Here is a 230,686-nt window from a genome sequence, read left to right on the forward strand (position 1 = left end):
ATACGTAACCTCCCGTCGGCTCACAACCGTACCGGGGGTTCGTATCCTTAGAAGTTAGCAGAAATCGAAAGACTAACACGGAGAATTTCATAATATAGTTTTACAGTGGTAAGAGGGCGTAAGAATCTTTCCTTGCATCTTACCTATAATAATATGATGATTGACAATAAGATCATATTCTTTTCCCAAGGGGGTACCTAGTTCTTGTTCTCAGTTCGGGACAAGAACTTGCAGTGGTTATGAAGTCGCCAATTTGGCGGCTTTTTGTTTTACAGATAAATGATATTGTCTCGTGTTAAGACAAGGGCAATTAAGCGTTTGAATTAAAATAATGGGGCTGGGTATGCTAAATTAGCAAATATGGAATTTCTTGATTTTCATGAAAGGGTGAGACCGTCATCATTCTGCAAAAGGTACTAACTTATCTTATTAAACCGGATATATGGTTAGGAACTTTTTTCCCATTTGCTCTTCCGTTTGGAGTATCAAGAGTATTTCAATGGTTGCATACAGGGAACGGGAGAAATTTACACTGGTTCAGCTTTGATCAAAAAAAGTTTCATGAAACAAGAAATACCTCAACTAGTCGTTCCTTTTACAGCAGATCTAAATCAAAATTTGCTGGTGATGAAAGAAATCATCGGGCATAACTCAGAGAGCCTCTGAAAAGAAATATTACTAAAGTTGAAACTGAAAGAAACCATCTGGCTAGACGTGAAGTTGAACTGTTGAAAGAGATAGATACTCTTAGAACGCAAAGAACAGAATACAGAAGAAAACTAAGAGCTAGATCCAAAGAGTTTGGGGCAGTTTTACAGTTCAGTCACAATTCCTAAGTTATTAACCCTTCTCGATGAAAGGCCTAAGCTTAGCAATGTGTTTGCATTCTATCAGTTAGATAAACTCAATAGAAGGTACAATAAACTAAAATTAGCAGCTAGAGAGGTATTAAAACAGGAAAGAATAAAAAGACTACGTGATGAAGCTTATAAGGAGAAAATGGCTGCTGGCTATAAAAAAGTTAACGGATATATCGTAAGTGATGAGAGATGACTGGTACCTCTATGATCCAAACAATATTGTATACCTCATAACAGACTCAAAAATTAAATTAATTGAAGATTTACCAGCTACTGCATCTTTGTATTTAATGATGGAACTGCATATGTTTTTTATATCCATTTTGAAACGGAGAATAAAAAAGAAAATGAGAAGTATATTGTAGCGATCGGTGAAGGATTAACCGAGATTCATAAATATATGTTGAACAAAGAAAGTTGCCAACCGGCATTTTTTGTGCCCTTTTTTGTATCTTTAGGGTTACTCGATGGTAAAATAATGTATACAAGTGGATGTATTTTTATGCATTTAAGCAATGTGGATATTCTCATTAATTATGACACCACACAGTGAGTAACGGTAATAATTGAGACTGATTTGGTTGATAACCGAGACATTTTTGGGTATATGTTTGAGACATTTTTAAACCAGTAGAAACAAAGCCCCTTGTTTCTATTGGTTTTTTGTGTTTCTATTTACTCTATATATCCTATAAATGTTAACATATGGTATTATCGATATCGAATCCAAATTACGATCATAATTGATACTTTTCGTAAAGGTGGTTTGGTTATGGATTGGAGAAGTTGGACGTGGAGTTTGGAAGATGAGTTAATAAAATCCCCAAGTGTTGTACAAATCTCTTCAACTGCAATTTTGGAATACATAAGATGAAAACCTGCTTGTTCTCCATGGATTCTCAGGCTACTAAGCCTGCTGCTACGAAGCCTACAGGAAGTAGACGAAAGAGCGCTGCTGATGATAAGAAGACCGAATAAGGAGAGCGTGCCATGGAAGTCCGATCCAGACAATTCGCATAGCAGCCATTGGCAGAAAAAAGGGGTTGTCCCATAAGTCATAAAAATGACTAGGGACGTCCTGTTCTCCAATTGTAAAACAATAAGAAACCGTTCCTGGGTAAAATGGAGGTATCACCCGACCATTTGAAAGGATATGGTTTCTTTGTACATTCAATATACCATTATGAGATAAAAAGAGGAGTTACGCAGGACTATTCCTCATCCATGTTATGTGGCTTTGTGGCCAGCCCCTCAATTAATGTCTATTAGCTCTTAAACCTTCAATAAATATGCGGTGTAATCCATCAAGAACTCGTTGGCTTGTAAAGCCCTCATCTTGGAGATGGTAATCGATATTGTGAAGCACGGCCAGCAGGGCTTCAATAGTATATGAAATGTCCACCCCGGATACGTCTCCCTGTTCAACGGCCTCATTTAGCAGATTTCTGCTTATATTGCGCATCCATTGACATAACGGGGATTGTAACGGACGATGCCCGGTTGAGGCCCGGCTGACCTCACAGAGCCAAGGAACTTTCGCCTCTAAAAAAGAGACATATCTTACGATTACATGGTAAAGCCGGTCCAAGGCAGCGGTTTCTGGGGATTGATCAAGAAATGCTTGAACTTCATCAAACAAAGGTTGGTATTCTTCATACGCGATCTCCTGACATATGTCGCCCTTATCCGAGTAGCGGCGGTATAGGCTTGCTTGTCCTACTCCAGCAGTCTTCGCAATCTGATGCATATTGACATTGTCAACGCCTTTTTTGATGAAAAGTTCTCTAGCCGCCGCCAAAATTCGTCTTCGGTTTAACTCCTCTCTGGGAATTTTCAGAGAGACAGATTGCGATTCTGAATTCACCATAAACATCTCCCTTCATCATTAATTTAACTGTTATTTAACACGAAAAACGGACAATATGTCCGTTTTTCGTGTATAGGACATGTTGTCCGTCTTCATAATTATAATACATTTCGTGAAAAATTAAAAATACATTCATTTGGGTGACCGATGAGCTTTTTTTATCTCTTGGTATAGTGCTTTTTGTAAATTGGAGGCAAATGCGGTTCAATGCCCGATAGGTCCAGTTCCTTTAAACTTGCGATCGTATGAATAAACTGCTCGTATGCTTTTTTCTTGTCGCTCGTCGTATCTGTTCCGGTTTCGGTTGATGCTCTCCTGCTAACTTCAGAGTTAAGTTGCTTTTGATCCATAGATTACCCTCCATCAAATATAGTCAGGCTTACAAATCCGGATGTCTCTTGTGCCAGTCTGTATTCATTTCATAAGTATTGCCGATACCTAGTACTGTCGCTTCTTCGAAGGGGCGGCCAATCAATTGCATATTAATCGGCAGACCGGAAGGTGAGAAGCCGCAAGGCATGCTCAAGCTAGGCAAGCCAGTCAAATTGGTCGGAACCGTAAATGAGTTCAATCTGAATACACTAGCTTCATCATCTGCACGCGGCGCAGTGATCGGTGTTGCCGGCGTCAACAAGATGTCGATTCCGGACAATGCATTCAAAAAATCATTGACAATTAGTTGCCGGGCCCGCTGAGACTGAAGGTAAATGGAAGCCGGAATATCTCTACTGCTTTCAAGAAACATTCGGACGTCCGGTCCATACTGTTCCAATTCTGTCTCAAGCCACTTCTCGTGGTACGAGTACATTTCCGTCATCATAATGGCCATCGTCGCACTTCTAACATGTTTGATCAGGGGCAGGCTAACTTCGATGATTTCTGCTCCCAGTTCTCGGAATTTATTGATAGCGGCCTTCATCGCAGCTTCCACTTCTGGCATCAAATCCTCGTAATAGTAGCTTGTCGGCAATCCGATACGCACACCCCTGAGACCATTCGGATACATCTTGATACCTGGCGCAGGCAGATCGACAGTCGATTCATCCTTTGGATCGAAGCCAGACATCACATCCAAGCACAGGGACGCATCCATGACACAGCGGGTCAACGGACCCGAGTGGTCCAATGACCAGGCCATTGGAATGATACCATACCGACTGACCCGACCGTACGTCGGCTTCATCCCTACGACACCGCACAAAGCAGCGGGTATGCGGATCGAACCTCCGGTATCCGAGCCTGTGCCCAGATAAGTAAGTCCAGCCGCTAAGGCAGAAGCCGAGCCGCCGCTTGAACCTCCCGTTACAAGTTCAGTGTTCCACGGATTGAGACAAGGACCGAAGTGTGGGCTAGTTGTTGTCAATCCCGCAGCGAACTCGTGAGTCTGTACTTTGCCTAGCAGAACTGTTCCAGCCTCATGTAGCTTAGCTGCAACCGTCGAATCGTAATCGGGGACGAAGCTGTTCAATATTTTTGAACCGGCAGTTGTTCGGATCCCTTTAGTGTAATATAGATCCTTATGAACGATGGGAATCCCGTGAAGGGGCCCTTTGTACCGACCATGCATAATATCGCGTTCCGATTGCTTCGCTTGTTCAAACGCCAGTTCGGACGTTTGGGTAACGAAAACGTTCAGTTTCGGATTCAAACGTTCGATGCGGTGAAGCGCATGTTCTGTAATCTCTACCGGGGATATTTTCCTTGTACGGATCCTCTCGGCCAGCTCATGAATAGCAGCAAAGGACAGTTGGAAATTTAATTTACTCATCTATTCATCCTCCGTATCTTTCGGACATGTCGTAAGTCTACTAAACTAATTACCATAGCTTCCGCTAGGATTTGCTTTTCTTGCGAATAAGTATGTCAGGATTGCCAACAGGGAAATGGTAAAATAAACAACAGAAAAAGGCATCTTTAGATCAATCAGTCGGCCGACCAGCGCAGGGCCGAATGCTCCGCCTAGGAGATAGGCCAGTGTGAAAATACCCATCCCCACACCCAGCTCAGCCGAACGGAGTGTCGTCGAAACTAAATTGCTGCTAGAGGTGAGGACACCGTTGAATCCAATCATAAGGATAATGATCAATAAAGCGTCGATCCATGGCGGCAAATGTACGGATACCCCCAGTAGTATAAATCCGCTGATGACGAGACTTTGCGATATGACAAGCACACGGGAGCTTCCGAAACGATCTGTCCAACTTCCGATCCGGGATCCGAGCAAGGCTGCACAGGCGGCACCGGGAAGCATCAGCAGACCGATTTTACTAGTTGGTAAATGAAAGGAGTTCTTCATCATGACAGGAAGAGTAAAGGTTAACCCCGTGTTGCATACGAAGGTAAGGAATCCAATCCCTAGAATTCGTCGGTAAGGAGCATTTTTCATGAAAGATGCATCGATAAATGGATGTTCTTTTTTCTGAATATGAGTACCGAACCATAGAAGAACTGCTGCTCCTGCAATGAGCATAAACCAATAGTTCGTAACCCCTAGCAATACCAACGCCAGTCCCGCGGAGAACAAAACAGCTCCGAGAAAATCGAATGAACCGCGGTCGTGTTTCTTGTCAGGAACATACTTGAATATCAAAGGGATAACAAATAGGCTCAGACTGGACACGATGAACAAAGCACGCCAGCCAAAGTATTGCTCTACGAAACCGCCGAACACAGGCCCGAAGCCGGAAGCAAAGGCAATTGTGGCGGATAAGGTTCCCAGCACCCGTCCCTTGACTGTAGGCTTAAAATACAGGGTTACTGCCGCATAAGACAGGGGAGAGATGGATGAGGCCCCTGCTGCCTGCAGTAGTCTTCCAATGATGACTTGCAAGTATGAAGCTGCAAAAAAGCCGATCATAGAGCCGAAAGCTAAAAGGATTAAACCAATGACATACAGCTGGCGAAAGGAAAAGGACTCCGTTAACTTGCCGTAAGTACCGGCGCCGATAGCCATCAAAATGCTGTAACCGACCATAACCCAGCTCACCTGCGAGGAGGTCAGGGCAAAGTCAGCGGAAATCGAAGGTATAGACAAATTAAACATGGTCATATTGATGTTTCCGAAAATAATGAGCAAGCAAAGTGTCCCCATTAATTTCCGCTCATTGCCGGATAAAGCCATTGATTGAGTATCCATAGCCTGTCCCTCCATTACAGGAAGTCAGGAAAGGTGCGGCATTTTTGCGCCTGATCTCTATCGTGTCCCAAGAAAACATAGGACGGCCGAACATCCTGAATTAACTCCTGCATGCGAGTAATCGATTTGGCAGCCATCTCTTGATCGAATGTCAAGAACGGTACGCTATTCTCGAAGTTCTCCCGAGTATAAGCAACATCAATTATCAGTAGCACTGGACCCGACTTTTCCGTTGTGACAAGGACTGATTGATGGCCAGGGGAATGACCCGGAGTGAATAAAATTTGAACCCCCGGAATCAATTCATGGTCACCCTCAATGATTTGATATTGTAAATCGGGCAGCCTGCACTCTAATGGAGAGTAATCCTCATTGTTTATGGCCGCATCATACTCTGCCCTTTGAATAAGGATCGGCGTATTGCGGAAATGCCCGTTTCCCCCAGAATGATCCAAGTGTAAATGGGAGCTAATGACCATTTGAATATCGTCAGGTCGATAACCGACACGCTTTAACACATTTACGATCGAGTCGCCGTCAGACATGTTGGGGACGACGCGCCCTTCACGTCTAGTCCCCTTGTAGTAATCGGGATTGTTGATAAAAGCGTCGGGCATTCCCGTATCGATGAGTATCGGCCCGCTGGTCGTTTCCAATAGAAAAGACCACACAGGCATTCCGACTAATTTCCCGGGGGCAAGGGTTCGATTAACTGCCGATTGATCTAGGAAACATTCACCTACAGGTAAAAAATACAACTTTTTGATATTCATCCCAGTTTCACCCTTCATATTATAAATTCGGACAGTTTGTCCGTTTTGTTTTGATTATATCGGACAAATTGTCCGATGTCAATTTGTCATCGGCGGTTGGGCATCGGCAAAAGCCTTACACCTGCAACAATACGCCAAGCTAAAGAATGTCGCCTAGGTGGAGTGCAAAGAAACAACGGGGCTGCGTTTGTACCAAATGCTAACGAGAGCACGACAGGAGATTACTGTTGTAATCTATAAAAACAAGGATATGCTGAATGCCTGTTTGAAGATAATGGGCTTAAAATGATTGATTGTAGTCAGGAGATAACAATGTTTCGGTTCAGCCATCAATCCGGCGGTAGAGGAGAACATCCGGTTTGAAGTGTTGAGAAATGAATCGGGATTTGAAATTAAGGTTTTTGATCGATTGGTAAAGTTAGATAAGGAACCTTTTTCGACTGTAGATCAAGGGGACTGACCCCATAACGTGAGACAAATCAAAACACCTTCAAGAGAATCAAGCCATGTCGTAAGATATGGAGATAACCTTGGAGGTGTTTTTACGTTGGCAACGAGAGTGAGTTACCCCCTAGAAAAATGCAAGCGATTGAATTGAGATTGGCAAGAGTTCCGGTAAGAGAGGTTATGGAGCAACTGGGAATACGAATAAGACACAGCCAAATCACCAGCTTCACTGACAGCGACATCTGGATTGAGATATTCACTCCGAATAATATTAGGATTTTTAATAGTGTGACATTTTGACACTACTGTATGTGACAGAAAAATACTTAGAATCATAGAGGCAGTTTAACACATTAACAATAAACGAGGAGGGGAGATTTTCATTGTGTATGATAAAAAAATAAAGAGGCGTGAAAGGGGAAACAGGTATGACCTATTTATGAAAAACAAACCAGTAACAAGAGTGTTTTAAGGAAAAGAAGTAATTTCTAGGGTTAACATACATGTGAAAAAAAAGGAATTTACCGTTTGTTAGGACACAATAGCGTTTGTGAAAATAATAATGAGTAAAGATAATTGCAAATCCACTCTTGCCCTAAAACAGCAAATAACTGCCGATACAATATGAATAGAGGAGAAGAATATCTTTATGAAAAAGCATTGTCAAATTGCATCTACAGGTTTAGTCCTTTTAATGGCTGGAAGTTCTCTGTTATACACAACACCAACCTCAATTGTAAAAGCGGAGTCCATTCAAAATGTATCTAGTCCGTTACAAACAAGCACTCAAAGTGAACGTAATTCCGTCAAAGAAGCAATGCGGGATACATTGCAACTTGGATATCCTGGGATACTTGCTAAAACTTCTGAGGGTGGAAAAACATGGAGTTATGCCGCTGGGTTAGCGGACCTGAGCACCAAGAAACCAATGAAAACAGATTTTCGCTTTCGCATTGGTAGTGTAACGAAGACATTCATTGCAACAGTTCTACTTCAATTATCTGAAGAGAACCGCTTGAATCTAGACGACTCCATTGAAAAATGGTTACCTGGTGTCATTCAAGGAAACGGATATGATGGTAACCAAATTACTATCCGGCAGATATTGAATCATACAAGTGGTATCGCTGACTATGTAAATTCAAAAGACTTTGATTATACGGATACAAAAAAATCGTATACGGCTGAAGAATTCGTAAAGATGGGGATTTCTCTTCCCCCAGACTTTGCCCCAGGAAAGGGTTGGTCTTATTCAAACACAGGATACGTAATACTGGGGATCCTTATTGAAAAAGTAACTGGAAACAGCTATGCGGAAGAGGTTGAAAATCGGATTATTGAACCGCTTGATTTGTCAAATACATTCCTACCTGGCAATTCAAGCGTGATTCCAGGCACCAAGCATGCCCGTGGCTATTTCCAACTAGACGGAGCAAGTGAGCTAAAAGACGTTACTTATATTAACCCAGGTAGCTCGGATGGAGATATGATTTCTACTGCTGACGATTTAAACAAATTCTTCTCTTACTTACTCAGTGGTAAATTACTGAAGGAACAGCAACTAAAACAAATGCTTACTACAGTTCCTACAGATAGAGAAGGAACCGGATATGGTCTTGGGATCTTTGAAACTAAGCTTCCAAACGGTGTCTCGATATGGGGACACAAAGGTAGAGTTCTAGGGTTTACCACTTTTGCTGGTGGCACACTTGGAGGCAAGCATACATTGGTCGTCAATTTGAACAGCTTTAAAGCTGATAGTCCTGATCCATTTAAAAATATTTTACTTGCTGAATTTAGCAAGTAGGAAAAAAAGAAAAAAATGGTTTAAACTGGGCTCCTTAGAGCATGTCAAAAAACTAACAAGTAAGTATTTTAGGAGGGTATTATGAAAAAGAAAATGATTATTGCACTTGGTGTTTTTGCTATAATACTGACTAATTTTGTAGGAAGTACTTATGCAGACTCGAAAACAGGAGTTTCTGTTACAGCTCCCTACAATACAAATCAAATAACGGAATGGTTAGAAATGCATGCAAAGCCTTTAAAAACAACTAATCCAACTGCATCTTTTAATGATTTAAAACCACTTAAGAATATGGTAGGTTCAGCTTCAATTGTAGGTTTAGGTGAAGCTACGCATGGGGCTCATGAAGTTTTTACAATGAAACAACGCATTGTTAATTATTTAGTATCTGAAAAGGGATTCATCAACTTAGTTTTAGAAGAGGGATGGGACAGAGCTCTGGAGCTTGATCGATATGTTCTTACTGGTAAGGGAAACCCAAGCCAACATCTATCACCTGTATTTAACACAAAAGAAATGTTAGATCTACTTAGTTGGATTCGACAATATAATGCTAATCCAGAACATAAATCTAAAGTGCGTATCATTGGGATGGACATTCAATCAGTAAACGAGAATGTTTATAATAATATAATAGAATATATAAAAAGAAACAATTCAGATCTTGTGCCTAGAGTAGAAGAGAAGATAAAAGGTCTCATTCCTGTAACAAAGGATATGACTACTTTTGAGGGCCTTACAAAAGAAGAAAAAGAAAAGTATATTTCAGATGCTAAACAAATCAGTGCTTTATTAGAACAAAATAAAAGTTATCTGAACGGAAAATCCAAAGAGTTCGCATGGATAAAACAAAATGCTCGTATTATTGAACAGTTTACTACAATGTTAGGAGGAACATCCCCTGATAAACCATCGGATTTTTATTTGAAACATGATATTGCAATGTATGAAAATGCGAAGTGGACTGAAGAACATTTAGGGAAAACCATAGTTTGGGGACATAATGGACACGTTTCGAAAACAAATATGATTCCATTTATATACCCTAAAGTAGCTGGGCAGCATTTAGCAGAATATTATGGAAAACGGTATGTATCTATTGGAACATCAGTTTATAAAGGACAATATAATGTTTATAATAATGATGGTGAATTTGGCCCATATGGAATATTAAAATCAGATGATCCAAACAGTTATAATTACATTTTTGGACAGGTCAAAAAAGATCAATTTTTTATTGATTTACGTAAGGCGAACGGAGTGACAAAAACTTGGTTAAACGAACAACATCAAATTTTCGCTGGAATAACTAAAGAAGGCCCTGCTATACCAAAAACTGTTGATATATCATTAGGTAAAACGTTTGATATACTTGTTCAAATTCAAAAAGTGAGTCCATCTCAACTACATCAATAAATTTGTAATAATGTGGCTTAACGAAGTGTTGTATTGATGATAGTGTTAAGTGTCAATAGAGGTGTTTAAAAATGTCAGCTAGGTTATTCCATTAAAAGATCATTAGATGGAATAAATGTTTTCGAATTAGAGACGATGTTGGGTAGAAGCACATTATTATCAAGTTAACAAAATAAATCCGAATTGAAACAGCCTCTATCCTGCAGGTTCAATCTGACTGAGCACAACTTGCACGAGTCTGTTCATTTGTATCGGGTCTGCCCAAGGGCAGACTCTTTTTTGTACAAGAAAAAGTCCATCTTATAATCGTCAGCTTGGTTTTTTGTGAAAATAAGAGAAACAACTAGCAGCAATACAAAAAGCTCGAACCGTTCAGTTAGCCAAAGAAAATCAGAATATATCATTTTAGATGTGAAAACCACCGGTTTAGATGGCGACTCTGAGATCGTAGAGATTGCAATTATTGATCTTGACGAAAATCCTCTTTTTGAAACGTTAATCAAGCCGGTATCCCTCATTCCAGAAGAAGCGACCGCCATCCACGGAATCACAAACGAAATGGTTGAAAATGCTCCAAGCTCATCGCTAAAAGAAGAGTTGTAAAAGAGGATGCTAAAAATACGGGTTGAAGGAATACCTGAAGAGATTGATCAGTTTTTGGAGCACTTCGAGGACTATTACAGAGTGCTGAAGCGTTCAAAGGCTTATCAGAACAGAAACAGTGAATATGTTCGTGTTTATGTTGATGTAAGCAGTCCAAACGATCAGCCTCTAAAAGCTTAGAGGAAACAAATTGCGGTTTGTATCAATTTCGCTGGTATTACCCCATTTTAACGTACATATTTTTATATATTGATAAAAGAATCAAAATTACAAATGTTGGATTTCGGTATACAACTTTATTGTCCGAAGAAAATAAAGTTTTAGACTGATCCGATAAATGCAACAGCGGCAGATAAGGACGCGAAAATAAATTCCTAGACTGGCCGCTGTTGTGGTCAACATTCAACTATCGTGTCCTGTTAGCCTAATAACTCTGCAGTTTGTAAGAAAGCGTCCAGCCGCTCCTTTTGAAGAAGATGATGACGGTAATGCATCTCCACCATCGTGAACCATTCGACCGCGTTTAACGCGCCGAAGGCTACAGCCGGATGAGTCGCCTTTCGCTGCAGCCGCTCTGGGTCTATGTTCTGTAGCGACGCCCCAATCTCATGCATGCGGCGCCTTGCTTCCTCCAGCTTGGCGACAAGCTGCTCCTTGCTTTCTGGCTGTGGGGGCGTATATTGCAAGTCGGCCGGTACCTGAATGCGAACCGGTGGGAAGCTCCCTTGCTCAAACACGGCATGGCCGGCCTCCGTCTTCCCGTCGCCCTCCTCGTTGCCGCCACCCAGCGCCATGCACTGCTCCGCAAGACGGAGCTGCAAGTTCATCGTGGAATGGGGCAGATGCAGGTACATTTGCCCAAGCGACCATTCGTTTTCGCTTGGCTTGCGACACAGTTTCGCCAGACTATACTTGTCCAGCTCCCGAACATAATGCTTCGAAATCTCGTCGAACCTTACCAAAGTATCCTTAATCCCTATGTTCTTGTTCATCAAGATCATCTCCTCGAATACTGAATTACTCTCATCATATGAGAGGGTTCAAGAAAAAAGCATATTCGTAGTTTATATCTTCAATACTTTATTTTCCAGTCTAAGACTATATTTTCTAATTACACGGGCGCAGTCGCTAGCGCGCCGATCGCAAAGCTGGACTTCATTCCGGAAGAGCTGGAGAGCGCAACTGCAGCCGCGCATGCGGGCCACGCGTCGCCAGTCTATAACTTATCTCAGTCTAGTTCTTTAATGTTTAGTCTAAAAAATTATTATTCGCTAACAATTGACAATGAAGAAGTAGTACAACTTCGAGTCAATGAGTTTCCATTAATTATGAAAATGATCGTTGAATTATCATCTGACATGCATCTGGGGAAATGAGACTGCTTAGGCTTTAGTTTTCCATTATCATTAAAATTGAAATGATCTTATGACAGAGCCTATTAAGCAGTGGCACGATTCGACGAAATGGTTACAGCCGCAGGCAATACGGTGTAAGCTTCTTCAGGAGGATTTTTGCTCATTTCTATGATGTAATGATCAACAAATTCGCTATCATATCAATATCCTTGTTTTTTAGCGTCTTCTTTGACCAGTTCTTCTGTCGCCAAGGAGATTCTTAGAGGGAGACAAATCTGAAGAATAATCCATAAGAATGCTCAAGCATGTTTTTTAACATTTAACCATGTTAAAATGAAAAAAATTAGAGATATGGCATGGAGAGAAGGCAGGGAGAATCAATGAAACCAAAACTTAACGATGTTGCACAATTAGCAGGAGTTTCACCGACTACGGTTTCTCGCGTACTTAATAATCGTGGCTATATCAGTCAAGAAACGAAGGATCAAGTTCATAAAGCGATGCAAGAGCTAAATTACTTTCCAAATGATGTGGCTCGGTCATTATTTAGTAAACGAACAAATCTGATTGGATTAATCATTCCAACTACAAGCAACCCATTTTTCGGAGAGCTGACTTTTCATATAGAGAATATTTGTGCGTCATTAGGCTATAAGCTGTTGCTTTGTAACAGTTTGAATCAGCTGGATAAAGAGGAATCATATGTGGATATGCTTATGCGAAATCAAGTTGACGGTATTATCGTTGGTACACACAATCGGGGTATCGTAAATTATGAACAGAAGAACATTGCCGTCATTGCGATCGATCGCTTCCTATCCGATTCAATCCCAGTTGTAGGATCGGATAATTATATGGGTGGAAAACTGGCGTCAGAACTACTTATTGAAAAAGGGTGCAAGCATATCTTACACATAAATGGCCCTGTTGAATTGGAAACACCAGCAAGCTTAAGAAGAAAAGCATATGAAGATGTGATGGAGCAGTATGGTCGAAAGGCAATTACCTATGAAGTACATGATCCCTTCCACCAACAGAATCACGACGAACCGATTAAACGCTTGCTCGATGAACATCCTGAAGTAGATGGATTGTTTGCGAGTAATGACTTGGTGGCTGCGTCTTTTATTGCTAAAGCAAGAAGAAGAGGAAAACGTGTTCCTGAAGATATTCGCGTAATTGGATATGACGGAACAGAAACAACCCGCAATCTTCTCCCTGAATTAACGACAATTCAGCAACCAATACAGGAGATTGCCAGATCTTCCATAGAGTTACTTATTAAAGAAATTGAAGGTGGATTCAGTGATGTCCCGCGAGAAACCTATCTACCAGTGAAACTGATTGAAGCTAGTACGGCTTAATACAGTTTCCATAGTTTTCAGCATTGTGATAGAAGGTGGAGCTATCCTTATTAGAGTAATTGAAATCAAGAGGAGAGCTCTTTTTCTTTCGAAAATATGTCAAGCGGTTGACATATGAAAGCGGTTGACATATAATCGATCTGTAAATACGAAAGTGCTTTCATTTACATTAAATGTTCAACTTGAGGAGCGTTCGATATGAGAAAGTCAAAGAGCATGTACTGGAAACTAAGTGCCTATTTTTTCTTTTTCTTCTTTACTTGGTCAGCAAGTTATTCATTGTTCTCCATCTGGCTAGGGCAAGAAATCAGTCTGAATGGTGCTGAAACAGGTGTTATCTTTACTGTAAACGCTATCTTTGCGCTATGTATGCAACCGCTTTATGGCTATATATCTGATAAAATCGGATTAAAGAAGCATATTTTATTTCTAATCAGTTCTTTGCTCTTATTTGTTGGTCCTTTCTATATCTTTATCTATGGGCCGTTACTTCAATACAATGTATTTCTCGGTGCCATTGCAGGTGGATTATACTTGGGTATTTCTTTTTTGGCAGGGATTGGAGCCATCGAATCTTATGTCGAGAAAGTCAGCCGAAAATATGACTTTGAATACGGAAAATCTCGTATGTGGGGCTCGCTAGGTTGGGCAGCAGCAACGTTTTTCGCTGGTCAGCTCTTTAATATCAACCCTAACATTAACTTCTGGATTGCATCAGTATCTGCTGTCGTTCTGTTTATCATTATGATGACAATTAAAGTTGAAATGACAGATTCCGAGATGGAGCGAGCAGAATCCGTTAACTTTAAGCAAATCGGCCATTTGTTTGCAAATAAGCATTTGTGGTTCTTCATTTTATATGTTCTTGGTGTTACCTGTATTTACAATGTGTATGACCAGCAGTTCCCGAATTACTTTTCATCGACGTTCTCAACGGTTGCATTAGGCAATCAAGTTTACGGTTACTTAAATTCCCTACAAGTGTTCTTGGAAGCAGGCATGATGTTCTTAGCGCCTTTCATTGTCAACAAAATTGGAGCAAAAAAGGGTCTAATATTGGCAGGGTTCTTGATGGCGTTCCGGATCATGGGTTCAGGCTTAGTTATTGGACCTTATGGAATCTCAGCTATGAAATTGATTCACGCATTGGAACTGCCAATCATGCTGATCTCCGTATTTAAGTACTTGGCTGCAAATTTCGATACGCGTCTGTCTTCGATCTTGTATCTGGTGGGATTCCAGTTTATGAGTCAGGTAGGAGCTTCGATCTTCTCGCCAATCGCCGGTATGTCTTATGACATTAGAGGTTTTGCAAATACGTACGTGATTATGGGTGTTTTCGTATTTGTCTTTACAACAATCTCAATCTTTACCTTAAAGAAAGAACCGAAAAAGCTGGATCCCAAGCCTAACAAGCATATTGAAACAGCATAGGAGGAAGAAAGATGAACACATATAATAACAATACGAAGCAAGCTGAGGAAGCATTGAAACAGGCAGAAGCGAAAATGAACAAGCGGTACCGATTAGGTTATCATATTATGGCACCAGCAAACTGGATTAACGACCCAAATGGATTAATTCAATTCAAAGGTGAATATCACGCCTTCTATCAGCATCATCCTTATGATGAGAACTGGGGCCCAATGCATTGGGGCCACGTGAAGAGTAAAGACCTTGTACATTGGGAGCATTGTCCGATTGCATTAGCGCCTGGAGATGCGTGTGACCTTGATGGTTGCTTCTCAGGAAGCGCAGTAGATAATAACGGCGAACTGACATTGATCTATACTGGTCATCACTATATTGATCAACCAAACAATATCTTTTTCCAAAATCAAAATGTGGCAGTAAGCACAGATGGCATTCATTTTACAAAACTAAGGCAGAATCCCGTAATCGCTGAACCTCCGACTGATAGCTCACAGCATTTCCGTGATCCGAAGGTATGGAAGCATGAGGATACATGGTACATGATCCTAGGTAACAGCACGAAAGAAGATCTGCCGCGTGTTATTCTATATACATCTCCTGATCTTAGGACTTGGACCTATCATGGTGTGCTTCTGCAGGGAGATAAGAATATGGGCTTCATGTGGGAGTGCCCTGATTTCTTTGAACTGAACGGTAAGCATATATTTATGTTCTCCCCACAAGGTATTGATGCGCAAGGAGATAAGTACAATAACTTGTTCCAGACGGGATATTATGTTGGCGAATATAATTATGATAGTAATGAATATAAGCATGGAGAGTTCATCGAGTTGGATACTGGTCATGACTTCTATGCGGTTCAAACTTTTCTAGATGATCAAGGTCGCCGCATAGCGCTTGGTTGGATGGATATGTGGGAATCGGATATGCCGACGAAAGCAGACGGCTGGTGTGGAGCAATGACGATCCCGCGTTTAATTACGTTGGGTGACAATAATAAAGTACTGATGACTCCAGTTGAAGAAATGAAGTTACTTCGTCAAAGTAAACATGTTTTGTATCAATATGGCGCTATTTCTGGAAGTTACTTCAAGGAAGTTGAAGAGGACTTGCTTGAAGTTAAGGTAGTGTTCGACCTCACGAAGTCAAGTGCAGACCTGGTAGGCTTGAAGTTTCGTGGAGCAGGTCGAGAAGAAACGGTTATCACATATTCTATTCCGGAGCAGAAACTAATGCTTAATTGTTCTAAATCAGGTAAAAAGACAGATGGAGTACGTCAAACAGCCTTCAATGCTGAGGGACAGCTGACATTGCATGTATATCTGGATCGTTCATCCATTGAAATGTTTGCGAATGAAGGGCAAGCTACGATGACAAGTCGCATCTATCCGAGTGAGAAATTGCTAGGCATAGAAATCATAACAGAGGGTGGAGAGGCGCTAGTAAATGGGCTGACATATTGGAAATTGAAAGATATATGGCAAGCCGAATAATTCAATGAAAAGATTGCAGTTCATATTATGTATACAGTAAAAGGATATGGAATCTATATATATCTTGATAGAGTGGCTGAAGGGGGGAATTCCCAAGGGACTGGTTCGAGAAGTCTTCAGGGTTCAGGCCAAGAGTTTTATTTGCAAAGTTCACCTTATTAAGTTGCTTCGAAACAAAAACAATTAAAAATAACACTAACAAGTCGACACTGGATATGCAGTGTCGTCTTTTTGAAAGGCTACATGTGAAAATTTGTTGTCTGACTTCCTTTTGCTACGATCTACGTTGTTCTTCCATTTCGTCATGATGTTGTTACCGCTCACTTGAAAATGCTATTCCTTTACATTCAACAGGTCGATTATGGTTAGATACCACCATGATTGACGTGTTCTTTTTTTGATATATTCGCTTTCTCACATTTTTAAGATTAATTGCAGCAATGTATGTACATTGGAATATAGTTACTGTCAATAAAATCGCCACTCTGAAACGAGAACCATTATGCTGCATTTGCATGCTGGTTCGGTGACGACGGATTGTAATATTCAAAATAGGGTATGGGTTTTGACCATTCCATTTAAGCTTGTTACAATAGGATAAACTTAGTGGAAATACTTTAATATAGAATGGTGTGGTCTAACTTGCAACATGAAAACGAACTTTTGGATGTATGGTTGTCTTTGTCTCACATCCATTCCACTTTAAATGATAAGTTAGAACAAGCCCTACTACAAAATTATGATTTATCTTTGAAGGAGTTTTATGTTTTGGGTTTCATATCCAATTCTGAGGAGAAAAAATTACGACTGCAGCAACTTCAAGAATTGGTGGGTTTAAGTCAGAGTGCGACATCGAGACTCGTAGTTAGAATGGAAGCCAAAAACTGCGGGGCTTTAGAAAGACATACATGCGAGGATGATCGACGAGGTGTGTATACTCGGATTACGGAATTAGGTGAAAATAAATTCCAGCGTGCACTTCAAACCTTTAATCAGGTGTTACAATCAGAACTTCAGAAAGATGGAGTGAAGTCACAATTTCAAAATCTTACGCAAAAGCTGTTTTAGACTTTGCGACCTGTGTATATCGTTCTTAGTTTCCTTAGGGTAATATATGGCTTGAACGTTGTGCCGCGAAAGGCTCTTTACGGAAGCTAAGTTTATTACCCTACACGATTCAATAGTAATGTTATGAAGTGGAAAGTGACCATTTGCATGATTGCACATGCATATTTAAATTAGACTTTCAACCATGTACGTATAGAAACGCCCTTCCGAAACTAACTCCTCCTCATAAGGAGGAGTTTTATCATCTGGAACCACCGCTAACCCCCTTTGCTTAAGAAACAGAGGCCGTATTGCGCTTTTCCTTGGCGTTGCCGCGGTCGCGACGACTCAGCAGAAACCCGACCAGAGATGCTGTGGATTGTTGGAAAATCATCCCCAGTACAACGGGCAATGCTACCGGGGCCGGGAAATAGGTGATGGCAAGCACGGCTCCCGCGCTAATATTGCGCATGCCGCCGTTAAAGACAAGCGCCGTACGGTCTGCATTATTCCACCGCATCAGTCCTGATATCAGATAACCGATCGCATATCCAGTGGAGGCAAGGACGATTATGGATAGGCATACTCCGACAAGCTTAAGATTAAAATCGACCAGATAAGGCGCAATGACAGATCCGTTAATCATGACGACAAGAGCCATAGCCAGCTTGGAGAACGGTCCTAGCCGTGGTCCCCATACCTGCTTGATCTTCCCTTTGGTCCATTCGTTCAACACCATGCCGATTAGCGAAGGAACGACAATCATCCAGAATAGGCTCTGCATCATCGCCCAGGTATCGAGCTGCACATCCGCTCCGATCAGTAGGGACATGATGCCCGGCACGGCAAATGGGGCCAAAATCGTATCAATTAAAATGATCGCCAATGTCAGCGCTGTATTGCCTTTATAGATGTTGACCCACACGAAGCTGGAAATGCCCGTAGGGATAGCTGCACCAAGAATAAGTCCAGTAATCGTGTAAGGATCATCACTGAAGGCCAGATGTCCCAGCATCATGGCGAGAAGCGGCATGGCCAGGTGAAGAATAAACAGACAGGCGATCAGCGGACCAGGATGCTTGATCACATGGACAAAATCCTTAAACCCCATACTGATGCTGCCCGCGAAGGTCATGAATGCAAACAGCCAGGGAGAGAGTTCGGTATATTCTGACAACGGCGTACCGATTAGGACGCCAATTAGAATGCTGATTGGTGTAATTAGCGGCATAGCTGCATTTAGTCTACGATTCAACGTGAGGAGCATACAAAACTTCCTTTTTTAACCTTAAGTATAGACCTTGCACCCGTGATTCGTAAATGATCTGTGACCTTGCGGTAGCCCGATAGAAGCAAATTTGAACGCTCCTGATGAACATAGATTAACCCTTCAAATTATTTCGATATTCCAAAGGAGAGCAGCCCATTATTTTTTTGAATAGTCTGGAGAAGTAGTAAGGGTCCCTAAAACCGAGTTGTATGCTAACTTCTTTAATAGAGGCATTCGTCAAATCCAAAAGCTGACTGGCCCTCTGTATCTTCATTCTTAAATAGTAATCGACAGGAGAGTAGCCGGTGGATTGCTTGAATATCAGGTTCAGATGCTGCTTGGATACCTGAACATGCCGACTAAGCTGCTCAAGCGAAACGGTGGATTCCAATTGTTCACTCATATAGCGTGTTGCCTTATCCACATGACTCTGGTACGTACTGTCTTCCTTGCGAAATGCAACCGATACAACAAAACTCAGCAGATAACGGACAGTTTGCGATACTTGAACTAAATGTATAATGGAGTATGATTTATTCAATAAAAGGTCGTAACACTGATGAAATAGCTCCAGTAGTTTGACTCCATCACTGGCAGATATCGAAATATACGTTTTAAAAGGCTCAAACAATGCTATAAAATCATCCATTTGGTCCCCTTTAAGATGAAACCAGTAAATTGTCCAAGGATCTCTATGGTCAGCCCCATAAGCATGCGGCATGTCTCTGGGAATGTACGCAAAGCCTCGCTCTGTCATGTCAATCGTTAGGCCATCCTTTGTTCGTATCCAACCTTTTCCGCTGGTACAGTAGATGAATATATGAGAGTCACATCCGTGCATTCTTTCACGAAAATGATGGCGGGCATGGCTGAAGCAGCCTATATCCGTAATATATAGATTTTTTGTAAGCGGATTCATATTTAATTTATCCAGTATATAGGGTGGAACGACATATAACTTTTCACCCTCAAATCCATCAGCTTTCTTATTCATAATCTATCCATCTCCTAGCCTTAGGCGGCTCTAATGATGAAATACGTATATAGTCCATCATAAACAGTAGATTGTCAATTGTCTGTAATGTCGCTTACTTGTAAGCTCTGAATATAAGAGCGACTATGAGGGAGTGATGGAATTGAGCATTTTCGACGCTAGGGCACGCGTGTGGGAGCAAACCGTGCAGATCCCCACGTATGGAATTGGCAAACCCGACAAAAATCCAATGTTTCTGGAGAAACGTGTCTATCAGGGAAGTTCCGGTCGAGTGTATCCGCATCCGGTCATTGATAAAATTGAGGATGAGAAGAAACTTGAAAATTATCAAATAGTTTTCCTAGAAAATAAATATTTGCGCATTGAGATCATGCCAGAGCTGGGAGGACGCATTTATCGTGCGGTCGACAAGACCAACGGTTATGATTTTGTTTATTATAACAGGGTCATCAAACCAGCGCTTGTGGGCTTATTGGGACCATGGATATCTGGAGGCATTGAGTTCAACTGGCCGCAGCATCACCGTCCCAACACTTACGGACCCGTTGAATACAAGTTGGAAGAACACGACGACGGAAGCGCAACGGTATGGGTGAGCGAAATTGATCGTATGTTCGGCACGAAAGTAACAGCTGGTTTTACACTTCAACCGGATAAGGCATACCTTAAAGTGGGGGCCCAGCTATATAACCGGACTGCCGAGCCTCAAACATTTTTATGGTGGGCCAATCCAGCCGTAGCAGTACATGAGCATACGCAATCTGTTTTTCCTCCAGACGTATCAGCCGTGTTCGACCATGGAAAGCGAGATGTATCCCGTTTCCCGATTGCTACAGGCACTTATTATAAAATGGATTATTCTGAAGGCGTAGATATCTCCCGATACAAAAATATTCCTGTTCCCACTTCATATATGGCCTATAAATCGGATTACAATTTCATAGGTGGTTACGACCATATGAAACAAGCTGGGCTTTTGCATGTGGCCAACCATCACATCTCTCCCGGGAAAAAGCAGTGGACATGGGGAAATGGCGAATTCGGCCAAGCTTGGGACCGCAATCTAACAGATGAAGACGGCCCCTACATCGAGTTGATGACGGGAGTGTATACCGATAATCAACCAGATTTCACTTGGCTTCAGCCGTATGAAGAAAAGACGTTCTCGCAGTATTTTATGCCTTACAAACATATTGGTATGGTCAAAAACGCTTCAATTGACGCAGCCGTTAGTTTGGAATTAAATCGCAGCGAAGGGACAGTACAGATTGGCGTCTATGTAACTTCGTCATTTTGCGAGGCTGTTGTGGAATTAAGCAGCCAGCGGGAAGTTTATATTCAAGAAACCTTGGATCTGACACCTAATAAGGCCTTGATACAGAAGACAGTTATTTTGGCTGAGGATGAGGATTATGATCTATGCTTAAGCGTCAAAGACGCGACCGGAAGGGAGCTGATTAGCTACCAGCCTAAGCAAAAGGAAGTTGAGCAGATGCCGGCTGCTGCCGACCCCCTGCCACAACCGGAGGAATTAAGAACGAACGAAGAATTGTATTTAGCAGGACAACACTTGGGGCAATACCGTCATGCTACCTTTGAGCCTGAGGCGTATTACCTTGAGGGCCTGAAAAGAGATAAGAATGACAGCCGTATAAATATGGCATATGGTACGTTGCTTCTTCGCAGAGGGTTATATGCAGAAAGTGAAGAGTGCTTTCGTAAAGCCATCTCGCGGATAACCTGGCGTAACTCTAATCCCTATGATGGTGAGGCCTACTACCAGCTTGGTTTGTCGCTAAAACACCAAGAGCGGATGGATGAGGCGTTCGCTGCATTTTATAAATCAGTATGGAGTGCGGCATGGCAAGACAGCGGGTATTTCTCACTGGCACAGATTGCGACAGAACAAGGGAACTATGAAGAAGCATTGGAACTCGTCGAGCGCTCGACAATCCGAAATGCTCGCAATTACAAGGCACGCAACCTGAAGTCGGCTATTCTTCGTAAGCTCGGCAGGAACGAAGCAGCAATAGCCTTTTCCAAGGAAACGATGAAGCTCGATATCGCCGATTTTGGAGCTTACCGTGAGCAAGCATTATCTTTAGAGGCTCTCGGGTTACGAGATGATGCTAAAACGGTCTTTGAAGAGCTGGAAAAATGGATGCGTGGAGATGTGCACAACTATATAGCGGTAGCATCGGACTATGCGGCGGCAGGACTCTATGAGGATGCAGCATGTGTGCTGGAAGAAGCTCCAGAGCAGGCAAAAACATACCCTATGCTGTATTACGTTCAGGCCTTCTGCTATGCTAAAATCGGCAAGCTTGAGCAGGTGAACAATGCTCTCGCTCAGGCCGCAGATGCAGTACCCGATTACTGCTTTCCTAACCGTCTGTTTGAGTTGGATGTGTTACAATTTGCAATTCGAACAAGACCGGAGGATGACAAGGCGCATTATTACTTAGGTAATTTACTCTATGATAAGAAACGGCATCAGGATGCTATTTCCAGCTGGGAAATGTCTCGTTCCATTGACGATACTTACCCCGTTGTTCACCGTAATCTTGCTCTTGGATATTTTAACAAACAAGGCCAAGTAGAGAAGGCTCGCCATTCGTTAGAGCAGGCCTTTGCGTGCAATACTTCAGACGCACGTATTCTTTATGAGCTTGACCAGCTGTATAGGAAGCTGAACATCAAGCCCAACGACAGATTGAATCTAATGGAGAGTTATCCGGGAATCATAAAGCTTCGCGATGATCTGTTTTTAGAATATGTAACCGTTCACAATACGATGAAGCAGCATAAGATAGCGTTGTCCTTGCTGACAGGGAGAATATTTCATCCATGGGAAGGCGGAGAGGGGAAGGTAACGGGACAGTATAGGCTGGCCAAGGTAGAGCTTGCCAAGTCCGACCTGAGGTCTGGGCGGATTGAACAGGCTGTAAAGGGGCTGCGGGAGGCTTTAGTGTATCCAGAGAATCTTGGCGAAGGTAAGCTAGAGGGTTCCCAAGATAACGATATCTATTATTATTTGGGCTGCGCGTATGAGCTATTGAAATTAACAGATGAGGCAAGACAGGCCTTTTCCACGGCCTCTCAAGGACTGGGGGAACCCATTAATGCCATGTATTATAACGATCAACAGCCAGATATGATATTTTACCAAGGATTGGCCTGGCGGAAACTTGGTTATGCGAAGGAAGGCAATCGTCGATTCAACAAGCTCATTGATTACGCCGATAGATACTTATTCGAACCCGTGAAAATGGATTATTTCGCGGTCTCGTTACCCGACTTTCTCATCTTTGAAGATGACCTGAATATTCGTAATCAGGTTCATTGTACTTATATGAAAGCACTTGGTTTGCTTGGATTAGGGCGACAGGACGAAGCCATCTTGCATTTTGAATCGGTGCTTAAGCTAGAAGCTAACCATCAAGGAGCGTTGAACCATATGGACTGGAGCTGGGAGGGGAAATCAATTGAGTAATCTCATGAGAACTGTACCGCGCAAATTGACGATCACCATGTGGGACTTTTCTTGGTATACCATGACACAGGAAGGTGAGCCCTACAGCGATCTGGAAGCCCGTTTTAAAGAAGCGGTCGAAAGAGGCTACAATACGATCCGAATATGTGCAATGCCATTCATGTTGTTTACAGCGGATGGCAAACGCCCCGGACCCTTGGAGTTTGCTAACCTTGGGGAAGTAGGCCAGCGTACGCGTTGGTATAACTGTCGTGGAGGCGCAGTACTGGACGGGCATGCTCATTTGCTCGAACTGTTCAAACAAGCAAAGGCTCATAACTGTTACATTATGTTATCCTCTTGGGAATATCAGCAGAGTCCCAGCTTTCTGGCTCATGCTGAGCTTAGAGATGAACTAGCTGCAATTCCTCCTAAGGAGAGATTCATGGCCATTGCAAAATCAATGGATCAGTTGATCCGTTTCGTCACAGCAGAAGGCTACAGGAGTCAGATCATCTATACAGAGCTGCATAACGAAGTGGAATTTGGGCAGTTAAACGCCGTCGGAACGTCTGAAGGCATAGCCGAAACGAATGTACCGGCGCTTATTGAAGCCATGCAGCCCTACGTAGAAGAAGCGATAGAATATCTTCGCCAATGTCATCCTGATATGATGATGACAGCCAGTTATACGTTAAATGAAGCCTACCCCAAGGCTTACGTCGCGCGCAATATGCAGGTGGCCCATTTTCACCTATATATTAAAGGGGTGCTCAATGAGCTTATGGAAGCGGCAGCGCTTTATGATGAGTTGGCGCCGTTCCCCAATCCATTCGTACAATCCCTATTAAGAGAAGACGCTCCTCCATTTGCAAAATGGACCCTGCCTCCGGGGCAGAATTGGCGGATGGAAGGCAATCCAGTCGGCATGAGACTTATTTATTTGCACGACTGGGTAGATCCCGATCAATGGGATTTATTTTTGTACGATCGGTATGGAGACCATAAAATGGCCATGTTGCAGAAGGCCGACACCCGATTGGAAGAGATTCATGAATGGACTCGTCATCCCGGCATTCCAATTGTCATAGGAGAAGGTTATGTAGGCTACACGCCGCTGCATGCCCAATTTGAAGAAGGCCCAGTCGGCAAATTTATCGCTGAATATGTGTTGCGAAAAGGAATGGCACTTGGGTTCTGGGGAATGACCCTCTGTTCTAACTGCGCTCCCCATCATCCATTCTGGAATGATATCGCTTGGCAGCGCAAGTGGAACCAATTTATCCTGAATTCAGATTAACGAGTGAGGGGAGTGAACTCCATGAGAAACTATCGAGTTGCGGTTAAAGACGATCAGAAGCATATTGTTAAAGGACATATCAAACTTGGCGGCACCAACCCAAAAGGAGAGGAGATCGGATTCACCAACTATTTTATGGAGAAGGACGGAGAGCCCTTTTTCGGTATTTGTGGTGAATTCCATTATGCCCGTTATGATGAACGCTATTGGGAAGACGAAATTATTAAAATAAAAATGGGCGGCGTAAACATCATTGCCACTTATATTTTTTGGAACCTACATGAAGAAGTTGAAGGTGTTTTTAATTGGAGTGGGAACAAGAATCTTCGTCATTTCATCGAGTTGTGCGGCAAACATCAGGTATACTCCATCATTCGGATCGGTCCCTTTGATCATGGGGAAATTCGAAACGGCGGTATGCCAGATTGGTTATTCGGTCGACCATTTGAGGTTCGTTCTAATGATGAGGGGTATCTGTTCTATACAAGAAGATTGTATAACGAAATCGGTACCCAGGTTAAAGGGCTGTTATATAAGGAGGGGGGGCCGATTATCGGCACCCAAATCGAAAACGAGCATCATCATTCATCTGCCCAGTGGGCATTGACTGTAGGAATTAATGATATGTGGCTAAACAGTGGAAGTGACGGTAACTCGCATATGTTAAAACTTAAAGAAATAGCTCTGGAAGCGGGGATTGATACTCCGATCTATACGTGCACAGGATGGGGAGGAGCAACAACTCCTGTACCTGATATGCTGCCGTTATGGGGCGGGTATGCCTATTGGCCATGGATCTACTACGAAGAGGGACGTTTGGAGGGGATGGACGAGCATCCTGCGACACCGGAATACATTTTCCGCGACAAGCATAATAACAAGATTCCAGAGAGTTACAATTTCGAGCCTCAATACGCACCTGAAGACTATCCGTACGCTTGCTGTGAAATGGGTGGCGGCATGGTTCAGTTTTATAAATATCGGTTCGCATTTCCCTACCGCAGTGTTCCAGCAATGACTGTCATGAAGGTTGCAGAAGGCTGTAATCTGATCGGATATTACATGTATCATGGGGGTTCCAATCCTCGGGGTAAGGTTAACCCGTTCACCAATGATCTAGCCACCCCCAAAATCTCCTATGATTTCAACGCCATGATCGGCGAATTCGGTCAAGTAAGGGAATCGTACCATAGAACAAAGCTGCAGCATTACTTTTTTTCAACGTTCCAAAAGCAATTCTCACTAACAAAGACTATTCTGCCAGGGGATACGTCCCAGATGGACCCTTATGATGTGGATACGTTACGATATGCAGTGCGATCCAGTGCTGGATCGGGTTATCTGTTTCTAAATAATTTCCAAGACCATGTCGAAAATGACGACCTGTGCGATTTTAATGTGAGCATTGAACTGCCCGAGGAAACGATTGTAATCCCTAGTCAAGGTGAGCTGATGTTAGGACGTGAAAGTTTCGCTATATTGCCATTTAACTTTAATTTAGATGGAATGAAGCTCAAATATGCTACGGTACAGCTGATAACAAGGATAGAAGAAGATGGAGAAGTATACTACTTTTTCTTTGTACCAGAGGGGATGAAGGGAAGATATGAAATTGAGTCAAAAGATATCATCAGTGCCACAATCGACAAAGGCTCGATAGAGCAGTTGGATGGGAACACGATCATTAAGGTTGCTGAAGAGGACGATAGTCTCATCCATCTGGTATCTGAAAGTGGCAAAAAAGTTGCCATCTACACGATGACTGATGAGCAAAGTCTTACATTTTGGAAGGTAAACATGCAAGGCCGGGACAGAGTCATTTTGACCAATGCCAATGTACTTGTATATGAGGGCGATCTAAGGCTGGAATCGACGGATCAAGAAATGGTATCCCTGAGTGTATTCCCTGATTTCGACGCCTCGATCACATCTATTACTGGTGGAGAGCTGCTAGACATAACAGAAAACAATGTATTTAAAACGTATCGTTTAAAGGCTCCTAAGCGAGAAATTCATTTCAATTTGAAAAAAATAAATGACGATAAACTTACTATTGATTTTGAGATAGATGCCTTTCACGGAATTAAGGAAGCTCTGCTGCGTATCGATTATACTGGAGATATCGGTTATGCTTTTATGGATGGCGAACTGATCAACGATAATTTCTGCAACCATACGACCTGGGAAATAGGCTTGAAAGCATTTGAGCATCGGCTCATCGAGCAAGGGTTGTACGTATATGTTTCCCCAATACGAAAAGGTAAGGTTCTCAACAGCAATACGACTATGGCTGGCTGGAAAGAGACGGCAAAGGAACGTATCGTAGATATCGGCGCAGTCAGCATCGTGCCTGTGTATGAAATTCGACTCACCGTATAACCCAGGAAGTGTAAGTTCAGAGACGCACAGTGGGTACTTTTAGTATAAAGTATAAAAATGTAAAAGCTCATGGTCGTTCAACCATGAGCCTTTTTTACTTTCTGATAGTACGTTTAGTAGATACCAGCCTTTTTCGATGTTTCTTTGATCCCGTTGCTTCCGTTAACTACAGTTTTCCCCCAATCCGTCAGATTGCCATTAGGTCCTGTTACAAGATCAAGGTAGGAAAGATTGGAACTATTACCATACCAGGACCAGGCTAACCAGCCTACTCCTTTGGATTGACCGTATCTCATGATTTCTGTCTCGTCGACGTCTGCTCCCTGGTGGTAACCGCCAAATTCGCCAATAATCAGAGCGAGTCCTTGATTCAGAACGTTATCAATATTGGTTCGAACAGTTTGAACATCTTTACCAGCGAACTCATACATATGGATGGAAAATACCGTATTCTTCAAAGAATCAGCTGCGAATACAGATTTACCAAAGTCATTGATAGATTGAGGATATTGTCCCCATCCGGCACAATCGACGATGAGTGTATTTTTGATACCTGCGTTTCTCAGCTTGGGAATCGCTTGCTTGTATCCATCAGCCCAACCACTTCCATTCCAAGAACCATACCATTCGTTTGCAATGTTTACGATAACCCGGTCTTCCTTGCCGATCAGAGCATCCTTTATGCTAATCCAGTAGTTCACAGCTGCATCCAAAGACGCGTAGTCGTCTTTGCCTGTAGCATCATGAACTTCAAGCACAGCAATCATTTTATGGTTGGAGACGAGAGAAATAATATCTTTCACGGAATTAATATCATCCTTGGTGTACTGGTTTCCGTTAGAAAGGACAATTCGGACGGTATTAGCACCTGTCTGGGCAATTGCCGGGATCGCTGTATAAAGATCGTTTTTGTACCATGTGTGAGCATGATTGACGCCTCTCATAACAAATGGCTTGCCTGTAGAATCATACAATTTGGTACCGCTTACATAAAATCCTGAAGCAGCTTCTACCTTGGAGAAAACTCCTCCTAAACCAATCATGATGAGCAAGCCGATCATTCCAGACAATAGTGATTTTCTTAACAATACCTTCATTTTTATTCCTCCCTAAATATATTATTCAACTTCCTGCTATACAGAGATGAAGTTAGGTATGTAAGTGTGTAAATAGCAGTAAGCTAAACACAAAATTAAGCGCTTTCAAATATGAAAAAAGTTATTTTTGTTATTCTATCATTTGTGTTTTTGTTATTCAATCGGTTATTTTGGTTATTTTTTTGTGTTTTTGAAGTATAAACACATGGATGTATTATTTAAGTGCTATTTTCTGTGGTTTCATTGTATTTATTGTTTATGTTTGTTTAAAATTTAGTTTATATTGATAAAAATAACCTAACTATATTTCTGTGATATTCCGAATTTGTGTAGGTTGACCTAACGTTTTTCTTGGTTAATTATTTTGAACAAAGGTGAGATCTATCGGACAGCAATACCTAAGCTTCACCGCGATATTAAATTATAGTATGATATTCTTGTGAAAAATTTTACCAGAGTGAATAGGGGCAAGCTGATGAGAAAACCAATCATTGCAGTCGATATGGACGATACCATCTGTCATCTCGTCAAACGAGCCATATACCATAACAATAGTGAATTTCCCACTCATCCGCTTCGTTATGAAGAAATGTTAGATTGGAACACCGATCATCTACGTCATCCCAAAAGCACGCATGATGTATTTTATGGGCGACCGGGTTTGTTTGAGGAACTTGAACTGTTTGACGATTATGTTGTAGAAGAAATGGAGAAGCTTTGCAATGCTTTTGATGTCATTATTGTGACAGCGGCAGAGCCCAAGACCGTCGTAGAGAAATGGAATTGGCTTCAAAGACATATGCCATTCATTCCGATCGAGAACTTTTTCCCATGTAAACGAAAGAACCTGATTAACTATGATCTCCTGATTGATGATGGCCCTCATAATTTAGTACCTGCGCTAAAGGAGGGGAAAAAGGTGCTTTGTATTCCTCATCCATGGAATCTGAGAGCAAGAGAGCAATATGAGTTCCCCGTCATGACATCCTGGCAAGGAGCAAAAGAACGAATCGACTCCATTTTAGGAGTTCTGTATAAATAATAGAATTATTCGTAAAACAGCTGGCTCCTCTGGAACTGGCTGTTTTGCTAGAAAGAATAGCGCCTATGGCTGAAATAAAATGGTACAATTGCTATGCATTATCCATGAGGAGGGAACGTGTATGACCATGACTATGGGTCTGATTGTGAATCATCTGACCAAGGGAATAAGCCTACCCCACACCACCGTAGATCTGCTGGACCCAGGATCTGTAGATACTGAGGTGCAAGGAATTGTAACCGCTTTCTCCGCTTCACAGTACGTGATAGAACAAGCTATTTCTCTAGGTGCAAATTTTATCATTACACATGAAGGCATTTTTTATAGTCATCAGAGGATGCATGAGTGTCTACTACATGATCCGGTTTTTTCGCAAAAATCTCGCCTCATTGCCGATGCAGGTATAGGCATTTATCGGTTTCATGACACCATACATCGTTATCAACCGGATGGAGTGATGGTTGGGCTTCTTCAGGCGCTTGGCTGGCACAACTACATGGTAAAACAGCAGCCGACGGCCGCCATTTTGACTATTCCCGCTATGAAAGTTAAGGAGATCGCTGAATATATCAAAGCCAAACTACATATTCGTTATGTACGGGTGGCTGGCGAGGTTTCCATGCCATGTGAACGAGTGGGAATTTCAGTAGGATACAGGGGAGGTGGCGATCTAGCCATTCCATTATTTCTAAATGAAAATGTAGATGTAGTCATCGCCGGTGAAGGCCCAGAATGGGAAACACCAGAATATGTTAAAGATGCTGTCTATCAAGGGCACAGTAGAGCACTTATCATGCTGGGACATGCTGAAAGTGAAGCACCTGGGATGAAGTATCTCGCAGATGTGCTTTCCGCCCAATTTCCGATGCTTCCCGTACACTTTATTGAAGATCACCCGGTGTTTCAAATATTGTAATGAGAACACGTTTTTTGTGATGGTCATCCAGCACTGCTGTTATATCCGTTCATCCACTTTATGAAATGGAGGCGAGATCATGGGAAGCAGAGTGATTATGCCGTTCAAAACAGACTGGAGATTTATAGAAGGAAATTACGCGGGTGCTGAGAAAATGGACTACAACGATGAGCATTGGCGGCTCCTTCATGTCCCTCATGATTGGAGCATTGAAAAGTCCTTTGATCCACATATGCTGTATGGTGGCAATCAGGCTTATTTGCCAAGATGGTCTGTCGGATGGTACAGAAAGCATTTTAATGTGAAGCCCTCCTCTCCAAAACAGCGCGTATACATACAATTTGATGGCATTCACAGTAACAGTGAGGTTTGGATCAATGGGCATTTTGTGGGCAAGCGACCCTATGGATATGTTAGCTTTCAATATGATTTGACTCCATATATTCGGTGGGATGAGGAAAATGTGATTGCCGTCAAAGTGGACAATACGATTCTTTCACCTGACAGATGGTATTCGGGGGCCGGTATTTATCGTAATGTTTGGCTGATTTGTACGGATTATATTCATATAACCGAATGGGGGACTTACATTACCACACCTGAAATTTCGCCAGATGAAGCCAAGGTGACTGTCAGAATCCAGGTCACTAATCAACACGCGCATGCCGTAGAGTGTACGATTATGACTGAAATGCTGGACCCACAGGGACAGATCCAAGGAAAAGTGGAAAACCGAGTTACTCTTTCGAGCTGTGAAACGGGGGAAATAGAGCAAAAACGCGAGTTTTAGAGCCAGAACTATGGTCACCGGACAACCCAGTGCTCTACGAAGCCCAGACGACGATCTATTGCGACAATACAGAGGTGGATCGTTATTGTACCTCTTTTGGCATAAGAGAAGTGAAGCTGGATACACAAAAAGGTTTATTTTTGAATGGGCACAGCTTAAAGCTAAAGGGAGTGTGCATTCACCATGATTTAGGCTGTCTGGGGGCTGCTTACCATGATACAGCCATGAAAAGAAGGCTGCAAAAGCTGAAGGAAATGGGCTGTAACTCGATCCGTTTTGCTCATAACCCGATGGCGCCCGAATTATTAGATTTATGTGACCAGATGGGGTTCTTGGTGGTTGATGAGGCTTTTGATAAGTGGAAATCTCTTTTCTATGAGCATTTATATGATGAGTGGTGGGAAAAAGATCTGGAGGCAATGTTGCTCAGAGACAGGAACCATCCCAGTGTTTTCATGTGGAGCGTTGGGAATGAAGTGGAAAACCAAGGGCAGCCATCCATGCTAAAAATGTTGGAGCAGCTCGTGGGTTTCTGCCATGAAAAAGACCCAACCCGATCGGTTACATATGCGCTTGAGCCGCATAATACACCGATCAGCTTGCGTGAGGGTTCGATTGAGGCCAAAGTGGAGCATACTAAGCAGCTGGCACAACGAGTGGATGTTCTGGGGTTAAACTATCAGGAGCAGTGGTATGAGCACTATAGGGCGGCCATGCCGGATATGCTTATCCTTGGAACCGAGACGTTTCCATACTATCGGGGCAAGGATAACCGGGTTAAAGGTTATTTGCTTATGAATCCCTGGTTTGATGTCGCTAATCATGATTATGTGATCGGTCAATTTGTTTGGAGTGGAATTGACTATTTGGGAGAAACGAGCTATCCCTCCAAAGGGTGGTCTTCGGGCCTGATTGATACTTGCGGATTCCGCAAACCAGTATCTTATCTCCAACAAAGCTTATGGTCTAATCAGCCTGTTGTGCACATAGCCGCATTTAACGAACATATGAAATCGGAATTTAATCCGACATGGACAATGCACTGGAAATCTCCGGCCATGGAAGATCACTGGACATTTCCTGACTACGGTGGAAAATTGATACGGTTGGTTACCTTCACCAATTGTGAGAGTGTGGAATTGATCGTGAATGATGAATTATACGGTGAGAGGAAGCTAGTGGATTACCCTAATCATTTAATCCTATGGGAGCTTCCCTATACACCGGGCAAAATCCGAGCTGTGGGTCGTAATGGAAACGAGAAGGTTTGTGAGCATGAACTGACTACTGCCGGGACTCCTTATGCTCTAAAGTTGGAGGCCGATCGGACGGTTCTACCTGCTGATGGGCATGAGATATCTCATGTAGAAGTAACCGTCATAGACCAACATGGGATCATTGTACCTAACCAGGATGTTGAATTAACCTTTAAACTACATGGGAATGGTCGCATCCTTGGAGTAGACAATGGGGACCTCACCAGTGATGAACCCTACAAGGGGAATGAGAGACGAACACACAGAGGAAGGTGTCTTGTGGTTGTACAATCTGGGAATGTGGCTGGTGAGCTGTTGCTTCAAGCATCAGCAGATGGAGGGTTACTGGGAGAAACCAGGCTGAAAGTGGAACAAGAATATAAATGACAATTCAAGGTTGATTCAGTAAAGACATTGTATTTTAGCTTACGTATTATTGTTACTCTTGACCAGCTTCTGGGCTGGTCTTTTTTATTTTTATATATAGGTAGGTTTCAGAATTGACATAAAAATAAGAAAGTTTTATAATTTCGGTATTAAAGAAATTAATTGAATAGTTTAATGGATGGGGTGTTTAATAGTGAACGAACGAGATTTCAAAGATGGGCTTTTCACCGAATACGCACGGATCGGAAAATGCTTGTCCAGCCCGAAAAGGTTGGAAATTCTTGATATTCTCATACAAGGACCCAAATCAGTTGAAGTTCTATCTAAAATGACTTCGATGTCCGTTGCCAATGTTTCTCAGCATCTACAAACTCTATATCAAGCTAAGTTGGTTCAATCCAAAAAGCAGGGAAACTTTGTGTATTATGAACTTTCTGATTCATCTGTTTTGCACTTTTTAAATTCACTGTATGACCTGTCTGAAAAGCAGTTAATTGAAGTTCAGCACATTAAGGAGCAATTTTTGGGTCAATTCTCGGATGTTGAAGGAGTCACAATGGAAGAATTGGCAATGCGGATGGAAAAAGGAGAGGTCACACTTCTTGATGTACGGCCGCGAGATGAATATGAAACTGCTCATATACCGGGGGCTGTTTCCGTTCCAATTGAAGAATTAGCGGAGCAGTTATCTTTGTTGCCAGCCGACTCGAAGATTGTGGCTTATTGCAGAGGCCCGTATTGCTTAATGGCGGTTAGAGCTATTGCATTGTTGCAGGCTCGTGGTTTCGAAGCTAGACACTTGGATAAGAGTGTTCACGATTGGAACGACTTTATCAGGGAAGGAAGTTAGCCTTAATGAATTTGACGAATGCTTCGCAGAAGAGGCAAGCGCTTATCAATTCCTATGCGGAATCTTCAGATAAGCAAAGAAAACTGTATCGTCGTACGCTTATCACCGTTATTTTCTCTCAAATTTTTGGAGGCGCCGGACTTGCTGCCGGAGTAACCGTTGGTGCGTTGTTGGCGCAAGATATGCTGGGTACGGATAAATTTACGGGGATTCCTGCGGCACTATTTACACTTGGTTCAGCGGCTGCAGCGCTCCTCGTTGGTCGGTTTTCCCAAAGATTCGGCCGACGAATGGGGCTGGGACTCGGTTTTATTGCAGGGGGAGTTGGGGCGATCGGTGTCGTTGTTGCAGCCCTTATGAATAGTATTACCCTGCTTCTAGTCTCCCTTCTTGTTTATGGATCGGGAACGGCTACAAATCTGCAGGCTCGTTATGCCGGTACAGATCTCGCAAGTTCAAAGCAGAGGGCAACAGCTGCGAGTATGGCTATGGTCTTTACAACGATCGGAGCGGTAGCCGGTCCCAACTTAGTTAACGTTACCGGAGAGTTTGCGTTATCCATTGGAGTTCCCAGTTTAGCGGGACCTTTTCTTTTAGCGGCGGTAGCCTATACATTAGCAGGCATAATATTATTGCTACTTCTTCATCCTGACCCTTTATTGGTGGCCAAAGCAGTTGCGAATCAGGCGGCACAAGGAAGCCAGTCGTCTTCTGATCTTGAGGCTACTCGTGATGGTAGAAAAGGAATTATTCTTGGCGCTTTAATCATGATAATAACTCAAATTGTCATGGTTGCGATTATGACGATGACTCCCGTACATATGAAGCACCATGGACATGGACTCGGCGAAGTAGGATTAGTCATCGGTTTTCATATTGGTGCTATGTATCTTCCGTCTCTAGTTACGGGTATTCTTGTCGATAAGATTGGTCGTATAGCGATGGCGATGGCTTCAGCTGTAACGCTACTTCTCGCTGGCGTAGTAGCTGCGTTGGCTCCCACTGATTCGATGGTTTTGCTTATTGTGGCGCTTTCTCTTTTAGGGATAGGGTGGAATTTTGGACTGATTAGTGGAACCGCTTTGATTGTAGATTCGACGACAATATCTAATCAAGCTAAGGTACAGGGATCGGTGGACGTACTTATTGCTTTGGCAGGAGCTTCGGGAGGAGCACTGTCCGGGATGATCGTAGCAAATTCAAGCTATTCCATACTTTCTTATGCGGGAGGAATTCTGGCGCTGGCGTTACTTCCTATCATGTTATGGATGCGTTCAAAGAGAGCATAGACTAGCAAAAAACGACCTTATGGTCGTTTTTTTGTGTTTACCTAACTGTCGGGGGGAAGCAGCCATAGTTCTCTTTTTGACAAATAGTTTGGATACGAATAGAATGACTAATTATGATATAACTTATTAAAACATTAATAAAAAGTGGTGATAAGTAGATATGTAAATGCCAGTAGAATCATCCATGAATCCTCGGGTAATTCGTAATATCTTGTTTTTGTTGTTCGCTTTACCGGGTGTAGCTTTTGCTTCCTGGGTATCTCGAACGCCTACTATACGGGGTAATTTACATGTCTCGACTGCCGAAATGGGAATCATTATTTTTGGATTAGCTGCATTTCTTTAGCGGGACTACTTATAGATCCCCCAGGCTTAGGGTTTTTAGGTGAACATGTTGGAACTTCTGCATGCCTTGATTGTAGTGCTTGTTGGCGTTATGGTCGCTGGTTTGATATCGGGTGCAGCCCAACCCATTGGAGTGAAAGAAAAAATCAGATTAAAAAATAAAGGGGATTGTCGCATGACTATGAAAACGGAAAAACAAAAGATGATAGATGGAGAACTGTATGTAGCTGCTGATCCTCAATTAACGAGTGAAAGAGAGTATGCGAGAAGATGTGTCCGTCTCTTTAATCAGACGACAGAGACGGATCGTGTTCCAGATCATGTGGTTGTAGCTGGAAATCCAGCACGAATAATTAAGCAGATTGAAATCTCCTAAACAGCATACAGGCAAAGCATTTAATATTTGTTCCGATGATCCTATTAAAATAGCTCTTTATTTTAATAGGATCATTTAATTTAAAGACTAGTATGCTTATGGTCTTCAAGATTGAACTATACAGAGTAATAAATAATCATATTCATCCGAACTAGTGTTTCTCCTAGATTATAGTAAATGTGTGGACGGTCTGCTTTAAACCGGATTGAATCTCCAGCTTTAACTGTGTACATTTCTTCGCTGACTTTTATCACCATTTCACCCTCAAATACCGTAATAAATTCTTCTGTACCTTCACGGTGTGGCGCTGAACTCAGTTCCCCGCCTGCTTCAATCTCTACGGTGTAAACCTCAAAATTTCTACTTCCTTCATAGGGAAAAAACGGATACAACCGATAGTGATTATTTTCTTCAAGCACTTGCACCTTGGTTTTCGGAACGACTACTGCATCTGCAGGGGGTTCATTAATCAGGGCAGTGAAAGAGATTTTCAAACCGTTCGCAATTTTCCATACGGTTGTAATCGAAGGATTTGATTCTCCCCGCTCAATCTGACCAAGCATCGTTTTACTGATCCCCGTCAGATCGGCTAATTTATCTAAACTTAATTTTCGTTCATTTCTTAGATATTTCAAATTTTTACTTAAAATCAGATTAATATTCTCCATAATTATTCGCCCCTATTGTGCTTTATAAAGAACGTATTGTACAATCATAAAGTACAAACGTGCGTTTTAACGCACACTTTATACAATTATAACATACTGGAGTTGATTGTTGCATGCCGGTTATTCCGTTTCTTTCTTATGTGATTGTTACCAGCTTTACGCCCGGACCCAACAATATTATGTCATTAGACAGTGCCAGGCGGTTAGGTTTGAGAAAAGCATTTCCATTTTTGCTGGGAGTAACAGCGGGCTGTTTCGCTATTATGCTGTTAGCCTGCTATTTTAATCTTGCTTTGTATCATTTTTTGCCACGGGTTAAAATCTGGATGAATGTACTCGGTAGTCTGTACATGCTTTATCTGGCGATAAAAATAGCGAAGAGCAAACCTTCTTCTAAAAATAATGATCACAATGAAGGATATTCCTTCAAATCAGGATTGCTGCTGCAATTTATCAATTTAAAAGTCATTTTGTATGGTATTACGGTCATTTCAACGTTTGTTATGCCTTATGATGTATCGTATATAGAGCTTATTATGATTTCATTACTTTTGACCTGTATTGGTTTTATAGCTGTAGTGTGCTGGGCGATTTTTGGGGCTATGTTTCAGCGTTTCTTGAACAAGTATGAGCGCTCCTTCAATATCATAATGTCCTTATTGCTCCTTTATAGTGCACTATCGATATGGATGTAAATGAATACCGTTTCCATCATAGAAAAGAAAGGTTCCTGACTATAGGCAGGAGCTTTTTTTTCGTGTGAATTGAGCTTATTTTACGAGTTATAACATACAATCGGACAGAATGGATGAGTCTCCTGATCATTTAGCTGCAAAACGGGTATTACCTTAATAAATAAAGCTGTTGACAACTTGTATATACATGACTTAATCTTGTATATACAAGATATTGAAAGCGTTATATTATTTTTTACGCTACTTCATTTCGCAAGGAAGGAATGAGCATGAATGGAAGCAACGAATAGGACTTTGGTTCCTCAAGATAAGGACTGGTGGCGAAAATCAGTAGTCTATCAGGTTTATCCCAAAAGTTTTAACGATACGACGGGTAAAGGAACCGGTGATATAAGAGGACTGACGCAAAAGCTGGATTATTTGCAAAAACTGGGTACCGATATTGTCTGGTTGCAGCCTGTATATGTCTCACCACAACGTGATAACGGGTATGATGTAGCCGATTATTGCCGGATTAATCCTGACTATGGAACAATGCAGGATTTTGAAGAATTGAGCCGGGAAATTCGGGCGCGTGGGATGCACTTGATGATCGACATCGTGGTTAACCATTCTTCCACAGAGCATGTCTGGTTTCAGCAGGCGCGGCTTTCTAAGGATAGTGAGTACAGGGACTATTATATCTGGCGTGACCCAGCACCCGATGAAGGACCTCCGAACAACTGGATTTCCAAGTTTGGTGGACCAGCTTGGCAGTATGACGAGGCTACAAACCAATATTTCTTGACACTGTTTGATAAGACGCAGGCGGATTTAAACTGGGAAAATCCCAAAGTTCGTCAGGAAGTTGTTAATGTGCTGGAATTTTGGGCAGAGAAGGGAGTTAGTGGCTTCCGACTTGATGTCATTAATTTGATTTCCAAAGATCAGCAATTCTCGGACGACGATGGAAGCACGGCTCCTGGGGACGGGCGTAAGTATTATACGGACGGCCCAAGTGTGCATGAATACCTTCATGAATTACATGAGAAAGTATTCTCAGCGTATAACAGTGTCACTGTAGGGGAGATGTCCTCCACCTCACTGGATCACTGTATCCGTTATTCCAATCCAGAAAGAAAAGAATTGTCCATGACCTTTAATTTTCATCATTTGAAGGTAGATTATCCAAATGGACATAAGTGGGAATTGATGCCATATGATTTTGAATTGTTGAAGAAGCTATTCTCGGATTGGCAAACGGGCATGCAACAAGGTGGCGGCTGGAGTGCATTGTTTTTTAACAATCATGATCAGCCAAGGGCGATCTCTCGCTTTTTGGATGATGGCGAATACCATGCGGAAAGTGCCAAGCTGCTAGCAACCACGTTACATGGTCTTCAAGGAACGCCCTATATATTTCAAGGTGAAGAGATTGGGATGGCCAACCCGCAGTGGGCAGATATTGAAGAGTTTCGGGATGTTGAATCTCTGAATATGTATCGTATCTTACAGGAACAAGGCAAAAGTGCAGAAGAAGCATTGAATATCATTCGAGAGCGGTCTCGTGATAATTCGAGGACACCGATGCAGTGGGATAACACTCGCAATGCGGGCTTCACTACAGGCACGCCTTGGATTAAGGTAGATGATCGATATCCACAGATCAACGTTCAGTCTCAGTTAGAGGACCCGAACTCGATCTACAATCATTACCGTCAGCTGATTCACCTGCGTAAGACGGTGCAGGTCCTTACTGACGGGAGTTATCAACGTTTGGACGAAGCTCATCCTCAGGTCTACGCCTATCAACGCAGCAATGAAGAGGAGACTTTGATCGTCATCTCTAATTTTAGCGGACAGGATGCGCAATTCCGTATACCGGATTCATTTTATTCATCATTAAAAAATCAAGCGTTGGGTGCGGCTGAGCTTTTAATAGGTAATACCCAGCACGTCCCGGAGCTAAAACAAGAGATCACTTTGGCCCCATATGCTTCATATATGTGGATTGTCCGTAGTCTTAGTGAATAGTATGGAGATAACTAGTAGTACCCCGGGAACGTTATTTTTTATAACCGGGGTTGCTGCTAAAAAAGAGCAAACGTTAAGGGAGTGGGCTAGATGGCGATTGAAAGATCACAGGTAGAAGACATTATAAAAGCCGTTGGTGGCAAAGACAACATAGAGGCCTCTACGCATTGCGTAACTCGTCTGCGATTTGCCCTTTATGATGATAAGCTGGTAGATAAAGATGCACTGGAACAAAATGATTTGGTCAAAGGCCAATTTTCTTCACAAGGACAGTATCAGGTCGTGATTGGTCCAGGCCTGGTGGATAAGGTATATAACGAAATGATCTCCATTACAGGAGGTAGTCGGGCTTCTAAAGACGATGTCAAAAATGCAGCAAGCAAAAAACAAAATCCAATTCAGCGTGCCATCAAGACGCTGGCAGATATTTTTATCCCCATCTTGCCCGCAATCGTGACTGCAGGTTTATTACTTGGAATAAATAATATTTTGACAGGCAAGGGGATTTTCTTCGAAGGTATGGCTCTGGTTCAGGTCTATCCTCAATGGACTGACTTTGCTGCTATCATTAACACCATTGCCAGCACCGCTTTTACATTCCTACCTGCCTTAATTGGATGGTCAGCCGTTGTCCGGTTTGGCGGCAGTCCTTTACTCGGGATTGTACTGGGTCTGATTCTGGTTCACCCAGATCTATTAAGTGCATACGGTTATGCGGATGCCGTTACCAAAGGAACCGTTCCGGTTTGGAATTTGTTTGGGTGGGAAGTGAACAAGATTGGTTATCAAGGACAGGTTTTACCTGTTTTAGTATCCGCTTACGTACTTGCACAAATTGAAAAATTCCTAAATAAAAAGATAGCGGATTCATTTAAGCTGTTACTCGTGGCACCGATTACATTATTAATAACGGGATTTCTGGCTTTTACAGTGATCGGTCCGGTTACTTTTATGATTGGTAATGCTATTACGTCTGGTCTTGTATACGTTTTCGATTGGGCTCCTGCGGTGGGAGGCTTGATCTATGGAGGCTTGTACTCCTTGCTCGTGATTACGGGAATGCACCATACTTTCCTGGCGGTGGATGTGCAATTAATTGGTACGCAGGGTGGAACGTTCCTCTGGCCGATGCTGGCGCTGTCCAATATCGCTCAGGGGGCCGGAGCATTGGCCATGATGCTGGTATTGAAGGAGCAAAAGGGAAAAGGGTTGGCTCTTACCTCTTCTGTGTCTGCTTTTCTGGGTGTAACCGAGCCTGCCATATTCGGGGTGAATATCCGATATAAATATCCGTTCGTATTTGGAATGATCGGTTCGGGTATCGCAGGTATACTGCTTACCGTAAATCATGTGATGGCTTCTTCCATTGGTGTGGGAGGGATTCCAGGCTTCTTGTCTATTTTCCCAAACAACTGGGGTGTATTCTTCATTGGGATGGCGATCGTATTGATTGTACCGTTCACTTTAACCTTTATGTATGGAAAACTGCTAAATAAGCGCCGTCAGACTCCAGCTACACCAGCTAACGACTCCGTACGGAAAGATTCGGGCCGTCAAAATTCTGCACTGGATGTGCTTGAAGTAAAGACTCCGGTACTGGGACGTGTTGTGCCATTGGAGCAGGTTCCTGATCCGGCTTTTGCCGAACGGCAGATGGGACACGGTATCGCAGTGGAACCGAAGGATGGCAAGATTCTTGCCCCTTTCAGCGGAAAAGTTATTCATATCATGATGAAAAGCAAGCATGCCTTGATTTTGGAGCATCCGACAGGTGTACAGATTCTGGTACATGTGGGGATCAATACGGTGTCACTGAAGGGTGAGGGATTCACCATACATGTGGAGACAGATCAAACTGTGAAACAAGGACAACTATTGATGGAATTTGACCGTGATCTGATTCAGAAATCTGGATATCCCATCATTACACCTGTCATTGTCCCGGATGGCCAAAGTATGATTAAATCGGTTGAGGAACTGCCAGGTGAGGCAGACGATTTGCAGTATACCTTAATGAAAATTCATTTGAATTCTTCATCAGGTCATAGGAATTAATTCAGTTTCAATTCGCACAGTCTATTATAGTGAACAGGGAAGTGAAAGAATGCTACAATGAACGTGGTGATGAAAATTGACAAAGAATATATTTTTGCAAATTTATCAGGATTATTCGGGACAGATTCAGACAGGCGAATTGGCTCCAGGTACGAAAATGCCATCTGAAAATGAACTGGCCCGGGAGTATAACACTTCTCGCGAAACCGTACGTAAGGCACTCCATTTGCTTGCACAAAATGGGTATATCCATAAAATAAAAGCTAAAGGATCTTTTGTTCTGGATATGGGACGGATGGATTTTCCTATAGGAGGTCTGGTCAGTTTTAAGGAAATGTCCGAACGGATTGGGCGTACATCACGAACCATTGTACATGAAAATCAACTACTTCCAGTTCCAGATGACATAGCCAATCATCTTGAGATTGACAAAGACAAATATTTGGTCTGGAAAGTCGTTCGTGCACGTGAAATTGAAGGTGAATGCGTCATATTGGACAAAGATTACTTTCGATCAGACATTGTATCTGTGCTTACTGAGGAAATTAGTCGTGGATCCATCTACGAATATTTGGAGGGAGAGCTCCATCTTCAAATCAGTTATGCAAAAAAAGTCGTTTCCGTAGAAAATGCAGACGAAGAAGATCATAGGCTGATGGACCTTCAGAACTACACTCATGTGGTCGTAGTACGTAACTATGTTTATCTGGAGGACACCACGTTGTTCCAGTATACCGAGTCAAGGCATCGGCTGGACAAATTCCAATTTGTCGACTTTGCCAGACGTTCCCACGGTGGAGACAAGAGAGCAGATTTTTTAAAATAACGATCAATAATATAGTTAAGAAACCCCGTCTTTTAAGACGAGGGTTTCTTTTTTACCTTGGATGCAACTGCTGAGCAGCTTGTATACTGGCATTTGAGGGATTTGAATTTGCGTTTTATCCAAAAGCTGTTTATAGAATATTAAAAGGTTATATACTGTTTAGAATACAATTCCATGATCAATGCAATGGAAACGAGGTGTATGTTATTTATGTATAGAGTGGCTATCTGCGATGATGAGCACAAGCAGAGAGAGCTTGTTAAAAATATGCTGATTACTTTGTCGATAAAGACCAGTATAGAATTTAAAGTTGAATTATTCGACTCCGGAGAACAGCTGGTATCTCATTATCAAAACCATGAGTCTCCATTCCATATCTTAATATTGGATGTTGAAATGAGTGGCATGAACGGAATCCAAACCGCCCAAAAAATAAGGAGTTTAAATCACCTGGATGAACAGATTGTTTTTTTAACGAGCTACCCTGAATATATGGTGGAAAGTTTTGACGTAGTCACATTTCAGTATTTAATAAAACCGATTGCTCCCCATATCTTTGAGGAAAAAATGATAAAGCTGTGTCAATATTTTCAATCTCTCGATAAAAAATTCGTTATCATCAAGTCAGCTTATGAGGAAGTGCTTTTAAAATATGATGATATCATTAGTATTGAAGTGGTCAAAAGCTTAACCATAAAAAACAAACTACATTTTGTAACCTCTACTCAAACCTATGATAGCAAAGGGATTCTTTCGGACTATGCTTCAGCATTAAAAGAACATAATTTTCTACAAATTCATCGTTCGATTATTATAAACTTAATTCATGTGAAAAAATTTGCTGGCGGTGATGTTTTGATGTCAAATGATGTGAAGTTACCTATTGGGCGTTCTAAAATAAAAGAAGTTAAAGATATATATACCAAATTTATGATCATGAAGATGCATTAATATGATGGAATATAACTCCCTGCTTCTTAATCTTTGCGTTGTCCTTGTTATGTGCTTCCAAGTGAATTTTTACTTTAACTCGGTTTTTGATAAGTCCAATCGAAAGCCGAACAGATTCGTGTACTTCATTATTTTTGGATTGCTGGATTCCTTATATTTAAGTGTTTATTTGACTCCTACGATAGCTTCGATCTTAGCATTACTTGTCATATTTAGTTTAGCGCAATCGTATACAGTGGAAATAAAGACAAAGATCATTTTTTCTATTCTTTATGCTGTATTGATAACCAGCGTTAATTTTATATCTCTTTATATTTTATATGTTGTAGGCTCCGTTAAAATTGGCAACTTTATCTATTTGAGTGGACAAGATCACTTAATATTCTCAAAGGTTATGCTACTCAGCTGCATTATCATGTTTGCTGTCATTCAGATTATACGGCTATTTGCCAAACGCAGAACCTTCCCTTTGCAACATCGTTACTATATTTTATTTTTAATCGTTCCCATCATAAGTTTATACCAGGTCAATGTTTTATCTGTTTATAGTGAAAAGAATATGTATTATTTTGGTTCTATTATTGGCTTTATTTCCTTAAATGTTTTTATCATATATATTTTTGATAATGTCATTGAAAAATTTCAATTAATGCATGAAAATGCTCAATTACAACATCAGATGGACTACCAAGATGCTAACTACGAAAAAACGGTTCACAGCTTCAAAAATATAAAAAGAATCATTCATGATACACACCAACAGTTTTTGTATATTGAAGAATGTATCAAGAGAAATGAATTGGCAGAGGCGAGTGAACATATTAAGGTTACCTTAAATAAGATCGAAGGAGCATATCAAAGGGTTAATACCGGTAATCTGGTTATAGATGCTCTTGTCACGAATAGTCTTAATATTGGGCAAGCCAATGGCATAAAGATAGATACCCAACTTAACTTATATTCACAGAAAGTAAATATTGAACGTTATGATTTATGTGTAGTCCTAGGGAATATGCTGGATAATGCCATAGAAGCATCTAAAAAGGTCAAGATTGCGGATGACAGGTACATTCTTATTAAAATACATTCCAATGAGTCCGCGCTTTTCATTCACATCCTTAATCATGTGGAGAATGAAGTGGCTCATTTGCATAGTCAAAAATCAAACCCAGATGTTCATGGCATTGGCTTAACCAATATATCTAGAATATGTGACAAATATGGTGGGAATATGACCATTGAAACGAAAAATAAAGTATTCAATAATATGGTTTTATTGCCATTTTATAAGGACATTCCTTAGACATCATGTTGTTTAGGGATTGTTTTTTTCGTTTAAGGGTGTTTTTTTATATAGAATCCTCGTTCATTGTATGATCAGGTCAGTAATAAAATCTGGTGAAGCTATAAGAGGAGGAAATATGGAATGAAGAAAATAATAGCTGTGTTCGTTTCTGCTATGCTTTTTGTACTGCCGATGACGAATACTTTTGCTCAAGGCACTGATGAACCTATCAAGGAAAAGGCTCGCAGTCTGGCCTCGGAGCTGGTATCCAAATACGGTGTTAGCGGTGTGCAGTATGCCATTATGGATCATGGAAACATCGTATTATCGGATAGCGTGGGTGTAAAGAATAAAGCAACCAACGAGCCGATCACCAAAGATACGATGTTCGGTATAGGCTCTACAAGCAAAATGTATGTATCTGCTGCAACGATGATGCTGGTGGATGCCCATAAGGTAGATATTGATCAGCCATTAACAACATACATTAAGGACTTTAAAATGTCTGATGAAAGATACAAACAAATTACACCGCGTATGCTGTTAAATCATTCGTCAGGTCTTTATGGTGCTCACTATAAAAATAGTATGTTATTTAATAACAATGATACAGAAAATCATGATGAGCTCTTGCTAAGGTTGCAATCAGAAACTTTAAAATCAAACCCTGGCGAATATTCCGTATATACCAATGATGGATTTCAATTGCTTGAAATATTAGTTGAGCGGGTGAGCGGTCTAAGTTACACCGATTTCCTGGCAAAGCATATGAGTACCCCTTTAGGTTTGAAATCTACCAAAACACCTCTCGATCAATTTGATAGACAAAAGCTGTCCAAAACTTATTTTCCTGCGATTGAGGGGGCCTTACCGGTTGAAAATGCCAATGTCATCGGGACAGGGGGCTTATACTCCACCGCAGAAGAGGTGGCTATGTTTTCAGAAGTGTTAACGGGGAACAGACCCGATATTCTATCTGCCCAATCGGCGAAGTCCATGCAAAGTCATGAATATCGAAAAGGAATATGGGTACCTGAAGAGACAAACAGCTTTAATTATGGACTTGGTTGGGATGCGGTTCAGTTGGCACCGTTTAGTGATTACGGAATAACAGCGTTATCCAAGGGTGGGGATACTGTTTTGTATCACTCTACTTTGATCACCATACCAGAGCATCATATTTCTATGGCTGTACTTTCATCTGGAGGGTCTTCCATCTTAGATAGTATTTTTGCCTCTAACATTTTATTGGAAGTTTTAAAAGATAAGGGCATCATTAAAGACATCCTACCGGAGAAAACATTTGAGCCTCCTGTAAAGGTGGAAATGCCATCTGAGTTACTTTCTTATTCGGGATTATACGGTTCTGTGGGTACAACCATCAATGTAGAGATTAAAAACGGTGAGTTTGATTTGCCTGCTTTCTTGGATGGATTCGTCCCGGCGCAAAAATATGTGTATATAGGCAATGGACAATTCAAAAGCAGTGATGGAAGTGTAGTTGTAAGCTTTGACCAACAAAAAAACGGGAAAACGTATATTAAGGCTAACCTATATTTAGACTTTCCGGGATTAAGTCAAATGGTTATGGTGACTTATGAGTATCAAAAGCTAGATGCCAATCCTGTAAATCCCACAGTTAAAAAGGCATGGGAAAACAGAAACGGGAAAAATTATTATGCTTTGGATGAAAAGATATCTTCCATATTTTATCTGGCTCCCTCATTTATAACGAAAAAACTATCCGTTGATCATAATGGATACGCAAGTGGAACTAAAATTGTGGATGAGAATAAAGCAGTAAATGCCGTTGAGATTCCTGTTATGAGTGGAAGAGATGCATTTGATCTGAATTTTTATACCAAGGATGGTTCGGAGTATTTAACCATAGATGGACAATCCTATATCAGTGAAGATGCTGTTAAACCTATCTTGGGAGGAAAATCAGTGTATACCATACCATCTAATGGCCAAGCCACATGGTATAAAATAGATAAAAACTCAGCCAATAAAACGATGACCGTTGATTTTCCAACAAGCGGAGGGTTCGCTGTCTATGATGAAAACGGAGCGGTTGTACAATTTTCAACTGCTAGCAATAACAATTCGGTTGTACTGCCCAAAGGTGGCTTGATCGTTTTGGGTGGCAATGCAGGGGATGTATTTAAAATCAATTTGAATTAAGTGTGTAGTCGCTTCTGTAAATTCAGGAGCGACTATTTCATTCAGCAGATGAACCTAAATCCGTAATGGATAATTTTATATCAAAGGTTACGGGTGTTTTGCTGAATTTGTAATCCCAATCATCCTTTACCTTTTTCCACACCTGCGGTTTCTCAATATGCAAATGGTCACCAAAACCGGCAACATCGACTTTATATTCTGACTGTAATTTGTGCATAAGAGACTTAATCCTGCGAGTCACTTGTTTTTCAAACTCTTTCTCAGCCTCCTTCATGTTTTGTGTCTCAGTCGGGTCCGCTTTATCATCCCAGTTTTCGATTAAACGTCCTTTGGATTCAATTTTTACGTGAAACGAGATATCGTTGCCTTCGGTTACTTTAGTTGTTATTTTGCTTTTTACCGATTTGATTTCGTAAGTTATAGCTTCATTCCGCTTGTCATATGTTTTTACAGCTCCGCCCTTAACATCACCTGTAATCCAGCCAATACTCTCCACGTCTTGTTGGTCCAAACTGCCTATCCAGTGACCGGTATCTCCTTTAATAATACCAGCACCTGAAAATTCCAATTCCCCATCGGATTCAGTGATGTTTTGCAATATATAGCTTTTTTTGGAATGCATCATCCCATCCAATTCAGACAAATTGACCCCCCTCATTACCTTGCTGGTTCTGAAATGGTTACGAAGCATATACAGAATATGAATGGATGGGACTTCTTCCTTATATTTGGTAACTAAAGTACTAGCTGCTCGTCCCTTGCTTAAGAAGACCAAGCAACTCGGGCGAATATCATTATCACGAAGCGCAAAATCCATCAATTGCTGCATCGTCTGTTCTTTCGCCAAATCGGTGGCAACCACCATGACCTTTAGATGGTGGCCAATAACGGGGCGATCCAAACGGAGAGAGAGCTGCCGGAAGATTTCAAGCAAAGAATCTCCTGTGCCAGTTATGTTGTTATAGTTTGGCTCTTGTCCCCCTCCTCCGCCTTGTTGGTTTGGGCTTCCAGATGATTTTTTGGGGACGATTTGTACGCTGGCCGTAATTTTATTTTTCTTGAAGTAACGGCTACCTTTCTTCTCCAGATCCTGTTCCAATGGAGTGAGCTCCCCCTTATCCAGAGAAAGTCCTGTATATATGCTAAGTTCCTCTACTTCTTTGCTGCTCCAACAACCGACTTGAGTCACCAGAAGAATAAAGGCAAGCAGTACAGATAGGATAGGTCGTCTACACATTTTGCTTCATTCCCTTCTTCCTGATCATGAACACAATGGAGAGAAATACCGGAATCAAAATAAATAATAGGATTCCCATATATCCGATCGCATCGCCCAGGCTAAACACTTCCATCATACGAACAGGAGTCATTGTGGAGATAAAGATTAGCGGGATTAAACCGAAAACCGCATAACGATATTTAAAACCAAACACCTGTGAAACACCTAAGGATGCATTGAAGAAAAAACTGCAGGAATTACAAAACATTTGCATCATCCAGATCACTAGCAGTGGAAACTCTAGACGTTCAAAAAGAAATCCGGGGATTTCAAAACTGCGCATCAAATTAATGGTAGGCCAAGTACTTGTCACAGTGGAATCTACCGATAGCCCGCCGATGACCATAACTACGGTCAAAAAGTACAAAATTAAAGGGATACTGATCCCCACTACCATGGCCTTAAATGCTTTCTCGGGGTGTTGCATAAAAGCGACCAGTGTCATGACGACTTCACATCCACTGAAAACAAGGATAGTTGATTTCAGTCCCTTGATGACGGGTAAAACCCCTTCACTCAATACGGGACGAAGATGATCAATTTCAAAAATCCTTAAGCTAAAGAGAAAACAGAAAAGCAGAAAGAAGAGACTGATCGGAAGTACAATCTGGTACAGTCGCGCGATAGAATTAATGCCTCCAAAAACCAAATAACTCCCTACCCAGATAAATGGAATCACAATTGCCCAGATAGGTGTGCCTTCGAGTAGAAAAAACATGGTCACTTCAGCTAACACACGTATTTCAAAGCCGGCAATGATTATAAAGTATATAATCAATAGCACGCTTAAGATTCCTCCCGGAACAGTGCCTACAATTCTTCTGGAGTATTGGTATATGGTGTTTCCGGGAAACTGTTGACTTAATTTCACCATGACCCAGACGACGAATATGACAATACCTCCACCGATGAGGACAGAAAGCCATGCATCAGGAGTCTGTACTTGTTCAGTTACACCCCTCGGCAGTGTCAAAATCCCTGCGCCCAATACGGTATTGGTCAGGAATACAGCCGCCTGCTTCGTTGTGATCTTGTCATCAGAGCGTCTAAACACAGTAGCTCCTCCTTCGTCTTGGCATCATGGTCTACGCCTTTTTTGCTGCGTTTTCATCATAACAGGTCTTCGTTTCATTAGAGATATAGGAGCTCGGATGTACATATCTTTCAAGTCGCTTAGACGCATCGGGGAAAAGGGAGTCACATATGGGACGCCGAAGCTTTTCAATTTCGTCAGATGGATACAAATCAACAGAAAGAACAATATGGTTCCGAGCATCCCCAGGATTGCTGCAAAGAGCATGCCGACGAAACGCAGTAGGCGCAAGGTAATGCCCGCACTGTATGTCGGTATCGAAAATGAAGAAATGGCAGTTACCGCAACCACAATCACCAGGAAGGGGCTGACGATGCCCGCATTTACAGCAGCGTCGCCGATGACCAAGCCTCCCACAATGCCCATTGCAGGACCAATGGGTTTGGGCAATCGGATGCCGGCTTCCCGCAGGATTTCGATCGAAATTTCCAGAATCATGACTTCAATGACGGAAGGAAAAGGGACGCCTTGACGGGTCTGAATGATGCTAATGACCAGCTTGGTCGGAATCAAACCGGGATGAAATGAAATAAAAGAGATATACAAAGCAGGGCCCATCAGCGCTATGAAAGCTCCAAAAAATCTCAGCAAACGTAAAAGTGAACCTGGAATCCAGCGTTCATAATAATCCTCGGGAGATTGAAGCAGCATACTGAAGGTCACCGGGACAATAAGTGCAAAGGGAGTCCCGTCCAGAAGAATGGCTATTCTTCCTTCCAGTAATGCATTAATGACACGGTCGGGTCGCTCTGTGTTGTGAACCTGCTGGAACGGACTTAAGTAATTGTCTTCAATGAGTTGCTCCACATAACCGGATTCAGCCAAAAAATCCATATCTATTTTTGATATTCTGCGGTTTACTTCTTCAAGAAGATCCGGATTCACAATATCCTTGATGTACGCGACAACCAGATCCTTTTTGATTCGGCTTCCCACTTGAAATTTCTTCATTTCCAGACTTTTATTTAAGCCCTGGCGTCGAAGCATCGAAGTATTTTCACTTAATACTTCCGTAAAACCGATTCTGGGACCCCGAAGTAGTGCTTCAGAGGTTGGTTCATTGACGGAGCGAATGGCGCCATTAGGCGAGCCTACCAGTAGTGCTTCCTTCATTCCTTCAATTAATAAGGCAGTATGACCTAAAAGGATGAACTCGTGCAGTTCCTCCATACTGGTAACTTCACTAATTTGCGTAAGTGGCATCAAGCTATCTTTTATAAAAGAGCTACTTATACTTTCCGGCTGTTCCTGTTGGTCCTGCTGGCCCTCAAACATCAAGACCTCCAATACCTGATTGCTCATAAGCTTTTCATCCTGCATGCCTTCTATGAAGACTAATACGGACCGAGCATGAAATTTTTTCAACATAAACTCACGAAAATGCACATCACTATTTCCGCCTATAGACTCTCGGATCGAATTTAAATCGGAATCGTAATTCCCTGTAATTTTAGAGTTTGGTTTATTCTGTTGATCAAGGTGCCCTTCGTTATTTTCATCGGAGAGCGGCCGACCGGAAGAATGTTTGGATTTCGCTCCCTTACTACCGACAAACGAATAAATCGAGGTGTTTATATAATAAATCCCTAAAGGAATAATCAACGCGAGGCCTGCTTGAAAGAGTATACTCCAGCTCGGAATATAAGAAATTATTTTAGACCACAAGATGACCACCTCCAAACGATTCAATTCTAAGATACAAGTTGTCCCTAAAGTATTCCTTATAAAGGTTGTATTTACACATGAACTGGAAAGATTCGTTCGATGACCAGAGCAAATGATCATCAACTACACTATTTTTAAATCTAATCATTACGGCAGATCTCACACCAAACACTTCTGTTTTTGTTTTAGGGCTATCTAGCACTGAGAGTCAGCGTAGGGAATGGTGCAAAACCCCTTGAAACGGAATAGGGAAATCCCTAAACATTCTTAATGCGAACCACATTGTGATTATAATCACATATAGCTCTATCTGCTGTATTAAAATAGAAGCATAAACAATATTCATTAGAAACGTAGAGATGTCGTCGGATAGGAAGTAGCGTCGAATGAATGGAGGAACCGGTATATGATAAACAGTAAAAAGAAGCTTGTGGTTATAGGGAACGGGATGGCTGGTATCAATACGGTCGAACAAATTTTAAAATTAACAGATAAATATGAAATTACAGTCCTGGGAAGTGAGCCGCATCCGAATTATAACAGGATCATGCTCTCTTATGTGTTGGAAGGTAGTAAAAAAATAGATGATATCATACTGAACGATTTGCAATGGTATGCGGATCAAGGGATTACTTTATATACAGGAAAAATGGTTAAAAGTATCGACGGTGAGAACAAGAAGATTCTCACCGAAGACGGACTGGAAATTGATTACGATGTGGCTTTGGTGGCTACTGGTTCACAATCGTTTATTCTGCCTATTCCGGGTAAAGAATTACCGGGAGTTATTGGTTTCCGAGATATCGCCGATTGCTCGGCAATGCTGGAAGCGGCAAAGACCTATAAAAAGGCCGCTGTCATTGGTGGAGGTCTGTTGGGGCTGGAGGCAGCTAAAGGCCTGGTCAATCTGGGGATGGATGTTACGGTCGTTCATTTAATGGAAGATTTGATGGAACGTCAGCTAGACCGGGAAGCCTCTGCGATGCTAAAAGCAGAACTAGAACGCCAGGGAATCAAGTTTGCTATGCAAATGCAAACTTCGGAGGTGTACGGTCAAGATCGGGTACAAGGACTGCGGTTTTCTGACGGAAGCGAGCTGGAAGCGGATTTGGTCGTTATGGCGGTTGGGATCAAGCCTAATATTCAGGTAGCTGTGCAAAGTGGTATGGAAACGAACCGTGGTATTGTAGTCGATGATTTGATGAGAACCTCTGTGCCGGATGTATATGCTGTAGGGGAATGTGTTGAACACCGCGGAATCTGTTATGGTCTGGTAGCTCCGCTGTTTGAGCAGGGAAGTGTCATTGCCAAACATTTGGCAGGCGCGGAAACTGAAGGTTATATGGGATCGGTGGTTTCCACCAAGCTCAAAATTTCAGGGGTGGATGTTTTCTCAGCTGGCGAATTCATAACCCAGCCTGAACATACGGTGATTGTAGCAAAAGATGAGTGGAAGCGGACCTACAAAAAAGTGCTGCTTCGTGAAAATAAGATTGTTGGAACTGTACTGTTTGGCGATGTGAGTGAATCTGCTAGCCTGCAAAAATATGTACGTCAGCAAACATTGATGACAGATGAAATATATGGACAGCTCATGGGTACTGGATGCAGCAATCACGGGTCGAAAACATCATCCGCTGAAACGATGGCCGATGATGAAATTGTGTGTGGCTGTAACGGTGTAACTAAAAAGGCCATTGTTGATGCAATTAATGACAATGGATTGACTACAGTCGATGAAATTAAGGCATGTACCGGAGCAACTCGTTCTTGTGGAGGATGTAAGCCGGTCGTGGAGCAGATTCTACAATATGTTCTTGGAGACAGCTTCAAGACGTCAGCCAAGCAAGGAATATGTAGCTGCACAACATTGAGCCGAGACGAGATTGTGGAAGCGATCAAAACCAAAGGGCTGACAACTACGCGTGAAGTGATGAATGTACTGGGTTGGCATAATGATGAAGGTTGCTCCAAATGCCGGCCAGCGCTGAATTACTATCTGGGAATGATTAACCCGGATACCTATGAAAATGAGGGAGATTCCCGTTTTGTAAATGAGCGATTGCACGCAAACATTCAAAAGGATGGAACGTTTACAGTTGTTCCTAGAATGTACGGCGGTGTAACGACCCCAGAAGATTTGAAGAAGATAGCAGATGTTTCTCTTAAATACAACGTTAAGGTCGTTAAAGTAACAGGAGGACAGCGGCTTGATTTGATCGGTGTCCGTAAAGAGGATCTGCCTAAAGTATGGGAAGAACTCGATATGCCGTCGGGGTATGCCTACGCGAAGTCACTTCGTACGGTTAAAACCTGTGTTGGATCGCAATTTTGCCGGTTTGGCACACAGGACTCGATGGGAATGGGAGAAGTGTTGGAACGGAAATTCGAACGACTGGACTTCCCGGCAAAATTCAAATTAGCGGTTAATGGATGTCCACGCAACTGTGCGGAATCATGTACCAAAGATATCGGAATCGTAGGTAATGATGGAGGCTGGGAGATCTTTATCGGTGGTAATGGCGGTATTAAAGCACGGTTGGCTGATTCACTCTGTAAAGTGAAAACCGACGCCGAGCTGATTGATATTGTAGGCAGCGTAATGCAATTCTACCGGGAAACAGGGCAATACCTGGAACGTACTTCGGAGTGGGTGGAACGGATCGGTCTGGAAGAGATTCAGAAAGTAGTCGTTCATGATACAGCTAATCGCCAAGCTTTAGTAGAACGTATCGAATTTGCACTGCAACAGGTCGAAGACCCTTGGAAAAAGATCATCAATGATGAGGATTCACGCAAGAATTTATTCGAGGTTGTCACCCCGTCTATTGTGTAATTGTATCTAAAATGCCTGAGGAAGGGAGCAATCAAGCAAATGATCAAAAATGCCGAATGGCTTGTCGTCGGTCACAGTAAGGATTTTCCGATCAGAATAGGACGTACCATCCACATCAAAGGTGTCGAAATTGCTGTTTTTCGCACTTCGGAGAATGAGCTTTATGCCGTTGAAAATATCAATCCTCATCCCAAAAGAGGTCCTCTTACAGAGGCGATAGTATCTGGTCATTATATCTATGATCCTTTATATGACTGGAAAATTGACCTGCAGACAGGCATCGTTCAAGAGCCTGATCACGGACAAGTTAAAACGTTCGCTGTTTGTGAAGAGGGAGAAGAAGTAAAAATATCGCTCGAAACGGTTTAGTTCATCTGATGGAATACAAATAAAAAGGGCTCAACAGGACAATCCTGTTGGGCCCTTTTCGGCTTGGATCAGGTAATGGTAATGCCTGCACTCGCATAACCCACCACGGTGTTGAGGAGGGAGGCTCCTGTAGCCGTTGCTGAGAAGACCATAAGTAGACGGGTCTGCGCGGTTACGGGTATAGCCAATTCGGTAGTAATACCACTAGAGATCGTTCCCAAAGCAACAATGTCAGTCAGTGGGGGAGTCAATATAACGGTAGCTCCGGGAATCGCTGTGAAGGAATTATTAGGTGTTGGGGAACTAAACAACTGGGCAGTAATGCTAACGGATGATGCTAAGAGGGTCAGAGCAGCTGTTGTACTGAAGTAACCAGCAATAGAGGTAATTACGCCATCCCGTGGTACGGAAAAAGCAAAGTTAATAAGCGGTCCTACAAGCGTACCTGTGAGGTCAATGGTATCGCCTACGAGGCCAATACCTGTAGCTGAGCTTCCGAAGCCGATCAAACTTGTGGTTCCTACCAGCCCACCAAGAACAGTTGTCAGTGTAGCAGGCCCTCCGGAAGCAAACGGGATGATGGCTCCCGAGCCGGTGGCTCCGGTAATCCCTGTAACGCCCGTAACACCCGTGGCCCCAGCGGGTCCGACAGCGCCAACCGCGCCCGGTAGACCATCGGCTCCCGTAGCACCCGTAGCGCCCACAGGTCCAGTCGCTCCAACAGGTCCCGCAGGCCCGTCAAGGCCCACAGGTCCGGCCGCTCCGATAGGTCCTGGAGGTCCTTGTGGCCCTGGTCCACCTGCTGGTCCAGGCGCACCGCCGGGTCCCACCGGTCCCACCGGTCCTGGAGGTCCTGGAGGCCCTGGAGGCCCTGGGGCTCCTTGTGCACCGGGCTCCCCTGACAAGTATGTTTCACCTAATACGTTGCTAACCATCGTTCCAGTGATTCTGATCGCGTTGATTAAGCTGTCCTTAAGAGCAGGATCGAGGGATTCTTGTAAAACGATGGACAATAGCGCATCCAGCAATTGTTGCAGTGCAGTACCTACGCCGATCGGCGAGAAAGGTGTAGCTTCTAACGCAACAATAGCAAGCTCCAGCGCTGCCAGTATGTCTGCCTTGGCCCCGCCGCGAAGCCTTAAGCTTTTCGCCAGAGACAACAGACGTCTTAAAACCTGTTGCAAGGAAGATACATTAGCCGCAGAAGGGTTTGCGAACACGATGGGGATAATCGCGGTCATTTCATTAATCAGCCTGAGAAGATCTTCGATACTTCTATTTACTCTTGTTGGTTTACAGTCTTCATCTTTTTTTGATGCACCACTGAACCTGAACGGTTTTTTATGTTTCATGCTCAAATATCTCCTCCTGATCGTTCTTCCTACAGTAGAGGTGACAGGTGGTTCATCGCCCCGTTTCGCAGATACTCATAATATATTTTCTGAAGCGAAAAGGGTGAATGACCAAGCAAAAATGATTGTTGAAGGCTCGTTACATAAAATACACATAAAAAATACGGCCCCCCGAAAAGCTTGGAGGCCGCGTTGTATTGGCTATACTCATCTGATCTATGAAACTTGAAAATTCTTATTTAAGCATACGTACTAACAGTTCAGCCATCTCACCTCTGCTGATAGCCGCTTTTGGCTTGAGCGTTCCATCTGGATAACCGCTGATCCAGCCGGAGGATACTGCATTTTGGAATGCTGCGGAGGCCCACGCTGAAATCTGCTGCTCATCCTTGTAGGATTGCAGTGCAGTAGTGCTGGAAATGGATGTCTGATTCTGCATCGCGTGTGACAGGATCACCATCGCCTGTTCACGGGTAAGGCTTTCATCAGGTCCGAAAGTTTGAGCGGTTAGCCCTTGAATCCATCCCTGACGGTAAGCAGAATCCACAGATGATCCAGCCCAGTGTCCCTTCATATCTGTAAATGAGGTAGAAGGGCTCTCATCTCCAGCAGTTCCCAATGCTCTGGTCAGTATGGCTACAAATTCTGCACGGCTTACAGCGCGCTCAGGACGTATGTTGCCGTCTTTATAGCCTTGTATCCAGCCTTTGTCTGCAAGAGATTGCAAGGACTTCGCTGCCCAATGGCCTTGTACATCTGGCCATACTTGAGCTAGCTCTTGCGAATCTGACGAATTGATTGGGGCATTTTGCACACGGGTATGACCGGTTTGAGGCTTTGCATCTGTGGCGATGGCAAAGGTACCTAACCCGGTCGTATTCAGACTCACACCCGACAAAATCCCTTTTGAATCCATTACAGCAGTACCTTTTAGAATCTCACGCTCGCCATTCTCATGAATAACAAGAATGGAGAACTGGGGCTCTGCATTGTGTAACTCACCTAAGGATTCGTTATCCAGCGGTAGAATGATGGTCGATGTCCCTGTCACATTAGCTTTGATGTCTGTAACCGGACCCATCAGCGTCAGGCTGGATTGTTGCTCAGCCCAATCACGGATCTGCTGTGCACGCTGTACATCTACCTGCTGGAATGACAATGTAACGTCCTGCTGACCTGAGGCCATGCTGGTTAAGGTGTCACTGGATATCCTCAGTGTTCCATATCGGGATATTACCAATGCACCCATCTTATCCCACTTATTCAGTAAAGAATGAGGAAGGAGAACACGACTCATTTGTTTTTCCTGCTCCAAACGAATGTCTGCGTATGCTTTGCCCTCACGAAGTGCTTGCTGTATCTGCTCATCCAGAAATGCCGGCGAAGGAACAAAGAGGGAGAACTCTTTCCCTTGTTCAGAAAATCCGATCTGTGGCACGAAAGTAGATAGATCCTCAGTCTTATCTTTGTTAGATTTGCCTGTATTCGCAATTACCTTGGCAGGAACGGTGACTTCTATGGCTTGCGTCAAAGCATGAGAACCATCACTTACCCTCATAACATCCAGCATGATAGTTACAACGGAAGGAGTACCTGCTTGAACAATAGTTCCGTCTGTACGCACGATGTCTGGCTGGCTACTGCTGCTGATGGTCACACGGAAACCATCAGGTACAACAGGCAACCTGAGCAATGTATCACTTGTTGTAGGAGGTGTTATGCTTGTGATGGAATCGGCAACGCGCTGCGCGGTTAACCCTTGCGGATACACTAGCCCTGACGGAGCGCTCTTCATGCCATTTACGTTCTGTAGCACATAGTAGGTGGCTCCTTCAGGAACGGGTATAAATGTATATCTACCCTCTCCGGAAGCAATTCCTTCCGCTATAAGCTCCTGCTGAGCATTGTACAGCTCAAGCCGTGCGTTCGGTAAGGCGCCTGTAACGATCACAGAGGCTATATCCTCATTGCCTGCTGCGGCTGTAACAGCACGAGGCAGCACGTTTATATGGCGTTCTGCAGGCTCTGCCGTCCAACCCCCGTTGTCGCTATAAGCATAGTTCAATACATATACACCAGGTACATTTGTATCAACATTCCCGCTACCTGAAAGCTCAGGGAGCAGGATATTGCCGTAAACACTGTCCAGTACGCTGGCTCCTGGATCAGTGAAGCTGTCGCCGGTTTCCAGAACAATTGGATTACTGCCGTTCAATCGTACGTAAGGTGTATTCGGCAATGCCTTCAGCACTGTGATCGTGAATGTTCTTTGTACAGAAGCTGCACCTTTAGAAATAATGGCAACTAATTGTACATTCGCATCACCGTCTGTATATTTAGGCCGATTCACCTGACCGCTGTTGCTGAGGATATCTGGTTGATCCGAAGACCAGTCAATCTGGGTGTCAAATGCTCCTGTACGAGGCAGAGCAATAGAATCCTTAATCCCTTGCGGATAATCCAAATTTAGAGTATTTGCTGCCAAATTTACGGCTTCATCAGCACTTACGGGCAGTGCGGGCACGAGCAGGCTGAATGTTTTTCGCAGATCAACCCCGCCTCGTGACACAACTGCTTCCAGCGTGATGGTCTGATCGCCTTGCACATAGCTTGGGAATGTTACATGCCCCGTATGATCCAGGAACTGGGGCTGAGTCGATGACCATGACACCTGAACACCATTCAATGCGTCTTTTGGCAAATATACGTCTCCGGTTACTGTAGTCATTGGCAACTCAAGCGCCCTGTATGCTGCGTCAACGGCTTCTGTATCGCTCATGGGCAGACGGAATACATGCGCAGTAAAATTCTTTGTTTTCGTTAAGCCTGCAAGTTGCAGGGTAGCCGTTAGGATAACGTCAGTATCTCCACTACTATAAGAGGGTCTGGTGAGTGTTCCATCTGATGCAATGACAAGAGGTTTGGACGAGGACCATTCGATCTGCGTACCACCATAACCGGATAATGGGAGAGATATATTTTCTGTCAGCGCAGACAAATCGCCAAGCGAGAGGGCACCTGCTGCTTGATCCAATGTATCATGTGCAGTTATCTTCGGTACGGTAACTTCGAAAGTTTGAGTATCCGAGGCGGTTCCTTTTGCAATCGTAGCTGTCAGTTTTACTTTTCGGTCACCCAGATCGTACCGCGGGCGTGTGACAGCCCCCTCATTCGTAATGACGTCAGGAGTATCCGAACTCCAGCTCACCGTCGTATCATTCAATCCAGTGAGGGGTAGTGTCAGATTTTGAGATACCGAATCAGCTGTATCTCCAGATGCAAAGCCTAAAGCAAGAGCGGCTTTTGCCTGTGCAACTCTCTCGGCATCGGTAAGTATAATCACTTTAACCTCTGAGGGAGTGCTCTCCCCTTTAGCATTCACAGCCTGAACCGTATAAATTGCTTCACCTGGCGGCAAGGCTGAAGTGTCTATGAATTGGGTTAAGCTGCCTGTATAGAGCGTTACGCTATCTCGTATGACTTTGTATGATGTTGCATAAGGAACAGCATCCCAGCTTAACTCCACTGTATTTCCATTTTTGGTTCCTGCAAAATGGCCTGGAGCCTGTGGAATAGGCAATTGCTCCCCATAAGCTGCGAATTCCATGATGGAAGTCCATTGATTGTTTCTTGCATTTCCTTGATCAATAGTTAATCGCAAGTATCGTGTAGTTACAGGGGCAATGCTCTTTTCAACATTAGAGCTTCCATTATTCTGTACGGTATCAACAGTCACCCAATTAATTCCGTTGCTGCTTGTCTGCAATCGGAAACTGTATGGATCACGTTGATCGTTCCATCCATAATGGACACCCATACCTGTAACAACGTATCGATCTACGATATACCAATCTCTCAAGTCTACCTGGATCCATTTCTCACCGTTGCTAGCTTGATACCAGCGGCTTGTTGGCTCGATTGACCCATCTACCGCTCTGGAGGGATCATAGGGTTGCGTGTAACCGCTTGAGCTTACAGGCTTGTGCAACACTACATTTTCCCAACCGGCAGCATGTGCCTCATTCGTCCCTATGAGCAGGAACGCACCGCCGATGAATGGCAGCAATGGAACCAGCAACCGATAGGGTTTCAATTTGTTGCGTGTGAAGTTATTGCCTTCGAGCACGCTATCACCTCTTCTTTATTAAATAGCACACTATTGAGCGTATTCATCTTATGGGCGGGACGGGTATGCCCCTTCGGTTGCGATGTAGTAGTTTACATTTGGCAACGGGGAAGCTCCGCGCAAGTCAGGCAATGCAAATGTGCTCATTCCATCGCCGCCAAAATTAGTGCCCAGCAGGCTAAATAATGCTGAATTCTGAGCAATGCTCAAGATCTGGCCCTCGCATTTTAGCCAACCTTTAGGAGCAAACATGTACGGGTACACCGTAATTTCCCCAATATAAGGCTCATAACCTGCATGTGCCTGTTTGGGACTGATTGCCGTTCCACCTAACAAAATGACCGCTAACAAACTCAACACAGCGGTTTTCTTCCAAAAATGATTCTTCATACCTACAACTCCTTTTTAGATTCGAATAATGGACCACGAATTCAACAAATTTGTGACATTAGTCATAGAATGAATAGATATTATCATGGATTTCTACATTTGACACTACAGTTCATCTATCAAATTCACCTTTTTATTCCTTTTGTGAGCAAAGAAATTTATTCCATCCCACCTATCGTCCATGCATCTTTTTTCTAATCCAGGTAAATCTATATACAAATCCTATGGAAGTAAAGGAGGAAAGAACGTGTGGCAGGTCATCGGAACTCATATACCCAAATGGAACGTATGGATAGAAGCTGTCTTTTTGTTCATCATACCTTTGATTATTTTTCTGACGGTACGACAAATTAAAGCGATGGATGGTCGAGAGAGCAGACGTATGGAACGATTAAAGCTTCTAGAAGAAGAAGACCGTTCGGAGCAGGCAGATCGCAACCCGTCTGTAAGTGAGGCAGAGAAGGAAAAGGGAACCTTTACCGAAGATTATGAGGCGAATATAGAAAAAGTCAGACAAGCCGTCGCGGATATGGCAGATGTGAACGAACGATCTATTTTCCTGGGAAAACTGAACGCTGTAGGTACACTTTTTTTTGTGGATGGATTAACAGACAAGGTTGGCATGGATCAGAACATTTTAAAGCCACTGATGGATTGGGGCAGTTCAGGACAAGGCGGGGGGGATCTTCCGAGAGGAAAAGAGCTTCGGGATATGTTTATTCGTCAGGTCATGCTGGTATCGGAGACAGAGTATACGTTAGAGGTGCAGTTCTCCTTGCAAAAGGTGCTGTTCGGTTCTGTCATACTTATAATTCAGGGCATACCCGGCGCTTTTGTGCTGGGTACACCCAAAGGGAATACACGAGGGGTGGAGGACCCGATATCGGAATCGGTGCTGCGAGGACCGCGAGTCGGTTTTACCGAGACCCTCAGCGATAATACGGCAATGCTGCGCAGACATGGAGAAAGTACGGAACTGGCCATGTCGTCCTTCAAAGTTGGAAAAAGAGTGGAGAAGCAGTTGATGGTGGTGTATTTCAGAGACATTGCCGACCCGGAGCTTGTGGATGAGGTGAAGCGGCGGGTCCAAACCATTGATATGGATGAGGTATTGGAGTCGGGCTATGTGGAGCAGCTTATTGAGGATAATTTTCTTAGCCCCTTTCTGCAAATTCAAAATACGGAGAGACCGGATCGGGTCATGGCTGCATTGCTGGAGGGACGTGTGGCGATTCTGCTGGACGGTACACCTTTTGCGCTTCTTATGCCTGTAACGTATGGGATGATGCTCCAGTCCCCCGAAGATTATTATGAACGATGGATACCGGGTTCGCTTATACGATTCCTTCGTTTTATGGCAACTTTCATATCGTTGTTCGCCCCGGCGCTCTATATCTCCTTTATCTCGTTTCATCCCGGATTGATTCCAACCAAGCTGGTCATTTCCATTATCAGTGCGAGACAAGGGGTTCCGTTTTCGACGCTGGTTGAGGCCCTGATTATGGAGATTTCTATCGAAATTTTACGTGAGGCGGGACTTCGGCTCCCCAAACCCATCGGTCCAGCGATGGGCATCGTCGGCGGTTTGATTATTGGACAGGCCGCTGTTAACGCCGGGATTGTAAGCCCGATTCTCGTAATTGTGGTGGCCGTTACAGCGATTTCTTCCTTTTCAGCCCCTGTATACAGCGCTGGGATTTCCATGCGTGTCATGCGCTTTGGAGCCATGTTTACGGCGGCCACCTTCGGGTTGTATGGCGTAATCATGTTTTTCCTAATGCTGAGTATTCATATGGTTAAATTACACAGCTTCGGTGTGCCGTTCCTGAGTCTAACGGTCCCCCGTTCGTTGAAGGACTGGAAAGATTACTTCATACGAGCACCGCTGCAATTTATGAAAAATAGACCCATTCTTTTGAAGCATAAAGACCCTAAGCGACAAGGATGAGCTCAACACAGGAGGGAGCAAGATGGCCCGTGGGAAAAAAGCGGATAAAATTACAACGTTGCAGACAACGGCAATTGTGGTTTCCTTTATGCTGGCTGCCGGGTTGCTTACCCTTCCCAGAGTAGCAACTGAAGTTGCAAAAACACCGGATGCGTGGATATCTGTCATTTTAGCAGGGGGGGGCACTTTCCTGCTCGGATGGATTATGATCAAACTAAGTTCAAGGTTTCCAGAAAGTACCTTTTACCAGTATGTTCAGCGGATAACAGGCAAAGTCATTGGCAAAGGGATTGGTATGCTGATTGTTATTTATTTTGTTTGTATAGCCGCATTTGAAATCCGATCTGTGGAGGAAGTAACGTCGTTCTTTCTGCTTGAAGGCACTCCGGCGTGGGCAATTTCAGCACCTTTTATGTGGCTCTCTCTGTACCTATGCATGGGAGGAGTAAGTTCATTAGGGAAAATATGCCAATTAATATTCCCGATTACGACGGCTATCTTTTTGTTGATATGCTTGCTGAGTTTAAATATTTTCGAATTGAATAATTTGCGTCCTGTCTTGTCGGAGGGGGTGATGCCAGTGGTTAGAACGCTCAAGACTACAATCCTGACATTAACGGGGACAGAGTCCTTGCTGATTATTTTTTGTCGGATGGAAAAACCCGAGAAAGCAACCAAGGCAATCGGACTGGCGATCGGGATCGCGGTCGCTTTTTATACAGCAACGCTGATCCTGTGCATTGGCGCTTTTTCGTTCGAAGGAGTCTTGAGCAGAACCTGGCCGTTTTTAGATTTGGCTCGCAGTTTTGAAGTGGAGTACCTGTTATTGGAACGGTTCGAATCCTTATTGTTGACCATTTGGATCATGCAAATTTTTTCCACATTTAGTATTGCTTTTTATTGCGCTTCGCTCGGAGTTTCTCAAATTTTGAATAGCTCTTATTCCAAGACGCTGTTCATTTTGCTTCCGATCATCTACTTCCTATCCCAAATTCCCAAAAATCTGAATGAGTTATTTTCTTTTGGAACGATCCTGGGGAATGGAGCTTTTGTTTTATTCGCTCTGCTTCCACTGCCACTTCTGCTTATTTCTCGCTGGAGGAAGGTGCGGTCATGATGAGGGCACGGTCGGGATTACTCGGAATGACCGCACTCCTAGTATGTTGTACACTTTCAGGTTGTTGGAGCAGCTCGCCGGTGGAGGATCTAAATCTGATGACAGGTATTGCTATGGATGTAGAGGCAGAATCTTCGCAAGAAGAGCAAATTAATCGAAAAGGAGGAGATTATCCAAAAAAAGAGTTAATCACTGGAACCTTCCAATTTGTCATCCCAGAGGAAAGCGGAGGCTCCAATAGCTCCTCCCCGCAAGCTAAAAAATTTTTTAATATTACGGAAACGGGGGATTCCGTTTTTGAAATGCTCAGAGAAATTTCATTGCGGACCAATCGACCTCCCATCGGGCAACATTTGAAAACGATTATTATCAGCTCCAGTCTGCTTCGCAAGATTCCGTTGTATGAGCTGCTGGACTTTTTCTTGGGGGATAATGACATTCGGCCCAGCGTACAGCTACTGATTAGTACAGACAAGGCGGGGAATGCGCTTCAGGAGAAAATTCCTGGTCAGATTCCTGCTTATATATTAAAGGATATATTCCAAAACCGTAAACGGAACGCGCGGTTGATAAAGCCCATGGCTTTGGCTAAAGTGATCGGACCCATGAAGGGTGAAAGAAGCTTTATATTACCTAATGTCATTACGGCGGAGAATGAAATCAAGCTCGCAGGTGCGGGAATCATCAAGGGAAAGACACAAACCTACGGTGGTTATCTGAATGAGTCGGAGGTCGAGGGTCTTATGTGGATCAAAGGCCAATTGGATGGAGGCGTGCTGAAAAGCAGCGATCCGAAAACCGGTAAAAATATAGCATATGAGATCAAAGCGGTGAAAAGCAAGATCAAGGCCATCGTTCAGGGGGATGACATTTCCTTTCAGGTAAAAATGACCTCAGAGGGACGCATTTCGGAGGTGCATATAAAGAATGAAAATTTGCGTAGCAACAATGTGCTTGGACAAGAAGAGAGTCTCTTTCAGGAGAAAGTGAATTCATTAGCTGAACAAACGTTAGCTAAAATGCAAAAGCTAAAGGTTGACGTCGGAGGTTTCGGAGAGGCCTTGAGGATTCAGCATCCTAAAGTTTGGCGTAAGGTCAAAGAGGATTGGGATACCACTTTTAGTACCATTCCTGTACGGTTTAGCACAGATATCCATATTGAAGATTACGGCTCTTCGATTACGACGGCAGACTAGTTTGCACGTACTTATTTTAGAAAAACCTTCAATACCACGAATCTACGTGACGTTGAAGGTTTTTTAGGCTATTCAAACAGGGACAGTGTTTCTTCCAGCCACGTAATATAGCTTTCTTCCCGATTAATGGCACGGCTCAGCACCAGATAATGCCCGAATTGGTTAGAGCCGGGGGATTGAAGATTCTCGTCCAGCTGTTGGAGGGATTTTTTACTTTCGTACAGATACTCCAGCTTTTCTTTACGTTTGGCAATCTGGTCCTCGAACAATCGCTTGTTCTCTTCCTTGGGGATGGCCGCTGAGAAATACAGCATAAGCATAAACTCATCTTTTTCCGTTTCCGGTAACTCCTTGGGGCTTAGCAGCCATTCGGTCAGCTCTTGGGTTCCTTTGGGGGTAATGCAGTACAATTTTTTTTCCAGCTTGGCTCCTGTAATGGAGGTCCGATATTCAATGAGTCCCTCTTCGGTCAGCCTTTTGAGCTCGGGATAAATCTGACTGTGCTTGGCGCTCCAAAATTGTCCGATTTCCTGCTTGAATTGGCTCGTAATATCGTAGCCGCTCATTTCCTCTTTGTGAACCAGGCCCAAAATGGCATATTTTAAAGTGCGTTTCAACGTAGCTCTCCTCGTAAAACGGTATTTGACACTAGTATACCACAGTGCTACAATTTATATGTAGTTAAAAACATGTTTATATTTACATGTTTGAATTGAATATTTATTATCTTTGGTATCCCATTCAATTCATGAAAAATTATAATTTAGGAAAGAAGGATGCAAGATGGACAAGTTTATCGGCAGCCACATGATTTACACCTATGAGAATGGTTGGGAGTATGAAATATATATTAAAAATGAAGATACGATCGATTATCGCATTCATAGTGGTATGGTAGGTGGCCGCTGGGTACGTGATCAGAAGGTCAATCTGGCGAAACTGGTGGAAAACGTGTATAAAGTATCGTGGACCGAACCGACAGGCACTGACGTGTCTCTGAATTTTATGCCTGAAGAAAAACGTATGCACGGCATTATTTTCTTCCCTAAATGGGTTCATGAGCATCCGGAAATCACTGTGCGCTACCAAAACGATTTTATTCCGCTAATGGAAGAATCGCGTGAAAAGTATGAAACGTATCCAAAGTATGTGGTGCCTGAATTTGCAGATATTACATTCATCGAAAATGCGGGTGTGAACAACGAACAATTAATTTCCCAAGCACCTTATGAAGGAATGACAGACGATATTCGTGCAGGTAAACTGCAAGTGTGATCAACTCTGTGCTGAAAGTGTAAAAGCCTGGCCTGTGATAAACAGTCTCAGGCTTTTTTGCATGAACTGGAAAGTAGATTGCTAATGGAGTGGTGGACGATATTTAGAATGAATAGTAGACCAGGCCATGCTCGATGAGATACGAACGACTAATCCGAGGGGGGAGGATGGTCGCTAATGGGGAGAGAATGTGCAGGTTCGCATGGGCAGTCAGATCGGATAAGGCAGATAGAGCCAGCTCTGTTTTATCAGGCCCCCAGTGATCAGCGTGGTGCTGAATATATTGCTCAGCCTCGGTTAAGGACAGACCCTTGAGTGAGGTAAACACGGAAGCCCAGCGGACGAGGTCAAAGGCGCCTTTAATTTCAGGTAACTCATATTCTGCCAGACCTTGAGCGCCGTTACACGACATAGTAAGCAAGCCACAGCAATGGTGTTGATAGGGTTTCGAGTCAGGAAATTGACGATAATCGTATTGAATCATTTCCATGGAACCAATGCGTAATTGGGTCGCTTGGGACGTTGTGGGCTGGGCAAGCGTCATGCTCATGCTAGAATGGCCTCCTTCTCGAGTTCACTGTAAATAGGGATGGAAGAATCATACGTCACAGCGGATGTAATGTAAATCACGAATACAAGTGTAAAATGAGGATATGTAGCGGAAAACGAGCTTTAATGCCAATGGAAACGGATACTTGCATCCATATCTCTTATTATCTTGGGGAACGTCTTTATATCACAAAAAACAACCCCAGATCTCCCGAGGCTGTTTCTACGTGAAATATAGTTCAGCATTTCGCAAAATGCTTGTTTGCTGGTCACACGGGTGTGACGTCTTGAACCGCTTCTTCTTCTTCTTTCCAAATCACGTTCTCGCGATAGTTTGATCCCCAATCGTACATTGCTCTCAGTACCGGAATCAGGCTTTCGCCATGCTCTGTCAGTGAATATTCCACATGCGGAGGGACGACAGGATAGACTTTACGTAGAATGAGTTTATCTTCTTCCAGCTCGCGCAATTGGTTGGTCAGCATTTTTTGCGTAATATGGGGAATCAGCTTCTTCAATTCACCAAACCGCTTGGTGCCTTCCATACCGAGATGCCACAAAATAATCAGCTTCCATTTTCCACCGATGACGGCGAGAGTCAATTCCTTATCACAATTAATCAGCTTCAAATCAATCCGGTCTTTTACAGTAGTGATATTCATCGACCTCCTGTCCGTAGTTATTCCAAGTATACTATTTATAGTTACTATACGCAAAAGGATATACATCCATTTTGGAAACTATGCATACGTATATGGATACAGATCGACTGGACAGTGAAGCATGATGATTACGTAGGACCGGAAAACAGGAACGTAATATTCCTAATATATGCATAATTCCAGAAAACTGCGGCGTTAAGAAGGAATCACGATCGTATTAAAGGACTCTGGCTCCAGTTCCAAACGGTGTGTTGTTTCTCTGATAGACAGGTTCAGTACCCGAGATTCCCTGAAGGGGTTGGCGATGACTAGCACCTTTTGCCCGTCTGTATTTTGAAAAGCGACTGCATCTCCAGTCCATGAGCCGCGAAGTCCGATGCGTTGGGCACCCGGTAATACAAAATGAGAAAAATGCTTCATGACATAATACTCTGGATTCAGGACAGGTTTTCGATCCGTTGGATCAACGGTAATCATCGAATTTTGCTCCCAGCCCCATGTGCTCTTGCCTTTCGGTTCCAAAACCATATTCCAGTAAATATAAGCATTCACACCATTGGTGAAGTAGTGCTGGTACAGATTATATACATATTTGGCGTAGTCCCATGAGTTCTCTCCGTTACCGCATTCATTTTCGGTTTGCATGTAACGAAGCTCAGGATAACTGGCAACGGTGCGCTGAATGGCATTTTTGCCTGCCCACTGGTAGCCTACACCTTTAATATATTTGTAGGCTTCGGGGTCACTTAACACGGTATGGGCATACTCATCGAATCCGGTCGAAGTCTTTTTCATTAATTCCTCCCACGGATCGGGTGCGTTAATGGTGCCCAGCCAAATTTCCGTATCCAGTCCGTGTTCCTCAAAAGCAGGACCCAAATAGTCGCGAATAAATTCACGCAGTTGCTCTCCGGTCCATACACAGGAAGGAAACTTCTGATCGGCAATGACTTCATTTTGAACATGAATCTGATGGATCGTAATCCCTGCCTCCCGGTAAGCCTGAACAAATTTGACAAAGTACAATGCATACGCTTTCAAAATATCCTTTTCCCAGCGCAACGTGCCGTAATTGTAGGCTTTCGGTGATTTCATCCATGTCGGCGGACTCCAGGGTGAAGCGAACAACTTTAAGTCCGGATTGAGTTGTAACGCTTCTCGAATAAAAGGAATGAGATACTGCTGATCGCGCTCGATGGAAAAATGCTTCATCTCCACGTCGCCGTCTGTTTCATTGTGGCTATACCATTCCAGCGCGTAGTCACTCGCTCCAATAGGAAGTCGGCATATCGTGAATTTGTGCTCGCCCTCTGGGTGAAAGAGAGAATGAAGCACCCGATCTCGGTCGTCCTTTTCCAAATGATTCAGGGCCACATAACCTAATTCATTAAAACAGCCACCAAAGCCTTCTACAAGCTGATATGTTTCTCCTGTAAGGATTAGGTTGGCACTCTCTTGGGTATCGGTCAAATGGTGAGCTTGGGATTGCCAAGCTTTAGCTTTGGAAGTGGAAAACCACTGAATGGTTTGATTGCTCATGTGTTACCCTCCTGTCAGGCTTTTTGTATCTCAACTTATTATAGGGTAGGATCTTAGAGGAAGAGATGGTCTGAGCGATGACAAATTTGCCCTAATCCAAGGTTGAATTTGCGGATGGGAAGTTTCAGTAAATAAGAAGTGGTGAGAACACATAAAGTACACATGTTTTTGATATACTGGTGTCCTAGAATGACCGAAAGAGGGAAGTCGATTGAAGAAAAGAGTTCTTCTTGTCGAGGATGAAATACGTATTCGTGAAGTGATTGCGGATTATTTTAAACAAAATAATTGGGAAGTCTATGAAGCAGGCAATGGAAAAGATGCACTTATCTGGTTTGATTCGGTGCAGCCTGACCTGATTATACTCGATATTATGATGCCGGAACTGGATGGTTGGGAGGTATGCCGCCAGGTGCGCAGCCGTTCAGGTGTGCCGATCATTTTGTTGACAGCCAAATCCGGTGATGATGATAAAATATTAGGCTTTGAACTGGGAGCCGATGATTACGTGACCAAACCTTTCAGCCCCAAGGTGCTGATCGCCCGCGCCAACGCGCTGATGAAACGGGTGGAAGGACATGTGCAGCCAGAGTCGCATATCTTGCGGTTCGGTAGTGCCATTCTCAACACGATGGCTCATCGGCTTGAGGTGGATCAGGCAGAAGTCGAACTGACGCCCAAGGAGTATGAGCTGCTGCGGCTACTTATACATAATAAAGGCATCGTTATTTCACGGGATGCGATACTGAACCGAGTGTGGGGCATCGACTTTGAAGGAGATACACGAGTTGTCGATACGCATATCAAAAAGCTGAGAAGTAAGCTGGGCCGTGAATCACGCCATATCCGCACTATTTTTGGTACTGGCTACAGGTTTGAGGAGGAAGAATGAACAAACGGGGAGTTACCTTTAAGTTGTTCATTATGACGGTTGTGTTTTTCCTGTGTTTTTACGGTATGGTGATTTTAAGTCAATTGTTGTTTTTTGAAAATTTTTATCAGAAACAGAAGATTGGGCGTGTGGAAAGTCGTTTGCATAGCTTCGGTCAAAGTTATGTCCAGGAGGCTTGGGGATCGGGCAGGGTTTCGCGTGAGGCAGCTCGTTTTATGCTTCAGAATAAAAACCAGTTGGCGATTGTAACGCTGGACGGCAAAGTAAAGCTGGATGATGCGTTTCATATCAATGTAAGAAAAGCAGATGGTAAAATCGTTAAAATATCGCTGTCTCTGTTTATGAGTGAGTATGGAGATGAGCTGAGAGCTGCCCGGCTTCAGCCTGGCGATACGGTAACGGTTGAAGGTGAGGGATTGGGAACGGAAGGCATATCCTCCGCCAATTTAATTTATCCAACCGGCATACAGAAGCTTGGCTTCAAAAGTATAGGATCAACTTTGGAAGAGGCAAGCACAGGTGGCAGTGTAAGGTTTTCCGGTACGGTGACAGAGATTGTACTGCCGGATCTGAAAACATGGAGTCAGCGACAAGGTTTACTGTTTAGTGCGCTGGAGGAATGGTTTCCTTTATCACAGTCGCATCTGGAGAAGCTTAAGAATTTCGAAGTGTTGGAGGAAGATTGGACGGAACCTTGGACAGGGGTACGCAATGCAGTTATAGTCCATCCTGTTCGTCAGAGCACAGGCGAGATCGACCTCCTGTTCACTGTGACATCGTTGCAGGAAATCAGTGAGACGAATGAGGCTTTGCGCTGGTTTTATCTGTACTTAGGGATCGGAGGATTTGCACTCATTCTAATTTTGTCTCTGTTCTATTCTCGGATGGTGACCCGCCCGCTCATTGCTTTGAATAATACCGCCAAGCGGATGGCTAAGCTCGATTTTACAGCCCATACACCAATCCGGCAGAATGATGAACTGGGCAGCTTGTCCTACAGCATGTATACCCTGTCCCAGAACCTGGACACCGCTTTGCGCGAGCTTCAGGAGGCCAATCAGCAATTAGTGGAGGATATGGAACAGAAGCAGAGGATGGAGGCTGTGCAACAAGACTTTTTTGCCAACGCTTCTCATGAACTGAAAACTCCGCTGAGTATCATTAAAGGCTTCGCAGAAGGATTACAAGATGGGGTTAGCGCCGGGAAGCAGGATCATTATATGAAAGTCATTGTAGAGGAAGCGGACAAAATGGAGCGATTGGTCAAAGATATGCTGGACCTCGCCAAATTGGAATCGGGTACTCTCAAGCTTCGCAAGATGACCTTTATCTTGAGTGAGCTGGTGGAGGAGGTCGTGGACAAGCTATTCCATTTGTTGAAGGAGAAAAAGCTGGAAGTAGTCATTATCCCCGCCAATGAGATGCCGATCCATGCCGATGTAGGATGGATGGAACAGGTGATTATCAACTTTGTTGTCAATGCCATACGACATGCTGAGGAAGGAAGCTCAATCACGATTCGTATCGAAGGTGCTGGGGATATCAGTTTTTTTTCCATTGAAAATAAAGGTGAGACCATTCCTGATGATCAACTGGAGCAGATATGGGATCGCTTTTACCGGGCTGAGCTGTCCCGAAGCCGCCAGACAGGTGGGACAGGGCTCGGGCTGTCGATCGTCAAACGAATTTTGGATTTGCACGAATTCCACTTTAAGGTGGAGAATACCAAGGACGGCGTCCGTTTTGTTGTTATATTCGGAGGCTAAGTTATGGCAAAGGAGTTAAGAGTATGAAATGGAATTGGTTGCCCTCACTATGCACGATTGCAAACCTGGGGGCAGGGGTCTTATCCCTGTATTTCACGATTCATGAGCAATACATGACCGCTTTTATTCTCGTGGTGGTGGCTGCTTTATGGGATGTATTAGACGGTTTGCTGGCAAGGCTGCTGCATTGTTCCAGTGATTTTGGCAAACAGCTCGATTCGCTGGCGGATGTTGTCTCATTTGGGGTTGCCCCTGCTTTTTTGATCTTGTTATACAAGCTGGGAGATACCCATTGGGTAGGACCACTTGTGGCTGTTTTGTTTGTCATATGTGGTGCGGTAAGATTGGCAAGATTCAACCTAATGGCTTTTAGTAAAGGCTTTGTGGGTATGCCGATTACGGCGGCGGGAGTGATCTTGTCCTTTATGTTTTTATGGAGTGAGCATTTGAAGCCGGGGTTGTTGCTTGCGTTAATGGTAGTGCTGTCGTTCCTGATGGTTAGCCGTATTCCCTTCCCGTCCTTCAAAAAATAATCGGTCAGGAGGTGGCGCTCCTATGGAATGGGCCATCAGCATGATTACACAATACGGATATATCGCTATTTTTGCTCTTCTTGCTCTTGGGATTATTGGCCTACCGGTTCCAGATGAAATTATTATGGTGTTTGTCGGCTATTTATCTTCTATTATGGTACTGAATTATTCGGTGTCTATCTTAGTCAGCTTCATCGGTGCAATGACAGGGATGATGATCAGCTACACGCTAGGCAAAAAGCTGGGTCAGCCCTTGGTGGATAAGCACGGCAAGTGGGTTGGATTGACACCGAAGCGATTTGCAAGAGTTAAGGGGTGGTTTGCGCGCTTTGGGTTGTGGACCATTTTGTTTGGTTATTTTATCCCAGGAGTCAGACATGCAACAAGCTATTTGTCAGGGCTTAGTGCGATGCCTGTCCGAAAATATATGCTGGTGGCAAGCGCAGGTTCTCTGATATGGACGCTTATTTTTATCTCCATTGGTTATATTGCAGGGGCGAATATAAACTTTCATTAAGGTGACCCCAAAAGTAATGTAGCATTTTTCACGTATACCACCGATAATATAAATAAAGATGATATTGTACAACCAGTGAGGGGATCTGTATTGAATGCATTAATGAAGTATATTGAGAAGTTACCTGGTTTTCTGCAAATGATCTTAAATATCTCGCTATTTCTGGTCGGGCTGATTTTAAGCTTCTTACTTCTAAAAGAAACATGGTCCATTTTTTCTTATGTTTTTTTGTACACAGAGGCCGACAAAAATTACTATGAATTCACGGAAGAGCTGCTTGTATTTTTCTTGTATTTTGAATTCATAGCATTAATAGTTAAGTACTTTAAAACCAATTTTCATTTTCCATTACGTTATTTCATCTATATTGGGATTACGGCCGTCATCAGGCTCATTATTGTGGACCATGATGATGCTAAAAATACATTCTGGTGGTCCATTGCTATTCTAGTCATGGTAGGTTCTCTATTGATCGCTAACAGTAAATTGTTAAAAAGAGAAAGTTAATGCCGGGAAAGATTGCAAAGGGTGACAGTCAAGTGGGAGAGAGGGAATAAAGACGAATGGTAAGAAACTGGATGAATCATGCGGGCGTCAGGCGGATAGCCGTCCTTGCGATAATCGTTTTGCTGTTGTTTATGTTAAGAAGCATGATGAATATTATGTTGTTAACACTGCTTCTTACGATCTTGATTGGCAGTATATATAACGGAGTGAATAAGCTGGTCAAGCGGTTTGTCAATGTACCGTCAATGGTCGTACTGCTACTGGTGTATGGTCTGCTGATCCTGATTATGGTGTGGGGCGTTTACCGAATGGTGCCGCTAATCATTGTACAGGTCAAGCAGGTGTATCTCATGATTCAGCAAGCGTATATGTATCCTGATCGTAATCAATGGAACGAAACGATTATCGAATTTATGGACACACTGAATGTTCAGCGGCTATTTGAGCCTGGCCTGAGTGCAGTAATGAAGGTCAGTCAATTGGGAACACAGCTTCTGGTGTCAATTATTTTGAGCTTGTTCTTCCTGATGGAAAAATCCTATATTACACGCTTTACAGCTACGTTTGTAGATAGCAAGCTGGGCTGGTTTTTCAAGGAAGTGGGTCATTTTGGCCGTATGTTTCTGGGTACGTTCGGGAAGGTATTGGAGGCTCAACTGCTGATTTCACTTATTAACTGTATATTGACCACGATTGCGCTCTGGATTATGGGCTTCCCTAATCTGCTCGGTCTTGCGCTCATCATTTTCGTACTGGGATTGGTTCCGGTGGCAGGTGTGTTTATCTCACTGGCACCGCTCGGCCTGATCGCTTTCAGTGTCGGTGGCATTCAATATGTAATTTATCTGGTTATATTGATCGTGGTGATTCATGCGATTGAGGCCTATTTCTTAAATCCGAAGCTGATGTCATCCAAAACGAATTTACCGATTTTCTTTACCTTTGTCGTACTTATTTTCTCTGAGCATCTGATTGGAATTTGGGGCTTGATTGTAGGTATTCCGTTGTTTGTTTTCTTCCTTGATCTGATTGGGATAAAACGCAAGCAAGAGAAGGATACTTGATTCAGCAATACAGATTCCGCCCTAGTATAGTGACTATTGATATATCACAAATGCCTGCGAAACCGCAGGCATTTTTTTATTGCCCTTTTGTTCACAGGAAAAATCGCTGACGCTCATCCACTTTTTAATTCTCTTGTTAGCTATAGTACACTGAATATGCAAGATCAGATCAAGTTCGGAGAAATGAGATGATACGGTTGGAACAGAAAATTAAGGTATTGGCTATATCGGGTAGCCTTCGTCATAAGTCCTCCAATACAGCACTTATGAAGGCTACTATGGGGCTGGCTTCTGAAAATATGATGTTCACAGTCTATGATGGGTTGGAAGATCTCCCGCATTTTAACCCTGACTTGGATGTAGATGAGGGGCCAGCTTCCGTAAGAGGGCTACGGGAACAATTGAAACAAGTGGATGGAGTGCTGATCTGTACACCGGAATATGGAAATGGGGTACCGGGTGCTTTGAAAAATGCCTTGGATTGGCTTGTATCTTCAGGTGAATTTGTAAATAAACCAACAGCGGTCATTAGCGCGTCACCGTCTCCTATGGGCGGCCATCTGGCGCATGCCTCGCTGCTGCTCACATTGCAAATGATCAACGCAGAGATTGTGGAGAATGGAAAGGTCATTATTCCGCATATCACATTAAAGCTGAACTCAGAAGGCATCATTACAAACGCTGAAACTAGACAGGAAATGGAGGCATTACTTCAAGGGCTTGAGCAAGCATGCAGAGGACAGGTATAGGAAAATCCAAAGCAGATCCTTCATCATAGAAGGATCTGCTTATTTGAATGGCCACCTACTACATATTCAACGGCAGGAATTCACCAGTTATCTAATATTAGTTGTGTCCAGCAAACGCTCATAGACCTTTAATCGGGCATACACCGTTTCAAGTATCGGATATGACATATTACGATTAGCCAATGCCAGAAGTGTTCCGCTCATGCTGGCAACAAATATATACTTTTGCCAAATTTCACGCTGAATGTCATGGCTGTGTGTAACCGTGAAACCTGCTAGCACTTTTTCAGCTGTAAGAAAAAATCATTTCGGCCACGACCTTTTTGATACCCGCAGCATTACGGGTAAACGTACCTAAAAGCGATACTCATATCGCTACTTCGGAAGCATAAGCTCTAATAAGACGCCGTCAGACGTTTCTTCTTATTGCAGACCCAAGCATTAATGCGGCGCGAGAGCAAGATAATAGCGCATATCCTTATTCTCACAAGTTATCTTAAGATAAAAAGAACTGGTATCTAATTATAGGGAGATGAGGGAACGGAAATGATTAATGTAACGAAACTACTTACCGGTATGAAGGGAGAAGGCGATGATCTTCGTTATACCATTAAGCCGGGCCACAAACCTCATGGCGTTTCCGCGGGCAGAGGGCCTGTCGTCGTATGGAATTCGACACGGGCTTGCAACTTAACCTGTAAACATTGTTATGCGAATGCCTGTCCTGCCCATGATCCCGATGAAATGTCGACGGAGGAAGCTAAGGTATTTATTGATAATCTGGCCGCCTTCCAAGTGCCGGTACTGCTTTTTTCCGGTGGAGAGCCTCTGATCCGCAAAGATATTTATGAGCTGATTTCTTATGCGTCAAGCAAAGGGCTTCGGCCGGTAGTATCGACCAATGGCACATTGATTACCATGGACAGAGCGAAGATGCTAAAAGAAGCAGGGGTTAAATATGTCGGTGTAAGCCTGGATGGGCTGGAAGAGCGCCATGATGAATTTCGCGGGCGAAAAGGAGCCTTTAAGCAGGCGCTTCAGGGTATCCGAAACTGCTTGGTCATCGGCCAGAAGGTAGGGGTCCGGTTCACGATCAGCAGACATACATATGAAGACTTGGATGGTGTCCTTGATTTGATCGAGCGGGAAAATATTCCTCGGGCCTGCTTCTACCATCTCGTCTATTCCGGCCGCGGGAGCGCCCTGCAGCAAGAGGATGTTACCCATGAACAATCCCGGCATGCTCTTGACCGGATTATGGCTAAAACGGTGGACCTGCATGGCAAAGGCAAACCGGTGGAATTGCTCACCGTTGATAACCATGCGGATGGCGTTTACTTATACCAGCGGATGATGGAGCGCGACCCGGAGCGCGCAGCTGAACTGCTTGGCTTGCTTCAGAGAAACGGCGGCAACCGTTCCGGAATAGCCATCGGCTGCGTGGATTGGCACGGCAACGTCTATCCCGATCAGTTCACGAGAGATATCGAAATCGGTAATATCCGCAAGCAGAAATTCAGCGAGATTTGGCGTGATGCCGCTCATCCGCTAATGGTCGGCCTGCGCGACCGTAAACCGCTGCTAAAGGGACGCTGCAGAGAATGCAATTGGCTGGATATCTGTAACGGGAATTTCCGGGCCCGGGCTTCGGTAAGCGGTGATTTCTGGGCGGAGGACCCATCCTGTTATTTAAGTGACCGTGAAATTGGAATCGTATAACACTGGAAAGGAAGGCTGAATACGCATGCTCGTTTCCTGGAATGTGACCAAGAAATGCAATTTATACTGCGAACACTGCTATCGTGACTCGGGGCCGACATCGTCTGTAGAAGACCAGCTAACCACGGAGGAAGGCATCCGGCTCATTGATCAGATCAAGCAGGCTGGATTCAAGCTTCTCATATTCAGCGGCGGCGAGCCCTTGATCCGTGAAGATCTCTGCGAATTGATCGCGTATGCCTCGTCTATCGGCCTTCGTCCCGCACTTGGCAGCAACGGCACGCTTCTGACCGCCGCCAAAGCTGCGGAGCTGAAAAAAGCAGGGCTGGGGGGCATTGCGATCAGCATAGACAGCGCCACGCCTGAGTATCACAACCGGTTCAGGAATGCGCCAGAAGGCTGGCAGCAAGCATTGGAGGGCATTCGTTATGCCCGGGAAGCCGGGCTGAGAGTGCAGATTAACATGACGCTGACCGAGGGAAATATGGATGACTTCGTGCAGGTTGCCCAGCTTGCCGAGGAGCTTCATGTGTCCTCTCTGCACCCGTTCTTTCTCGTCCCGACCGGACGGGCCGTCCATATCGAAGAAGACGGGCTGAAGCGGGAACGGTATTACTCGGTTCTGCGCAGTGTTCTGTCCAAACAGAAGTCAACATCCCTTGAAATCAAACCGACATGCGCTCCCCAGTTCATGCCGCTTGCCAAGAGCATGGGGCTGGAAATGCGGTACACGCGCGGTTGTCTGGCCGGGGTCTCCTATTGTTCTGTGCTGCCGAATGGCGAGGTGCATATTTGTCCGTACCTGCCGGTCAAGGTGGGGAATGTTCGCGAGCAGCCTTTTGATGAAATATGGCGGGATAATCCGGTGTTTCGGGATTTAAGGGACTTCAAGAAATATGAAGGAGAATGCGGCTCCTGCCCCGATGTGGGCATTTGTGGCGGCTGCCGGGCGAGATCGTACTATTACAGCGGCGGCAACTTCATGGCCGAAGAGCCGTGGTGTTACAAAAGATCGGCGGCGCTGTAAGCTGGGGAGGTGGGAATAGTGGACCTGGATTCGAACGACCGGAAGCTGCTGAATCGGCTGCAAATCGGGCTTCCTCTGGTCAGACGCCCTTGGAATGCCATTGCGGAGGAACTGGAATTACGCCAGGAAGATGTGCTTCAAAGGCTTGAAAGGATGAAGAAAGAGGGATTCATCCGGCGGATCGGCGGGGTGTTTAATCCGGCGGGACTGGGATTTAGAGGCTGTTTGTATGCGATGGCAGTCAGGGAGGAGCTTTTTTACCAGACCGCTGCTGTCATCAACAGGTATAGAGGCGTAACCCATAACTACCGCCGGCGCAGCAGGCTCAATATGTGGTTCACGCTGACTTCCCGGACCGAGGAAGAACGGGGGGCTATTCTTGAAACGATCCGTGAAGCGGCGGGAGGGCCGCTGCTATATGAGTTTCCCTCCGAGCAATTATTCAAACTAAAGGTCTTTCTGAATATGGAAGAAACGGCTGATGCATCAGCCATTACACCCAGCCCGAACTTGAATGGAGTCGCAACCTCCAAACAGGAACCATGCAAAATAGAAATAACGGATGTGCAGCTGATCCGCGAACTGCAGGGAGATCTTCCGTTGTCAACTGAACCGTATACCGAGATTGCCAATAAGACAGGTTGCAGCTTGGAAGAGGTGTTTCTGCGCTTGCAGGCACTGCAGGCAGGAGGAGCACTCAAACGAATCGGAGCCGTTCTAAAGCATAGGGAAGCGGGATTTTCAGCAAATGGCCTGTTCATCTGCGTACTTCCTGAGGAGCATATACCTGAGGCAGGAAAAAGGCTGGCCGATTATTCGGAAGTCAGCCACTGCTACAAGCGCCGGACGCACCCCGATTGGCCGTATAATTTATACGCCATGATTCATGGACCCGATGAAGCGTCTGTTCGGAAAGTTGCGGAGCAATTTGTTCGGCGGGAAGACATCAAGGATTACGATATTCTGTTCAGCACGGAAGAATTGAAGAAAACGAGCTTTTCGATCTAAAGCGCTTCTTATATTCACACGGATGCCGTCTCTTCAAGGACAGCGTCCGTTTTTCGTGTTGGCAGGTTAACGCTCTTTGACTATATTGAGTTTAATTCGTAATGCTTACAATTTTACATAGATCGGAAGTATCGAGCGTGCAGTCTGAAAGCATCGGCAAAGGCCCCGCTAATCTTAATGAACTGACCCCTAGATCCTGTGCAATTTGTGGCAGTAATCCAGCAGGCAGGCTTTCTGTAAGAATGCAGATGAATCCCGCCATGGCTAAAGCCAGCAACCCGACCCACGGGAGACGTTTGGAAGACGACACATTTGCACCGCCTTTTCTTATAAGAGCAGTGTTTGAGTTCACGAAAAAAATCTCCTTTATTTATTTTTTGCCGCTTAAAAAAGCTTTCGCTTCCGTATAAGCTTATATAAATAAAACACTTTTTTACATGGATGATTAAAGGGGGATGAAGTGAATTAAGAGGAAAATAGGCGCTACCTTATTGCGCCTAACAGTAGTCATTATTATTTTTCGCGAACCAGCTATCCTGTCCCATATAGAGCCAATCCGAACAGTGTGTGCGACGGTATCCGTAGTGGTTCACCTTTAGCACAGTTCCCCTAAATGTAGCACGGACTTAGTGTATATGTAGCGTATGAAGGTGATATAATAGGGCGCAAATAGGTAGGTTCGTAGAACAAATAACTCGGAACAGAGGAGAGAAGGCTGGTGTTTGAGCAAATTGTAGCATATGGTTTGAGCCAAAAAGAGGCCGTTAAGGATTACCCGTTTGGTGCTGATCCCCTGGTACTCAAAGTAGGGGGCAAGATGTTTGCTCTCCTGACTGAAAAGGATGGTATTAGCCATGTATCCTTGAAATGTGATCCAGTCATTGCGGTAAATTTGCGTGAACAAAACAAGGCGATTAAGCCAGGCTATCATTTAAATAAAAAGCATTGGAATACGATTGAGGTTGATGCTACCTTCCCACTGGAGGATTTGTACAGCATGATCGACCATTCGTATGAGCTGGTCTTCAAGAGCTTAACCAAAGCGCAACGTGAAGCGATTACGATGAGAATACGGGCAACGGATCTGTAAAGGGCTGAGTGAAGCCCTTTTTTTGTATCCAAAAATACTTATAGTTTTACTTGACAGAAATCACAAATAGATATATTCTTAATTTAAAGATAATTCATTTGAAAATAATATCAAGGAGTGGAACTTAACATGAGCGAACTGGTGAATATTATTCAAGAGAGAAGATCAGCTTCTAAATTTATTCCTGATGTTACTATAGATGCAAAAGAACTAGAAGAAATATTTCAGTTGGTGAAGTTTGCTCCATCGGCTTTTAATTTACAGCATGCGCGTTATATCGTAGTGCAGGATGCGGATACCAAACAAAGACTGCATGATGAGGCAAGTAAGCAGTATAAAATATTAACGGCTTCGGCGACCATTGTAGTGTTGGGGGATACAGAAGCTTATACCAAGGTAGCTGACCTCAACGAAGGATTCCTGAATTTAGGTGTCCTGAGCAAGCAGGAATATGATAGTACAGTGGAATCGGTAACTCAGTTTTATCGCGAGCGGGGACCTGTCTTCCAGAGAGAAGAAGCGATCCGTAATGCCAGCCTGTCGGCTATGCAATTTATGCTGATTGCCAAGGACAAAGGCTGGGATACATGCCCGATGATCGGTTTTGATCCGGCGAAGGTGCAGGAAGTACTGAATATTCCAGAGCAATTTGTACCGGTGATGATGATTACCTTGGGTAAAGAGGACGAATCGGGTCAGCGGGCACGGGGATACCGCAAGCCGGTTGGACAATTTGTCAGCTACAATGGATTTTGAAATTTGTAAATCATTTGTGTAAATAAATCAACATGTTAATGAAGGAGTGATAAAGATGTCATTGAAAACCGCTGGAATTCACCATATCACGTCCTTTGCAGGCGACCCGCAGGGCAACGTTGATTTTTACGCAGGCGTACTTGGTCTGCGATTGATTAAAAAGACGATCAACTTTGATGCTCCAGAAGTATACCATTTGTACTTTGGTAATGAAGAGGGCAGCCCGGGAACAATCATTACTTTTTTTCCAGCTCCGGGTACACGCAAGGGTAAGATTGGAGGCGGACAGGTTGGGATTACGACGTATGTCGTGCCATCCGGTGCTTTGGAATACTGGGAAAACCGTCTGCACAGCTTGAAGGTATCTTTCACGAAGGCTAATCGTTTTGGCGAGTCATTCATCCAGTTCCGAGACAACGAGGGCTTACATCTGGAGTTGGTGGAGCGGGAAGGTGGCCCGTTGAACACGTGGACAGCCGGGGGTGTGCCTACGGATAAAGCGATCAAGGGCTTTGGCGGGGCGGTACTGTACAGTGCGGATTCCAAACATACGCAAGGGGTGTTGGAGAACGTCCTGGGGATGACTCTCATCGGAGAAGACGCAAATGCAGGCTACATCCGCTATCAGACGACAGGTGATCTGGGCAACCTGATCGATATTCCGGTCAAAGATGTCCCGTGGGGGAATGGCGGTGCCGGTACGGTTCACCATATTGCCTGGCGCGCGCAGGATGATACGGAGCATCAAGCGTGGAACGAATGGGTTCACCAGCAGGGTTTTGGGACTATTGGCATTGTAGATCGCCAATACTTCAATGCCGTATACTTCCGCGAGCAAGGCGGTATTCTATTCGAGATCGCAACCGATCCGCCCGGATTTACGGTGGATGAGGAATTGAATGAGTTGGGGCACAAGCTGATGCTGCCTGAATGGTATGAGCCTCAGCGCACCCAGATTGAGTCTAACCTGGTTCCCATTGAACCTAGAGTATTAAAACAGGATTAATCTGCTCGATCCAAACAATCATATTAGAAGCAAAAAGGTCCAATACGGGAAGATTTCTACCGTGATTGGACCTTTTTGTGCATGTGGAATTAGCTAGATCATGAGCAGTTCGCGAATCTCCAGCTCGGTCAGTGCCGAAAGGGTTTCTTGCCCCGGCTGAATGACCTGGTCGATCATGTTTTTCTTTTTTTGTTGCAGTTCATACATTTTATCCTCTACTGTGCCTTGGGCGACGAGACGAATAACCTGCACGACTTTTTTCTGGCCCATTCGGTGTGCACGGTTGGTAGCCTGCTCCTCTACAGCGGGATTCCACCATAGATCATACAGTATGACTGTATCTGCGCCGGTGAGGTTCAGGCCAGTACCTCCTGCCTTTAGGGAAATCAGGAACAGCTCGCGTTCTCCTTCGTTGAAGCGATCGCACAGTTCGACTCGTTCCAGAGCGGGAGTCTGCCCATCCAGGTAAAAGTAGGACACTCCTTCTCGAGCAAGCTCGCGTCCGATCATTTGAAGCATCGTGGTGAACTGTGAAAAAATGAGCATCCGTTTCCCGGAGCTGAGACATTCCGTAATGATCTCCAACAGCTGTTCAAATTTGGCGGAGCTTCCCGTATATCCTTCGATGAACAAGCCAGGATGACAGCAGAGCTGACGAAGCCGGGTTAGACCTGCGAGAATTTTGATCCGATTTTTCTGAAATCCTTCCTCGTTGAGATGCTTTAACGTTTCATGCTGGAGCTTGGCCAGATAGGCCGTATACAGCTTTTTCTGATCTGGCAGAAGCCGGGATACCTGCACGGATTCGATTTTTTCCGGCAGCTCCTTGAGGACATCACTCTTGAGACGGCGCAGCAAAAAAGGACGAACCCGCTTGGCAATCACATTTCGAGGCAGGTTGTGAAACGCTCTTTTCCCGCCGGGAAATAACGCAGGAAATACAACGTCAAAGATGGACCACAGCTCTTCCAACGTATTTTCTACTGGCGTTCCTGTCAGGGCAAAACGGTAACGAGCTTTTACATCCTTAACAGCCTGTGCCGTCTGGGTGGCATGATTTTTGAAAGCCTGTGCCTCGTCCAGAATGAGCGTATGAAACGATGGCTTGCTGTACACATCTGCATCGCGTCGTAGCAGCGGGTAGGACGTAATGACGACGTCATAACTGGCGGCATCCCGTATGATCCGGCCGCGTTCTTCCGGGCTGCCATCTGCGATAGTAACGCGGATATGTGGAGCAAACTTCTCCAGCTCATTCCGCCAGTTGTACACCAGTGATGCAGGGGACACGATCATGGCTGGAAGCTGCTGGTTGCGGATTTCCGGCAATACTGAGACAAGGAAGGCGATACTTTGCAGCGTTTTACCCAGCCCCATATCATCTGCCAAAATGCCCCCAAAACGGTAATGCGCCAATGTCTTAAGCCATTGAAAGCCGTAAACCTGATAATCTCTTAAGATTGGGGCAAGCATGTCTGGAACTGGAAAGTCGAGATGGTCTGGGTTGCGTATATTTTCCAGTAGCTGGCGAAAGGTTTTACCCAAAGTCAGGTTTTTCCCATGATCGTGAGGATCAATTAAGTACAGTCCTTGCGTGACGGGAACACGAATTTGGGCTGCATCCAGATCACTTTTGCGGATACCTGTTTCATTCATGAACCGAATCAATTCCTTGTATTCCTCTGTTTCCAGCGGCAGCAAGGCACCATTCGGCAGACGGTGATATTTCTGTTTTTCCTCTAACGATTTGAGCAGTTTGCGAATTTCCGGTTCCGGTATGCCCTCCATATCAAATTTAAATTCAAGCCAATCTGTACGTTCATCCCACTCCGCGCGTATCCTTGGGGTAGGCAGAGTATTGTTTATTTTTGCTTTGACTGCACCTGTAGCATAGACGTCCAGCAGCTTTTCCAGTTGCGGAACCGTATGGTACAAAAAATCATACTCTGCATCTTCATCTTCCATAAAATATCCGCTGTCTGTTCTGGCAAAGGAGCTATGCTCCATCAGCTCCAAAATCCGTTGCTCCTGTTCTCCATCACGTATCAGAATTCGGTCGTTACCAGGCGTTCGTGCATCTGTTTCCAGCGGGTTGATGATGATATCCCCATATTGGAACTCCAGCCCTGCCAGCAGCTTGTCTCTTACTCGGTCCAGATACAGCTTGGCCTTCAATGGCTGCTGTGTGACCCGATCTGAGACGGAACGTGTTATATGAACACGTCCGAGCTTCATTAACCCGGGTACAACCTTGTCCATAAAAGATTCCATCTGCTCTGGCGCGATCTGAACTTTTCGCCTGTGATGTACTTCTACCATCCGTTTTAGCTCGGACAAACGCCGTAAGGGGTCGGCTTTCTGTTTGACAAGCTTGCCATCGGCAATGACGACACCATAGTCTTCCATGATGGTCAAGTCATCCAATCCTTGTATGCTTAGCTGGTAGCCTTCGGTTTCGGCCTCAGCCTCATCAAATTCAAATTGCAGCGGAAGCATCAGGTCGGACTGGGGAATACCCTCGTTCATGTTTCCGTGAATTTCAAAGTAGACGCCCTGTGCTGCTGTCAGCAAGGGGAGCAGCTTTTCCCAAGCCGCAGGCGGGATGAGGAGCATTCGCTCGCCGCTCATATGACTACTGGAAGATGAATACGTGCCTGAGGTTTCCCGAATCATACGCTCATGGTGGCACACCTGGGATAATTGCTGGAGAATAGCGTCATGTTCAGGTCGGAAGCGGTACAGCTCAGGCTCGTATGAGAAGCTTTTCGTGAACATGTAGCTATCCCCACGGTCGATACTCTGCAGAAACGGACGGATTTTCTGGACGATATATAATCGTTTGGGACCGGCCTTCATTTCCACACCAAACATATATTTTTGGTAACCGTAGGCAAAAGGTCGGATCACGAACTGAAAATCCAAGACCGCGCGAGTATCCAGTAGGGTTGGTGTGCTGCGAAGCGGTCGCTTGCGGCCAAATAGCTTTAACATGCTGTCGGTTAGCTGGAGATCGCCTTGTGTGATGTCAGAGGATCGTGCTGTTCTAGCAGTGTGATCATATGAAGCATCTGTAGATGTGTACATCCCGTCTGAATCCATGCTTCCTGCTGTATCTGGGGCAGTACCGGGATGAAGTCTGGAGGCATAGGAGCGCACAGACAGACTCTTTCCACGGCGTATATCATGGGCGTTAAGGAGAACAGCTGCGATATGTTTACAATATCGACCGGTGTTCTGAAATGTGCTACAGGTGCATTCTGCTCGGATACTTCCATTGGATCGGATCATCGCCGCAACAGCATAAAAGCTGCTTCCTTTGACCGTAGCTTCGTATACCCCTTCATCATGATCTATTTGTGTAAAGGCCACTCTTTTGGCCCGGTAATAGGCATCCCCGTCGTCATAAGCGGCTTGACTGCATAGTTGTCTGATGGCTCGTCGGGTAAGTTCAAAACTCATGGTTCGTAATCCTTTCCTGGGTTATTCCGTTTTCTTACATGATAACAGAACAGACAGGAGGATGGACATGTGGGGAATGTAATTGAAAAATATGGATGATATTATACGAGAAATAAAACTTATCAGCTAAGAACGGAAGGTTTCCACACCGATTTGATACCGTAGACTTAACCCTATCCCATGTCTTATGGCGTATTGATTGTCTTTGGAAAGAAAAGGTACAATTTATAAAAGGGATTTTGTGGATATAAAATGGATGTTACGCATATGAAAGGGATGATTAGGATCAGTCACCGATATCTAAAAGGAATGATGGTGTTGATAGCCCTTATTTTAATACTGGGAGGATGCCACAAGGTGAATAAAGACGAAGATGCTGAACTGATCAGTAAGGCGAAAGCTACGGCTGTTCAATATTTGAAGGAAAAATACGAACTAGACGTTGAAATCACATATGCAAAAAAATTTCCTCCTTATGTAACAAACAAGGTAGATATAAGTGGCAATGTAATAGGTCATGCAGAAGAGGATTTTACGATTTCTGTAAACTATGAAAATCAGGAAACTTCGAATTTTGCTATAAGTCCCGAGCTAAAAAAGGTGCTTATTGAAAATGGGACTTATCCAGGCTTTCAAGATAAAAAGAAAAATCACTAGATCAGAGGAGTGTAAATAGTATGAGTTCACTTCAAGTAAGTGACGAAACTTATAAAATAATGTCTGAAATGGCCTATAAAAAAATGAAAAAAGGTGCTGAACCATCAGAAGAACTCCCCGGCTGGAAAGTGTTAGACACGCTCGATCGCGAGGATTCGGGACTTGCCGCTGTCACATTTTACAACGAAGAAACGGAACAGGCCGTTATCGCCTATCGTGGGACGGAAACGGATGATCCACAGGATCTGTATAACGATGTGACTCTTGCACTTCCTGAAATTAACCGCAAAATTCACGGTAGCTTGAATATTCATTCAGATGAATATAATGAAAAAATGAAAAAAATGGACGACGCTTTAGGGTTCACGGCGTTTAACAACTGGATGGGAGAGAAAGAAAAAAGCGTAGATAAGGCTTTGTTCGGCAGCTCGAACCAGTTCTATCAGGCAGAGGACTATGCAAAGGATATACAAAACAAGTACAAAAACTACAACTTCTCGCTAACTGGACATTCGCTGGGAGGAGGGAATGCACAATATGTAGCTGCTTATACAGGGTTAAATGCGGTTACATTCTGTGCGCCTTCGGTCATTTCCAGTCTGACACCGGAGTACAGAGAGAAAGCAGAAAATGGTGAGTTTGACCATCAAATTACGAATTTTCTGCATCCCAGTGATATGATAGCTAGCTTTATTGGGGGAGGGTACGATCTTCACGTAGGAGCTTCCTACCATATTGACAATAATTATCAAACAGCTAATGAAGGCTTAGGACTAAAAGAGAGAGTGGACAACACGTTGGGTGGGCCTTCCTATCACTCACTCAATCATTATAAGTTTGATAAGAATGGCTATGTATCCAACCCGCTATATGATCCTGTAACAGGCGAACGAATCGCGGAATCTCCGCGTATTCCATCTGACTTTAACCTAATGGAAACGGTGGATGGCTGGATACATCAATTAGGACAGACCTTAACTCAATTCCAAAAGGCAGCGCTGGTAACGGCGGCAACATCTGCTTCAGCAGGTACGATTCAAGTCATGCCGGAGCATCTACTCGCTGTAGCTGAAAAATGGAAGGCGAATGCACAACAATGTGATGCAGATTTCCAACGTGTCAGAGCCAGGCTTTCACGCTATTTGCACAGTAGTCAGAGTCGGCGGTTGCAGCCGATTGTAACACAGCTTGACTCCTCCATGATGGAATTTAGTCAGTGGCATTTACGGACGACTAATGAATTTCTTTACAATCTCGAGTACAAAATAGAGCAGTTTATCCAGGCAGATATTAGCTAATAACGCTAATAACAAGGTACTAACGATATAGAAAAATGAATACATAGGAGGTGGCCAGTAATTTGAACGGACAATTACGGGTCGAACTGGAAGAGCTATTGCTTGCCGAAAAGGAGCTGACCTGGCTACTCGCCAAACTTCGCACAGATGAACAAGCGGCACGTGTATTATATGGGCGTCTGCATGAATGGACTGGGCATTCGGCCAATGCTATCAGAGACCAAATTGAAGCTTTTTTTGTCGGGTTAACGAACAGAATTCATACTTTAGAGCAACAAAAGGCAGAGTTAATTCAGTATGTTGAATTGATGAAACGTACAGACGCTGTACAGTAATGAAGGTAGAGAAGTTTTTACAAGCTGCACATAGCAGGATACAATGGAAGTGTTAGAGAAAGGAGACGGATACTTTTGCAAAATGAAGAGAAAAAGACCGATTCCAAATCCGGCTCATCCAAATGGTACCTTGGTAGTGCAGCAGCATTGCTTCTTCTGAAAGGCAAGTCGTTACTTGCCCTTTTAAAATTCAGTAAATTTGGCGGTGCGCTGATATCTATGGCGATAACGATTAGCACATATGCGATCATTTACCCGTGGGGATTTGCGGTCGGCTTCGTGTTGCTGTTGTTTGTACATGAGCTGGGACATGTATTGGCCGCCAAGCGCAAGGGGCTTCCCGTATCAGCACCATTATTTATTCCTTTTCTCGGTGCGCTGATCACCATGAAACGTCAACCTTTGGATGCGCAGACAGAGGCTTATGTGGCCATGGGCGGCCCGTTACTGGGGACGATTGGGGCTATGGCAGTATACGCAGGAGCCTATGCAACAGACAGTCCCCTGTTGTATGCGCTCTCGTATGTCGGCTTTTTCCTGAACCTGATCAACCTGCTGCCGATTCATCCGCTCGACGGAGGACGGATTTCCACGGCAGTGACGCGTTGGCTGTGGCTGGTGGGTCTATTGGGTGGAATTGTAGTCGTAGTATATTTAAAATCCTTTTTATTTTTCTTGATATGGGCGTTCTTTGCCTACGATTTGTACAAAAAATATGTTAAACGCAATAAAGAAGAGGCTAAGGTCCAATCCTTTTTGCAAAAGCCACTGGTGAACGTACAGCATCTGTATGAACAAGGATATCCGCTGCCTGGACCGGAGCACACGCGCAGATTATCTTTTAATACCTACTCGGATTTAGAGGGGCAGCAATATGTGACGGTGTATATGGAAAGTCTGGATGTGGAGCAGACACTTCTGCTGCCACAGCAGTGTCTTGTCCAGGATGTATGGCTGAACGGTGTGGAACATATACCGACGCCGGATGCGTACCAGCTCAGATTGCTGTGTGGGATTGATTATATTCCGTTTGAAAATGATAAGTATTACGAAGTACCCGCATCATCGCGCTGGAAATTCGGCATCGGTTACTTGGCTTTGGCCGTATTCCTGATGGGGATGATGTATGTGGTGCACCAGCATATAGGGGATATTAGGCTGTGATCCGAATGATGAGAGCTTGGTGAAGATTTTAGATCATTAAGGCAACGGTACAGCTTGTAGAAAATAGAGACAAAAGAGCGCGACAGCCGCAATATTCGGTGTCACGCTCTTTTTTTGGGTTGAATAACACGGTGGAGCCTTTGCTATCCGTCCTTATATCTTAATCCTTTGTTCATTAGTAATCGGTTTTAACGTTTGGCGGTATTTAAGTGGGCTGGTGCCTGTCCAGCGCTTGAACTGTCTGCTGAAATGAGCCAGACTGGAGTATCCGAGCAGGGAAGCTACCTTGTTGAGTGGTAGATTGGGCTGCTGGATCAACACCTTAGCTTCATGCAACTTGGTTTCCGATAGATAGTGACGTGGTGAATAGCCGTATACCTTGCGGAACACTTCCTGGGCATAGCCAGGACTGATCCCGAGAGAAGCCGCCACATCTTCAAGTCGGAACGCTTGCTCGCCAGATTCATCTTCCCGATAAGGCTTAAACCTCGATTGAATAGCTTCCATGATGGCCTTGGCATATTGAACGGATGAAGGCGCAATTCTGGGCTCCAAACTGGTAGATATCATTTGCGAGAATATCCCGAATAGCTCAAATAAGGCAATCTGCATGCGAAAACGGTCTGCTGTCGTATATTCTCCGCTTTTCCGCACCATGCCAATCCAGCTATGGACAACCTTTTGCAGCTTGGCATTCGTTTCAGTACCCGCCGGAAAAAAGAGCTGATTGCTTTTAATCATTTCCTGACGGAATAATGGATCATCGACATTAAAATGAGAGCTAAAATAGTACATGCCGTTTGGGGAAACACACTGACTCACATGTTTAAAACCCGGCGGAATGATTAAAATATCACCTTCTCCAACCGAATATACGTTATTTTCCATAATCGTTTCCTGACGACCTTCTAAAATGAGTGCAATTTCAAAACCGATATGAGATTCCTCCGGCATGCACCAATCCGCTTGGACCCGGTGAATATGGGCGCCAAAAAATTTCACATTCCAGTCAATAATGGGCAGCCATTGGCAATCATGAAATAGAGATGGATCAACATCAGGATTTAATATCATCAGATCACCTTCGATTAGGGTAAATTTTACACCGCTTAGACAATCTCATTGTATCTAACATTTAACTATAATAAAAGAGCGCTTACAAATGCTATTGTATAAGCTTTTATATAAAAGAAAGTGCTTATATATAGACATTTTGAAAGTGATGCGGATTATGTTGACATATCTGTTTCAATTATCAGTACTCTATTTGTACTAGCCCGTATATGGAATGCACTTAGTGCTCCGATCTTCGGAGTGGCTGGAATCGAATTTTGCAAAATCCTGATGAACCTAATTGGAGGACGACTTGATGAAAAAGCTACTGTACGGTGTTGCCTATTATGATGAATATATGCCATATGACCGTTTGGACCAGGATATCCAAATGATGAAGGATGCGGGCATCAACGTGGTGCGGATTGCGGAATCCACCTGGAGTACGCATGAACCGCAAAATGGCGTGTTTGATTTTACTTCTGTGGATCGGGTGCTGGACGCCATGCATAAGGCGGGCATTGAAGCCATTGTGGGGACGCCCACCTATGCCGTACCCACGTGGCTGGTGAAGGAGCATCCTGATGTATTGGCGACAACGCCTCAAGGGCCGGGCAAATATGGTGCTCGCCAGATTATGGACATTACGAACCCGGTGTACCTGTTTCATGCCGAGCGAATCATACGCAAGCTGATCGGACGGGTGAGTCAGCATCCGGCGGTCATTGGCTTTCAGACGGATAATGAGACCAAGCATTACAACACGAGTGGGCCTAATGTGCAATTGCAATTTGTAAAGTATCTGCGAGAGCGGTTCGAATCGCTGGAGGAGCTAAACCGCAAATTTGGTCTGGACTATTGGAGTAATCGCATCAATAGCTGGGAGGACTTTCCTTCAGTGGTCGGAACGATTAATGGAAGTTTGGGCGCAGCCTTTTCCCAATTCCAGCGCAAGCTGGTGACGGACTTTCTGGCATGGCAGGTCGCGCTGGTGAAGGAATATAAGCGGGAGGACCAATTTATTACGCAAAACTTTGATTTTGAATGGAGAGGTCATTCCTTTGGTGTTCAGCCAGACGTGGATCACTTTGCGGCATCGCAAGCCTTTGATGTGACTGGGGTGGATATTTACCATCCATCACAGGATGACCTGACTGGTATTGAAATTTCCTTCGGTGGCGATGTGGCACGTTCGACGAAAAATAACAACTATCTAGTGCTAGAAACGGAAGCGCAGGCTTTTACCCACTGGGTTCCCTATCCGGGGCAATTGCGTCTGCAAGCGTTCAGCCATCTGGCTTCAGGGGCCAATATGGTGGCATACTGGCACTGGCATTCCATCCATAATTCCTTCGAAACCTACTGGAAGGGTCTGCTGAGCCATGATTTTGAGCCGAATCCAGTGTATGAGGAAGCACAGACCATAGGGAAGGATTTTGCAAGATTGTCTCCGCATTTGGTCAACCTGAAAAAGAAAAATAAAACGGCGATTCTGGTCAGCAACGAAGCATTGACGTCGATTGACTGGTTTAAATTTAATATGAGCAGCCCGTTGAATTACAATGACATCGTACGCCGTTTGTATGACGAGTTGTATAAACTGAATATCGGGACGGATATTGTTCATCCAGGTACAGAATCGTTTGACGACTATGATCTCTTGATCGTCCCGATTCTCTATTCTGCCCCAGACGCACTACTGGAGAAGCTGAACCGATATGTGGAAAAAGGTGGTCATGTAGTATACACATTCCGAAGCGGATTTACCGACGAGCATGTGCAGGTGAGAACGTCCCGGCAGCCGGGCGTGATTAGCGAAGCCTGCGGCATTCATTACAGCTTGTTCGTGGAGCCAAAGAAGGTGACGCTCAAAAATAATCCTTTTGAGGTCGCACCAGAAGACAATCAGGTAGATACGTGGATGGAGCTGATTACCCCGACGACTGCCGAAGTATTGGCCTATTACGATCACCCGCATTGGGGCAAATATGCCGCGATTACGCAAAACCGCCATGGTCGGGGAACAGCGACCTACATCGGCTGTATCGTCAGCTCGGCGGTCATCCGCGAACTATTCAGCTCTGTAGCCAAAAAGGCAGGAGTATGGGGACTGGATCAGGAAAGGTCTTATCCGATCATTGTTAAATCTGGCACGAATGAGTTGGGACGGACAATCCGGTACTATTTTAACTATTCCGAACAAGCAGGCTCGGTAGTGTATCCGTATGGAGACGGCAAGGAGTTAATCGGGGAGCGTACAGTTACCCAAGGACAAACGCTTTCATTAGAGCCTTGGGGTGTTATAATTATCGAAGAAGCGTAAATGATGATTAATGAGCTGAAACTGACTTGCGAATCATTTCATATAGGTATTCTCCGGGAGTATCCGGTACATGAAGCGCCCCTGCGAATTGCGGGGCGTTTTCGCATATGGCTGAATAGAGGAGTGCATCGCTATGCCAACCCGAGCAGTCCGCTGGTTCCGGGCGCTGACGGCCCCGTATCGACGTAGCATTCAGCTCAAGCTGATCTTAACGATGGTTGTTCTATCTGTGCTGCCGGTCATTGCTGTCACGGTGCTGGCTGCGGAGAAAAGCAGAGCGTCTATGGAAACCGAAGTCGTAGAGACGAACATGTCCAATATGAAATGGACGGGAATTTATATCAGCGATCAGCTAGATCGTCTGAATCATCTGATTTACAGCATTCAGATCAGCCCTGATCTGAGCGATTATTTGAATGAGCGCGAGCCTGACAATCTTTCAAGCCAATTTAATGCCCAGCGAAAAATGCTGAATACGATGGCGAATGTGTATTATTCGGCTGGGAGTCATGTGATCGGCATCCAGCTTTATTTGAAGCAATCGCAAACCCTGTTTACCTTCAATAGTATGCAAAATGAAATTACGACAGTGAGCGGTATTCCCTCGCAGTATGCCGAGATGTGGCAAGCGAATAAGGATTATTCGATTCGTCCAAGCTCTGCTGACCCGGAACGCTTTACTCTGACGCGCAGTATTCGGCGTTTTGAAGACCAGAAGCAGACGGGGGCTATTTCATTGGATGTATTGTGGTCGCAATTCGATCAGACGCTGGGCCTGCTGGGACGAGGGGATGAGCATCAGGTGCTTATTACAGATGCGGATGGCAGGGGTATGTATCCGGCACAGGCTCGGCAGTCGCCACCGCCTGCAGATGTGCTGACAGCTCTTCGTGACGTTAAGCCGGGCCCCGGAGTGATTCAAACGGCTGAGCATTATGTGTTCTATAATGATCTGGATGTGGTTGGACTGAGGCTAGTCAAAATCGTACCCACTTCCTCTATTAACCACAGCGCTTTTTCAACCATGCTGTACGGTATTATCGTAGGTGTAATTTCTATCCTGGTTTCTATTTGCATTGCCGTTTTCATCGCATGGCGGACTGCACGTCCGATTGTTCATTTGGCACGTTCCGTACAGGAGCTGGATATGATCAAAGGGCCGGTTGGACAGCCAAGTACACGTCCGGATGAGATAGGACTGCTGGAAAGAAGTCTGCATGGGATGGCAGGCCGAATCCGCGAGCATATCCAGACGGAATACAGTATCAATTTGCAAAAAAAGACGGCTGAATTGAAAGCGCTCCAAGCACAGATTCATCCACATTTTCTGCAAAATACACTGCAAATGATCGGAAGTATGGTGTTTTCCCAAAAGCCAGAGGATACCTATGAAGTCATTCGGTCGCTGAGTGAGATGTTCCGTTACGTGGTACGAGAACCTCAGGATTTGGCCTCTCTGCGTGCAGAGCTCGACCATGTGGGACATTATATGAGTATCCAGCAGCGTCGATTTCCGCAAAGATTAGTGTTTCAGGTGGAGACAGAAGAACAGGCGATGGATATTCGTCTGCCTAAGCTATCGCTTCAGCCATTGTTGGAAAACGCGTTTCAGCACGGTCTTGACCGTAAGGCAGGGGCATGGCGAATAGGAATTCGAGTGGAGATTATGAGAGAAGATGTGTGTATTACGGTTTGCGATAATGGAAACGGCATGTCCCCGGACAAGCTGGAAAAAGTACGGGCAAAGCTGGAAAACGCGTCGGAGGAACCGATCTGGGCGCAGGGTAGTCATATCGGATTGAGCAATGTGTCTTCACGCATACGGATGAATTTTGGAGTGCACTACGGAGTGACGATAGATAGTGAGCAGGGTGTTGGTACACGTGTTACCATCCGCATTCCATTCATCTCAGCAGAGGAGGGAAAAGTATGATCAGAGTATTAATTGTGGACGATGAGCCGTGGAATCGCGATATTCTGAAGACATTTGGCACATGGGAAAAACTCGGAATGTTGGTAGTGGGTGAGGCTGAGGACGGAGACGAGGCGTTCAGGCTAGTTGGGGAGTTAGCTCCCCATATTGTGATTACTGATATGCACATGCCGGGTGCGGACGGAGTGGAGCTGCTGCAAGCGCTAAATAACCATTGTCCTGATGTGAAAATCATTGTCGTGAGCGGATATGATGACTTTGCATATGCCAAACATGCCATCCGTTACAAGGCCGTCGATTATTTGTTAAAGCCAGTCAATCCTGCCGAGCTGAATGCAGTGCTGCTCAAATGCAAAAACGATCTGGAGGTCAAGGCGGCTGAACAGCAGCAAGAAGCGACAGAGCTGGATTATGAGTTTTTTCACAAGCTGACCCGGTATAAGCAACTGCTGCGTCTTTATTTTAATGAGCTGAACTGTGACGGGGTGAGTATAACCTGCAGGCAGGTTATGCAGGAGCTGGAGAGTTACGGAGCACCGAGTCCACCTATGCTGGGCAGGCTGGTACAGGAGCTTCTTTCCCTGCTGAAAGAGCTCGCAGCGGATAACGGGCTGGATACTTCTACGACAAAGGCAGGATTTCCACTGTCGCAGGATGCCGTATCCTCTGTAGAACATGCGCTGGAATTCGTATCGTCGTGCTATGTTCAGGAGCTGGATCAGCTCATTCGGCAACGGAAATACAAAAACAAGCTGAATTTAGAAGAGGTACGGCGATATATCGACAGTCACTTTGCTGGGCCGGTTACACTGGAGCAGTTGGCGAAAAACTTTTTTGTGAGCAAAGAGTATATGAGCAAGGTATTTAAGCAGGAGTATGGTCAAAATGTAACGGACTATATTGTAGCGCGAAGAATGGAAAAGGCGCGAGAATGGCTGGTCAATAAACAGGTTTCAATTAAAGCAGTTGCGGAGATGGCAGGATATGAGGATGTGTCTTATTTCTATCGGGTATTTAAAAAGCATTTTGGCATGGCACCCGGTGAAATGAGGAAGGAAGTTTAAAAAAGTCCAATCCAATAAGCTAAGGGTGTCCAATGGCAGAAGTGACCTCCCATCCTATAATGAAAGCGTATACAAAAGGAGTGATACAAAGGAATTTGGTCTTTATGAAGTTCGCACAGAGCCGAATAGAGATTGAAGACCGGCGGCATAGCTGCTTTGAATAACAACTGATTTGCCGGTGGGTAGCAGTTATTTTCAAAATAGGGGAGGTCATTTTTCATGAAAATGTGGAAAGGTGTATTGAGCACAATGCTGGTTGGCACGTTATTGGCCGGGTGTGGAGCGAATTCTTCAGGCAGTGACAGCAGCGGTTCCGGTGGAGACGGCAAAACGGTGAATCTCAAAATGTTTATTGCTCAGCCCCGTTTGAAGGAGCACTACGATAAATACATTAATGCGTTCGTAGCGAAAGAGAAGAAAGATAAAAATATCGACGTTACAGTGCAACTGGAGATGCCACCTGCGGACAACGCCGCACAAATTTTGAAGACAAGACTCGCATCCAACGATGCGCCGGACGTATTTGCATTACACGCGGTGAATGAAATTCCTCCGTTTTATAAAGCGGGCTATTTGGAGGACTTGTCCGGTCAGCCTTTTGTTAACAAATTGATGGATAGTGTGAAGCCTTCGGTGACAACCAAAGACGGAAAGGTCGTAGCGGTTCCTTTGGAGACGATCTCATGGGGCTACTTGTACAATAAAAAGATATTTAAGGATTTGGATTTGCAGCCGCCAGGAACGTTGACCGAAATGAAGGCTGTGGTCGAGAAGCTGAAAGCGAATAATGTGAAACCGTTCCTGTTGTCCTACAAGGAGTCCTGGATTCCACAGCTGTTCGTGCCGCTGACAGCGGGTGCGATGATGAACACACAGAATAAGGATTTTATCGACCGGATGAATCAGGATAAAGGCTCCTTTTCCGAAATGAAGAGCATGTTCGACATTATTGATCTGGTGAATAGTAACGGTACAGACAAGGCGCTGGAAATCGGCGGGGATGATGGATCGGCTGCGTTTGCCTCGGGTAAAGCGGCGATGTGGATTCAGGGACCGTGGTTTGCGGAAACGATTTTAAAATCGGATCCGAAGATGGATTTTGGGGTAGCACCGCTGCCGATCAATGACGATCCCAATGCGACACTGATCAATTTGTCCACTTCGACTTCGCTGGCTGTATCCTCTACAAGCAAGAATAAGGAGGTTGCGCTCGATTTTGTTAACTATGTGCTGGATGACAAGGATTCCAGCGCGTTCTATGAAGCATTGAAATTTAACCCGATCTCCAAAGTGCATACGTTTAAAAGCTATCCTTGGGTTAATGACGCTACCGAATATGTGAAAGCAGGCAAGTCGTACCAAGATCCATCGATCCCGCAAGCGGTCAAGGACGAAGCAGGCAAATCGCTACAATCCTATTATGCGGGTCAGCTCTCGCAGGATGACGTCATTAAGGCGCTGGATAAGGCATGGAAATCGTATAACAAAGTGAACAAGTAACGGTAACCTACAGAATTACACCAGGAGGGTGAGACTCCATGCCTTTTAAAATCTATAAAAAATACGTCATGCTACTGGCGTTTACAGCCCCGGCGCTGATCTTTTATGCCATCTTTCTGCTCATTCCAACGATCAGCGGCATGTACTACAGCTTTACAGACTGGAACGGATTGAATCCCAATTACAGCTTTATCGGCTTGGGGAACTTTGTGGAATCGTTGAAGGAAGACCCCGATTTTCTCAATTCCCTTTGGTTTACCCTTAAATACGTATTCGTCATGATTGTGCTGCAAAATGTACTGGCACTGGCTCTGGCCGTGTTGATTGAGTCGCGTACACGTACCAAAGGATTTTTCCGGACAATATTTTTTATGCCCAATATGATCAGTACCATTATTAGCGCATTTATGTGGACATTCGTTTTTTCTTCCGTGCTGCCACAGATCGCCGAAAAGACGGCTATCGCCTTTTTGGGCCAATCGTGGCTGGGCGATCCGAAAGTATCTTTCTTCTCTATCATTATTGTGTCGCTCTGGAATGGGGTCGGCTATATGATGATCATCTATCTGGCGGCGCTTCAAGGTGTACCACAAAGCTTGAAGGAGGCTGCTATTATTGACGGGGCGAACGCATTTCAGACATTGCGAAGCGTAACGATGCCGATGATTACTCATGCGATTACGATCTGTTTCTTCCTGACGCTGAATGGTGCCTTCAAGGTGTATGAGGTCGTATACGGACTGACTGGCGGGGGACCGGGGCGCAGTACACAGGTGATTACAATGAACATTTATGAGGAGGCGTTCTCCAACAACTTCCGTTATGGTTATGCGAGTGCCAAATCTGTAATTTTGTTCGCGATCGTTCTCATTTTCACCCTGATTCAGCTGCGTGTCATGAAGAAGAGGGAGGTGGAGGCATGAGGTTGAAGAAAGCCAACTCCTTGCTGATTACGTTGATTCTGTGCGTGGGCGCAGTCGTGTCCTTCTTCCCCATCTACATGGCGGTAATTAACTCGTTTAAAACACAGGGTGAGATGTTTGCATCCTTTACGGCGCTGCCGACGAAGCTTCACTTTGAAAATTACAGTCAGGCTTTTCATCAGACGCATTTGCTGAACAGCGCCCTGAATTCCACGATTATTTCTTTTATCGGCATTGGTGGCATTGTGATCTGTTCGGCGCTGGCAGGCTACAAGCTGTCTCGTACACAGGGGAAACTGAGCAGTGCGATTTTCTTCCTGTTTGTCGCGTCGATGCTGGTGCCGTTTCACTCCATTATGATACCGCTTACACGAATGGCAAAAGATTTGTCCGTTCAGGGTAGTACGTACGGTTTGGCCCTGATCTATATCGGCTTGGGTGTGAATATGGCGATCTTTTTGTATCATGGATTTGTCAAATCCATCCCGCGTGAGCTGGAAGAATCCGCGCAAATGGACGGTTGTAATGAGTTTCAGACGTTCTTTCGCATTATATTTCCTTTGCTGCTGCCGATTACAGTTACTATCGCGATTTTGGATTTTTTGTGGATTTGGAATGACTTTTTGCTTCCATTGTTGATGCTGACGGATGTGAACCATTACACCCTGATTCTCTCGACCAATATGCTGTTTGGAGAGTACAACAAGGAATGGTCACTTATCCTGGCCGCACTCGTGCTGACCTCCATCCCGGTTATCCTGATCTATGCATTCTTTCAGAAATTCATTATGGAAGGAATCGCGGAGGGAGCGGTTAAGGGATAAGGTGGAAAGCCTTCCTATCAATAAGGAAGGCTTTTTCTCTGATTCAGCTTTTTTCGCGCCAACGTTTCAATAAAAAGATAGGAAGGGTTACAAACAAAATTGCAAAGGCTACAATGATCCACCACTGAGGGTCAATGATATACAACACGACTCCGATCAGCAGAACTGTTGTTATTATGGAAATTCTCACTTTCAACATTGTTCTCTTACTCACCCTAGCTTCTAATTTTGGCAGCGTTATGAGGGTGATTGCAGTTAACGCAGCAAAAAATGTTGAGGTAAATGAATTATAGATAATATCAGCTCCTTAATCTAATTACCCACCCAGGAATGTTCGGAATTAATGTGATAAAACAGAAACCCTCCGCTGAGAAAGGCTTTTGTTTTGGAACGACGCACATCCAACGTTACTTCGAGAAAATACTTATAATAAAAAATAAAAGCGAAATGATGATCAAAGTTAGATATATACTAGAAACCCGTTTTCCGATTGTAGCTCCAAACTCTTTAGGATTTTTATATCCAATGATTAAACTGGGAATAAAAAAAATACTGGATAGATAAATGGTGTAGTGAAACCTAGTATTATCGACAGGATTGGACCATGCGGACAATCCAAAAAAGGAAAGCAACTGGTCTCCCAATATGTAATCGCCAAATTCAAAAGAAACAGCCATGCCAAGAAGAGATAACAGCAGTGAAAGTGATCCCCAGCCTACTTTTTTTCTGTTTTTTCTCAACAATTCAAAGATAATTAGTAAAATTGCAATTGCTTGTATGCTGTATGTCAACATGATTGAAAACATAAAGTACCTCCTTGAACATCAGAATCAAATGATAAGATGTCAATTTCGGAAATAAGTGTACCATTTTATGGTATGTTTTCATATGCTTTTCAATACAGCGATCGTAGATCAAATGGAACGCGAAGCGGCCTTAGCCATACAATATTTCATCTGAATGTAAAAGGAGATGATCATGTTGGCTACCTTCTCGGCCGCGCTTCAAGTGAAAAAGCGGATGGCCAAGCGAGTCTTAAAAATGTCCGGTGTCCACGGCATTGGCGTAGGATACAGGGACCCTGCCCATCCCAAAAGGGGAGCCGCTGTCATTGTGTACACGGACCGTTTAGCGTCGGCCTCTACTGGACTCCTGTCGGCCACCGCATTAGGAAAGAAAACAAACGTTCCAGTCCGAATTGTAAAGACTGGAAAGATCAGAGCCAATGCTACGGACTACAGAGTGCGCATACGCCCGGTCATCGCCGGCTACAGTGTCGGGACGATTGAAGGCTCCGGTACAACCGGACTCATCGTCGCCCCAACTGGAGCGCCGGCTACACGTTATCTTTTTAGCAACAACCATGTCCTCAATCCCTCCAATACAGACAATCGGGAGGCTACAATTCAGCCAGGCGGAGCCGATGGGGGGACGGTTGCTCAGGATCGTATAGGACGGCTATATCGTTACGTGCGCTTGAATCCTACCGGAACGAACCTGATTGATGGGGCGCTTTCGCTTCCGACCCGTAACAACCTGCTCAATCCGCGTTATGCCACAGTAGGAGCGATTCCGGGTCATGTGACCGCTTATCGCATAGGGGATAGGTTGAAGAAGGTAGGGCGTACGACCGGGCGGGTCAATGGCACGGTAGAGTCCGTCTATACGGACCTGCAAATCAATTATGGTGGAGAGTTGGGCTTACTGACCTTCGAAGATCAGACAGTTATTAGAGGTACGACTCCTGTATCACTACCCGGGGATTCTGGCTCTGTATGGCTCAGACAGTCTGATAATTATGCAGCTGCGGTTAATTATGCAGGCACGGCAGATGGTCGCTTATCCATAGCCTTTCCAGTGCAGTGGGCCATGCAGGTATTCAACACACGAGTAGCCCGACCCAGCGGGGCAGGCAGGGTGCTGAGGGTAGATACAGGGTCTTCCCCTCGCTCCTATACTAGACAACTCACCAGTGAGGAACTCGCTCGCTTAAGACCAAGAACGACACGTATTAGACGAAGCTAATTGATCTATAGATGGAATAGCTGCCGCTGATTACTTTGGTAAAGTGGTCGCTTTAAGAGATTTCCACAGGAAGGCTCACTTCGGAAGCATCACCTCCCCGGATTTCTCCCCTGATTACAGAATTAATATAAGAAATCCGGGGCGGAGGCAATGAGAAGCACCAGCAGAAATAATTCACGATCCCAATCATTTACGATGCAAATGTTTCACGATACAAATCATTCATAATACAAATCATTCACAATCTAAAACGTTAACGGCATGAATGAATGCATAATGCATTCTAATCTGCCCCCTCAGCATATGCTTGGACTCCCACATCAGGGGCTGTAATGATGCTACTTGCCGAGGCCAAGCCTCGGATTTCCTGAGCGGTCAGGGCTCTGTTGTAAATGATCAGTTCATCTACTGCGCCGTTCAGATAGGGATCATCAAACTGGGATTTCCCAATATAGTTCCGGTTTGTCAGTCCAAGACTGGAAGGATTCAGCGTCATGTTCGTGTTACGCGTCGCCTCTACACCGTCCACATACATCATTCCAGTATTGCCTGACAAAGTCACGGCGACATGCTTCCAAACCCCTGTTGCTAGCTCCGGCGCATTCAACTGTTGTTCCTTTCCGTTCCCCGCGATAGTGATAGCGAAGCGCATACCAGTTCCCTCGGCCTTAGGTGTCAAAAACATATACCGATCCGTGCTTGCTCCAAAATCAAACAGGCGTGCCCAGCCATTATGCGTGTTCACTCGTACCCATGCGGCAATGGTAAAGTCATTGAGGCTGCTAACTATTCCGCCGGGCAGGCTGGCATAGGCGTCTGTACCGTTAAGGCGCAGAGCATTGCCATTCCGTCCCGCGCCCCACGAGCCTCCATTTACACTGGCCTGTTGTCCATAACCGGAAGAATCGACTGCGGTAGATCCGGCCGTTTCGTCAAATTCATAATGGGCTATAATGTCTCCAGCGGGAGACGGATTACCTGTACTCGATTGAATACGGATATCATAGTTGGCTGCCGTACCGATATTCAGTCTGACCGTGATCGCAGAGCTGTTAGCAGCCGTGACTGATCCGGTTTTGGTACCGTCTACGAGCACGTCATACGTACCTGCCGCGAGTCCGGTCAAGCTCATAACGGTAGTATGAGTCGTGCCTGGGGTCATATTTTTCAGTGTCAGGCGCATGTTGTTCTTGGACTTGGACACGATGGCCAAGCTATATTGATCCCGGTTCAACTCCAGACTCAGCTTCTGGGTGATCAGATGCAGACGTTGGAATACGCCGTCTTTTGGAGTAACCGTATAGCTGTTATTGCTTTCTGTAACGTCACAGCCATAACCGAACAAACCGAATATGGGATCGACAGCAACATCCGAGCTTAGAATTTTAATGGCTCCAAACAGCCCTAGATCGGCTTCCCCGGACATGCCACGCCATCCGTTAAAGAGAGGGCCGCCGTCCAGACCCAGGGCGCCGTAATTGCCCTTGCCTGCCTGATATGTCCACGATACCGCCCCGATATTGGCAGGATCAGAGCTGATCTGTCCCGAGTTAATCGCCCCGATGTTCGCCAGCTTGGCGGCATAGGATAGACGCTGATCCACTTCAGGCTTGGACGAATAACGACGTGTCCAGTCATCCATCGCATAGCCGGCCAGTGAGGTCGTGTACTGGAAGTTCCACCAATTCTCTCCGGTAATGGTGACCGGATCGGCGTAATAGTACCAGACAGGCATATGACCGCGTGCAGCACGCGTTTTGGCGTTGATTTTGCTCATCATCGTCGTGTTGTTGTTCATTTTGGCGAGTGTATATACGGCTTCTTCGCCTGTATTGTCATAGTTATACTCAGAGCCATAAGGATAGGTGGTATTCTTGAAATTGTTGTACTTGGTAGCCATTTTGGCAATCAGGTCGTTAGCCTCGGTGGTCAAGCCTTCTTCCTGAAGCGCTTTAATAATATCAGGTGTAGTTAGCTCACCCATGAGTCCCGTGTTCCAGTTATAGGCAACAGGGCCTTCATACAACGCTTTAAAAATATGATAAGCACGTAGCAAATATGTGTTTTTGCTATTGCGATAGCTGATCAGGTTGGGATACAGCTTGGCAAGTTTATACATGCTAAAAAACGTATTATAAATGTGCGGATAGGCATAGCCCCGGTACGTTGGTGTCGTATTAGGCTGCGGCATCAGGAAATCAGGAACCAGATAATCGCTATGATGGCCTTCCATCAAATTCGTCCAGATGGCCACTTCCAAATAATCATCGACTGCCTTGATCTCAGATGCCACGGGCTTCTGAACGTTTTTCTCCGCCAGAAACTGACCGTGAGTTAGCCCCCAATCGTCACCCCAGCCCCAGTAACCAGCAAAGCTGTTGCGTTTGGCCTTGTACTGCATCATCCAGTCATCAAAGACCTTATCCCTCAGGTCGCCCGGAACGTTCCATTGGGTGCTGTTGACCATGAAGGTAGAGTGACGCTGAAGTGCAGCTTCGATTGGCTCGATGGCATAGAACTGGAGAACGGTTTTTTCGCCGTTACCATAGTTAACCGTAATATTGTTATGTCCCAGTCGTCCCAGTGTAAGTTCATATATTTTATGGTTTGTAGGGGCTGTTTCCAGATAGCTGATGGTCGTTTCCGACGGATATTGCGCGGTGACAGAGGTAATGGATTTGCTGGTATGCAGATCGAATTTAGCCTTGAGATTGGTTGGGAAGATCATACCCGGAACCACGGTCACATCCACATGTCCCTCACTGTACAGCCTGTCCTTTACGGCCTGCTCGTCCGCTACCTTGTAAAATTTAAAAGCATACGTTTTGCTTTCACCAGGAGCCAGCGACAGACTGGTGCTTCCAAGATAGCCACGGTTGGTGCTCTTGATGACATTGGAGTGGATATAGAACACATTCAGTCCTTCGGACCAGCCCCCTTGCTCCATAGCCCATGTGCTGCCGGGATGCTCCTCAGTTCTCCAATGGTCCTGATATTCGAGACCAGCCCCCGTTGAGGCATCAGGGATTAGTAGTACATACGGTCCGATGCCGCTAGGTCGTCCAGCGGTAATAAAGGAACTGTTATGGCCTACAAAGGAGTGTGAGAGTACTCTGGTTTCATAAATTTGTTCATTATTGCCACCCGACCAGTACTCGTTAAACGGAAGTGGCAGTCCCCAATCTCCGATCTCCAGCGTTTGATTAGAGCTGTTCGTTACTTTCATTTGCCAGTGCAAATAATCGTTAACCAACGAATAAGTTTCATGTAAAATGAAATTACGTATTCCCTGATGGTTTGATGAATTCTGATAGGCTACCTGGACACTGTTTCCAGAAGAGGTGATCTGGCGCGCATCAGCAGAATTGCTTGTCCATGCCCGAGTCCACGCTCCGTTGCCGAGACGATAGGTGAACATGAGTTCACCCAGCCATTGATGATCCGACGTATTCTGTTTAGGTGCGTTGGAGCTGTTCATAACATAGTTGGTATTAAAAGTGTCCCCTACCAGTCGCAAGGAAGAGAGATCCCCGTAATCTCCGACAGAGATGGAGAACACTTGATTAGATAGCTGTACTGCCATGTTATCAACCTCCTAACAAAGGTTCGTGAGCGTGCTCACTACGTTAATATATGTGTGAGAAATACTTTTGCTACCCTATGTATGAGAATTGATAGAAAATAGATTCATATAGATATCCTAGAGGGCTCTCAATCGTGGAGGTAGAGATATAATGAAAAATAAAATGGAGTTGCCAAAGATTCCTGCGGATTTACCCGTATTAAATGAAGAAATGCGCTCCATACGATCCAAAGACGAACTCAGTATAGGGTCTGTAGAGGATATCATTTTGGACAATATGGAAGCGGTTAAGGTTTCATTAGAGAAGATGACTTTTAAAAATGTAACGATCATGGAATCGTCATTGCCGGAAAGTGAATGGACAGACGTTATTTTTGATAAATGCGATCTATCGAATGTTAATTTTTCAGGTTCCTTTATCCATCGGGTAGAGTTCAGAAACTGCAAATTGCTCGGAACGGATTTTTCGAGAAGCAGGTTCCAAAACGTTCGTTTTTCGGATTGTTTAGGGGATTATTCGATGTTCCGTTTTGCTAATTTCAAGCAAGTTGGTTTTGAGGATTGTTCTTTGATAAGTGCAGATCTGTATCATTTAACACTACAAAAAACCTCTTTTGCCCGTTGCAATCTGGATCAAGCCACCCTGTCGGGGTCCAAGCTCAAGGGAATTGATCTCAGTGATTGCGAATTTGATGGATTACAAGTAGAGATAGAAGACTTGAATGGCTGCATCATCTCACCGCATCAGGCTTCATCCTTTGTGGGCCTTTTGGGGCTAGTAATTAAATAAGGGGATATATTCGAGTCATCCGCCGCAAATGACGAACGAGTCTCAGGCTACTCTTCATATTCTTCATATCGTTGCCGTCTTAACTTTCGAGCGCGTATATTTTTATCCAGCAGCTTTAATTGTCGTGCTATGGTATATCCTATCAGGTATGCAGCAGCGGATGTGTTACCATCGACCGTGAAGGGGATGATGGAAGCATCGGCAACGATTAAATTTTTGACTCCATGCACGTTACCTCTACGATCCACGACGCCTCCTTTATTTAAGGGGGCCATGCGAAGAGAACCTTGCTGGTGATGATTATGATCAAAATTTTGCTTGATAAACTCCTCCAAGCTGGAATCGTCGTCAATAACCTTAAGCGTAGGAGAAACGAGTTGATATGATGGGTCAATGGCCGTTAGCTCTGCCGCTATGTTTTTGACATAATTTTTATATATGTTTTTCACCGCTTCCATGTCCTCGGGATTCGAGAGAAAGCCTTCATCTGCAAGCACGATTTTCAGAGGGTCGTTGTTTTGCAGTTTGATCGATCCCCGGCTTGCAGGGCGTAAGTAAATCAAACCTAAGGTAAGCATGCCTTCCGAACCTATACCTAGCATTTGAACCGCCCGACGATGGTCCTCCGTTCCATTGGGATCAGGCAAGAAGGCTCCACCCGTATATAGAGCACTTGGATCATTAGAAGGCAGTGCGCGATCCTTGGGATTGGTTGAGAAGGAGGCAAAGTTCAGAGTATGGTTACGCAGGCGTTTGCCTACATTGGGATTATTAAATACTACATGAATCCCTTTGTCTTTAAGCGATTTTTCAGGTCCGATTCCGGATAGCATTAATAACTGGGCGCTGTTAATGCCTGCTGAGACGATAACCTTCTTCCGCGCATAAGCTCGTGTACATATTCCTTCACGGAGGAATTCCACTCCTACAGCGCGCTTGTTAGTAAAAAGAACGCGCAAAGTTGTTGATTTAAAGAAAACCCTCAACTTCCGGCCGTTTACGCCCTGTCCGGAAGAAGTCATGATGCCTGGCGAGAGAAAAGCGGTTGAAGAGCTTTCCCTGTGTCCATTTGGTTTTTGGAACAACTGCCATCGGGTAAAGGGACCAAGGGGAGTTTTAGGATCGTTATAATCGAGGATTTCCGGAAAACCTGTAGCACGTTCAATGGCCAAGGTTAGTTTCTGCGCCATAGACGTAGGGTTAACAGGGGCTTGCCTAATATCAATCCGTCCGCTATATCCGTGAACCCTTGGATTATTCGTTTCTCCATTATATTTTTCTAGTTTTTTGAATCGGCGAATGGCTCTTCTAGGTGACCATAATGGGCCTAAAAGTTTTTCCCATTCTCTAAATACAGCCGAAGTAGGCCGTACATACTGCTCGCCGTTAATTGAAGAGCCACCGCCTAGCAGCCGTCCTGTGGTCCATTCGAATGACCGATCGTCTACTCCATTTTGTGGAATGCCTTCCCCTTGCCAAAAGTATTCAGGGAAAAATTGTTCCTCCAGCTCCGGGGCAAAGGTAGAGTCCCTAATGGGTTTATCTTTATCGTTATTTTCCCCTGCTTCCAGCACAAGAACCGATGTTTGCTTATCATCCGTAAGGGTTTTCGCTATTACAGCACCCGCAGGACCTGTTCCTACGACAATATAATCAAAGATTAATTTGTTTTTCATAAAGCTCTCCTTTTAGATAAATGGGCTAATGTAGAATATTAATCTGTTTTGTCCTATGTTCCGCCCATAACACAAAAAGACCCGCCAAAGCGGATCTTTGCATTTATTGATAGCTTACTTTTTCTTAATAACCGGCCGTACAGGCTTCGTTGTCAAGACATTAAGCGCGTCACGCACTTCTGTGGCGAAAACAAGCGGTTTTTCTACTTTTTCGAAGTGGATGTACCAGAGATTGGGGTTATCAAATAGCCAGTGATTGTGCAGTGCCGTCACTTTGATATCGTGTTTACGAAGTCGAGAAATAAACGGATTAATTTCTGCGGTCAAAATCACGGTTTCACCAAGACATAATCCTTTTCCGTTACGGCCAATACTTTCGAAAGAAAAAGCTTGGGGTATGGCAAGAAAGGATCTGGCCCTTTTCCCTAAAATGATCGGCTTGATGTTATTTCTGACTGTAGATGCAGTACAAACTCCGTTGATGATTTGAGGTGTTGCTTTTAATATAGCTGCAAACTGTCTACAAAGCGGACTAATTGCCATTTCTCTCACTCCAATTCTTTTAAGTTACTAGCATCATATGAAAAAGTAAGGGAATGGAAAGGGCAATTCTTCTTTATCGTTAGTCTAATTTGCTATATACAAAGCGCGAATGGAGTACCTTTTTAAAGCCTCAGCTTTGCTCCGTGATACTCATGTTTGATACTGTCCCATGCCTGGCGCAGACGGTTAAACCCTTCAATAATTTGTTGCTCCGATAGATGGGCAAAGATAAAGCAAGCTGATGGAGGTCCCGGTGTCAGTTGGTAATCAGCGGCATCACGCCATGTGACTCCGTAAAATCGTGCTGTCTGCATCAAATGATGATACTGGGCAGAATCATGCTTCCAGATGGCATAGGCATGTAGTCCGCAATTGTTCTGATGCCAGTGAAACAGTTCATTCAACTGCTGTATTTCCCGCTGGAACACGTCGTAGCGAGACCTGTATATGCGAGTCATCCGACGCACATGGCGAACGTAGTCGCCGCGCATCATAAAACGTGCCAGTGCGCGCTGTTCCAAGCGGGCAGGCGGCAGGGGATCGTATAGTCGTTTGGCAGCTGTCAGCGCTTGGGCTAATTCAACGGGCAGGATTGCAAACCCGAGCCGAAGGCTGCTGAACATGCTTTTGGAAAAGGAACCGACATAGATGACACATTCTGCGCAATCCAGTGCTTTTAACGGTTCAATGGGTCGTCCTGCCCAGCGGAATTCACTGTCATAATCGTCCTCAATGATCCACGCTCCCTTGGATGCTGCCCATTGCAAAATATGTTGACGTCGTGTTAATGGCAACACTGCACCGGTTGGAAACTGTCGTCCAGGTGTAACAAACAGCAATTTGGAATCCCAATCCTGTGGGACAATTCCGTGTTGATCCATTTCGGCAGCGAGTATCTGTCCGCCTGAGGCAGTAACTGCACGGTAGATGCCGGAATAACAAGGATTCTCCAATACAATTCGATCTTGTTCATGAATAAGCAACTGACTTAATAACGTGATTACTTCCATGGAACCACTGCATAATACGACTTGATCCGGGCTGGCCGTAATTCCGCGTGTTCTGCCAACATGATGGCAAATCGCTTCACGTAGCCATTCATCACCGCTCACTGGCGCAGTAGTTTCGTCAGCCGAGGGCTTTTGCAGATCTTTTCCAGCGGCAGTCAGTGCGCTTTTCCATGCGATCTGTGAATTGCCCTCCAATACAACTTCTCCTGCCTGAAAAGAAATCAAAGGCTGTTGTGCACGGTCTCTATCTGTAGCAGAAACAGGAGACGACTGTAAGTTTCGTTCCCTTTCGATCTGCATGATTCGTTGTCCCCATGCTGACAGCGTAGGGGATTTTTGCTTGGAAACGGGTGGATTCTGATTCTGCAGGCCGATTTGAGATGGGTTTGGTAGCACCGCTGTCTGTTGCATAACAAAGGTTCCTCTGCCTACTGCCGAGTCTACATATCCTTCTGCCAGCAGCATATCGTATGCTTCTTTAACACTCCCTCGCGAAATTCCATACATCACAGCCAGATCACGAGTGGAAGGCAGACGCGTACCACTCGCAAGGGAACCATTGAGGATTCCCTCACGAAGAGCATGATACAATGCCAAGTATTTTAGATGATATTTTTGAAGCGCGCGCTGATATGCAATCGTAATATCCATACTCTTCTCCTTCGATTGGGCCACTCACTTTCGTTCATATTGGGTCTTTTTATGAATCCATTTTCAACATAATCTGAAATGTATCATTGGTCAATAGATGGAGGGAGAGTTCTCTATGAGAAGGAAAGAATTTGCGGTGGCAGAACTAGAGGAAATAGAGCAGTTTCTAAGCGAGGTCAGTTTCGGATTTTTAGGCATGAACAGCGAGGATGGTTTTCCGCGTGTGGTTCCCTTGAATTTCGCTTATGGAAATGGCGTTTTTTATATTCATGGCAGCCGTGCTGGAGAAAAGATGGAACAGATGAAAGAGGATAATCGGGTTACTTTTTCAGCCGCCAAAGAATATGCGCTCATTCCATCTTATTTTACGGATGAACATATGGCATGTCCGGCGACTTCATTTTTTAAAAGCATTACCGTTCGTGGTCATGCGGAGCATGTAGTGGATTTGGAAGAAAAAGCATCGGCCTTTTCCATTTTTATGAGTAAGCTGCAACCGGAAGGCGGGTATGACACGATTGATGCTAGCGATTCTCGGTATGCCTCACGTTTGAAAGGGGTCGCTCTGATCAAAATTGTACCGGAGGATTGGACCGCCAAGTTTAAATTCGGTCAAAATGTCAAAGATCAGGAACGTCAGCAAATTATCGACGGCTTGCAACAACGGGGGCTGGATGATGATCTGACGACGATTGAGATGATGCGCAAATATTGTCCTCATCACTGAGCGTAATAAATCCTGCTCGCTCGCCATCAGATTGGTTAATTATACCTTGTAGGGAGATGCCCTTGATTTTCCGAAACTTTCAGTCCTTCCGTATTAGGACTTTTGAAGGAAAGGTATATATCATCCTCAAGCCCGTTGTTCTTACTGCAAAGGAACTTTATAATACGATAGATTTGTGGCGTAAGGGGGCAAGACCGTGATGGGAGCAGGAGTCAGAAGTCGGGAGAGTCGACGGTTGTTACTGGAAGCAGGGGCTGAAGAGTTCGCTCAGACGGGGTTTTATCAGACAAAGGTAAGTTCGATCGCGGCACGCGCAGGATTGACGCAGCCGGATTTTTATATTCATTTTGAAAGCAAGGAACAGATGTATGATGAGCTTGTGGAGAGCTTTCGTACTTTGGTGAATGAAACGGTTCAAAGCATGAAGATAGGTCCGGATCAAAGCGAAGCTGAAATTTTGCAACGGGGACAAGTGTTTCTGGAGGCTATTTTTCGCGTGTTGTCTAACAATCCGGCGATCACCCGTGTCGGATTTTACCAGGCGGCAGACTCGGTGCGCATTAAGGCGGAAATGGCCGAGCATATCAAAAAGCATCTGCTGGCTGCGCAACGATGGGGCTCGTGCCGTGAGGAACTGGACCCTGAACTGATAGCAGAATGCGTGATCGGCTTGATTGAACGGCTGACGTTAACGAAATTGTTGCCTGGACGTGAAAGTCCGTCTGTACTTGCCAAGCAGGCACGAAACCTCCTCTATCACGGCATGCTCGGGTCCGAAGAATAACAGGACTATACAATACCAAACCTAGATTTGGGCGGCAGGCGCGGCATTTGTCCCTATCATGAATGATGGCATAAGCATAAGATGCTCTTGTAAACCATGAAGGGAGGAATCACCATGTCTGGAGTAGGCGCTGGTTATGGAGCTTTTACATCTACAGGAGCGATTCTGGTACTTTTCATTCTGCTCGTTATTATTTCCAAAGCATTCGTCATCTAATTCGTAGCTCATGAATCTGATTTCGGGCGATTTGTTGTAATCGACAGAGGGAGGAGGAACTTAAGATGGGTGAAGTAGAAAGAGGTTGCGGTGGTGGCGGCTACAACATGTTTACTTCCACTGGTGTTATTCTGGTACTCTTCATTTTGCTGGTTATCATCACACGTACCATTTTCATCTAAAGCTATATTCATGGGCTTGAGCGCCGATGCTTCGGGTCTATGACCGTGCTAGTCAAAACAGGAACCGTCTCCAATAGAGGCGGTTTCTTTTTATATCAAAGTTTACGTTGACGTTAACGTTATATAGGCGTAGTATTTATATATAATCTTTTTCATAAGGTGGGTGTCATGGTTACGTATAAAATTGATGAGGTCGCCAAGCAAAGTGGTCTGACGAAGCGAACTATTCGTTATTATGAGGAGATCGGATTATTGCCCTCCCCGCAACGCAGTGAAGGAAATATGCGCCTGTATACGCAGGAGGATGTGGATTTACTAAAAAAAATAGTGAGTGCCAAGGAAGTACTTGGATTCTCCTTGCAAGAGCTTCAGCGTTACATGTCCGCAGCGGAAATGCTCAAGGGTCAGCGGGAGGAATATCGCGAGCGAACGGAGCATTTGCAACCGAACGAGCGACGGGCCATGTTGGAGGATATGGAAGGTACACTGAACGAACAGTTGGAATTAATGGAGGGAAAAATCAACAGCATCCGTTTGCTCCAGACTGAGTTGGAGGAGTTGCGGGTCAGGGTTCGTGAACGCAAAACCCTTTTGGATGAGGAACTTGATCACAACCCATCATAACAAGAACATTTACATTCAGATGTGGAGGTAACATCATAATATGAGTTCACAACATGCATTACCTGAAGAGCTAAAAGAACGCTCAGGCTTGCTGTCTCAACCTAAAGCGGTATGGGCGGTCGCCTTTGCTTGTGTTATTTCATTTATGGGCCTGGGATTGGTCGATCCGATTCTTCCGGCCATTGCCGATCAGCTTCATGCTACGAAAAGCCAAGTGTCATTGCTGTTCACCAGCTATAACCTGGTAACAGGCGTTGCGATGCTGATTACGGGCGTCGTATCTAGTCGATTGGGTGTCAAATGGACGTTACTAACCGGGATTTTGTTTATTATTGTGTTTGCTGGACTTGGCGGCACGGCCAATACAGTTGGCGGAATTGTGGGCTACCGGGCAGGCTGGGGCTTGGGGAACGCTTTGTTTATCGCAACAGCGTTATCTGCGATTGTAGGTCTGTCTACTTCTGGAACAGCTAAAGCAATTATTTTGTATGAAGCGGCCTTGGGCCTCGGGATTTCAGTGGGTCCGCTGCTGGGCGGTGAGTTAGGCTCCATTTCCTGGCGTGGTCCGTTTTTCGGTGTAGCCGGACTAATGGTCGTGGGATTTTTGTTCATTACGTTTATGCTGCCTTCGATTCCAAAGCCCAAAAAACGCGGTTCCATTGCCGATCCGTTCAAAGCGCTTAGTTATCCAGCTTTACTCACGCTCGGTATTGTAGCGTTGTTATATAACTTTGGATTTTTTACGTTGATGGCGTATTCTCCATATGTAATGCATCTGGACGAGCATGGTTTGGGTTATGTATTTTTTGGCTGGGGAATTATGCTAGCCTTTACCTCGGTGTTTGTAGCACCAAAGATTCAAGCACGCTTGAGCGTGGTATCTTCCATTAGTATCATGCTGACGCTATTTGCCATTGATTTAGGTGTTATGGCGATTGGGACGGTAGCTGGCTCGCCAACGACTGTCATTGTCGCCGTCATTGTAGCTGGTATTTTTCTGGGGATTAACAATACATTGATTACAACTGCTGTTATGCAGGCTGCTCCAGTGGAGCGCTCGACAGCATCTGCGGCCTACAGCTTCATGCGTTTTTTGGGTGGGGCCATTTCGCCGTGGCTTGCAGGGAAGCTGTCAGAGTGGTACTCAGCAGAAACCCCGTTTTATTTTGGAGCATTGATGGTACTGATTGGTGTAGCTGTGCTGATCGTACGTCGTCGACATATGCAGGATATTCAGGTGGATGCACACTAATATCGAACTTCTGAGGAGGAAAAGAGTATGAACGAATACAAACATATTCTGGTCGCGATTGATGGTTCGGAACACGCGATGAAGGCGTTGGAGACAGCCAAAACGTTGTCTAAACAGCTTCAGGGGAATCCGCATCTGACTGTATTGCATGTAAACCCAGCTCTATCCATGAATGAGCCCCCGATTGGGGTGGATGTGGATGAACGGATCGAAGAGGAGGGGCGTCATATCTTAGAACCTGCATCCGACTATTTAAAGAACGCGGACATCCCTTGCCGTATGCTAGCGGGTCATGGTAATCCAGCGAGTATCATTTGTGAAATTGCAGATCAGGAAAAGGTGGATCTGATCATTATGGGAACACGGGGAAAAGGACTTGTTTCTGAAATGATACTGGGCAGCGTGAGCCATCATGTGATTCAGCATGCACCTTGTCCGGTGCTGACGGTAAAATAGATGGTAAAAGAGACGTTAATATAGAGAAAAGGAGGAAAAAGCATGCAGCAGCATTTATTTATTGGAGGAGAATGGAAGGTAGCTTCAACGTACACGACGTTGAAATCACCGTATTCCGGGGAAATCATTGCTGAGGTGGCAGAGGCCACGCCAGAAGATGTCAAGGCTGCTATTCAGGCGGCCTCTGATGCACGCTCGGAGATGCGAGCCATGCCAGCGCACCAGCGGTCAGCCATTTTGGAGAAACTGGCTGACCTGCTGGAAGAGCGGCGTGAGGATGCAGCGCGCCTCATTGCACGCGAAGCGTCAAAACCATGGAAAGCTGCGCTGGCGGAGGTTGATCGGACGGTGCAAACCTACAAGTTCGCAGCTGAAGAAGCCAAACGGATTCACGGGGAAACCATTCCGCTGGATGCCGCACCGGGCGGCGAGGGCCGTATGGCCTACACGCTCAAAGAACCTGTCGGAGTAGTAGGAGCTATTACACCATTTAACTTCCCGATGAATCTGGTCGCTCATAAAGTGGGTCCCGCGCTGGCAGCAGGCAATACAGTCGTATTAAAGCCTGCGGAGCAGACGCCGTTGTCGGCTTACCTAATCGCGGAGCTGTTGGAGCATGCTGGAATGCCTGCGGGCGCTCTTAACGTGATCAGCGGCGATGGTAAAACCATTGGCGACGTACTTGTCACTGATCCGCGCGTCAGCTATATCACTTTTACCGGTAGCCCGGCGGTCGGTACAGAAATTCGCTCCAAGGCTGGCTTGAAGCGGGTCACGCTGGAGCTGGGTTCCAACGCGGCCGTTATTATCGACCGTGATACGGATGTGGAAGCGGTCATCGACCGTTGTGTGAGTGGAGCCTTTGCCAATCAAGGGCAGGTGTGCATATCCGTTCAACGTATTTACGTTGTCGATGAACTGTATGATACCTTTGTATCCCGATTTATAGAAGCAACTCAACGTTTAAAAATGGGAGATCCGCTAGAGCCGGACACGGATGTATCCGCGCTTATTTCAGCCAAGGACGTCGAACGTGTCCGTGAATGGTTGGAAGAAGCGGTTCGAGCAGGTGCGAGAATCGCTCTGGGTGGCCAAGTCAAGGGAGGTATTTTGGAGCCGACGGTTTTGCTTAATGTGGACCCGACTTCCAAGGTATCCTGTCGTGAAGTGTTTGCCCCGCTCGTGCTGATTCATTCTGTTAGCTCTATAGATGAAGCCGTAAACCATGTGAATGATTCGATCTATGGCCTGCAGGCGGGAATTTACACACGTAATATCACGACCGCGCTGGATGCAGCAGACAAGCTTGAGGTTGGCGGCGTGGTGATCAATGACATTCCAAGCTTCCGTGTCGACCATATGCCGTATGGTGGTGTGAAGCAAAGTGGCACCGGACGCGAAGGCGTAAAGTATGCCATGGAAGAAATGCTGGAAACAAAGCTGATCGTTATTAAACGGTAGTAGTTATATAAAAGCCTATCTGATGGACATAGATAATACGTTTTGCGTATGTCTGTTCATTAGATAGGCTTTTTTGGCACCTTCTACGTGATTGTCAGATGAAAATAAAGTGTTTTCTTAGTGCTAGATTAAGATAAGGCTCTTTTAAATCACTACTGCTACCCGCGTATGTTCTTTAATTAATATTTAAAAATGGAATATAATGAAGGATGGTCGTAGCCCCAAAAAGACAATAACAAAATAGACCTAGCCAAATGATTTTTTAAAAAAGGCAGTGCCTGAGAAGGGTTATGAAATTAAAGTATCAAAGATCTTTCAAGGCTAAACGTAAAATGAGGATGGTGCAGCAACCAGAGTAGGCTTAATCTCCCATGAGTGCTTCCCAAAAGGGAGCGACAAGCCACTAACTTTTTGAAAATGCACGTTTCTCCTTGGAAGTTTACAGCAACAAGGAATTCACCCCAAAAAAGGTTGTTTTAGTTCATTCAAATGATTAAACTAACGGTTAACAGTAGGTTCAAGTAATCGATGAGATGAAGAGGGGGAAACCGAAATGAAGACGATCAAGTGCATGATGGACCACCTGTACTGGGCGGACGGACGCATCTTGGACGCGCTCGAGGAGAGTGAGACGAAGAACAAGGACCTTCTGAAGCTGGTTCGGCACGTCGCGGTCGCGGAACGAGTCTGGCTGTCCCGATTGCAGGGCAAGGGCAGCGCGCAATATTCGGTGTGGGAGGAAGCTGAAGACCTGTCGGCGATCCGGACGATGTTCGAAGAAAACGCCGAACAATATCGTGTCTATATCGAAGGGCTCGAGGAATCCGAGTTGGATGAGATGATCGACTATGCGAACCAGAGCGGGGTTCCGTTCCGAACGTCCGTCCGGGACATCCTGTTGCAGGTCCTCTTACATGGGCAATATCACCGGGGACAGATCAACCGGGCACTTCGGATCGAATCGGCAGAGCCTGTCCAAGTCGATTACATCACGTTCGCGAGGCTCTGAAAAGTTCCGCAATGAGAAGGAATGGAAACGCAGTAAAACCGAAATATCCTACTGCACAAGAAATGGCAAAGGTAACTCAGGATGAACTTAGGCAAACTCTAATTGCGATTGGAGCAAAATCGGCTGCTACAAAGCCTCCACGGTTTTAGCAGAGCTGTTTAGGATCAAAGAGAGCCCACACCCTTATAAATTGGAAAATTAATTTGCTTCCAAATACGGTTATGGGCTTATTGATAAAGCGTATTTAGCTTGAGTTTTAGACCGTTGGTACTGTTCCGCCGTCAATATTATATTCACTTCCTGTAATAGAAGCGGCCCGGTCAGATACCAGAAAAGCAACAAGCTCAGCGACTTCTTCTGGTAGTCCTGGACGACCAATTGGAATTCCTCCCAACGAGTCCATCAGTTGCTTTAATGCACTTTCTCGGTCACCTGTCGTCTCAGCAATCCGATCAATCAAACTTTGTGCTGCCTTCGTTTCGATAAAGCCTGGCGCAACTGTATTAATACGAATGCCTTGAGGCGAAAACTGCTTGGCTAACCCTTTGCTGTAAGTAGTTAAAGCTGCTTTGGCTGCAGCATAAGCCAATGTTGCATCATATAGCGGCAAGCGACGTTGAATGGATGAAATATGAATAATAACACCGGCTTCCTTTTCAACCATAGCCGGCAGCAGTCCACGGTCTAAACGGACAGCAGCAAACAGATTGGCGTTAAAAGTTTGCTGCCAATGCTCGTCTGTCAAGATAAGGGCTCCCCCGGATGGGGCTGACGAGCCTCCAACATTGTTGACAAGAATATCTACACCGCCTAGGCGCTCAAGAACGCTGGTTACCACTTTATCTACACCTGCAGGCGTACTAATATCGGCTGGAATAAATAGATCCGGATTTTCTAAATTAACTGGAGTAGTTCGAGCCGTAGTAATTACAGTAGCACCTGCAGCCGTAAGTCTCTTAGCAATAGCCTCTCCCATTCCTTTGGTACCGCCTGTGACCAAGGCCTTTTTACCTTTAAACTCACTTACAATGTTTTCTAATTGAAAACTCATGCGAATAATTCCTCCTGATTTTCACAATGTGGTTGAGAACTACCTCTAGGTATCTTCACTCCGAGTTCACTTGTTTTGCGAACCTTACACACTATCGACAATGATACCTCGGTACCGCCCTCCGCGCAGTCGATGCTTTAGGGCTTTTTGATAGGCTGGACTAAAGTACCAAGCTTGTGCTTCCTCAAAAGTGGGGAATTCCAGGATGGCCAACCCTTCAATATCGGGTCCTTCGAGGACCAGGTATGCGCCATACATTGCTAGGGGTTTGACGGAATGTCCCGCCAAACCTGCCGGTGCCAACTGAGAATAGAGTTGGAGTTCAGTTTGATCGGTACTCTGTTCACGTATAAAAACAACATAAGCGGACATATACGGTTTTCCCTTTCTTGTTTTTTCAGGATTTTGCAAAATTCGATTCCAGTCGCTCCGAAGTGCAAGATATAGACGAACTAAACCATCTCGATCTATATCTTGTTCATTGGAAGTCGCTTATGGGATTTTTACAAAATCCTCTTTTAATTACTTTATGGGAGTGTAATAATCAGTTCTTTAATTTTATTGTTGTTTACTAGAAATTGATGTTTAAGTAGGAGTGGGTCGGGAAGATTCGATTTATCAAAGTCTCCGTCTACTTTCGCAGTTACGACGACGGTATTATTTGTGTCATCCATATCCATGATCTCGAAGGTGACATTCGGCTCCAATATTTCTGCTTCACACCATGATTTTATGGCTTCCATACCTTTGATTTCGCGATGATTATCCAAGATCAACGCATCTTTATCGAAAGCGGAAGTAAATGTTTCAAGCCGGGATTTGTTGGCTGATGTAAAGTAAGTTTCTACTGCTGGTGGCATGGGTCTATGTGGATTCATTGATTCTTCAACCTCCTATGGTGAGTATGTTGTGAGCGATAACTTCAAACTCATCATAGCAGTGATAATATGACTACATGGTGTCATATTATAGAGGATCATTTAAATTTCTTTTCATCGTTTCTAAATGAGACAATATTCTTGTACGTACTTGTTCGGGGCTAACCTTTATAAGGAGGGGACCAAAGGACAGCAGATAACTGTCCAGCCAATTGCCTACGGGAAATTGTGCCGTGACGGTATAAGAGCCGTCTTCCTTCTGAGTAATTGTTTTCTCGGCAAATTCATCGTATACGCGGTAAGCACCTTGAGCAGAAATGTGAAGAGTTACTTCAATGGTATCAAGCAAATTGTTCATTTTTGTATCTGTAGATGCTACGACCGTTCTTGGCTCATAACTAATTTCGGAAACTGTAATCTCTTTCATTCGGCTAATCTTAAATACACGATGACTTTCGGTATTTAAACAGTAACCTTCCACATACCAGGATTTATCTTTAAACAATAGCTTGGCAGGTTCGACGCTACGATAACTCTGTTCCCCGGCGACGTTATAATAGCGGAACTTTATAACATGGTTTATAATTATTGCGTTGCGAATGAGTGTAAATAGCTGTCTTTGACTGTTTTGGCTTCCCCATGGCGAAAAATCTACCTCGATCCAGTTACCCATGTCTTTTTTAAAAAGCCTACTCAATTTGTTCAGCACTTCTTCTACCTGTGGGATGGTAGCGGTGGCCACACTCTGAAGGGCCATTAAGATATCATCTTGTTCCTGCTCGGACAGTAAAGAGGTGTTAAAGACATAACCCTCCATCAATGATATTCCGCCACCCTTGCCTCTACTGCTGTAGATGGGAATCCCAGCTGCGCTTAAGACATCTATGTCCCGATAAATGGTTCGTGTGGAAACCTCAAAATGTTCTGCCAATTCATCAGCAGTCACTTTTTTCTTATGGAGTAACATATAAATAATTTCAAAATGTCTGCTTAGTGGCATACGCTTCACCTCTCTAGGAGCATACACCTAATAACATGGCATTATAAAGTCATATTAAGTGATTGTTTGACACCACACCCTAATGGACATCAACTGGGGGACCAATCTTTTATATAAAGTTGAACAAAAAGCACTTGCAAAGTAAAAAGGAATAAACTATACTGAGGCCAATCATTAGTGATTGATCAATCACTAACTAAATTAACAAGCAATGGAGGTGCTATTCATGAGCAGGATACCGCTCAAGGTTACTCAAACGTATCTTTATTGGAACTATGGATTGAGCATATTCAGTTAGTTGAAGGTGTACAAAATTTAGTAATTGATCAATCACTTACTTTGAAGTAAATGGAGGAAAACCAATGAAACATCTTATTATTTACGCACATCCATCTGAGGGAAGTTTTAATCATGCGATTTTGAACACAGCAGTCGAGGGGCTAAAGCAAAAAGGACATGATGTGGTTGTTCGTGATCTATATGCAATCAATTTTCAACCTGTGGTTAGCAGTAGCGAGGTCATTGGAGACATTGGAGAAGATGTTGTACGGGAGCAGGAGTATTTGCAATGGGCAGAGGTAATCACCTTTATTTATCCTATTTGGTGGACGGGGATGCCAGCTATTATGAAGGGATATATTGACCGCGTATTCTCCTACGGATTTGCTTATAAATATGTAAATGGAGTGCAGATGGGACTGCTCAAGGGAAAGAAGGCTATTATTCTCAATACGCAGGGAAAATCACGTGCGGAATATGCCAGCATTGGTATGGATCAAGCACTTCGCTTGACGTCCGACAAAGGCATATTTGAATATTGTGGACTTGATGTCATGTATCATCTATTTTTTGAGTCGGTACCCCAATCTGATGAAGATACGCGTAAAGAGTGGCTTAACCAGATTGCAGACATGGCTAGCAGATCCTAATATTTATGTTCAGAGCCAGTGGCTAACCCAAAAGGCAACGCGTGCATTTGCAGGCGACGCCTTTTGGTTGGTCCAACATTGAATGTGTTCCAATCGACAACTCGCTTATGACAAGTGGCAATTGCTACAATAAGGGTTGAATATTAGTTTTTCCGATTTTTCCGATTGGCGCTACGAGATCCACTGGAAGGCCACTGTGATCCACTACCTTGACCATGTTGAGGCCACCACTGTGGTCCGCCGCTCTGACCGCCGCCTTGACCATGAGGATGCCAATGCGATCCACCGCCTTGGCTCCCACCCTGACCACCGCTTTGTCCTGGAACAGAAGGCATGCTTGGATAAGGGCCTTGAGCCTGACTGATTTGAGTAACATCAATATAAGACTGTGTGCCATTAGGATATAGCACTAACATAGATTTGTTAGCGGGATCTACGCTTTTTACAAAAGCAACGATCTGTTGACCGTTCACAGTAAATATTCCCCATAAATTAACAAAATTGCTCACTTCAGTAGTGGTCGCGAAATGTGGTTGTTACGGCCCCATCGAACGATGAGAAGAATGTTTTGACAAGGCATCATATGTGCAAACGTACTCGTTGGAATGGGCAATGTTGCTACAAATCGAGATAATGCATCTTAGAGAATTTAGTTAATCAATTGAAACAATTTGCCATGCGCCATCTTTATCTTTTTCAAAGTAGAAGGTATATCGTATATCGGGTGAATATCCTTCTTCATTATTCAGCCGTTCCCCTACAACGGGTATCAATGTCCGATTATTTTCTTTTATAGCTCCAGCAATACCAGTAAACTTCACCGGATGATCGAAGAGGTAATCGTGACCTGTTCCAACGTCTGGACCGAGCGCAGCATGGAATTGTTCCAAATCTTTTGACACGAAGGCAGCTATTACTGCTTTGAGTTTTGTTATCATGGCATCTTCAATTAGAGGATCTTTAACATCATTCCATTTGATCTCGTCTAAGCTTTGCAGGGCGGCTGGTTGATCTGTTCCTTCTTTGACTACCGTTTCTGAGGTTGTTGGTACTGTTTCATTGGTAGATGTATCTGTTGTTTCCTGCTTTCCACAACCAGCAAACACACTTACACTTACGGAAAGTATAAGAATAGAAAAAATTTGAGCAGGTTTGTTCATATTAGGTTCACACATCCTTTCTCTATCTATAAAACGAATACTATTTTTTTATGAGGAGAAGATGTAATGAAATGACGAAAAACTGACGAAAAGAAAAAGTATAGGATGTTTTACTACAGAAAAATGAATAAATAAATGAAATGACCTTCTCTAATTAAAGAAGGCCATTTTTTAATTCAGGAACCAATATTAAATGTAGCACTGCCTTTTGCTATAGGCGTTCTCGCTTGTAAGTCATTCAGTGGGTCTTTATACCTGGTTTGGAATTTTCGCATGAACGTTTTTGCATTTTGTCGGTTAGCTATGCTGCTGCGTATCACGGTTCAAAAGTGCTGTACATGATGAAATCACTGGTGTATATCTATGTAGGGTATCAAGCTGTAGTTATAGCATTTTTTTGAGCTGGGATATACGGGCTTGGGAAACCTCAAGTATTTTGGCATATTCGTGCTGTGCTGCATTGGGGTGTTTTTGCATTAATTCTTTTAGACTTTCGATCATCTGTTGTGTCGATCGCCGCAGACGTTTGGACTCTTTATTAGATCGTTGTGAGTTGGATAAAGCTGATTTGGCTGGTCTTAGGACTGGGCTGAAATTTACCCCCTTCTTTAAACTCTCAATACATTCCCCGCAAATAAAGCTGTCTCTAAAATAAGTTAATTGTTCTGTTGAACCACACATTTTACACGTCACCCCAGTATATTTTCGAAAGGCGAGAATACCGGTTTCCTCATCTGCAAAAATCTCAACAGGATCACCCACATTATAATCCATGGAAATTCGCATTTCTTTGGGAATAACGATACGGCCTAACGCATCTAGGGGACGTGTCATACCTGTACTTTTCAAATGATAACCTCCTTTTTTATATCCTTATAATACTAAATAGTTATGATAAAAAAGAATAGGCTTAGAGAAGCAATCGCATATATTTAGTAAACTGTTGAAAAGTATACAAGTAATTACTAATATATGTTTATTTATTGAGGGGTGTGTGAGGATAATTATAAAGAATTACCGATATATATTCATAAATCATATTCTAGTTGGCAATAAAATTTTTAGTAATACGGGATAAGGAGCAAGCTGTGGAGGCAATCGATTCCCATGCTGTATGAGGTGGCGTTTGGTGTGTAGAATTGGATGCAATATAAGGCGGTGCGGGTATGAACTCGATTAGCACGTGAAGGTCTTCAGACCGACCAGATTGTGGACGATATTATCAGCCATGTTGACGATTTTGGTTATGAGGCACAAGTGCCCACGTTCTATTTTCTGTCCGGACTGACGGGCAATAAGAAGGTTGCCTCGCTGCTGTAAGGTAGTAGGAATCTTAATTTTGCACTCTTTACTATGAAAACTTATACTTATCGTTAAAGCTGACTTGAAGAGAAAATTTAAGAATGAGGAGGGGAATAACCATGTACTCCATTAAAGAAGTTCAAATCAAGAGCGGATTACCCGCATCTACCCTTCGTTATTATGAAAAAGAAGGTATATTACCTGATGTCGGTCGGGATGAAGGGGGAAGAAGGGTATATACCGAAAAACAAATCGATTGGATCAGGTTCCTTATGGCCATGAAAGATACAGGGATGACCATTGAAGAAATTAAGGCATACCTTGAGCTAAATGTAAAAGGAGAAGCCACAATCCAAGAGAGAAGAGATTTCCTTGTAGCCCACAAAAAGAAGGTGGAAGAACATGTGGCACAAACGCAGCACAATTTGGAGAAAATTATTCAAAAGATAGCTTTTTATGATCGTGTGGTTATGGGAAAAAGCCTCTCTTAGGTATCGTTTGATCTGTAAATAGTGGTTAAGTCAAATCGAATATATGGAGCCCCCAGCATATTTGAAAATGCTCGTTGGTGGGCTTTTTTTTGCATAGTTATCTAAAGATGCCGATTGTAGGTCGCAAGTATGAAAAATGGTTGGTAAATGAGCGGTTCACAATGCGCTTATAGGGTAAAAGTGTAGTACCAAGGTGGGCAAGTGGGGGCGTTAACTCTCACGCCACGTGAGACTGTAGACTGTCAAGTAAGGGAGGTGAAGCGGAATGGCTTATACGGTGAAGGAAGTATCTAATCTGTCGGGAATCAGCGTACGAACCTTGCATTATTATGATGAAATAGGATTGCTGAAACCGCATCATATTGGAAATAATGGATATCGCTATTACGAACAGGAACAACTGTTGAGGCTTCAGCAAATCATGGTATATAGGGAACTGGATTTGCCTTTATCTGAAATTGGAAATATGCTGGAGCAAACCAAGGAACAAAAGGCCGAGGTTTTGCAAGAGCATCGAGCCAAGGTCGAGGCCAAAGTCTTCCGCTTGCATACTCTCCTACAAACCATCGACGAAACGGTGGCTTATTTGAAAGGGGAACAAGCAATGAAACCAGAGCAAATGTACCAAGGGTTTAACCCGGAAAAGCAGGAAATGTATGAACATGATTTGACAGACCGTTATGGTCAAGAGGCTCAGAAAACAATTCAGGAGAGCAAGACGGCGACGGAGAACTGGAGCAAAGAGGATTATTTGGATTCGCAGGCAGAGGCTGACCAGATTCATCGACGGCTGGCTGAAGCCATGAATAAAGGATTGAAGCATAACAGTGAAGAAGTACAGGCGCTGATCCGCCGTCATCTTCAATGGGTAAGCCGATTTTATACTCCTACCGCAGAAATTTATAGCGGGCTGGGAGACTTGTATGTCGAGCATGAGGATTTCAATAAAATGTATGAAGGCTATCGCCCCGGGCTGGCTGAGTATTTGCGAGACGGAATGAAGGTGCTGGCCGAACGGGAATTAAACTAGCAACAGCTGATGAAAGGGCTTAAATGATATGAAAAAGACGTGAACAACAAGCCGATTTGACGGCCTGCTGTTCACCCTTTTTTTGTGTAAAACAGCTTACATGCTGCTTGGTACTGTTCTCATGCCTTGCTGACTGCTGTTTCCGAACTGCTGCATGTTACCACTGCCTGCAAAATGCTGTCCAGTCGTTCCCATATGCTGCGGAAAGCTGTGATTCATGTGGCTTCCTGCACTAAAGGTGGATGGTTGCATACTACGGGAAGCATAGTTATCGCCAAATCCAGGCTGAGTCATTTGGCTGCTCGAGCGGATAGTGTTTTCCAGCTGACTACACAGTTGAATAACTTGTTGGTATTGTTGCATAGCTTTTTGGTGGTCCTGGATTGCGGTTTGGATCATTTGAGCTGCATTACGTTCACGTTGCATCAGGTTTTCAAGGCTGGATGCATTTTGTTGCTCTTGTTGCAGCAACTGCTGATACATGGCGGTTCCTTGTTGTGTTTGTTGTGCCAATTGCTGAATAATTTGTTCACATTGATGAAGTTGTTGTTGTGGAGCCATGTTGTTGAACATTGATCATCAATCTCCTTCGCCGGATAGTTTTGGGTTTCAGACCCTCCTATATTGTGGCGAAGGAAGACGATATATATGCGTTATTTTTGGTTATAGGCTGGCTAACAGAATAGCCGTAAATTCCTCTAGGAATACACGATCTTCGTGATCAAAACGACCTTTAAGTGGGCTGTCAATGTCCAGCACTCCTATCAGCTCCCCATTCTTGACAAGGGGAATAACGATTTCACTATTGGAAGCAGCGTCACAGGCAATATGTCCTGGAAACGCATGTACATCATCTATAACAAGCGTTCGTTGTTCTGCTGCTGCGGTACCGCATACGCCACGTCCCAACGGAATCCGTATACATGCAGGTAAGCCCTGGAAAGGACCAAGTACAAGCTCAGTGCCATCATAAAGATAGAAACCGCTCCAGTTAATATTTGGAAGGAAGTGACCGAGTAATGCTGAAGCATTTGCCAGATTAGCAATGGTATTGGATTCATCATGAATCAGTGCCCGGAGTTGCCCGAGAACGGATTCGAATTGTTCATGACGTGTGCCTTCGTAAGGTATAGTTTGAAACATGTAGAGTTCACGCTCCTAACATTAAATTTTCACATGAAGTGCTGTATAAATTGCCGAAAATAGGTAATTATGCAATTCGCTTTTACCATTGGTTAATTAATTTAAGATATAACGATTGTGTATATTCAGTCAAGTGGAAAACTATACGTTTTAGCGAGGCAAACAATATCGAAAGTAATTCAGCAAGGGTTGCCCTCATCTGTTTCCAGCTTATCCTCTATGGGTAAAAACAGTGTAACATGGTTGGCCTAGGCCAGAGAGGAGTTACAATTATGCATGCAGATGTTCAGAACTTGTTTATCCGTATACAGATGCTTTCTTATGCACATCAGAACGATCTCACGATAAGAGATATTCAACCTGTGTTGGAAGAGCGCGGTTACCGTGTAGGAGAACGTGAGGTCAAGCAGGAGCTTGAAAACCTGACGCAGGAAAACTTTCTGACACCGCATGATGATATGTACAGCATTACCGGTGCAGGGATCGATGAATTACAGGAAATTCAGTCGATGCTGGACGTACTGTACAAGGATGTTGTGAAGAAAGCGACACGCACCACTACCCGTGTCTCTTCTTAAAAGGCTTAGATGCTCAATACTTTTGATTCGGAAGACAAGCTCTCAAACGGTTTAATCTCTTATAAAATAGAAGATGCCCTTCTAATTCCTAATCCTAGGAACAGAAGGGCATCTTCTATATATAAGCTTCTCAGCTTTAAATAAGGTTGTGTTTGTTGAAGGTGTGTGCTTAAATGTAGCGTATATTTATTGTCATTTTAAATGCTGGAAGGATGATTGAACATGTGTGCATATGCATGTAAGGGGCATATACCACCGCAGGAAAGTTCGCGTCTTCGGCTGCGAAGGATGGAAAGCGGGGATGCGGCTACGATGTTCGCTTGCTGGTCTGACCCGGAGGTTCACCGTTATATGAACCTTTCTGGTATGTCAGGGCGTGAGGACGCAGAGGATATGATTGAGCTGTTGAATGAGCTGGCGAAGACGGAGGATGCGCTGCGCTGGGGAATAGAGCTGAAGGAGAACGGGAAGTTGATTGGAAGCTGTGGTTTTAATTATTGGCAGACAGAGGGAGCTTATAAAGCTGAGATTGGTTATGAGATAGCCAAGCCTTATTGGCGACAGGGTTACATGACCGAGGCGCTACGCTTGGTGCTGTCATTCGGGTATAACACGATTCGGTTGAATCGGATCGAAGCGCTGGTGGACCCGCGCAATACAGGCTCGCAAGCTCTGCTGTCCTCGATGGGCTGGACACAGGAAGGACTGTTGCGGCAGGTACAGCATACATCTACAGGCTTTAAGGATATGCTGATGTATTCTTTACTGCATGAAGAATGGCTCAGACTGGAGGCACAACGAAATGCTGTTTCAGTATAACGGCGGTTCATCACCACTGCACAGACTAGGGCCGTTAAGTAAGCTAATATGGGTGGGATGCTTTAGCCTCCTGTCGATGGTTTGGGATTCGACGCTGCGGGAAGCAGTTCTCTTGGCTGTACTGATTGCTGTGGCTGGCTTGGGCGCACGTTTGACCTTAGCACGCCAGCTTCGGGCTATGTCATTCCTGATTGGGTTAGGCATCCCATATTTTATACTGTCTATCCTAGCGATTCGAGAAGGACATCCCGTGGCTTCATGGGGACCCATTGTCATTACAGCAGAGGGACTGGACATCGCAGGGGCGTTAACGTTGCGGATTTTTGTGTTGTTTTTGGCGTCTTATATCTATCTCTCGACGACCGATCCCCGAGATTTTGTGCAGGCATTGAATCTGCGCTTGCGTGTTCCTTATCGGTTTGCGTTCGGTATTTCAGTGGCACTGACGTTTCTCCCCTTATTGGAAGAAGAAGGGCGAACCATTATGGCAGCACGGCGTGTTCGTGGACAGGAACCACCACGAGGGTGGAGCCATCGGTTATCATGGTGGAGCGGGTATGCGGCTGCCGTGTTGGTGAATGCTGTAAGACGGGTTCAGCAGACGGCGCTGGCTATGGAGGGCAAAGGTTTCGGTGCTTATGCGGAACGGACTTATCTTCGTACACTGAAGAATGGGCGTTTAGGCAACTTATGTGCTGTGACTGCTGTAGTAGCTACGGCTGTTTTAGGGTGGAGCATATAAAGTGAAGCCTCTTATTTTTAGTCTTATTGTCAACCTATGAAATATAATTAGGTTGACAATAAGACTGCAGATGAATACATTTATACAGTAGCAGCTTGTATAAGGATCAGAGCTGCAATCTTATAGATTAGATAGGGAGAGGAGTCAAGAATACATATGAAGGAATCTCGTATGTTTGCAAAGTTTACAACGCTGGATATCGTACTCATGGCGATGCTGGCCACGTTGAACGGCGTCATGACCGTGTATTTGTCGCTCATTAACAAAACATTAAACAGTCTGGGAGGGCCTATCGCAACTTCCACTATTGTCGGTCTGTACATGATATACGGTTTGTTGGCCTATTATATTATTCGTAAGCCGGGTACGGCGGTTATTGCTTATGCTTTTGGTGCGGTAGTGCAGTCTTTTATGGGCTCTGCCTATGGAATTGCTTCTATTATTGCGGCGGCTGTCTGCTATATGATTGCGGCTGAGTTGGTATTTGCCTTGTTGCGGTATCGGCGCTGGAACGCAGTTTCGCTGATGCTAGTGGGTGGGGCTATGGTTCCGCTGTGGTTTATTGTGGCAGCCAATATGTTTGGCTATATGCATTGGGGGTGGAAGGTGCTGACGATTGCACTGGTCGTTCGTATCCTGAGCGGCATTGTCCTGTGTGGTCTGCTGACGAAAGTGCTGGGCGATGCCTTAAATCGTACGGGACTGTTAAAACGGTTTGAACTAGGACGCGCTTCACGTGCATAGCCGTGGGTGGCTATGCATGTGGTTATATCTTCAACAATGGGGATCGAGGATATTTCAGTTATGAATGAACATAGCGATTATAATTCGAACAGTAAAATAGCCGTATCCTTGAAGAATTTTGGCTATCGGTATGATGATCAGGTGGAGCCAGCGTTACATGGCCTGACACTGGACATTGCGGTGGGCGAGCATGTAGCCATTGTCGGAGCCAGCGGAAGTGGAAAGTCTACGCTATGCCAGCTGCTTCATGGCGGGTTATCCCGTTCTGGCGAGGGCGAACGAACGGGTGAGTTGACCGTGTACGGGATGGACCCCGATACCGCTGATTTGGCTACTGTCGCCACCACTGTCGGCGTCGTGCTTCAGGACCCGGATGCCCAGCTGGTGCAGGGAATCGTCGAAGACGAGATTGCTTTTGGGCCGGAGAACCTGCGCGTGCCTCCGGCAGAAATAGCGCAGCGCATTGCCGCTGCGCTGGAGGCCGTCGGCCTAGCTCCCGAGCGCGACTCCTTCGTGCGGCGCCTCTCGGGAGGCCAGCGCCAACGCACCGCGATTGCTGCGGTACTGGCGTTGGAAGCGCCGCTGGTCGTGTTCGACGACGCAGCTGCGCAGTTAGACCCGCCGGCTGTCTGCGACTTCGTCCTGTTATGTCGGCGGCTCCATGCCGAAGGCCGGACGGTAGTTACCGCGTCCGGCCGCATAGACGATGGCGCGCGGGCAGCGCAGCGCATCATCGTCCTGAAGGGCGGGACCGTGCAGCTGCAGGGTCCGCCCGAAACGCTGCTGCGCGAACATGGTGCGCAGCTGGCCGCCTTGGGGCTGCTCCCCTCTTCCGCAGAGAGGGGAGACGTGCCGCGTGAGCCGGGCGCGAAGCCCGGGTCAGCGGCGGACCGCGCTGGACAGCCGTTGCTGGAGGTGAAGGGATTGCCCTTCACCTACCCCCGCAGCCAGCGCCCGGCGCTCAAGGGCGTGAGTCTTGCCCTTGCGCCTGGCGAACGAGCCGTGCTGTTGGGCGAGAACGGCTCAGGTAAAACCACGCTCGGCAAGCTGCTCATGGGCCTACTCCCCGCACCGAAGGGGTGCATGTGGTGGGAGGGGCAGGATATGGCGAAGCTGCCCATTCACCAGCTGGCTACCGAAATCGGCTATGTGTTCCAGCAGCCAGAGCATCAGTTTGCAGCTGCAACGGTGTGGGAAGAGTGCTTGTACAGCGTTCGCGCCAAGCTTGGTTTACGGACCCGGGAGCCAGTTCCCGCCGCATATGTGGAACGGGCGCATCACTTGCTGGCTGCCGCCAGGCTGGAGCACAGACTGGATGCCTCCCCGTATCTGCTAAGTGGAGGCGAAAAAAGGCTCTTGAGCGTTGCAGCACAGTTTATCTTGCCCAAAAAGCTCTACATTCTGGATGAGCCTACCGCAGGAACGGATTACGAAGGGGCGAATATTCTGCTCCGTATGTGCACAGAGCAGTCTACCGAAGGCGCGGCATTCCTGATCATCACCCACGATATACAGGTAGCTGAACGCTTTGCCAGCCATGTTCTTCGTATGGAAGAGGGGTATCTCTATAAAACGGAAAATAGCTGGAATGATCATACGATTACAGTTGACAAAAATTAAGGATATGTAGACAATAATATATATACATCGTACAAAACAGGCGGCCTATATAGGCCGCCTGTTTACGATTATACAGTGCGGGTAATCATCCATCTGAGAGGGAAAACTGCACAGATACAACACAGTTTTTATAAGGAAAGGATTTGTGATTTGCTTGGGAGACGATAAACCTATGAAGCGCGGACTCGTGCTGACAGGTGTTCTATTGGCCACTTTTTTGGCCGCAATTGAAGGAACGGTTATCGGTCCAGCGGGACCGACGATTGTTAGTGAACTGGGCAGCGTGAATTTGCTCAGCTGGATTTTTACGGCATATTTACTGACGATGGCTGTGACCACACCTATTTTCGGAAAGCTTAGCGATTTGTTTGGCCGAAAACCCATTTTTTTAATCGGCTGTTCGTTGTTTGTACTTGGCTCTTTACTTTGTATGATAGCTGGTACTATGGAGCAGCTTATTATCTACCGGGCCATTCAGGGGATTGGTGCGGGTGGTGTCATTCCTGTTACCTTTACCATCATCGGTGATATATACAAAATGGAGGAACGTGGCAAAGTCCAAGGCATGATCAGCTCAGTATGGGGAATTTCTTCCCTGATCGGGCCACTCTTGGGCGGTTATGTGGTCACCTATTTTGGTTGGGAGTGGATTTTCGGCTTTAACGTTCCTTTTGGATTGCTGGCTATGTACTTCATCGCCCGTTACTTGCGTGAACAGGTAAGCAAGCGTACCGCACGTATCGACGTACCCGGAGCGGTTACCTTTACCATCGGGATGACGGCTCTCTTGCTCGTATTGGCACTGGGCGGACAGTATATCGGTTGGGCTTCTCCTGAATTGCTGGCCTTGGCTGCCGTAGCCATTTTGTTCCTGATTCTGTTTTTGGTTATAGAAAAACGCGCTCAGGAACCGATGGTGCCACTAAAGTTATTTCGGATACGGGATATCGCTTTTTCCTGTGCCGCAGCCCTGTTAGTCAGCACCCTGCTGATCGGATTGACTAGCTATCTTCCACTATGGATTCAAGGTGTATACGGTGGGGATGCCGCTTCATCTGGTCTCGCATTGGCTCCAATGTCCATAGGCTGGCTATTTGGCTCTATGATCGGAGGACGCATTTTGCTGACGCTGGGCTCGCGTCGAACCTCATTGATTGGACTGACCCTGATTGTATTGGGAGCCTTCGTCATGACCTTGATGGGCCAAACGGCTCCTATCTGGCTGCTCTTCCTGTCTACATTGTTGTATGGACTGGGATTCGGTTTCTCGATAACTGTGTTTACGATTATTGCCCAGTCCTCGGTCGGGTTCCAGTTGCGTGGCGCGTCTACAGCTTTGAATACATTCCTGCGCACGTTGGGGCAAACGATCGGGGTTGCTGCCTTCGGTTCATGGCTGAATTATCGCATTGCTGCCCAGACAGCAGAAGGACAGCTTACACAGCAAGGGGTTACGCAGGAGGATATTAACGGTCTGCTTGCACCTCATGCTTCACAGAGTCTAAGTGACAAGGTTGCCGGATTGCTTCGTTCTGTACTGGAAAACAGTCTGCATTCCCTGTTCGTTATCATGGTCGTTATTGCAGTGATTAGCTGGTTTGTCGTGCTCGGACTGCGGAACCGTCCGCCGGGTACGGAAGAAGAGGCAGATCAGCGCGTAAAGACACCACAAAGAGAACACGCATAAAAAATAATATAAATCTTTCATTATAAAAGAGATAGCCCGGACCTTTGAATAAAAGTCCGGGCTATCTCTTTATTCAAAGGTCTCTCCTCCTAATGATTCAACAAAAAAACACCTCGCATAGGACCAATAAATTTCCCAGCATACAAAAAGGAAATAAAAATCCCCTTGAGACTGCGATATATTCATATGGTATAGGTAACAAAATAGTAAAAAAGTCTTAAGAAATTGTAACAAAAAATTTGTTTCTGGATGGAGCTGTAGGGTACTAAGGAACTATTTTTTTGAACCCGCTTACAAATTGGGCTTTGTATGATTTATTTTAGAATGATTTTGCATGTGAATGAAGCAACCAAGCTAGCAATATGAAACACGGAAAAAAATCAAGCAGCAAATTTTTCTGAATGTAATAAGAATGAAAAAAAAGGGATTTTCAGAAAATTACTAGGAAAATATGAGGATGAAATTCATAGAGTAACCTGTTTTCTTATCTCACATAATAGGGCTTTTCAGTCTATATCAATCGTTTGACATACCATATAAAATGGCCCTATCAACCAAAAAGTTGGTTTTCAAATCTAGAAGCATAATTAGATTAAGGGAGATGGAGTACTTGAAGTTTAACAAATGGTTCAGTAAAGCAGCCACTGCAACAGTAGCAACTACCTTGCTGTTAGGAGGCGGCGTTCAGGCTTTTGCCGAGGAAAATGATGCATCTGATCTCAAAACAGACAATGCATTTACGCAAATTACGCGTAATGACATGCTGAATATTTTCAAACAGCAAGGCAAAGAGAAATATGAGGTTCCGTCCTTCGATGCGTCTACAATTAAGAATATTCCTTCTGCTATTGGTCGCGACAGCTCAGGCAAGCTGACTGATTTTGATGTCTGGGACTCTTGGCCGTTACAAAATGCCGATGGCACAGTAGCCAATTACAAAGGGTATAATATCGTTTTTGGATTGGCAGGCGATCCTAAAAGAGCAGAGGATACATTTATATATCTGTTCTATCAAAAAGCGGGTAATACCTCGCTGAGCGGCTGGAAAAATGCCGGAAGAGTATTTAAAGACAATGATAAATTACTTGCCAACGATCCGATTCTAAAAAATCAGTCAGAAGAATGGTCCGGTTCTGCTACGTTAACCTCTGATGGACAAGTACGTTTATTTTATACCAGCAGACAGCCCTTTGAGCCAAATAACCAACTATACGGCAAACAAACCTTGAGCACGGCTCAAATTAATGTCTCTCAGCCTGATGACAAGACACTGAAAGTAGATGGAGTCGAGGATTTGAAATCGATCTATGACGGTGGAGATGGGAAAACCTATCAAAATGTACAGCAAAGCGTCGGAATAGATATGGACAACCATACGTTTAGAGACCCTCACTATGTCGAGGATCAAGGCCACAAATATATTATATTTGAAGCCAACACAGGAACAGAAACCGGCTACCAAGGCGAAGATTCGCTTCAAAACCCAGCTTATTATGGCGGCAATAAGAAATTCTTCACGGAAGAGCAACAAAATTTGTTGCAAAGTCCCAAGAAAAAGGGAGCTGAGCTGGCTAACGGCGCACTGGGCATCGTTGAATTGAATGATGATTATACGTTGAAAAATGTAATGCCTCCTTTGATTGCTTCCAATTTGGTAACAGATGAAATTGAACGGGCAAATGTGTTCAAAATGAACGGTTTGTGGTATTTATTTACGAGTACGAGAGGTTCCAAGGTGACTGTAGATGCGATCGGTGACGATGATATTTACATGCTGGGTTATGTTTCTACTTCCTTGACAGGGCCTTATAAACCCTTGAATGGAACCGGTCTCGTTCTTCATCAGGATCTGGATCGTGATGATATTACCTGGACGTATGCCCATTTTGCTATCCCGCAAGGCAAAGGCAATAACGTAGTCGTTTCGAGTTATATGACCAATCGCGGGCTTTTCCCGGATCACAAATCTACTTTCGCACCAAGCTTCCTGCTGAATATTAAAGGCTCGAAAACCTCTGTTGTGAAAAACGGTATTTTGGAGCAAGGGCAAATCACGATTGATCCAACGAATGACAAAAAAGAATCTCCAAATGAGTATGGAAAGAAATAAGTAGGTATATGTAATGCAGTATGTCCGAAGGCGGTAGATTGGTAGCAACCCGATCTGTCGTCCATCGGGCGGTACATAACGATGCAATGAGAGGTAAGGAGGATCGTCATAATGAAAAAAAAAACTCCCAAGAGCATTTGGATACGATCCGTTGTAATCATCACAGGCTTAACTATATTCATAGCTATGGGTTGGAGTATGTACCAACAGGATACAGCCGAACCCCCAAAATCTGCTGCAACTCCAAAAAGTCAAGCTAAACAAAGTAAGCATACAACACCGACCTATCGGTCAGCCTATCATTTTACCGTTCCGGATAAGTGGAAGAATGACCCCCAACGGCCCATTTATTTCGATGGAAAATATCATTATTACTATTTATACAATCGTGACTATCCCAAAAAGAACGGTACAGAATGGCGACATGCTACATCAACCGACCTGGTTCATTGGAAAGATGAAGGGGTGGCGATTCCCAAATATACGAACCGGAATGGAGATCCTTGGTCCGGTTCGGTCGTGATCGATGATAAGAATACCGCAGGTTTTGGAAAAGGGACGCTGGTAGCCATTGTGACACAGCCCTCCGCAGATGGCGGAAAGCAGGAACAATTTTTGTGGTACAGTAAGGATAACGGCAAGACGTTTACTTCTTACCGCAACAAGCCTGTGATGTCCAATCCCGGTACAAAGGACTTCAGAGATCCCAAAATCATCCGAGATACTGGGCGTAATCAATGGATGATGGTCATGGCAGAGGGAACGAAGATTGGCTTTTATAAGTCTAAAAATTTAAAGGATTGGCAGTTTACGAGTGGCTTTCAAACGGAAAATATCGGGCTTGTGGAATGTCCTGACCTTTACCAGATGCGTGCAGATGATGGAACCTATCAATGGGTTTTGGGCGCGAGCGCCAATAGCAAACCAACAGGCGGACCCAACACGTATGCCTACTGGACGGGAGATTTTAATGGAGAAGCATTTCTCCCTGATCACAGTGAACCTGAGTGGCTGGATTATGGGTTTGACTGGTATGGTGCAGTTACGTTCGAGGAAGGAAAAGACAAAGATAAATACAGTCACCGTTATGCTCTGGCCTGGATGAATAATTGGGATTATGCCAATAACACGCCTACCCTAAAGGAAGGCTTTAATGGAATGGATTCGATTGTTCGTCAAATTCGGTTGAAGCATACAGCAGATGCTGGGTATCGCTTGGTTTCACAGCCAGTAAAAACTTTGGATCGATTCCAAACTTCTACGAAATCATTTGGACAGATCAAAGTAGACGGTGTTTACTCGCTTCCGGTAGCAGGCGATACCTATCAGTTAGAGGCAGATGTATCTTGGTCAACGATCAAAAATGCGGGACTGAGGCTTCGAGAGTCAGCAGATGGCAAGCGCCATGTGGATGTCGGTGTTTCGGTGGATGGGCAATACTCCTACGTAAATAGAGCCAATACCGGACATCCGGATCAGAGTGGGAAATATGTAGAGAGCAAGGCGCCTTTTGATGCTAATAAGAAAAAGGTCCACCTAAACATTCTCGTCGATAAAACCAGCATTGAAGTGTTTGTAGATGATGGAGAAGTAGCTTATTCCTCCTTAATATTTCCACGATTAGAGGATCAGAAAATTACTCTTTTTTCCGATGGCGGTCCGGCTATGTTTAACAATGTAGTGGTCAAACATTTTAGTCGATAGCAGATACTTATGCTGCTCGTAAGCTTGGGCATATTTCGCTCTATTCAGGTATATAAAAAGTCCACCCATGAATATAAGGGTGGACTTTTCTAGTATAAATCTAATCTACGTTTAGCACAGCTAAAGATTGTTCATTTCTTCACAAATGTTTGTTTGCTAAAATTACTATACATTCTATTTGTGATAAGGTGACAGGTTATCAGCGCTACGACCCAATTTTTTAAGCAAGCCGATGAGTTGATCTCTTTCTGTTTCACTGATTCCGCTAAAGGCACGTTCAATCTGACGTGTATAATCAGGATAAATTTCGTCCATGACACGTTGTCCCTCGTCCGTCAATTCTGCATATATAATCCGACGATCTTGGTCGCACGGGTGACGGTGCAAATAACCGCGACTTTCCAGCTTGTCAATAACATAAGTGACATTTCCGCTTTGCAGAAGCAGCTTTGCTCCAATTTGTTGGATTGGCTGCGCGCCCTTGTGATATAAAACTTCCATCACGGCAAAGGCCGTTGGGTTGAAGCCCACCGTTTTGATGCCAGCAACCGCATGTTCGTTTACACTTTTGAATGACTTGGCAAACACGCTATACAAATGCATGGATTGCTGTGTCACCAATGTTCGGTAATCTATCATCTTCATTCCGCCTTTATGTATGGATTTGGGCATCCTTTGACCGCTCGGCTCGGATGACCGGGCAACCATACCCTTGTTACTAGCATAAAGGGATTTACATAGCGAAAACATGCGATTTGTCACAGTAGCTGCTTTTTTAACTATTTAATTTCAAAGCATTAAAGTAAATTTTTGAAAAATAAAGGATTTGAATGTAAAAATACTGTTCTGGTTGGTTATATTAAAAAAGAACATACCTAACCTAATGAACAAATTAACAAAATAAGCTAATTTAGAGGAGATGAAACACATGGATACGGGTTCTTTCCGTTTTCAATTTCGTGATCCGCAGCAAGCTGCTCAAGCCTGTGAAACATTAAAGGAAATTGGATACTCTGCCAGCACGAACGGTGACACAGGTCTCAATGTACATATTGAGAACCAAGATGTACTGTCTGCATTGGAAATTTGCCAAGCCTATGAAGGAAGCATGATTGAGGTAGGGACTCTTTTCTCTAAACCGGATGAATATCCCGGTTTGCAAGGAAATATAGGTGTACATAATCCAGGTTATAGCCCGGAAGACTGGATTATCCCAGCACATACGATCAACGAAGACTGGAGCGAAGCTTATAAAAATGGCTCCTCTCAAACGTACACTAATACGACGGAGGAGCACAACGTCAGCTCTGATCCTCAACCCGAGGACGATGTGGATGGATTTTCTGGAAGCATCCATACCTAATTTTATCCTAAAAATCATGATTAGAAATTTGAGTCTTCACTGTCCAGCACATTTTAAGGAAAAGTTCCTATAAGACCATGGATTATTGTGGCTTTGAAGGAGCTTTTTTTTGTGTGAGAAAAACTCAGTTAGAGCTTTTGCCAGAACTGAAACTCTGCAGGATTTGCATAAATAGCAGCGATAGCAGGGAATAACAATTTCAGAAAGGAGGTCTTGACCATGCAAAAATTAGGAGTTCACGAAAAATTGGAATTACATGAGCTGCTTACATTTAAAACAACTTGTCTCACAAAAGCCCAAACCATGATTCCTTTAGTGTCAGACACAAACTTAAAAAACATTTTGCAGCAGGATGTCAACGGTGGTACACAAGATATTCAACAGCTTAGAAATCTACTTGTGTAATTTTAAAGGAGGATTAACGTGAATTCTTTTATTGAGAATATGACTGGAACGAGTCCCATGAACGATCAGGTGATTGCTTCTGATTTATTAATTTCAGCTAAAAGCGGAATTAAGAACTATGCTCTTGCGCTGACAGAGTCAACCAGTTCGGAAGTTCGCAATGTTCTTTGTGACCAATTGAGCAAAGCGGTTAATCTTCATGAACAAATCTTTAATTACATGAAGAACAACGGTTACTATAACGCTTATGATCCGGAGCAGCAAATACAAATGGATATTCAAAATGCCGATAAGGCCCTTTCTTTATCTAAAGTTTGATCGTTTGAGTTTCACTTAACCCCTCGGACAATTTTATACATTTACAAAGCACCAGTAAACCTTAACGGGGTTCTGGTGCTTCTTTATTCATAAATAAAGCCAAGTCATGCTTCACATGAAATATGGTGAAATAGGCAATCTTAAAATAGAGAACTCGGTCTCAAATTCAGGAATAGGGTGATTCTCTTTTATGGGTAAGTCTTCGGATCGTATGCAAAAAGAAAAAAAACTAAAATGGTGGCAACTAAGCTTGTTAGGAGTTGCAGGTACCATCGGTACAGGATATTTCCTCGGGTCCGGCTTAGCGATTTCCATCGGTGGCCCAGCCGTACTCATTGCATACTTTTTGGCAGCGGTGGGAACGTATGTGGTGTTTGACGCCCTTTCGCGCATGACGGCAGATCATCCAGAACAGGGCTCTTTCCGTTCCTATGCCCAAAAAGCATTTGGTAATTGGGCAGGCTTCGGTAGTGGCTGGGTGTATTGGTTCTCAGAATTGCTTATCAATGGGAGCCAACTAACGGCGCTATCTATATTCTCACGCTTCTGGTTTCCTCAGGTACCGATGTGGATTTTTGCGGCAGGCTTCGGGATTTTAGGGCTTGTGATTGTTTTTTTTGGTAACAAGGGTTTTGATCGAGTTGAAAATGTATTGGCTATTATTAAAATGGCAGCTATTGTTATGTTTCTGGTCTTGGCCGTTGCTCTTTTGGCAGGCTGGATCGGAGGAGGAAAATATAATCCAAAGTTCCCCATCAGTTACAAAGACTTTTTTCCTACCGGCGGTATGGGATTATGGTCATCTTTTATTTTTGCCTTTTATGCATACGGAGGTATTGAAGTGCTCGGAATAATGTCTAATCGGCTTCAAAAACCGGAGGATGCACCTAAAGCAGGAAAAGTAATGTTGATGACGCTCGTTGTAGTATATGTGCTTTCGATTGGTCTGGCTGTGTCTATGGTACCCTTAAGTGCCTTTAACCCGAAAGAAAGTCCATTTGTGCTTGCGTTGAGCAGCGATCATCTGGTTTTTGTACCTCATTTATTTAATGGAGTGCTTATTATTGCAGGGTTCTCAACAATGACAGCGTCCCTATATGCAGAGACATCTATGATGATTACACTTGCACAGGAGGGAGATGCGCCCACATTGTTTTCACGGAAGTGGAAGGGCAAATATCCTCTGTATGCACTTAGTTTGATCTCCGTTGGATTAATCTCAGCCATCGTAATGTCGTTGCTGCTGCCGGGAAAAGTGTATGAATATATTACAACAGCTGCAGGGTTAATGCTGTTGTATAACTGGTGCTTTATTTTGCTGTCTTCAGGTAAGTTACTGGAATCGAGCACATCTAGCAACATTAAACGCTGGGTTGGATTATTGTTGATAGCTATGGCTGTGGTCGGATCCTTTTTTCATAAGCTTAGCCGTCCTGGGGTTTACATCAGCTTACTTCTGGTCTTGTTCATTGCAATATGTGACCTCATTGTACAATGGGTTCGCCGAAAGCACGCCAAGGAATCTCGTTAACTTTGTCAGGGAGTTAATCGTCAGTGTAAAAAAAGTAATTGAAATGCCTGTACACCAAAATAAAAACCAAAACCGATAAGAGATAATCCAGACATCCAAGAGATGGTTTTAAGTAATCCGGTTTTTAGAAACCTCCGGAAAATACTTGAAGCGGCTGCCATGGTTACGTCCCAGAGTAACACACCTAATACAATCGCTCCGCTAAAGATCATTAGCTGTTGTACTGGATATGTATTAGCGACGTTGGCCAGTATGGACCCGTAAATGCCAAGCCAGAAAAGGATGGAGAGAGGATTAAATAATGACATCAGGAAGCCTGCCAAAAATGAATTGGTTAAGGTATTGCCATTTCCCCTTAATTCAGATTCTGAAATCACACCTGCATTTTTGATGCTTTCAACACCTGTATACACAAGTACGAAAAAACCAAATAACCATAAAAAAGCTTTAACAAACGGGGCATTGAGAAGGTGGATCATTCCCAAATAGACAAGCAGCATATAGATTATATCTGCGGTTATTGCCCCAAGCCCGATAAACCAAGCATGCCAAAATCCATTCTTAATACCTCGATCCAACTGTGCAGCATTAATCGGCCCAATGGGGGCCGAAAGTGACAGACCGAGAAAAATATAACTGATAAATGTATTAATGGTGTTTTCCTCCTTGATTTTTTATGGGCTGTTATGTACTTGTCTACTTTAGTTTATTCGGACAAACCCATGGGTAAGACCAATTTTTTGCGTATTTTGTAGGTGTAATCTCGTTATGACCAAACACTCAATAAATCAAATCCCAATAGGAGCTCTAATTCTTCGACAAAAGGATTAGAGCTTTTTGAATGCAGAGTATTAAAAGTTCATTGAATAAATGGGCTTGACACTTTTGGTGAAAGCGCTTATATTTATCCCATAAACAATACGTTATATAACGTTATATAAAAAGGAGAGGTAAAAATGATGAATGTACAACAGACGGTTCAGACGATTTATGAACAATCAAGTGGAGAGATTTCTGAGGTTTATTTAGTAGCTTGCGGGGGCTCATTAGTCGATATGTATCCCTCAAAATATTTCTTGGATAGTGAAGCAAAGAAGCTGGTAGCAGGCATGTATACAGCAAATGAGTTTGTGCACGCGCTGCCAAGACGATTAGGTAAAAACTCAGTTGTCATCGTGTGTTCCCATGGAGGAAACACGCCGGAATCGGTTGCGGCTGCTAAATCAGCCAAAGAGAAAGGCGCTTACACCATCGGCTTAACCCACAATAGTGAAGCGACACTGCTCAATTACTCTGATTATTCATTCCTCTACGAGTGGGGAGATGAGAGCGATGTCAAAAATAACCCGATGGCTATTATTTTGGAGCTTACTGTTGAGCTGCTTCAAGTCGCTGATGGCTATATGCATTATCAAGCTTTCCAGAACGGCTTGGGAGCAATCAATGGAATTATTAACAGGGCCAAAATACAAGTCGAACCGCGTGCCACTGTATTCGCTGACAAATACCGCAATGAAGATCTCTTCTATATCCTGACCAGCGGAGCTTCTTATGGACATGCCTACGGATTTGCTATCTGTTCTCTAATGGAAATGCAATGGCTTCATGCGGCTTCAATCCATTCCGGTGAATTTTTCCACGGTCCGTTTGAAGTAACGGATAAAGAAACTCCATTTATTCTGATGATCAACGAAGGACGCACACGGGCATTGGATGAGCGGGCACAGACTTTCCTGAATCAATATGCCGAGAAAGTAGAAGTAATCGATGCGAAGGAGCTTGGAATCGGAACCATTGCTGACGAGGTTGTCGAGTTCTTTAACCCGGTTTTATTTTATAGCATTGTATGTGTTTATCGTGAAGCACTCGCAAATGTACGCAATCACCCACTGGAAACTCGCCGTTATATGGGCAAAGTAGCTTACTAAGCGCACTTACCAACAGGAGGAAACCATCATGAAAGTTCTAGGCATTGGCGATAATGTGGTAGATAAATATGTTCATCTGCGCATGATGTATCCTGGCGGCAATGCGCTTAATTTCAGTGTGTTTGCCAAAAAAGCGGGAGTAGATGCAGCCTTTATTGGAGTATTCGGGGATGATAACGAAGCACAGCATGTAGAACACATTCTCCGTGAGCTGGAAATCGACATTTCACGGTGCAGATATCACAGCGGTGAGAACGGCTGCGCACGTGTAACCCTGGAAGACGGGGACAGAGTATTTCTGGGCAGCAATGAGGGAGGAGTTACACGTCTCCACCCGCTGAAGCTGAGTGAAGATGACAAGGCCTATGTTGGCGGGTTCGACCTTATTCACACGGGCTTGTACAGTCATACAGGGCACTTGCTGCCTGAATTGGAGACGTTGGGAATCCCTCTTTCTTTTGACTTTTCAGATGATTTCGTAGATGAACAGGTCGAGAGATATATTGCGTACGCCGATTTTGCATTCTTCTCTTGCAGCCATATGACGGATGAAGAGACACAGAACTATATCCGCTCCAATCGAAAAAAAGAGGGGCAAATTCTGGTAGCCACACGCGGCGGAGATAGATCTATTGCCTATGATGGTACCAAGTTCTATTTTCAAACGCCTGATTCCGTGGACGCTGTGGATACGATGGGGGCAGGAGACTCCTATATCACCGCCTTTTTACTGAGTTTTTTGAAAAAGGGTAATATTCAGGACGCTATGGCAGAAGGATCGAGGGTTGCCGCCCAGAGCTGTCTGGTAGAAGGTTCATTCGGATACGGCGTCCGTTACTAATTATTTTTTTCAAATATCTTCACTTGTAAGAATATGTAACATTTGATACTCTAAGTGGGAGTAATATAACGTTATATGACAAGTGAGGGTACATTATGTTGAATTCAGATCAAGCAGAGCCATTATATATTCAATTACAAAAAGCGGTCAAAACTGCTATTCATAATGGAACATATACGCAGGGAAGTCGTATACCGACCGAAACTGAGCTAAGCGAGACCTACAATGTAAGTCGAATTACCGTAAGAAAAGCGATTGCCGAATTGGTTCATGAAGGTTATCTGACCAAACGTCAAGGAAAAGGAACCTTTGTCAATGTACCCAAAATTGGGCGGAAGATTGAACATGTGATCAGCTTTACGGCTGCCTGCAAATCCAACGGCCTCTCTTCACACAGTGTGGTCACAGAACGTGAAATCAGAGAAGCAGATGAGGAAATTGCACATCAGTTGCAGCTGCCACAAGGAGAAAAAGTGTTATATATTCAGCGCCAAAGATACGCCGGTGATCGACCGCTCATGCTGGAGAATAATTTTTACCCTTATGACCGATTTTCTTTTCTAATGGAAGAGCAGTTAGAGGGCTCTGTATATGAGCTATTGCGTCATAAATACAGCATCGATCCTAACCAACCGGGAGAGACGATATTACAAATCGCTTTGGCGGATGAATACCAGGCAAAGCTGCTAGAGACAGCCATCGGACAGGCGTTGTTCTACATGCATACGATTATTTATGATCAGCATGGAAGCCCCGTTCATGTAGGTAAGCAGTACATCATTGGGGACCGTTATCAATTCTCAATATAAATCCGTTGCCTGTTACGTAATGTTATTCAGGTACGGCGCAGCTTCTGCTTCCACTCCATGAGAGAAGCAGAAGCAATGTTATAACGTTATATTACGTTATGTTATGAAGCGGATAAATAATGAGGAGGTGAAACTGTGCAAGGGAAGAAGGACACATTAGCGGACAAGGTTCTACTGTCAAATGCTATTTTTAATGGCTTAGAAAATGAAGCTTCGCCTGGGTTTATTGCACTGCGGGGAGAATGTATTGCAGCAGTGGGGCGTCCCGAGGAAGCACAAGCTTGGATAGGAACTGAAACGGTTGTCTGTGATTTGGGTGATGCTTTTATCATGCCAGGAGTTCATGACAATCATGTATTTTTTACCGGATATATGTCGATGCATCGGGGCGTGGATTTGACTCATGCAGCCTCGATTGGAGAAGCAGTGGAATCCATGCTGCAAGCGGCAAACAATCTTCCGCCAGGGAAAGATGTAACCGCTTACGGTTGGAGCGAGGAAAGATGGGGCAAGCTGCCGGAACAAAGCTTGTTGGACGAGATGTTCCCTGATCGGGCGGTAATTGCCATTAACCTAAATAAAAGCTACTGCTGGATGAACCGACTGGCTCAGGAGAAATATCAATTTTTGCCGGATCAATGCAGTGCTGAGGCACGCGCTTTGCTACTCCAAGCCATGATGCAGGATCGCAGCCTTGTCAAACAAGAGTTTGTGGAGTTTTGCCGCCTGCTGGCTGCACGAGGAGTTACTTCCATAAAGGATATTGGCTTTGACCGACATAGCGAGCTACTGCCGATTCTAGAAGAATTGAAAGAAGCAGGAGAACTGCCACTCCGATTTCATTTTTCGCTTGAACCCGTTGTTGAACCGTTGGATGTTGGCACCGGTATCAAGTATAAAGCACTTTATAATGGAGACCTTATTCGTTTCCAAGGATACAAGCTGATGCTTGACGGCGTTGTAGCCGATCATACAGGGGATATGTTGGAGCCTTACGCAGATATGCCTGAAGTCACGAATTTAAGAACGGTTGATTATGAAAAAATTGAAGCCTCAGTTCTGGAAGCAGACAGCCAAGGTATCAAATGCTGCCTAACTGCAGAAGGGGATGCTGCAATTCGCCAGGCAGTATCGATGATTGAAAAATGCCGCGAACAACAAGGTAATCACCTTATTAGACATTCGATCAGTGATCTAGAGTATCCTCATCCAGATGATCTGATTAGAATGGGCGAGAACGAAATTTTTGCCGAAGTCTACGCCCAAATCCTGCTACTGAATCCTTCTTACGAGGATGCTTATATGTCTGCTGTGGTAGGTAAAGACAATGAAAACCGCTTTTATAATTATAAATCCATGCTGGAGGCTAACGTGCCAATAACCATTGGGACTGATCTGCCTTTATTTATCACTAGTGTCCCTGATTCACTGTATGCAGCCTCTCACCGATTATTCCCGGATGGCTCGCCTGCAGGAGGCTGGTATCCTGACCAAGGGATGCCGCCATCCGAAGTTTTAAGGGCATGGACCATTAATGGAGCCAAACATTGTTATATGGAAGAGGTTACAGGTACGCTGGAGGCTGGAAAATATGCTGACATCGCCGTTTTTGATCGCGACCTCCTTAACGCATCCGCTAGCGACATCAGGGATGCCCAAGTGATATTGACCATTATGGGAGGGAAGGTTACGTATAACCATTCTTGGAATGAGGGATAAACATGAACATCAAGAATAAGAAATGGAAATTATCCTTACCCCATAGCTATACTTTAATATTTTTGATTATTATTACGGTCGCTGCGTTGACATGGATTGTACCCAGCGGACAGTTTGAGCGTCATGAAGTGACAGTGAACGGTGTGACCAAAACGGCAATCGTTTCGGGAACCTATCACACTGTACCCAAAACGGGTGAGAATGGTGATTTAAGACAGGGAATCCCCCAAATCCTTAGCGCCCCGATTGAAGGGATTATCAATGCCGCCGATGTGGTCTCTTTTGTCCTTATTGTAGGCGGCTCCTTCGGGATTATACTGCAGACGGGAGCCATCGATCGTGCCCTGACAGCCCTTGCCAGACGTCTGAAGAATAAGGGGATTTTGCTTATTCCAATTGCCATGGTTATATTCAGTCTCGGAGGCTCTACCTTTGGGATGAGCGAAGAAATTATTCCGCTTTATGCAATTTTTATTCCGTTAATGTTTGCCCTAGGCTTCGATTCTATGACTGCTATTCTCATTCTATTTCTGGGAACGCAAATTGGCTATGTTGGTTCGACTGTGAATCCATTTTCAGTATTGATTGCCCAGGGAATCGCAGGAGTGGAGGGGAATCCTCAGCTCTGGCTGAGATTTATTGAATGGCTTGTATTTACTATGATTTCTATTGCCTTTACGATGTGGTATGCGCACCGGGTTAAGAGAAATCCGGAGAAATCCATTGTTTTTCAGAGTGATATTATAAATCGCGAGCAATTTATAAAAGAGAATACAGGTGAGGACGTCGTCTTCACGTTTCGGGACAAATTAATTATAGGTGGATTTATTGTAACGCTGGGAGCCATTGTCTGGGGAATTTTGGCCAAAGGCTGGTATATGACTGAAATCGGCGCCCTTTTCTTCGCACTCGGTCTTTTTGTCGGGGTAGTCACCAAAATGAGCCAGAAGGAGATAGCTGAGAATTTTGTAAAAGGGTGTGGAGAATTCATCTACGCTGCAGTGATTATAGGTCTCGCTCGCGGAATTCTGATCATCGCCGAGCAGGGTATGATCATTGATACCGTATTGAATGCACTCGCAGGCATCCTGGAAGGATTGCCAAATTACTTGTTCACAACCATTATGTTGGTTGCACATAATATTATTACTTTCCTGGTCCCATCTTCTTCGGGGGAAGCAGCACTAACTATGCCTGTACTTGCACCGCTTGGAGATCTTGTAGGCATCAATCGTGAAGCCGTCGTCACAGCGTACCAGTTTGGTAACGGGTTAACCAATCTCATTTCACCGACAGGTGGAGTTCTGCTAGCAGGATTGGCCATTGCCCGGATCAGCTTTGGACAGTGGCTGAAGGTAATCTTCAAGCTATTCCCCATCCTGTGGTTAGTTGCTGCTATTTTCGCTGCTATTTCGGCTGCGGTGGGTATCTAATATATCAAGTGAGAACCCCTGTCTTTTAGAGACAAGGGTTTCTTTTTGTGTATAAGTTTACGTGGAAAATGAATAATATGGATAGCATTTTTCTAAGGAGGAAATAAACTTGATGTTTGATGATAATAGATTACTCATTGCTGCTCTAGGCGGTGTGAATGAAATCGGGAAAAACATGTATTTCATCCAATACGATCAGGATATCGTCGTAATTGATTGTGGTTCGAAGTTTCCTGATGAGAACTTGCCTGGTATTGACCTTATTGTGCCCGATGTCACCTATCTGCTGGAAAATCAGGATAAAGTCAGAGCGCTCATTGTGACTCATGGGCATGAGGATCACATCGGAGGTATTCCCTATCTGCTCAAGCAGATTAACATGCCCGTTTATGGGACAAAGCTCACCATCGAATTAATTAAGATTAAGTTAAGGGAACATAACCTTTTGCGTGATGCCGAGCTTCATCTTATAGATGCGGATTCAACCGTTCAAGCGGGAACGATTCAGGCATCCTTTTTCACCACGGTTCACAGTATCCCGGATTGCCTGGGTGTCTTTTTTCAGACACCGGAAGGAAATGTGGTCCATACCGGCGATTTCAAATTCGATATGTCTCCCGTAAGCGGACCTTTTCCCGATCTTCATCGAATGGCTGAAATAGGAAAGAAGGGGGTGAAAGTGCTGCTCTCCGAAAGTACAAATGCGGAAAGGCCAGGATTTACCCCTTCAGAACGTTTGGTTGGCGGGCATATTCTAGATGCATTTGCCAGAGCCAAACAGCAGGTGTTTATCTCCACGTTCGCTTCTAATGTTAACCGTGTCCAGCAAGTCATTGACGCGGCTGTGGAAACAGGCAGGAAACTGGTTTTACTCGGACGCAGTATGATAAATGTGGTGTCAGTGGCCAAGGAGCTGGGCTTCTTGCATATGCCTGAGGATTTGCTGATTGAGGCGGGAGAAACAGAGCGGTTTCCCGCAGAAGAAATTGCAGTTTTATGTACCGGAAGCCAGGGAGAGCCGATGGCCGCATTGTCACGTTTAGCCAATTCCCTGCATCCCAAAATCGAAATTTTGCCTGGTGATACGGTCATCATTGCTGCGGGAGCCATACCGGGGAATGAGCGAAACCTATCCCAGGTCATTGACAACCTGTATGTGCTGGGTGCCCAGGTTATTTATGGATCAGGCAGCTCTACAGGAATGCACGTATCCGGTCATGGTAGCCAGGAAGAACTGAAATTAATGATGACTTTGATGAAACCACAGTATTTGATTCCTATACATGGTGAATTCAGAATGCTGTATCAGCATCGTCAACTAGCGGAGTCTGTGGGGATTCCGATGGAGAATGTATTTATCGTCCATAACGGTGACACGATTCAAATTGAAGAGGGAAGGGCATCCCTGGGCCCTAAAGTACCAGCCGGCAATAGCTTGGTAGACGGGTTGGTAACCGGTGACGTAGGTAATATTGTCCTGCGTGACCGTAAAAAACTTTCTTCAGACGGAATGCTGATTATTGTGATGACGTTGAGTAAAAATGAGAAGCAAATGCTCGCAGCGCCAGAGGTCATTTCAAGAGGCTTTGTATATGTTAAGGATTCCGAAGAGCTCATGAGTCAGATCCACGACACGATTATGTCCACAGTGAACGAGCTAACAGAAATCGAAATGAGTCAGTGGGGACTGATTAAGCAGATGTTAAAAGATGATGTTGGTCGGTTCATTTACAATCAGACGAAGAGAAGACCCATGATTTTACCTATCATTATTGAGGTTTAAGATAGCGGCAAATGTCAAAACAAGATGGATATTGTTCTTTACGCCATTTACAAAAAAAGACTTAAATCAGAAATACAACTGATTTAAGTCTTTTTCATTTCCTTTTCCTATCTCCCCCAAAAAATGAGGATGCAGTGGTGGTATGCAGCGCAGCGTCTTAATCGCTTACGGCCGCTTGTGTCCCTGCTGTATGCCCTGTCGTAAACGCCGCTGTAATATTATAACCACCTGTGTAACCGTGAATATCGAGAATCTCACCGCAGAAGAACAATCCAGGCATCAGCTTGGACTCCATCGTTTTCGGATTAATTTCCTTCAAATTCACACCGCCCCCGGTAACAAATGCTTCCTTCAGAGAGAGCGTACCGTTCACACGGATTGGAAACGCCTTAATGCGATGAGCAAGTTCTTGCCATTGCTGCTTGGGAATATGATCATAGGTCAAGTCCTCACGCAGTTCGGCTTGCTGGAGCAACAATGGAATCAAGCGTTCCGGTAAATAAGGCTTAAGCACGTTTTTGATCGCTTTTTTAGCATCGACCGATGCCAACTCCAGCGTCTCACGGTAGACTTCATCGGCATGTTTATGAGGCTGCAAATCGAGAGTCAATAACACCGTGTTTACCTTATCTTTTTTCATTCCCTTGACGACAAATTGACTGCACCGCAAAGCAGTTGGGCCAGATAGACCGAAATGTGTAAAAATCATATCTCCTTCATGGACGACAACTTTCTTTTGCTTCGCATTCCATACGGTCAGACTGATGTCGCGTAAGGATAGTCCCTGAAGCTCTTTCGTCTGGATGAACGTTTCGCCTGAGGTCAATGGCACCTCTGTTGGATACAGCTCCGTAATGGTATGCCCCGCTTGTTCTGCCCATGCATAGCCGTCACCTTCCGAGCCGGTATGCGGGACGGACTTGCCACCGACGGCTACAATGACATTACGGCTATGTAGGATTTCACCGGAACGCAGCCGTACCCCAGCTGTATGACCTTCTTTGTAAATAACCTCTTGAACAGGACGACTTGTCCGAATTTCGACTCCTTGAGAGCGTACCTTGTTAATCAAAGCATCGACTACTGTTTTGGCTTTGTCCGTCACTGGAAACATACGCCCATTGTCTTCTTCCTTTAAGGCTATACCCAGCTGTTCAAAAAAGGCGATGATATCCCGATTGCCAAAAGTCGCCAGTGCACTGTGCAGAAAACGGCCATTGCCGGGGATGTGCCGAATGAGTTCGTCCAGCTCTTTGGCATTCGTGACATTGCAACGGCCTCCACCAGAGATCCCCAGCTTTCGCCCGAGTTTATTTCCTTTTTCAAGTAAAAGCACCTTGGCGCCCTCACTGCTGGCAGCGGCAGCAGCCATTAATCCGGCTGAGCCGCCTCCGATCACAATAACGTCGTAAGTCATAAACCTCTTCCTTTTCGTCGACAAATTTTCAAAAAATTCAGAACGGCGTAACCAATTTTTCATCATATCGCAATACCGTCATTTTAGATAACCTAAGGGCACGGTAAACGTGTATATTTTTCAATTTACAGGATTTTAAAACGCGTAAAAACGATCTTCTTATATACATCTGGTATTTAGCAGATTTTGTCGTTCTATACCGGAATTTTAACACATATATTGTAATATATTGTAGCCTGTGCTTTAATTCAACTAACGGCGTCAAGGAAAGATGATGAGGGGGAGAAGTCCTTGTTAATTGCGTTGAAGGAAAGTGTGCTCCAAGTTCTCCTTGCCGTTATATCGGCGGGTTTTTTCTCTATATTAACGGATTATGGGGATAAGAAAAAGGTTTGGGGCGGCAATCTGCTTCCTGGACCCACTCAAGGAATACTGTATTTGTGTTGCTTACCAGCCATATTGCTATGTACACTCTTTCAATATCAGTCTCCGTATGGTCTACCTTCTAATCTCGGTATTATTCCCCTTGCTGTTGGCATCATGTACGGTAGACGTCGCACTGCCTTTGTGCTCGCTGCTTCCGCACTGATGGGTGTCCTGATTATAGCCCAGTCGACAGAAATGTCCCCAATGTATGTGGGCACTGGTTTTATCCTTTTTCCTTTTATGCTCCTGCATGTCAAGTTTTTTCAAAGAGGAACATTGCTGGACAAAAAGCTCCTGATCTCTGCATATGTTGTGGCTGATATGCTGTTTAAGGCGATATTTCCGCTACTGTGGGGCAAACAGGATGTTTCTGTATACATTCCTGACTTACTTACAACGTTTTGGAATATGGGTGCAGGGGTGCTGGCAAGTTTTACGGTCGTGAGTCTAATGCATAATGCCTTTGAGAAACTGACGCTTCGGCGTGATGTGACTGAGTTTACGAGCAAATACTTAATTGAAGTGGATAAGCTGCGTCAAGTTATGGATTTGATGCCGTTATCTCTTGTTACTCTGGACAGCGAAGAACGAGTTATACATATGAACAAAACGATGCTGGAACTCTATCGAAACTACGATCCCTACATTACACTGCCTGAGATAGTGGGTCGTCCATTGAGCACGTTATATGGTTTTGACACTTTACCTGTGGTTAACGAACGAGTTGCGAAAGCATTGGAAGGAGAGGCGGGTGCTGATTTTATAAATGTTACTCCCAAAGTATTCTTCTCCAGTTTCCTTCCTATTCGGGATAAACATGTAAACCAAACGACAGGCGTCATTATCGCCCTGCAAGATATTACAGAGCTTGAGACGCTGCGCAGTGAGCTGGGCAATTTCGAGAGGCTCAGCCTGGTTGGACAGATGGCAGCGGGCATTACTCATGAAATACGTAATCCGATGGCGGTTGTGCGTGGTTTTTTACAGCTTATGCGTGAGAAAAGCCCAGAATCCCTCAACCATTATTACCGCATTGTGATGGAGGAACTTGACCGGGCGAACGGGATTATTAACGATTTTCTTTCACTGGCCCAGAATCGAATTGTCGAGAAGGAGCAATGTCATCTGCATGATATTATTCGCGAACTGACGCCTTTATTGTGGGCAGATGCGAATCTGAGGGGGCAGACGATTGATCTAAAGCTGGAGGATCATGTGACGATGCTGCATTTGAACCCTAAGGAAATAAAGCAATTGCTGCTTAATTTATCGCGTAATGCGATGGAAGCCATGGGGGAAAAGGGAGTGCTGACCATTTCTACTCATGAGGAAGGGGATTTCGTGGAACTGGAAGTAAAGGATACAGGGCCTGGAATTTCGCAAAAACAGCTTGAAAAGCTGTTCCAACCTTTTTACACCACCAAAACGAAAGGTACAGGTCTGGGTCTGGCCTTATGTCAAAGTATAGTGGAGCGTCATCACGGTACGATTGCCGTAGATTCGGTGGAGGGAATGGGCACGCAGTTTAAAGTTCGATTGCGCAGAACCGTCCCGACTTACCGGGATCATTCTGAGCCTCCTGTCATGAGTCCGATACAGAAATAATCGTTCAAAAATATAGCCGGATTTTTGCAAATTACGTGAAAAAGATTGTATAATGAAATTTAGATGTCCATGCCTTTACTACGGCAAAGGATGAAATTAGAAACGTACTATACATGATTTTCGGAAAAGGAGTGAAAGAATATGTCTATGTCTTTCGATCAATATATGAGAGATTCAGTTCAGCCGATGCGCGATGAACTGACGAATCTTGGGATTCAGGAACTGCGTACCTCTGAAGATGTGGAGGCCAAGCTGCCTAATAGTAAAGGAACAGTGCTGGTGGTTGTGAACTCGGTATGTGGTTGTGCCGCAGGCCAATGCCGCCCGGGTGTGGGTGAAGCACTGAAGCATGATATTACGCCAGATCATCTGTATTCGGTTTTTGCCGGACAGGACAAGGAAGCAACGGCAAAGGCTCGCGAATTTTTCGCACCTTACCCACCGTCTTCCCCTTCTATCGCGCTGTTGAAAGACGGCGAGCTGGTTCACTTCATCGAGCGTCATCAGGTGGAGGATCGTTCGGCAGATCAGATTGCTGCTGATTTGACCAGTGCATTTGATCGTTTTTGCCGGTAAGACTGCTCAAGCTATGCCCCGCATTTTTCGCCTGCGAAACTTGCCGGGGCTTTTGCATGTTGGCTTGTGAAGGAAATTCCTAAAAAAGAGGTGCTTATCTGATGAGTTTGCAGGAACAGATTATTGCTGAATTGGGAGTACAGCCTACGATTAACGTAGAGGCAGAGGTCCGTAAGCGTGTGGATTTCCTCAAGTCGTATGTAACGAAAACGGGAAGCAAAGGGCTGTTGATCGCCATCAGTGGCGGGATTGACAGTGCCGTAGCAGCTGCTTTGTGCAAGCGCGCTACAGATGAATTGACGCAGGAACAAGGAGACGAATACAAAACGTTGGGTGTATTCCAGCCATACGGCCAACAGGAAGATATCGAGCATAGCTACGCGGTTGCCAAAGCGTTCGACCTGAAATATGCCGGGGAAACGAACATTAAGGAAGCCGTGGACAAGGTTGCCGTGGAAGTGGAGCATACGTTAAAGGATATTGGTCTTGAGCGTTCGATTACTCCGCAAGTGAGAGGGAATGTAAAGGCAAGAACACGGATGGTGGTTCAGTACGCACTTGCGAATGAGCTGAATTTGCTCGTCGTTGGCACAGATCACGCTTCCGAAGCCATCACAGGCTTTTATACCAAATGGGGCGATGGTGCGGTCGATATTACGCCACTTAGCACGCTGAACAAACGTCAGGTGCGCTTGCTCGCCAGCTATCTCGGAGTTCCGCAGGCCATTTTGGACAAAGCGCCTACAGCTGGATTGTGGGAAGGCCAGACGGATGAAAAAGAACTGGGGATCTCCTACGAAGCAAACAGTGACTATCTGGAAGGCAAGGAAATTGACCCGGCGGCACGCGAAAAGCTGGAAAGCTTCTTTACACGTACTGCGCATAAGCGGACAAGCATCCCAGGAGTCTAAGCATTAATCATTATGTAATTTTAAAATGCTCAAGCGAGGATTTTGCAAAATTCTGAAGTAAATAAATGCGGCGATCCGCCCGGCGGATCGCCGTTTGTATTGAAGGGGTAATAATTAATTGGCGATCCACTCAATGAAGCGGCGGGTTTCGGTAATCGCCTGATCCAGTGGAAGACTGCCTCCCTGGAATGGATGAACGGTATTAAAGGTATGATTGCCGCCTTGAATTTGTACCCATTCGATGTCGGGACGAACGGATGTGAGCAGGGCAGAGCCTTCTCGTAGACGTTTGGAATCTTCGGTTCCCTGGATCAGTACAGCTGGGAGCTGGCTGTTGGCAAGTCTGTCTACAATGGCAAAACGCTGGCGATTTTGTTCCAGGTCTTCCAGAATGATAGCATCCAGCGGGAGCTGTTGCCCGGTTCTGGCGTTCTCCACATAGCTGCGTCCCTTGGCGCGCATTTCTTCTTTTTGCGGTAAAGTAAACAGATCAAGATCTGTCACGCCATTCCATGAAATGACGCCAGCAATCTCGCCGGGATGATCTAGAGCATATACAAAGCAGCTTCCCGCGCCTCGGCTATGACCTAACAGAAACAACGGCAATTCTCTGAACTCATGACGGGCTCTCAGATTGGATAGCAATAGTTCCAAATCCTCTTGTTCGCGGCTATAGGTGTTGCGTGCGAACTTTTCCAGCTCGGTAAAATTCTCCAGATCCTCACCTATGCCATTATGTGAAAAGTTGAAGGTCACAACATGGTTATCCATACTCAATGCTTCTGCTATATAGGGGAACATGCCCCAATCCTTAAATCCTTTGTAGCCATGAGCGATGATGAGCAGGCTTTTGGCTGTATTTTTAGAGGGAAACCAGGAAGCCCGGATCACCGCATCTGTTCCTGCTTCGGTACCTGCTTCAACAATAATGGTTTCTGACATCCTATCCTTCCTTTCTACGGGGATTTTTTTAAAATGGGCATATCAGCTGAATTTCAAACATTCATCTATAGCCTTTCTTATTTTAACATATTTTGGTGCTGTTTTTACGCCTTTGTGACTCGCCAGGGTGTGGACGCACTGTTACAATAGATCCAGTAAAGTATAAAGGACGGAGAATACCCAAATGATCTACGGAATTGGACATGATGTGCTGGAAATAAGCCGTATGGCTCATATTTTGGCAGGTAAATATGCAGATGCGTTTTTGAATCGAGTGCTGACCCCGGCAGAACGCGAGCTTGCTGTGGAACGCAAGGGTAGACTAACGGAGTTCGTAGCAGGGCGCTTTGCTGCCAAGGAAGCGATAACCAAAGCCTTCGGTTGCGGAATTGGGCAAATCATCGGGTTTGGCGATATGGATATTTTACCGGAACCTGGGGGGAAGCCAGTAGTTTATTTGTCTTCATCCGCGTGGGATCGACTGAGATTGCCGAATACAGGTGACTCAAATTACAGCATTCACTTGAGTATTACACATCAGCCTAACATTGCCTCTGCTTTTGTGATTGTCGAATATAAGGAGACGTGATGTGATGACTACAAATACATTGGAACAAAAGCGTTATTTCAGCTTTGAACTGTTGAATTGGTATACGCGTAACAAACGCGATTTGCCGTGGCGACGTCATCGGAATCCTTTTTATATCTGGATCTCGGAAATTATGCTTCAGCAGACGCGTGTCGATACGGTCATTCCGTATTTTAATCGCTTTATTGCACGCTTTCCTACGATTGAAGCGCTGGCGGAAGCACCCGAGGAGGATGTGCTTAAGCTATGGGAAGGACTGGGCTATTATTCACGGGCTCGGAATTTACAAACTGCGGCAAAACAAGTAGTTGAGCTTCACGGAGGGCAGGTGCCAGATGATACACAAGCTGTTGCTGCACTGAAAGGAGTAGGCCCGTATACGACGGGGGCGATTATGAGTATCGCCTTCAATCGACCAGAGCCTGCTGTGGACGGGAATGTGATGCGTGTGCTGTCGCGTTATTTTCTCATTGAAGAGGATATTATGAAGGGCAGCACGCGGGCGCATATGGAAAGTCTGGTACGGGAGCTGATTCCCGAAGGAAGAGCTTCTGATTTTAATCAGGCTCTAATGGAGCTGGGCGCACTGGTCTGTACGCCGAAGTCGCCTCATTGTCTGACCTGCCCGGTCATGGAGCATTGCTCGGGCAGGCTGGCAGGTCGCGAGGAGACACTGCCAGTCAAGACCAAGGCAAAGCCGCCGCGGCTGGAGCCGCGCTCCGTCGCTCTCATCGAGGGCAGCGGAGCGAACACCGGCCGTCTGCTCGTACGGCAGCGCCCGGCCAAGGGCCTGTTGGCCCGCATGTGGGAGCTGCCGCATGAGCTTGCCGGACCGGAGGGGTACAACGGTCCGGTGCCAGATGAGCCAGCCATGGACCATCTGGCGGCTCATTTGCTGGCAGAGGGCGTGCTTGCGCGCCCGGTGCGGTTTGTACGTGAGGCGGAGCACACGTTCAGCCACATTCACTGGAACCTGCGTGTGTTCCAGTGTGAGGAGGTCGCCGCCCCTGCCGGGGAGGCGGGAGGCCCCCCGCTGGCTGCCGAGCAGCGGGCCAGCTACAGCACCGGAGCGAAGCCAGGTGCGTTAATTGCGCTGGCTGAGCAGGCGGAGCACGCGCATAATGCGCTGCCAGCGGGGTACCGCTGGATCAGCGAAGCGGATATGGCCACCTTGGCGTTTCCCAAGGTGTTCCTCGATCTGATCACCGAGTATTATGCGAAGCAAAAAGAGAACTGATGTTAATGAAATAACTGTCAGTAAAAGACAAAGTGTTTAATTTATCCTATAAAATGGAAACGGCGACAACTAAGGACGAGAAAATAAAGTCCTAGACTGTCGCTGTTTCCCTTGAACTAACGTTTCCCGTTAGCGGAATGCTCGCTAACCGTAACAACATTAGACGTACCTTTCTCGCGTATTGTTCTCTCCACCCCTAGAGTCTTCGCTCTTGTCCCCAATGGGGTTAGATTTGATTTCACATAACAAGCTATCTCCCCCTACCTGAATAAATAATATTCCTTAACTGGATGACCTGACTTTTAAGCTCTTTCTCTCTCTCCAAAAAGTAGAGCGAAGCTTGCAGCAACGGGAAGTTCGGTTCCGCTTTACGAGTTTCGTTCTGGATAAAATGGTAAACCTCTTTCAACTCCGAACGATGTTTTGCGCCGGATGGAAGAACATTAAGGGCCGAATCCATCTCCCGGAACAGCTCGGTAAGGAACTGCTCTCTCTCCCCTTGGCGGTCCTCGAGCCCCCAGCTTAAATACCTCTCGAACGAAGCCTGTTTCAGCAGAGGCTTCAGGTTAGAGGCCATCATATGCTTAACGAGCACATTGAGCTTATCCAAAATGAACCTTGCCGTTTCCTCAAGCGATAGAGACTTTTCTTCATAAACGATCCAAAATAAGTACTCCTTCAGAATCGCACGATAGATGGAAACCAAATCCCACAGGAACGGATAAATTTCTTCGCCATAAACCTGTATCAAGCACTCTTTATGCCATCGGATGAGCCGCCCTCTAACCTTGTGTCTAAGCGGCTGGAACTTGGGATCCTGTTGGATGGGGAGCTCCGTGAATTCGATCAGAATATGCTTGTATTCCATAAAATAACGGAATCGCAGAATGATCTGCTGCAGAAACTGCTCTTCTGGCGAGAGTTCGGGAAAGCGTTTCAGTTCATCGACTTGATCAAAATAGGCGTTATGGCATTGATCAAACACCTCGCTGAAGAGGTCTTCCTTGGAAGGGAAATATTTATAGACTGATCCTTTGGCAATACCGCAATCCTCGGCAATATCCTGTATCGTCGTCGAAAGAAACCCATGTTCCTTAAAAAGCTTCATCGCCGATTTTAAAACCTCTTCCCTTGTCACACTCATAAGAAAAATCTCCCCCTTGACTATTCATGAATGATAGTACAAAATACGGAACATGAAGTCAAATGACTATATGTTCGCGTAATTAGACATACGGTCAAATCGAAGAGATGAGGAGAACATACAGAATGGAACGATTATGGGATCCACAAAAAACAGCGTTGGTTGTTATTGACTTGCAAAAGTGGATAGGAAATCAATACGCCCCTTATTCTGCTGAGCAGGTAGTGTCTAACGCCGCAGCCTTGGCAGATACTTTCCGTGAGCAAAGCTCAATGGTTGCACTGGTCCGGGTATCTAGTAAAGATTTGAAGGATATCCCGCGTCCTAAGTTGGATTCGCCTGGACCACCCCTGAATCTGCCTGAAGGATGGGATCAAATCGTCCCGGAAATGCGGGTCACCGAGACAGACCATATCATCACGAAGAAGCAATGGGGGGCTTTTTACGGAACGGAGCTCGACCTTCAGTTGCGCCGCCGAGGAATTGATACCATCGTCTTATGCGGCATCGCTACTGAGTTGGGCGTTGATACGACTGCGCGGGAAGCGTTTATGCATGGGTATCAGCTGATTTTGGCGATTGATGCTATGACTGGATTTTCCGAAACCGGGCATGATTACGTAAAAAATTTCATTTTTCCACGCATCGGGCGTACCCGGACAACACAGGAAATCCTCTCTGCCCTTTCAGGCAACTGTTTATAGTTGAAAAAATGACTTTCCCATTTCCCGTGTATTATTTGACCGAATACACGAAGAACGCCACAGCTTGAAACTCGCTTTGCGTTTGCTGGGAATCTCATCTGGCCATACTTAAAGGACGATTATGTGTTCCCAGGGTGCACATATTGGCTGACGGCATGGGATACGACCTGCTGCACCAAATATACAAAGTAACCGCTGAATGATATAGAGCGAACGGCTCGTCGCAATTGGCACGCGCTTCTTGTATAGCAACCAGCATGAGTTCCGCAGTGCCCAATGGGACGAGTACGCCTAGTGGCGCAGCGCTAATGCTAATCATAATTGCCAGTGGAATTGGTGGTGCTCTTTTAAACGGTCTTTTCCAATCATGAGCTGCGCTTTTATTGTCTTTCGTAAGGCCATACGATTTATCGAAAGCTTTAAACTATCCTGCCCGTTAGTTAAACAAAGGCAGCCGATCACTATGATCGGCTGCCTTCTTGTCTTTTATGAGCTATCGTTTTCCGTTAGCATAATGACTTACTGTGATACGGTTCACCGTGCTGTTTGTAACGGCAAGTTTAATGGTCATCTACACGGAGGGCCTTCTTAGCGTTATAAGCTACAAACTTTACAACGATTACTCAGATAACGGACGACAGCATCAATAAGAGCAAGTCGGGAGAAACGAACGCGTTCACGAAATGGTTTGTAAAATACGAATGATTTCTTTTTCGATAACGGAATCGTCAACAGTATCCAGATACTCAGGACTAATCACTTGATACTGTTTCATCTTATAAAATTCCATAACGGCTTGTTTCAAGGTGAGATCATACCATTGAATACTAAAGGTCGGTTCCATAATGCGCCGAAGCGTAGCATCGTCTTGAACTAAGGACAGCGCAACGTGCATTCTGTTAAAAATCTTTTTATCCATACCGGATTGAAAAAAAGATTGTAAATTTTTAATTCTATTTTGTTGAGCAACGGAAATATTTTCAAAAAGTCGTGGATAAAATTCCTTAAGGTCTTGCAGGAACAAATCGGATAAATAAATAACACCTATTAACGATTCCAGAAACGTTTTTTGAAAGCGATCAATATATGAAACGGAATCATCATATACAACGGTGTCAGCCTGCTGCAAGTACTGAATTCCATACTCTACAACCTGTTCGATGATTTCATCTTTGGATGAAAAATGCTTGTAAAGCGTCACTTTACTAATATCCATATGTTTTGCGATATCGTCAATTTTCAGTTGGCTGAATCTGGTTCTTCTAATTACAGGTTTGATTTTATTAAGATATTGATCTGCGCTCATGGGTTTTCTCACGATTGAAGCCTCCTCTACCGCTCGTCAAATCATATTATATCAAAATAGAGGTATCAATAAACAATGTTTAAAAAGATTATTAAATTAACTAATTTTATTAAATTAGTTTACTTAGTTTATTTATCCGATGTATAATCTCTCTTGTAATGAATATCCAATCAAGGAAGGGATAACGGTCCCAATAAGCGATATCCATTTCTCGAAATCACATTAAAAAAGGAGATTACACAATGAAAATCACAGTTCTCGGCTCACTCGGCAATATTAACCGCAACTACCTCCCATCCCTAATCGCAGACGGCCACGATGTTACCGTCATCACAAGCTCCAAAGATCGTATCGCCGACATCAAAGCGCTCGGTGCCAAACCAGCGGTCGGCTCAAACCTCGACGTCGAATTCCTCGCGCAGGCTTTTGCAGGTAGCGACGTCGTCTACCTCATGATATCAGGTATCAATTATGCCTCTGGCACCGACATGTGGCAGACCGCCATTGATCTTTCTGAAAATTATAAGGCCGCTGTGCTAAAATCAGGCGTAAAAAACGTCGTCAACCTCAGCTCAGTCGGCGCCGACAACCCAAACGCCGGCATTCTCTACAGCTATCATTTTGCAGAAGAAGCGCTAAACTCGCTTGAAGACGTGAACGTTGTCCACATCCGCCCTGTCGGCTTTTACAGCAATCTTTTTGCCGACATGCAAAGCCTAAAAACCCAGCAGACCATCTTCAGCCCAATTTCAGTTGACATCCCACAAGGCTGGGTCAGCCCCGTTGATATCGCGGACGTCGCTTACGCCCTGATTTCTCACACCCCATCGGGTAAAAGTGCGAAGTTCATTGTTAGTGACTGGGCCACAGGTAACGACTGGCTCAATGCCCTTGCTGAGAATGGTATCGAGGCCAAATACCAACAAATCACCGTTGAAGCTCTTGCTGAGAATATGAAAAAAATCGGCTTCCACGAAAACACTGCCAATGCCTTTGCCCAAATGAACCGCGCCTGCGAGAACGCCGACGAGTTCTACGTCAGCCTCCGTGCCACCGACTACCACCTCGGTAAAGTCAAGGTCGAAGACTTTGCAAAAGTTTTTGCAGATGTGTATATTAAATCTGTTTAAACAGCGAGAATATTGTTTAACCTGCGGATGAGAACGCGCCTAAGTGCGCTATTTCTTTCGATAACTTGAGACCTCGAATAGGGTTTACTATGACTTGGTTTTGACATATAAAGAACAAAGCTCGCTGAAGTGACAGCGAGCTTTGTTCTTTATTGATGAATGCGCACAAAAAAATAACCTTACCTGTGATAAGGTTCATATCGATTGACTTTAAACTAATCTGCTCGTTAGCTTAATTAAATAGCGTCAGTCTAATGTAGTGTAGTGCTTAGGAGAAAGAAAATAAGCCCATCACTTTGATTTGGAGGTTAAATCATTTCCAATTAATAAAGGGATAGGCTCTCTTTGGTATTAAATAAGGCGTGGTAAAAGCCAATTTATTGAGCTATCGTTTCCCCGTTAGCGTAATCAGCGATAAATAAATAAGCTCAAATTTTTTTTAATATACGCGGCGGATATATTTTTGTTCAAATCTTGTTTCTTTACTTATTGTGTAGAAACAGCCCTTTATGCTTATTGAAAAAATCAAAGTACACTTTTGGGTTTTCTAATTCCCACCATTGCTTTATGTCGACTGGATTAGCTTCTAAATCATATATTTTTGTAAACTCCATCGCCAGTAAAAACGGTGAGTGCGTTGCAATGATAAATTGACATCCGCAATAGTGAGCCATTTCCTCTATCATTTTGACAAGTTCAAGCTGCATTTTAGGAGATAGACTGTTCTCCGGTTCATCCAAACAATATAATGTGTCATTTTTAAATTTGGAATTAAAATAACTCAGGGCTGTCTCCCCATTGCTGTTCAGTTTAATTTCGGTGCCGGCGACTCTGCGAATAAACTCCCTGCGTGAAATTGATTTTTTTCTTGAGAGCACCTGTAACCTCAATGCTTCATAATCATCCATGCTATTCATTTTCACTGTATTGCCGAATTTCAGATTTCCCCATTCCGATCTTATATCTTCTGTGCTATCCACGATTTCATCGTTGTTTGTGCGGACTGTAAGCATATAATCAAAAATATCGTCACTTGTGATTATCCTACTTCCATTTGGAATTCGATGTTTAAATCCCTCGTCGTCAAGTCCAAGTTCAAATTTACAATGTTCAACATATGAACTGAACAATTCACTTGAATTGAATGGTGCAATACGATTTAGTTCCAATTTATTCGCTATGAGATTTAGAAGTGTGCTTTTCCCCGAGCCGTTTCCTCCATATAAAATTGTGATTTTTGAAAAGCTCAAATCGGAAAACCGATTTTTTGAGAAAATGCCACATGGGTAAGTTTCGTCGACATATCCAAACCTACCGCCATTGTATGCCATTCTTTGTTCTATCAATGAGGATTCTTCATCTATAGGCAATATGAATTTATCTAAATACATTTTCATTCCTCCGTAATTCATCTAACCTGCTCTTATGTTTTCTCTTCCGTTTCAATTTGAAGTTTTCAACTAGTAAACCTCCCTCAATAATGTGGGAGCTTCCTCTTCTAAAAGCATTGATTGCTCAATCCCCTTCCATTCATAGTCGATGTAGGTATTATAGCAGACGAAATCTACTTATCTTATCTTGGTTGTGCTAATCTGCTCGTTAGCTTAATGAAGCAACGTCAGTCTAATACTTTATTTTTCAGTCTAGAACTTTATTATCTTTTGACAATAGCGACAGTATGGACATGAGGTTGATCCATACTACCGCTATTTTTTGTTTCTGGAACGAATATGCCTAACTTACTTGCGAGCGAAGGTGTTATTTTGGAGAATTTTTTCGGTATTCGGATGGAGTTACCTTGTTGACCGTTTTGAACATTTTGGAGAAAAGGAGTACATCTTTATACCCTACAGACCGAGCAATATCTCCGATTTTAAGGGAAGTATTTCTTAATAGGGAGCACGATTTTTCAATCCTCAAATGCAATAAAAATTCCTGCGGTGACTTATTTAGTTGCTGTTTAAATAAACGATGCAAATACGAACGGTCAATTGAAATGTACTTGGCAATATCACTTACGGTAATGAAGTGTGAATAGTTTTGTTGAATGAAGAGAAGCGCTTCTTTAATATACCGCTGCTGTCTTACCTCAGGGTTGACTTCCTGATTAGGGTAAAGATCAAACATCAGATACAGAAATTCATACAGCTTGGATGCAAGCAACAGGTCCTTGTTGGTTTTCAGCGTAGAAGAAACCACGATGCTCTCCATACAGCGGGCAAGGCTGCCCTCCGCTTCAAACCGGAAAATGGGATTGTCCCTATGGATACAGGTCCGGCTTAGATATTCTTTTGCTTGCACCCCATTAAAACCAATCCAGGCATATTCCCATGGGTCGAGCTCATCCGCTTCGTAGTAAATTAAAACTTTCGGTTCAATAAAGAAAGCATCGTTTTTCTCCAAATGATAGATTTTATCGTTGACTTTAAAGATCCCTTTTCCTTTTAAAATAAAATGCACCATATACCCGCTTCGAATGGCTGGACCATAAGAGTGTTTGCTGGTACAGCTCTCTTTGCCACATGTGTATAGATTGAGATCCAGATTGTTATAGGAATGATTGGAAAAATGCGAACTCATTTGGTTTCACCCCTTAATTCATCTCTGCATATTATCACACTGTTTCATATAGAGTCTACATTATTCCATATAATTATTAAAACTATTCAATTATTATTAGAATGTAAACGATAAGCAAACAACATAATTTATAATTTTGGGAAATCGTACTATTAGCGCTATAAGGGGGTTGCTATGGCTATATACATCGATAAAGAGAAGCTTCTATTCCATTTACAAGGTAGCAATACAAGTTATGTCATGCAGGTTATACGAGGTGGTTATTTATCCCATTTGTATTGGGGAAAGAAAATTCAGAACTATCGGGGGAGCAATAAAATCATCTTTATGGATAGAGGATTTTCGCCCAATCCCGATGGCGAGGATCGAGCCTTTTCACTGGATACCATCCCGCAAGAATATCCGTCATTTGGGAATAGCGATTTCAGGATTCCTGCGTATCAGATTCAATTGGAGAATGGTTCTACCGTGACCGATTTCCGGTATAAAGAACATCGGGTTTTCCAAGGCAAACCAAAATTGAAAGGGCTTCCTTCTACGTATGCAGAGGATGATGGCGAAGTAGCAACACTGGAAATCGTCCTTGAAGACCCATTAATTGATGTAAAGGTTGTACTATCCTATAGCCTATATCAAAAGCGGGATGTCATTACCCGTTCAGTCCGTTTCGAGAATGAAGGTCGGCAACAGCTAAAACTGCTTAGAGCGTTAAGTGCTAGTGTGGATTTCCGTGATGATGAATACGAGCTCATTACCTTGTACGGTGCGCATAATAATGAGAAAAATATAGCAAGGCGAAAAATTGTACCCGGAATTCAAATGGTAGACAGCTGCCGTGGAGCTAGCAGCCCTCAACAGGCACCCTTTATGGCACTTGTAAGAAAAGGGACAGATGAAGAACAGGGTGAAGTGTACGCCTTTAATCTGGTGTATAGCGGGAACTTTACGGCCCAGACTCAGGTAGATTCCTATCGGAACACAAGAATCACGATGGGGATTAATCCTTTTGATTTTACATGGCTGCTTGAACCAGAGGAATCGTTCCAAACGCCAGAAGTGGTCATGGTATACACCGAAAATGGCTTGGGCGGTATGTCGAGAATTTATCATGATTTATACAGGAACAGATTATGCCGTGGGCCTTTTCGTGACAAGGAGCGGCCGATCCTGATTAATAACTGGGAAGCTACCTACTTTAACTTTGATGCCAACAAGATTGAGCAGTTGGCGAAGGAAGCTCAAAGTGTGGGAGTGGAGCTGTTTGTATTGGATGATGGGTGGTTTGGAAAACGAGATGATGACAATACTTCATTAGGCGATTGGGTGGTGGATCGTCGCAAACTTCCAGATGGATTGCCGGATCTTGCAAACCGCATTCGAAATCTGGGTATGGAGTTTGGTTTGTGGTTTGAACCTGAAATGGTATCCATAGACAGCGACTTATACAGAAAGCATCCCGATTGGTGTATCCATGTCCCTGATCGTCCGTATACGTTGGGAAGAAATCAGCTGATGTTGGATTTATCGAGGAAGGAAGTGTGTGAATACGTTATTAAATCGGTTTCCGATATTTTATCGGATGTTCCAATTACTTATGTAAAATGGGACATGAATCGTCACATGACGGATGTGGGTTCGGCAGCCTTGCCACCTGAGAGACAAAGGGAGACTGCGCATCGTTATATCCTGGGACTCTATAATATTATGGAAGAGCTTACATCAAAGTTCCCCAATGTCTTATTCGAGAGCTGTTCTAGCGGAGGAGGCCGTTTTGATGCCGGCATGCTCTATTACATGCCTCAGACCTGGACGAGCGATAATACGGATGCCATTTGCCGACTGAAAATTCAATGGGGAACAAGTCTTGTCTACCCGCCAATTACCATGGGGGCACACGTTTCCACAGTACCCAACCATCAAGTGGGTAGAATAACTCCCTTGGAGACAAGAGGTTATGTCGCCATGGCCGGGAATTTAGGATATGAGCTGGATTTGACGACATTAACCATTGAAGAAAAAGAAGTGGTGAAAAAACAGATAGCTCTATATAAAGAAATGAGATCGCTCATTCAGTTTGGAAATTTTTACAGAATGATTAATCCGTTTGATGAAAATGAAGCCGCATGGAGCTTTGTGTCAGAGGATCAAACGGAAATGGCGGCCAGCTATTTCAAGGTTTTATCCCAACCCGCTGCCGCGATTAAAACGTTAAAATTCAAAGGTTTGAATCCAGACTACGTTTATAGAAATGTAGAAACCGGTGAGCTGTTCGGCGGTGATGAATTAATGCATGTTGGCATAACGCTTGCCAGGGTGAAGCAGGACTTTTTAGGCATGTTCTGGAGATTTGTTAAAGAAGAGATCTGATTCAGCTAGAGGAGGGTTTACTAGATGGAAGCAAAAGAAAAGCGGTATAAGCACATTTCTCAAGAAATTTTAAAATATATCGGTGGTGAAGAGAACATTATCGGTGTGGCCCATTGTGCCACAAGATTAAGAATTGTACTTGAGGACAATGAAAAAGCGGAATTAAAGAAGATTGAAGATATTGATCTGGTTAAAGGTGTTTTCATAGCGGGGGATCAACTGCAGATCATTTTTGGAGCAGGGTTGGTCAATAATATATATGCCGTGTTCTCCAAACTGACCGGAACAGAAGATATGTCATTAAGTGATGTCAAATCAAAGTCCGCACAAAAGCAAAATCCTTTTCAAAAAGCCATTAAATCGCTGTCAGATGTCTTCATTGAGATCATGCCGGGAATTCTCGCCGCCGCATTGTTAATGGGGATAACCGGGCTGTTAGGTCAGAAGGGGTTATTTGGTCCTAAATCGATTGTGGAGATGTATCCAATTTTTCAAGGGATTAATCGCTTTGTTCAAATCGTTTCCACGGGTATTTTCACCATCCTGCCGCTGCTTGTTGTTTATTCTGCAACCAAGAGATATGGCGGTCGTCCTATTCTGGGGCTTGTGCTGGGTGCGATTATGCTGCATCCGGCCCTGGCGGATGCCTTTGAGGTAGCTAAAGGGAGTCAAAATCCGGAATCGATCAGTCTTTTTGGCCTTCCCGTACAGTTGGTTGGATTTCAGGGTGGTATTATTATTGCTCTGATGATGGGGTATGTGGTAGCCAAATTGGATCAATTTTTTAACAAAAAGGTTCCAGACATGATTAAATTATTTTTGGCTCCTTTGCTGACGGTCTTTGTTTCTTCCCTGCTATTGTTCACGATTATCGGCCCTCTTGGGCGAGAGTTGGCCAGTCTGGTCACCGTTTCGCTGCTTTGGATGACGCAAAATCTTGGAATATTCGGTTTTATGTTTTTTGCAGGCATTCAGCAGATCATTGTTATTACAGGCTTACATCATGTTATGGGTGCGGTAGAAGCGCAGCTGTTAACCGATACAGGCAGAAATTTTATCAACCCATTGGCATCAGTAGCTTTGATGGCTCAAGGGGGCGCCGTTTTGGGGTATATTCTTTTGAATCGCAAAGACACTAAAGTTAAAGAATTGGGTTACTCTGCATTCGGGTCTGTACTTTTTGGAATCTCGGAACCAGCGATCTTTGGGGTCACTTTAAAGTATAAGTTCCCCTTAGTTGCTGGATGCCTCGGAGGAATGGTTGCGGGAGCATATGTATATTTAAGTAAACTGACAGCCATAGGATTCGGAACCACGGCTCTTCCGGGCTTTGCAATTGCAGCGTCGGATAATCACGGTCATATCAATTATCTTATCGCTCATCTTATTGCCCTGTTATGTGGAGCATTATTTACATTGGCTTACGGTGCTATCAAGAGCAAGAGGTCACGAGCCTGAACCAAAAGAACATTAGCAGGTTGAAAAAATTAAGCTTTTATGAAAACGGTTAAAGGAGAGAATATTTGTGGAATGGACAAGAGAGCATAGATGAAAAAATTAAAAGGGCCGTCCTCCGTCGTTATAAACGACCGAGGATGGCCCTAAGTTTTACATAGGTATGCATGTACATTCGTTAAAGCTAATCGATGCCACCATCGCTTTCAATCAGCCCTTTGCCGATTACATTGGCCGAAACCGGAGGCTTGCCGAGCTCCCGAGACCATATGGACAATTGCCCAATATGGTGGATTTGGTGGGCAATGACATGGCGCATCACCTCGCCCCAGGCATCCATTACAATTCTGCCGTCCGGGAGGTGATCTTCAAACCTTTTCCGTTCCAGACCATCATGCCAGGCGAGCACGAACGGCTCGACATCGAGTCGAAACTTCCCATCCAGCTCACGGACCTTGTCGAGCGTATCATACAGAGAGAAGTCCTCCTGAAAGTCGGGTTTGCCCTGAATCGTTTGAATCCAGCTCCACTCCACGTCAACGATATGGAAGAGTGTCTTTAGAATGCCGCCGACTCCGCCGACGCGTTGTTTCAGTAATTCCTCCTGCGACACCTCTTCACACCAGCGGTACCATTGTTCCCGAATCAACCAGTTGTAACGAAAAAAAGTCTGCATCCATCAACCTCCAGAGCCATATTTGAGAATCATCTCCACCAGTTTACCATAGGATGCCAAAAGGGCTGTCTCATTCGTAGAAAATCTACTTTTGAGACAGCCCTTTATTATAGGATTAGAATGTTGCTACTGGCTTATTTCTTTGCAGCCGCGTAACGTTTGTTGACTTCATCCCAGTTGATTACATTGTAGAAAGCTGAAATGTAGTCTGGGCGTTTGTTTTGATATTTCAGGTAGTAAGCATGCTCCCAAACGTCCAGTCCAAGTACCGGAGTCAGACCTTCAAACAGCGGGCTATCTTGGTTTGGAGTGCTAGTGATCGCCAGTTTGCCGTCTTTGCCGACAACCAACCAAGCCCAGCCGCTACCAAAACGAGTTGTAGCTGCTTTAGTGAAGTCTTCTTTAAATTTGTCATAGCCGCCCAGTTCATTGTTGATTGCTTCAGCAATTGCACCTGTTGGCTGTCCGCCACCGTTAGGACCGATAACTTCCCAGAACAGGCTGTGGTTGTGATGTCCACCACCGTTATTGCGAACCGCAGTGCGGATGCTTTCTGGAACGCTGTCCAGATTAGAGATCAGATCCTCCAGGCTTTTGCTTTGCAGTTCGGGAGCGCTCTCCAGAGCTGCGTTCAAGTTTGTAACATATGTGTTATGGTGACGATCATGGTGAATTTCCATTGTCTGTGCATCAATGTGCGGTTCCAGTGCGTCTTTTGCGTAAGGAAGTTCTGGTAATTGAAATGCCATAGTAAATCCCTCCTGGTTATATGGTTGGGTAAGTGTTCCTATGTAATAATACCCTCGACAGTTATATTAAACCGCATTCAGCCTATTTAATCAACATTTTTGTTTGTAAAATAGCAAACTGGGCAATACGGCCTGGTAGCTAGCATGTCCAAAAACCCGCTTGAAATACACAATATATAGGTAATAAGAGGTAAATTGTGAACATTAAAATGTAAACGCTTTATATACAGCGCTTACATGAGAAAAAGGGATGTATTCCGTCAAAAAGTATGGTTTAATGGTCAAGGAAGCAGAAATTTCGGCTTTTTTGTCGTCTGCTATAATCTGTCATGTCTATGACATGACGAACTTGAGGGCATACACCCTTTTCCTGTTCTTCATTTCATATATAGCAGATCGTATGCATTTTTATCATAATGCCTTGTGATTAACACCATGATAAGAAATTTAAGGATTTATGTAAAAATGACGGTGCTGTCTCAATTTTTTTATTATGCTTACGAAAAGGGAGATATTACTTATGCACGTTCGTTCCTTTCAATTAAGTGATGTGAACTCAGTAACGGAACTCATGCAAATTGCCTTGTCAGAGGAGTGCTACAAAGAGACGGTGAAAGCATTTGCCCGTCAGCTTTCGTGGGATTCCGGTTTGATTATCGTTGCAGAAGAAGAGGGAGAGATCGTGGGTGCTTTGATCGGCACGATCGATCAGAATGATGGTTGTTACTATCGTATCGCTATTCACCCGGATCGTCGTCGGATGGGAATCGGCAAATCGCTTGTGGAGTCCATGGAGCAGCGTTTTCAGCAACGTAAGGTTAGCCGTATTTGGGTAGCAGGGGACAAGCATAACAGTGTGGCCATGCCTTTGTACGAAGCGATGGGCTATGGAGCAAGCCAGATTTTACAGGCTTTTCAGAAGCTGAGTATTTTGGCGCCTCATTAATTGGGAATCGAAATAAAGAGAATTGAATAACATTAAGTATAATATTTACATTTAGAGCATATCTGAGTAACCGTTGCAATCGGGTACGGGATATGCTTTTCTATTTATAACAGGGTTGAGGAGGTTTAATTATGGACGCTTTGGCTCCTTCGTCAGGCCCGCCTCCCTCGCCGGAAACGTCCAAACAAGCAGGTCGCTCTGGTTACATACGCGATTGGTTAGTCACTCTTCTGATCGCTATGGTCGTCTTGCTGCTTCTGAACCTGTTTGTATTTAACTTGTCCACGGTTAGAGGACATTCGATGCAGCCGACGCTAATGGAAAGCCAGCATTTGTTCGTTAACAAGCTGGTTTATAATTTTCATGATCCGGGCAGGGGGGACATTGTGATTTTAAAAGATCCCGATTCCAAGCTGTCGAGCCCAAGATTTTTAGTGAAAAGAGTCATAGGTATTCCCGGAGATGTAATCCGAGTTGAACATAATCATTTGTATGTGAACGGTGAACTGCTAAATGAACCTTACACCAACTCTGACGTGGAGGATGGTGATTATGGTCCTTTTACGGTGGAGCCGGGGCACTTTTTTGTCATGGGAGATAATCGCCATACTGCAGCAAGCAAGGATAGCCGCTATTTTGGCAGCATTAAATCTCAAGATTTACTGGGACGTGCAGAATTTATATTTTGGCCGATATCTGAGTGGAAGTGGCTATAGAGCAACTAAAGTCTGAAATCAAGGAAAGGAAGAGGATGATGAAAGAAGTGATGGTATATACCGACGGTGCTTGTTCGGGAAATCCGGGTCCTGGGGGCTGGGGGATCGTTCTGCTGTATGGGGAGCATCGTAAGGAGCTGTCAGGTGCCGAGAAAATGACGACAAACAACCGTATGGAGATTAAGTCCGTGATTGAAGCACTGAAGCTGCTCAAGGAGCCTTGCCATGTGAAAGTACACAGTGACTCTGCCTATGTCGTCAATTGCTTCAAACAGGGCTGGATTAAGAACTGGCTTCGTAATGGCTGGCGCAACAGTAAAAATCAGCCAGTGGAGAATAAGGAATTATGGGAAGAGCTGTGGGAACTGATGGGTAAGCATGAGGTTGAATATGTGAAGGTTAAGGGGCACAGTGACAACGAACTGAATAATCGTTGTGATTTTCTAGCGACCAGTGCTGTTAAAAATTTACGGTAGCATCTGCTGCTATTTTCTGTTGAAATTTGAGATATGAGAATTTTGCAAATTCTCATATCTGTAATGATAAAAAGTGGAAGAGAGGTGAGTATCGGATGCAACGCGGATTGACTCAGGCGGCTGCCGGAACCGCTTCGACTTGGGCTTCGCTCAAGCAGGAAATTATTGAGGCGGCTCCAGGGCTGGGTATCGACTCCATCGGGTTCGCATCCGCCGACCCCTTTCTGTCTCTGAAAGCTATATTGGAAGAGCATCGTGCGAAAGGCTATGAATCCGGCTTTGAGGAGCCAGATATTGATAAGCGGATCTACCCGGAGCTGTATGGCTCACAGCCTGCATCTCTGATTGCTATTGCAGTGGCGTATCCTTCCAAAATGAAGGACCCGCCGAAGTCGGACAAGGGGAAGTACCGTGGTATTTTGGCGCGTTCAGCCTGGGGGAAAGATTATCATCTGGTACTACGCGAAGCGATGGAAAAGCTTGAGGCTTTTATAAGCGAGCGGGTGCCTGATGCCATTATGAAAAACATGGTGGATACCGGAGAACTGTCGGATCGAGCCGTTGCGGAACGCGCAGGGATTGGTTTTAGCGGCAAAAATACGATGATGATTTCACCGACACTGGGATCATGGATTTATCTGGGGGAGCTGTTGACGAACATTCCTTTCCAGCCAGATGAACCGGTTACGGATGGTTGCGGAGAGTGCACCAAATGTTTGGATGCCTGTCCTACGGGCGCGCTTGTAGGTCCTGGACAGCTGAATGCCCAGCGGTGTGTGTCCTTTTTGACGCAAACCAAGGGCTTTTTGGACGAGGAGTTTATGCTGAAAATAGGGAATCGGCTGTATGGATGTGATACGTGCCAAATCGTATGTCCCAAAAATCGAGGCCTTAACTGGGATCATCATCCCGAGCTTACACCCGATCCTGAAATTGTGAAGCCGTTGCTGCTGCCGTTATTGGATTTGAGCAATCGCGAATTTAAAGACCGATTTGGTCAAAGTGCGGCGGCCTGGCGGGGGAAGAAGCCGATTCAACGCAATGCAGTCATTGGTCTTGGCAATTTCAAGGATGTTAGCGCGGTGCCCAAATTGACGGAGGTTTTATTGGATGATCCGCGTCCCGAGCTGCGAGGCACGGCGGCGTGGGCTTTGAGTCGAATAGGAGGGGAAAACGCTATGACAGCGATCAAGCAAGCATCAGAGAAGGAACAACATGAGCAAGTACGCGAAATGATCGCACAGGCGCATTCCAAGCTAGAGGAACAAGAGCAGGCAGAAGAGCTAAAGGCATCTGAATTATCAAAATCAGAAGTAACGGCCGGGGATTCACAGAGTCCAACCACCATTTATTATGATGAGATGGAGACACCTGTGGGCACGTTAACGCTGTGCGCTACGGATCGGGGGCTGTGCCGAATAGACTATGGCGTTTTTCATGCGAAGGAAGCACTGCTTCAGCAATGGGCCCGAACATGGATTGGGGAATATGTCTATGTGCAGGAGCCGGAAAAGCTGCGCGAAGCTGCGGACCAACTGCGTGAGTATTTTGTTGGAGAACGGCGGGAATTTAGTATAGCTTATGATTTGAGAGGGACTCCTTTTCAAGAGCAGGTGTGGCGTGCACTGCAAAATATTCCGTACGGACAAAGTGTGTCCTACAAAGATATTGCGGAATCGATCGGACGAGCCAAGGCAGTACGTGCTGTGGGTGGAGCCAATAACAAAAATCCGTTACCCATTCTGTTTCCATGTCACCGAGTATCGGGTGCTAACGGAAGTTTGGTCGGTTATGCTGGAGGCTTGCCAGTCAAGACGAAGTTGCTGGATTTGGAGAAACAATAAGGACATATGTTTGCAAAAAGTGATTTGCTAGCTGTCCCATGTTTTGCTATGATAGGTTCGTGTGTAATTCAAGATGTTTCATATAAATATACAGAGGTGACGACTTCGTGGTGTGGAATATTGTCATTCCGATTATTACCCTGATTGCTGGTTTGGTTGGGGGATTTTTCATCGGTGCTTATTATCTTCGTAAACAGCTTGAGAAGATGCAAAACGACCCTGAAACGCTGCAAAAAATGGCTAAACAGATGGGTTACAACCTGAATGGGAAACAAATGCAAAAAGCCCAGCAGATGATGAAGAACCAACAGTTCTCCAAAAATCAGCCTGGTCCGCGTAAAAATCAGGGCCGTCGGAAATAATGAGCAACGTGAGTACGGATGCCGCATGAGGTTGCTGCATAGAGGAGGATTACTGTGGCTGGCGTAAAAGATTATATTAACCGCAAAGCTGCGGATAACCGGGATAAAATCGAGTACCATGTGGAGCAGATTTTACAACTGATCGGTGAGGACCCCAAGCGTGAAGGGTTGTTGGAAACACCGGCACGCGTTGCGCGCATGTATGAGGAAATATTTGCGGGTTATGAGGTTGATCCCCGGGATGCGCTGGGTGTGACATTTGACGAGAATCACGAGGAGCTTGTGATCGTGAAGGACATCGTCTATTACAGCCAGTGTGAGCACCATATGGCTCCTTTCTTCGGAAAAGTGCATATCGGCTATGTACCCAGCGGCAAAATTGTAGGATTGAGCAAGCTTGCACGCCTGGTAGAGGCAGTGACCCGCCGATTGCAGGTACAGGAGCGTATTACTTCACAGATCGCTGATATTTTAAATGAAGCGGTCTCCGCTCACGGGGTTATGGTAGTCGTAGAAGGCGAGCACCTGTGCATGTGTGCAAGAGGTGTCAAAAAGCCTGGTAGCAAAACAGTAACGTCTGCGGTACGCGGTACGTTTCGTGATGATGCAGCGCAGCGCGCAGAGTTTCTGTCGCTGCTTAAGGATTGATCGAACATCGCAAGACGTTTATGTGATGAACAAAAAAGGGTGGTTTACGCATAGGCGTAGCCACCTTTTTTTGTTAACATCAGATATAAACGACGGGATAGCCGCCTTAAAATTACGATTAGCCTATGGATAACAGTTATTTTTATAGATAGGGGATAACGTATGGAGAATGTACATAGATCAACAGAAAAAACAACAGCTTTGCCTGAGTTGCAGTGGTTTGAAGCACCACTTGCGGACACTCAGGAGGACGTTTTGTCTCCGCTGGCTTGGGAGGAGCTGGCCTGTCGGCAAGTAGGGAAAGGAGCTGCACCCATTTTGCATCTTTGGCGGCATCCGTCAGCGCTTGTGATCGGTCACCGGGACCGCAGGCTCTCTTACGCCCCACAAGCGATGGAGCGAGTGCGCAACGCGGGAACTTCGGTATGCGTACGCCCCTCAGGTGGAGCAGCCGTCATGCTGGACAGGGGGGTGCTGAACCTGTCCTTGATCCTGCCGAATCCACAGCGGGCCATCAGCCTGCATGAAGATTTTCGGCTCATGGCAGCGCTAATTGCCGATGCGCTGGTTCCGTGGTCTGGCGAGGCGCAGACCGGAGAAATCCCCGGGTCCTTCTGTCCCGGGGATTACGATGTCAGCGTCCGGGGCCGCAAGTTTTGCGGCATTGCACAGCGACGTCAAGCCAAGGCGTATATCATCACAGCCTTCGTGATGATTGAGGGCAGCGGTGCAGAGCGTGCACAGGCGGTACAGCAATTCTATACAGAGGCAGCCGGAGATACTTCGACAGGCGTGCAGCAGCAGGATTACCCCCGGGTGAATCCAGCAACGATGGGTAGCCTGGCAGAGCTGGCTGGAGTGCCGTCTGTTGAGGCGTACACGGCATCTTTGCGCCGTGTCGTCGAGAGCCAGACAGCCATTTCACCTGCCGATAGCTGGCTGGTACAACCGGAAGGATGGACCGAACAAATGGCAGCGCTCAGAGAGCTATACGATTTGCAGGTGTAGTTTGTCTTTAGCTTAGAAGCCTATTAGTGCGTGTTCAAAAAGTCGGCTTTTCAGGACCGAGAAAGTTGGATGAAGCTAGGGACTGAGTAGCGGAGCGTAGACAGATCTACGTGAGCAACGGAAGGCCCGGCTGAATTCAAGATTCGACGTCGAATCCGCTTCTTGAATAGCTTCGTTATGGAAAGACGACTTTTTGAACAACCTCTAGAAGGGTTGCCATCTCAGCTTGGAGGCTTGATCGTAGCGTGCTTCCACTTCAGGCCAGTTAACGACATGCCACCAATCCTCAATGTATTTGTTGCGCTCGTTTTGATGCTTTAAGTAATATGCGTGTTCCCACACATCTATCGCCAGCAGCGGAATGGACTCCCATTGAGTCAGATTCTGGTGCTTTTCGGCCTGCAAAATTTCAAGCCGTCCCGCGCGCGGACTCCATACCAGGATCGCCCAGCCGCCACCCTCGACCTTTTCGGCTGCCGAACTGAATTGTTTTTTGAATGCATCGTAGCTGCCAAAATCTTTTTTAATCTGTTCAGCCAGCGGTCCGCTTGGGTTTCCACCGCCTTGAGGACTCATGATCGTCCAAAAAAGAGTATGCAGATAATGGCCTGCGCCGTTGAATGCCAGTTCGCGTTCCCAATGTTTTACGAGATCAAAATTACCTGTTTTTCGGGCTTCTTCCAGCTTCTTTTCCGCTTTATTCAGGTCATTCACATAGCTCAAATGATGCTTGTCATGGTGAATGCGCATCGTTTTTTCATCAATATACGGTTCAAGCGCATTATAGGGGTAAGGGAGCGGTGGGAGTCGATGTCCTCCAATAGGAACCGACCGGCCGATTGAGGTTTTTTCCGTTGCCGAAGGTTGAGCCTGGCTGGATTTGACGCCTTTAGTCGTCCATGTGCCTTCTCCCCTTATGCCTGCCTGACGTTCTCGAAACGCTTCCTCTGGGTAATTCTCACCCTCTGTCGCTACATGATACAACCCAGCAGCCCTTGCGATGGAGCCAGGTTCTTGAAAGGGGGTTGTCGAGATCAGGAAATATTGGCTTTCATGTGCCGCGTGTAATACAACTCCAGCGGATTTTGGCTGCTGACGCAATGCATGACTGTGCTCGCTCAGCAGACCGAGCTGCCGTACATACTCCTGTGACTGGCGGTTTGCGGTTTGTAGCAAATCGTCCAATCGACGATTTAATTCTTGTGAGTCAGGCTGAGCGTTTAATGCTGACTCTGACGATGGCATCTTTACAGATGATGATGCGTCTAATCCCCTTGACTGTTTTGGAGGTTCAGTGAATTCGTGTGTATGTGCTTGTGGGGCAGCCGACAGCTGTTTCCATTCCTGATGCCACGCCTGATCTGCCGGATCAAGTGCGCTCCGTTGCTCTTCAAGCAACTCTATGGCGGTGCGTTCCGTCTGTTCGAATACAGTCCGCCAATCATCCAGCAGCCGTACATAAGTAGGCTCCAGTCCCTCGGTAGCGGATTTAATCACTTCCACATGCCAACTTTCCTGCTGCTTCCAATGCCGAATTTCCTCCAGCACACGTAAGGGCAGGAAAGACCCATAAGTACTCAGCATCGTTTTATACCTCCCGTATCCCACTATGGCTATCCGGCGGATCTGGCAGATCTGCCCTGGATGCATACGTACCCAGTATATTCGCTGTCCTATCGGGAATATGTCTATGAACTCGCTTAATTTGGTCACATCTGTTACGTAGAACAAGAATACCATGGTAAACGAAAAAGAAGCCCAGCTACGGCACGGGTTAGTGTCCGTAGGCAGGCTTCTTCAAGGTGAAGAATTAAATACAGTTTTTTTGAAAAATAATTCTTTACTTTGTAGTCGTTTGTTTGTGGGCATCAGCGATCGTTTTCTTGTCCTCCAGCTCCTGTACACTGCTTAGAAACGTCGATACCCGCCGTAGATATTCACGGGGATGCTCTCTGAAAATAAGCTCATGTATTCCGTTTTTGACAATCCATACACTGGAAAGTGGGTTGGTTTGATTGGCAGCGAGCTTTTCCGCAATAGGATAAGGAGCCTTTTCATCCTGTGTACCATGCACAAACATGATCGGGAACGGATAGTTTTCCTTTTTAACCTCCTGATATGGAATCTGATGCAAGCTGGTGCCGTTCAAGACTGGAAACAGCAACTCCAGAATTTCCAAAGACGGATGTCTTGGCAGGTTAATTTGATTGTGAATGTTATGGTACAGCGTATCCGGCTCCAACAGGAAAGTGCTGTCCAAAATCATTGCGTCCACATCCTTGGTTTGCAAGCCCGCCTGAAGAGCGGTTCCTGCCCCCATGGAGAAGCCCCATACGATAATCTCCGACGAGCCGCGTTGCTTCGCAAGCTGGATCGCTCCGAGAAGCTGCTGGGATTCCGCTTTGCCTCCGGTTGCGACTGATTTGCTGTTTTGTGACGCGAATCCATAATCGAACATGACCACATTAAAGTTCAAACTGTGGGCATAATGCGCCAGATCATACATGGGAATCCAGCTTTCTTCGCGGTTAGCTCCATAACCATGGCTGAAAATAATCGTTTTCCGCGATTGATCCGCCGGGATATACCAGCCTTGTACCATGCGGCTACCATCCTTGGCAGGGAAGCTGACTTCCTCATAAGGCATGTTTTTGGCCTGCATCGGATTAGAGTACAGCGGCGCGACGGTAGGATTCGTAAGTACCCATGCGATGTAAGCATGCAAGGCAATAAAACAAAACAACAGAAAAAAAACGACCGACAGCAGCAGAGCAATCACAACGTGCTTGAACCGCAGCAGACGGGGATTAAAGAGTGGGGTGGACGGCTCCTGAACAGCGGTCTGTAGCTGAGAGTTGCGCTGGGATGTAGAAATCATGTAAGAGCCTCCTTATATAAAATTGATCTTCGTTTCAATAGAATTTAGGTATAATTCCACTTGAAAATGATAGTGTATATCCGTATAGATACCTATTATCGTATGATGGGGGTTATCCAAAGTCAACGCCTGAACCGGAAAAGTAAAAATGATGCAAAGAATTGTCGATGTTTGTTCTCGTTCTGTAATATGGTTGTCACAAAAACATCGGTTTACAGTAGCCGCGACTATTCTATATAATTTATGTAACCATGTTTCATAGTGTGAAACGAATATGGATACAAGAGGAGCGGTTCACGAATGGAAGACCGTAAATTAACCGTTCGCGCTGTAGAGCGTGCACTTGATATATTGCTGTGTTTTACCGCAGATTCGGATCTTGGCCTAACGGAGATTGCCTCCAAAATTGGTCTACATAAAAGCACGGTTCATCGGCTGCTGACTACGTTGGAGGATCGGGGCTTTGTCGTTCGGAATGCCGAAACGGAAAAATATCGACTTGGCTTCCGCATTTGGGAGCTATCCACACATTTGTCCCAAAGTGACGAGCCGGCGGTGTTGTTACAGCCTGCAATGGAAGGACTGCGTGACCGTCTGGGCGAAACGGTCAGCTTGTACTTACGGGACGGCAGCATGCGTATTCGCATACAAGCCGTGCAGAGCAATCAGGCGATCCGCAGGGTTGCGCCTGTGGGTGCGCGTATGCCGCTGGCTGTAGGAGCCTCCAGTAAGGTGCTGGCTGCCTTTATGCCGCCGCAGGAGCTGGAAGCCCTGCTAAGCGGGAATGAATGGCCGCCCTCGGTAGACGCGGAGGTCTATAAAGCCCAGCTGCAGGACATTCGCGAGAAGGGCTATGCGACCAGCTATGAAGAACGGGAGCCAGGGGCCGCTGCTGTGGCAGCACCAATTGTGAACCGGAAGGGACAGGTCACTGCGGCTTTATCTGTATCCGGTCCGGTCAGTCGGCTTGCACCCGAGACGCTACATGACTTTGCTCCGATTTTGATCGAAGCGGCGAAGGAAATGGGGCTTATGCTTCCGTAACAAGAATGAATGCAGTTGAAGCAAGCAAAGTGATTTGGTGAGGAGCGTCTTCTTGCTAAATGGAACCTAGAAGGGTTGCCAAAGCCATAAATTTGAAGTAGTCTGATAAGGATGGCGGGATGTCTGTTATGTCCGCCTCATGTGAATAGAAGTATCGCAGTTACTGGGGGAGCCTGTAATGCCGGGCTGAGATGGAATCGTGTAAGATTCCGGACCCTTTGCACCTGATCTGGATCATACCAGCGTAGGGAAGTAATCGGCCATTGAAATGTATACGCAGCTGCTGTCTACGGTGACGCATTGGAATAGGATTATTCCACATGTGCACGGTCTGGATAGCTGCCTCGTTAGATTAGCCGGTTCCCTCGGGAACCGGCTTTTTTGCATAGATCAGCGCCACCCTGGGAATGGTTCCGGATCGGTGTGTCATTTCATCGAAACAGGAGGAATGGACAATGAAGCCGACAGAAGTAGAAGGAACAAAAGGAACAGAATTTAAATCAGCAGAAGTAAGGTTGGCAGGAACAAGGGAAGTTGGGGTAGAGAAGACAAACGGGGAGCAAGCCAGTGGGGTAACGCCCTTTCCAGGGAGCCGTAAGGTATATATTCAAGGCTCGCGGCCGGACATTGCCGTCCCAGAGCGGGAAATTGCTCTTCATCCTACACATACGCCGCAGGGCACGGAGCATCATGAGCCATTGCGTGTGTACGATACGAGCGGTCCCATGACTGACGAAGCCTATCAGGTCGATATCCGTCAGGGCCTGCCTCCATTACGGCGAGCTTGGGCACTGGAACGGGGCGATGTGGAGGCTTACGAGGGACGCGCCGTCAAACCGGAGGATAATGGACTGAAACCTGGCTCCAAACGGGAGACAGTTGAATTTCCCGGCGTGACCAACCGTCCGCTTCGTGCTTCGCAAGGTCGTACAGTGACGCAAATGCATTATGCACGGCAAGGGATCATTACGCCCGAAATGGAATTTGCGGCGATCCGCGAAGGGGTGGAGCCTGAGTTTGTACGGCAGGAATTGGCGGCTGGACGAGCCATTTTGCCTTCGAATATCAATCACCCGGAAAGTGAGCCGATGGTCATTGGGCGTCATTTTCACGTGAAGATCAATGCGAACATTGGTAATTCTGCGGTTACCTCCTCGATTGAGGAGGAAGTGGAGAAAATGACCTGGGCTGTGCGTTGGGGCTCGGATACAGTTATGGACCTATCCACAGGCCGTAATATCCATACCACACGTGAATGGATCATTCGGAATTCTCCTGTACCGATTGGAACTGTGCCGCTGTATCAGGCACTTGAAAAGGTGAACGGCGAAGCAGAAGCGCTGACGTGGGAGTTGTATCGCGATACGCTGATCGAGCAGGCGGAGCAGGGAGTGGACTATTTTACAATTCATGCGGGTGTATTGCTGCGGTATATACCGATGACGGCGAATAGAATGACGGGAATTGTGTCCCGTGGCGGGTCGATCATGGCAGCCTGGTGCCTTGCGCACCATCAGGAGAATTTTTTGTATACACATTTTGAAGAAATCTGCGAAATTATGAAAGCCTATGATGTGGCCTTTTCTCTCGGGGATGGTCTACGTCCAGGTAGTATCTATGATGCGAATGATGAAGCACAGTTTGCAGAGCTGGAAACGTTGGGCGAGCTAACGCAAATCGCATGGAAGCATGATGTTCAGGTCATGATTGAGGGGCCGGGACATGTCCCTATGCATAAAATCAAAGAGAATGTGGATTTGCAAATGGAGATTTGTAAGGAAGCTCCTTTCTATACCTTGGGACCGCTCACGACGGATATTGCCCCCGGATATGATCATATTACCTCAGCCATCGGGGCGGCGATGATCGGTTGGTTCGGGACGTCCATGCTGTGCTATGTTACGCCTAAGGAGCATTTGGGTCTTCCGAATAAGGATGATGTCCGTGAGGGTGTCATTACCTACAAAATTGCGGCACATGCTGCCGATCTGGCGAAGGGCCATCCACGGGCGCAGCAGCGGGATGATGCTTTGTCCAAGGCACGCTTTGAGTTCCGCTGGCGGGATCAGTTCAATCTGTCGCTTGATCCCGAGCGGGCCTTGTCCTACCATGATGAAACGCTACCAGCAGAGGGAGCCAAGGAAGCACATTTTTGCTCGATGTGCGGCCCCAAATTTTGTAGTATGCGCATCACGCAGGACATTCGCGCCTATGCAGCGGATAAGGGGCTGAACACCGAAGAAGCAGTGGCCGCTGGGATGCGTGAGAAGGCAGAGCAGTATCGGGATGGCGGTCAGTAAAACGAATGTGTGAGTTTAGGAACGCATGAATCAAAAAAAGCCGTGGTTCTCTACAGTCGATGTAGGAAACTACGGCTTTTTGGCTTATGTAAAGCGAGTCATGCAACCGGATAAACGGCGCCTTATTTTTTACCCATTTTTTCATTCAAAATGTCCTGAAAGCTGAGCTTCTTCTCCGAGCTATCTTCTTTCTTCTGCATACTCACCGCGTTGGCACGTTGGTATTGGTGGTGAAAGGGCATCAGGGTGTGGACGGTTAAGTTCATTGTATTCATGTAGATCATTCCTCCAATTCCATATTGTCAAATTCAGATTGAGTTGCTTTGGACGTCTGTATAGGACTATTTGTATGTACTTGATGTCGCAATGCTATGTAGGTTGCTTGGTTATGTTTCAATCATTATACCCACATTTATTCAAAGTAAAACGCTTTTGACATAAAACAGGAAGATGGTCATGTGTGTTCAAAATGCCGATTAGGAGGATGGTCGTTTTAGGGGAAAATGTGCCTAGGTCTAAAACAAGGGCTTGAGGCCCGTTTTCTTAGTTTAGTAGTCGGGATTGTGTTTTTTTGTCGAATAACCTTGTAAAAGGAGGGTTTTGCGGACTCCTCAAGTCAGGATTGAGGCAGTCTGGTGGCGAATTAAAGTGTCAAAGTTGTATTGACTTTATGTTTGGTAGTAGATACCATGAACTGGTTGTCAGCGTATTTTGACAACAAGAGTCAGCCAATCGATCTGGCGATTCATCCTTTGAAATGTTAGAGAGAGGATTAGAGCATATATGAAAAAATGTATTGCAGACATCGCATTTATTATTCTGGGTGCGTTTTTTTTCGCGCTAGCTGTTAATCTGTTTGTGATCCCGAATGAGTTTGGCGAGGGGGGCGTTACAGGGGTCACAATCATCCTGTACTACCTGTTTCAGTGGTCTCCCTCGATCGTTAATCTGGTGATTAATGGCTTGCTGCTGATTGTCGGATATAAATTTTTAGACAAGAGAACGACCTTGTACACTATCATTGCGGTCGCTTTTAACTCGCTGTTTTTACATTTAACAGTCAACTGGCGGATTGATTCGCATGAGCCGACGATTAATGCCGTATTTGCCGGAGTTTTGGTGGGGGTTGGCATAGGCCTAATCGTACGGGTAGGCGGCACTACGGCGGGTACGGTCATTTTAGCACGGATTGCCAACAAGTATCTGGATTGGAATATCAGTTATGGCCTGCTGTTTTTTGATTTGATTGTCGCATTCTCTTCCTATTTTATTATTGGCCCGGAGAAATTGATGCTAACTATCGTTATTTTGTACGTTGGTACGAAGGTGATGGACTTTATGATCGAAGGACTGAACCCCAAAAAAGCGGTCATGATTATTTCGGAGCACCAAGATAAAATTGCCGAGATGGTCATTACGAAAATGGATCGTGGAGTTACTGTCCTGTCAGGCCACGGTTATTACACTAAAAATCCAAAAGAAGTGCTGTATATCGTCATTAGTAAACAAGAGGTATCGGCGCTTAAAAAGATAGTGAAAGCCATCGACACAGCAGCGTTTATCACCATTCATGACGTGCGGGACGTGTTCGGAGAAGGTTTTCTGGATATTTCGAAGTAACTGGTGGTGTGAAGGTAAGGTTATAGGAGAATAGGGTAGGAAGTCGGTCCTGAGGGATCGGCTTTTTTGCTTTGAGATGTTTATTTTAATAATCGAAATAGGTAGATAGATAATAACTTCTTTTCGAAACAGAAGAAAAGCTATTTTTTGTAAAAAAATATTGTGAATGTGACTTTGATCTCTTATTTTTTTGAAAAATATGCATTATGATCTGACAATAATATATATTTTATTAAAATATATTCATTTTTTATAATGAAGTATTATAAATACACTTACTTCTAAAATCAACTGAGAAACAGTTCCAAGTGAGGTTGTTTTGAGTGGAGAATAACTATGATTTAAAAAAAGAATTTAAAAAGCCGTGGATTCAGATTTCTATTTTATTTATTATATTGCATTTTATAAATTCATTTATTATATTGCCTTCAATGAACCCGCTAAAGCTCCCTTTAGCTTTTTTTATTGTGTCATCAGGAGCGATGATTATCTCTTTTCTTATTGTTGTCTTGTATCCAAAATTCTCGAAACATAGAGAACAATTTTCTGAAAATAATTTGGTTCCATATCGTAAAATATGTTCCAGTGTGTTTGTTGTTCTAAATTTTATTTTTCTTTTTTTAATGTTACTGTATTCAAATGCTATTTACTTCAGTCCCTTAAATATAGTTTTATTGGTTTCAGCGATATCGCACTTAACAGTAGGTATCACATTCACTAAATTAACACCTAACCGTTTAATTGGTTTGAAGTTCCCATGGCTGCTTTCGAATGAAAAGGCATGGAAGAAGACGCATCGTATCTCTGCTTATATTTGGATAGCCTTTGGCTTAATCGGGATCGCTATAGGATTAGGACAAGAAGTTAATGTGTGTATGGTGCTCGCTTCTTGTTTACCGACGATGATTAGTTTTGTTACTTCTCTCTTTCTAAGCCATAGGTATAAAAATATAGACTGCTGATATCTGTATAATGCGGATCGATTTGGCATATTAGGGGGATTTCCATGAGAAGTAAATTAAATTTTTCTAATGTATTGTCTTTTCTTATTTCTGTTTTGCCTTTCATTATCTACCTTTTCATGTATCCGAGAATGCCTAGGAATGTAGCAATCCACTACAATTTCAATGATGTGGCTGACCGTTTTGTTGACAAATCCTCCCCTGAGGTATGGTTGTTGTGTGGAATTAGCCTCATATCTTTTATAATTATGCTTATGCTCCAACCCTATTTCAGTCGTCAGTTCAAGAGCGAAGAAGGCTCTGCAATCATGGAAAGCCTGCCTGGTCTCTTCACACTTCTTATAACCCTCGTATTTGCAATCTTGGGTATATGTTTTCTTTTAAAGGCTTGAAGCATGTAAAAAATCCCCTCTCAATGTGCAGTTTCCACTGCATTTGGAGGGGATTTTGTTATTTATACGCTCTTTACTCTTGAATCATTTGACGCAATACGGTTTGCAGAATACCACCGTTGTGGTAGTAGTCGATATCGACGGTGCTGTCCAGACGGGCAATTACCGGGAATTCGAACTTTGTGCCATCCTCGCGTTTAGCCACAACTGTAAGCTCTTGACCAGGCTTCACGTCATTGTTAATGCCGAGGATGTCGAAGGTTTCGCGGCCATTGAGGCCCAAGCTGGACCAGCCATAGCCCTCCTGGAATTGCAGAGGCAGTACACCCATGCCGACTAGGTTACTGCGGTGAATCCGCTCGAAGCTTTCGGCAATGACAGCCTTAACGCCCAGCAGAAGCGTACCTTTGGCCGCCCAGTCACGAGAGCTGCCTGTGCCGTATTCCTTACCAGCGATGACGATCAGGTTCTGATCGGCTGCCTGATATTTCATGGACGCATCATAGATGGACATTTCCTCATCCGTTGGCAAGTATTTGGTCACGCCGCCTTCAGTACCTGGAGCCACATTGTTGCGGATACGGATGTTGGCGAATGTACCGCGCATCATGACCTCGTGGTTACCGCGACGGGAGCCGTAGGAGTTGAAATCCTTGCGTTCCACGCCATGCTCCTTCAAGTACAGTCCTGCCGGGCTGGAAGGAGCAATGTTGCCTGCTGGTGAGATATGGTCCGTCGTGACCGAATCATTCAACAGGGCAAGCACACGGGCATTACGGATTTCCTTGATATCCTGCACGCCATCCTGAAGTTTTTCAAAGAATGGTGGATTTTGAATATAAGTTGATTTTTCATCCCATTCATACAGTTCGCCTTCAGGAACCGGAATGGAGTTCCATTTTTCATTGGCAGTAAATACATTTTCATATTTGCGACGGAACATATCCGGGCTGAGAGACAGGCTGATGGCTTCCTTGATTTCCTCGGAAGTAGGCCAAATGTCTTTCAGGTAGACAGGCTGATTGTCCTGATCGTAACCGAGCGGATCATTCACCAAATCAATGTTCACTGTACCTGCCAGCGCATAAGCGACAACCAGTGGCGGTGAGCCGAGATAGTTGGCTTTGACCTGCGCATGCACACGGCCTTCAAAGTTCCGGTTACCGGAAATAACTGCGCCAACCGTTAAATCATGGTCTGTGATAGCTTGACTCACTTCGTCAGGAAGTGGGCCGGAGTTACCGATACAGGTTGCGCAGCCGTAGCCTGCTACATGGAAGCCGAGGGCTTCGAGCGGTCCGATTAATCCCGCTTTTTGCAGGTATTCCGTCACGACGAGGGAGCCTGGCGTCAAGCTTGTTTTAACATAGCCTGGCTTTTTGAGCCCACGCTGCACTGCCTTTTTGGCCAGCAAGCCCGCACCGAGCATAACGCTTGGATTGGAGGTATTCGTGCAGCTTGTGATAGCCGCAATAACGACTGCTCCTGTACCTAACTCGCTGGTGGAGCCGTCCGGATGGGTCAGCGGAATCTTCTGTGCGATTTTTTCATCGCTCAGTCCATAGCCGCCCTTGTCCACCGGGGTACGAATAATGCCTTCAAACGTTTCTTTCATGCGGCCAAGCTCAACACGGTCCTGCGGACGTTTGGGTCCGGCGAGACTCGGTACAACCGAAGCTAGATCCAGCTCAATGGTATCGCTGAACACAGGGTCCGGTGTATCGGATGTGCGGAACATGCCTTGGGCCTTGTAATATTCCTCTACGAGGCTTACTTGCTCATCGGAACGTCCAGTGCTGCGCAGGTAGGCCAGTGTTTCCGCATCGACCGGGAAGAAACCAATCGTTGCGCCGTATTCCGGTGCCATGTTGGCAACTGTCGCACGGTCAGCCAAGCTGATGTTAGCCAGACCAGGCCCGTAAAACTCTACGAATTTGCCGACTACGCCTTTTTTACGCAGCATTTGTGTAACAGTGAGCGCCAGATCGGTGGCGGTAGAGCCTTCCGTCAGACTGCCTGTCAGCTTGAAGCCAATCACATCGGGAGTGACAAAATACAGCGGTTGCCCCAGCATACCCGCCTCTGCCTCAATCCCGCCGACACCCCAGCCAACAACACCAAGGCCGTTAATCATCGTGGTATGGGAGTCTGTTCCTACGAGGGAATCTGGAAAGACGACCGTTTCACCGTCAATGGTTTTGGTAGCGGCAACGGAGGCGAGATATTCCAGATTGACCTGATGGACGATACCTGTGGATGGCGGAACGGCGCGGAAGTTGTTGAACGCCGTTTGCGCCCAGCGCAGAAAACGGTACCGCTCCTCGTTACGTTCAAACTCTACATTAATGTTGTAATCCAGCGCATCACTGGTACCGAAAGCATCGACCATGACCGAGTGGTCGATAACGAGATCGACGGGAACGAGCGGATTGATTTGCTTCGGGTCCCCGCCTGCTTTTTTCACCGTATCACGCATAGCTGCCAAATCGACAACTACGGGGACACCGGTAAAATCCTGTAGCACGATGCGTGCAGGAATGAACGGAATCTCCTTGTTGGTGTCCCGATCCTCAGCCCAGCCTGTCAGCTGCTGTACATGTTCTTCAGTGATGGCGCGTCCGTCAAATTGGCGAACCGCGGCTTCCAGCAACACTTTAATGGAGAAAGGCAGCTTGGCGATACCGCTTTTTCCTTGTTCCTCCAGTGCCTTAAGACTGTAGTAGCGATAAGGCTTCCCGTTAACTTCCAGACTACGGGCGATGGAGAATTGATCTTTTCCTGACATAAGTATTACCTCCTTGAAGTGAATGCTTGGGGGAAAATAGGGATGTCGTTTTTTCGACGTCTTGCCCAGTTGGTTTAAATTGGTTGCGTTCTCAATTACATCTTCAGTGCTTCATAACGTGTTAGAGGTTGTGATGAATGCAATTTGTTTCATTAGATGAAACATGATTTCAAAATGATTGCTTTTGGATTAAGTATACCGTTTTCAGGCAGTTCCGTAAAGTTTTTTTGGCCTAAATGATGCCTTGCAGATTGGAAAATAAAACGTTCCGCTCCCTCGCGTTTCGATGTTCATACCAAGCTTTAGAGATTCATACTTATAGATAGAGAGCATATCAGACCAGAGAGGGAAAAAGGAAGTTCTACATCATTCCGGTTATCCCCGGAAAAGGATAGCGGGACGAATTTGGAGGGATAGGGATGGGGGAGCGGGAATGGAAACAGGCCCTTTTTGCTTACGTGAATCAATACAATCGCAGTGAAGTCAATGGTGTACCGCAGCCAGATGAGTATCTGGAGGTGGGCCAGCGGATGGAACGAGCAGCACGTGCGGCCAGATTGGAGCAGTGGTACAACGAACGGGATGCTGTTCCCCTACGCAGCGAGACACGCGCCAAGCCGCTACGAATGGTGCAGGATACGCCGGATGAGGCTGTGGTAGATGTACAACTGCATGTCCGACTCTTTTATGAGAAGGGCGGGATGACTCACCGGGAGGATCGGATTGAACGGGAGCGTCTGACGTTCACACGCGAGGGTGAAGCCTGGCAGGTAGCGAGAATTGAGCGAGATCCGGCAGAAAGGAAGCCAGCGGGGGGAGAGGTTCCTTTTGAACAGGCTTCGTTTAATCAGGGAGGGAGTTTGCCGCTGCTGAATCGCGGTGTGCTGGGCTTTGGTTCGTCCGCACGTCCCAGCCGATATCGCCGTGAAGAAGCAGCGGCTTATGCAGATCAGTGGTGGGATAGCTTTAACCCGGAGTTTGAAGGTTTTGATGTGGATTGCACCAATTATATCTCGCAATGCCTCTTTGCAGGGGGCGCACCGATCCACTATACTGGTAAAAGAGAATCGGGCTGGTGGTATAAAGGACGGGTCGCCGGACGTGAGCTGTGGAGCTACAGTTGGGCAGTTTCCAACAGTCTGGAGCGGTATTTGGGCTCCAGCTCATGGGGTTTGACTGCTGAGCAGGTGAGTCGACCGGAGCAGCTCATGCTGGGGGACGTCATTTTTTACGATTGGGATGGTGACGGAACCTTTCAGCACAGCACGGTGGTAACGGCCTTTGATGCGGGCGGCATGCCGCTAGTCAATGCGCATACGGTAAGCTCCAGACATCGTTATTGGGACTATAAAAATTCGTATGCGTGGACCGACAACACGGTATATCGCTTTTATCACATCGCCGACTATTTTTAAATGAGATGATGGATAACAGGTATAGTGACGCAAATCAGTCATAATGACGAAAGTAGGAAAGCGGAGGATAGGCATGGCAAATCAAAAATTGACCGTAGGGCTGGTGTACGGTGGCAAATCGGGCGAACATGAGGTTTCGCTGCAAACGGCGTATGCGGTAATGAACGCATTTAACTATGAGAAATACGAGATTATTCCTTTTTATATTACGAAGGCTGGCGATTGGCGTAGAGGGGCGCTATTAAGCGCTCCTCTGGCTTCTGTAGAGCAATTGAAGCTGGAACGTGCAGAGGGCGGTACCAAGGCGGCATTAGATACGTTGTTCGGCAAGCTGTACGGAGAGCAGACGCTGGATGTGCTGTTTCCGTTGCTGCACGGCACCTTTGGCGAGGACGGAACGATTCAGGGTCTGTTCGAAATGGCGGATATGCCTTATGTCGGTGCAGGAGTGTTGGCTTCGGCAGCAGGTATGGATAAAGGCGTCATGAAGAAGCTGTTTGAGCATGCAGGATTGCCGCAAGTGAAATACTGTTATTTTAATAGTACACAGTGGGCCCAAACCAGTCATGATCTGGTACGTAATATGGAAACCGAGCTAGGTTATCCTTGCTTTGTCAAACCGGCCAATCTGGGATCAAGTGTCGGTATTTCCAAAGCCAGCAACCGAGAAGAGCTGGAAAAGGCTGTAGATCTGGCTTTGCAATTTGACCTGAAGGTGATTGTCGAGGAGTACGTCGATGCCCGTGAGATTGAGGTCAGCGTACTTGGCAATGACGAGCCGATTGCCTCGGTACCGGGTGAAATTGTATCGTCGAGTGATTATTATGATTATGCTGCCAAATATACGGATGGCCAATCGGAAATGCTTATTCCGGCACCGTTGGATGAGGAAGTGGCAGATCGTATTCGTGAAGCCGCATTACAAGCATTCCGCGCGCTGGAAGGCTGCGGGATTTCTCGTGCCGATTTCTTCGTCAGACGCTCGGACGGACATATTCTTATTAATGAAGTGAATACGATGCCTGGTTTTACACCGTTCAGTATGTATCCATTATTGTGGAGAGAAACCGGCGTATCCTATGCAAGTCTGCTGGACCGCATGATTGCTCTTGCACTGGAGCGTTATGAGCGCAGGTCCGCATTGCACTACGAGAACTCATAAAAGAAACAAAGGGGAGCTGATCACTCTCCTTTTTGTTCATATATATGGCACTTACTTGAGCATTTCACTAAACCCTTAATGATGAAAGGTGGCGGCTACACATGGGCTTTCAAACTGAATTTAACTCCGTATGCAAATTCAAGAGCGAACAAGAACTTTACGAACTGCTGGAATACGGACGTGGCAAAATGGTTAAATCCGGGCTGCGCGTGTTTCCGACAGGCCAGAAGGTCATCGCTTACAGCGTGGACAACGTGGCAGTAGCCATCGTGCAGATTGTGGGCTGTATCGCCGAAATTAATTTCCAGGGCGATGAAGTGACCGAAGTTGAAATGATCCTCATTCGTAAGCTGAATGATGAGGAATCAAGAATTCAGACCGCATTGGCGGATGAAATGTTTTTTGGAGCACAGCAGCAATCCTAGCTGTTTGCTTCTTGCAATTTGTGCGATAACACCGAATCAGCATGTGCTTTTCCGGGTATGATCAGTAGAAAAGGGTTTTAGGTCACAGAACGAAAGCGGCCTTACCATCTACTGCGAACTACTGAAAGGAAGACACCCTATGATCGTAAGGTTAGGTTATGTAGCCATGTCGGTTACCGTGCAAAATGCATCCCCCTCTAAAACCATGACGATGGCCAGCTTTAACAAGATTGGAGACCGAGAAGCTGCGATCCGCAAGCTAGAACGGATAGCAGCTGAAAATCTCCATAATACATTGAGGCTGCTGCGCCATAATCGCGCGAGTGATATCCAGGTCTATCGTTTCTCATCCAAGCTGATTCCGCTCGCGACCCATCAGGATCTGCGGGATTGGAACCCGTTTCAGGCGCTTGCTGCTGACTTTGCAGAGGTTGGGAACTATGTCAAGGCGAATAGGATGAGGGTATCGTTTCACCCCGATCATTTTACAGTGTTAAGCACTCCCCGTCCTGAGGTGTTGGAGAGCTCCATTAATGACTTGAAGTACCACAAAGCGATGCTGGAGGCCATGGGGCTCGGTGCCGAAGCCAAGAACAACATTCATATTGGTGGTGCATACGGAGATAAGGTGACCTCAGGCCAGCGTTTTGTAGAGCAGGTTAGTGCTCTGGATCTTTCGTTAAGAGAACGGTTGACGCTGGAAAATGATGATAAAACATTCAATGCGGTGGAAACACTGGAAGCTTGCAAAATAACGGGCTTGCCGATGGTTCTCGATATTCATCATCAATGGGTCAATAACGAGGGTGAGAAGCCGTGGGAGCTATGGCCGGACATATTGAATACCTGGAAAGGGGAATTGGCCCAAGCCGGATCTTCTACTGATCATCCATTGCCGCCCAAAATTCATGCCTCCAGTCCCAAAAGTGAAAAAGACCCTCGTGGTCATGCAGACGGTGTTCTGGTGGAGCCGTTGCTGACCTTTCTGCGCAATATTGCTGGATATACGGATCGGATTGATGTCATGCTTGAAGCCAAGCTTAAGGATGAAGCGTTATTCGGATTGATGAATGAACTGCGCCTTCAGGAAGATAATGGGGTCAAAGTGCTGGATGGGGCTTCCGTAGAAATTATGCCTTAGAAAGTAGTATTTTGCGGATAAATCTCTCATTTGGGGAAACTTTATGCAGTTTATTGTGTATACTAGAATGTGTAAACTAGCAAACTTGTACTGAAACAGAGATGGTTAAGAGACTGTGCTGTAGGCCAGCTTCGTAAACCACGTAACAATGATATAGAAAGTAGAGTGAACACGTTGAACGAACATGAAAACGAAAAGGTTCCCTATATCGTATCAGGAAAAAGCTATACTGCCGTGGCTATTAACGCGGCATCCAAAGCCGGGGAATGGATTAAGAGCAGGCTGGGAACTGTTGAACATTTGAATACCAAACAGTCTCCTACGGATCTAGTGACCGAGGTAGATAAAGGTGCAGAACAGATGATTCGCAGACTGATTCTGACCCATTTTCCCGATCATGCGATTTTGGGTGAAGAGGGTGTAGAGCCGGGAGCCGAAGCTTCGGCCCGCGCACTAGAGGCTGCCCGTGAAGAGGAATATTTATGGATTATTGATCCGGTAGATGGCACGACCAATTTTGTACACAGTCTGCCGTATTACAGTGTGTCCATTGCCTTGGCCCATCGTGGAGAGGTGATTGTCGGGGTTATTTATGATCCGTCCCGTGATGAAATGTTTGTAGCGGAAAAAGGAAAAGGCGCATATGTACATGGTAATCGCATGCAAGCCTCAAGAGAAGAAACACTGGGAGATAGTCTGGTGTGCATCGGCTTCCCGCCAGATCGTACGTATGCACAACCGCTAAATATGAAAATCACGCAGGTTCTTACACCTCAGGTACGCGGCATTCGGGCGCTGGGCTCGGCAGCATTGCATCTGGCTTATGTGGCGTCGGGACGGTTATCGGCCTATTGCGAAATTGGTTTGAATGCGTGGGATGTAGCAGCGGGCGCTTTGCTGGTGCAGGAATCAGGCGGTACCATTACCGATACATTGGGCAGACCTTATGACCTGAGTGTACGGCATATTGCAGCTACGAATACAGCTATTCATTCTCAACTTATTCAAGTGCTGAAAGAAGCAGACGCAACCGGGTTATAATTCTACGTAGGGACCATCACCCTAAAGGAGGAAATCGCGATGAGTCAATCCGAAGAATTGGAACGCCAGCTCAGTGAACTGCTGACGGAAGGCGAAATTCGTGAGAATGAGGCCCAAAAGCGGGAACGGCTCAGCCCTAAATATGAGGTGCGGGTTCAGACTCATATCGATCCCATTGTTGAGGAAACGCGTAAATACCGGAGTATGGCACGGGAACTTGATGACCGATACGACGAATATATGAGCAAGGCGGACAAATCGAAACCAACCGATCAACGCTAAGCAAATGCAAATACCTCTTGCCGAATGACCAAGGCATGGGGTATTTTGTATGTTATAAAGGAGGCGACAATCACTGATTACCTACTTTAAAAGCGCTTACAAAAATGCTGGAATCCATCATAAAATGGTACTGCTGATCACGGTGCTTATGCTGGTTAATTTTGCAGTTGTTGCAGTCATACTTAAGTACGTATTTCACATTTATGATAATCAAATGTACAAAAAAACATCCGAAGTACTCAATATTTCTTCAATCGGTATAGAAAATGAGCTGAAGGATGTGGAAAAAGTTACTTTCAAGGTAACAACGGACGAGCAGCTTCAACGTTATTTGCTGCAATTGGAAAAAGAGAAATCCCCTTATGCCAAAATGGTGCTGCGTAAAAAAATAACGAATAGGCTCGTCGCCTTTGCCGGCTCTGAAACCTATGTCTATTCTATGATGGTCATCGACAAAGAGGGACAGGTCATGAGTGCGGGCAACCGCGAAGGTATTCCCCAAGAGCTTCGATCCACCCTGTCGGAGCTGGCAGACGAACATGACGGTTCCAATGCATGGTATGCCGCAGGTCATTCCTCCTTGCTGGCAGCTCGGCAGTTCAAATCCTTTACCGATTCCAATTTTACGCTGAATGGGCTCGGAACGCTTGCGATTCGTGTACGAATTGACCGGATTGTAGCGGACCGTGTGCAAACCTCCGGTCGTGACGGACAACTGATGATTACAGATGGAAGGCGGATGATTTATCCCGAAACACCACTTTTGAGTGAGAGTGATATTCAGGCCGAGCTGGGCCGGAAGCAGCCATACGGGATTGCGACCTACTCAGGAGGAACCTTTTTCGCTGCTCAAATCAAATCTTCTTATACGGATTGGACGTATTTGCATATGACCCCCTTCGATGATATGTTTCGCAGCATTACGATTATCAAAGAAGTTGTAAGCGCTATTTTTGTCATTATGCTTCTTATCGCATTGGCTCTGGGGGCTAGATTGTCAGGGAGCATTACCAAACCGATCGTTCAATTAATCCAGAACATGCGTAAAATAGAAAAAGGCGATCTCGACCGTTTGGAAGAGGAAGCACTTGGTGCGGTCCCCCTTTCCACACAGGATGAGGTAGGCTTGCTTCATCGAACGTACAAGAAAATGATTCGCCGCATTCGTGAGCTCATTAATGAGAATGTTGCCAAGCAGCTATTACTGCGGGAAACAGAGCTAAAGGCGCTCCAGGCCCAGATTAATCCACATTTTTTATACAATACATTAGAGTCCGTGAACTGGCTCGCCAAGGCCAATAAACAGGACCGGATTTCAGAGATGGTGGAAGCACTTGCTTTTCTACTGCGCAGTGCGGTCAGTTTTGAGGAGCAGCTAATTCCGCTTCGAAAAGAGCTGGATATTGTAAGGAGCTACGTAACGATCCAAAAAACACGTTTTGATGAACGTCTCGTTTTCCATCTGGATATTCCGGAAGAACTGATGGATGCACAAATTCCGAAGCTAACGCTTCAGCCCTTGGTGGAGAATGCCATTCATTATGCGCTGGAGCCGCGAATTGAACCCTGTCAGATTGCTATTATTGCGAGAGAAAGCGAGGGTGCTCTATTTCTGCGAGTTGAAGATGACGGACCGGGAATGACGCCGGATTTCTTGGAAAAGCTGCGAAGCGGGCAGGTTACGACTCGTGGGCAGGGCATTGGACTTACGAATATTCAGGAACGGATTAACCTGACATTTGGTACACCTTGGGGGATAGAGCTGCATAGCGAGTCAGGAACAGGAACGTCGATTCATGTCTGTATTCCATATGTGAAAGGGGATCAGGGTCGTGTACAAGGTGCTACTGGTTGATGATGAGCGTATGATTTTGGAAGGCATATCACAGGTGGTTGATTGGGGGAAAGCGGGCACGAGATTGGTTGGCACGGCACGTAACGGGATTGAGGCTTATGATCAGATTCAAGCCAGCCCACCTGATTTTGTGATTAGCGACATCTCTATGCCAGGACTAGACGGTATCGGACTCGTTGCCAAAACGACGGAGCATTTTCCAGACGTCCGTTTCATTCTGTTGTCTGGCTACAAAGATTTTGATTATGCCTGTCGGGCCATGCAATACGGGGTGAAGCACTACTTGTTGAAGCCATGCAATGAGCGGCAAATTCATGAGGCTCTGACCGAGTTGGGACAGGAGCGGGAGGAGCAGGAAGAACGCAAGCAGTTTGTAAACCGGATGAAGCTAGATTTTCAGCGTATGCTGCCCCATGTGAAGGAACACTTTTTGAAGGAGTTTATTTCCTATAAAACTTACGGTAGCCGCGATATCGCATTTTATGAGCGGTTATTCGGAATTGAATTGCAAGATAAGCAGGTTCGAATGCTGCTGCTGCGGGTGGAGGAATCCCATGAGCCGGAGCATCTGTTTGCATTGCAAAATATAGCGGCAGATTTGATGGATGATGTCTTGCTCAGTACGACCATGCAGGGGCAATTGCTCATCGTGCTGGAAAGCGAGGATGATACGTCACGGTTTATGAAACAGATTGAAGCGGTACGTGCGACATTTCATCGCTTTTACAAGCTGGAGGTAACGGTCGCAGTTAGTGAGTCGGATAGTATGCAGCATTCACGGGGGATGTACCGGGAGACACTGCATTGTATGAATCACCGTTTTTACACCGGGGAGGGCAGTCTGATTACGAAGGAGGATTTAGCGGCTGAGGATACCCGGGAGATGGCAGATTTGGAGCTGGACGAGGAGAAGTTCGGTCTGCTGATCAAGGCTGGAAATACGGTGGAGGTTGCACAGGAAGTGGATAGGTTGTTCGGTATTCTGTCCCGTATGAAGCTGGAAATCTCCGTGACCCGCTCCTATGTGCTTCAACTCTATGCTGCTATGATCCGTATATGTCCTGAAGAGGAGCGTGCGGCGTTTACGAGCCGAATGGTGGTGCTGGCAGAGCAAAAAACGCTGGCATGTCTCAAATCTTTTGTACAGGAAGCTGCCGAACGAATGACCGCAATCTATTATAAAAGTAATGTGTATCGCCAATCTTCTACCGTTGATAAAATGATCACTATTATTGAGCAAAACTATAGAAAATCCGATTTGTCGCTGAACGGAGTGGCAGGTCAAATGCTGTATATGAATTCCGACTATTTAGGGAAGATTTTCAAAAAGGTGACGGGGGAAAACTTCTCACACTACGTCAATCGTTATCGGATCGAACGTGCGGCTGAGCATATTCGAGAGACAGGAGATGTAAAGGTGTTTGAGCTGGCCGAATGGTTCGGCTTCGGCGGGAACGCGCAATATTTTAGCCAGGTGTTCAAAAAATGGGCGGGTATGACGCCTTCCGAGTACATTAAATCACATGAACGGGGATGAGCTGATGGAGTCCCACTGTTTTTTAAACCCAGGAAACCTGATTTGTGTATTCCAATGCTTCTCAGCTTTTGGGAAAATAACAACAGGAGCTAATGTAAACGCTATCAAAAATGCGTAAATACGTTGTCACTTGTAATTTGGCTCCTTTCTAGAACAGCGAAAAGGGGAGAGATAGGTGGGCAAAAAGGGATGGTTTCTGATTATAGCTATGCTGCTCGTTTTGACGACAGCATGTAGCGGAGCGGACGGCGGCGGCAATTCGGGCACAAGTGCAGACGGGAAAGTAAAGTTACGTATCGCTTGGTGGGGATCGGATACGCGTCATGAATACACGCAGAAGGTCGTTGATTTGTATAAGCAGAAAAATCCTAATGTAACGATCGATGTGGAATATGCCTCTTTTGATGACTATTGGAAAAAGCTCGCCCCACAGGCTGCGGCTAATCAGTTACCGGATATCGTGCAAATGGACATTTCGTACATTAGCCAATATGCAAAAAATGGTCAACTGGAGGATCTCGCGCCTTACTTAAATCAAAAAATTCAGGTCGCTGACGTGAACGAAAATGTACTCAGTACCGGCGTAATAGCAGGAAAGCAATATGGTATTCCAACAGGTGTCAATGTTCTGGGTTTCCAGTATGATCCGGCGTTGCTCAAGAAAGCAGGTATAGATAAAATTCCTGATAACTGGACATGGGATCAATACAAAGAACTGGCTTTAAAGGCAGCTTCCAATAAAGTATATTTTGACAGCTCGATGGCTGCCGATATTTTCTTCCACTACTATTTGCGTACGCAAGGAAAGACTCTCTACAATGCGGAAGGAACAGGCTTGGGATATGACGACGATAAGCTGTTTGTTGACTTCTTCAGCGGATTGGCTGATCTGATTAAGAAGGGAGCGACTCCGCCTCCTGAAATCATGAACCAGACCAAGGGGATTCTTGAGGAATCCGATATCGTAAAAGGAACAGGCATCGGTATTTGGCAGTGGTCCAATCAGTATGTGGGCTTACAGCAGGTTGTTAACCGCCCCATGGCACTGGCTCCAATGTTTGGGCCGAATATGGAAAAAGGCGTATACATGCAGCCTACGATGTACTGGACGGTTGCTTCCCGTTCACAGGTGAAGGATGAGGCCGCAAAGTTTATTGATTTCTGGATGAATGATGTAGAAGCGAATAAATTGATTAAAGGCGAACGTGGCGTGCCGATTTCCTCCAAAATCAAGGAGGCTGTTGCGCCAGAGTTGAGCGAGCCTACGAAGCAGGTGTTTGAATTTGTAGCTTCCATGGAGCCGAAGGCTTCTCCAATGAGCCCGCCGCCGCCAGTCGGATCGCCGGAAGTGATTGCGACTCTGACCGATTATATTGAACAGGTCAATTTCGGACAGATGACACCAGAAGACGCAGCGGCCAAATTCCGGGCTGATGCGAATACTATCCTTGCGAATAACAAGCAATAATGAGCGCAATGTGACCTTTAGGATATCTGACACTGTTTTAGCATAAGATCGATATGATCGAAGGAACGTTTCGTTAAGTTAACCGTGCGTAGTCCAAAGCATGATTGCGCACGGTTGATTGGACGAACCGACTGCATAAGCACCCTTTGCAGACATCACAATATTATTCACATAACAACGAATTATTAATATTATAAAGTTTTGCTAATTCTTTAAAATGCAACAGAAGGGAGGCTTGATGAGCTTGCGAAATCATCAGAGCTTGAAAGCCAATATGACCGGATATGCGTTTATCAGCCCGTTTATTGTGGGCTTTCTGGCGTTTACGTTAATTCCAATGTTTATTTCGCTGTATCTGTCCTTTACCACCTACAACCTGTTCACCCCGCCCAAATGGATTGGTCTGGGTAACTTCGAAAAAATGTTCACAGGCGACCCGAAATACTGGAATTCGATCAGGGTCACGTTTACGTATGTATTGGTCGGTGTACCGTTGCGACTGATTTTCGCGCTGTTTGTGGCTATGATTTTGAATACCAAGTCGCGTATGGTCGGCACCTATCGGACGATGTACTATCTACCGTCGATTATCGGGGGCAGTGTTGCGGTATCCATTATGTGGCGGAACATTTTCAGTAATAACGGCATAGTGAACAGCCTGCTTTCGACCTTAGGGGCGACTCCGGTGAAGTGGTTTGGTGACCCGGATGCTTCGCTTACGATGCTAATCACCTTGTCCGTATGGCAATTTGGCTCCTCCATGCTGATTTTTCTGGCAGGTTTGAAGAACATTCCTGTTGAATTGTACGAGGCGTCCAGTGTAGATGGCGCTAAGCCAGTACGAAAATTTTTCAGTATTACGCTACCGTTGCTTAGCCCCATTATTCTATTTAATCTGATTATGCAGACGATCAGTGCCTTTATGACCTTCGTCCCGGCTTATGTTATTTCTAAGGGCGAAGGAGGCCCGATGGATGGAACGATGCTGCATTCACTGTATCTGTTCCGACAGGCGTTTATGTTCAGCAACATGGGATATGCGGCAGCCATGGCTTGGGTCATGCTCATTATGATTGGGATACTGACAGCGATATTATTTATAACCTCCAGATACTGGGTATTTTATGAAACGGAAAAGGGGCGCTGATAACGATGGCATGGAAAACGGTCAAATGGCCAATTTATCACATACTGGTTGCTGCACTGGCGCTCCTGATGCTGTATCCCGTTTTTTGGATGCTGTTCAGCTCGTTTAAAGAAAGTCGGACGATATTCGTCACGGCATCCTCGCTTTTCCCTACAGAATGGATCTGGCAAAACTATGTAACAGGCTGGAAAGGAACGACTGGCTACAACTTTGGCACGTACATTCTGAACTCGCTCACGATCGTGGTGATTTCAACGATTGGAGCCGTGCTTTCCTCCTCATTGATCGCATTTGGCTTTGCGCGCTTGAAATTCAAAGGACGTAACTTGTGGTTTGCTTTGATGATGGTGACGCTTATGCTACCAGGGGATGTGGTACTGGTACCGCAATATATTATTTTCACCAAGCTCGGTTGGATCAATACGATCTTACCGTTGGTGGTACCCTCCTTTTTCGGGATGCCGTTCTTCATCTTTCTGATGGTGCAGTTTATACGAACGATTCCAGGAGAGTTGGATGAAGCGGCGACGATTGATGGATGCGGCAAGTTCCGGCTGTATTTTAGAATTATTTTACCCTTACTCAAGTCGTCGTTGGCTACAGCGGCAATCTTCTCTTTCTACTGGAAGTGGGAGGATTTGCTAGGTCCGGTACTGTATCTGAATTCGCCGGAGAAATATACCGTATCTATTGCACTCAAGATGTTCCTCGACAGCGAGTCGGCTTCCAACTGGGGAGGAATGTTCGCGATGTCTATCCTAAGCCTGCTTCCAGTTATCGCTGTATTCTTCGCATTCCAGAAGCAAATTGTAGAAGGAATGAGTACAAGTGGTTTGAAGGGATAAGATTCAAAATCCATAGCGTGAGGATATGAGGCTTACGAGTGGAAATGGAAGGTATCCGGGTTTATACAATTAAATGGTTGGGATTTGAGGGCGATGGCTGAGAGGTGAGTAAATTGTGGAAGTTTGATTTTGGTCCGGGGGAACCTGCGGATGGCTACAAGGGAGTGTCTCCGGATTGCGTATATACAACTGAACAGGGCTATGGCTTCGAGACTACGGAGCATGTGTACGGTCGAAAAAGGCAGTGTGCAGCTAAGGATGCACGCACGCAGCTACGAAGCAGCTTTTGTATTCCACTGAACGCTGCATTTGTTGCAGATGTGCCAGACGGGATGTATCTCGTCACTATACTGGTCGGCGATTCGCAGGCGGAAACGCTCACGCGACTCAAGGCTGGTGAAGGCAAGCACATGCTTCCCCCGGTACACACGCTGCCGGGCCAGTTCACCGAAGCCCTGTTTGCGGTGCCAGTCCGGGGTGGCAAGCTGCGCCTCACCGTATCAGGCACCGCGCCACGGCTCAATGCGCTGGAGATTGCGCCAGCGCCACAGACCCTCCGGCTATTCCTAGCCGGAGATTCCACGGTTACGGATCAGGACGCATCCGGTTATCCGTATACTGGCTGGGGCCAGGCTTTGCCCGCCCTGTTCAAGCATGATGTCTGCGTGGATAATCATGCCGTATCGGGAAGAAGCTCCAAAAGCTTTGTGGACGAAGGACGGCTGGGTGCCATTTTGGGCGAAATAAAGGCAGGAGACTTCCTGTTCATCCAGTTCGGCCATAATGATCAGAAGCCTGACCCGGAGCGGGCTACAGAGCCTTTTACAACCTACAAGGAGCGTCTTCGCCTCTACATCGACGGCGCAAGAAGCCATGGGGCAACCCCGGTACTGGTCACGCCCGTACATCGTCGCTATTTTAATGAGGATGGTACGCTATCTGACACACATGGTGACTATGTAACAGCGGTTCGTGAGCTGGCGGAAGAAGCGAATGTACCGCTGATTGATTTGTCTGCCCGCACGCAGGAGTTATATGAGCAGCTGGGTCCCGAAGAGAGTAAAGAGCTTTTTATGTGGCTGCTGCCTGGTGAATACATGAACTTTTCCGGCGGCTTAGAGGATAACACACATTTTCATGAGAATGGTGCGGTTCGTATTGCAGACATGGTGGTGGATGCTGTGAGGGCACTGGATTTGCAACCGTTACGCATGTATTTACGTTGAAGGACGACCTATTCATATACGGACGTCAAGGAGGTAACTCACGTGAAACTTACCAAAGGGGGGGACGTGGAAATGCCTGCATTGATATTTGATGAAGAACAAGTTAAGCAGGTGATCGACCGGGTAGTTGAACGCACATTTCAAATGCACTACAGCTGGGATTGGCCGGGTGGAGTAGCCTTTTACGGAGTATGCGAAGCGTATGAAGCGACAGGGAACGAAAAGTATTTGATCAAGCTGAAAGAATGGGTTGACGAAAGTATTGAGGATGGGCTTCCATCTCTCTCGGTGAACGGCGTTTCTGTCGGGCACTGTTTGTTGACGCTTTACCAGGCCACAGGTGAGCAAAAATACCTTGATATTGCCATCGAGATGGCAGAATTTTTGGCCAAAAAAGCGGAACGGTTTGCCGACGGCATTTTCCAGCATACGGTGAACTCACTTCATGATGTATTTCCGCAGCAAGCATGGGTGGATACGATGTTTATGGCCGGTTATTATTTGCTGCGTATCGGTCATCTGTTGGGCAACAAAGAGTATTGGGAGGATGGGGTTCGTCAATATCACGGGCATGAAGAATTTTTGCAGGACCCGGATACGAATCTGTATTATCACGGATGGGATCATGCGAATCAAAGCCGGATGTCAGGAATATATTGGGCGCGCGGCAATTCATGGGCAGCTCTCACGATGGCAAAAGCGCTGAAATTTGTGGAGGTGCAGCATCCATCTTATATGATCATCGATGGCTCGCTGCGTGACCAGCTCAATGCACTGGTGCGGCTGCAATCCCCCGAAGGGCTGTGGCATACGGTGCTGAACGATGATACCTCTTATCTGGAAACCTCGGGCTCGGCAGGAATTGCGACTGCCTTGCTTATGCAAGGAAGATTGTTTAACAAATACACACAAAAGGCGATCGACGGTATACTTTCCTGCATTAAGGAGGACGGCACAGTAACGGGGGTATCCGCTGGAACTGCTGTGATGAACGATATTGATGGCTATCGAAACGTCCCCTACAAACGCATTCAGGGATGGGGTCAGGGATTGGCGCTTGCTTTTCTGGCTCAACTGTTGCGTACCAAGGAGAATCCATACGGCTAGAAGAAAGGGCATATGCGCTAAAAAGTATTATGGGTAAAGGAAGGAGGCCAATAGTATGGGAAATGCTGAACTTTCTCAGGAAAAGGTGGCTAATCAGCCGCGAGGCAGCCTATTCTGGGTCATCCCCGATGGGTATATTCCACCGGAAAGCCGGGGAGAGCTGCTCAGTCATGAGAGTATATGCGTGCTGAATTGTGGGAGCCGTGTGGCAAATCTAAGTATAGACATCTATTTTGAAGACCGCGAGCCATTGGAGGGATTGATCGAGGTGGTGGAAGGAAGACGAACCCGTCATATCCGAACAGCCTCTTTGGAGAAATCCGGCGAACGGATTCCGACAGGCATTCCTTACGCAATTACGGTCACTAGCGATGTGCCCATCATCGTACAATATAGCAGATTGGACACGACACAGCCGGAATTGGCGTTAATGAGTGTCATGGCGTACCCTATTTAATCCGACGAAGACTAAGAAGTGAAAAAAGAAATCTCCCGGCTGGAATTGCGCAGCTGGGAGATTTCTTTTTTTTGCAGGCAAATTAGTATCTATTTTTAGCCCGTCTTTTGTGATTTTGCCGAAGTTGTTTTGATCGGCGTGAAGTTTTTTCGCCCTCCAAAATTGGTACCCAGCACGCCGATAATGATCATCACAGCCCCAACAATGTGATAGTAGGCGAGCTGCTCCTTCAAAATGTAAGCACCGGCAATCATGGAAATGAGGGTGGATAAATTACCGATCACACTCATTTTGGAGGCTTCGATCCACTTCAAGGCAAAGCTCGATAACAGTGAGGTGACGAGGGTAGACAGAATGCCCAGATAAATCAGTGCCATCCAATAACCAGGCTTCACCAGTGGAGCGGTATAGGCGCTCATGGAGCCGTCTATGGCATGATATCCCAGTGCCACCACGTTAAAAACGATACATCCCAAAATAGAGGTAACGTAGGTCAATTCCATGGGGCTGTACTTTTGTGTTAAGGGCCGTGCCAGTACATTATAACCGGATAGGCATATCGCAGAGAGCACGAGCAGAAGAATACCGCCATAGCTATTGGACGCTAGCGGTGCTCCGCTTTTCATTACAAATATAAAAACCACACCAAAGACAGAGAGCAGTAAGGAAATCTTTTGGACTACTGTTGTACGCTCTTTAATAAAATAAGAAGCTAACAGCAACGTAAAGATGGGAACGGTTGCTTGAATAATTCCACCTTCCGATGAAGAAGTGCTCATCAGCCCGAAGGCTTGCAGTGGAAAATACACTAATGGCGAGAGCAGCGCCAGTGGTAAAATGCGCAGAATGTCACGCAATTTGATGTTGAGCTTAATCCAACCAAGCAGCACTGGAACGGTCAAAGCGATAAAAGACAGCGCAAAGCGGTGGGCGATCACATCCAGCGGGCTCGCCTCTGTGACCGTCAATTTTACAAATAAAAATGAAAATCCAAGTATAGCTGCATAGCTGAGAGCTGCCAGATAGGCGGCTCCATTTCTGGAACGACTGTGCATAATAAACCTCCGTAGTCATGACCTTAACCTGTGGTTCTCTCAATATACCCGGATGGCATAACATGATACAATCCATAAAATCTGCAACTGTACGGGTACAGTTGTAAAATAAAAAAAGCCGGAACGAAGTCCCAGAGGTCGAATACCCTTCCCTAAGACTACTTCCAGCTCTTATCAAAATTCATATTCTATCACTTACTGCTGGGTTTACTTCCCTTGTGACATCGCCCGGAACGAATCGTCCGCCGCTTCCAGCGTAGCATCTACATCTTCGTCCGTATGCGCTGTTGTGAGGAACCAGGCTTCGTACTTGGATGGTGCCAGATGAATACCGCGATCCAGCATGTGACGGAAGAAGGATGCGAATGCTTCGCTATCCGTATCCTGCGCCTGTGCGTAATTCGTGATCGGATGATCACAGAAATGCGTCGAGAACGCTCCACGAATACGGTTGATCGTCAATGGCACGCCATAGCGTTCGGCAGAGGACTGAATACCGTCCGTCAGCCTCACAGCCAGACGTTCCATCTCTTCATACACGCCTTCTCCTTGAAGGACTTCAAGGCAGGCGATGCCTGACGAGATGGACGCCGGGTTGCCTGCCATCGTACCCGCCTGATAAGCCGGGCCGAGTGGGGCAACCTGCTCCATGATCTGTTTGCTGCCACCGTAGGCACCAATTGGCAGACCACCACCCATGATTTTGCCCAGCGCGGTCAAATCTGGCTGAATCGCATCATGGTTGTCCAAACCTGCATACGTTTGGGTAGAGCCGAAGTGGAATCGGAATGCGGTAATGACCTCGTCATAAATGACGAGTGAGCCGTTCGCACGCGCCATGGAGCACAACCCTTCCAAATAACCGGGCTGCGGCATAACCATGCCGAAATTACCGACAATAGGCTCGACCATGACTGCCGCCACATCGTCGCTCCAGCGCTCCAAAGCTTGGCGCAACGCGTCGAGGTCATTGAATGGCACAGTAATGACCTCGCTCGCAATGTTGGTTGTAATGCCTGCACTGTCAGGTATGCCCAGTGTAGAAGGTCCAGAGCCAGCAGCTACAAGTACCAGATCCGAGTGACCATGGTAGCAGCCGGCAAATTTGATGATCTTGTTCCGCCCAGTATAAGCCCGTGCCACACGAATCGTCGTCATGACTGCTTCTGTGCCGGAATTCACAAACCGGACCTTGTCCATAGAAGGAATGGCTTCCTTCAGCATCTTGGCCAGTTTGATTTCCAATACCGTTGAGGTTCCGTATAATACGCCGTTCGCGGCCGCTTCGCTGATCGCCTTGGTAATATGGGGGTGAGCATGTCCGGTAATAATAGGGCCGTAGGCCGCCAAATAATCGATATACCGATTATCATCCTCGTCCCAGAAATGAGCACCTTTAGCGCGTTTCATGAATACTGGAGCACCGCCGCCCACAGCTTTAAAGGAACGTGAAGGGCTGTTAACGCCCCCGACAATATGCTCCAGGGCTTCTTTATATAGTGCTTCGGAGTTTTCCCGTTTCATCATCAAAAACTTCCTTTCCGTTCATTAAAATAGGGTATACACACGCCAAAGGGCAGCGTTCACGGCTGCCCCTGCATACATCATTATAGCTCTTTTTGACTGTCTTTGTTGTTGATTGTTTGGAAGCATTCTCATCACTGGCTTTACTGCCCCCTGTAAAAGAAGCTTTATCCGTCTTGGTAGACGATGCACTGTCTGGCTGTTTTGTTTCGGTCTGATCCTTATTTTGTTCCTGTGTTTGTGTGGGTGGATTATTAAAAATATCCTGCACATACGTTTTCAGTTCTTCCGGATCGCGGACAGTAAGAACTGCCGCGCCGCCCACATTCTCTTCTCCGAGCATCTTCATCGGTGGAACCTGTTCACTGCCTGCAAAGTTGCTTTGGTACCCCACATTCGCCAGCTTCCACATATCGTTAACACTGAGATTTGTGTCGATGTACGGGTTAACCTGCTCTAAAATGTTCGGCAGGTTGGCGATGGAAGTCGTGGTCTGCATTTTCTGGGCTACGGCCTCCAAAAATGCGCGTTGCCGTCCTGATCGGGAGAAGTCGGACATCGCATCGTGGCGGAACCGCACATATTGAAGCGCCGTGTTGCCATCCAGATGCTGCATACCCTTTTTCAAATCAATGTCGTACTGATGTTTATCTGCATTACTTGTATAATGCATATCCTTTTCCACTTCAAAATCAATCCCGCCTACGGCATCCACCAGTTTGATAAAACCCTGGAAATCCGTGTACACATAATATTGCACCGGAATGCCTAACAGATCGCCAGCCGTCTTCATGGCTGTGTTGGGTCCGTGAGTAATGGCGGTATTAATTCGATTTTTTCCGTAACCGGGAATATCCACGTACGTATCACGCAAAATAGAGAACAGGTGGATTTTTTTCTTGACGGGGTCCAGTGACACGACCATCATGCTGTCTGATCGGGGGACTTCCCCTTTCTGGATACCGCGCCCATCGACACCCATTAGCAAAATATTGACCATATCGGTACCTTCCCACTTGGGCGGTTCTGGCGTACGAACCTGATCGACCTGCTTTACATTTTTGAAGGGGGAGTTAGCACCCTCTTTATGCAGATTATCCAGCTGATTATAAATAGATGTAAAATAGTACACGGCAAAGCCGACAATCGCGACGATTACCACGGCTAGAACCGACCATATCGTCCTTTTGGTTCTGCTTGTCATGGATGCTCTCCCTTTCGCTTTTCAGTTCATTACATTATAATTTCTTTTTGGAGCACAATCAATTTAACTATGGATTTTACAAATCCTGATTGAGAGGTATAACATGCTGGCAATAGATGTGCAGGATCTGCGCAAAACATTTAAGGTTCAAAAAAATCGCGAGGGCTTAAAAGGCGCCTTCCTTGATTTATTTGCCCGCGAATACAACGAGGTAGCCGCGGTCAAAGATATATCTTTCCGTATTCCGCAAGGAGAAATATGCGGTTATATCGGTGAGAATGGCGCCGGAAAGTCCACCACGATTAAGATGCTGACAGGCATTCTCGTGCCGACATCGGGACATCTCAAGGTGGGCGGTTATGTCCCCTATGAGGAACGTGAGAAATTTGTAGGCAACATTGGTGTTGTTTTCGGTCAGCGCAGCCAGCTTTGGTGGGACATCGGTGTGATCGAGTCTTTTCAACTACTGCGGAAAGTATATCAGGTTCCGGCTACTGACTTCAAACGCAGGCTGGATGAGCTGGTGGAGAGACTGCAATTGCAGGATCTGCTAAGCCGCCCGGTACGCAAGCTTAGTCTCGGGCAACGGATGCGCTGTGAGTTGGTAGCAGCCTTGCTGCACAATCCGTCTATTGTTTTTCTGGACGAGCCGACCATTGGGCTTGACATTATGGTGAAGTCCGAAATCCGCGAATTTCTGAAGGACATGAACCGGGATCACGGTACGACTATTTTGCTGACGACCCATGATTTGCAGGATATTGAAGCGCTGTGCTCGCGCGTCATTATGCTGGATGATGGGAATATCATTTATGATGGTGGTCTTGAGGATCTGAAGGCGCGTTGGGGTACAGGTCGAGAAGTACGGTTCCAGTTCGGCACATCGACCCAATTGGAGCAATTACAGGCATGGACTGCTGATATGCCATTGGCTTGGACGGTGGATAATGATTTGGCTGCCAAGGTATGGATTCCTCTTCATATTAATGTATCGGATGTGCTCGCTTGCGTAGTCGGTCGCACGGACATTACGGATATCAAAATCATTGAAACCAACACGGATGATATCGTCCGCAGTATCTATCAGTCTGGCTCGGCGGAACGCCAGGGCAATCCGGTAGTGGAGGCCAAAGTTCATGCTTAGCGTATACACCGATTTTATTCGTATTCGATTTCTCACGATGCTGGCTTATCGTGTGAACTATTATTCAGGAATCCTTATTTATTGCATGAATATTGGCGTGTATTATTTCACATACAAAGCGATATATGGCGATGCGGGTAGCATTGGAGGCTTTACCGCTGCTCAGATGACGACGTATGTAGCCGTATCGTGGATGGCGAGAGCCTTTTATTTTAACAATCTGGATCGTGAGATATCGACGGATATTCGTGATGGAAGCATTGCAATTCAGATGATCCGACCTTATAACTATGTACTTGTTAAATTTATGCAAGGACTCGGCGAGGGAATGTTCCGTTTTCTGTTGTTTATGATTCCAGGTATGGCGATTGCGTTGCTGCTATTTCCGGTGAAACTTCCCACGGATCCGGTAGCCTGGGTTGGTTTTCTGGTCATGCTGTTTTTCAGCTTTATGATCAACACTCAGATCAATATTATTACTGGATTAACGGCCTTTTTTATCGAAAATAATGAGGGCATGATGCGTATGAAGCGCGTAGTTGTAGATCTGTTTTCTGGATTGATTTTGCCAATTAGTTTGTTCCCAGGCTGGCTGGCGACAATCGCCCAATGGATGCCGTTTCAGGCAATTACCTATTTGCCGGGCTCTGTATTTACGGGACGTGTAAAAGGCGTTGGCATTTGGAATGTACTGGGTATCCAAATCATTTGGCTGGTCGTTCTGCTCGTGCCGATGATCATCATTTGGCGACTGGCGCGCAGACGTCTGTTCGTGCAGGGAGGGTAAGCCGATGATGTACTATTTGGGTCTCATTAGCGAATATTTAAAAAATTACATGAAGTCACGGCTCACCTATCGGGCCGACTTTTGGGTAGAAGTTATTTCAGATCTGTTGTTTCAGGCCACGAATCTTATTTTTATCCTGGTTATTTTTATGCACACAGACAGTTTGGGTGGCTGGAGTGAAAATGAAGTCGTGTTCGTTTATGGATTTTTTATGGTTCCTTACGGACTATTCAGCTGTTTCGTCAACCTTTGGAACTTTAGCGAGCGTTATATTGTAAAAGGTGAACTCGACCGGGTAATGACCCGTCCTGCGTATAATCTGTTCCAGATTTTCCTTGAAAATGTGGACCCGCCCGCACTGGTCGGCTCAGTGATCGGTCTGATTATTATGGGGATCAGCGGGGCACAGATGGACTTGGCTATGGAGTGGTGGTTCATACCGGCGCTGATCATTTTGAGCCTAAGTGCCGTGGCGATCTATACGGGGATATACACCATATTGACTTCCCTTTCGTTTTTTTCGGATGCGCCGACAGGAATTATTCCGCTCATGTACAATATTCAGGGCTACGGACGTTATCCAGTAACGATCTATAACCGAGCCATTCAGGTTGTGCTGACTTGGATACTACCGTTTGCTTTTGTTGGCGTATATCCAGCCTCCCTGTTCCTTCACCGAGAGGACATGCGCCATATGGCGCTCTTAACTCCTGTGATGGGAATTGTCTTTCTGACCTTGGGCTTACTGGCATGGAACTGGGGAATTCGCCGCTACAGAGGGGCAGGCTCATAGGTCAGGTTATATAAGAACCCCCACAAGATAGGAGATGATGAGATGTCCGCGGCATTTACCGTTATTGGACAAGCGGCACCGGATTTTGAATTGCCTGGCAGTGAGGGAAAGCATGTTAAGCTGTCAGATTATCGAGGCAGTAGGGTGTTGATATATTTCTATCCCAAGGACTTGACCTCTAGCTGCTCGACACAGGCTTGTGATTTTCGGGATAAACATACGGAGTTTGAAGGTTTGAACACGGTGATTCTGGGGATAAGCCCTGATCCACTCAAGCAGCATGACAAGTTTATTGCCAAGTACGGACTCCCTTTTCAGTTGTTATCTGATGAAGAGCATCAGGTCGCTGAGACGTATGGTGTATGGCAGCAAAAACAGATGTACGGCAAGCAGTACATGGGCATTGTTCGGTCTACGTTCCTTATTGATGAAAATGGTATCTTAGTTCACGAATGGCGTGGTTTAAGAGTAAAAGGGCACATTGATGCTGCGCTGGCATACATTCAGGATATGGCGTAAGTGAAGAACAAAAAAACCTTTTGGAATCGGATTATGCTTCTTTAAGCATCGGTTTCAAAAGGTTTTTGTTAATTTTTGGATACGTCCTGTCGATGCTTCCACTTTTGCTTGCAGAAATAAACACCCCATAAAACAAGCGGAATGATCAAGCCGTTTGTATAATGCCAGGTAGACATGGGATAAACAAGAGTTCTTACATAATAAAACACATTTGGGGTTATCAAAATGGTCATACCAAACACAAGCGCTCCTGCGGGGATGACAAAGGGGCGGATATTAGAAATTCGGAATAGCTGGGTTGTTCCGAAAGTAAACGCGTAAAAGAAAAGGACACCTTTGAAATAGGCAGCAAGTGCCCAGGTTAAAGTTACTAACGATTCGACTCGTGTAATATAATTGAGCTCGTTAATCTTTGTTGTGAGAGCAGAAGAAATGTATGGACTATAATTGGTCACAAAGGGACCAACGACAAGGAGAGAGAGAAGCAGAAACACGCTAATCAGGAATCCGCCTATAAGAGAGGCGAGCAACATGTCCTTTTTAAAATGGGCTTTTTTGTTTACATAAGGAAAAACCATGAGCATAATAGACATTTCGGCAAAAGGCATAGCCACGCCTGGAACCATTCCTTTAGCAACAGGAGCTAACCCGTTTTCCAAAACAGGCCGTACATTAGAAAGCTGAATTTGTGGCAGGAGTGCAAGGATCAGACCGGAGAAGATTAATATATATGCTGGTAATAGCATCTCGCTAACACGACCGAAAACTTCAATTCCCATTAGCGCAGTAAGCACCATTAGGGAAATTCCCATAACGAGCAGGACATGCAGAGGGGTTTGTACAAATAACTGGGTAGTCAGGTAATCGCCTACCTCTCTAGCAATAAGAGCGGTGTTCATTAAAAAATAAAACAAATACCAGCAGGAGACAATGGTTCCGAATACAGGCCCGAAAATTTTACGGATCGCTTCAATAAGTGTAAGGCCCGGGTAGAGTTCATGGACACGAAGGAGCACGTAAATAATAATTAAACCTAACGGTATGGACAGTATAGAGCTGATCCAGGCATCCTGATGAGCAATATGCGTAATCATAGTCGGATAAATTAAGAGCATATCCCCGATTAAACACATAAACATAAGGACAGTCACTTGCCGAACACTGATACGTTCTTTTTTTGACATTTGTGGCTGCCTCCCTTCTAAAAGCCAAATACATGTGAAATAAAAGCGTTAACAGGGTTATAGATGATCTCTATCAGAATCAGCGGACTTGGCGTAACCTCTAATTTGGCAGCAAGAATACTAAGCCATGTGCCTAATCCGAGCATAACGATGTACACGAACATATCCTTAAAGCGATGCTTTCGGTACAAGCCTGGCAAATCTTTGGCAGCGATGGCTAAGCCGATACAGATAATGATAGTGGTAATCAGCATGTCGATGCTCCTTCCTTTGAGGGTGAGGCTCAACCAGATCCCAGGCTATGATTGCCTTTCGATCTCAACTTGTATACGACAAGCAGCAGTAAAGGCAGGACAACGGAATCCGTCAAATCCCAATAAATCCAAGCGTGGACGATCGTATCTAGATAATAAGTAATGTTGGGTGCCGACACGATAATCAGACCAAACAGGATCATAAAGCTAGGGCCAAGAAAGGTCCGTACATTGTCTAATCGCAGTAGCTGAGTCATTCCTAAGGTAAAGGCATAGAAGTGTAAAATGGTTTTAACAAAGGTAGTGATAATCCAGGCTATGCTCATCATGGATTCAACTCTCTGTAAGAAATTTCCTATGTTGATTTTTTTAGATAGCGTATAAGAGGTATACACACTATGTTCGGTTACAAAAGGGCCCAGAACCATGAGAGAAACCAAGAGTAGTACGCTTAACAGAACGCTGGCAGTAAGTCCGGCTAGCAAAACCGATTTTTTTAGACCCGGTTTTTTGTTCACATAGGGAAAAATCATGAGTAAAAAAGCTAATTCTCCGAATGGGTAGGACAGTGCAAATAGGCTGCCTTCCATAATCTTGGGAATACCTTGCTCCAGCATAGGCTTAAGCTGCTGACTTTCACATTGGGGAAGCAAGCACAGGATTAAAAACAAAGTGAAAGCCAAGCATAATGGTAATAAGATTTGAGCCGTACGAGCAATAGGCTCTAATCCCATATACATCCCCCACATAAGCGCAAGAATTAAGAGTAAATTGATAACAGGCAGAGGCGTCATAACATAAGTCTGGCTGTTCATAAAATCCCCGACCTCTCTTAAATAAATCGCGGAATTCATTAATAAATGGAACAAATACCATATCGAGATGAGGGAGCCTAGCCACGGTCCCAAAATTCTCTGGCAGAGTTGAATAAAGGTGAGATCAGGATATAGCTGATGTACCCGCAGGAGTAGCAGTAATACAGCCAATCCTGCTGGGATACTTAGGAATGAGCTGATCCAGGCATCCTGCTTGGATATGCTTGTAATGAGGGAGGGATACACCAATACGCAGTCTCCGATAATACTCAAAAATACGAGTACGGCTATATTTCTGATGCTGATACGCCCTTTCTCCTCCACCCAGCTCACTCCTTCATTTGTTTTTGGAATGATTCAAACAAGGAACCAATTTTTTTAATCTTTGTCTGTGCCTTATATTCAATCTGTAAGTCCATAAATGGATTTTCTTTTTCTTCTTTTAGTCTTTTCCAAAGCTCGGGTTTGGACTGGTGAATCAGTTGACCAAAGCCGAAAATGTCTGACTTAAACTCATGCCGAACGGTCTCTACGGAATGTTTCATAATTTCAACAATTTTTTCATTGCTTGCGGCTTCAATTTCTTTAATATCGTCCATACTGTCTAGCTTCATATGCTGGCAGTTGACTTCTCGTACTGTGCTGTTGTTGGTAACTGATATAGAGATAACAGGTTCTCCATCACGAATGATTACTTTTTTTTGAGTGTCGCTACTCAAGGTTAATAGGGCAATGTTACCCCCACCCTGACAATCGGTGTGCCCCGTTGTAGACTCCACTTTATCCCTGATGTAACTGAGCCCTTTACTGTCAAGTTCATTGATCCATCCCAGCAATCGGTCTTTTTTGAATACACCATTACCCGAAAACCGCAATATGGTTTCAGGCGATATACTTTTGGTGGCATCCATACCTTTTTCATTGGTCGACTCTATATCTCCCACAGCTTCCAATGCGGGCAGAGTGGACTGGATGTCGGGATTAACCAGATCGCTAAGAAGTTGATCCATCGTTACTTTGGTAGCAGGAGCCCAGGTTTTGGTTAAGGTATCTAACGAAGCAAATAATTTATTTGCCGGCAACTTTTCCATTGGAGTGGGGATCTTTAACATCGTAGAAGCCTTGTTATTCTTGGCTATCGCAATATAAAAGTCACTTCTTGTAAAAGGCTCTCGCATCATGGCTTCAATCGCATCAGCAATTCCCTTTCTCGCATACTCCTCACCTAAAATCAGCATACGAATATGAGATAAATAAATGGAGCGCGGACTTGTATTCGTCATTTTTTCAATGGCCTCTTGAATCGTGGGTGCAGTGGCCTGATAAGTAACGACTGGAGGGCCTGCACTTGGTGAAGATTTGGAAGCTACAGCAGAAGGAATGACCACCTGAGCGGTTACCTGATACTGGTCGCCTTCCATGTCCACCCCGATCCCAATAGCTATGCCCAGCTCATTTAATTCCGTGCGATCCCAGCAACCACCTAACAGTAATGCAATCAGTCCCCAGACGAAGAACAAATGTATGGTCTGCTTCATGGTTTATCCCTTCTGGTTTTTGATTTATGGCCGATCCGTCTTTTTTTCGTTTTTTGGCGGATCGTATTTTGGATAGAGATGGATTGAGGACGTTTCTTCATATGAGGCCAGGGTAAGCGAAACAGCGTATCTTTCATATCGCTTTCCACATAGGGGCCAAACGGACTCATGTAAGATACTCCAAACGATCTCAGACTGGTCAAGTGCAGCAAAACTACGATTAACCCCATCAATATTCCAAGAAGTCCAAAGGCTGCGGCTAGCATCATTAAGGCGAAGCGTATAATACGAACCGCTATCGACAGGCCGTTTTCTGGAATAACATAGCTGGAGATGGCTGTAATGGACACGATAATGACCATAGCCGCCGAGACAACCCCCGCATCCACGGCTGCTTGCCCAATGACCAGTGTGCCAACAATAGATACAGCCTGTCCGACTGTCCTCGGAATTCGGACTCCTGCTTCACGCAAAATTTCATAAGTAATTTCCATGAGCATCGCCTCGACAAAGGCTGGAAACGGTACGCCTTCCCTTTGTGCAGCGAGACTGACCAATAAGTTTGTAGGAATCATCTCTTGATGAAAGGTAGTTACCGCGATATAAACTGCTGGTGCAAGCAAAGCGATAAAAAAGGAAAAGAAACGCAGCAAACGCAGCAACGTGCTGATATCAGCACGTTGGTAATAATCCTCTGCCGACTGGAAAAATTGCACGAATAGCGCAGGAATCAACAGAACAAAGGGTGTCCCGTCCACCAAGATAGCAATCCGCCCCTCCAACAGGCTGGCAGCGACCGAATCCGGACGCTCGCTGTTATAAATGGTGGGAAACGGAGTGAAGGATTCATCCTGAATTTCCTCTTCGATGTAACCCCCTTCCAAAATTCCGTCAATATCAATTCGGTCCAAACGTTCTCTCAGTTCCTGAATAACCCCTTCGTCAGCAATTCCTTTGATATACATCACGGACACATTGGTATGAGTGACTTGACCGATCTGTCTTGTTTCCATCCACAGGCGCGGATCGCGGATTCGCCTACGAATTAGAGCGGTATTGGTACGTAAATTTTCGGTAAAAGCCTCCATTGGACCCCGTACGACACTTTGGGATTGGGGTTCGCTAACACTGCGATCCTCCCAACCGACCGCATCAATCCATATGCCCTTTGCGTATCCGTCCAGCAAAATGATAATACCGCCAGATAGCATCTGGTTGAATAAGGCATCCATTTCGTCCACACTACCTGAGTTACCTGCAATCAAAACTTGATTCTTCAAATAGTCGAATGGTTCTGCGCCCTCCGGTACATGATGTTCATTTACTCGCATCAATGAACGGAGAACGGAATCATGGAGCAATTGAGTATTGACCAGACCATCAATATAAAATAGAGCTGCTGGCCATTTTTGCATCCATAATAGCTCTTTAATGATTACATCTCCGCTGTTTCCAAAGGAGCTTTCGATATGATTCACATTATCCTTCAAGTTAGAGGACACATGAGTAAGTGGACAACTTTTATTCTGATTTGGCATACGTAAAATCCTCCGATATTGGAGTTTGTTGGCTTAGTATGCTCTGAATATATGAATTTATGCCTTGCGATTATAGAAACGAATGCAGTCTGACATTCGCGATTTGCTCCGGTGAAGGGAGGACTGGTATGTCTTTTGTTGCTGGGGATTTTACTTATGGATTAAGCGGTAGTTGGCTTGCGGGGTAGGGGCCATTTGTCTGGATACATTATTAATACGGGAGACCCCATTGTATTTACAGGGTCCATTGTTGGGCATGCTGACGGCGTAGAGTCAAGGAATCATCGGAGTTCTATGCTTGGTGCAGGGGTGGCGATTGAAATGATGGAGCCGCGTACGTTGGGTTTGGCTGGAGGTGCGGGGTTTATTGTGATATCTATCGTGATTTTGATGTATTATGCAAGGACTCGTAGCCGCAAGGCAGCATGAGTGTGATTACTTCGTGTCATCCTTGTTGCTGGTTTTCACCGACTTTTCGGATTTGCGTAGCGAGCTAAATAGGAAGCTTCTCCACCGGTAAATAATATACAGCAGGATTATGAACCCAACGACTCCCGCAATTCGCAGTGCATACAGCTCTACCAAATGGAAAATGGCATCCCATTGGGGACCAAACAGCTTGCCGATGCTTAGAAAGAGGATGACCCAGAATAAAGCGCCGCTGTAAGCATATAAGACAAATTTACGGAAAGAAAGAACAATAATTCCGGCAAAATAACCGGTAAAATGCCTGACACCGGGGATGAAATATCCAAGGAAAATAAGCCAGTATCCATATCGTTGAAACCATTTTTGTGTTTTCTGAAGCTTGTCCGGCGATAACAAAACCCATTTACCATATTTCTGAATAAAGGGGAGTCCAGCCCACTTTCCGATAAAGTAGGTAATAGTCATACCGATGGTCGTGCCCAAAAAAGCTAGCAGCATCAGTTTACCGAAATCCAGGGTACCGGCATAGGAGAGATATCCCGCATAAGCCATGGTGGTTTCCCCGGGAAATGGTAAAGCAATAAACTCAAGCAGCAAGCCGAAAAAAAGGACGCCGTAGCCGTATTCTTCGAACAATTGCGCGATCCACTTCAGCACATCCATCGTTTACACTCCTACGAACAGATTGAGTATTTTAGAATCAATTCATTTTAACAATCTTTTCATGCCCACTCAACTCCGGTTGATTTCTTGACGTCTTGTTTTATCGTTGCGTATAATGAAACGAACAATTGAGGGAGGCACGGTAATGAATAAGCCTAATGAAATCGTTGTAGTTCTTGATTTTGGAGGACAATACAACCAGTTAATCGCAAGAAGAATTCGGGATCTCGGCGTATATAGCGAGCTCCTTCCATACAATACGCCTGCGGAGAAGCTGAGAGAGCTGGCGCCAAAAGGGATTGTTTTCTCAGGCGGACCTTCCAGCGTATATACAGACAATGCTCCTCAGGTGGATCGGGCAATTTATGACCTGGGCATTCCTATCTTTGGTATTTGTTATGGCATGCAGCTGATGGCTCACCAACTGGATGGTAAGGTAGAACGTGCGGGCAAGCGTGAGTATGGCAAAGCAGACGTGCAATTCAATCAGGATGCCCGCTTGGCTAAAGGACTGGATTCTCGTCAAACCGTATGGATGAGCCATGGGGATCACGTAACAGATCTGCCAACCGGCTTTACACTGGATGCAGGAACAGAGAGTGCGCCGATTGCCGCGATGAGTAACCTGGAGCGGAATCTGTATGCGGTGCAATTCCATCCAGAGGTACGTCATTCCGTTCAAGGTAACGAGATGATCAGCAACTTCCTATATGAAGTGTGCGGTTGTGAAGGCAACTGGACGATGGAGTCGTTCATTGAAGATCAGATTCGCGAGATTCGTCAACAGGTAGGCGACAAAAAAGTATTGTGTGCTTTAAGTGGTGGCGTGGATTCTTCCGTTGTAGCGATGCTTATTCACAAAGCGATCGGTGACCAACTGACGTGTATGTTCATAGACCATGGATTGCTGCGCAAAGGTGAAGCCGAAAGTGTAATGGAGACGTTCGTTGGTAAATTTGATATGAAAGTTGTCAAAATTGACGCACGTGAGCGCTTCTTGTCCAAGCTAGCAGGAGTCGATGATCCGGAACAAAAACGTAAAATTATCGGTAACGAGTTTATCTATGTGTTCGAGGAAGAATCTTCTCAATTCGACGATTTTACTTTCCTGGCACAAGGTACGCTGTATACGGATATTGTAGAGAGCGGAACTGCAACGGCACAGACCATTAAATCCCATCATAATGTGGGTGGTTTGCCGGAGAACATGAAGTTCAAGCTGATCGAGCCGTTGAATGCCCTGTTCAAGGACGAAGTGCGTAAAGTCGGCGAAGAATGTGGACTGCCAGCTGAGATTGTATGGCGCCAACCATTCCCAGGTCCGGGTCTTGCCATTCGTGTGCTGGGTGAAGTGACAGAGGACAAGCTAACCATTGTTCGTGAGTCAGATTACATTTTGCGCGAGGAGATTGCTAAAGCCGGTCTGGACCGGGAAATCTGGCAATACTTCACCGCTTTGCCGAATATGAAGAGTGTTGGCGTTATGGGGGATGCTCGTACGTATTCTTACACTGTAGGTATTCGTGCAGTAACTTCCATCGACGGTATGACTGCTGACTGGGCGCGTATTCCTTGGGATGTGCTGGAGAAAATCTCCGTTCGTATCGTAAACGAAGTGGATAACGTGAATCGCATCGTGTACGATATTACTTCCAAACCACCAGCAACGATTGAGTGGGAATAAACGCGGGAACTCCCGCCCTGTAACCACGAACCTTTAAGATTTACCAATACAACATCAAGACTCCTCCGTATCGGCGAAGTATCGCTATGCGGTTGGAGTCTTTTTTACGGGGGCAAGCAAGGACGGGATATGAAGTCATTTGTTGTTGCAAAACGGAATATGAAGTTGAAAAAAGGAGATATTATTCAATGGTAATGTATCTCCTTTTTTATATGGTTTTATTAGATTCAAGCTATAAATAGCTTAAATCAAGTATGAAATTAAACGTTCACCTCTTTTTCATGTCATGCTCTAATGGTATCATGTTTTGATACTAATATATTTTATAATGTACCTAGATTAAAGTGTTACATATCTCGTTTCATTAAACGTTGTTCTAAGGAGAATAAAGAGATGAAAAAATTATTTCTGTCGTCCTCATTTAAGGATGTTGCACCATGCTTAGTCCATTTCGCTGGTGAAAACTTAAAAGGAAAAAAAGTTACCTTCATCCCAACCGCGAGTATTCCAGAGAAAGTTAAGTTTTATGTGAATTCAGGGAAAAAAGCATTAGAGAATTTAGGATTAGTCGTGGATGAAATCGAAATCAGCACAGTACCATTGAATGAAATAGAGAGTAAAATTAGAGAAAATGACTATATTTATATTACCGGAGGCAACACATTTTATTTACTTCAAGAGTTAAGAAGAACCGGGGCTGACAAAATCATTGCTGATGAAGTTAATGCAGGGAAGTTATACATAGGCGAATCGGCAGGTTCGATGATTTTATCACCGAATATCGAATATGCCCAACTTATGGACAATGTGCAGGAGGCGCCTGCTTTGGATTCCTTTGTTGCGCTCGGGACCATTGAATTCTATCCAGTCCCCCACCATACGAACATCCTGTTTAAAAAAGCGGTGGAGAACATCATTGAGGAATATGGCAGCCAATTAAATTTATATCCAATCAGCAACGCGGAAGTTATTTTGGTTGAAGGTGACAGGATAAAAGTTGAGAACACATGACTTCATTAAAAAAAGGTAATTTTTCTGGAGGGAAGTCCACTGCATTACCACCATCGAGTGGAGTAGGGTTTTAACTGATTACAATATAAAGAACATTCAATTCCACATCATCGTGGTACTGAATGTTCTTTTTTATAATTCTACCTTACCATACAATCTTTTTCCCGGTTGCAGCCGATTCCTCGATGCGATCCAGTAGCTGATGCAGCTTTAAGGCATGGTTGAAATCAGGAGCGAGACGGGTGCCCGTCAAAATATCCTCGGCAAATACATGATGAGCCTTGGCTACATTCAGGGTTACCCCTTGTTTTGGAAAATCCAGTCCGCCATCAGGCTCAGCAGTTACACTTATTTGTTCAAACGCCCCATTAGGACCATGACTCTGCGTACTGCTTGGATCGTACGCAAGTTTTTCGAGTGTCAGATTCCCAAATTGAACATGCCCAAGCGTAGGATTCTGTGTCAAACGCAAAATGCCCTTTTTCCCCTGAATCTCTATCTCAAACTTAGAATTCACTCCGCCCTGAATGTGAACGGATATCGGCGCCCCCTTGTCCAATAGTCCGTGAATCAGAATCTGATCGGCTGTATCCTTGGAAATGACTTCACCCGTTTCCTGAATAGTGGCTTCATTATAGCGAGATGATGTGATGGCCGATAGCTCGCGGAATTCGCCAACGATGTATTGCAGCGCATCCAGAGAATGCCCGCCGTTAATCGTTAGTAGATTAGCGCCATTGGCTCTGTTCAGCAAATAAGCAGTGTCCTGATTTACTTGTCCACCTTTGCCGGAAGTAGCTACTTGCATATGGCAGGATAGAATTTCACCAATCTCTCCGCTCTCCACCAACTTTTTCATCGTTTGCACTTCAAGATCTTGCCGTGCCTGCAAGCCGACGGTATGATGAATGCCTGCCAGTGCCGCCGCCTTGACCATTTCAGCAGCTTCCGCAGTGTTTGCCCCCAAGGGCCATTCACAAAAAATATGCTTTCTCTCATGAATTGCCGCCATCACCGCCTCATAATGATGGGGAACTTTTACGCTCACCACGACCATGTCTACATCCTCGGAAGCTGCGAGCTTTTTGGCATCATCAAAAGCCAGTGCCGCACCTACTTCTTCTGCACTTTGTCGTGCACTCTCCATACGGGAGGTACCGACGGCAGTGATATCCAGGTTTGAGTGCTTGAGCAACGCCGGAATATGCGTTTGACTAGCCCATTTATTATTCATCGAACCTCCTACGATACCTGCACGAATCTTCTTTATTACCATGTTGCCATACCTCCTAATTTTTAAATGAGGGTGGAAAGTAGCGTCCAAGGTCAATATAATACACTTAACTCATAAATAATAATGCTTGTTTATGATATAGGTATCATTTTATTTGATGGGAGGTGAAGGGATGGATATTGAAAATATGCAGGCATTTGTTTCGGTGGCAGAGCTGAGAAGCCTGACAGAAGCTGCCCAAAAGCTGAATCATCTGCAATCGAATATGACGGCTAAAATAAAGAAGCTGGAGGCCCATTACGGCACAGCGCTATTTTACCGAAAGCCCCGGGGTATGGAGCTGACACCTGCAGGAGAAATCCTATATGCTCAGTTCAAGCAAATGTTGTTGCTGTGGCAAGACACGGAGATGAAAATGAGACCGCAGGAGGAAAAGCTGCGCATCGGTACGATGCAGTCCATTGTTGCGGGGGAAACAACAAGGGCGCTTACGAAGGTATACGAGCTGTACCCGCAGGCCTCGGTTACATTAAAAACCGGAACCACCACGGGAATGGAACGATTGATTCTCGACGGCGAACTCGATATTGCTTTTGTTACAGGGTATCCCGCTAACCCGTATATTCATTATCAAAAATTATGCCGTGAAGAACTGGTACTGGTGGGGAAAGGCATACATGAAGGCTCGGATCTTAAACAGGTACTCCAAGGAGCGTCTATTATCATATTGTCGGATGGCTGCCTGTACCTCACGTATTTAGAGAAGATGTATCAGGACATGCAATTGACCCATGGCGAGGTTGTGGAGGTTGGTGTGTTTGAAACGATGGTACAATTTTCCTTGATGGGAATGGGAATCACCCTTATGTCCAAAAGGCTGGCGCGGCAATTCAAAGTAACATCCTATTTGCCCGCTCCCCCAACCTTTGGCTACATGGATACATATTTAATAACCCGGCCAAATCACGAAATGACAGCGATTGAACATAAATTTATCGAAATCAATAATACGATCTAATAGAGTAGGAGTGGAATTAGATTGACAAATAATCAGGGCAAGTACCAAGGTAGCCATGCCGTATTCCTGGGCGATAGTATTACGTTTGGATATGAATTACGTGATGGAGAAAAGCCATACCCCCACCTCGTGAGTGATGTATTAGGATTCCAAACTTTTGAGAATCATGGCATATCCGGCAGCAGTGTAGCCAGCGGTGGCTTTGAACCGATGTGTGAGCGTTATGAGAAAATGAACCCTCATGCGGACGTGATCTTTTTTATGGGGGGAAGAAACGATTTTTCGATGGGAGAAATATCGTTCGGTAGCTTGGATACGCCATCGACAGAAACGCGTACGTTTTATGGTGCGCTCAAGCATATTGCCGAAGGATTAATTAACCGTTACCCGGACAAGCTGATCGTCTTTTTGACCCCGCCTCACGGATCAAGTGATACCGTTCCTGAGCATTTGCCTAATGCTATCACAGGTCAAGTCTATAGCGCGTATGCACAGGCCGTGAGAGAAGTGGCCTCACTGTATTCTTTCCCGTGCTGCGATCTGTGGAATATCGCTGGAATTCAACCACTGTTGCCTGTGCATAAACAGATGTACTTTACAGGGGAAAATGGTATCCCTGACGGCCTGCACCCGAATCAGGCAGGCCACGAGCGGATGGCGGCTCGTATTATCGGATTTATGAATACACTGTAATGTATGGACTATTTCATCGTTTCATCGAATGACCTTAACTACAATTCAAGAATGCTCAGGCTATTTGTTTAGCTTGAGTATTCTTGAATTGTAGGATTTGTCTATATAGACTTGTCTCAGGACTTGTTTATTTTTAGTGAGGGTGTATAATACTTGATATATCAATTGATAGGTCAAGTATTAGGAGGATGATTTGTCATCGAACATTGCTCTGAAAAAAGTCAGTTGTTTTATCGCATGCATCTTTTGTGTAAAGAAATGAATAACGCTTTTGAAGCACAGTTAAAAACCAGTTTTACCAAGGTTGAAATTTTGTATCATATTGACCATCGTCAGGAACTAAGCCAGCTAGAGCTCCAACATCTGCTCGTTCTGGATGGTGCAGCAGTGACTCGACATCTACGAAGGCTGGAAGAGGAAGGTCTGATTTTACGTAGTAAAAAAGAGCAGGATAAGCGTGTGACCTATATACGTTTGACCGAATTAGGGGTTCAAGAGCTGCAAGTTTTGTCAGAGCAAAGACAAGCCTTCCAGGAAAAGCTGCTATGTAAGTTTACAGATGAGGAAATTGTGGCTTTGACAGATGTACTACAGCGTATGTCCAACAATGTGAAGAATATATAAATGTGAGGAGGAAATGAATATGAAAGCCATCGTTATAGATCAGTATGGAAGCAAGGATGAATTGAAAGAAAGAGAAGTGCCTACTCCTACACCACTGGCTCATCAGGTTGTAGTCAAAGTGGCGGCTACCTCCATCAACCCAATTGACTGGAAGTTGCGTGAAGGTTACTTAAAACAAATGATGGATTGGGAGTTCCCGATTATTTTAGGCTGGGATGTAGCCGGCACTATTTCGGAAGTAGGCAGCGAGGTCACCGATTGGAAAGTGGGAGATGAAGTGTTTGCACGCCCGGACACCACACGGTTCGGTACTTATGCCGAGTATACCTTGGTGGATGATCACCTGTTGGCGCGTAAACCTGCCTCAATTTCTTGGGAGGAAGCCGCTTCTGTACCTTTGGCGGGGTTGACTGCTTGGCAGGCGCTTTTTACACATGGTCAACTGACCAAAGGGGAAAAAGTATTAATCCACGCAGGTGCAGGTGGCGTAGGCATGTTTGCTATCCAGTTTGCCAAACAAGCCGGAGCCTATGTCATTACTACAGCCAGTGAGCGTAATCATGAATTGCTTGCTTCATTGGGAGCCGACCAAATCATTGACTATCACACAACTCGTTTTGAGGAAGTTTTATCTGATGTGGACGTGGTGTTCGATACGATGGGCGGGGATGTTCAGAAGAATAGCTTTAAGGTAATGAAAAGGGGCACTGGACGGATCATATCCATTGTGAGCAATTTTGACGAAGAGCTGGTAAAGGAGTACAACGTAACGGCCAAAAATATATGGCTGGAGCCCAACGGACAGCAACTGCAGGAAATTGCCGACCTGTTGGAGCAAAAGAAAGTAAGATCGGTAGTGGGAGCGACGTTTCCTTTTTCGCAAAAAGGCATATATGATGCACACGCTTTAAGCGAAACCCACCATGCTGTTGGAAAAATTGCAATAACCTTCTCATAAGGATGAATACACATATACAGCACGAAAGGAATTGCGCACGATGAAGATTTTAGAAGATTATTTTCACTACTATGATTTAGCAAAAGATGACGAGAAGAGTAGAGAGCGATTAATTAGCCTTTTTTCTGAGAAGATTGAGTTTGTATTGAATGGTGATCGAAAACAAGGTATGAACAGTTGGAAAAGCTTCTTGAATATGTTCTTTGAGGGATCGCTCGAAATCAAGCATATGTATGAAGGTTGGAAACCTGTACCCAGAGAACCTGATACCTATCAAACCAAATGGGCAGTGTGTGGTAAAAAAGCAACAGGCGAAGTTTATACACTTACTGGAGTGGACAAGGCTCGGCTGGATGCGGAAGGTAAGATCGTTTATCTGGAGAATATCCCAGACACAGCGAATACATTTGATAAGTACAAAAACATCTGATTCCCTTAAATGATAACCCGTTAGCTGCATAATAGCTTGCGGGTTTTCTGTTTTCCGAACAATACATATATGTTTAATTTGTAACATTCGCTTTTTCTGTTGACAAGCAGTAGGTGAGAGCCTAAAATAACGAATGTAATAATATAGCGCATTGAATGCGAATATTACTTCAAACGAACGACAACAATACGAGTATGCTTTGCGTAGGAGGAATTACGACTCATGGAGCGTTTCTTTAAATTAAAGGAACATGGCACGAACGTCCGCACAGAAATTATAGCGGGGATTACTACTTTTATGACCATGGCTTATATTCTGGTGGTCAACAATACCTTTTTAGGTCCGACTGGAGCAGGTATGCCCAGTGAAGCTGTCTTTTTTGCGACGGCGGTAGGTGCAGGTTTGGTTACCATACTGATGGGGCTATTCGTTAATGTGCCGATCGGCATGGCGCCGGGTATGGGCTTGAATGCTTATTTTATGACTGTAGTCCTGAGTTCTAATGGCATGATTACTTGGCAAGCGGCACTTGGCGCTGTATTTATATCCGGTATCGTCTTTCTGATTTTAACCGTGACACGAGTAAGACAGATGCTGCTTGTTGCAGTTCCGGAAAATTTAAAGACAGCCATTACAGTGGGTATCGGTTTGTTTATTACGATTGTCGGCTTCAAGCTTTGTAATCTGGTTATGGTGAGCATCGTTCCAGGGACAGATGTTGGTCAACCGGTTCCGGGTCATGCTTTTAATTTGATTCTGGGAAGTCTGGTACATCAAAAGGATGCACTGCTGGCGCTAATCGGATTGCTTATTATCGCAGCACTGATGGTCGTTCGGGTCAAAGGTGCATTGCTGATTGGGATCGTAGCTACTACATTAATCGGTATTCCGATGGGAGTAACAAATTTGAGTAGCTTGACAACAGGCAACTGGATTCCTGATTTCAGTAATTTGGCTGTAGGTCAGTTAGACTTGAAAGCAGCTTTGCATATCGGTCTGTTTGATATCATTTTCATTTTCACATTTGTAGAGTTGTTTGATACGTTCGGTACCTTGGTAGGTACGGCTACACGCGCGGGTATAATGAAAGATAAGAAAAAAGGCGAGAAAATTATCGGTAAAGCAATGCTGGTGGATGCAGTTGGGGTAAGTACTGGTGCAGTATTGGGTACAAGTACGATTACAGCATTCGTAGAAAGCTCCGCAGGGGTAGAAGAAGGCGGACGTACTGGACTGACTGCTGTAACGACAGGTGTTCTGTTCTTGTTGGCCCTGTTTATTGCACCGTTGGCTCTGGTTGTGCCTTCTGCCGCTACTGCTCCAGCTCTGATTATCGTTGGGGTCCTAATGATGAGTCAGGTTCGCAATATCGACTGGGATAACTTCCTGTTGGCGTTTCCTGCATTTTTGACCATCGTGCTGATGCCTTTCACAGGTGGAATCGCGAATGGTATCTCTGCTGGTATTCTGTCTTACGTTGTGCTGGCTGTGTTTAGTAACCTGTTTACCAGCAATAAAGTTAAAATTCACTGGCTCATGTGGGTGCTTGCTATTATTGTAGTGATCCGCTTTGCCTTTATGGGCTCCGAATAATCAGTAGATATAGAACACAGAACCTCTTTCCTGTTGCTTAAGGGAAGAGGTTCTTTTTTTTGTAGTTAGACGCAGATAGATACAAAGGAGCTATTATATAGAAGGAAAACGAATAATAATAAAGTATTGTGAAACCTTATCTAATAAATGCTTGCAAAAGGGATATGTATATGGTATATTCTAATTCCGGCCAAGAAATACAATATTGCGAGCGAGTGTTACAAAAAAAGATTTCAAAAAAATGCTTGCAAAGTTGGTTCGGACATGGTAAGATATAAGAGTTGATGAGGCGACAAACCAAATCGACAAGAAAAGGATGTTTGATCTTTGAAAACTGAACAACGAGTGAGTAAAACGATTTTGTTCGCAAAATCAAACAAGAGATATTTTATCTCGTCAGTTTCAAAATGAGCTTATCGCTCTTTCTATAAACCAACTTTGGTTGGTCTTTAATGGAGAGTTTGATCCTGGCTCAGGACGAACGCTGGCGGCGTGCCTAATACATGCAAGTCGAGCGGGGTTATGTAGAAGCTTGCTTCTACATAACCTAGCGGCGGACGGGTGAGTAACACGTAGGCAACCTGCCCACAAGACAGGGATAACTACCGGAAACGGTAGCTAATACCCGATACATCCTTTTCCTGCATGGGAGAGGGAGGAAAGACGGAGCAATCTGTCACTTGTGGATGGGCCTGCGGCGCATTAGCTAGTTGGTGGGGTAAAGGCCTACCAAGGCGACGATGCGTAGCCGACCTGAGAGGGTGATCGGCCACACTGGGACTGAGACACGGCCCAGACTCCTACGGGAGGCAGCAGTAGGGAATCTTCCGCAATGGGCGAAAGCCTGACGGAGCAACGCCGCGTGAGTGATGAAGGTTTTCGGATCGTAAAGCTCTGTTGCCAGGGAAGAACGTCTTGTAGAGTAACTGCTACAAGAGTGACGGTACCTGAGAAGAAAGCCCCGGCTAACTACGTGCCAGCAGCCGCGGTAATACGTAGGGGGCAAGCGTTGTCCGGAATTATTGGGCGTAAAGCGCGCGCAGGCGGCTCTTTAAGTCTGGTGTTTAATCCCGAGGCTCAACTTCGGGTCGCACTGGAAACTGGGGAGCTTGAGTGCAGAAGAGGAGAGTGGAATTCCACGTGTAGCGGTGAAATGCGTAGAGATGTGGAGGAACACCAGTGGCGAAGGCGACTCTCTGGGCTGTAACTGACGCTGAGGCGCGAAAGCGTGGGGAGCAAACAGGATTAGATACCCTGGTAGTCCACGCCGTAAACGATGAATGCTAGGTGTTAGGGGTTTCGATACCCTTGGTGCCGAAGTTAACACATTAAGCATTCCGCCTGGGGAGTACGGTCGCAAGACTGAAACTCAAAGGAATTGACGGGGACCCGCACAAGCAGTGGAGTATGTGGTTTAATTCGAAGCAACGCGAAGAACCTTACCAGGTCTTGACATCCCTCTGACCGGTCTAGAGATAGACCTTTCCTTCGGGACAGAGGAGACAGGTGGTGCATGGTTGTCGTCAGCTCGTGTCGTGAGATGTTGGGTTAAGTCCCGCAACGAGCGCAACCCTTATGCTTAGTTGCCAGCAGGTCAAGCTGGGCACTCTAAGCAGACTGCCGGTGACAAACCGGAGGAAGGTGGGGATGACGTCAAATCATCATGCCCCTTATGACCTGGGCTACACACGTACTACAATGGCCGGTACAACGGGAAGCGAAATCGCGAGGTGGAGCCAATCCTAGAAAAGCCGGTCTCAGTTCGGATTGTAGGCTGCAACTCGCCTACATGAAGTCGGAATTGCTAGTAATCGCGGATCAGCATGCCGCGGTGAATACGTTCCCGGGTCTTGTACACACCGCCCGTCACACCACGAGAGTTTACAACACCCGAAGTCGGTGGGGTAACCCGCAAGGGAGCCAGCCGCCGAAGGTGGGGTAGATGATTGGGGTGAAGTCGTAACAAGGTAGCCGTATCGGAAGGTGCGGCTGGATCACCTCCTTTCTATGGAGAATCGTTTCCTGCGATGGAAACATTCAAATTAGCAGGTACATGTACCTGCGACCGGATATTCAATTCGGTTCATCACATTCGTGTGAATGAAATGAATATCCTGAACTTACTCACTCGTTGCTCAGTTTTGAGAGTTCAAACTCTCAAGCTTCGACGAATACTTCATTCACACATCCGTGTGGAACCGAAATATTCATCGGGTTTCGCTTCGATGAAGCGAATTGCACCTTGAAAACTGGATACCGAAACGAAATTGCGTTTTAGAATATTCCTTTAAGCTGATCTTGTGTAAACAAGTGAAATAAAGGTAGCTGCCTTGAATTTCATTCACACGTAAGTGTTGAACCGAAATTCAAAGCAAATCGTATTTACGATGTAAATACTAGGTTAAGCTACAAAGAGCACACGGAGGATGCCTAGGCGCCAGGAGCCGACGAAGGACGTGGCGAACAACGATAAAGCCTCGGGGAGCTGTAAGCAAGCTTTGATCCGGGGATGTCCGAATGGGGAAACCCGGCTGTCTTCATCGACAGTCACTTTCTGCTGAATACATAGGCAGAATAGAGGCAGACCAGGGGAACTGAAACATCTAAGTACCCTGAGGAAGAGAAAACAATAGTGATTCCGTCAGTAGCGGCGAGCGAACGCGGATTAGCCCAAACCAAGGAGCTTGCTCCTTGGGGTTGTGGGACGTCTCACATGGAGTTACAAAGGAACCGGTTAGATGAAGAGGTCTGGAAAGGCCCGCCAGAGAAGGTAAAAGCCCTGTAATTCAAAACTTGTTCCCTCCGAGACGGATCCCGAGTAGTGCGGGGCACGTGAAACCCCGTATGAATCCGGCAGGACCATCTGCCAAGGCTAAATACTCCCTGGCGACCGATAGTGAAGCAGTACCGTGAGGGAAAGGTGAAAAGCACCCCGGAAGGGGAGTGAAATAGATCCTGAAACCGTGTGCTTACAAGAAGTCAGAGCCCGATCTATGGGTGATGGCGTGCCTTTTGTAGAATGAACCGGCGAGTTACGTTCCCGTGCAAGGTTAAGGTGAAGAGCTGAAGCCGCAGCGAAAGCGAGTCTGAATAGGGCGAATGAGTACGTGGACGTAGACCCGAAACCGGGTGATCTACCCCTGTCCAGGGTGAAGGTGCGGTAACACGCACTGGAGGCCCGAACCCACGCATGTTGAAAAATGCGGGGATGAGGTGGGGGTAGCGGAGAAATTCCAATCGAACCCGGAGATAGCTGGTTCTCCCCGAAATAGCTTTAGGGCTAGCCTCGGAAAGAAGAATCGTGGAGGTAGAGCACTGATTGGGTGCGGGGCCCGCAAGGGTTACCAAGCTCAGTCAAACTCCGAATGCCATAGATTTAGTTCCGGGAGTCAGACAGTGAGTGCTAAGATCCATTGTCGAAAGGGAAACAGCCCAGACCATCAGCTAAGGTCCCCAAGTGTGTGTTAAGTGGGAAAGGATGTGGAGTTGCACAGACAACCAGGATGTTGGCTTAGAAGCAGCCACCATTGAAAGAGTGCGTAATAGCTCACTGGTCGAGTGACTCTGCGCCGAAAATGTAACGGGGCTAAACACACCACCGAAGCTATGGCTTGATGCTTGCATCAGGGGTAGGGGAGCGTTGAATGCGGGTTGAAGGTGTACCGTAAGGAGCGCTGGACTGCATTCAAGTGAGAATGCCGGTATGAGTAACGAAAAGATCTGTGAGAATCAGATCCGCCGAAAGCCTAAGGGTTCCTGAGGAAGGTTCGTCCGCTCAGGGTAAGTCGGGACCTAAGGCGAGGCCGATAGGCGTAGTCGAAGGACAACAGGTCGAAATTCCTGTACCACCGTAATCCGTTATGAGCGATGGGGTGACGCAGTAGGGTAGTGACGCGGACGGATGGATGTCCGTCTAAGCAGTGAGGCTGGTGTGTAGGCAAATCCGCACATCGTAAGGCTGGGCTGTGATGGGGAGCGAAAATTATAGTAGCGAAGGTCATGATCTCAGACTGCCAAGAAAAGCCTCTAGCCAGGAGAAGGTGCCCGTACCGCAAACCGACACAGGTAGGCGAGAAGAGAATTCTAAGGCGCGCGGAAGAACTCTCGTTAAGGAACTCGGCAAAATGACCCCGTAACTTCGGGAGAAGGGGTGCCTCGGTAGGGTGAATAGCCCGAGGGGGCCGCAGTGAAAAGGCCCAAGCGACTGTTTAGCAAAAACACAGGTCTGTGCGAAGCCGCAAGGCGAAGTATACGGGCTGACGCCTGCCCGGTGCTGGAAGGTTAAGGGGAGTGGTAAGCCCTTCGGGGCGAAGCTATGAACCGAAGCCCCAGTAAACGGCGGCCGTAACTATAACGGTCCTAAGGTAGCGAAATTCCTTGTCAGGTAAATTCTGACCCGCACGAATGGCGTAACGACTTGGGCGCTGTCTCAACGAGAGATCCGGTGAAATTTTAATACCTGTGAAGATGCAGGTTACCCGCGACAAGACGGAAAGACCCCATGGAGCTTTACTGCAGCTTGATATTGAATTTGGGTACGATCTGTACAGGATAGGTGGGAGCCGTCGAACTTTGAGCGCCAGCTTGAAGGGAGGCATCCTTGGGATACCACCCTGATCGTATCTAGGTTCTAACTTGGTACCGTGAACCGGTGCGAGGACAGTGTCAGGTGGGCAGTTTGACTGGGGCGGTCGCCTCCTAAAGAGTAACGGAGGCGCCCCAAGGTTCCCTCAGAATGGTTGGAAATCATTCGAAGAGTGCAAAGGCAGAAGGGAGCTTGACTGCGAGACCTACAAGTCGAGCAGGGACGAAAGTCGGGCTTAGTGATCCGGTGGTACCGCATGGAAGGGCCATCGCTCAACGGATAAAAGCTACCCTGGGGATAACAGGCTTATCTCCCCCAAGAGTCCACATCGACGGGGAGGTTTGGCACCTCGATGTCGGCTCATCGCATCCTGGGGCTGAAGTAGGTCCCAAGGGTTGGGCTGTTCGCCCATTAAAGCGGTACGCGAGCTGGGTTCAGAACGTCGTGAGACAGTTCGGTCCCTATCTGTCGTGGGCGTAGGAAATTTGAGAGGAGCTGTCCTTAGTACGAGAGGACCGGGATGGACGTACCGCTGGTGTACCAGTTGTTCCGCCAGGAGCACCGCTGGGTAGCTATGTACGGAAGGGATAAGCGCTGAAAGCATCTAAGCGTGAAGCCCCCCTCAAGATGAGATTTCCCAATTAGTAAGACCCCTTGAAGACGACGAGGTAGATAGGTTGGGGGTGGAAGTGCAGTAATGCATGGAGCTGACCAATACTAATCGGTCGAGGGCTTATCCTAAAGATAAAACGCAAATGAGTTTCGGATCCAGTTTTCAGGGTGTAACCTTGAAGGTATGTACAAGTGACATACGACAAGCGCATGGCTATTCATTCACACGATAAGTGGTGAACCGAATAACCGTACGGAAGAATTTGCGTAGCAAATTCATGTTTGGTGGCGATAGCGGAGGGGTTCCACACGTACCCATCCCGAACACGACCGTTAAGCCCTCCAGCGCCGATGGTACTTGGACCGCAGGGTCCTGGGAGAGTAGGACGTCGCCAAGCAACAAGTAAAAGAGACCAAGATCTTCTGAAGATCTTGGTCTCTTTTTTGCGTTATAAGGCACTGGGATTTTATTTAAAGTGAGTTTGTTATAAGTTCAACTGGATAAGTGGATATTAACTAATAAATAAGAAGACGGTTTTAAAATAATTTAGTACCAGGTATTAGTATCTGGTGTTATAATATGAATAAGGATTACAAAGGAGAGTGATCAGATTGTTGAATTCAAAAGCTAAGCTTACCGCCTTTGGCACTTATGTACCTGAACGGATTTTGACGAACGCTGACTTGGAGAAGCTTGTGGATACGAGTAACGAGTGGATTGTACAGAGAACGGGTATGCATGAAAGACGCATTGCGGCTGAAGATCAATATGTATCTGATTTATGTATACAAGCTATTACTCGTATGATTAACCTGTATGACGTAAATATAAACGATGTTGAGATGATTATTGTAGCGACGAGTACACCTGATTACTACTTTCCAAGCACGGCTTCACGTATTCAGGCTCATTTTGATATTCCAAACACAGGGTCAATAGATGTTAGTGCAGCATGTGCAGGTTTTTCCTATGGACTTCATTTGGCAAATGGCCTTATTACGAGTGGTCTGCATCGTAAGGTGCTGGTAGTGGGAGCCGAAACGTTGTCCAAAATTACAGATTATACGGATCGGACGACGTGTATACTTTTTGGAGATGGTGCAGGGGTTGCACTTGTAGAATATGACGAGGATGAAGGATCATTTTTAACTTCAGATATAGGTACCTATGGGCAAGGGGGAGCACATCTTTACCGTGTGGGATTATCTGATCATTTGGATGGAGAGAAGCTGCAAGACCATGGATTTATTGCTCAAAATGGACGTGAGGTTTATAAATGGGCTGTTCGCTCTGTTCCAACGGGAATAGAACGATTATTGGATAAGGCAAATATGAAGAAGGAGGATCTTGACTGGTTTGTACCTCATAGCGCTAATTTGAGAATGATCGAGTCCATATGTGAAAGAAGTACAGTACCTTTGGAAAAAACGCTGACAAGCGTAGAATTGTATGGTAACACATCGGCGGCATCCATCCCGTTGGCTTTGCAGTGTGGTTTGGATGATGGACGTTTACGGTATGGACAACATGTGTTGTTATATGGATTTGGGGGAGGCCTCACCTATGCGGGTCTGCTATTAAAATGGAGTGTGCCTGATTTGTAAGTTATCCTAACCCATGTAGAAGCAATAGCACTAGTATGTACGATCATGTTAATAAGAGCCGTTGGCATTAGAATTTATCGTAAGTTGGCAGGATGGTATAATTAACACTATGAGAGAAAGGAGCGTAACATGAAGGTACTGGTATTGGCAGAAAAACCGTCCGTGGCCAGAGAGATTGCACGTGTGATGGGTAGCCGCGAGAAGCATAAAAGTTATATAGAAGGACCCCAGTACGTGGTGACGTGGGCACTGGGACATTTGGTCGGCTTAGCAGAGCCGGAGGATTACGATTCTAAGTATGCGACCTGGAATTTGGAGGACCTGCCTATTCTTCCGAAGAGTTCAAAGTTAAAGGTGCTGCGCGAAAGTAATCACCAGTTCAAAGCTGTGCAGCAGCTCATGAAGCGGCAGGACATTGGAGAGCTTATCGTGGCAACAGATGCTGCTCGTGAAGGTGAATTGTTGGCACGCTGGATCATCCAAATGGCAAACTGGAAAAAGCCCTTCCGGCGCTTATGGATCTCCTCGCAGACGGACAAGGCGATTAAGGCAGGTTTCGCAAAGCTATTGCCTGGTCAGCAGTTTGATCGTTTATATGAATCGGCTCGCTGTAGAGCTGAAGCAGACTGGATGATTGGTCTCAATGTAACTCGCGCGTTGACTTGTCGTTATAACGCCCAACTTTCGGCTGGAAGAGTGCAGACACCAACGCTGGGGATGATTATGGAGCGTGAGAAGGAAATTACCGAATTCCGTTCTCAGGAATATGATACTCTGACGGCGGATTTTGGCGATTTTCAGGCAACTTGGCGGGCAGAAAGCGGGGATTCACGCATGTTTGACCGCACTCAAGCAGAGGCTTTGCGCCGAAGACTTGAGGGGGCCAAAGGCACAGTTGCGAGTGTTAAAAAGAGCGAAAAGAACGAGCCTCACCCGCTGGCGTATGATTTAACGGAGCTGCAAAGAGATGCTAACCAGCGCTATGGCTTTTCAGCTAAACAGACGTCTAATCTGCTTCAGCGTCTGTATGAGCAGCATAAGCTGGTGACTTATCCACGTACAGACAGCCGTTATCTGACATCCGATATGGTGGATACACTTAAGGAAAGGCTCAGTAGTGTAGCAGTAGGTCCGTATGCTTCCTTGGCACGTCCGCTATTGCGTAACAACTTACCAATCACAAAGCGAATTGTGGATGACAGTAAAGTCACGGATCATCATGCGATTATTCCTACTGAGCAGACATTATTGCTTAATCAGTTGAGCCCAGAGGAACGTAAGCTGTATGATCTGATTGCACGACGTTTTATCAGTCTATTCTATCCACCTGCACGTTATGATGCTGTAGCCGTATCAGTAACGGTGGAGCAGGAGACGTTTCAGGTAAAAGGCACAACGGTAAAAGATAGCGGATGGCGTGCTGTATATGACGCGAACCATTATGATATGGATGATGAAGAAGCAGAGGATCGGGAAAACAATGGACGAGGCGTTATTTTACCTGAGCTGCAAAAAGGAGATTCCGTCCGGTTACAGCGTTGTCTTGTACGAGCTAGGCGAACGATGCCGCCGAAGCGGTATACAGAAGCAGCCCTCCTCGCTCAAATGGAAAAGCATGGACTGGGTACTCCTGCTACCCGTGCGGATTTGATTGAGAAGCTTGTCAGCTCGGATACGATTGAGCGTCAGGGGAACGTGATGCATCCAACCGGGAAAGGTAAACAATTGATTGATCTGGCGGCTCCACAGCTTCGAACGCCCGAATTGACGGCACGTTGGGAAGCGGAGCTAGAACGGATTGCTCGTGGTCAAGGACAACCGGAACCGTTTTTGAATTCTATTCGTGCTATGGCGAAAGAGCTGGTTTCCACTGTGAAAAATAGCAGTGCGGAGTACAAGCCTCATAATGTGACGAATAGTCATTGTCCAGATTGTGGTACAAAGCTATTGGAGAAGAAGGGCAAGAAAGGCAAGTTCCTTGTATGTCCAAGTGCGGATTGCGGTTACCGTCGTTCAGGGGAAAAACGTTTGTCCAATCGACGTTGCCCGCAGTGTCATAAGAAAATGGAAATGAAAGAGGGCAAAGCAGGATTGTATGTAAGATGCCTGCCCTGTGGCATTACCGAGACGTTGGATAAGGACAAGCAACGGGTAAACAAACGGGAACAGCAAAAGCTAGTAAGACAATTTGAAAAGCAGGAATCTTTTGGCTCCAGTTTGGGTGATTTGCTTAAAGCAGCGATGGAACAAAAGCAGGGCAAATAGCAGGGCAAATAACGGATGACCAAAAGTGCTACAGTCACATAATCAGCAGGTATACGTCGGTATAAAAACGATCACTCCTTGGCATGGTAAGCCGAGGAGGTGAGTATTTATGCCCAAACATAAGCCGCTTAAAATCAATAATCAGCAAAATAAATCAAGCATACTGGAGGAGGAAATTGCTGCTCATCCAGAGAAGCAAGCGAAATATCCTCCAAGCTTGAATGGGATTCCCAAACAGCAGTCTTGATGTTGCGTGGGAGGGACAACGAATTACTGTATAGAACCAAGACGATTGGATATCAGATGAAGTAGTTACTGATGCTAGACCAGTCTCGCAAAAAAAAAGAAGCAGCAGTTACGGTGGTCAACCGTAATCGCTGCTTCTTTTTCATAATAGAATGTTGATTTATTTGATTTGGATGACTACTTTTAGTATTCATTGAAAAAGGATTGAATTTGGTTAACATCGTGTGTTTGGGTCAAAGCAAGCATGAGCAAAATCCGTGCTTTTTGCGGATTAAGCGAATCGGTCGATACAAAGTTCGATGCCGCGTCTTTTGTTGACGGGGACACCACTCCACTTCCCACGCGGCTGGAGCGGGCAATGATCACTCCTTTTTTACCTGCGGCCTCTGCGCCTTCTGAGGAGGTCTTGGACAAGGAGCCATTACCGGAACCAGCTACGACAATTCCCTTGGCACCAGCTGCTACGGCTGCATCATACAGATAGCGACCATTGTTTTGATATTCGTATAAAATATCTACTTGTGGCAGTTCAGTCAGGTTAGAGATGTCGAATACAGAAGAAGTCGTATGCTTGTGTGTGGATTTGTTGTAGTAGTACACTTGATCGCCCACAACAGCTCCAAGGTATCCTTGCTCCACAGACTTGAACGTATCGACTGCTGTTGTGTTCGTTTTGGTGATGTATCTTGCTGCACCGATACGGTCGTTCAACAGGACGAGTACACCCTGACCTTTAGAGGCCGAAGCCCCGGCGACTTTCACTGCATTATAAAGGTTGAAGGGACCATCAGCACTGATGGCAGTAGCTGGACGCATAGAGCCAACGACAACTACTGGCTTATCGCTTTTGATAACAAGATTGAGGAAATAAGCTGTTTCTTCTAATGTATCTGTACCATGTGTAATGACAATGCCATCTACATCGTCTCTGGCAAGCAGTTCATTGGTGCGTTTGGCAAGTTTTAGGAGGATCTCATTATTAACGTCGGGACTACCTACATTAACAACTTGCTCACCACTGACATTTGCAATACTTTTCATCTCAGGAACGGCATTGATCAGAGTT

The 230,686-nt window shown here is 45.2% G+C and carries 196 protein-coding genes, 3 rRNA genes, 4 pseudogenes and 1 riboswitch (1 of these 204 running past the window's edge); of the genes and pseudogenes, 141 read left to right on the top strand and 62 right to left on the bottom strand.

Features of this window, described 5'->3' with window-relative positions:
* Nucleotides 1-2,115: 2,115 nt before the first annotated feature.
* From MKY98_RS03235 to aiiA, 5 genes are all read right to left on the bottom strand, one after another.
* On the bottom strand, nucleotides 2,116-2,727 hold the full coding sequence (locus MKY98_RS03235) for a TetR/AcrR family transcriptional regulator (protein ID WP_069010905.1): 612 nt from the start codon (nucleotides 2,725-2,727) through the stop codon (nucleotides 2,116-2,118).
* Between the two features lie 158 nt (nucleotides 2,728-2,885).
* On the bottom strand, nucleotides 2,886-3,077 hold the full coding sequence (locus MKY98_RS03240; RefSeq protein WP_069010906.1) for a hypothetical protein: 192 nt from the start codon (nucleotides 3,075-3,077) through the stop codon (nucleotides 2,886-2,888).
* A 29-nt stretch (nucleotides 3,078-3,106) separates the two neighbouring features.
* On the bottom strand, nucleotides 3,107-4,495 hold the full coding sequence (locus MKY98_RS03245; RefSeq protein WP_069010907.1) for an Asp-tRNA(Asn)/Glu-tRNA(Gln) amidotransferase GatCAB subunit A: 1,389 nt from the start codon (nucleotides 4,493-4,495) through the stop codon (nucleotides 3,107-3,109).
* Between the two features lie 45 nt (nucleotides 4,496-4,540).
* Nucleotides 4,541-5,863, bottom strand: a complete 1,323-nt coding sequence (locus MKY98_RS03250; protein ID WP_069010908.1) for an MFS transporter — start codon at nucleotides 5,861-5,863, stop codon at nucleotides 4,541-4,543.
* A 14-nt stretch (nucleotides 5,864-5,877) separates the two neighbouring features.
* Complete coding sequence (gene aiiA / locus MKY98_RS03255; protein WP_069010909.1) at nucleotides 5,878-6,636, bottom strand: quorum-quenching N-acyl homoserine lactonase AiiA; 759 nt, start codon at nucleotides 6,634-6,636, stop codon at nucleotides 5,878-5,880.
* A gap of 1,096 nt (nucleotides 6,637-7,732) precedes the next feature.
* Between aiiA and MKY98_RS03260 the strand changes: the two genes are divergently transcribed.
* The 4 genes from MKY98_RS03260 to MKY98_RS27025 all read left to right on the top strand — a co-directional run bounded on the left by MKY98_RS03260 (nucleotide 7,733) and on the right by MKY98_RS27025 (nucleotide 11,089).
* The gene (locus MKY98_RS03260; RefSeq protein ID WP_069010911.1) at nucleotides 7,733-8,890 is read left to right on the top strand and encodes a serine hydrolase domain-containing protein; all 1,158 of its coding nucleotides are present in this window, start codon (nucleotides 7,733-7,735) and stop codon (nucleotides 8,888-8,890) included.
* Between the two features lie 81 nt (nucleotides 8,891-8,971).
* Nucleotides 8,972-10,306, top strand: coding sequence for an erythromycin esterase family protein (locus tag MKY98_RS03265; protein ID WP_069010912.1), 1,335 nt, complete (start codon nucleotides 8,972-8,974; stop codon nucleotides 10,304-10,306).
* Between the two features lie 324 nt (nucleotides 10,307-10,630).
* Nucleotides 10,631-10,909: a 3'-5' exonuclease gene (locus MKY98_RS03270; protein WP_080658578.1), complete on the top strand. Its 279-nt coding sequence runs from the start codon at nucleotides 10,631-10,633 to the stop codon at nucleotides 10,907-10,909.
* 6 nt (nucleotides 10,910-10,915) lie between these two features.
* Nucleotides 10,916-11,089 carry a DUF3970 family protein gene (locus MKY98_RS27025; RefSeq protein ID WP_080658577.1) on the top strand — a complete coding sequence of 58 codons (174 nt, stop codon included), beginning with the start codon at nucleotides 10,916-10,918 and terminating at the stop codon, nucleotides 11,087-11,089.
* Nucleotides 11,090-11,328: 239 nt separating this feature from the next.
* On the opposite strand, the gene MKY98_RS03275 is transcribed toward MKY98_RS27025, so the two are convergent.
* Nucleotides 11,329-11,901, bottom strand: coding sequence for a DinB family protein (locus tag MKY98_RS03275; protein WP_069010913.1), 573 nt, complete (start codon nucleotides 11,899-11,901; stop codon nucleotides 11,329-11,331).
* A gap of 743 nt (nucleotides 11,902-12,644) precedes the next feature.
* Between MKY98_RS03275 and MKY98_RS03280 the strand changes: the two genes are divergently transcribed.
* The 4 genes from MKY98_RS03280 (at nucleotide 12,645) to MKY98_RS03295 (ending at nucleotide 17,623) form a co-directional block, all read left to right on the top strand.
* A complete protein-coding gene (locus MKY98_RS03280) occupies nucleotides 12,645-13,628 on the top strand; it encodes a LacI family DNA-binding transcriptional regulator (RefSeq protein ID WP_029515909.1) in 984 nt (327 codons plus the stop codon).
* A 198-nt stretch (nucleotides 13,629-13,826) separates the two neighbouring features.
* Nucleotides 13,827-15,062 (top strand): MFS transporter, encoded by a 1,236-nt coding sequence (locus MKY98_RS03285; protein ID WP_029515908.1) that lies wholly within the window; start codon nucleotides 13,827-13,829, stop codon nucleotides 15,060-15,062.
* Nucleotides 15,063-15,073: 11 nt separating this feature from the next.
* On the top strand, nucleotides 15,074-16,555 hold the full coding sequence (locus MKY98_RS03290) for a glycoside hydrolase family 32 protein (protein ID WP_069010914.1): 1,482 nt from the start codon (nucleotides 15,074-15,076) through the stop codon (nucleotides 16,553-16,555).
* A 627-nt stretch (nucleotides 16,556-17,182) separates the two neighbouring features.
* Nucleotides 17,183-17,623: a MarR family winged helix-turn-helix transcriptional regulator gene (locus MKY98_RS03295; protein ID WP_069010915.1), complete on the top strand. Its 441-nt coding sequence runs from the start codon at nucleotides 17,183-17,185 to the stop codon at nucleotides 17,621-17,623.
* A 271-nt stretch (nucleotides 17,624-17,894) separates the two neighbouring features.
* Here the strand turns inward: MKY98_RS03295 and MKY98_RS03300 are convergent, their stop codons facing one another.
* On the bottom strand, nucleotides 17,895-18,869 hold the full coding sequence (locus MKY98_RS03300) for a bile acid:sodium symporter family protein (protein ID WP_029515905.1): 975 nt from the start codon (nucleotides 18,867-18,869) through the stop codon (nucleotides 17,895-17,897).
* A gap of 115 nt (nucleotides 18,870-18,984) precedes the next feature.
* On the bottom strand, nucleotides 18,985-19,866 hold the full coding sequence (locus tag MKY98_RS03305) for an AraC family transcriptional regulator (protein WP_069010916.1): 882 nt from the start codon (nucleotides 19,864-19,866) through the stop codon (nucleotides 18,985-18,987).
* Nucleotides 19,867-20,002: 136 nt separating this feature from the next.
* On the opposite strand from MKY98_RS03305, the gene MKY98_RS03310 reads away from it, so the two are divergent.
* Genes MKY98_RS03310 through MKY98_RS03320 form a run of 3 tightly spaced genes read left to right on the top strand, consistent with a single transcriptional unit; the run spans nucleotide 20,003 to nucleotide 27,017 of the window.
* The gene (locus tag MKY98_RS03310; RefSeq protein ID WP_069010917.1) at nucleotides 20,003-23,359 is read left to right on the top strand and encodes a DUF5107 domain-containing protein; all 3,357 of its coding nucleotides are present in this window, start codon (nucleotides 20,003-20,005) and stop codon (nucleotides 23,357-23,359) included.
* Nucleotides 23,352-24,638 (top strand): cellulase-like family protein, encoded by a 1,287-nt coding sequence (locus tag MKY98_RS03315; RefSeq protein ID WP_069010918.1) that lies wholly within the window; start codon nucleotides 23,352-23,354, stop codon nucleotides 24,636-24,638. The genes MKY98_RS03310 and MKY98_RS03315 overlap by 8 nt, the downstream gene beginning before the upstream one ends.
* Before the next feature lie 21 nt (nucleotides 24,639-24,659).
* A complete protein-coding gene (locus tag MKY98_RS03320; RefSeq protein ID WP_208332381.1) occupies nucleotides 24,660-27,017 on the top strand; it encodes a beta-galactosidase in 2,358 nt (785 codons plus the stop codon).
* A 113-nt stretch (nucleotides 27,018-27,130) separates the two neighbouring features.
* Here the strand turns inward: MKY98_RS03320 and MKY98_RS03325 are convergent, their stop codons facing one another.
* Entirely contained in the window at nucleotides 27,131-28,114 is a 984-nt protein-coding gene (locus MKY98_RS03325) for a glycoside hydrolase family 5 protein (protein WP_029515900.1), read from the bottom strand.
* Between the two features lie 475 nt (nucleotides 28,115-28,589).
* Between MKY98_RS03325 and MKY98_RS03330 the strand changes: the two genes are divergently transcribed.
* The 8 genes and pseudogenes from MKY98_RS03330 to MKY98_RS27030 all read left to right on the top strand — a co-directional run.
* Nucleotides 28,590-29,156, top strand: coding sequence for a 5' nucleotidase, NT5C type (locus tag MKY98_RS03330; protein ID WP_029515899.1), 567 nt, complete (start codon nucleotides 28,590-28,592; stop codon nucleotides 29,154-29,156).
* Between the two features lie 121 nt (nucleotides 29,157-29,277).
* Entirely contained in the window at nucleotides 29,278-30,072 is a 795-nt protein-coding gene (locus MKY98_RS03335) for a Nif3-like dinuclear metal center hexameric protein (protein ID WP_069010920.1), read from the top strand.
* A 79-nt stretch (nucleotides 30,073-30,151) separates the two neighbouring features.
* Nucleotides 30,152-30,862, top strand: coding sequence for a sugar-binding domain-containing protein (locus MKY98_RS03340; protein ID WP_341010651.1), 711 nt, complete (start codon nucleotides 30,152-30,154; stop codon nucleotides 30,860-30,862).
* A gap of 29 nt (nucleotides 30,863-30,891) precedes the next feature.
* The gene (locus MKY98_RS03345; RefSeq protein WP_341010652.1) at nucleotides 30,892-32,505 is read left to right on the top strand and encodes a glycoside hydrolase family 2 TIM barrel-domain containing protein; all 1,614 of its coding nucleotides are present in this window, start codon (nucleotides 30,892-30,894) and stop codon (nucleotides 32,503-32,505) included.
* A 193-nt stretch (nucleotides 32,506-32,698) separates the two neighbouring features.
* On the top strand, nucleotides 32,699-33,355 hold the full coding sequence (locus tag MKY98_RS03350) for an ArsR/SmtB family transcription factor (protein ID WP_029515896.1): 657 nt from the start codon (nucleotides 32,699-32,701) through the stop codon (nucleotides 33,353-33,355).
* Nucleotides 33,356-33,360: 5 nt separating this feature from the next.
* On the top strand, nucleotides 33,361-34,644 hold the full coding sequence (locus MKY98_RS03355) for an MFS transporter (protein ID WP_069010922.1): 1,284 nt from the start codon (nucleotides 33,361-33,363) through the stop codon (nucleotides 34,642-34,644).
* A 184-nt stretch (nucleotides 34,645-34,828) separates the two neighbouring features.
* Nucleotides 34,829-34,981: pseudogene (locus tag MKY98_RS03360) on the top strand (MFS transporter); the annotation flags it as partial.
* Nucleotides 34,982-35,164: 183 nt separating this feature from the next.
* Nucleotides 35,165-35,296 (top strand): annotated as a pseudogene (locus MKY98_RS27030) (maltose acetyltransferase domain-containing protein); the annotation flags it as partial.
* Between the two features lie 185 nt (nucleotides 35,297-35,481).
* On the opposite strand, the gene MKY98_RS03370 reads toward MKY98_RS27030, so the two are convergent.
* Complete coding sequence (locus tag MKY98_RS03370) at nucleotides 35,482-36,036, bottom strand: helix-turn-helix domain-containing protein (protein WP_081317545.1); 555 nt, start codon at nucleotides 36,034-36,036, stop codon at nucleotides 35,482-35,484.
* Between the two features lie 110 nt (nucleotides 36,037-36,146).
* On the opposite strand from MKY98_RS03370, the gene MKY98_RS03375 reads away from it, so the two are divergent.
* The 7 genes from MKY98_RS03375 (at nucleotide 36,147) to MKY98_RS03405 (ending at nucleotide 46,042) form a co-directional block, all read left to right on the top strand.
* The gene (locus MKY98_RS03375) at nucleotides 36,147-36,728 is read left to right on the top strand and encodes a LysE family transporter (RefSeq protein ID WP_069010924.1); all 582 of its coding nucleotides are present in this window, start codon (nucleotides 36,147-36,149) and stop codon (nucleotides 36,726-36,728) included.
* Nucleotides 36,729-37,001: 273 nt separating this feature from the next.
* Nucleotides 37,002-38,741, top strand: a complete 1,740-nt coding sequence (treC, locus tag MKY98_RS03380) for an alpha,alpha-phosphotrehalase (protein WP_069010925.1) — start codon at nucleotides 37,002-37,004, stop codon at nucleotides 38,739-38,741.
* A gap of 90 nt (nucleotides 38,742-38,831) precedes the next feature.
* Nucleotides 38,832-40,796 (top strand): PTS system trehalose-specific EIIBC component, encoded by a 1,965-nt coding sequence (treP, locus tag MKY98_RS03385; RefSeq protein WP_069010926.1) that lies wholly within the window; start codon nucleotides 38,832-38,834, stop codon nucleotides 40,794-40,796.
* Between the two features lie 76 nt (nucleotides 40,797-40,872).
* Nucleotides 40,873-41,622 carry a trehalose operon repressor gene (gene treR / locus MKY98_RS03390; RefSeq protein WP_069010927.1) on the top strand — a complete coding sequence of 250 codons (750 nt, stop codon included), beginning with the start codon at nucleotides 40,873-40,875 and terminating at the stop codon, nucleotides 41,620-41,622.
* 210 nt (nucleotides 41,623-41,832) lie between these two features.
* The gene (locus MKY98_RS03395; RefSeq protein ID WP_069010928.1) at nucleotides 41,833-42,573 is read left to right on the top strand and encodes a LytR/AlgR family response regulator transcription factor; all 741 of its coding nucleotides are present in this window, start codon (nucleotides 41,833-41,835) and stop codon (nucleotides 42,571-42,573) included.
* A gap of 1 nt (nucleotide 42,574) precedes the next feature.
* Nucleotides 42,575-43,876: an ATP-binding protein gene (locus tag MKY98_RS03400; RefSeq protein ID WP_069010929.1), complete on the top strand. Its 1,302-nt coding sequence runs from the start codon at nucleotides 42,575-42,577 to the stop codon at nucleotides 43,874-43,876.
* 123 nt (nucleotides 43,877-43,999) lie between these two features.
* A complete protein-coding gene (locus tag MKY98_RS03405; RefSeq protein WP_069010930.1) occupies nucleotides 44,000-46,042 on the top strand; it encodes a serine hydrolase domain-containing protein in 2,043 nt (680 codons plus the stop codon).
* 37 nt (nucleotides 46,043-46,079) lie between these two features.
* On the opposite strand, the gene MKY98_RS03410 is transcribed toward MKY98_RS03405, so the two are convergent.
* Genes MKY98_RS03410 through MKY98_RS03420 form a run of 3 tightly spaced genes read right to left on the bottom strand, consistent with a single transcriptional unit; the run spans nucleotide 46,080 to nucleotide 50,079 of the window.
* Nucleotides 46,080-47,279 (bottom strand): Ger(x)C family spore germination protein, encoded by a 1,200-nt coding sequence (locus MKY98_RS03410; protein WP_069010931.1) that lies wholly within the window; start codon nucleotides 47,277-47,279, stop codon nucleotides 46,080-46,082.
* Nucleotides 47,272-48,375: a GerAB/ArcD/ProY family transporter gene (locus MKY98_RS03415; protein ID WP_069010932.1), complete on the bottom strand. Its 1,104-nt coding sequence runs from the start codon at nucleotides 48,373-48,375 to the stop codon at nucleotides 47,272-47,274. Before MKY98_RS03415 ends, MKY98_RS03410 begins: the two co-directional genes overlap by 8 nt.
* Nucleotides 48,376-48,399: 24 nt before the next feature.
* A complete protein-coding gene (locus tag MKY98_RS03420; protein WP_029515882.1) occupies nucleotides 48,400-50,079 on the bottom strand; it encodes a spore germination protein in 1,680 nt (559 codons plus the stop codon).
* Between the two features lie 406 nt (nucleotides 50,080-50,485).
* Here MKY98_RS03420 and nirB point away from each other — a divergent pair, with 406 nt between their 5' ends.
* Nucleotides 50,486-52,915, top strand: coding sequence for a nitrite reductase large subunit NirB (nirB, locus tag MKY98_RS03425; RefSeq protein WP_069010933.1), 2,430 nt, complete (start codon nucleotides 50,486-50,488; stop codon nucleotides 52,913-52,915).
* A gap of 39 nt (nucleotides 52,916-52,954) precedes the next feature.
* Complete coding sequence (nirD, locus tag MKY98_RS03430) at nucleotides 52,955-53,284, top strand: nitrite reductase small subunit NirD (RefSeq protein ID WP_029515880.1); 330 nt, start codon at nucleotides 52,955-52,957, stop codon at nucleotides 53,282-53,284.
* A gap of 68 nt (nucleotides 53,285-53,352) precedes the next feature.
* Here nirD and MKY98_RS03435 read toward each other — a convergent pair whose 3' ends face one another.
* The 3 genes from MKY98_RS03435 to MKY98_RS03445 form a co-directional block, all read right to left on the bottom strand.
* Complete coding sequence (locus MKY98_RS03435; RefSeq protein ID WP_069010934.1) at nucleotides 53,353-54,636, bottom strand: exosporium glycoprotein BclB-related protein; 1,284 nt, start codon at nucleotides 54,634-54,636, stop codon at nucleotides 53,353-53,355.
* Between the two features lie 235 nt (nucleotides 54,637-54,871).
* Nucleotides 54,872-58,762 (bottom strand): immunoglobulin-like domain-containing protein, encoded by a 3,891-nt coding sequence (locus tag MKY98_RS03440; protein ID WP_069010935.1) that lies wholly within the window; start codon nucleotides 58,760-58,762, stop codon nucleotides 54,872-54,874.
* A gap of 48 nt (nucleotides 58,763-58,810) precedes the next feature.
* The gene (locus MKY98_RS03445) at nucleotides 58,811-59,152 is read right to left on the bottom strand and encodes a phage tail protein (RefSeq protein WP_029515877.1); all 342 of its coding nucleotides are present in this window, start codon (nucleotides 59,150-59,152) and stop codon (nucleotides 58,811-58,813) included.
* A 247-nt stretch (nucleotides 59,153-59,399) separates the two neighbouring features.
* Between MKY98_RS03445 and MKY98_RS03450 the strand changes: the two genes are divergently transcribed.
* The 3 genes from MKY98_RS03450 to MKY98_RS03460 are packed head-to-tail and all read left to right on the top strand — an operon-like array spanning nucleotide 59,400 to nucleotide 63,413.
* Nucleotides 59,400-61,100: a spore germination protein gene (locus tag MKY98_RS03450; protein ID WP_069010936.1), complete on the top strand. Its 1,701-nt coding sequence runs from the start codon at nucleotides 59,400-59,402 to the stop codon at nucleotides 61,098-61,100.
* Between the two features lie 22 nt (nucleotides 61,101-61,122).
* Nucleotides 61,123-62,217, top strand: coding sequence for a GerAB/ArcD/ProY family transporter (locus MKY98_RS03455; RefSeq protein ID WP_029515875.1), 1,095 nt, complete (start codon nucleotides 61,123-61,125; stop codon nucleotides 62,215-62,217).
* Nucleotides 62,214-63,413, top strand: coding sequence for a Ger(x)C family spore germination protein (locus MKY98_RS03460; protein WP_029515874.1), 1,200 nt, complete (start codon nucleotides 62,214-62,216; stop codon nucleotides 63,411-63,413). The genes MKY98_RS03455 and MKY98_RS03460 overlap by 4 nt, the downstream gene beginning before the upstream one ends.
* A gap of 68 nt (nucleotides 63,414-63,481) precedes the next feature.
* Here MKY98_RS03460 and MKY98_RS03465 read toward each other — a convergent pair whose 3' ends face one another.
* Entirely contained in the window at nucleotides 63,482-64,030 is a 549-nt protein-coding gene (locus MKY98_RS03465; protein ID WP_069010937.1) for a PadR family transcriptional regulator, read from the bottom strand.
* Between the two features lie 166 nt (nucleotides 64,031-64,196).
* Between MKY98_RS03465 and MKY98_RS03470 the strand changes: the two genes are divergently transcribed.
* Entirely contained in the window at nucleotides 64,197-64,688 is a 492-nt protein-coding gene (locus tag MKY98_RS03470) for a phenolic acid decarboxylase (protein ID WP_029515872.1), read from the top strand.
* A 103-nt stretch (nucleotides 64,689-64,791) separates the two neighbouring features.
* On the opposite strand, the gene MKY98_RS03475 is transcribed toward MKY98_RS03470, so the two are convergent.
* The 3 genes from MKY98_RS03475 to MKY98_RS03485 all read right to left on the bottom strand — a co-directional run bounded on the left by MKY98_RS03475 (nucleotide 64,792) and on the right by MKY98_RS03485 (nucleotide 67,438).
* Nucleotides 64,792-65,238: a hypothetical protein gene (locus MKY98_RS03475; protein WP_029515871.1), complete on the bottom strand. Its 447-nt coding sequence runs from the start codon at nucleotides 65,236-65,238 to the stop codon at nucleotides 64,792-64,794.
* A gap of 268 nt (nucleotides 65,239-65,506) precedes the next feature.
* Nucleotides 65,507-65,899: a winged helix-turn-helix transcriptional regulator gene (locus MKY98_RS03480; RefSeq protein WP_069010938.1), complete on the bottom strand. Its 393-nt coding sequence runs from the start codon at nucleotides 65,897-65,899 to the stop codon at nucleotides 65,507-65,509.
* Between the two features lie 195 nt (nucleotides 65,900-66,094).
* Complete coding sequence (locus MKY98_RS03485) at nucleotides 66,095-67,438, bottom strand: glycoside hydrolase family 30 protein (protein WP_069010939.1); 1,344 nt, start codon at nucleotides 67,436-67,438, stop codon at nucleotides 66,095-66,097.
* 211 nt (nucleotides 67,439-67,649) lie between these two features.
* Here MKY98_RS03485 and MKY98_RS03490 point away from each other — a divergent pair, with 211 nt between their 5' ends.
* The 10 genes from MKY98_RS03490 to ahbB all read left to right on the top strand — a co-directional run bounded on the left by MKY98_RS03490 (nucleotide 67,650) and on the right by ahbB (nucleotide 77,220).
* Nucleotides 67,650-68,330: a response regulator transcription factor gene (locus MKY98_RS03490; protein ID WP_029515868.1), complete on the top strand. Its 681-nt coding sequence runs from the start codon at nucleotides 67,650-67,652 to the stop codon at nucleotides 68,328-68,330.
* Nucleotides 68,327-70,096, top strand: a complete 1,770-nt coding sequence (locus MKY98_RS03495; protein WP_069010940.1) for a sensor histidine kinase — start codon at nucleotides 68,327-68,329, stop codon at nucleotides 70,094-70,096. The genes MKY98_RS03490 and MKY98_RS03495 overlap by 4 nt, the downstream gene beginning before the upstream one ends.
* Before the next feature lie 23 nt (nucleotides 70,097-70,119).
* Nucleotides 70,120-70,629, top strand: a complete 510-nt coding sequence (gene pssA, locus MKY98_RS03500) for a CDP-diacylglycerol--serine O-phosphatidyltransferase (protein ID WP_029515866.1) — start codon at nucleotides 70,120-70,122, stop codon at nucleotides 70,627-70,629.
* Between the two features lie 22 nt (nucleotides 70,630-70,651).
* Entirely contained in the window at nucleotides 70,652-71,146 is a 495-nt protein-coding gene (locus MKY98_RS03505; RefSeq protein ID WP_029515865.1) for a DedA family protein, read from the top strand.
* 90 nt (nucleotides 71,147-71,236) lie between these two features.
* A complete protein-coding gene (gene psiE / locus MKY98_RS03510) occupies nucleotides 71,237-71,653 on the top strand; it encodes a phosphate-starvation-inducible protein PsiE (RefSeq protein WP_029515864.1) in 417 nt (138 codons plus the stop codon).
* 56 nt (nucleotides 71,654-71,709) lie between these two features.
* Nucleotides 71,710-72,717, top strand: a complete 1,008-nt coding sequence (locus tag MKY98_RS03515) for an AI-2E family transporter (protein ID WP_029515863.1) — start codon at nucleotides 71,710-71,712, stop codon at nucleotides 72,715-72,717.
* Nucleotides 72,718-72,905: 188 nt separating this feature from the next.
* A complete protein-coding gene (locus tag MKY98_RS03520; protein ID WP_069010941.1) occupies nucleotides 72,906-73,466 on the top strand; it encodes an NADPH-dependent FMN reductase in 561 nt (186 codons plus the stop codon).
* Nucleotides 73,467-74,012: 546 nt separating this feature from the next.
* Nucleotides 74,013-75,185, top strand: a complete 1,173-nt coding sequence (locus MKY98_RS03525; protein WP_029515861.1) for a radical SAM/SPASM domain-containing protein — start codon at nucleotides 74,013-74,015, stop codon at nucleotides 75,183-75,185.
* Nucleotides 75,186-75,210: 25 nt separating this feature from the next.
* The gene (locus MKY98_RS03530; RefSeq protein WP_029515860.1) at nucleotides 75,211-76,212 is read left to right on the top strand and encodes a radical SAM/SPASM domain-containing protein; all 1,002 of its coding nucleotides are present in this window, start codon (nucleotides 75,211-75,213) and stop codon (nucleotides 76,210-76,212) included.
* Nucleotides 76,213-76,230: 18 nt separating this feature from the next.
* Complete coding sequence (gene ahbB, locus MKY98_RS03535; protein WP_176715701.1) at nucleotides 76,231-77,220, top strand: siroheme decarboxylase subunit beta; 990 nt, start codon at nucleotides 76,231-76,233, stop codon at nucleotides 77,218-77,220.
* Between the two features lie 148 nt (nucleotides 77,221-77,368).
* Here ahbB and MKY98_RS03540 read toward each other — a convergent pair.
* A pseudogene (locus MKY98_RS03540) lies at nucleotides 77,369-77,572 on the bottom strand (MFS transporter); the annotation flags it as partial.
* A gap of 366 nt (nucleotides 77,573-77,938) precedes the next feature.
* Between MKY98_RS03540 and MKY98_RS03545 the strand changes: the two are divergent.
* The 3 genes from MKY98_RS03545 to MKY98_RS03555 all read left to right on the top strand — a co-directional run bounded on the left by MKY98_RS03545 (nucleotide 77,939) and on the right by MKY98_RS03555 (nucleotide 80,072).
* Nucleotides 77,939-78,310, top strand: coding sequence for an MmcQ/YjbR family DNA-binding protein (locus tag MKY98_RS03545; protein ID WP_029515857.1), 372 nt, complete (start codon nucleotides 77,939-77,941; stop codon nucleotides 78,308-78,310).
* A 129-nt stretch (nucleotides 78,311-78,439) separates the two neighbouring features.
* Nucleotides 78,440-79,066, top strand: a complete 627-nt coding sequence (locus MKY98_RS03550) for a nitroreductase family protein (protein WP_029515856.1) — start codon at nucleotides 78,440-78,442, stop codon at nucleotides 79,064-79,066.
* A 55-nt stretch (nucleotides 79,067-79,121) separates the two neighbouring features.
* Nucleotides 79,122-80,072: a ring-cleaving dioxygenase gene (locus MKY98_RS03555; protein ID WP_069010943.1), complete on the top strand. Its 951-nt coding sequence runs from the start codon at nucleotides 79,122-79,124 to the stop codon at nucleotides 80,070-80,072.
* A 93-nt stretch (nucleotides 80,073-80,165) separates the two neighbouring features.
* Here the strand turns inward: MKY98_RS03555 and MKY98_RS03560 are convergent, their stop codons facing one another.
* Nucleotides 80,166-83,531: a DEAD/DEAH box helicase gene (locus MKY98_RS03560; protein ID WP_069010944.1), complete on the bottom strand. Its 3,366-nt coding sequence runs from the start codon at nucleotides 83,529-83,531 to the stop codon at nucleotides 80,166-80,168.
* Between the two features lie 357 nt (nucleotides 83,532-83,888).
* Between MKY98_RS03560 and MKY98_RS03565 the strand changes: the two genes are divergently transcribed.
* From MKY98_RS03565 to MKY98_RS03580, 4 genes are all read left to right on the top strand, one after another.
* Nucleotides 83,889-84,188 (top strand): hypothetical protein, encoded by a 300-nt coding sequence (locus MKY98_RS03565; RefSeq protein WP_029515853.1) that lies wholly within the window; start codon nucleotides 83,889-83,891, stop codon nucleotides 84,186-84,188.
* 20 nt (nucleotides 84,189-84,208) lie between these two features.
* Nucleotides 84,209-85,486 carry a lipase family protein gene (locus MKY98_RS03570; protein WP_069010945.1) on the top strand — a complete coding sequence of 426 codons (1,278 nt, stop codon included), beginning with the start codon at nucleotides 84,209-84,211 and terminating at the stop codon, nucleotides 85,484-85,486.
* A 62-nt stretch (nucleotides 85,487-85,548) separates the two neighbouring features.
* A complete protein-coding gene (locus MKY98_RS03575) occupies nucleotides 85,549-85,821 on the top strand; it encodes a hypothetical protein (protein ID WP_029515851.1) in 273 nt (90 codons plus the stop codon).
* Nucleotides 85,822-85,896: 75 nt separating this feature from the next.
* On the top strand, nucleotides 85,897-86,985 hold the full coding sequence (locus MKY98_RS03580) for a site-2 protease family protein (RefSeq protein WP_029515850.1): 1,089 nt from the start codon (nucleotides 85,897-85,899) through the stop codon (nucleotides 86,983-86,985).
* A 153-nt stretch (nucleotides 86,986-87,138) separates the two neighbouring features.
* Here MKY98_RS03580 and MKY98_RS03585 read toward each other — a convergent pair whose 3' ends face one another.
* Complete coding sequence (locus tag MKY98_RS03585) at nucleotides 87,139-88,059, bottom strand: AraC family transcriptional regulator (RefSeq protein ID WP_029515849.1); 921 nt, start codon at nucleotides 88,057-88,059, stop codon at nucleotides 87,139-87,141.
* 295 nt (nucleotides 88,060-88,354) lie between these two features.
* Between MKY98_RS03585 and MKY98_RS03590 the strand changes: the two genes are divergently transcribed.
* The 6 genes from MKY98_RS03590 to MKY98_RS03615 all read left to right on the top strand — a co-directional run bounded on the left by MKY98_RS03590 (nucleotide 88,355) and on the right by MKY98_RS03615 (nucleotide 96,605).
* Nucleotides 88,355-90,361, top strand: coding sequence for a beta-galactosidase (locus MKY98_RS03590; protein WP_069010946.1), 2,007 nt, complete (start codon nucleotides 88,355-88,357; stop codon nucleotides 90,359-90,361).
* A 133-nt stretch (nucleotides 90,362-90,494) separates the two neighbouring features.
* Complete coding sequence (locus MKY98_RS03595; RefSeq protein WP_069010947.1) at nucleotides 90,495-92,294, top strand: sensor histidine kinase; 1,800 nt, start codon at nucleotides 90,495-90,497, stop codon at nucleotides 92,292-92,294.
* On the top strand, nucleotides 92,291-93,358 hold the full coding sequence (locus tag MKY98_RS03600) for a response regulator transcription factor (RefSeq protein ID WP_069010948.1): 1,068 nt from the start codon (nucleotides 92,291-92,293) through the stop codon (nucleotides 93,356-93,358). Before MKY98_RS03595 ends, MKY98_RS03600 begins: the two co-directional genes overlap by 4 nt.
* Before the next feature lie 219 nt (nucleotides 93,359-93,577).
* Nucleotides 93,578-94,858 (top strand): ABC transporter substrate-binding protein, encoded by a 1,281-nt coding sequence (locus MKY98_RS03605; RefSeq protein ID WP_069010949.1) that lies wholly within the window; start codon nucleotides 93,578-93,580, stop codon nucleotides 94,856-94,858.
* 38 nt (nucleotides 94,859-94,896) lie between these two features.
* Nucleotides 94,897-95,781 (top strand): carbohydrate ABC transporter permease, encoded by an 885-nt coding sequence (locus tag MKY98_RS03610; protein ID WP_069010950.1) that lies wholly within the window; start codon nucleotides 94,897-94,899, stop codon nucleotides 95,779-95,781.
* The gene (locus tag MKY98_RS03615) at nucleotides 95,778-96,605 is read left to right on the top strand and encodes a carbohydrate ABC transporter permease (protein WP_029515843.1); all 828 of its coding nucleotides are present in this window, start codon (nucleotides 95,778-95,780) and stop codon (nucleotides 96,603-96,605) included. Before MKY98_RS03610 ends, MKY98_RS03615 begins: the two co-directional genes overlap by 4 nt.
* 407 nt (nucleotides 96,606-97,012) lie before the next feature.
* Here MKY98_RS03615 and MKY98_RS03620 read toward each other — a convergent pair whose 3' ends face one another.
* Nucleotides 97,013-97,411, bottom strand: a complete 399-nt coding sequence (locus MKY98_RS03620) for a hypothetical protein (protein ID WP_029515842.1) — start codon at nucleotides 97,409-97,411, stop codon at nucleotides 97,013-97,015.
* 172 nt (nucleotides 97,412-97,583) lie between these two features.
* Here MKY98_RS03620 and MKY98_RS03625 point away from each other — a divergent pair, with 172 nt between their 5' ends.
* A complete protein-coding gene (locus tag MKY98_RS03625; RefSeq protein WP_069010951.1) occupies nucleotides 97,584-98,630 on the top strand; it encodes a hypothetical protein in 1,047 nt (348 codons plus the stop codon).
* Nucleotides 98,631-98,913: 283 nt separating this feature from the next.
* Here the strand turns inward: MKY98_RS03625 and MKY98_RS03630 are convergent, their stop codons facing one another.
* Complete coding sequence (locus MKY98_RS03630) at nucleotides 98,914-102,213, bottom strand: DUF5695 domain-containing protein (protein WP_069010952.1); 3,300 nt, start codon at nucleotides 102,211-102,213, stop codon at nucleotides 98,914-98,916.
* Between the two features lie 151 nt (nucleotides 102,214-102,364).
* On the opposite strand from MKY98_RS03630, the gene MKY98_RS03635 reads away from it, so the two are divergent.
* A complete protein-coding gene (locus MKY98_RS03635) occupies nucleotides 102,365-103,003 on the top strand; it encodes a pentapeptide repeat-containing protein (protein ID WP_029515839.1) in 639 nt (212 codons plus the stop codon).
* Nucleotides 103,004-103,050: 47 nt separating this feature from the next.
* Here the strand turns inward: MKY98_RS03635 and MKY98_RS03640 are convergent, their stop codons facing one another.
* The 3 genes from MKY98_RS03640 to pdxR all read right to left on the bottom strand — a co-directional run bounded on the left by MKY98_RS03640 (nucleotide 103,051) and on the right by pdxR (nucleotide 106,883).
* Complete coding sequence (locus tag MKY98_RS03640; protein WP_208332376.1) at nucleotides 103,051-104,679, bottom strand: GMC family oxidoreductase; 1,629 nt, start codon at nucleotides 104,677-104,679, stop codon at nucleotides 103,051-103,053.
* A gap of 114 nt (nucleotides 104,680-104,793) precedes the next feature.
* On the bottom strand, nucleotides 104,794-105,222 hold the full coding sequence (locus MKY98_RS03645) for a DUF1259 domain-containing protein (RefSeq protein WP_039270545.1): 429 nt from the start codon (nucleotides 105,220-105,222) through the stop codon (nucleotides 104,794-104,796).
* Nucleotides 105,223-105,344: 122 nt separating this feature from the next.
* A complete protein-coding gene (gene pdxR / locus MKY98_RS03650; RefSeq protein ID WP_069010954.1) occupies nucleotides 105,345-106,883 on the bottom strand; it encodes a MocR-like pyridoxine biosynthesis transcription factor PdxR in 1,539 nt (512 codons plus the stop codon).
* Between the two features lie 115 nt (nucleotides 106,884-106,998).
* On the opposite strand from pdxR, the gene MKY98_RS03655 reads away from it, so the two are divergent.
* The 8 genes from MKY98_RS03655 (at nucleotide 106,999) to MKY98_RS03690 (ending at nucleotide 113,594) form a co-directional block, all read left to right on the top strand.
* The gene (locus MKY98_RS03655; protein ID WP_069010955.1) at nucleotides 106,999-107,610 is read left to right on the top strand and encodes a pyridoxamine 5'-phosphate oxidase family protein; all 612 of its coding nucleotides are present in this window, start codon (nucleotides 106,999-107,001) and stop codon (nucleotides 107,608-107,610) included.
* Nucleotides 107,611-107,809: 199 nt separating this feature from the next.
* Nucleotides 107,810-108,394 carry a TetR/AcrR family transcriptional regulator gene (locus MKY98_RS03660; RefSeq protein ID WP_069010956.1) on the top strand — a complete coding sequence of 195 codons (585 nt, stop codon included), beginning with the start codon at nucleotides 107,810-107,812 and terminating at the stop codon, nucleotides 108,392-108,394.
* A 114-nt stretch (nucleotides 108,395-108,508) separates the two neighbouring features.
* Nucleotides 108,509-108,610 (top strand): hypothetical protein, encoded by a 102-nt coding sequence (locus tag MKY98_RS03665; RefSeq protein WP_014599460.1) that lies wholly within the window; start codon nucleotides 108,509-108,511, stop codon nucleotides 108,608-108,610.
* Nucleotides 108,611-108,960: 350 nt separating this feature from the next.
* Entirely contained in the window at nucleotides 108,961-109,416 is a 456-nt protein-coding gene (locus MKY98_RS03670) for a MerR family transcriptional regulator (protein ID WP_069010957.1), read from the top strand.
* 40 nt (nucleotides 109,417-109,456) lie between these two features.
* On the top strand, nucleotides 109,457-110,668 hold the full coding sequence (locus MKY98_RS03675) for an MFS transporter (protein ID WP_069010958.1): 1,212 nt from the start codon (nucleotides 109,457-109,459) through the stop codon (nucleotides 110,666-110,668).
* 27 nt (nucleotides 110,669-110,695) lie between these two features.
* A complete protein-coding gene (locus tag MKY98_RS03680; RefSeq protein ID WP_069010959.1) occupies nucleotides 110,696-111,124 on the top strand; it encodes a universal stress protein in 429 nt (142 codons plus the stop codon).
* 42 nt (nucleotides 111,125-111,166) lie between these two features.
* Nucleotides 111,167-112,585: an aldehyde dehydrogenase family protein gene (locus MKY98_RS03685; RefSeq protein WP_069010960.1), complete on the top strand. Its 1,419-nt coding sequence runs from the start codon at nucleotides 111,167-111,169 to the stop codon at nucleotides 112,583-112,585.
* 553 nt (nucleotides 112,586-113,138) lie between these two features.
* Complete coding sequence (locus MKY98_RS03690; protein ID WP_208332374.1) at nucleotides 113,139-113,594, top strand: DinB family protein; 456 nt, start codon at nucleotides 113,139-113,141, stop codon at nucleotides 113,592-113,594.
* 256 nt (nucleotides 113,595-113,850) lie between these two features.
* Here MKY98_RS03690 and MKY98_RS03695 read toward each other — a convergent pair whose 3' ends face one another.
* The 4 genes from MKY98_RS03695 to MKY98_RS03710 all read right to left on the bottom strand — a co-directional run bounded on the left by MKY98_RS03695 (nucleotide 113,851) and on the right by MKY98_RS03710 (nucleotide 116,523).
* The gene (locus tag MKY98_RS03695; protein WP_069009978.1) at nucleotides 113,851-114,645 is read right to left on the bottom strand and encodes an SDR family oxidoreductase; all 795 of its coding nucleotides are present in this window, start codon (nucleotides 114,643-114,645) and stop codon (nucleotides 113,851-113,853) included.
* An 84-nt stretch (nucleotides 114,646-114,729) separates the two neighbouring features.
* Complete coding sequence (locus tag MKY98_RS03700) at nucleotides 114,730-115,056, bottom strand: DUF1330 domain-containing protein (RefSeq protein WP_238437996.1); 327 nt, start codon at nucleotides 115,054-115,056, stop codon at nucleotides 114,730-114,732.
* Nucleotides 115,057-115,172: 116 nt separating this feature from the next.
* On the bottom strand, nucleotides 115,173-115,523 hold the full coding sequence (locus tag MKY98_RS03705) for a nuclear transport factor 2 family protein (protein ID WP_069012151.1): 351 nt from the start codon (nucleotides 115,521-115,523) through the stop codon (nucleotides 115,173-115,175).
* An 88-nt stretch (nucleotides 115,524-115,611) separates the two neighbouring features.
* Nucleotides 115,612-116,523 carry a helix-turn-helix transcriptional regulator gene (locus MKY98_RS03710; RefSeq protein WP_069012150.1) on the bottom strand — a complete coding sequence of 304 codons (912 nt, stop codon included), beginning with the start codon at nucleotides 116,521-116,523 and terminating at the stop codon, nucleotides 115,612-115,614.
* Nucleotides 116,524-116,700: 177 nt separating this feature from the next.
* Between MKY98_RS03710 and MKY98_RS03715 the strand changes: the two genes are divergently transcribed.
* Nucleotides 116,701-116,871 (top strand): hypothetical protein, encoded by a 171-nt coding sequence (locus tag MKY98_RS03715; RefSeq protein ID WP_176715746.1) that lies wholly within the window; start codon nucleotides 116,701-116,703, stop codon nucleotides 116,869-116,871.
* 14 nt (nucleotides 116,872-116,885) lie between these two features.
* Nucleotides 116,886-117,452, top strand: a complete 567-nt coding sequence (locus MKY98_RS03720) for an NAD(P)H-dependent oxidoreductase (RefSeq protein ID WP_069012149.1) — start codon at nucleotides 116,886-116,888, stop codon at nucleotides 117,450-117,452.
* A gap of 143 nt (nucleotides 117,453-117,595) precedes the next feature.
* Here MKY98_RS03720 and MKY98_RS03725 read toward each other — a convergent pair whose 3' ends face one another.
* From MKY98_RS03725 to MKY98_RS03735, 3 genes are all read right to left on the bottom strand, one after another.
* Complete coding sequence (locus tag MKY98_RS03725) at nucleotides 117,596-117,925, bottom strand: hypothetical protein (protein WP_176715745.1); 330 nt, start codon at nucleotides 117,923-117,925, stop codon at nucleotides 117,596-117,598.
* 180 nt (nucleotides 117,926-118,105) lie between these two features.
* Complete coding sequence (locus MKY98_RS03730; RefSeq protein WP_069012147.1) at nucleotides 118,106-118,612, bottom strand: hypothetical protein; 507 nt, start codon at nucleotides 118,610-118,612, stop codon at nucleotides 118,106-118,108.
* A gap of 384 nt (nucleotides 118,613-118,996) precedes the next feature.
* On the bottom strand, nucleotides 118,997-119,461 hold the full coding sequence (locus MKY98_RS03735; protein ID WP_029515828.1) for an AbrB/MazE/SpoVT family DNA-binding domain-containing protein: 465 nt from the start codon (nucleotides 119,459-119,461) through the stop codon (nucleotides 118,997-118,999).
* A 572-nt stretch (nucleotides 119,462-120,033) separates the two neighbouring features.
* On the opposite strand from MKY98_RS03735, the gene MKY98_RS03740 reads away from it, so the two are divergent.
* Together MKY98_RS03740 and MKY98_RS03745 are read left to right on the top strand one after the other, a co-directional pair.
* Entirely contained in the window at nucleotides 120,034-120,405 is a 372-nt protein-coding gene (locus MKY98_RS03740) for a MerR family transcriptional regulator (protein WP_029515827.1), read from the top strand.
* Nucleotides 120,406-120,670: 265 nt separating this feature from the next.
* Entirely contained in the window at nucleotides 120,671-121,435 is a 765-nt protein-coding gene (locus MKY98_RS03745; RefSeq protein ID WP_069012146.1) for a MerR family transcriptional regulator, read from the top strand.
* Nucleotides 121,436-121,531: 96 nt separating this feature from the next.
* On the opposite strand, the gene MKY98_RS03750 is transcribed toward MKY98_RS03745, so the two are convergent.
* Both MKY98_RS03750 and MKY98_RS03755 read right to left on the bottom strand, forming a co-directional pair.
* On the bottom strand, nucleotides 121,532-122,008 hold the full coding sequence (locus MKY98_RS03750; RefSeq protein ID WP_069012145.1) for a hypothetical protein: 477 nt from the start codon (nucleotides 122,006-122,008) through the stop codon (nucleotides 121,532-121,534).
* A gap of 90 nt (nucleotides 122,009-122,098) precedes the next feature.
* A complete protein-coding gene (locus MKY98_RS03755) occupies nucleotides 122,099-122,578 on the bottom strand; it encodes a GAF domain-containing protein (protein WP_029515824.1) in 480 nt (159 codons plus the stop codon).
* Between the two features lie 272 nt (nucleotides 122,579-122,850).
* Here MKY98_RS03755 and MKY98_RS03760 point away from each other — a divergent pair, with 272 nt between their 5' ends.
* The 8 genes from MKY98_RS03760 (at nucleotide 122,851) to MKY98_RS03795 (ending at nucleotide 132,582) form a co-directional block, all read left to right on the top strand.
* Nucleotides 122,851-123,156, top strand: coding sequence for a hypothetical protein (locus MKY98_RS03760; protein WP_029515823.1), 306 nt, complete (start codon nucleotides 122,851-122,853; stop codon nucleotides 123,154-123,156).
* A gap of 222 nt (nucleotides 123,157-123,378) precedes the next feature.
* Complete coding sequence (locus MKY98_RS03765) at nucleotides 123,379-123,975, top strand: GNAT family N-acetyltransferase (protein WP_069012144.1); 597 nt, start codon at nucleotides 123,379-123,381, stop codon at nucleotides 123,973-123,975.
* Nucleotides 123,959-124,717, top strand: a complete 759-nt coding sequence (locus MKY98_RS03770) for an energy-coupling factor transporter transmembrane component T family protein (RefSeq protein WP_069012143.1) — start codon at nucleotides 123,959-123,961, stop codon at nucleotides 124,715-124,717. The genes MKY98_RS03765 and MKY98_RS03770 overlap by 17 nt, the downstream gene beginning before the upstream one ends.
* A gap of 156 nt (nucleotides 124,718-124,873) precedes the next feature.
* Complete coding sequence (locus MKY98_RS03775) at nucleotides 124,874-125,461, top strand: ECF transporter S component (RefSeq protein ID WP_029515820.1); 588 nt, start codon at nucleotides 124,874-124,876, stop codon at nucleotides 125,459-125,461.
* Between the two features lie 60 nt (nucleotides 125,462-125,521).
* A complete protein-coding gene (locus MKY98_RS03780) occupies nucleotides 125,522-127,081 on the top strand; it encodes an ABC transporter ATP-binding protein (RefSeq protein WP_069012142.1) in 1,560 nt (519 codons plus the stop codon).
* Between the two features lie 172 nt (nucleotides 127,082-127,253).
* Nucleotides 127,254-128,768, top strand: coding sequence for an MDR family MFS transporter (locus MKY98_RS03785; protein ID WP_069012141.1), 1,515 nt, complete (start codon nucleotides 127,254-127,256; stop codon nucleotides 128,766-128,768).
* A 610-nt stretch (nucleotides 128,769-129,378) separates the two neighbouring features.
* Complete coding sequence (locus MKY98_RS03790; protein WP_069012140.1) at nucleotides 129,379-130,878, top strand: glycoside hydrolase family 68 protein; 1,500 nt, start codon at nucleotides 129,379-129,381, stop codon at nucleotides 130,876-130,878.
* A 111-nt stretch (nucleotides 130,879-130,989) separates the two neighbouring features.
* Nucleotides 130,990-132,582: a glycoside hydrolase family 32 protein gene (locus MKY98_RS03795; RefSeq protein ID WP_069012139.1), complete on the top strand. Its 1,593-nt coding sequence runs from the start codon at nucleotides 130,990-130,992 to the stop codon at nucleotides 132,580-132,582.
* Between the two features lie 174 nt (nucleotides 132,583-132,756).
* On the opposite strand, the gene MKY98_RS03800 is transcribed toward MKY98_RS03795, so the two are convergent.
* Complete coding sequence (locus MKY98_RS03800; protein ID WP_013369372.1) at nucleotides 132,757-133,221, bottom strand: MarR family winged helix-turn-helix transcriptional regulator; 465 nt, start codon at nucleotides 133,219-133,221, stop codon at nucleotides 132,757-132,759.
* 289 nt (nucleotides 133,222-133,510) lie between these two features.
* Between MKY98_RS03800 and MKY98_RS03805 the strand changes: the two genes are divergently transcribed.
* From MKY98_RS03805 to MKY98_RS03820, 4 genes are all read left to right on the top strand, one after another.
* Nucleotides 133,511-133,945, top strand: coding sequence for a hypothetical protein (locus MKY98_RS03805; RefSeq protein WP_029515814.1), 435 nt, complete (start codon nucleotides 133,511-133,513; stop codon nucleotides 133,943-133,945).
* Nucleotides 133,946-134,164: 219 nt separating this feature from the next.
* Nucleotides 134,165-134,350, top strand: a complete 186-nt coding sequence (locus tag MKY98_RS03810; protein WP_029515813.1) for a hypothetical protein — start codon at nucleotides 134,165-134,167, stop codon at nucleotides 134,348-134,350.
* 18 nt (nucleotides 134,351-134,368) lie between these two features.
* Nucleotides 134,369-134,668 (top strand): spore coat protein, encoded by a 300-nt coding sequence (locus MKY98_RS03815; RefSeq protein ID WP_029515812.1) that lies wholly within the window; start codon nucleotides 134,369-134,371, stop codon nucleotides 134,666-134,668.
* A 190-nt stretch (nucleotides 134,669-134,858) separates the two neighbouring features.
* On the top strand, nucleotides 134,859-136,199 hold the full coding sequence (locus tag MKY98_RS03820; RefSeq protein ID WP_069012138.1) for an amino acid permease: 1,341 nt from the start codon (nucleotides 134,859-134,861) through the stop codon (nucleotides 136,197-136,199).
* 20 nt (nucleotides 136,200-136,219) lie between these two features.
* On the opposite strand, the gene MKY98_RS03825 is transcribed toward MKY98_RS03820, so the two are convergent.
* Nucleotides 136,220-136,852: a LysE family transporter gene (locus MKY98_RS03825; RefSeq protein ID WP_029515810.1), complete on the bottom strand. Its 633-nt coding sequence runs from the start codon at nucleotides 136,850-136,852 to the stop codon at nucleotides 136,220-136,222.
* Between the two features lie 303 nt (nucleotides 136,853-137,155).
* On the opposite strand from MKY98_RS03825, the gene MKY98_RS03830 reads away from it, so the two are divergent.
* The 6 genes from MKY98_RS03830 (at nucleotide 137,156) to MKY98_RS03855 (ending at nucleotide 144,712) form a co-directional block, all read left to right on the top strand.
* Nucleotides 137,156-138,127: an SIS domain-containing protein gene (locus tag MKY98_RS03830; protein ID WP_245231471.1), complete on the top strand. Its 972-nt coding sequence runs from the start codon at nucleotides 137,156-137,158 to the stop codon at nucleotides 138,125-138,127.
* A 28-nt stretch (nucleotides 138,128-138,155) separates the two neighbouring features.
* Nucleotides 138,156-138,968 carry a PfkB family carbohydrate kinase gene (locus MKY98_RS03835; protein WP_029515808.1) on the top strand — a complete coding sequence of 271 codons (813 nt, stop codon included), beginning with the start codon at nucleotides 138,156-138,158 and terminating at the stop codon, nucleotides 138,966-138,968.
* Nucleotides 138,969-139,063: 95 nt separating this feature from the next.
* Nucleotides 139,064-139,777, top strand: coding sequence for a GntR family transcriptional regulator (locus MKY98_RS03840; protein ID WP_069012137.1), 714 nt, complete (start codon nucleotides 139,064-139,066; stop codon nucleotides 139,775-139,777).
* A gap of 135 nt (nucleotides 139,778-139,912) precedes the next feature.
* Complete coding sequence (locus MKY98_RS03845; RefSeq protein ID WP_069012136.1) at nucleotides 139,913-141,496, top strand: amidohydrolase; 1,584 nt, start codon at nucleotides 139,913-139,915, stop codon at nucleotides 141,494-141,496.
* Between the two features lie 2 nt (nucleotides 141,497-141,498).
* Nucleotides 141,499-142,929 (top strand): YfcC family protein, encoded by a 1,431-nt coding sequence (locus MKY98_RS03850; protein WP_069012135.1) that lies wholly within the window; start codon nucleotides 141,499-141,501, stop codon nucleotides 142,927-142,929.
* 112 nt (nucleotides 142,930-143,041) lie between these two features.
* Nucleotides 143,042-144,712 (top strand): ribonuclease J, encoded by a 1,671-nt coding sequence (locus MKY98_RS03855; RefSeq protein ID WP_069012134.1) that lies wholly within the window; start codon nucleotides 143,042-143,044, stop codon nucleotides 144,710-144,712.
* Between the two features lie 157 nt (nucleotides 144,713-144,869).
* Here the strand turns inward: MKY98_RS03855 and MKY98_RS03860 are convergent, their stop codons facing one another.
* Nucleotides 144,870-146,129, bottom strand: a complete 1,260-nt coding sequence (locus MKY98_RS03860; RefSeq protein ID WP_176715743.1) for a BaiN/RdsA family NAD(P)/FAD-dependent oxidoreductase — start codon at nucleotides 146,127-146,129, stop codon at nucleotides 144,870-144,872.
* A 291-nt stretch (nucleotides 146,130-146,420) separates the two neighbouring features.
* Here MKY98_RS03860 and MKY98_RS03865 point away from each other — a divergent pair, with 291 nt between their 5' ends.
* The 3 genes from MKY98_RS03865 (at nucleotide 146,421) to nadE (ending at nucleotide 149,647) form a co-directional block, all read left to right on the top strand.
* Nucleotides 146,421-148,160, top strand: coding sequence for a two-component system sensor histidine kinase NtrB (locus MKY98_RS03865; RefSeq protein ID WP_039270619.1), 1,740 nt, complete (start codon nucleotides 146,421-146,423; stop codon nucleotides 148,158-148,160).
* A gap of 141 nt (nucleotides 148,161-148,301) precedes the next feature.
* On the top strand, nucleotides 148,302-148,736 hold the full coding sequence (locus tag MKY98_RS03870; RefSeq protein ID WP_029515801.1) for a BrxA/BrxB family bacilliredoxin: 435 nt from the start codon (nucleotides 148,302-148,304) through the stop codon (nucleotides 148,734-148,736).
* A gap of 101 nt (nucleotides 148,737-148,837) precedes the next feature.
* The gene (gene nadE, locus MKY98_RS03875; protein ID WP_025722646.1) at nucleotides 148,838-149,647 is read left to right on the top strand and encodes an ammonia-dependent NAD(+) synthetase; all 810 of its coding nucleotides are present in this window, start codon (nucleotides 148,838-148,840) and stop codon (nucleotides 149,645-149,647) included.
* Nucleotides 149,648-149,761: 114 nt separating this feature from the next.
* Here the strand turns inward: nadE and MKY98_RS03880 are convergent, their stop codons facing one another.
* Nucleotides 149,762-150,589: an alpha/beta hydrolase family protein gene (locus MKY98_RS03880; protein WP_029515800.1), complete on the bottom strand. Its 828-nt coding sequence runs from the start codon at nucleotides 150,587-150,589 to the stop codon at nucleotides 149,762-149,764.
* Nucleotides 150,590-150,773: 184 nt separating this feature from the next.
* Between MKY98_RS03880 and acpS the strand changes: the two genes are divergently transcribed.
* Complete coding sequence (gene acpS / locus MKY98_RS03885) at nucleotides 150,774-151,178, top strand: holo-ACP synthase (protein WP_029515799.1); 405 nt, start codon at nucleotides 150,774-150,776, stop codon at nucleotides 151,176-151,178.
* A gap of 4 nt (nucleotides 151,179-151,182) precedes the next feature.
* On the top strand, nucleotides 151,183-152,415 hold the full coding sequence (gene mutY / locus MKY98_RS03890; RefSeq protein WP_069012132.1) for an A/G-specific adenine glycosylase: 1,233 nt from the start codon (nucleotides 151,183-151,185) through the stop codon (nucleotides 152,413-152,415).
* A 250-nt stretch (nucleotides 152,416-152,665) separates the two neighbouring features.
* Here the strand turns inward: mutY and MKY98_RS03895 are convergent, their stop codons facing one another.
* Nucleotides 152,666-153,559 carry a TetR/AcrR family transcriptional regulator gene (locus MKY98_RS03895; RefSeq protein ID WP_165148399.1) on the bottom strand — a complete coding sequence of 298 codons (894 nt, stop codon included), beginning with the start codon at nucleotides 153,557-153,559 and terminating at the stop codon, nucleotides 152,666-152,668.
* Nucleotides 153,560-153,684: 125 nt separating this feature from the next.
* On the opposite strand from MKY98_RS03895, the gene MKY98_RS03900 reads away from it, so the two are divergent.
* Nucleotides 153,685-154,263 carry a hydrolase gene (locus MKY98_RS03900; RefSeq protein ID WP_029515795.1) on the top strand — a complete coding sequence of 193 codons (579 nt, stop codon included), beginning with the start codon at nucleotides 153,685-153,687 and terminating at the stop codon, nucleotides 154,261-154,263.
* Nucleotides 154,264-154,939: 676 nt separating this feature from the next.
* On the opposite strand, the gene MKY98_RS03905 is transcribed toward MKY98_RS03900, so the two are convergent.
* A complete protein-coding gene (locus MKY98_RS03905; RefSeq protein WP_029515793.1) occupies nucleotides 154,940-155,581 on the bottom strand; it encodes a TetR/AcrR family transcriptional regulator in 642 nt (213 codons plus the stop codon).
* Nucleotides 155,582-155,811: 230 nt separating this feature from the next.
* Between MKY98_RS03905 and MKY98_RS03910 the strand changes: the two genes are divergently transcribed.
* A complete protein-coding gene (locus MKY98_RS03910; RefSeq protein WP_069011272.1) occupies nucleotides 155,812-156,699 on the top strand; it encodes an NAD(P)H-binding protein in 888 nt (295 codons plus the stop codon).
* 482 nt (nucleotides 156,700-157,181) lie between these two features.
* Here the strand turns inward: MKY98_RS03910 and MKY98_RS03915 are convergent, their stop codons facing one another.
* Both MKY98_RS03915 and MKY98_RS03920 read right to left on the bottom strand, forming a co-directional pair.
* Complete coding sequence (locus MKY98_RS03915; RefSeq protein WP_069011273.1) at nucleotides 157,182-158,090, bottom strand: AAA family ATPase; 909 nt, start codon at nucleotides 158,088-158,090, stop codon at nucleotides 157,182-157,184.
* Nucleotides 158,091-158,457: 367 nt separating this feature from the next.
* The gene (locus MKY98_RS03920; protein WP_069011274.1) at nucleotides 158,458-159,279 is read right to left on the bottom strand and encodes an AraC family transcriptional regulator; all 822 of its coding nucleotides are present in this window, start codon (nucleotides 159,277-159,279) and stop codon (nucleotides 158,458-158,460) included.
* 174 nt (nucleotides 159,280-159,453) lie between these two features.
* Here MKY98_RS03920 and MKY98_RS03925 point away from each other — a divergent pair, with 174 nt between their 5' ends.
* Both MKY98_RS03925 and MKY98_RS03930 read left to right on the top strand, forming a co-directional pair.
* A complete protein-coding gene (locus tag MKY98_RS03925; protein WP_069011275.1) occupies nucleotides 159,454-161,646 on the top strand; it encodes an alpha-galactosidase in 2,193 nt (730 codons plus the stop codon).
* A gap of 24 nt (nucleotides 161,647-161,670) precedes the next feature.
* Nucleotides 161,671-163,104: a PTS transporter subunit EIIC gene (locus MKY98_RS03930; RefSeq protein ID WP_069011276.1), complete on the top strand. Its 1,434-nt coding sequence runs from the start codon at nucleotides 161,671-161,673 to the stop codon at nucleotides 163,102-163,104.
* 181 nt (nucleotides 163,105-163,285) lie between these two features.
* On the opposite strand, the gene MKY98_RS03935 is transcribed toward MKY98_RS03930, so the two are convergent.
* Together MKY98_RS03935 and MKY98_RS03940 are read right to left on the bottom strand one after the other, a co-directional pair.
* Nucleotides 163,286-163,777: a DinB family protein gene (locus MKY98_RS03935; protein WP_069011277.1), complete on the bottom strand. Its 492-nt coding sequence runs from the start codon at nucleotides 163,775-163,777 to the stop codon at nucleotides 163,286-163,288.
* Between the two features lie 134 nt (nucleotides 163,778-163,911).
* Nucleotides 163,912-164,526: a superoxide dismutase gene (locus tag MKY98_RS03940; RefSeq protein WP_029515786.1), complete on the bottom strand. Its 615-nt coding sequence runs from the start codon at nucleotides 164,524-164,526 to the stop codon at nucleotides 163,912-163,914.
* 520 nt (nucleotides 164,527-165,046) lie between these two features.
* On the opposite strand from MKY98_RS03940, the gene MKY98_RS03945 reads away from it, so the two are divergent.
* The 7 genes from MKY98_RS03945 to MKY98_RS03975 all read left to right on the top strand — a co-directional run bounded on the left by MKY98_RS03945 (nucleotide 165,047) and on the right by MKY98_RS03975 (nucleotide 170,526).
* Nucleotides 165,047-165,472 (top strand): GNAT family N-acetyltransferase, encoded by a 426-nt coding sequence (locus tag MKY98_RS03945; RefSeq protein WP_029515785.1) that lies wholly within the window; start codon nucleotides 165,047-165,049, stop codon nucleotides 165,470-165,472.
* A gap of 131 nt (nucleotides 165,473-165,603) precedes the next feature.
* Nucleotides 165,604-166,188 carry a signal peptidase I gene (gene lepB / locus MKY98_RS03950; protein ID WP_029515784.1) on the top strand — a complete coding sequence of 195 codons (585 nt, stop codon included), beginning with the start codon at nucleotides 165,604-165,606 and terminating at the stop codon, nucleotides 166,186-166,188.
* A gap of 38 nt (nucleotides 166,189-166,226) precedes the next feature.
* Nucleotides 166,227-166,664, top strand: coding sequence for a ribonuclease HI (gene rnhA / locus MKY98_RS03955; RefSeq protein WP_023986996.1), 438 nt, complete (start codon nucleotides 166,227-166,229; stop codon nucleotides 166,662-166,664).
* Between the two features lie 95 nt (nucleotides 166,665-166,759).
* Complete coding sequence (gene queG, locus MKY98_RS03960) at nucleotides 166,760-168,508, top strand: tRNA epoxyqueuosine(34) reductase QueG (protein WP_341010653.1); 1,749 nt, start codon at nucleotides 166,760-166,762, stop codon at nucleotides 168,506-168,508.
* Between the two features lie 107 nt (nucleotides 168,509-168,615).
* Complete coding sequence (locus MKY98_RS03965) at nucleotides 168,616-168,870, top strand: YneF family protein (protein ID WP_013308742.1); 255 nt, start codon at nucleotides 168,616-168,618, stop codon at nucleotides 168,868-168,870.
* 54 nt (nucleotides 168,871-168,924) lie between these two features.
* A complete protein-coding gene (gene folE, locus MKY98_RS03970; RefSeq protein WP_013308743.1) occupies nucleotides 168,925-169,518 on the top strand; it encodes a GTP cyclohydrolase I FolE in 594 nt (197 codons plus the stop codon).
* Between the two features lie 162 nt (nucleotides 169,519-169,680).
* Nucleotides 169,681-170,526 carry a lipoate--protein ligase family protein gene (locus tag MKY98_RS03975; protein WP_069011279.1) on the top strand — a complete coding sequence of 282 codons (846 nt, stop codon included), beginning with the start codon at nucleotides 169,681-169,683 and terminating at the stop codon, nucleotides 170,524-170,526.
* A gap of 204 nt (nucleotides 170,527-170,730) precedes the next feature.
* Here the strand turns inward: MKY98_RS03975 and MKY98_RS03980 are convergent, their stop codons facing one another.
* Entirely contained in the window at nucleotides 170,731-172,110 is a 1,380-nt protein-coding gene (locus MKY98_RS03980; protein ID WP_029515780.1) for a Fe-Mn family superoxide dismutase, read from the bottom strand.
* 256 nt (nucleotides 172,111-172,366) lie between these two features.
* Nucleotides 172,367-173,404, bottom strand: a complete 1,038-nt coding sequence (locus MKY98_RS03985; RefSeq protein ID WP_029515779.1) for an alpha/beta hydrolase — start codon at nucleotides 173,402-173,404, stop codon at nucleotides 172,367-172,369.
* A 300-nt stretch (nucleotides 173,405-173,704) separates the two neighbouring features.
* Between MKY98_RS03985 and MKY98_RS03990 the strand changes: the two genes are divergently transcribed.
* Both MKY98_RS03990 and thiC read left to right on the top strand, forming a co-directional pair.
* A complete protein-coding gene (locus tag MKY98_RS03990; protein WP_039270658.1) occupies nucleotides 173,705-174,448 on the top strand; it encodes an IclR family transcriptional regulator in 744 nt (247 codons plus the stop codon).
* Nucleotides 174,449-174,603: 155 nt separating this feature from the next.
* Nucleotides 174,604-174,716, top strand: a riboswitch (TPP riboswitch).
* A 187-nt stretch (nucleotides 174,717-174,903) separates the two neighbouring features.
* Nucleotides 174,904-176,748, top strand: a complete 1,845-nt coding sequence (gene thiC / locus MKY98_RS03995) for a phosphomethylpyrimidine synthase ThiC (protein WP_069011280.1) — start codon at nucleotides 174,904-174,906, stop codon at nucleotides 176,746-176,748.
* A gap of 122 nt (nucleotides 176,749-176,870) precedes the next feature.
* Here the strand turns inward: thiC and MKY98_RS04000 are convergent, their stop codons facing one another.
* Nucleotides 176,871-177,023, bottom strand: a complete 153-nt coding sequence (locus tag MKY98_RS04000; protein WP_010348453.1) for a hypothetical protein — start codon at nucleotides 177,021-177,023, stop codon at nucleotides 176,871-176,873.
* A gap of 508 nt (nucleotides 177,024-177,531) precedes the next feature.
* Between MKY98_RS04000 and MKY98_RS04005 the strand changes: the two genes are divergently transcribed.
* From MKY98_RS04005 to MKY98_RS04015, 3 genes are all read left to right on the top strand, one after another.
* On the top strand, nucleotides 177,532-178,368 hold the full coding sequence (locus tag MKY98_RS04005) for a YitT family protein (RefSeq protein WP_029515776.1): 837 nt from the start codon (nucleotides 177,532-177,534) through the stop codon (nucleotides 178,366-178,368).
* A 323-nt stretch (nucleotides 178,369-178,691) separates the two neighbouring features.
* Nucleotides 178,692-179,330 (top strand): SdpI family protein, encoded by a 639-nt coding sequence (locus MKY98_RS04010; protein WP_069011281.1) that lies wholly within the window; start codon nucleotides 178,692-178,694, stop codon nucleotides 179,328-179,330.
* A gap of 44 nt (nucleotides 179,331-179,374) precedes the next feature.
* A complete protein-coding gene (locus MKY98_RS04015; RefSeq protein WP_069011282.1) occupies nucleotides 179,375-179,722 on the top strand; it encodes a DUF1648 domain-containing protein in 348 nt (115 codons plus the stop codon).
* 73 nt (nucleotides 179,723-179,795) lie between these two features.
* Here the strand turns inward: MKY98_RS04015 and acnA are convergent, their stop codons facing one another.
* A complete protein-coding gene (gene acnA, locus MKY98_RS04020; protein WP_029515773.1) occupies nucleotides 179,796-182,507 on the bottom strand; it encodes an aconitate hydratase AcnA in 2,712 nt (903 codons plus the stop codon).
* A gap of 419 nt (nucleotides 182,508-182,926) precedes the next feature.
* Between acnA and MKY98_RS04025 the strand changes: the two genes are divergently transcribed.
* The 14 genes from MKY98_RS04025 to MKY98_RS04090 all read left to right on the top strand — a co-directional run bounded on the left by MKY98_RS04025 (nucleotide 182,927) and on the right by MKY98_RS04090 (nucleotide 197,615).
* Nucleotides 182,927-183,922 (top strand): amidase domain-containing protein, encoded by a 996-nt coding sequence (locus MKY98_RS04025; RefSeq protein WP_069011283.1) that lies wholly within the window; start codon nucleotides 182,927-182,929, stop codon nucleotides 183,920-183,922.
* Between the two features lie 73 nt (nucleotides 183,923-183,995).
* Nucleotides 183,996-185,084 carry a D-alanine--D-alanine ligase gene (locus tag MKY98_RS04030; RefSeq protein ID WP_039270664.1) on the top strand — a complete coding sequence of 363 codons (1,089 nt, stop codon included), beginning with the start codon at nucleotides 183,996-183,998 and terminating at the stop codon, nucleotides 185,082-185,084.
* Between the two features lie 101 nt (nucleotides 185,085-185,185).
* Nucleotides 185,186-185,509 (top strand): hypothetical protein, encoded by a 324-nt coding sequence (locus tag MKY98_RS04035; protein ID WP_013308754.1) that lies wholly within the window; start codon nucleotides 185,186-185,188, stop codon nucleotides 185,507-185,509.
* A 139-nt stretch (nucleotides 185,510-185,648) separates the two neighbouring features.
* A complete protein-coding gene (gene uvsE / locus MKY98_RS04040) occupies nucleotides 185,649-186,650 on the top strand; it encodes a UV DNA damage repair endonuclease UvsE (protein ID WP_069011284.1) in 1,002 nt (333 codons plus the stop codon).
* Between the two features lie 174 nt (nucleotides 186,651-186,824).
* Nucleotides 186,825-187,691 (top strand): inositol monophosphatase family protein, encoded by an 867-nt coding sequence (locus MKY98_RS04045; RefSeq protein ID WP_013308756.1) that lies wholly within the window; start codon nucleotides 186,825-186,827, stop codon nucleotides 187,689-187,691.
* Nucleotides 187,692-187,730: 39 nt separating this feature from the next.
* Entirely contained in the window at nucleotides 187,731-187,973 is a 243-nt protein-coding gene (locus MKY98_RS04050; protein WP_029515768.1) for a hypothetical protein, read from the top strand.
* A 124-nt stretch (nucleotides 187,974-188,097) separates the two neighbouring features.
* Complete coding sequence (locus MKY98_RS04055) at nucleotides 188,098-189,828, top strand: sensor histidine kinase (protein WP_209018226.1); 1,731 nt, start codon at nucleotides 188,098-188,100, stop codon at nucleotides 189,826-189,828.
* Complete coding sequence (locus tag MKY98_RS04060) at nucleotides 189,806-191,365, top strand: response regulator transcription factor (RefSeq protein ID WP_029515766.1); 1,560 nt, start codon at nucleotides 189,806-189,808, stop codon at nucleotides 191,363-191,365. The genes MKY98_RS04055 and MKY98_RS04060 overlap by 23 nt, the downstream gene beginning before the upstream one ends.
* Nucleotides 191,366-191,540: 175 nt before the next feature.
* A complete protein-coding gene (locus MKY98_RS04065) occupies nucleotides 191,541-192,833 on the top strand; it encodes an ABC transporter substrate-binding protein (protein WP_069011286.1) in 1,293 nt (430 codons plus the stop codon).
* Nucleotides 192,834-193,071: 238 nt separating this feature from the next.
* Entirely contained in the window at nucleotides 193,072-193,980 is a 909-nt protein-coding gene (locus MKY98_RS04070; protein ID WP_023987015.1) for a carbohydrate ABC transporter permease, read from the top strand.
* Nucleotides 193,981-193,985: 5 nt separating this feature from the next.
* Nucleotides 193,986-194,825, top strand: coding sequence for a carbohydrate ABC transporter permease (locus MKY98_RS04075; protein WP_013308762.1), 840 nt, complete (start codon nucleotides 193,986-193,988; stop codon nucleotides 194,823-194,825).
* 113 nt (nucleotides 194,826-194,938) lie between these two features.
* Nucleotides 194,939-196,051: a rhamnogalacturonan acetylesterase gene (locus tag MKY98_RS04080; RefSeq protein ID WP_069011287.1), complete on the top strand. Its 1,113-nt coding sequence runs from the start codon at nucleotides 194,939-194,941 to the stop codon at nucleotides 196,049-196,051.
* A gap of 72 nt (nucleotides 196,052-196,123) precedes the next feature.
* A complete protein-coding gene (locus tag MKY98_RS04085; protein WP_069011299.1) occupies nucleotides 196,124-197,158 on the top strand; it encodes a glycoside hydrolase family 88/105 protein in 1,035 nt (344 codons plus the stop codon).
* A 55-nt stretch (nucleotides 197,159-197,213) separates the two neighbouring features.
* Nucleotides 197,214-197,615, top strand: coding sequence for a sensory rhodopsin transducer (locus tag MKY98_RS04090; RefSeq protein WP_029515761.1), 402 nt, complete (start codon nucleotides 197,214-197,216; stop codon nucleotides 197,613-197,615).
* 95 nt (nucleotides 197,616-197,710) lie between these two features.
* On the opposite strand, the gene MKY98_RS04095 is transcribed toward MKY98_RS04090, so the two are convergent.
* The 3 genes and pseudogenes from MKY98_RS04095 to MKY98_RS04105 all read right to left on the bottom strand — a co-directional run.
* Nucleotides 197,711-198,670: a DMT family transporter gene (locus tag MKY98_RS04095; RefSeq protein WP_029515760.1), complete on the bottom strand. Its 960-nt coding sequence runs from the start codon at nucleotides 198,668-198,670 to the stop codon at nucleotides 197,711-197,713.
* A 207-nt stretch (nucleotides 198,671-198,877) separates the two neighbouring features.
* Complete coding sequence (locus tag MKY98_RS04100) at nucleotides 198,878-200,194, bottom strand: glutamate-1-semialdehyde 2,1-aminomutase (RefSeq protein ID WP_025722139.1); 1,317 nt, start codon at nucleotides 200,192-200,194, stop codon at nucleotides 198,878-198,880.
* Between the two features lie 91 nt (nucleotides 200,195-200,285).
* Nucleotides 200,286-201,398, bottom strand: a pseudogene (locus MKY98_RS04105) (LCP family protein); the annotation flags it as partial.
* Nucleotides 201,399-201,501: 103 nt separating this feature from the next.
* Between MKY98_RS04105 and MKY98_RS04110 the strand changes: the two are divergent.
* Genes MKY98_RS04110 through bcp form a run of 4 tightly spaced genes read left to right on the top strand, consistent with a single transcriptional unit; the run spans nucleotide 201,502 to nucleotide 204,641 of the window.
* A complete protein-coding gene (locus MKY98_RS04110; protein WP_029515757.1) occupies nucleotides 201,502-202,542 on the top strand; it encodes an ABC transporter ATP-binding protein in 1,041 nt (346 codons plus the stop codon).
* On the top strand, nucleotides 202,535-203,329 hold the full coding sequence (locus MKY98_RS04115) for an ABC transporter permease (RefSeq protein ID WP_025718034.1): 795 nt from the start codon (nucleotides 202,535-202,537) through the stop codon (nucleotides 203,327-203,329). Before MKY98_RS04110 ends, MKY98_RS04115 begins: the two co-directional genes overlap by 8 nt.
* Before the next feature lie 4 nt (nucleotides 203,330-203,333).
* On the top strand, nucleotides 203,334-204,122 hold the full coding sequence (locus MKY98_RS04120; RefSeq protein WP_025718032.1) for an ABC transporter permease: 789 nt from the start codon (nucleotides 203,334-203,336) through the stop codon (nucleotides 204,120-204,122).
* 42 nt (nucleotides 204,123-204,164) lie between these two features.
* Complete coding sequence (gene bcp / locus MKY98_RS04125) at nucleotides 204,165-204,641, top strand: thioredoxin-dependent thiol peroxidase (protein WP_029515756.1); 477 nt, start codon at nucleotides 204,165-204,167, stop codon at nucleotides 204,639-204,641.
* Nucleotides 204,642-204,709: 68 nt separating this feature from the next.
* Here the strand turns inward: bcp and MKY98_RS04130 are convergent, their stop codons facing one another.
* The 5 genes from MKY98_RS04130 to MKY98_RS04150 are packed head-to-tail and all read right to left on the bottom strand — an operon-like array spanning nucleotide 204,710 to nucleotide 209,970.
* On the bottom strand, nucleotides 204,710-205,825 hold the full coding sequence (locus MKY98_RS04130; protein ID WP_069011288.1) for a GerAB/ArcD/ProY family transporter: 1,116 nt from the start codon (nucleotides 205,823-205,825) through the stop codon (nucleotides 204,710-204,712).
* Between the two features lie 17 nt (nucleotides 205,826-205,842).
* Nucleotides 205,843-206,079 carry a hypothetical protein gene (locus tag MKY98_RS04135; RefSeq protein ID WP_029515754.1) on the bottom strand — a complete coding sequence of 79 codons (237 nt, stop codon included), beginning with the start codon at nucleotides 206,077-206,079 and terminating at the stop codon, nucleotides 205,843-205,845.
* A gap of 29 nt (nucleotides 206,080-206,108) precedes the next feature.
* The gene (locus MKY98_RS04140; RefSeq protein ID WP_029515753.1) at nucleotides 206,109-207,218 is read right to left on the bottom strand and encodes a GerAB/ArcD/ProY family transporter; all 1,110 of its coding nucleotides are present in this window, start codon (nucleotides 207,216-207,218) and stop codon (nucleotides 206,109-206,111) included.
* Between the two features lie 5 nt (nucleotides 207,219-207,223).
* The gene (locus tag MKY98_RS04145) at nucleotides 207,224-208,432 is read right to left on the bottom strand and encodes a Ger(x)C family spore germination protein (RefSeq protein WP_069011289.1); all 1,209 of its coding nucleotides are present in this window, start codon (nucleotides 208,430-208,432) and stop codon (nucleotides 207,224-207,226) included.
* Nucleotides 208,429-209,970, bottom strand: coding sequence for a spore germination protein (locus MKY98_RS04150; protein WP_069011290.1), 1,542 nt, complete (start codon nucleotides 209,968-209,970; stop codon nucleotides 208,429-208,431). Before MKY98_RS04150 ends, MKY98_RS04145 begins: the two co-directional genes overlap by 4 nt.
* Nucleotides 209,971-210,165: 195 nt before the next feature.
* On the opposite strand from MKY98_RS04150, the gene MKY98_RS04155 reads away from it, so the two are divergent.
* Nucleotides 210,166-210,399 (top strand): hypothetical protein, encoded by a 234-nt coding sequence (locus MKY98_RS04155; RefSeq protein ID WP_029515750.1) that lies wholly within the window; start codon nucleotides 210,166-210,168, stop codon nucleotides 210,397-210,399.
* Between the two features lie 6 nt (nucleotides 210,400-210,405).
* On the opposite strand, the gene MKY98_RS04160 is transcribed toward MKY98_RS04155, so the two are convergent.
* Nucleotides 210,406-211,062 (bottom strand): DedA family protein, encoded by a 657-nt coding sequence (locus tag MKY98_RS04160; protein WP_029515749.1) that lies wholly within the window; start codon nucleotides 211,060-211,062, stop codon nucleotides 210,406-210,408.
* Nucleotides 211,063-211,207: 145 nt separating this feature from the next.
* Here MKY98_RS04160 and guaA point away from each other — a divergent pair, with 145 nt between their 5' ends.
* Both guaA and MKY98_RS04170 read left to right on the top strand, forming a co-directional pair.
* Nucleotides 211,208-212,746 carry a glutamine-hydrolyzing GMP synthase gene (gene guaA / locus MKY98_RS04165; protein WP_013308777.1) on the top strand — a complete coding sequence of 513 codons (1,539 nt, stop codon included), beginning with the start codon at nucleotides 211,208-211,210 and terminating at the stop codon, nucleotides 212,744-212,746.
* 393 nt (nucleotides 212,747-213,139) lie between these two features.
* Nucleotides 213,140-213,757, top strand: a complete 618-nt coding sequence (locus MKY98_RS04170) for a Type 1 glutamine amidotransferase-like domain-containing protein (RefSeq protein ID WP_208332372.1) — start codon at nucleotides 213,140-213,142, stop codon at nucleotides 213,755-213,757.
* A 145-nt stretch (nucleotides 213,758-213,902) separates the two neighbouring features.
* Here MKY98_RS04170 and MKY98_RS04175 read toward each other — a convergent pair whose 3' ends face one another.
* The gene (locus tag MKY98_RS04175; RefSeq protein ID WP_039270697.1) at nucleotides 213,903-215,033 is read right to left on the bottom strand and encodes a Gfo/Idh/MocA family protein; all 1,131 of its coding nucleotides are present in this window, start codon (nucleotides 215,031-215,033) and stop codon (nucleotides 213,903-213,905) included.
* A 130-nt stretch (nucleotides 215,034-215,163) separates the two neighbouring features.
* Here MKY98_RS04175 and MKY98_RS04180 point away from each other — a divergent pair, with 130 nt between their 5' ends.
* The 12 genes from MKY98_RS04180 to MKY98_RS04235 all read left to right on the top strand — a co-directional run bounded on the left by MKY98_RS04180 (nucleotide 215,164) and on the right by MKY98_RS04235 (nucleotide 229,621).
* The gene (locus MKY98_RS04180; RefSeq protein WP_069011293.1) at nucleotides 215,164-216,009 is read left to right on the top strand and encodes a LysR family transcriptional regulator; all 846 of its coding nucleotides are present in this window, start codon (nucleotides 215,164-215,166) and stop codon (nucleotides 216,007-216,009) included.
* 21 nt (nucleotides 216,010-216,030) lie between these two features.
* Nucleotides 216,031-216,702, top strand: coding sequence for an SGNH/GDSL hydrolase family protein (locus MKY98_RS04185; protein WP_069011295.1), 672 nt, complete (start codon nucleotides 216,031-216,033; stop codon nucleotides 216,700-216,702).
* A 258-nt stretch (nucleotides 216,703-216,960) separates the two neighbouring features.
* Nucleotides 216,961-217,326: a MarR family winged helix-turn-helix transcriptional regulator gene (locus MKY98_RS04190; RefSeq protein ID WP_245231466.1), complete on the top strand. Its 366-nt coding sequence runs from the start codon at nucleotides 216,961-216,963 to the stop codon at nucleotides 217,324-217,326.
* 19 nt (nucleotides 217,327-217,345) lie between these two features.
* Complete coding sequence (locus tag MKY98_RS04195; protein WP_069011296.1) at nucleotides 217,346-218,284, top strand: NADP-dependent oxidoreductase; 939 nt, start codon at nucleotides 217,346-217,348, stop codon at nucleotides 218,282-218,284.
* A 40-nt stretch (nucleotides 218,285-218,324) separates the two neighbouring features.
* Entirely contained in the window at nucleotides 218,325-218,714 is a 390-nt protein-coding gene (locus MKY98_RS04200) for a nuclear transport factor 2 family protein (protein ID WP_069011298.1), read from the top strand.
* Between the two features lie 222 nt (nucleotides 218,715-218,936).
* The gene (locus MKY98_RS04205; RefSeq protein WP_023987039.1) at nucleotides 218,937-220,307 is read left to right on the top strand and encodes an NCS2 family permease; all 1,371 of its coding nucleotides are present in this window, start codon (nucleotides 218,937-218,939) and stop codon (nucleotides 220,305-220,307) included.
* A gap of 449 nt (nucleotides 220,308-220,756) precedes the next feature.
* A 16S ribosomal RNA gene (locus MKY98_RS04210) occupies nucleotides 220,757-222,312 on the top strand.
* 394 nt (nucleotides 222,313-222,706) lie between these two features.
* Nucleotides 222,707-225,633 (top strand): 23S ribosomal RNA (locus MKY98_RS04215).
* 152 nt (nucleotides 225,634-225,785) lie between these two features.
* Nucleotides 225,786-225,902 (top strand): 5S ribosomal RNA (gene rrf, locus MKY98_RS04220).
* Together the 16S, 23S and 5S rRNA genes form the textbook arrangement of a ribosomal RNA operon.
* 214 nt (nucleotides 225,903-226,116) lie before the next feature.
* The gene (locus MKY98_RS04225) at nucleotides 226,117-227,109 is read left to right on the top strand and encodes a ketoacyl-ACP synthase III (protein WP_069012421.1); all 993 of its coding nucleotides are present in this window, start codon (nucleotides 226,117-226,119) and stop codon (nucleotides 227,107-227,109) included.
* Between the two features lie 129 nt (nucleotides 227,110-227,238).
* Nucleotides 227,239-229,374, top strand: a complete 2,136-nt coding sequence (locus MKY98_RS04230) for a DNA topoisomerase III (RefSeq protein ID WP_069012420.1) — start codon at nucleotides 227,239-227,241, stop codon at nucleotides 229,372-229,374.
* Between the two features lie 109 nt (nucleotides 229,375-229,483).
* Nucleotides 229,484-229,621, top strand: a complete 138-nt coding sequence (locus tag MKY98_RS04235; RefSeq protein WP_016819760.1) for a hypothetical protein — start codon at nucleotides 229,484-229,486, stop codon at nucleotides 229,619-229,621.
* A 182-nt stretch (nucleotides 229,622-229,803) separates the two neighbouring features.
* Here the strand turns inward: MKY98_RS04235 and MKY98_RS04240 are convergent, their stop codons facing one another.
* A protein-coding gene (locus tag MKY98_RS04240; protein WP_069012419.1) for a type II asparaginase crosses the window boundary here: on the bottom strand, nucleotides 229,804-230,686 show its 3' portion. 284 nt of this gene lie beyond the right edge of the window; only the last 883 of its 1,167 coding nucleotides appear in the window; its start codon lies off the right edge, out of view; it ends in the stop codon at nucleotides 229,804-229,806.

This window comes from Paenibacillus sp. FSL M8-0228 (assembly GCF_038007385.1).
Lineage (GTDB): Bacteria > Bacillota > Bacilli > Paenibacillales > Paenibacillaceae > Paenibacillus > Paenibacillus polymyxa_D.

Bases quoted from the DNA above. Each gene is read 5' to 3' on its own strand.
- MKY98_RS03475 (WP_029515871.1), bottom strand. From the start codon at position 65,238: ATGAGCATGACGCTTGCCCAGCCCACAACGTCCCAAGCGACCCAATTA.
- MKY98_RS03760 (WP_029515823.1), top strand. From the start codon at position 122,851: ATGCATGCAGATGTTCAGAACTTGTTTATCCGTATACAGATGCTTTCT.
- MKY98_RS03595 (WP_069010947.1), top strand. From the start codon at position 90,495: ATGCCAACCCGAGCAGTCCGCTGGTTCCGGGCGCTGACGGCCCCGTAT.
- MKY98_RS03975 (WP_069011279.1), top strand. From the start codon at position 169,681: ATGGAGAATGTACATAGATCAACAGAAAAAACAACAGCTTTGCCTGAG.
- uvsE (WP_069011284.1), top strand. From the start codon at position 185,649: ATGATCGTAAGGTTAGGTTATGTAGCCATGTCGGTTACCGTGCAAAAT.
- MKY98_RS04130 (WP_069011288.1), bottom strand. From the start codon at position 205,825: ATGTCAAAAAAAGAACGTATCAGTGTTCGGCAAGTGACTGTCCTTATG.
- MKY98_RS03805 (WP_029515814.1), top strand. From the start codon at position 133,511: ATGGATACGGGTTCTTTCCGTTTTCAATTTCGTGATCCGCAGCAAGCT.
- MKY98_RS04175 (WP_039270697.1), bottom strand. From the start codon at position 215,033: ATGGTAATAAAGAAGATTCGTGCAGGTATCGTAGGAGGTTCGATGAAT.
- MKY98_RS03695 (WP_069009978.1), bottom strand. From the start codon at position 114,645: ATGAGTTTTCAATTAGAAAACATTGTAAGTGAGTTTAAAGGTAAAAAG.
- nirB (WP_069010933.1), top strand. From the start codon at position 50,486: ATGATAAACAGTAAAAAGAAGCTTGTGGTTATAGGGAACGGGATGGCT.
- MKY98_RS04050 (WP_029515768.1), top strand. From the start codon at position 187,731: ATGAGTCAATCCGAAGAATTGGAACGCCAGCTCAGTGAACTGCTGACG.
- MKY98_RS03750 (WP_069012145.1), bottom strand. From the start codon at position 122,008: ATGTTCAACAACATGGCTCCACAACAACAACTTCATCAATGTGAACAA.
- MKY98_RS03680 (WP_069010959.1), top strand. From the start codon at position 110,696: ATGAACGAATACAAACATATTCTGGTCGCGATTGATGGTTCGGAACAC.
- MKY98_RS03410 (WP_069010931.1), bottom strand. From the start codon at position 47,279: ATGTGTAGACGACCTATCCTATCTGTACTGCTTGCCTTTATTCTTCTG.
- MKY98_RS04075 (WP_013308762.1), top strand. From the start codon at position 193,986: ATGGCATGGAAAACGGTCAAATGGCCAATTTATCACATACTGGTTGCT.
- MKY98_RS03495 (WP_069010940.1), top strand. From the start codon at position 68,327: ATGAACAAACGGGGAGTTACCTTTAAGTTGTTCATTATGACGGTTGTG.
- MKY98_RS03620 (WP_029515842.1), bottom strand. From the start codon at position 97,411: ATGTTTTCAATCATGTTGACATACAGCATACAAGCAATTGCAATTTTA.
- MKY98_RS03335 (WP_069010920.1), top strand. From the start codon at position 29,278: ATGACCATGACTATGGGTCTGATTGTGAATCATCTGACCAAGGGAATA.
- MKY98_RS03400 (WP_069010929.1), top strand. From the start codon at position 42,575: ATGATGGAATATAACTCCCTGCTTCTTAATCTTTGCGTTGTCCTTGTT.
- MKY98_RS04100 (WP_025722139.1), bottom strand. From the start codon at position 200,194: ATGAAACGGGAAAACTCCGAAGCACTATATAAAGAAGCCCTGGAGCAT.
- MKY98_RS03770 (WP_069012143.1), top strand. From the start codon at position 123,959: ATGCTGTTTCAGTATAACGGCGGTTCATCACCACTGCACAGACTAGGG.
- MKY98_RS03635 (WP_029515839.1), top strand. From the start codon at position 102,365: ATGAAAAATAAAATGGAGTTGCCAAAGATTCCTGCGGATTTACCCGTA.
- MKY98_RS03870 (WP_029515801.1), top strand. From the start codon at position 148,302: ATGTCTATGTCTTTCGATCAATATATGAGAGATTCAGTTCAGCCGATG.
- MKY98_RS04070 (WP_023987015.1), top strand. From the start codon at position 193,072: ATGAGCTTGCGAAATCATCAGAGCTTGAAAGCCAATATGACCGGATAT.
- MKY98_RS03455 (WP_029515875.1), top strand. From the start codon at position 61,123: ATGGCCCGTGGGAAAAAAGCGGATAAAATTACAACGTTGCAGACAACG.
- MKY98_RS04190 (WP_245231466.1), top strand. From the start codon at position 216,961: ATGAATAACGCTTTTGAAGCACAGTTAAAAACCAGTTTTACCAAGGTT.
- MKY98_RS04180 (WP_069011293.1), top strand. From the start codon at position 215,164: ATGGATATTGAAAATATGCAGGCATTTGTTTCGGTGGCAGAGCTGAGA.
- MKY98_RS04025 (WP_069011283.1), top strand. From the start codon at position 182,927: ATGGGGGAGCGGGAATGGAAACAGGCCCTTTTTGCTTACGTGAATCAA.
- MKY98_RS04170 (WP_208332372.1), top strand. From the start codon at position 213,140: ATGAAAAAATTATTTCTGTCGTCCTCATTTAAGGATGTTGCACCATGC.
- MKY98_RS03985 (WP_029515779.1), bottom strand. From the start codon at position 173,404: ATGATTTCTACATCCCAGCGCAACTCTCAGCTACAGACCGCTGTTCAG.
- MKY98_RS03480 (WP_069010938.1), bottom strand. From the start codon at position 65,899: ATGAATATCACTACTGTAAAAGACCGGATTGATTTGAAGCTGATTAAT.
- MKY98_RS04115 (WP_025718034.1), top strand. From the start codon at position 202,535: ATGCTTAGCGTATACACCGATTTTATTCGTATTCGATTTCTCACGATG.
- MKY98_RS04000 (WP_010348453.1), bottom strand. From the start codon at position 177,023: ATGAATACAATGAACTTAACCGTCCACACCCTGATGCCCTTTCACCAC.
- MKY98_RS03260 (WP_069010911.1), top strand. From the start codon at position 7,733: ATGAAAAAGCATTGTCAAATTGCATCTACAGGTTTAGTCCTTTTAATG.
- MKY98_RS04085 (WP_069011299.1), top strand. From the start codon at position 196,124: ATGCCTGCATTGATATTTGATGAAGAACAAGTTAAGCAGGTGATCGAC.
- MKY98_RS03860 (WP_176715743.1), bottom strand. From the start codon at position 146,129: ATGACTTACGACGTTATTGTGATCGGAGGCGGCTCAGCCGGATTAATG.
- aiiA (WP_069010909.1), bottom strand. From the start codon at position 6,636: ATGAATATCAAAAAGTTGTATTTTTTACCTGTAGGTGAATGTTTCCTA.
- MKY98_RS04135 (WP_029515754.1), bottom strand. From the start codon at position 206,079: ATGCTGATTACCACTATCATTATCTGTATCGGCTTAGCCATCGCTGCC.
- MKY98_RS03795 (WP_069012139.1), top strand. From the start codon at position 130,990: ATGAAAAAAAAAACTCCCAAGAGCATTTGGATACGATCCGTTGTAATC.
- MKY98_RS03930 (WP_069011276.1), top strand. From the start codon at position 161,671: ATGGAAGCAAAAGAAAAGCGGTATAAGCACATTTCTCAAGAAATTTTA.
- MKY98_RS03710 (WP_069012150.1), bottom strand. From the start codon at position 116,523: ATGCCACTAAGCAGACATTTTGAAATTATTTATATGTTACTCCATAAG.
- pdxR (WP_069010954.1), bottom strand. From the start codon at position 106,883: ATGGATATTACGATTGCATATCAGCGCGCGCTTCAAAAATATCATCTA.
- MKY98_RS03935 (WP_069011277.1), bottom strand. From the start codon at position 163,777: ATGCAGACTTTTTTTCGTTACAACTGGTTGATTCGGGAACAATGGTAC.
- MKY98_RS03640 (WP_208332376.1), bottom strand. From the start codon at position 104,679: ATGAAAAACAAATTAATCTTTGATTATATTGTCGTAGGAACAGGTCCT.
- MKY98_RS03685 (WP_069010960.1), top strand. From the start codon at position 111,167: ATGCAGCAGCATTTATTTATTGGAGGAGAATGGAAGGTAGCTTCAACG.
- MKY98_RS03605 (WP_069010949.1), top strand. From the start codon at position 93,578: ATGAAAATGTGGAAAGGTGTATTGAGCACAATGCTGGTTGGCACGTTA.
- MKY98_RS04055 (WP_209018226.1), top strand. From the start codon at position 188,098: ATGGTACTGCTGATCACGGTGCTTATGCTGGTTAATTTTGCAGTTGTT.
- MKY98_RS03765 (WP_069012144.1), top strand. From the start codon at position 123,379: ATGTGTGCATATGCATGTAAGGGGCATATACCACCGCAGGAAAGTTCG.
- MKY98_RS03820 (WP_069012138.1), top strand. From the start codon at position 134,859: ATGGGTAAGTCTTCGGATCGTATGCAAAAAGAAAAAAAACTAAAATGG.
- MKY98_RS04205 (WP_023987039.1), top strand. From the start codon at position 218,937: ATGGAGCGTTTCTTTAAATTAAAGGAACATGGCACGAACGTCCGCACA.
- MKY98_RS04195 (WP_069011296.1), top strand. From the start codon at position 217,346: ATGAAAGCCATCGTTATAGATCAGTATGGAAGCAAGGATGAATTGAAA.
- MKY98_RS03485 (WP_069010939.1), bottom strand. From the start codon at position 67,438: ATGAGCAATCAAACCATTCAGTGGTTTTCCACTTCCAAAGCTAAAGCT.
- mutY (WP_069012132.1), top strand. From the start codon at position 151,183: ATGACTACAAATACATTGGAACAAAAGCGTTATTTCAGCTTTGAACTG.
- MKY98_RS03240 (WP_069010906.1), bottom strand. From the start codon at position 3,077: ATGGATCAAAAGCAACTTAACTCTGAAGTTAGCAGGAGAGCATCAACC.
- MKY98_RS03355 (WP_069010922.1), top strand. From the start codon at position 33,361: ATGAATTTGACGAATGCTTCGCAGAAGAGGCAAGCGCTTATCAATTCC.
- MKY98_RS03720 (WP_069012149.1), top strand. From the start codon at position 116,886: ATGAAACATCTTATTATTTACGCACATCCATCTGAGGGAAGTTTTAAT.
- MKY98_RS03330 (WP_029515899.1), top strand. From the start codon at position 28,590: ATGAGAAAACCAATCATTGCAGTCGATATGGACGATACCATCTGTCAT.
- lepB (WP_029515784.1), top strand. From the start codon at position 165,604: ATGGACGCTTTGGCTCCTTCGTCAGGCCCGCCTCCCTCGCCGGAAACG.
- MKY98_RS03275 (WP_069010913.1), bottom strand. From the start codon at position 11,901: ATGAACAAGAACATAGGGATTAAGGATACTTTGGTAAGGTTCGACGAG.
- MKY98_RS03940 (WP_029515786.1), bottom strand. From the start codon at position 164,526: ATGGCATTTCAATTACCAGAACTTCCTTACGCAAAAGACGCACTGGAA.
- MKY98_RS03810 (WP_029515813.1), top strand. From the start codon at position 134,165: ATGCAAAAATTAGGAGTTCACGAAAAATTGGAATTACATGAGCTGCTT.
- MKY98_RS03395 (WP_069010928.1), top strand. From the start codon at position 41,833: ATGTATAGAGTGGCTATCTGCGATGATGAGCACAAGCAGAGAGAGCTT.
- MKY98_RS03505 (WP_029515865.1), top strand. From the start codon at position 70,652: ATGGAATGGGCCATCAGCATGATTACACAATACGGATATATCGCTATT.
- rnhA (WP_023986996.1), top strand. From the start codon at position 166,227: ATGAAAGAAGTGATGGTATATACCGACGGTGCTTGTTCGGGAAATCCG.
- MKY98_RS03665 (WP_014599460.1), top strand. From the start codon at position 108,509: ATGTCTGGAGTAGGCGCTGGTTATGGAGCTTTTACATCTACAGGAGCG.
- MKY98_RS03745 (WP_069012146.1), top strand. From the start codon at position 120,671: ATGGCTTATACGGTGAAGGAAGTATCTAATCTGTCGGGAATCAGCGTA.
- MKY98_RS03245 (WP_069010907.1), bottom strand. From the start codon at position 4,495: ATGAGTAAATTAAATTTCCAACTGTCCTTTGCTGCTATTCATGAGCTG.
- MKY98_RS03600 (WP_069010948.1), top strand. From the start codon at position 92,291: ATGATCAGAGTATTAATTGTGGACGATGAGCCGTGGAATCGCGATATT.
- MKY98_RS03235 (WP_069010905.1), bottom strand. From the start codon at position 2,727: ATGGTGAATTCAGAATCGCAATCTGTCTCTCTGAAAATTCCCAGAGAG.
- MKY98_RS04230 (WP_069012420.1), top strand. From the start codon at position 227,239: ATGAAGGTACTGGTATTGGCAGAAAAACCGTCCGTGGCCAGAGAGATT.
- thiC (WP_069011280.1), top strand. From the start codon at position 174,904: ATGAAGCCGACAGAAGTAGAAGGAACAAAAGGAACAGAATTTAAATCA.
- MKY98_RS03585 (WP_029515849.1), bottom strand. From the start codon at position 88,059: ATGATATTAAATCCTGATGTTGATCCATCTCTATTTCATGATTGCCAA.
- MKY98_RS04235 (WP_016819760.1), top strand. From the start codon at position 229,484: ATGCCCAAACATAAGCCGCTTAAAATCAATAATCAGCAAAATAAATCA.
- MKY98_RS03630 (WP_069010952.1), bottom strand. From the start codon at position 102,213: ATGGCAGTACAGCTATCTAATCAAGTGTTCTCCATCTCTGTCGGAGAT.
- acnA (WP_029515773.1), bottom strand. From the start codon at position 182,507: ATGTCAGGAAAAGATCAATTCTCCATCGCCCGTAGTCTGGAAGTTAAC.
- MKY98_RS03730 (WP_069012147.1), bottom strand. From the start codon at position 118,612: ATGAACAAACCTGCTCAAATTTTTTCTATTCTTATACTTTCCGTAAGT.
- MKY98_RS03835 (WP_029515808.1), top strand. From the start codon at position 138,156: ATGAAAGTTCTAGGCATTGGCGATAATGTGGTAGATAAATATGTTCAT.
- MKY98_RS04030 (WP_039270664.1), top strand. From the start codon at position 183,996: ATGGCAAATCAAAAATTGACCGTAGGGCTGGTGTACGGTGGCAAATCG.
- acpS (WP_029515799.1), top strand. From the start codon at position 150,774: ATGATCTACGGAATTGGACATGATGTGCTGGAAATAAGCCGTATGGCT.
- MKY98_RS04160 (WP_029515749.1), bottom strand. From the start codon at position 211,062: ATGGATGTGCTGAAGTGGATCGCGCAATTGTTCGAAGAATACGGCTAC.
- nadE (WP_025722646.1), top strand. From the start codon at position 148,838: ATGAGTTTGCAGGAACAGATTATTGCTGAATTGGGAGTACAGCCTACG.
- MKY98_RS03515 (WP_029515863.1), top strand. From the start codon at position 71,710: ATGGTAAGAAACTGGATGAATCATGCGGGCGTCAGGCGGATAGCCGTC.
- MKY98_RS03265 (WP_069010912.1), top strand. From the start codon at position 8,972: ATGAAAAAGAAAATGATTATTGCACTTGGTGTTTTTGCTATAATACTG.
- MKY98_RS03555 (WP_069010943.1), top strand. From the start codon at position 79,122: ATGTCATTGAAAACCGCTGGAATTCACCATATCACGTCCTTTGCAGGC.
- MKY98_RS03340 (WP_341010651.1), top strand. From the start codon at position 30,152: ATGGGAAGCAGAGTGATTATGCCGTTCAAAACAGACTGGAGATTTATA.
- MKY98_RS03470 (WP_029515872.1), top strand. From the start codon at position 64,197: ATGGACAAGTTTATCGGCAGCCACATGATTTACACCTATGAGAATGGT.
- MKY98_RS03895 (WP_165148399.1), bottom strand. From the start codon at position 153,559: ATGAGTGTGACAAGGGAAGAGGTTTTAAAATCGGCGATGAAGCTTTTT.
- MKY98_RS04005 (WP_029515776.1), top strand. From the start codon at position 177,532: ATGAAAAAATGTATTGCAGACATCGCATTTATTATTCTGGGTGCGTTT.
- MKY98_RS04035 (WP_013308754.1), top strand. From the start codon at position 185,186: ATGGGCTTTCAAACTGAATTTAACTCCGTATGCAAATTCAAGAGCGAA.
- MKY98_RS03880 (WP_029515800.1), bottom strand. From the start codon at position 150,589: ATGTCAGAAACCATTATTGTTGAAGCAGGTACCGAAGCAGGAACAGAT.
- MKY98_RS03915 (WP_069011273.1), bottom strand. From the start codon at position 158,090: ATGTATTTAGATAAATTCATATTGCCTATAGATGAAGAATCCTCATTG.
- MKY98_RS03375 (WP_069010924.1), top strand. From the start codon at position 36,147: ATGCCGGTTATTCCGTTTCTTTCTTATGTGATTGTTACCAGCTTTACG.
- MKY98_RS03325 (WP_029515900.1), bottom strand. From the start codon at position 28,114: ATGAAGGTATTGTTAAGAAAATCACTATTGTCTGGAATGATCGGCTTG.
- MKY98_RS03840 (WP_069012137.1), top strand. From the start codon at position 139,064: ATGTTGAATTCAGATCAAGCAGAGCCATTATATATTCAATTACAAAAA.
- nirD (WP_029515880.1), top strand. From the start codon at position 52,955: ATGATCAAAAATGCCGAATGGCTTGTCGTCGGTCACAGTAAGGATTTT.
- MKY98_RS03310 (WP_069010917.1), top strand. From the start codon at position 20,003: ATGGAATTGAGCATTTTCGACGCTAGGGCACGCGTGTGGGAGCAAACC.
- MKY98_RS03570 (WP_069010945.1), top strand. From the start codon at position 84,209: ATGAGTTCACTTCAAGTAAGTGACGAAACTTATAAAATAATGTCTGAA.
- MKY98_RS03405 (WP_069010930.1), top strand. From the start codon at position 44,000: ATGAAGAAAATAATAGCTGTGTTCGTTTCTGCTATGCTTTTTGTACTG.
- MKY98_RS03530 (WP_029515860.1), top strand. From the start codon at position 75,211: ATGCTCGTTTCCTGGAATGTGACCAAGAAATGCAATTTATACTGCGAA.
- MKY98_RS03295 (WP_069010915.1), top strand. From the start codon at position 17,183: ATGGTGTGGTCTAACTTGCAACATGAAAACGAACTTTTGGATGTATGG.
- MKY98_RS04090 (WP_029515761.1), top strand. From the start codon at position 197,214: ATGGGAAATGCTGAACTTTCTCAGGAAAAGGTGGCTAATCAGCCGCGA.
- MKY98_RS03435 (WP_069010934.1), bottom strand. From the start codon at position 54,636: ATGAAACATAAAAAACCGTTCAGGTTCAGTGGTGCATCAAAAAAAGAT.
- MKY98_RS03645 (WP_039270545.1), bottom strand. From the start codon at position 105,222: ATGGCAATTAGTCCGCTTTGTAGACAGTTTGCAGCTATATTAAAAGCA.
- MKY98_RS03280 (WP_029515909.1), top strand. From the start codon at position 12,645: ATGAAACCAAAACTTAACGATGTTGCACAATTAGCAGGAGTTTCACCG.
- MKY98_RS03625 (WP_069010951.1), top strand. From the start codon at position 97,584: ATGTTGGCTACCTTCTCGGCCGCGCTTCAAGTGAAAAAGCGGATGGCC.
- MKY98_RS03945 (WP_029515785.1), top strand. From the start codon at position 165,047: ATGCACGTTCGTTCCTTTCAATTAAGTGATGTGAACTCAGTAACGGAA.
- bcp (WP_029515756.1), top strand. From the start codon at position 204,165: ATGTCCGCGGCATTTACCGTTATTGGACAAGCGGCACCGGATTTTGAA.
- MKY98_RS03780 (WP_069012142.1), top strand. From the start codon at position 125,522: ATGAATGAACATAGCGATTATAATTCGAACAGTAAAATAGCCGTATCC.
- MKY98_RS03300 (WP_029515905.1), bottom strand. From the start codon at position 18,869: ATGCTCCTCACGTTGAATCGTAGACTAAATGCAGCTATGCCGCTAATT.
- MKY98_RS03855 (WP_069012134.1), top strand. From the start codon at position 143,042: ATGTTTGATGATAATAGATTACTCATTGCTGCTCTAGGCGGTGTGAAT.
- MKY98_RS03980 (WP_029515780.1), bottom strand. From the start codon at position 172,110: ATGCTGAGTACTTATGGGTCTTTCCTGCCCTTACGTGTGCTGGAGGAA.
- MKY98_RS03445 (WP_029515877.1), bottom strand. From the start codon at position 59,152: ATGAAGAATCATTTTTGGAAGAAAACCGCTGTGTTGAGTTTGTTAGCG.
- MKY98_RS04150 (WP_069011290.1), bottom strand. From the start codon at position 209,970: ATGCCAAATCAGAATAAAAGTTGTCCACTTACTCATGTGTCCTCTAAC.
- MKY98_RS03755 (WP_029515824.1), bottom strand. From the start codon at position 122,578: ATGTTTCAAACTATACCTTACGAAGGCACACGTCATGAACAATTCGAA.
- MKY98_RS03460 (WP_029515874.1), top strand. From the start codon at position 62,214: ATGATGAGGGCACGGTCGGGATTACTCGGAATGACCGCACTCCTAGTA.
- MKY98_RS03525 (WP_029515861.1), top strand. From the start codon at position 74,013: ATGATTAATGTAACGAAACTACTTACCGGTATGAAGGGAGAAGGCGAT.
- MKY98_RS04015 (WP_069011282.1), top strand. From the start codon at position 179,375: ATGAGAAGTAAATTAAATTTTTCTAATGTATTGTCTTTTCTTATTTCT.
- treP (WP_069010926.1), top strand. From the start codon at position 38,832: ATGGCGATTGAAAGATCACAGGTAGAAGACATTATAAAAGCCGTTGGT.
- MKY98_RS04200 (WP_069011298.1), top strand. From the start codon at position 218,325: ATGAAGATTTTAGAAGATTATTTTCACTACTATGATTTAGCAAAAGAT.
- MKY98_RS27025 (WP_080658577.1), top strand. From the start codon at position 10,916: ATGCTAAAAATACGGGTTGAAGGAATACCTGAAGAGATTGATCAGTTT.
- MKY98_RS03830 (WP_245231471.1), top strand. From the start codon at position 137,156: ATGATGAATGTACAACAGACGGTTCAGACGATTTATGAACAATCAAGT.
- MKY98_RS03610 (WP_069010950.1), top strand. From the start codon at position 94,897: ATGCCTTTTAAAATCTATAAAAAATACGTCATGCTACTGGCGTTTACA.
- MKY98_RS03705 (WP_069012151.1), bottom strand. From the start codon at position 115,523: ATGAATCCACATAGACCCATGCCACCAGCAGTAGAAACTTACTTTACA.
- MKY98_RS04095 (WP_029515760.1), bottom strand. From the start codon at position 198,670: ATGCACAGTCGTTCCAGAAATGGAGCCGCCTATCTGGCAGCTCTCAGC.
- MKY98_RS03670 (WP_069010957.1), top strand. From the start codon at position 108,961: ATGGTTACGTATAAAATTGATGAGGTCGCCAAGCAAAGTGGTCTGACG.
- MKY98_RS03290 (WP_069010914.1), top strand. From the start codon at position 15,074: ATGAACACATATAATAACAATACGAAGCAAGCTGAGGAAGCATTGAAA.
- MKY98_RS03925 (WP_069011275.1), top strand. From the start codon at position 159,454: ATGGCTATATACATCGATAAAGAGAAGCTTCTATTCCATTTACAAGGT.
- MKY98_RS03550 (WP_029515856.1), top strand. From the start codon at position 78,440: ATGAGCGAACTGGTGAATATTATTCAAGAGAGAAGATCAGCTTCTAAA.
- MKY98_RS03785 (WP_069012141.1), top strand. From the start codon at position 127,254: ATGAAGCGCGGACTCGTGCTGACAGGTGTTCTATTGGCCACTTTTTTG.
- MKY98_RS03320 (WP_208332381.1), top strand. From the start codon at position 24,660: ATGAGAAACTATCGAGTTGCGGTTAAAGACGATCAGAAGCATATTGTT.
- MKY98_RS03520 (WP_069010941.1), top strand. From the start codon at position 72,906: ATGATACGGTTGGAACAGAAAATTAAGGTATTGGCTATATCGGGTAGC.
- MKY98_RS03800 (WP_013369372.1), bottom strand. From the start codon at position 133,221: ATGATAGATTACCGAACATTGGTGACACAGCAATCCATGCATTTGTAT.
- queG (WP_341010653.1), top strand. From the start codon at position 166,760: ATGCAACGCGGATTGACTCAGGCGGCTGCCGGAACCGCTTCGACTTGG.
- guaA (WP_013308777.1), top strand. From the start codon at position 211,208: ATGAATAAGCCTAATGAAATCGTTGTAGTTCTTGATTTTGGAGGACAA.
- MKY98_RS03920 (WP_069011274.1), bottom strand. From the start codon at position 159,279: ATGAGTTCGCATTTTTCCAATCATTCCTATAACAATCTGGATCTCAAT.
- MKY98_RS03850 (WP_069012135.1), top strand. From the start codon at position 141,499: ATGAACATCAAGAATAAGAAATGGAAATTATCCTTACCCCATAGCTAT.
- treC (WP_069010925.1), top strand. From the start codon at position 37,002: ATGGAAGCAACGAATAGGACTTTGGTTCCTCAAGATAAGGACTGGTGG.
- MKY98_RS03285 (WP_029515908.1), top strand. From the start codon at position 13,827: ATGAGAAAGTCAAAGAGCATGTACTGGAAACTAAGTGCCTATTTTTTC.
- MKY98_RS03900 (WP_029515795.1), top strand. From the start codon at position 153,685: ATGGAACGATTATGGGATCCACAAAAAACAGCGTTGGTTGTTATTGAC.
- MKY98_RS03250 (WP_069010908.1), bottom strand. From the start codon at position 5,863: ATGGATACTCAATCAATGGCTTTATCCGGCAATGAGCGGAAATTAATG.
- MKY98_RS03910 (WP_069011272.1), top strand. From the start codon at position 155,812: ATGAAAATCACAGTTCTCGGCTCACTCGGCAATATTAACCGCAACTAC.
- MKY98_RS03690 (WP_208332374.1), top strand. From the start codon at position 113,139: ATGAAGACGATCAAGTGCATGATGGACCACCTGTACTGGGCGGACGGA.
- pssA (WP_029515866.1), top strand. From the start codon at position 70,120: ATGAAATGGAATTGGTTGCCCTCACTATGCACGATTGCAAACCTGGGG.
- MKY98_RS04110 (WP_029515757.1), top strand. From the start codon at position 201,502: ATGCTGGCAATAGATGTGCAGGATCTGCGCAAAACATTTAAGGTTCAA.
- MKY98_RS03305 (WP_069010916.1), bottom strand. From the start codon at position 19,866: ATGAATAAGAAAGCTGATGGATTTGAGGGTGAAAAGTTATATGTCGTT.
- MKY98_RS03740 (WP_029515827.1), top strand. From the start codon at position 120,034: ATGTACTCCATTAAAGAAGTTCAAATCAAGAGCGGATTACCCGCATCT.
- MKY98_RS04145 (WP_069011289.1), bottom strand. From the start codon at position 208,432: ATGAAGCAGACCATACATTTGTTCTTCGTCTGGGGACTGATTGCATTA.
- MKY98_RS03615 (WP_029515843.1), top strand. From the start codon at position 95,778: ATGAGGTTGAAGAAAGCCAACTCCTTGCTGATTACGTTGATTCTGTGC.
- MKY98_RS04120 (WP_025718032.1), top strand. From the start codon at position 203,334: ATGATGTACTATTTGGGTCTCATTAGCGAATATTTAAAAAATTACATG.
- MKY98_RS03655 (WP_069010955.1), top strand. From the start codon at position 106,999: ATGAGAAGGAAAGAATTTGCGGTGGCAGAACTAGAGGAAATAGAGCAG.
- MKY98_RS03590 (WP_069010946.1), top strand. From the start codon at position 88,355: ATGAAAAAGCTACTGTACGGTGTTGCCTATTATGATGAATATATGCCA.
- MKY98_RS03660 (WP_069010956.1), top strand. From the start codon at position 107,810: ATGGGAGCAGGAGTCAGAAGTCGGGAGAGTCGACGGTTGTTACTGGAA.
- MKY98_RS03675 (WP_069010958.1), top strand. From the start codon at position 109,457: ATGAGTTCACAACATGCATTACCTGAAGAGCTAAAAGAACGCTCAGGC.
- MKY98_RS03990 (WP_039270658.1), top strand. From the start codon at position 173,705: ATGGAAGACCGTAAATTAACCGTTCGCGCTGTAGAGCGTGCACTTGAT.
- MKY98_RS03775 (WP_029515820.1), top strand. From the start codon at position 124,874: ATGAAGGAATCTCGTATGTTTGCAAAGTTTACAACGCTGGATATCGTA.
- MKY98_RS03560 (WP_069010944.1), bottom strand. From the start codon at position 83,531: ATGAGTTTTGAACTTACCCGACGAGCCATCAGACAACTATGCAGTCAA.